The sequence below is a fragment of the Actinoplanes sp. NPDC051513 genome, assembly GCF_044454685.1.
Taxonomy (GTDB): domain Bacteria; phylum Actinomycetota; class Actinomycetes; order Mycobacteriales; family Micromonosporaceae; genus Actinoplanes.
The window spans coordinates 281,904-462,687 of the sequence record NZ_JBITDW010000001.1 but is presented as its reverse complement, the minus strand read 5'-3'; the positions used below and the strand labels follow the sequence as shown (position 1 = coordinate 462,687).

Sequence of the window (180,784 nt, the reverse complement as noted above, 5' to 3'; positions counted from 1 at the left end):
TGCTTGGGCCAGGGGGCGCGTCGCCGGCCCCCACGGTGTGGTGCTTGGGCCAGGGGGCGCGTCGCCGGCCCCCACGGTGTGGTGCTTGGGCCAGGGGGCGCGTCGCCGGCCCCCACGGTGTGGTGCTTGGGCCAGGGGCGCGCCGCCGCTTTCGTGGTGCGGTGCTTGCGACAGGGGCGCGCCGGCGGCCCCCCAACGGTGTGGTGTTTGCGCCAGGGACGTGCCGCCCGATCTCGTGGTGCGCGGTGCTTGCGGTCGGGGAGGGCCCAGCGGGTTTGGAGTCTGGGGTGGGGTGGGGGGACGGCATAATCGACCGATGGCTGACATCGTGGTCCGTCGGGTCGCTCTCGGGTACTTCGTCCGGCCCGCTGAAGAGACCGGCACGGGGCAGTGCCGGGTTGAGCCGACGCTCGGGTATCTGATCGATCATCCGCACGGTGGGCGCGTGCTGGTCGACACCGGCATGGGGCGGCATCCCGAGGTTGACGCGCACTATCGGCCGCGGCGGATTCCGCTGGTCGTGGCCCTCGGGGGTGTCGGGGTCAAGCTTGACGACATCGACTACGTGGTGAACTGCCATCTCCACTTCGACCACTGCGGCGGCAATCCGGAACTGGCCGGCCGGCCCGTGTTCACTCAGCGCGCCGAGCTGGAGCTGGCCCGCACCACCGACCACACTCTTCCCGAGCTGATCGACCACCCGGGTGCTCGCTACGAAGAGCTGGACGGCGAGGCCGAGATTCTTCCCGGGGTGGTGATCCTGCCGACGCCCGGCCACACCGCGGGTCACCAGTCGGTGGTGGTGACCCGCGGCGACGGGACGATCGTCGTGGCCGGGCAGAGCCACGACAACGCGTCGCTGTTCACCGGCGACGTGCTCGCCCAGCACTCGGGCGTCGGCCACTACCCGGTCTGGCTGCACCGGATTCTGGCCTTCGACCCGAAGCAGATCGTCTTTGCCCACGACAACGCCGTCTGGACGCCCTGAGAAGCCTCAGGGCAGCTCGGTCGCTACCCCGGGCACGAGCCAGGTCAGCGCGTCCGGCGGGAACGCCGCGGCGATCTCGGCGCGCCCCTCGTGGAAGTGTGACCAGCCCTCGTAGTGCACCGGCACGATCCGCCGCGGCTTCACGTGCGAGCAGAGCCGCACCGCGTCCCGGCCGGTCATGGTGAACCGGGCCGGGCCGGTGAGGCCGAACTGCACCTTGCCCAGGTGCAGGATCGCGGTGTCCACGGTCAACCGGTCGGCCACCTCGAGGACCCCGGGGAAGACCACGGTGTCCCCGGAGATCCAGACGACCTCCGCGGCGCCGAGCGCGAATCCCGTTGTGGGCCCCACGATCGGCACCGCCCAGGCCGGCCCGTGCCGGGACGGCGTGGCGGTGACCTGGAGATCGCCGATCTTCGTGGTCTCCCAGGGCGCCAGGCCGATCGCGTTGCCGCCGAGCGTCGCGCCCCCACCGGCGTGGTGATCACCGTCGGCACGGACGACAGCAGCGCCCGGCCGGAGTCGTCCAGGTTGTCGGCGTGCTGGTCGTGGGTGAGCAGCACGCCGTCGAGCTCGCCCAGCGACGAGGCGGGCAGCGCCGGCCCGGTGGTCTTCCGCGACGACGTGCCCCAGCCGAACGAGTACCGCCGGCCGGGGGCGTCGAACGTCGGATCCACCAGCAGCCGCACCCCGCCGATCTCCAGCAGCGTCGTCGGACCGCCGATATGGGTGATGTTCATTTCGCGTGGGTCAGCGCCCAGTCGAGCACCTCGTCGGCGATCTGCTCCCAGCCCTTCTGGGCGGGCAGCAGGTGGGCGTAGCCCTCGTACTCACGCCGCTCGGTGATCGTGTTGGACTTGTAGTGCTTGCAGTTCGACTCCTGGATCGCCGGCGGCATGATGTGGTCCTCCGAGCCGGAGACGAACAGCAGAGGCGCCCGGTTGTCGTTGTGGTAGTCGACCCACGTGTCCTGGTGGCCGGGCTGGAAGTTGGCGAGCACGCCGCCCCACAGGATCCCGCCGCTGGCCGGGATCGCGTACCGCTCGTAGAGCGCCCGCGCCTCGTCGTCGTCGAACGTGTTGGTGAAGGCGTACTTCCACTCCTCGAAGGTGAGCGGGATCGCCTTGTGGCGGTTGGCCGGGCTCTTGAGGACCGGGAAGGTCGACTTCAGCTGGGACAGCGGGACGACCCGGACGCCCTCGGTGGGCGCCGAGTTCAGGGCCACGCCGGCCACGCCGAAGCCGTGGTCGAGCAGGATCTGGGTGAACGCTCCGCCGGCCGAGTGCCCGATGATGATCGGCGGCTCGGGCAGGGCGCGGATCGCCTCCTCGAAGTGGGCGATGATCTGCGGGACGGTGACGTTCAGGACCGGGGTCGGGTCGGCGTTGAGCGACTCCACCTCGACCTCGAAGCCCGGGTAGGCCGGCGCGATCACCTGGTGGCCCTTGGCCTCGAAGTGCGTTTTCCAGTTCTCCCAGCTGCGCGGGGTCACCCAGAATCCGTGGACAAGAACGATCGGCTTCATGCGTCGTGCTCCTTCAGGAAGTTCAGCAAATCGAGGCTGAGCTGTTCTTTGTGGGTGTCGGTGATGCCGTGCGGCGCGCCGGGATACACCGCGAGACGAGCGTTCTTGATCCGGGCGGCCGAGGCCTGTCCGCCGACCGCGAACGGCACGACCTGGTCGTCGTCGCCGTGGATCACCAGCGCCGGCACGTCGATCGCGTCGAGGTCGGCGCGGAAGTCGGTGCCGGAGAAGGCCGCGATGCTTTCGTACGCGTTGCGGTGCCCCGCCTGGAGTCCCTGCCGCCAGAACGCGTCCCGGATGCCCTGCGACACGTCCGCGCCGGGCCGGTTGTTGCCGAAGAACGGACCGTCGGCCAGGTCCTGGTACTGCTGAGAACGGTCGGCGAGCGAGCCGGCCCGGATCCCGTCGAAGATGTCGATCGGCAGCCCGCCCGGGTTGTCCGGGGTGAGCAGCATGAACGGTGGCACCGCCGAGACCAGCACCACCTGCGCCACCCGCGAGGTGCCGTGCCGGCCGACGTAGCGGGCCACCTCGCCACCGCCGGTGGAGAAGCCGACCAGCGTGATGTCGCGCAGGTCGAGCGCGTCGATCACGGCGGCCAGGTCATCGGCGTACGTGTCCATCTCGTTGCCATGCCACGTCTGCGTCGACCGGCCGTGCCCCCGCCGGTCGTGCGCGATCGCGCGGTAGCCGTTCTCGGCCAGGAACAGCTGCTGCGCCTCCCAGCTGTCCGAGTTGAGCGGCCAGCCGTGCGAGAGCACCACCGGCCGTCCCGAACCCCAGTCCTTGTAATAGATCTCCGCCTTGTCGGCGGTCGTCACATAACCCATCTCGTGATCGTGGTGGGAGCGTGTCCACCTGCGAATCCCGTGCGGCGCGTAGTCAGTCGTGCAAACTCTCGCGTAGCTGCCGCCGCGATCGCACGCCGAGCTTCCGGTACACCTTGCGCAGGTGGTAATCGACCGTGCTGGCGCTGAGGAACAGGTTGGCCGCGATCTCGGCGTTCGTTCCGCCGTCGCGCGCCAGGCGCGCGACGGCGGCCTCCTGGGGGGTCAGGGCCGTTTCGTCATCGTTCCGTACGGGTGTGGGCACGGTCCCGCCGAGCGCGCGCATCTCCTTGCGGGTCCGTTCGGCGAACGCCTCGGCCCGCACCTGTTCGAACATCTCCAGCGCGGCGCCCAACTGCTCGCGGGCGTCCCGGCGACGGCGCTGCCGGCGCAGCCACTCGCCGTAGAGCAGCCGCGCCCGGGCCAGGTCGCCGTGCCCGAGCGTCCCGGAGAGAAGCTCGATCGCGGCCCGGTAGTGCGGCTCGGCCTCGTCGAGCGGCGCCAGCAGCGCCCGCGAGCGCTCGATCAGGCCCAGCGCCCGGGGCGTGCCGCAGGCGCCCGCGGACCGGGCGAGGTCGGCGAAGGCCAGCTTGGCGGTACGCCGGTCGCCGGCGCGCAAGGCGGCCTCGACCAGGTCGGGCAGCGCCCAGGCGTACCGGTGCGGCCGGCCGAGCTTCATCAGGCCGAGCAGCGTGTCCCGGGCGGAGGCGTACTGGCCTTCGGCGTTGTCGCGGATCGCCAGGGCGAAGCGGGTCACCGAATGCAGCGCGCCGAGGTTGAGCGTCTCGAACACGCCGAGCGCCGCGCCCACCGACTCCTTGACGTTCCGCTCGTCCCGCCACGTGACCAGTTCGGGGTGGCGCCAGACCAGCTCCTGGTCGGCGGTCATGCCGAGCGCCCGGCGCAGCCGCTGGCCGGCCGCGTCGTGCCGGTCCGCCTCGTCCAGCCGCCCGAGAAACGACTCGGTCATCGCCCCGAGGTAGTGGACCTGGTCGAGCGCGTAGAGCGCGCCGGTGCGGCGGGCGGCCGTCTCGGCGCGGTCGAGGATGGCCTTCTTGAGGTCGTCCTCCCAGATCAGGTTGCCGAAGTTGATGCCCACCGTGAGCCGGGACAGCAGAACCTCGTCGGGAGTGGACGGGTCGACGAACGCGGTGACCGCCCGGCGCATCGCCGGCACCCCGGTTTCGTAGCCGCCGAGCGTGAAGGCCGTGTACCCGGCGAGGATCAGTTCGTCGACGCCGGCCGGGTCGGCGCCGGCCAGCCTTCCCGCGGCGGCGGCGATCTCGTGCTCGGGCACGGTGGACACGAACTCGGCGCCGATCACCTGCTCGACCGCCTGCACGAGCGCGCGACCGGCCCGCTCCCGGTCGTCGCCGAACGCTTCGGCCGCGGCCAGCGCCCGGGCCACGCCGAGCCGCTGCCCGGTCGGCACGCCCGCGTTGACCTCGGCGGTCGCCCGGGTGAGCAGCGCCGAGCCGCGCGCCGGCCCCGGCAGGGCCGACTCGTCGACGAGGTCGAGCAGCGTCAGCGACCGCGCGAACGCGCCGGCCGCGAGGGCTGCCTCGGCTGCCTGAACGTGTCGCAGAGCCCGCGTCGGGGGGTCGGGCGTGAGCTCGGCGGCCCTGCTCAGGAAGGTGGCCCGAGCCGTGTGCCCGCCGCGAGCCGCGGCCCGGCCCGCCCGGCGCTCGAGTTCGGCGGCGACGGTCTCGTCCGGCCCGTCCGCGGCCGCGGCGAGGTGCCACGCGCGGCGATCCGCGTCGGCGCTGTCGGTGATCGTCGCGGCGATTGCCCGGTGTGCGTCCCGGCGCCGGACGGGCGTCTCTCCGCCGTAGACGGCCGAACGCACCAGCGGATGCCGGAACGCCATGGGCGGGGAGCCGGTGATCAGCCGGTCGGTCTCGGCCGGCGCCGCATCCGCCGGGGCTGCGCCCAGCAGCCGGCCGGCCGCGATCAGTTGGGCGGAGCTGCCGCCCGCGTTCGCGGCGGCGAGCAGCAGCCAGGTGCGGGTGGCCGGGGGATAGGCCCGGGTACGGGCCGAGTAGTGCGCCTCCAGGCGGCTGCCGATCGGCGTCGGCTCGGGCAGCGGAACGCTGCCGCTGAGCTGCTCGGTGGTGAGCTCACGGCCCAGGTCGGTGAGGGCCAGCGGGTTACCGCCGGTGGTGCGGGCGATGTGCTCGGCGAGCGCGGGGTCGACGGGGGTGTCCACGACATCGGTCAGCAGCGCCACCGCGGCTTCCGGCGACAGGCCGGCGATCTCGCGCGTTTCGACGCCGGCGAGCAGGCCCAGGTCGTCGCCGTCGGCGCGCAGCCCGAACAGCAGCACGACACCCTCGGCATGCAGGCGGCGGCCCACGAAGGCGAGCGCCCGCAACGACTCCCGGTCGAGCCATTGGGCGTCGTCCACGATGCAGAGCTGTGCCGCCTCCGGCGCTTGGTTTTCCGAGGCCAGCAGGGTGAGCGTGGCGAGGCTCACCAGGAACAGGTCGGGCGGCGGGCCGTCGGCAAGGCCGCAGGCCACCTCCAGGGCCGCGCGCTGGCTGGCGGGCAGGCGTTCACGGCCGGGGAGAAGCGGGATCAGCAGCCGGTGCAGCGCGGCATAGGGAAATCCGGCCTCGGGCTCGACGCCGCTGATCCACAGAGTCTCGGGCGCCCGGCTCTCGGCGTACCGCAGAAGTGCGGTCTTGCCGACGCCGGCCTCGCCGCGCAGCACCAAGCTCGCGCTGCGCCCACCTCGCGCTCCGGTCAGAACCGCGTCGAGCGTGGCGCACTCCGCCTCCCGCCCGAAGAGCCGCATGCGCGAACCCTACCCAGCGTGCGCCGGGCTTTACAGGCTCTACAGGCCGGAGAGTCGTTGACCCGCGCGCACAACGGCCATCGCGTGGCGCTCGCCGGGGCGGCGGCCGAGCCGCTCGATCGGTCCGCTTATCGAGATGGCCGCGATCACCCGGCCGGTGCGGTCGCGGATCGGCGCCGAGACACTCGCCACACCGGGCTCGCGCTCGGCGACGCTCTGGGCCCAGCCGCGGCGGCGCACCTCGGCCAGCGTGCGGCCGGTGAACTTGCAGCGGGGCAGCAGCGGCATCACGGCCTCGGGCGGCTCCCAGGCGAGCAGGATCTGCGCGGCCGAGCCGGCCGTCATCGGCAGCACCGAGCCGACCGGGACGGTGTCGCGCAGGCCGCTCGCGCGCTCGGCCGCGGCGACGCATATACGCTCATCGGCACGGCGCAAGTAGAGCTGCCCACTTTCCCCGGTCGCGTCCCGCAATACGGAAAGCAGGGGCTCGGCCGCGGTCAGCAGAACGTCCGGTGCGGCGTTCGCGAGCTCGCCCAGTCGGGGCCCCGGACGCCAGCGTCCCTGGGTGTCCCGGACCAGCATCCGGTGGATCTCCAAGGCCTGGGCCAGGCGATGTGCTGTCGCTCGCGGCAGCTTCGTACGGTCGACCAATTCGGCCAGGCTGGCGCCGTCGACACAGGCCGCGAGGATGACGACCGCCTTGTCGAGAACGCCGACACCGCTCATACTGTGTCCCACAAGCCGAAACATACCTCCCAGAATTTAGGATGTCCAGATGGTGGGAGTCACTCCGAAGCCGCGGACCTTGGCGGAGAAGGTCTGGGACGACCATGTCGTGCGCGCCGCCGACGGCGAGCCCGATCTTCTCTACATCGACCTGCACCTGTTGCACGAGGTGACCAGCCCGCAGGCCTTCGACGGCCTGCGCCTGGCCGGCCGCCCGGTGCGCCGGGTCGACCTGACGCTCGCGACTGAGGATCACAACACCCCGACCGGGTACGCCGATCCGGCCTTCAACACCCGCCGCGGCGAGCTCCTCACGATCGCCGACACGGTGTCGCGCACGCAGATCGAGACGCTCCGCAAGAACTGCGCCGAGTTCGGTGTGCAGATCCGCCCGCTCGGCGACGTGCAGCAGGGCATCGTGCACGTGATCGGCCCGCAGCTCGGCCTCACCCAGCCCGGTCTGACCATCGTCTGCGGCGACTCGCACACCGCGACCCACGGCGCGTTCGGCGCGCTGGCCTTCGGCATCGGCACCAGTGAGGTCGAGCATGTGCTTGCCACCCAGACGCTGCCGCAGAGCAAGCCCAAGACGATGGCCGTCACGGTGGTCGGCGAGCTGCGGCCCGGCGTGAGCGCGAAAGATCTGATCCTCGCGCTCATCACGCAGACCGGCACCGGCGGCGGCAACGGCCACATCGTGGAGTACCGCGGCGAAGCCATCCGCAAGCTCTCCATGGAGGGCCGGATGACCATCTGCAACATGAGCATCGAGTGGGGCGCCAAGGCCGGCATGATCGCGCCGGACCAGACCACGTTCGCCTACCTCGAGGGCCGCGAGCACGCGCCCAAGGGCGAGCAGTGGGACGCCGCGGTCGCGTACTGGAAGACGCTCGTGACCGACGAGGGCGCCGAGTACGACACCGAGATCGTCCTGGACGCCTCGGCCGTCAGCCCGTTCATCACCTGGGGCACCAACCCGGGCCAGGGCGCGCCGCTGGACAGCGCGGTGCCCGACCCCGAGGAGTTCATCGAGGAGACCGACCGCAACGCCGCCCGCCGCGCCCTGGCGTACATGGACCTCACCCCGGGCACGCCGTTCCGCGACGTCCCGGTCGACGTGGTCTTCGTGGGCTCCTGCACCAACGGCCGGCTGGAAGACCTGCGCGCCGCCGCCGACGTGCTGCGCGGCCACAAGGTGCACGACGACGTCCGCATGATGATCGTCCCCGGGTCGTACCAGGTGCGCGAGGCCGCCGAGGCCGAGGGCCTCGACAAGGTCTTCACCGAGGCGGGCGCCGAGTGGCGCTTCGCGGGCTGTTCCATGTGTCTGGGCATGAACCCCGACACGCTCAGCCCCGGCCAGCGGGCCGCCTCCACGTCCAACCGCAACTTCGAGGGCCGGCAGGGCAAGGGCGGGCGCACCCACCTGGTCTCGCCGCAGGTCGCCGCCGCCACCGCCGTGGTCGGCCGACTCGCTGCCCCGGCCGACCTGTAACGGGAGAGACCAGATGGACAAGTTCGTCACCCACAGCGGCAAGGTCATGCCCCTGCGCCGCTCCGATGTGGACACCGACCAGATCATCCCGGCCGTGTATCTGAAGCGGGTCACCCGCACCGGTTTCGAGGACGGTCTGTTCAGCGCCTGGCGCGACGATCCGTCGTTCGTGCTCAACAACCCGGCCCACGCCGGGGCCACGATCCTGGTCGCCGGCCCCAACTTCGGCACCGGATCGTCCCGGCAGCACGCGGTCTGGGCGCTGCGCGACTGGGGCTTCAAGGTGGTCATCGCGGCCCGGTTCGGCGACATCTTCCGTGGCAATGCGCTCAAGGAGGGTCTGCTGCCCGTCCAACTCGACCAGAAGGCGGTCGAGGCGATCTGGGACATGGCCGAGAGCGAGCCGGAAAAGCAGATCATCGTGGACCTCGAGGGCCGTCAGGTGCGCGTGGACGACGCCTCCTGGCAGTTCCCGATCGACGATTTCAGCCGGTGGCGGCTCATGGAAGGCCTCGACGACATCGGACTGACGTTGCGCCATGAGAGCGACATCACCACGTACGAGAACAATCGTCTCGCCTTCAAGCCGGTCGTCGCCTGAGGCTCGAAAACGCCTGTCAGAACACGGATTTTCGCCCCCGCCGGATCACTGGCGGGGGCGAATTCGTTGCAACACAAGGGATTTTTTTGCCCTAATGTTTGTGTCTGCTGGTCAGAGGGCATACGGTGCGCGCAGAATGGCTCGCATTGGGCCAATCTCACGTTCGGGAGGAAAACCGTGAACAAGGCCGAGCTCATCGAGGCGCTCGCCGCCCGATTGGGAGACCGGAAGACAGCGACGGCGGCGCTGGATGCGGTCATCAGCGAGGTGCAGAACGCTGTCACCAAGGGCGACAAGGTGGCCATCACCGGCTTCGGCTCCTTCGAGAAGCGGGTGCGCAATGCGCGTACCGCGCGCAATCCGAGGACCGGCGAGACGGTGAAAGTGAAGAAAACGTCGGTGCCCGCATTCCGGCCCGGCACGGCCTTCAAGGACATGGTCGCGGCCGGAAAGGTCGCCAAGGCGGCCCCCGCCAAGAAGGCGGCGACCACCACCGCGGCTGCGAAGACGACGGCGGCCACCAAGACGGCGGCGGCCAAGAAGACGACCGCCACCAAGGCTGCTCCGGCCAAGACGGCCACCGCGGCCAAGACGGCCACGGCCGCCAAGAAGACGACCGCCACCAAGGCGGCGCCGGCCAAGAAGACGACCGCCACCGCCACCAAGACGGCCGCGGCGAAGAAGACGACCGCCACCAAGGCCGCCCCGGCCAAGACGACGGCGGCCACCAAGACGGCGGCGGCCAAGAAGACGACCGCCACCAAGGCCACGACCGCCACCAAGGCCGCGCCCGCCAAGACGGCGGCGGCCACCAAGACGGCCGCGGCGAAGAAGACCACGGCCACCAAGGCGGCGCCGGCGAAGAAGGCGGCGACCGCCACCAAGACGGCGGCGGCCAAGAAGACCACCGCCCGCAAGACCACGACGGCCGCCGCGGCGGCCACCCCGGCCCGTGCCCGGGCCAACACCTCGGCGGCTCGTAAGACCCGCTGAGAACCCGCTATCGCCGCGTAGGCGACGCGTTGGGCGGTCCACCCTTAGGTGGACGCCCAACGCGTCTCCGGGCGCGGATGAGGCGGCTGTGCCTACCGTCCGGGCATGCAGCGAGAAGCGACACCGCGGGGGCTGGTCGTCCGGTCGCTGGTCGCCGCCGGGCTCTTCGCGGTCGCGGTGGTGCCCGGGTGGACGCTCGGCGACCTGGTCGAGTCGTGGACCGGCAACGGGTTGCTCGACTGGCTGATTACGTGCGCGTGGTCGGGCCTGGCGGTGCGCCTGCTGGCGCCGTGGGGCTCCTACCGCCCGCGGGACGGCTGGCTCGGCGCGATCCCGCTCTACGGCTGGTATCTCACGTGCGTGCTGTGCTGGCGGGTGGCGTTGCTGCCCTACCGGGACTGGGAGCCGCGCGACGAGGAGCTGTGGCGGGCGCGATGGCTGACCGGCGACCGGCTCGGCCTGTGGCGGGCCGACCCCGTGCCCGGCCGGTCGAGAACTAGAGCCGCGATGCGTCCAGCAGTTGATCCCCGGACCAGGTGAGCAGCCAGCCGTCGCCCTTGGGCGTCCGGTAGGGCGCCGGATCGGACTCGTCGCGCAGGGTGGCCAGCATCGTCGGCATGACCTTGCCCTGGCTGCAGATCACCGGCACGCCGCCGCCGCGCAGGTCGAGCAGCCGCTGTGCGCCCAGTTTCGCCTTGGCCGGCGCCTCGTCGGCGACCATCGGCTCGGCGAACGCGCCGTCCTGCACGATCGGAGCGCCGCCGAGCAGCGCCGCCAGCGGCTCGAGTGTCTGCTTGCACCGCAGCGGCGTCGCCGAGATGAGCCGATCGGGACGCAGCAGCGCCAGCGCCGCGCTGATCCGGTCGGCCTGCGCGCGGCCCCGCTCGTCGATCGGGCGCAGCGCGTCGTTGCCCTTCCACTCCTTGCGCTCGCCGGCGTGCGCATGCCGCACCAGCGCCACCACCGACGTGATCGGCGGCAGCGCGGCGGCCACGGCGAGCACGCCCCGCTCGTCGTCGTAGCTGAGCCGGGCCGTCGCCTCGTCGGGCGAGAGCCACGCGATCTCGTCGACCTCGGACGTGTCCTGCACCGGGCCCTCGTCGGCCAGGCGCATCAGCCAGTAGTCGACCGTCTTGAGGGTGCCGTCGGGCAGGTCGTAGGCGAGCGTGGGCAGCCGGAGCCGCGGGACGCCGACGCAGCCGGTCTCTTCGGCCACCTCGCGGACCGCGCCGGCCAGCGGGTGCTCGTCGCCGTTCAGCTTGCCCTTGGGCAGCGCCCAGTCGTCGTAGCGGGGGCGGTGCACCAGACAGAACTCGATGCCGGTGAGGGCGGGCCGGTAGAGCACCCCGCCCGCGGCGCGTACCGTCTCCGGCATCAGACCGCCTTGCCGATGACCCGGCGCAGCAGCGCCTCCTGCAGGTGGACGTGCCGGTCCGACGGGCCGTACTGGCGCCGGTGCCAGGTGCCGTCGCCGTGCAGGTCCCAGCCCTCGCTCTCGTCGCTCATCGCCATCTCGAGCACGCTGCGCAGGTCGCGCTGGGCCGACGGCAGCGTCACCCGCACCAGCGCCTCGACCCGGCGGTCGAGGTTGCGGTGCATGAGGTCGGCCGAGCCGATCCAGTACTCGGCGTCGTCGCCGGGGCCGAACCGGAACACGCGGGAGTGCTCGAGGAAGCGGCCGACGATCGAGCGGACCCGGATGTTGTCGGAGAGGCCCGGCACACCGGGGCGCAGCGCGCACATGCCGCGGATGATCAGATCGGCCTGCACGCCGTCCTGCGAGGCGCGGTAGAGCGCGTCGATCGTCTCCTCGTCGACGAGTGAGTTCACCTTGAACTGCACGAGCGCCTCGCCACCCTCGCGGGCGATCGCGGCCTGCTGCTCGATCCGCTCGATCAGCCCGGAGCGGACGCCGTGCGGCGCCACCAGCAGCCGGCGGTACGAGCGTTGCCGGCTGTACCCGGTCAGCACGTTGAACAGGTCGGTGACGTCGGCGCCCACCTCGGGATCGGCGGTGAGCATGCCGAAGTCCTCGTACAGCCGGGCGGTCTTGGGGTGGTAGTTGCCGGTGCCGATGTGGCAGTAGCGGCGGATCTGGTTGCCTTCCTGGCGCACCACCAGCGCGGTCTTGCAGTGCGTCTTGAGACCGACCAGGCCGTACACCACGTGGCAGCCGGCCCGTTCCAGCGTGCGCGCCCAGGCGATGTTGGCCACCTCGTCGAAGCGCGCCTTCACTTCGACCAGCACCACGACCTGCTTGCCGGCCGCGGCCGCGTCGACCAGCGCGTCGACGATCGGCGAGTCGCCCGAGGTCCGGTACAGCGTCTGCTTGATGGCCAGCACGTTGGGGTCGGCGGCGGCCTGCTCGATGAAGCGCTGCACGCTCGTGGAGAACGAGTGGTACGGGTGGTGGACCAGGATGTCGCTCTCCCGCAGCCGGTTGAACACGCTGCGGGGGACCTCGCCGTCGGCCAGGTGCGGGTGGGTGGCCGGGACGAACGGCCGGTCCTTGAGGTCGTCGCGGTCGGTCTCGCCGAACACCTGCCACAGCGCGGACAGGTCGAGCAGGCCCGGCACCCGCAGCACGTCCGAGCTGGCGATCTCGAGCTCGCGGACCAGCGTGTCGAGCACGTGGTCGCTGATCGAGGCGGCGACCTCGAGGCGTACCGGCGGACCGAAGCGGCGCTGGGCCAGTTCGCGCTCGAGGGCCTGGAGCAGGTCTTCGTCGCGGTCCTCGTCGACCTCGAGCTCGGCGTTGCGGGTCACCCGGAACAGGTGCCATTCCTGGATCTGCATGCCCGAGAAGAGCTGGTCGAGGTGGACCGCGATGAGCTCCTCGACCGGCAGGAAGCGTACGGCGCGGTTGTCGTTCTGCACCGTGACGAAGCGCGGCACGTTGTTCGGCACCTTTATGCGGGCGAACAGCTCGGAGTTGCCGTCGTCGGGGTCGCGCAGCACCACGGCGAGGTTGAGCGACCGGCTCGAGATGTACGGGAACGGGTGCGCCGGGTCGACCGCGAGCGGGGTCAGCACCGGGAAGACCTGCTCCCGGAAGTACGTGCGCATGCGCTCGCGCTCGGCCGGGCCCAGCTCGCCCCAGCTGACCAGCTCGATGCTCTCGGCCGACAACTTGGGACGGACCTCGTCGGCGAAGCAGGCCGCGTGCCGGGTGACCAGGTCGGCGGTGCGTTCGCTGATCATCTCGAGCTGGTTGCGCAGCGAGGAGCGGTCGCCGCCGCGCATCGGCAGGCCGGCGCTGAGCCGACGCTTCAGGCCGGCGACGCGCACCATGTAGAACTCGTCGAGGTTGCCGGCGAAGATGGCCAGGAACTTGGCGCGTTCGAGCAGCGGCGTGTTCGGGTCCTCGGCGAGCGCGAGCACCCGTGCGTTGAAGTCGAGCCAGGAGAGCTCGCGGTTGAGGAACCGGTCCTCGGGCAGTTCGGGGGCGCTGTCCGACTCGAAGACCTCGTCCGGCGCCGGCGCCTCGTCGGTCTCGGCAATGTCCGTCATGAGGTGCTCCGTCGATCGCTCCGGCAGTTGCTGGTCGGTACTGCTTTCCCCGCTCCGGGGCAGGAAGCGGCCGTTCGGGCCACGCCGGCGGGCTTCGGGGATCCGGGGCGAGGTCTGCATCGCTCCATCATTGCGGTTTCCGGTGAAACGTGAAACGAACAGGACCTAGATCAACTCAACCGATTCCGGGAATGGCCACTCGGCTGACCAGGCCCTTGGCCTCGGTCTCCACCACGACCCGCTGCCCGAGGCGCAGCAGCCGCAGTCCCGAGCGCTGGAACGCGTCAGCATCGAAGGCCAGCTCAGTGCCGTCGTCGAGGAGGAGGGTCCCGGATCGGGTCTCCGGGTCGAAGGTCGCGATCGTGCCCTGCATGCCCTGCACGCTACCGGGTTCAGGCGGCGGGGACGCAGCTCACCGTGAGTCCCAGATCACGCAGCAGCGCGCAGGTGTGCCGACCAGCGCCGAGTGCCAGCACGAGGGCCAGGTCGGCGGGCGTGTCGACATCCTGCCGCAGGCCCGGCCAGTCGCCGGTGAGCGGGATCGCTCCGGAGGCCGCGTGCGCGACCGCCGAGCCGATGCCGAAGCGCGGGTCCAGCGGCACGCCGGGCGGCGCGGCGAGCAGGACGGTGCCGGTGCCGGCCGCGTCGGCCACGAAGCTGCGCCCGGTCGCCGCGCTCAGGGCCGCGTCCAGCTGTCCGGGGCGCAACGCCGGCAGGTCGCCGGTGAGCACCGCCCGGAAGCGATCGGCGCCGGCCACCTCGTCGGCGCCGTAGCGAATGGCGGCGTTCAGGTCGGCGCCCGGATCGGGCACCACCCGAGCGCCCAGCTCGCGCACCGCGGCCGCGGCCTCCGTGTCGTCGGTCACCACCACGAGCTCGGCCACCGTCGATCCGGCCAGCACGGCCGTCACCGTGTCGCGCACCATGGCGAGCGCCAGGTCGGCATGCCGGGCCGCGGGCACGGCGCCACGCAGCCGGCTCTTGGCCGCGCTCAGCCGCTTGACGGGAATCACCGCCGTCCAGTCCGCAAACATCTCGCCAAGTCTGCCAGCGGCCCCGCGACGCACCCCTGCCTGGTCCCTGCGGCCACGAGCAGGCATGATTCCTGGCGAGGCATGGTGCCGCGGTGGGGACACTCCGCGGGTAGGGCAGGAGGGGCCGTGGCGCAGCGCGGGCTGGGATTCTGGCAGCGTTTCGCGGTTGTGTTGGTGCTTCCGGTGCTCAAGGTCTGGACCAAGCGGACCTGGACCGGGATGGAGAACATGCCCCGGACCGGTGGCGTGATCATCGCGCCCAACCACGCGTCGCACTTCGATCCGCTGGTGGTGGCGCACTACATCTACGGGACCGGTCGCTGGCCGCGCTTCCTCGGCAAGGCGAGCCTGTGGAAGGTGCCGGTCCTGGGCCCATTCCTCCGCAAGGTCAAGCAGATCCCGGTGGAACGCGGCAGTGTGGAGGCGGTGAAGTCGCTCGACGCGCTGGTGGAGGCCCTGAACGACGGCGGTGTCGTGGTGATCTACCCGGAGGGCACGACCACCCGCCAGCCCGACCTGTGGCCGATGCGCGGCAAGACCGGCGCGGCCCGGCTCGCCCTGCTCACCGGCGCGCCGGTGATCCCGATGGCGAACTGGGGCGCACACACCATCTACGACCCGCGCACGAGCAAGCTGCACATCCGGGCGCGTACGCCGGTGACCGTCATCACCGGCAAGCCCGTCGACCTCTCCCGCTGGGAGGGCGCCACCCCGACCCGCGCGGTGCTCGAGGAGATGACCGACGCGATCATGCTGGACGTCCAGCGGCTGGTCGCCGAGGTGCGCGGCGAGACCGCGCCGGCCGGGCTCTACGACCGCCCGGCCGCCAAGCGCGCGAGCGCCGGCGAGGAGGCCTGATGACCAGGGCCGCGGTCATCGGCTCGGGCGCCTGGGGAACCGCGTTCGCCAAGGTGCTCGCCGAGGCCGGCGCCCGCGTGACGATCTGGGGCCGCCGCGCCTCGGTGGTCGAGGAGATCCGCGACCGGCACACCAACGCGGGCTCGCTGCCCGGCCTGCGGCTGCCCGAGGAGGTGACGGCGAACGCCGACCTTGCCGCCGCGACCGAGGGCGCCGACCTGATCGCGATCGCCGTGCCCTCGCAGACGCTGCGCGGCAACCTGGCCGAGTGGGCCGACCACTTCGACCGCGACGCTACGGTCATCTCGCTGATGAAGGGCATCGAGCTCGGCACGACCAGGCGGATGAGCGAGGTCATCGTCGAGACCGCGCGGGTCGCGCCGGAGCGGGTGGTGGTCGTCTCCGGGCCCAACCTGGCCCCCGAGATCGCCGCCGGGCAGCCCACCGCCACCGTGGTCGCCTGCCTCGACGAGGACCGCGCCAAGCGGGTGCAGCACGCGCTCGCGCTGCCGTACTTCCGGCCCTACACCAGCCCCGACGTCGTGGGCTGCGAGCTCGGCGGTGCGGTCAAGAACGTGATCGCGCTGGCGTACGGCATGGCCGCGGCGATGGGCCTGGGCGACAACACCCGGGCCTCGCTGATCACGCGCGGACTGGCCGAGACCGCCCGGCTGGGCGTGGCCCTGGGCGCCGACCCGCTGACCTTCGCCGGCCTCGCCGGGCTGGGCGACCTGGTCGCGTCCTGCTCGTCGCCGCTGGCCCGCAACCGTACCTTCGGCGAGCACCTGGGCCGGGGCGAGAGCCTCGAGCAGGCCCAGGCGGCCACCCGGCAGACCGCCGAGGGCGTCAAGAGCTGCCTCTCGATCCGCGACCTGGCCCGGGCGCACAACATCGAGATGCCGATCGTCGAACAGGTCGAGCGCGTGTGCCACGAGGGCGTGGACCCGCAGATCGCCGTCAAACTGCTGATGGGCCGGGAGATGAAGCCGGAATGATCCCTTCCAACCGCCCCGCCACCGCCCTTGAACGGACTGAAGGCGGTCATTCGGATGGCACTCGGGTCGTGCACGCCGGGCTGCCCGAGCCGGTGGTCGGCGAGCCGTTCCTGCCCGGGCCGGTCTTCGCCGCGCCCTACCACCTCGACCCTGTGACGGGGCCGGGAGAGAACGGCTACGGCCGTACCGAGCACCCGACCCGGCGTGCGCTCGAGGACGCGATCGGCCAGCTCGAGGGCGCGCCCACGCTGGTCTTCGCGAGCGGCCAGGCGGCGATCACGGCGCTGCTGCTGTCGGTGCTGCGCCCCGGTGACACCGTGGCGCTGCCGGCCGACGGGTACTTCACCGTTCGCGCCTTCGCCGAGGGGACCCTTCGGGACCTGGGCGTTTCCTCGCTCACCGTGCCGACCGCCGGGCCATACCCCGATTTTTCCGGCGTACGGCTGGTGCTGCTGGAAACCCCGGCCAACCCGGGCCTGGACGTGTGCGACATCCGCGAGCTCGCCGCGGCCGCGCACGCCGCCGGCGCCCTGGTCGCCGTCGACAACACCACCCCGACGCCGCTCGGGCAGAACCCCCTCGCCCTGGGCGCCGACATCGTGGTCGCCTCCGGCACCAAGGCGCTGACCGGCCACTCCGATGTGCTGCTCGGCTACGTCTCGACCGCCGACGACGCGCTGTTCGACAAGGTGGAGACCTGGCGCAAGCAGACCGGCGGGGTGCCCGGCGCGTTCGACTGCTGGCTGGCGCACCGGTCGATCGCCACCCTCGACCTGCGGCTGGCCCGCCAGACCCAGAACGCCGAAGCGATCGCGAAGGCGCTGCTCGCCCGGCCGGATGTGACCGGCGTGCGCTGGCCGGGCCTCGAGTCCGACCCGGCCTACGAGGTGGCCGCCAAGCAGATGCGCCGGATCCCCGGCGTCGTCTCGTTCGATCTGGGCTCGGCCGACCGCGTGGCCCGCTTCCTCATCGCGGCGTCGCTGGTCTTCGCGGCCACCTCGTTCGGTGGCGTGCACACCACGGCCGACCGGCGGGCGCAGTGGGGCGACGACACCGCCCCCGGCTTCCTGCGGCTGTCCTGCGGCATCGAGGACACGGCCGACCTCCTGGCCGATCTGACGGCCTCCTTGGACGAAGCTTGATCGCATGAGTTGGGGCAGTTTCTCCGGTGACGAGGTCGCGGCGCTGACGACGGGCGAGAGCTTCTTCGTGGCGCCGGGGGAGCGGGACTGCCCCGGTTGCGGCGAGCGCCGGCTCCGGGCGTACGTGAATGCGCCGGAGCACGCCCGGCGCCCGACGCTGGTCAGCTACGTCTGGTGCCCGGCCTGCCGAAAGTTCGTCGGCACCCGGGCCAAGCACCCGGAGGGGCTGGTCTTCTCCGATCCCCTCGCCGCGCTGTCCGCCGCCGAGCGGCGTGAGCTGGAGCGCAGCCTGGTGGGCTTCCTCGCGCACCTCGATCGTCTGTGGGACGACGGCGTGCTGCCGCAGACCTTCGCGGCCTGACGGCTCCCCGACAGCATCTTGCCCGGCCGCTTGGTGGGCTCTATGGTTCGTTACATGAGTAATGAACCGCAGAACTAGGGAGGCTCGGTGTTCGACGACCGGAGCCCGATCTACCTGCAGATCGCCGACGGGATCAAGAACGACGTCCTGAGCGGCGCCCTCAAGGAGGACGAACAGGTCATGTCCACCAACCAGTACGCGGCCTTCTACCGGATCAATCCCGCCACCGCGGCCAAGGGCTTCGCCCAGTTGGTCGAGGAAGGTGTGCTCTACAAGAAGCGGGGAATCGGCATGTTCGTCAGCCCGGACGCACGCGAGAAGCTCCGGCGGGAGCGACGCGAGCGGTTCTTCACCGAGATCGTCGACCCGATGCTGGCCGAGGCCAAGCGGGTCGGCATCGAGATCGACGAGATCGTCCGGCACCTCGGGGGCGCGCGATGATCGAGCTGCGCGACGTCACCGTCCGGTACGGCTCGACCGTCGCCGTCGACAACATCGATCTCGACCTGCCCACCGGCAAGATCTACGGCCTGCTCGGGCGCAACGGCTCCGGCAAGACCAGCTTGCTCAGCGCGCTCGCGTCGTTCCGGCGCCCGTCGGCGGGCAGGGTCCGGGTCGACGGCGCCGACGCCTTCGAGAACCCCGCGGTCATGCGGCAGACCTGCTTCATCCGCGACACCCTCGACACCAACGAGTCCGACAAGGTGCGCGCGCTGATCGGCTTCGCCGGCTGGATGCGGCCCACCTGGGACGCCGATTACGCGGCCAAGCTGCTCGACCTCTTCGAGATCGACCCGAGGAAGCGGGCCTCATCGCTCTCCCGCGGGCAGAAGTCGGCGGTCGGGGTCGTGCTCGGCCTGGCCTCCCGCGCGCCGCTGACCATCCTGGACGAGACGTATCTCGGCATGGACGCGGTGGCCCGGGCCGCCTTCTACCGCGAGCTGCTCGACGACTACCTCGCCCACCCGCGCACGATCATCCTCTCCACGCACCTCATCGAGGAGGTCGCCGACCTCTTCGAGCGGGTGATCATCATCGACCGCGGCCGCCTGCTGTTGCACGAGGAGACCGACGAACTGCGCGGGCGCGGCGTCACCGTGACCGGCCCGTCCATGGCGGTCGGCGAGTTCGTGGTCGGGCACACCGTGTTCGGCGAGCAGAGCCTCGGCGGGGTCAGCGCCGTCACCCTCGACTGGCAGCCCACGCCGGAGGATGTCGCCCGCGGCGAGAGCGCCGGGCTCACCTTCGGCCCGGTCGGCATCCAGGACCTCTTCATCCACCTCACGTCATCCGCGCAGCGGCTGGAGGCCACTCGATGAGCGTCACCGGCGCCCTGTTCCGCATCTACCGGCCGATCATCATCCCGTTCGCCGTCCTCCTGGTGGCGGTCGAGGCGGCCATCGTGAGCGTGGTGGCCACCGTGAAGGATCTCGACTTCAGCATGTGGCTGGTGCTGGGCGGGTCGGCCGCGAAGTACTGGCTGCTGGTGATCGGCATCATCCTGGTGGCCATGCAGCTGCGGCAGTTCGTGGTCAACGGCGTCACCCGGCACGAGTTCCTCGCCGGGCTGGCGGTGTTCGGGCTGGTCCTGGTGGTGGGCTGGGCCGTCGCCGTGGTGCTCGGACACGAGGTGGAGAGCGTGCTGCTCGACGCCTTCGGGGCGCGGGCGGCGAACTACCCGACGCTGACCGCCGGTGGGGCGGTGCGGGAGTTCGGGGCGGTGCTGCCGGTGTCGGCGGCCTATCTGGTGTCGGGAGCGGCGATCGCGGCCGGGTTCTACCGGTTCCGGGTGTGGATCGGGTTGCTGGCGATGCTGGGCGGGGCAGTGCCCGCCGTGGTCGCCGACGGGCTGCTCGGGGTCAACGAGTTCGGCGGGCTGACCGACAAGGTGCCCTATCCGGCGGCGCTGGCGTTGTCGCTAGCGGCGACCGGGCTGGTGGCGTGGGGCTTCCACCGGGCGATCAGCGACGTGGCGATCCGCCGGGCGGCGGCCTAATGCCCGCCCGCTCGCTGCAGGGAGAAGTCGTGCAGCCAGTCTCGCGTCACGGGCATCTCCTCGCCGCCCGTGACGCGGCGCAGGGCCTCGCTCGGGCCGATGCCGAGCAGCACCAGCGTCAGGCAGGCCAGCAGGGTCGATCGGCCGATTCCGCCGAAACACTGCGTCGCGACGAACTGGCCGGCGCGCACGCGGGCGGCGAGCCGGCCGGCGAGAAGCACCACCTGGGCCGCCTCCTCGCGCTGCACGCCGCCCTCGCCGAGAGGGAACGCGACGAGCTCCACGCCCAGCCCGGCGGCCGCCGCGATCGTGCTCTCGAAGCCCATCCGCTGCTGCTCGGGGGCGGTCAGCGCGGAGACCAGGACGGTGACTCCGCCGTCGGCCAGCGCGCTCAGCTGATCAGCCTCCCAGCCGTCGCCGCGCGGGTGCGCGATGGTCGCGAGCCGGCCTGACCCCATGCCGAAGATCACGTGGAGTGATGCAGTCATGAACCCGCAGTTTCCTTGTCCCGTGGCGGCGGTCGGGTGAACCCGTGAGTGGCTAACGCAGAGTAGGGTTCCCCCCGGCATGACCGCTAGCGAGAGGCGCGAAGAAGAGTGACGACTCCCCGGAAGACCCGCGTCGCGATCGTGTTCGGTGGACGTAGCACCGAACACGCCATCTCGTGCGTGAGCGCCGGGAGCATTCTGCGCGCCCTCGACCCGGGCCAGTACGAGGTGGTCCCGGTCGGCATCACCCGGGAAGGCGCCTGGGTGCTGGCCGGCGACGACCCGGCCACCCTCGCGATCAACGACCGGAAGCTTCCCGAGATCACCACTGCCAGCGGCAACGCGGTCGTGCTCGCCGCCGACCCGACCGCCACCGACCTCATCGTGCGCGACCCGGCCGAGGGCGTCTCGTCGCTGGCGGGCGTCGACGTGGTCTTCCCAGTGCTGCACGGCGCCTACGGCGAGGACGGCACGATCCAGGGCATGCTCGAGATGGCCGGCATCCCGTACGTGGGCGCCAACGTCTTCGCCTCGGCGGCGGCCATGGACAAGGAGTTCACCAAGAAGCTCGCGACCGTCGAGGGCATCCCGGTGGGGCCGTACGCGGTGCTGCGGGCCGGAGCCTCGCTGTCCGAGGAGGACAAGGAGCGGCTGGGCCTGCCGGTCTTCGTGAAGCCGTCGCGGGCCGGCTCGTCGCACGGCATCACCAAGGTGACCGACTGGGCCGAGCTCGACGCGGCGATCGCCGCCGCCCGGCAGATCGACCCCAAGGTGCTTGTCGAGGGCGCGATCGTGGGCCGCGAGATCGAGTGCGGCGTGCTTGAGGGCGAGGCCGGGGGAGCGCCCGAGGCGTCGCTGCTCGCCGAGATCCACGTCGATTCACATGACTGGTACGACTTCGAGGCGAAGTACCTGGACGGCGGGCGCTACGACATCCCGGCCGACCTGCCGCCGTCGGTGACCGCGCAGGTCCAGGAGTACGCGCGGCGGACCTTCACCGCGCTCGACTGCGCCGGGCTGGCCCGGGTCGACTTCTTCGTGACCGCCGACCACCAGATCTACCTCAACGAGATCAACACGATGCCGGGGATGACGCCGACATCGATGTTCCCGCTGATGTGGGCCGCCACCGGGCTGGAATACCCGAAGGTGGTCGACCGGCTGATCCGGACCGCGCTACGGCGCGGAACGGGCCTTCACTGACTGCAGCCCGTCGGCACGCCTTTTGCGCGCGACTTGACGGTCTTGACCACGGGGTCGGAGAACTCGTTCGCCCACTGGGCGGTCTGCTCGTAGCTGCCCGGCACCGTCACCTGCACGGCGACCTCACGGTCCATCGTGGTGAACACGTCGGTGGCCGGGAGGTCCTGGCCCCACCAGCAGACGCCGTTCATCGCGTACATGGTCGCGTCGAGCGGCACGCAGCCGGGGTGACCGCCGTCGACCCGCTCGCACATCGTCGGCTGGGTGACGCCGCAGGCCACGGTGATCGGCGGCTCGCCCCACGCGGCGTTCTGCTCGGGGCCGGCGCTGACCTTGCGCGCGGGCAGGTCGCGCAGCGTCGTCGGCAGCTGCGAGGTGACGGCCAGACAGACCTGGGCGGTGCGGGCGTCGAGCCGGGGCGCCGCCATCCGCACCGGGGTGGAGGGCGCCGCGGCCGGTGTGGTCGCCGTCGGTGCGGGCGCCGCGTCGCCGTCCGGCGACGGCAGGTTCGCGAACACCAGGAGCCCGGCCAGGATCGCGATCGGCACGGCGATCGCGGCGGCCCAGAGGGCGGCGCTGCGTGTCGTCCGGTCCGGCTTTCGCGTCTGAGGCGGTGTCTCCACGTCGACCATGGTTCAGAGGTTTACCACGGAGCAGGTGAGGGTCCGCATGATGCCCGAGACGTTCTGGACTTTGCTCACAATGAGCCCGCCGAGGTCGTCGACCGTGTGCGCCTCGGCCAGCACGACCACGTCGTACGGGCCGGTGACCGCGTCGACCCGGATCACGCCGGGGATCTTTCCGATCGATACGGCCACGTCATGAGCCTTTCCGACCTCTGTTTGGATCAGGATGTATGCCTGGACCACGATCCGCTCCCATCCGTTGCCAGCCGTAACCAGAACGTGAAACTACCGTAAGAATCCACTCGGCTGCGGGACGCCACCTTGGGAGCCGCTGTGCGGAAAGGGGCGCTGCGCTGGTGAGTATTGCCGAGATCGGCGAGTTCGGGCTCATCTCCCGGGTCGTCGCGAGGCTCGGGACCGGGTCTCCGGCGCTGCTCGGACCGGGCGACGACGGCGCGGTGGTGGCCGCGCCCGACGGCCGGGTCGTGGCCTCCACGGACGTGCTGGTCGAGGGGCGGCACTTCCGCCGCGACTGGTCGAGCCCCGCCGACGTCGGGCATCGTGCGGCCGCGGCCAACCTCGCGGACATCGCGGCGATGGGCGCGACGCCGACGGCGCTGCTGGTGGCGTTGTGCGCGCCGCCCGATCTCGCCGTGGCCTGGGCCGAGGAGCTCGCGGGCGGGTTGTCCGAGGAAGCGGCGCTGGTCGGCGCGAGCGTGGTGGGCGGCGACATGTCGTCGAGCCCGACGCTCACCATCGCGGTCACGGCGCTGGGCGACCTCGGCGGCCGGCCGCCGGTCGTGCGGTCGGGGGCTCAGCCGGGCGACATCCTCGCGCTGTCCGGGCGTACGGGTCACGCGGCGGCCGGCTACACGATTCTGTCCCGGGGATTCCGTACGCCGAAGATGCTGGTCGAGGCGTACCGGCGGCCCGCCGTGCCGTACGCCGCGGGACCGTCGGCCGCATCACACGGCGCCACCTCGATGATCGATGTCTCCGACGGGCTGTTGCAGGATCTCGGTCACATCGCGGCGGCCAGCGTCGTGGGGATCGACGTGCGCACCGACGCGTTCGAGGTGCCCGCCCCGATGCGGGACGCCGCGTCGGCGCTCGGCGTCGACCCGTACCAGTGGCTGCTCGCCGGTGGTGAGGACCACGCGCTCGCCGCGACCTTCCCGCCCGGCGCCGCCCTGCCCGAAGGGTGGCGCGAGATCGGGACGGTGCACGACGGGACCGGGATCACCGTCGACCGGAAGGCCTGGAGCGGGCCCGCGGGCTGGGATCATTTCCGCTGACGACGTACCGTCGTCGCCGTGCTTGGAGTTCCAGAGATCAAAATCAGGATGGCGGAGTTCGGCGACCCGGTGGTGAAGGCGCTGCTGGTCGAGGTGCTCGACGAGCTGTCCGAGCGGTACGGCGGCAGCGGCGACGACACGCCCATCGGGGACGACGATTTCACGCCGCCGGACGGGGCGTTCTTCGTGGCCGACGACGGCGAGCGACTGGTGGGGTGTGCGGGCTGGCGCCGGCACGGTGACGACGCCGAGCTCAAGCGGATGTTCACCGCCAAGGCCGCCCGGGGAAGAGGGCTGGCCCGGCGGATGCTGGCGACCGTCGAGGAGTCGGCGCGGGAGGCCGGGTTCCACCGGTTGATCCTGGAGACCGGCGACCGGCAGCCCGAGGCGATCGCCCTGTACCAGTCGGCCGGATACGTCCGCATCGAGGACTTCGGGTACTACAAGGAGCACGCGGACGTGCTGTCCTTCGCGAAGGCTCTCTGAGGACACAAGTAGCCGCCGGGCCTCGCGGCCCGGCGGCTGAAGTGTGTGATGGAGCTCAGGTCAGGCGCGGACGACCTTGCCGGCCTTGATGCACGAGGTGCAGACCTTGAGCTTCTTGGTCGTGCCGCCACCGGCCGGGGTGCGCACCGACTGGATGTTCGGGTTCCAGCGGCGGTTGGTCCGCCGGTGCGAGTGGGACACGTTGTGGCCGAAGCCCGGTCCCTTGCCACAGACGTCGCACACGCTAGCCACGGGTAACTCCTGGGTGTGAAGCGAAAACTTGGAAGCAGCCCAGCGGTCATCGCCGAGGCAACCCGGAAAGGTTACCCGATGGCCGGGTGGAACAGCCAATCGCCCCGGTCAGCGCGCGGTCTCCCGACAATGTCAGGGTGCGTTAGTACGATTTTCGCGTGCTGGAGACCCTGGATGCCGCTGCTGTGCGCCGCTGGTGCGGTGGTGGGCTGGCCGCGCTCCGCGCCCACCAGCACGAGATCGACGAGCTGAACGTCTATCCCGTCCCCGACGGCGACACCGGCACCAACCTCGTGCTCACGCTCACCTCCGCCCAGCAGGCCCTCGACGAGGCGGCCACCCTGAACGGCGAGGTGCTCGACGCGCCGGCCCACGGCAGCGCCCTGCGCCGCATGGCCCGCGGCGCCCTGCTCGGCGCCCGCGGCAACTCCGGCGTGATCGTCTCGCAGATCCTGCGCGGCATGGCCGACAGCCTCGCGACCACGGTCGCGGTGCGCGGGGGCGAGCTGGCGCGGGCGCTGCGCTCGGCCTCCGAGGCGGCGTACGCGGCGGTTGCCCGCCCGGTCGAGGGCACGGTGCTGTCGGTCGTGGCGGCGGCCGCCGAGGGCGCCGGGCGCATCAAGTCCGACGACCTGGTCGCGGTGGCCCGGGCCGCGGCGCGGGCGGCGTCCGAGGCTCTGGCCCGCACCCCTGAGCAGCTTCCGGTCCTCGCCCGGGCCGGCGTCGTCGACGCCGGTGGGCGAGGGCTGGTCCTCCTGCTCGACGCGCTGGTCGACGCCCTGACCACGTCCGGTGAGGTGCCCCTCCCCGCGGCGGGCCAGGTTGCCGCTCCACACCCCGGGCATTCCGAACATCTCGGCTACGAGGTCCAATATCTCCTCGACGCCGCCGATGTCGGCGGCCTCCGGCAGGCGTTGGAGCGGCTCGGTGACTCGCTGGTCGTGGTCGGGTCGGGCGACGGGGTCTGGAATGTGCACGTCCACGTGAGCGCCGAGGCGATCGGGCCGGCCGTGGAGGCGGGGGTCGCCGCCGGCCGTCCGCGCCGCATCAGCGTCACGCCGCTCGAGCCGGGGCGGCCGCACGTGGTCGAGGCGACTCCCGCGCCGTCGCAGCTGCGGGCGGCGGTCGTTGTCGCGGCCGGCGACGGGCTCACCGCGCTTTTCGAGGCCGAAGGGGCCACGGTCGTCGGGCGCAACCCGTCGATCCGCGAGATGCTCGACGCGATCACCGCCTCCGCCGCCGGCAGCGTGGTCCTGCTGCCCAACGACGCGAACACGCACACCGTCGCCACCGGCGCCGCCCGCGAGGCCGAGGCCGCGGGCGTACGGGTCAGCGTGGTGCCGACCCGCTCGCCCGTGCAGGCGCTCGCCGCCCTCGCGGTCCGCGACCAGGCCCGGCCGTTCGCCGACGACGTCATCGCGATGGCCGAGGCCGCCGGCGCCTGCCGCTACGGCGAGGTCTGCACCGCTCAGCGCGACTCCCTCACCGTGGCCGGCCCGTGCCGCGCCGGCGACCTGCTCGGCCTCGTCGACGGCGAGGTCCACGTCATCGGCGCCGACCTCGAAGACGTGAGCCGCCGCCTGCTCGACCGCATGCTCGGCGGCGGCGGCGAGCTCGCCACGCTCGTGCTCGGCGCCGACGCCCCGGCCGTGCTGGAAGGCACGCTCCGCGATCACGTCACGCATGCCTGGCCGTTCGTCGAGCTCGCCTGCTACGCGGGCGGCCAGCCCCGTTACCACCTGCTGGTTGGAGTGGAATGACGACCACCGACACCCCGCTGCGCACGGTGCTCGGCGACCGCACCGCCAAGGCCCTCGCCACCCATCTCGACCTGCACACCGCCGGCGACCTGATCTATCACTTCCCCCGGCGGTACGACGAGCGCGGCGAGCACACCGACATGCGCGAGCTGCTGATCGGCGAGCAGGTCACGCTGCTGGCCCAGGTCCAGTCGGTGAACGTGAAGCCGATGCGGGCCCGCAAGGGCAACATGCTCGAGGTCACCATCGGCGACGGCTCGGGGGCCACGCTCACCTGCACGTTCTTCAACCAGGCCTGGCGGGAGCGCGAGCTGCGCCGCGGCGTGTGGGGCCTGTTCGCCGGCAAGATCACCGACTTCCGCGGCAAGCGACAGCTCAACGCACCGGCGTACCAATTGCTGCGCGCCGACGCGACCGAGGACGAGGCCGCCGAGGAGATCGAGGAGTTCGCCGGCGCCCTGATCCCGGTCTACCCGGCCGCACAGGCCGTGCCGACGTGGGTGATCGCCAAGTGCGTCCGCACGCTCCTCGACACCTTCGAGCCGCCGGCCGACCCGCTGCCGGCGACCGTGCGGGCCCATCGCAACCTGGCCGGCATCGGCACGGCCCTGCGCGAGATCCACCGCCCCACCTCCAAGGAGGCGCTGTTCTCGGCGAAGTACCGGCTGAAGTGGGACGAGGCGTTCGCCGTCCAGCTCACGCTCGTGCAGCGGCGGGCGCGCGCCGCCGCGGCCCCGGGCACGGCCCGGCCCCGGGCCGACGGCGGCATTCTCGAGAAGTTCGACGCGAGCCTTCCGTACGAGTTGACCGAAGGCCAGCGCCACGTCGGCGCCGAGATCGCGGCCGACCTGGCCCAGCCGCACCCGATGCACCGGCTGCTCCAGGGCGAGGTCGGCTCGGGCAAGACGCTGGTGTCGGTGCGCGCGATGCTCCAGGTCGTCGACGCGGGCGGCCAGGCCGCCCTGCTCGCGCCCACCGAGGTGCTCGCCGTCCAGCATTACCGCGGCATCAGCGCCCAGCTGGGCGCGCTCGGCCGCGCCGGCGAGCTCGACGGCGACCCGGGCGGCACCCAGCTCACCCTGGTCACCGGCTCGCTCGGCGCGGCGGCCCGGCGGGCGGCGCTGGGCAAGGTCGCCGACGGCACGGCCGGCATCGTCATCGGCACGCACGCCCTGCTCTACGAGGGCGTCGACTTCAAAGACCTCGGGCTGGTGGTCGTCGACGAGCAGCACCGGTTCGGCGTCGAGCAGCGGGACGCGTTGCGCGCCAAGGCCGCCCGCCCACCGCACGTGCTGGTGATGACGGCGACGCCGATCCCGCGCACGGTCGCGATGACGGTCTACGGCGATCTCGAAACGTCCACTCTGTCGCAGCTGCCGCGGGGCCGGTCGCCGATCGCGTCACACGTGGTGCCGCCCGAGAAGCCGGCCTTCCTCGACCGGGCGTGGAAGAGGTTGCGCGAGGAGGTCCGAGCGGGCCACCAGGCGTACGTCGTCTGCCCGCGCATCGGAACCGGGACGGGCGACGAGGACGAGGAGCCCCCGAGCGACAACGATCTTGCGCGGCGCCCACCACTGGCAGTCACCGAGGTCGCCCCGATCCTGGCCGAGGGTCCGCTGCACGGCCTGCGGATCGGGGTGCTGCACGGCAAGCTGCCCTCCGACGAGAAAGACGCGGTGATGCGCTCGTACGCGGCGGGCGATCTCGACGTCCTGGTCGCCACCACGGTGATCGAGGTCGGCGTCGACGTCCCGAACGCGACCGTCATGGTCATCATGGACGCCGACCGGTTCGGCGTCTCTCAGCTCCACCAGCTGCGCGGCCGGGTGGGCCGGGGCTCGGCCGCCGGCATCTGCCTCCTGGTCACCGATGCGGTCGAGGGCACGGCGGCCCGCGAGCGCCTCGACGCGGTGGCGTCGACCACCGACGGTTTCCGGCTCTCCGAGATCGACCTCGAGCAGCGCCGCGAGGGCGACGTGCTGGGCGCCTCGCAGTCCGGCCGCCACTCCCATCTGCGGCTGCTCTCCCTGCTGCACGACGCCAAGCTGATCACCGATGCGCGCCACGAGGCCACCGGCCTGATCGGCGACGACCCCGACCTGTCCCGCCACCCCGCGCTGGCCGCCTCGGTGGCCGCCCTGGTCGACGAGGAACGCGCCGAGTACTTGGAGAAGGGATGATCCTGCACATCTGCCCACGCGACGTCTGGGCGGCCGCGCTCGCCTCGGGCGTCTACGAGGGTGACACGCTGGCGACCCAGGGCTACATTCACTGCTCGACCGAGAAGCAGGTGCACATGCCGGCGACGGCCCTCTTCCGCGGCCGCACCGACATGCTCCTGCTGGAGATCGCCGAAGATCGCCTGCCGACCCCGCTGACGTGGGAGGAGGGCGACCCTCCGCACCCCGACGGCCTGCTCTTCCCGCATCTTTACGCGGCCCTGCCGACCGCGGCGGTCGTCGCCGCCCGCGAGTACGAGCCGAACGAGGACGGCTCGTTCTCGCCGCCGACGTAAAGAGGGCGCGCCGACCGGGTGGTCGACGCGCCCTCCTTGATCAGGCCGGCCGTCAGGCGGTGAACTTCACCTTGCGACGGCGGGACACGAGGAAGAGCACGCCACCGGCGATCAGCAGCAGGGCCGCGATGCCGGCGATGGTGCCGCCCGCGGCGCCGGTGATCGGCAGGGTCGGGCCACCCTCGCCGCCGCCGCCACCGTTGGCGGTCGGGGTGGTGCAGGTCAGCTTCTTCAGCGCCGCCTTGATCTCCTTGTCGATACCAGCGATCTTGATCGTCGCGTAGGTCGCCGATCCGGCGGTGAAGGTCGCCTTCTCCGAGGAGCCGGCCGCTACGGTCAGCTTCTTGGTCTCATCGCCGTAGCTGACGGTGGCGACCGCCGGGATGACACCCTCCGGGTTGCTCACGGTGACCGTGACGTCCGCGCAGGTGTTCACGAGGCCGGCCGTCGGGAGCGCGCAGTCCTTGGGGGCGGTCCAGGTGTAGGTCTGGTCCTCCATGCCCTCGGCGCTGACGGTGACGGTGCCGGCCCCGGCCGGGACGGTCACGGTCTCACCCTTGCCGGCGCCGACGGCGACGGTCTTGACCTGGTCGCCGTACTTGACCGTGAAGGTCTGCTCGTACTTGCCGTTGTTCGACAGGTTGATCGCCTGGGTGCCGTCGCAGGACGGGACCGAGGTGCTGGCCGGGGTGACACACGACTTGTCGCCGCCGTTGTACCAGGCCTGCGGACCCTTCGACAGCTTGCCGGGCAGGCCACTCGCGCCGAGCTTCGCGTCGCCGTAGCGCGGCCCGTTCGCCGTGATGGACGGAATGATGTCCTTCTCGGTGCCGAAGAACGTGTCGACCTGCGTGTAGCACGGCGGGATGTCGACGTGCAGCGTGAGCGTGCGCTCGGTGTTCGAGATCGAGCCGCTGTCCTTGTCGAACAGATACTGCGGCACGTCGAAATGCGGCTTGGGCGCGTAGTACGAAACCGAGGTGACCGGCACCTCGACGCCCTCGCAGAGCTTCACGTCGTTGTCGAGGTTGATGACCGTGGTGGCGCCGTCCTTGTCCACCGCGAAGGTGTGGTTGAACGTCGCGTCCTTGGCCTCGACGCACTCGGGCGCGGGCGGGGCGCAGTCGGTCTTCAGGGTGACCGTCGCCGAGTTGTCGCCGTCGACGTGGCCGTCGGCCCAGTGGGCCTCGAACGACAGGGTGACCTTCTCGGCCTGGTCCACGATCTGGGTGTACTTGACCTGGGACGGGTTCTCCGGGGTACCGGCCAGCAGCACCGTGCCGTCCTGGAGCTTCGCCTGCACGTCGCCGACCTTGGCCGGGGCCTCACCGGCCGGCAGCTTGAGGTTCTGGACAGTGGCGCCGGTGGTGTCGTTGTAGTCGTTGGTGATCGTCCAGGTGATCTGGTTCTTGCCGTTCACGCACTCGGTGTCGCCGGTGACGGCGGCGGTGTGCGCGCTGGCGGGGCCGGCGATCGCGGCGGCGCCCACCAGGCCGAGCACGGCGGCCGCGAGGACGTTCGCGGCGCGGAGGAGCGGTTTCTTCAAGAGCGGATCTCCATCCATCTGCGGGGAGGGGGGAACAAGAGGAAAGAGGAGAAGGGGTACGCCGGCATGGCCGGCGCACCCCCTCGGTGTTGCTGTTGTTCGGTGTGCCTGGCTATCAGGCGGTGAAGCGAACCTTGCGACGGCGGGCCATGAAGAACAGGCCGGCGCCGACGGCGAGCAGGACAGCCGCGCCACCCGCGATGCCACCGGCGGCCGCACCGGTCACCGGCAGGCTGCCGCCGCCACCCTCGCCACCGCAGTCAGCGGGGGTCTCGTAGGGGATCGTGGCGGTCTCGGGCTCGCTGGTGACGCCCTTGAACACGGCGACGATGGAGAGCTTGACGGTGAAGCCTTCCTCGGCGTCGAAGGTGACCGACTTCTTCTCGCCGGCCTTGATGTCGAGGTCCTTCGCCGCGCCGCTGCTCGGCGTGAAGTGCAGCTTGTACTCGATCTCGCCCTTGGTGTTGTCCAGGCCGATCGTCATCGAGTCACAGTCCACCGCGAAGATCTCGTCCGGCAGCACCGGCTCGGTCGACTCCGACGGGGTCGGCAGCGGCACGTCCGGCGTGCTCGGCTCGGTCGTCGGCGTCGCGGTGGTGGGCACCGTGGTCGGCTCGGTCGTCGGAGCCGTGGTGGGCGCCGTCGTCGGGGCCGTGGTCGGCGTCGTGGTGGGAGCCGTGGTCGGCGTCGTCGTGCACTCGGTCTCCGGCTTGTTCGCCGTGGCGTCGCTGGAGTCGGTCACGACCGTGGTCCGGCCATGCTTGCCCTTGCGCTCCCAGGTGAGCTCGACGGTCAGCTTGACGGTGTCGGTCGACGCCTTCTCGTCCAGGGTGCCGGTGAGCCAGTTTCCGTAGTTGGCCTTGGCGGTCGTGCCGACGACGATCTCGCCGACGCCGCCCTGGGCCTCGACGCCGTCGACCTTCACGGAGCTGACCGTCGCGTCCGGGTTGAAGTCGTTGGCGACCTTGAACGAGGCGGTCCAGCCGCCGTCCGTGCCGCACTTGCTGTCGGCCTTGACCTTGGTGTCGCAGGCGAGCGCGGGGGTCGCCAGCGAGGCGACCAGGCCGAGGCCGAGGATCGCTCCGCCGAGGACGGTGGCGCCACGACGACGCTTGGTGGTGAACAGGTTCACGCCTACTCCTGTGTTGGGGTTCAGGTGCGGCGAGGAAGCGGCGGGCCGACGCCGGAACGGGGGCGAGGGGCCGTCGACGACGCCTCCCCACGTCGTCGACACGCAGCCGTAACCACGTGCAACGGGGCTCGACCCTAGCGACTTAGATGGATCTGGGGAATCCCTCAGGGACGGCTAAGGCTGTTGATATAGATCCGTGATCTTCCATCTACCGAGCGGCGCTGGAAGATCGCCGAGCGTGCCCGGTCGAAGGGGAATTGTTCACTCCCTGATTGCGGTCAGTGAGTGTTTGGGTAGCTTCGACTCGTGCTACTCGATGACCCGGGTGAGGCCGCATGACCAGGATCATTGCCGGCGCCCACGGCGGACGACGGCTGTCCGCACCGGCCGGCGCGCTGACCCGGCCCACTTCGGACCGTGTTCGTGAGGCGGTCTTCAGTGCCTTGGGCTCCATGACCGACCTGTCTGGAGCGCGGTTCGCCGACCTGTATGCCGGTTCTGGGGCGGTTGGTCTGGAGGCTCTCTCACGCGGCGCGAATCACGCGCTTCTGGTCGAATCGGACGCTCGCGCGGCGCGCACGATCCGCGACAACATCGTGGCGCTCCGCGTCGGCTCGGCGGCGCGGCTGATCACCGGCAAGGTCACGCAGGTCCTCGCCGGCGCGCCGGACGGCGGTCCGTACGACGTGGTCTTCGCCGATCCGCCGTACGCGGTGGGCGACGACGAGATCGCCGAGATCCAGGAGGCGATGCTGGCGGAAGGCTGGCTCGCGCCGGACGCCGTGGTCGCGATCGAACGATCGAGCCGGGGTGATCCGTTGAGCTGGGTGGACGGCATCACTGCGGACCGCAGCCGACGTTACGGCGAGACTACTCTTTGGTACGGTCGCCGATCATGAGACGAGCGGTGTGTCCCGGTTCCTTCGACCCGGTCACCAACGGCCACCTCGACATCGTCGGGCGGGCCAGCCGGCTGTTCGACGAAGTGATCATCGGCGTGCTGATCAACCAGTCGAAGTCCGGCCTGTTCACCATCGAGGAGCGTCTCGAGATGCTCCGCGAGGCGACCGCCGGCTACGACAACGTCCGGGTCGCCTCGTTCCACGGCCTGCTGGTGGACTTCTGCCGGTCACAGGGCGCGGCCGTCGTCATCAAGGGTTTACGCGCGGTCAGTGACTTCGACTACGAGTTGCAGATGGCGCAGATGAACATCGGGTTGTCCGGCGTGGAGACGCTGTTCATGCCGACGAATCCGCTCTACTCCTTCCTGTCGTCCAGTCTTGTCAAAGACGTGGTCAAGTGGGGTGGCGACGCATCGGCGTACGTCCCGGACTTCGTCGGCGAGCGGTTGATCACACGTCTCAAGCAGAACTGAACCTCTCGGCGCGCCATAAACCGGGACGGCATGGACGCAGTAACGTGATCGCACCACGCTGCGTGGGTAGGGAATGACGGGAGTTTGCACCGATGGATGCGCTCGACAGCATCGACGAGATCATCGAACGCGTCCAGGACGCGCGCTCCGTCCCGATGTCGCGGCAGAACTTCATGTACGAGCGGGCCGAGATGATCGACATGCTCGACGCGTTGCGCTCCTCGTTGCCGTCCGAGATCCGCAAGGCCGCCGCCGTCCTCGACGAGCGCGACCGGATCATCGAGGCCGGCCGCCGCGAGGCCGACCGGATCATCAGCGAGGGTGAGACGGAACACGCCCGGCTCGTCTCGGTGAACGAGATCACCGTCTCGGCCGAGCACGAGGGCGCCCGGATCATCGCCGAAGCCCGCACCGAGGCCCAGCGGCTGCGGGAAGAGGTCGACGACTACGTCGACACCGCGCTGGCCAACTTCGAGCAGTTCCTGACGCGCGCGCTAGCCTCGATAGAGCGTGGCCGCGACAAGATGCACGCCCTTCGGGAGATCGGCACCTTCCAGGGCGAGGACTCCGAGCGCCCGCTGCCGTTCTAACCACCCCGGATTCGACGCTACGGGCCCTGCTCAGGTAACCTTTTCCGTCGGCCTACCCAAGGCTGAGAGTTCATGATGCCCAAGTCACCGCAGAGTCACCTGGATCCCAGGCAGCCGCTGGTCGTCGACACGACGAAGCTTCCCCGGCAGCCTGGTGCGACGCGTGCCCTGAAACGGGTGATCCCGGCGCCGGCAGACCTCGGCCTGGAGCTGATCTCGGTCCCCCAAGGGTCGGACGTCGAGCTCGATCTCGTGCTCACGTCGGTCTCCGAGGGGGTCTACATCTCGGGCCAGGTCCGTGGCTCGCTCTCCGGCGAGTGCGGGCGCTGCCTCAACGAGATCAAGCAGTCCTTCGACGTCCATCTGGCGGAGCTTTTCGCGTACGCGGACAGCACCACCGAGGAGACGACAGACGAGGACGAGGTCGGCCGCATGCGGGGCGACCTGATCGACCTGGAGCCGGCGGTTCGGGACGCGGTGGTGCTCACACTGCCGGTCACCCCGCTCTGCCGGCCGGACTGCCCCGGCCTGTGCCCCGAGTGCGGGGTGCATTTCGATGACCTTCCGGCCGATCACAGCCACGAGGAAGTCGATCCCCGCTGGGCCGCTTTGCGCAACCTAACTGAGCCTTCCAGGGCGGCGTCGCCGCAAATCCCGGAAAAGTTGAACGAGGAGTAACCGTGGCCGTCCCCAAGCGCAAGATGTCGCGCAGCAACACCCGGTCCCGCCGGGCGAACTGGAAGGCGACCGCGGTCGCGACCCAGGCGTGCCCGCAGTGCAAGTCGCCGAAGCTGGCCCACACGGCTTGCTCGGTCTGCGGCACTTACAACGGCCGCCAGGTCCTCGAGGTCTGAGCCTCGCGGAGTGACGCGCCCCATTGTCGGGCGGGTCGCACCTGGGCAACGGCGAGCCACCGGTACGCCGGCTCCCTCAGCGGAGCCGGTGACCGCGCGGATCGCCGTCGACCTCCTCGGCGGGGACCACGCTCCCGCCGTCGTGGTTGACGGCGCTCTGCGCGCCTTCCAGGACGATCCGTCCCTCCACCTGCTTCTCGTCGGCCCGTACGATGCTGCCGACGCGATTCTTGCTGCCGTCGATCCGGCCCAGCGCGACCGCGTGGGCATGTTGCCGATGCCGGCCGTCGAGCTTCACCCCGACGACGTGGCCCGGGCCGCCCTGCGCTCGGTCGCCGACGGCCTGGCCGACGCCGTCGTCTCGGCCGGCAACACCGCCGCGCTGGTCGTCGCGGCCGCCCGCAGCGTCGGTCGCTGGCCCGGGGTCCGCCGCCCGCCGCTCGCCGCCGTGCTGCCCACCGTGGCCGGCCGGCTCGTGCTGCTCGACGTCGGCTCGGCCGTCGATCCCGACCAGGACACCCTCGTCATGCACGCCCGCCTGGGCGCCGCCTACGCAGCCGTCGTGAACGCGGTGGCCAATCCCAGGGTGGGCCTGCTCACCATCGGCACCGAGCGGGGCAAGGGCGACCGGCTGCGCCGCGCCCTCCCGCTGCGGCTGGCCGAGGCCGACCTGCCGGCCGGCGCCCGCTACGCCGGGCTGATCGAGGGCAACGACGTGGTGTCCGGTGCGCCGGCCGATGTCGTCGTGACCGACGGTTTCACCGGAAACGTCCTGCTCAAGGGCCTGGAGACCGCGTACGCCACGCTCGGCCCGCCCGGCGGCGACCCCGCCTCCGTACCTCCCCGCGTCGCCATGCTTCTCGGCGTCGCCGGCACCATCGTTGTCTGTCACGGCGCCGCGTCCGGCGGCGACCTGGCCGACGGCATCGCATTCGCCGCCCGGATGCACCGCCGCGCCGCCGTCGCGGCGATGGCCGACCTGATCCCGCACAACGAGGTGACCCATGAGTGACAAGCGTCGCCGGCCGTCGACCCTCCCGCTCGAGGAGGCGTTCGGCGTCCCCTTCGAGCCGCCCCTGCTCGAGCGCGCCCTCACTCACCGCTCTTACGCGTACGAGAACGGCGGCCTGCCCACCAACGAGCGCCTGGAGTTCCTGGGCGACTCGGTGCTCGGCGTGGTGATCACGTCGGCGCTTTACCACAACCACCCCGACCTGCCCGAGGGCCAGCTGGCCAAGCTGCGGGCCAGCGTGGTCAACATGCACGCGCTCGCCGATGTGGCCCGCGGCCTGGGCCCCAACGGCCTCGGCCCGCACCTGCTGCTCGGCAAGGGCGAGGAGACCACCGGCGGCCGCGACAAGGCGAGCATCCTCGCCGACACGCTCGAGGCGCTGCTCGGCGCGATCTACCTCGAGCACGGCCTGGACGTGGCCGGCGAGGTGATCCACCGGCTGTTCGACCCGCTGATGGCCGAGTCGGCCGGACGCGGCGCGGCCCTCGACTGGAAGACCAGCCTCCAGGAGCTCACCGCGGCGCTCGGGCTGGGGGTGCCCGACTACGTGATCGAGGACTCCGGCCCGGACCACGCCAAGACCTTCACGGCCTGGGTGGTGGTGGCCGGCGAGCGGTACGGCGGCTCCGAGGGGCGCAGCAAGAAGCAGGCCGAGCAGCGGGCCGCCGCGGCCGCCTGGCGCACGCTGAACGAGCGTGGCCAGGAAGCGACCGGGGACGAGAAGCCCGAACAGCAGTGAGCGTCGCCGTGGACGAGAGACCCGAGAACCCCCGGGTCGAGCCGCGACCGGGCCTGTGGGACCTGGCCGGCGCCTGGCGCGGGGTGCTCACCGCCGTCGCGATCTTCGCGCTGACCCGGATCGGCCAGCTGATCATGCTGGTCTGGCTGGGCAACGCCGCGCACGACGGCGAGAGCCTGCGCGGCCGGCTGCTGGTGTGGGACGGGGGCTGGTTCCTGCGGGTCGCCGTCAACGGGTATCCGCACGGCTACACGTACGACGCGAGCGGCCACCTCGAGGGCAACGAGCTCGCGTTCTTCCCGCTCTACCCGATGCTGATCCGCGGTGTCTCGGCGCTCGGCCTCAGCCCGGAGACGGCCGCCATCGGGGTCAGCTGGATCGCCTCGATCGGCGCCGCGATCGCCCTGCACCTGCTCGGCACCACCTTGTACCACCGGCGGGCCGGCTGGGCGCTGGTCGCGATCTGTTGCAGCGCGCCCGTCTCGGTGGTGCTGTCGATGGCGTACTCGGAAGCGCTCTTCCTCGCCCTGGTGGCCGGCATGTTCGTGGCGGCGCACCGCAAGGTCTGGTGGGCCGCCGGGCTGCTCGGCCTCGGCGCCGCGCTCACCCGCCCGACCGGCGCCGCCGCCGCGCTCGCCTTGGCCGTCGCCGCGATCATGGCGGTCCGCGAGTCCCGTCGTCAGGCGTGGCAGCCGCTCGGCGCCGCCGCCCTGGCCCTGGCCGGCGTGCCGCTCTTCCTGCTCTGGGTGGCGACCCGGGTCGGCGATCCGAGCGCCTGGTTCCGCATCCAGACGGCGGGCTGGGGCACGTCGTTCGACTTCGGCCGGAGCACGTGGACGTTCCTGCGCGAGACGCTCAGCTCGGGCGACGGCTGGATCCCGGTGAGCGTGGCGCTGATCCTGCTGGTGGCGCTGGCCGCGGCCGGGGTGGCGCTGGCCGGGAAGCCCTGGCTGCCGCTCGCGGTTTACGGGATCGTGGCCATGGTGCTGGTGTACGGCCAGGCCGGCTTCTACCACTCGAAGCCGCGCCTGCTGCTGCCCGTACTGTTGACGCTGCTTCCGGCGGCCGTCGCGGCGGCCCGTGCCCGTCCCCGGGTGGCGGTGCTGTCGATCGTCGCGTGGGCGGCGTTCGGTCTCTGGTACGGCGCCTACCTGGTCGCCGTCTGGCCGTACACGCTGTAGTCGATCAGGGAGACCAAGTGCCCGAACTGCCCGAGGTCGAGACCGTCCGTCAGGGCCTGGCCAAATGGGTGGCCGGCCGGACCATCGCGACCGTCGAGGTGCATCACCCGCGCTCGATCCGCCGGCATCTGCCCGGCGACGGGCATTTCATCGCCATGCTGCAAGGGCGAACCATCCTGGACGTGTCCCGGCGCGGCAAATACCTCTGGCTGCCGCTGGACTCGGGCGACGCGATCATCGGCCATCTCGGGATGAGCGGCCAGTTGCTCATGCAGCCGGCCGGCGCCGAGGACGAGAAGCACCTGCGGATCAGGTTCACGTTCACCGACGGCGGGACGCAGCTGCGCTTCGTCGACCAGCGGACGTTCGGCGGGCTGTCGGTCTCCGAGGGTGGCGCCGAGCTGCCGGACGAGATCTCGCACATCGCCCGCGACCCGATGGACCCGCTGTTCGACGACGAGGCGTTCGTGGCACGGCTGCGCGGCAAGCACACCGAGGTCAAGCGGGCGCTGCTCGACCAGACGCTGATCAGCGGGGTGGGCAACATCTACGCCGACGAGGCGCTGTGGCGAGCCCAGCTGCACGGGGCCCGCCCGACCGACCAGCTGACCCGGCCGGCCGCGCGGCGGCTGCTCGCCCACGTGCGGGACGTGCTCGGCGAGGCCATCGTGGCCGGCGGCACGAGCTTCGACGAGCTCTATGTGAACGTGAACGGCGAGAGCGGCTACTTCGACCGGTCGCTCAACGCGTACGGCCGGGAGGGCGAGCCCTGCCACCGCTGCGGCACCCCGATCCGGCGCGAGCAGTTCATGAACCGCTCCTCGTTCAGTTGTCCCCGGTGCCAGCCCCGGCCGCGTACGCGCTGACGTACGGGCTGGCGTCGGTGGCCAGCCCGAAACCGGCACCCCGTCGGCCCATCAACCGGCGGGCGGCGGTGAGCAGCGCCGGCGGCACCCCATGCACGATGTGCCCGTCGCCCGGCCGTACCCCCTCGCCGTCCCAGCTCTGGTACGCCGACCACGGCCCCTCGAACGTGCAGATCCGCACGCCCAGATCGCGGTAGAGCGGGTGGGTCGGCACTCCCGGGTTGAGCACGACCCGGTGCAGGCCGCGCCGGGCGGCGAGCCGGACGGTCAGCGCGACCGGCCCGACCCCGCCCGACCCGGCCGGCGCCCGGTCGAGGAACAGCCCCTCGACGCCGTCCGCCCGCCAGGCGTCCACGTCGGCGAGCACGTCGGCCAGTGAGCGGCTGCCCCAGTCGAGGTCGATGCGGCCCAGCGACTGGTGCAGGGTGCGGCGCTCCCCGGGCAGGTCCCGGATGATCCAGGTCTCGGCGTCCAGGGCCAGGTCGGCCGACGGGTGCGCGTACGGGGGAAAGAGGGTCTTCACGATGCTCTCCGGTGGTCGCGGGCGGTCAGGGCGACGGCGAGCAGGCCGGCCACGTGGGTGACGGCGAGCGCGCCGACGGCGTCCGGCAGGGGGCCGGCGGCCGGTAACGGAAGGATCTTCAGGGCAACGGTGGCGAGCGGTGGCGCGACCGCCATGCCGGCGGCGAGGCCGGTGCGTCCGCGGGCGGCGAGCAGGTAGGTGATGGCGAAGACGCCGCCGAGCAGCATTCCCCCGGCCGGCGCGAGCAACTCCGCCCGGGCGTCGATGTGGTAGGCGGCCACGGCCAGCGCGCATCCGATGGCCAGCGGTGGCAGAAGCCCCGCGAGGGTGACCGCGGTGACCCCGCGCCGGCTCTCCGGGTCGTGCCCGGCCTCGGTGTTCCACCCGATCAGCGCCTCCAGGATCGGCACCGCGAGCAGCAGCGGCAGCCAGAACGGCGCGGTGGACCCGGACGGCCCGGCCCGCCAGATCAGCCCGACGCTGATCGCCTGGGCGGCGCCGATGACCAGGTAGCCGGCCGCGCGCCGCAGCTCGGGCCGGGTGAGCCGGCAGGGCCGGCGGGTCCCCGGCAGCATGGCCGCGCGGAACCCGCGGATCAGCGCCACCACGATCGCCGCCGGCAGCAGCGTGCCGACCGGCAGCCACGGGACCGGCGGGCCGGCCAGGGTGGCGACGGCGAGCAGCCAGCAGGGCAGACACCAGAGCACGACCGCGACCTCGGCCCGGGTGACCAGCGCCGCGGTGACGGTCGCGAGCGTGGCCAGCCCGCCGAGCCCGACGACCAGGGCCAGTCCGCGGTGGGGCCCGAGCAGCGCGCTGGGCGCGATCCACACCAGGGCGCACCAGAGCCCGGCCACCGCGCCGAAGCCCGCGGCGACGAGCCGGCACGCCGCGGAGGCGCCCGCACGCTGGGCGACCGTGACACCCGCGCAGGTCAGGGCCTGGGCGGCGGTCCAGCCGAGCAGCAGCGTCACCAGCGGGACGGGCCAGGCGACCTGCCCGAGCGATCCACCTGCGGCGATGGCGACGCTGAGCGGTCCGAGGTAGAGCGCGCAGCGGACAAGCGCGGCGACGAGGTAGGCACGACGGGCCGGCGCCCGCCTCGCGCCCCGGCGGGCGCTCGAAATCGGAGCGGGCGGTGCGATCTCCGGGAGGGCAAGCGGCGGCTCGGCGGCGTGTCGAGGCCGATTGACGTGTACGGCCGGAGCATGCCGCCCGGGGCCGGCGGTCCGTTGACGCGTACGGGTACGGACCGGCCGCCGTGGAGTGATCGTCACAGCTCGTCACCACCCTTCCGGGACAGAGGCCAGGCCGGGGACGCGCCGGCCAGCGCGCCCTGCGGTTCGCCGGGCTCGCCGTGTTCGCCGGGTTCCTCGGGCTCCTCGGGCTCCTCGGCCCGGCAGAGCCGGCCCGGGCGCGGCGGGAAGACGTCGAGGGCGATCGGCGCGGGATCGGCGATGTGGCCCGGGGGCGGCATGGCGGCGAGGGCGTCGTCGTCACCGCCGGGCATCGGGCCGCCGGGCGCGGCGTCGGTGGCAGCACCATCGGCGGGACTCAGCCAGCGCACGGTGGCCGGCCGCTCGGAACGAGGCGCCGGCACGGCGAGGGCGAGCTCGAAGGACGGCGCCGGTGGCGCCGCCGCCAGGTCGGTGTAGAGCGCGCCGTACACCCGCACCACCCGGTCGGTGGTGAAGTGCAGCAGCGCCCGCCGCCGGGCCGCGTCGCCCAGCTGGCGGCGGCGGCCCGGCGCGCGCAGCAGTCCGGCGATCGCGATGGCCAGCTCGGCCGGGTAGTCCGGCTGCACCAGCACGCCCGCGTCGCCCAGTGTCTCGGCGGCCGGCCCGACGTCGACCCCGACCACCGCGCGGCCCGACATCATCGCCTCGATCAGCCGGTACGGCGGGTCGGCCGGTCCCGGGACGTGCGCCACGACGTGCCCGGCCGTGTACCGGTCGCGCGGGTCGGCCGGCAGCGGGTGCAGCCGCACGGCCCGGCCCAGCCCGGTGCGCTCGATCTGCTCGGCGCAGAAGTCCTCGTGCGCCGGCGTGACCCCGACCAGGTGCAGCACGGTCCCCGGCTGGGCCGCGGCGACCTGCTCGAACGCGGCCAGCAGCGGGGCGAGCCCGCTGTCCGGCCCGCCGCTGCCGGCCCAGACCACGGCCGGGTCGGTGTTCAGCTCGGCGGCGCCCGGATACTCCGACGGATCCACCCCGGCCGGGACCTGCACGAGCCGGGTCGCCGCCGCGCCGTGCCGCAGCGCGTGGCCGTGGTGGTACGCGCTCAGCGGCGCGATCAGGCCCGCCTCGGCATACCCGGTGCGGGCGACCGCGGCCCGGAACCGGCGCAGCACGGCGCGCACCGACGGCGACAGCCGTTCCTCAGACGGCCGGTGCCGGGCGACCGGTGCCCGGGCCTCGGTGAGCAGCAGCGGCACCCCCGCGCGCCACCGGCCGGCGAGCGCGGCCAGCAGCGGCGTCGTCCCGCCGACGCAGTGGATGAGATCGGTCTCCGGCAGCGGCACGACCAGCGCGCCCAGCGCGTGTTTGAGCAGCGTGGCGGCCGTCCGCGCATCGCGGTGGCCGAGCCGGGGGAGCGGCGGGTCGTCCGGCGAGTCGGCCCGGGCGCGCCAGGCGTCCATCAGCAGGTCGGCGAGCGGCACCCCGCCCAGCGGGTCCGGCCGTTCGGTGGCGAGCTCGGCGAGGCCGCGCAGCCCGGCGGCGAACCGGCCCTCCTCGAGCAGGCCGCGGCAGAGCAGGTGGGCCGCGCCCCGGCCGGTCTCGTTGTTGTCGCCGCGGCGGCGCTCGCGGGCGGGCTCGCGGCCGATCTGCACGGCCGAGGCCGAGCCGACGTTGAGCGGCAGCGGGTACGCGGGTGCGGACGGCGGTTCGCGGTCCGTGACGGTCAGCAGGTCGAAGCGGATGCGACGCAGGCCCTCGACGAGGGTCCGGCACCACCCGCTCAGCGCGTCCCGCCGGTACGGGTACCCGCCGCCGGTGAGCAGGCAGACGCGCTCGTGCGACGGGGTCGATTTCACGAAGGAGGCAACGAGACAGCCTGGGAAAGTTACGAGAGCCTGTCGGGTAGGCGACAGATTTACGCGACTTTTATCCGATTTGCCGCCACATTTGTCCGCAAAAGCCGGAAAATCACTCGATGAGTGGCGCCGGGTGCCCCGCCACCGGCACCCGGCGCCGGCCGGCGACCGCGGCCGCGCGCCTCGTCCGGGCCTGTCCCGTTGCCGGCGCGCCCCGCGAGGAGAGAGGCTGAATGCCGGACGGGCCGGAAGTGCGATGATCGAGATGCCGACCCATCATCGCCGGCGCGCCGCCGCGATGCCGATCCGCGCCGGCCCGCACCGGGACCGCCCGCGGCGGAACTGACCGTACGCATCGGCACATCGGGCGGCAAACTGGCTAAGCCAAACGTAAGGCCAGGTAAAGAGTGTCAAGGTGGCAAGATTCACTGAGCCTGGCACCTGGACGGCGGGCGCACCGCTTGACGGAGCGTGGGTATCGGCGGACTATGGAGTGGTCGCCAGTCGCGCCCACTCATGCCTGGTTTCGGTTTTTACTCCGGCTAGGTTTGAGCCATCTGCACCTTAGAGCACGTTCCGAGGGTGCACGATTCTGTGCCCACGCGTGCCCGTGTGCATGGAGGTGTGGTGCACGCTGGGCGCGCGGTGAAAGAGCGCGCGGTCTCAACATCACCCAAGAAGAAGCAGTGCTTCTCAAGGAGTCACCATGGCGAAGGCCCTCTTCGGCCACGTAGGTGCGGCGCCCGATCGGCGCCTGCTCGACGAGGTCACCCGACTGCGTTCCAGGGTGCAATCTCTGGAGTTCGAGGTCACCCGCCTCCGGGCGGAGAATGATCGTCTCGCGGCTGCCGCCGCGGAAGCGGACGACATCCTGCGGCTGACCGAGCCGGCGCTGACCTGAGTTCCCGCGGCCGCCGCCCACTCGGTGGCCCGTCCCCCTCAGCACCCAAGACGCAATCCCAACAGCGCGCCTCCACGCCGTGGCGGCGCGCATCTTTTTGTCCGATTTGCAGGGCGGCGCCCGGTGCCGAGCGCGGCGTGCCGGGCCGCGGGCCCGGGCTGCGGGTAGCCTGCACCCCAGCACCCTGTTGCCGACCCTCGGAGATCCGTGCACCTCAAGAGCCTGACGGTCAAGGGCTTCAAGTCCTTCGCCTCCGCCACGACGCTGCGCCTGGAGCCGGGCATCACCTGTGTGGTGGGCCCCAACGGCTCGGGCAAGTCCAACGTCGTCGACGCCATCGCCTGGGTCCTCGGCGAGCAGGGCGCCAAGGCGCTGCGCGGCGGCAAGATGGAGGACGTCATCTTCGCCGGCACCGCCGGCCGCGCGCCGCTGGGCCGCGCCGAGGTGACGCTCACGATCGACAACAACGACGGCGCCCTCCCGATCGAGTACACCGAGGTCTCGATCACCCGCCGCATGTTCCGCGACGGCGCCAGCGAGTACGAGATCAACGGCAACGCCTGCCGCCTGCTCGACATCCAGGAACTGCTGAGCGACTCGGGCATCGGCCGCGAGATGCACATCATCGTCGGCCAGGGCCGGCTCGACGCGATGCTGCACGCCAAGCCCGAGGACCGCCGCGCCTTCATCGAAGAGGCCGCGGGCGTGCTCAAGCACCGCAAGCGCAAAGAAAAGGCGATCCGCAAGCTGGACGCCATGCAGGTCAACCTCAACCGGCTGACCGACCTCACCGCCGAGCTCCGCCGCCAGCTCAAGCCGCTCGGCAAGCAGGCCGAGGTGGCCCGCCGCGCCGCCGGCATCCAGGCCGACCTGCGCGACGCCCGGCTCCGCCTGCTCGCCGACGACCTGCACACGCTGCGCACCACCTTGGACAAAGAGATCGCCGACGAGTCGGCGATGCGGGACCGCCGCGAGCAGGTCGAGGAGGAGAACCGCGAGATCCAGCGCCTGCTCGCCGACCTCGAGGCCGCGCACGCCGAGGACGCGCCGCTGCTGCAGGCCGCGCAGGACACCTGGTACAAGCTTTCCGCGTTGCAGGAGCGCTTCCGCTCGACCGAGCAGCTCGCCAGCGAGCGGCTGCGCCACCTCGCCGCCACCCCTGACGACGAGCGTCCCGGCCGCGACCCCGACCAGTTGGTCGCCGAGGCCGAGCGCGTGCGCGAGCAGGAAGAGGAGCTGCGCGAGGCCCTCACCGACGACCAGATGCGCCTCGCCGAGGCGGTCGAGCGGCGGCAGGAGCTGGAAAGGCAGCTGGCCGCGGCCGAGGGCGCGTTGCGGGCGGCCGCCAAGGCGATCGCCGACCGGCGGGAAGGGCTGGCCAAGCTCACCGGAAACGTGAACGCGGCTCGCGCCCGTACGGAAGGAGCCGGCGAGGAGATCGAGCGCCTCGCCTCGGCCCACACCGACGCCCTGATGCGCGCCGAGGCCGCTCAGGCCGAGGTGGACGCGGTCGCCGCGGAGTCCACCGAGGCCGACCGCGACAACGTCGAGCTCGACGAGCGGCACGCCGAGGCCGTGGACGCGCTCGACCGGGCCAACGCCGTGGCGCGCGAGCTGAGCGACGCCGAGCGTGCCGCCGAGAAGGACGCGGCCAGCTGGAAGGCGCGCGAGGAGGCGCTCGCGCTCGGCCTGCAGCGCAAGGACGGCGCCGGCGCGCTGCTCGCGAAGGCCGGCGAGGTGCCCGGCATGCTCGGCAGCCTCGCGTCGATGCTCACCGTCCGCAACGGGTACGAAACGGCGGTCGCGGCCGCGCTGGGCACGCTCGCCGACGCGGTGGCGCTCTCCGGCGTGGACGAGGCGATCGAGGCGATGCGCACGCTGAAGATCGCCGACGCCGGCCGCGCCGCGCTCGTCGTGGCCTCGCCCGCGGCCCCCGGCATGCGCGGCCCGCTCGAGTCGCTGCGCCCGCAGCTGCCCGACGGCGCCGTCTGGGCGCCCGAGGTGATCGACTGCCCCGAGCACATCCGCCCGGCGCTCAACCGCGTGCTGCGAGACGTGGTGCTGGTGCCCGATCTCGGCGCCGCCGCCCGGCTCGTCGCGCAGAACGCCGAGCTGCGCGCGGTCACCCCCGACGGCGACGTGCTCGGCGCGTTCGCGGCCGCGGGCGGCTCCGGCAAGGCCACCAGCTACATCGAGGTGCAGGCCGCGGTCGACGAGGCGAAGGCCACCCGGGCCACCGCCGAGGCGACGATCCGCGAGGTCAAAGCGCAGCTGGTCGACGCCCGCGCCGAGGTCGCCGAGCGCAAGGAGACCGTGAACGTCGCGGCCGCCGCCAAGCGCGCGGCCGAGGGCGAGCGCAACGCCGCCGCCCGCCGGCTCGCCGAGCTCGGCGCGGCCGCCCGCTCGGCCAAGGCCGAGAGCGAGCGCCTCGGCGCGGCGCGGCAGAAGGCCGAGTCGGCCCGCGAGACCGACCTGATGCGCCTCGCCGAGCTCGAGGAGCGGCTCTCCCTCGCCGAGTCCACCCCGATCGACGAGGAACCGTCCACCGAGGAACGCGACCAGCTCGCCGCGCTCGTCCCGCAGTCCCGGCAGAACGAGATGGAAGTACGCCTCGCCGTGCGTACGGCGGAGGAGAGAGTCTCGTCCATCGCGGGCCGGGCCGATTCCCTGATGCGCCAGGCCAACGCCGAGCGGCAGGCCCGCGAGCGGGCGGCCGCCCGCCGGGCCGCGCGGGCCCGCGGCGCCGAGATCGCCAAGGCGGTCGCGCTCGGCGCGGCCACCGCCATGGTCCGGGTCGAGGTGTCGCTCGCCGAGGCCGTCGAGGCCCGCGACGAGCTGGCGCAGGCGCGCACCGCCCGCGAGGCCGAGCTGCAGGAGGTACGCGCGAGCGCCAAGCGCCTGGTGTCCGAGCTGGAGCGGCTCACCAACGAGGTGCACCGCGACGAGATGGCCCGCGCCGAGCAGCGCATGCGCATCGAGCAGCTCGAGGCCAAGGCCGCCGAGGACTTCTCGCTCGACGTCGACACGCTGATCAGCGAGTACGGGCCCGACCAACTGGTGCCGACGAGCGCCGCCGAGACCGCGCAGGCCGAGAAGGACGGCAAACCCGTACCCGAGCCGGCGCCTTTTCACCGGCCCACCCAGGAGAAGCGGGCCAACAAGGCCGAGCGCGACCTCCAGTTGCTCGGAAAGGTCAACCCGCTGGCGCTGGAGGAGTTCGCGGCCCTCGAAGAGCGGTTCAAGTTCCTCTCCGACCAGCTCGAAGACCTCAAGGCCACGCGGAAAGACCTGCTCACCGTGGTCAAGGACGTCGACGACCGCATCCTCGAGGTGTTCACGTCGGCGTTCGAAGACACGGCCCGCGAGTTCCAGGTCGTGTTCCAGGTGCTGTTCCCGGGCGGTGAGGGCCGGCTCGTGCTCACCGACCCGGAAGACATGCTGTCCACCGGCGTCGAGGTCGAGGCCCGCCCGCCGGGCAAGAAGATCAAGCGGCTGTCGCTGCTCTCCGGCGGCGAGCGCTCGCTGACCGCGGTGGCCATGCTCTGCGCGATCTTCCGGGCCCGCCCCTCGCCCTTCTACATCATGGACGAGGTCGAGGCGGCCCTCGACGACGTCAACTTGGGCCGGTTGATTACGCTCTTCGCGCAGCTGCGGGAGCACAGCCAGCTGTTGATCATCACGCACCAGAAGCGCACCATGGAGGTCGCCGATGCCCTCTACGGCGTCACCATGCGCGCCGGTGTCACCCAGGTGATCAGCCAGCGGCTGTCGAAGGAATCGGAGGACTGACCGGCATGTCGCGCGAGCGCGCCCAGGCCCTGCTCATCGACCTGGACGGCGTGCTACGCCGCTGGGACCCGGCCCCGATGATCGCCGTCGAGGTCGAGTACGGCCTCAAGCCGGCCGCCCTGCTGGAGACGGCGATGTCGTGGGACATCTACCGCCCCGCCGTGGCCGGCGAGATCACCGACGCCGAGTGGATGAGCCTGGTCGCTTCCCGCCTGCCCATCGAGCCGGAGAAGGCGGCCGAGGCCGTCGCGCGCTGGCAGTCGTACCGCGGCGAGGCCGACCCCGACGCGCTGGCGCTCGTCCGCGAGGCCCGGGCCGGCGGCCGCAAGGTCGGGCTGGCCACCAACGCCACCGACCGGCTGCGCCCCGACCTGGACGCCCTCGGCCTGACCGGCGAGGTCGACGTGGTGATCAGCTCGTGGGAGCTGAAAATCCACAAGCCGGCGCCGGAGTTCTTCACCGAGGCCTGCCGCCTGATCGAGACGAAACCCGAGCGCGTCCTCTTCGTGGACGACGACGACCGCGTCGTCCGCGGCGCCCGCGCGGCGGGCCTGTCCGCCTACCGCTGGACGGGCGCGCATCACGTCGCGTACCTCCGGAAGGCCCTCGACCTCCCGGGGTAGCCGAGGTATCGGCATCCAGGGGCGTCCCAGCCGTGACGCCGTGGGCCCGGGATGGTGGGTCGGCCACTCAACGGCGCGGGCTCTGATCGCTCGGGTCAGTCGCCGGTGGCGCCGTCTATGCGCTCTCGGATCAGGTCGGCGTGGCCGTTGTGGCGGGCGTATTCCTCGATCATGTGGATGTAGACCCAGCGGAGGCTCAACGTGTTGCCTCGGCTCGTGGTGAACTCGTGCTCGAGCGGGAGGTCGGCCACCGCCTTGTCGGCGAGCGGCAGCTCGGCCACGAAGGCCGCCAGGTTGGTCTCGGCGTCGGCGTCGGCCACGTCGTCGAAGTCGCCGTCGATGTTGTCCTTCGAGTTGTAGAGGTCGTCCGGAAGGGTCTCGCCGGCCGCGCGGACGCGGAACCAGATGCGCTCGACCTCGGTCATGTGGCGGACCAGGCCGAGAAGCGTGAGGTTGGAAGGCTCGGTGCTGGCCGTCTTGAGCTGCGCGGCGGTCAAGCCCTCGCACTTGGTCAGCAGGGTCTGGCGGTGCCAGTCGAGCCAGCCCTGCAGCATCGGCCGCTCGGGGCCGGTGAAGGGCTCGTCGTCGCGTACGGGTGAAGGTGCTGTCCAGGTAGTCATCGGTGGTCATCCTGCCCGGGATAGCTCACCTCGGCCACCGAGAAAAGGTGGCCGTCCTTGCTGGTGCCCTCCACGGTCGCCGTGGCGGTGGGGCCGGTGAGCAGCAGGGTGCTCACGGCGTTGCCGAAGTAGGGGCCGGCCAGGCGCTTCCAGCGCCACGCGGGGCGGGCCACCCCGGCCGACCGGGCCACGGCCCCGACTCCGCGAGCGGCCACGCGGGACCAGGCGAAGCGCATCAGCGGGCGCATGAAGGCCGGCACCTGGTTGTGCACCGGCGAGCAGGTCAGCTGCATGACCGGCGTCGCCGTGCCGAGCGAGGCCTGCGCGACGTACGAGTGATGGACGTCGCCGGAGAGCACGCTGATCGTGGCGGGCGGACGATAGGCGCCACCGGCGCCGACCCGGTTGCCGGGCGCGTCCGGGTCACCCGAGGCGAGGTGCCGGAACAGCTCGCCCAGCGCGCCGAAGGAGCGGCCGAACGCGGCCCAGTGCTCGAGGTCGAACGCGCGCCGGATCTTCTCGGCCCGGGCCGCAACTCGGGGCGACGGCGAGTCGGCGCGCCGCTCGTTCCACGCCTCGAGGTGGTGGATGGCGGGCGGCAACAGCCACGGCAGCGACGAGCCCACCACCAGGTGGTCGTAGTCGCCGTGCGCCTGGTCGACGAACCATTGCCATTCCTGGGCGGGCAGCATCTCGCGGGCGCCGGGGGCAAGGACCCGGTTGCAGCGGTTGTCGAGCATCACGAGGCGGGTGCGGCCGAGATCGAGGGCGAAGCTCCACCGGTAACGGTCCACGTCGGCGGTGTCGACCGTGCGGCCGAAGTCGTGCAGCATGACCGTGGCGTCCTCGGCGGCGGTCACCTTGGGGTAGAGCGGGTCGGACTCGAGCTCGTCGGGCGACAGGTTGCCCAGGTGCTGGTAGACCCAGTAGGAGGCCAGGCCGCCCGTGATCCGCTCGACCCACCAGGGCTGGGCGGCCATGTCCTCGCGCCAGGAATGCGACGTGTTCCAGTCGTCGATCAGCTCGTGGTCGTCGAAGATCATCACGCTGGGCACGGTGGAGAGCAGCCAGCGGATCTCGGGGTCGCGCCACGACTCCAGGTACAGCTTCGTGTACTCGTCGAAGGTCACCACCTGGTCGACCGGGCCCTGGTGGCCGGCGGCGCGGCGGCGGCGCAGGAAGCGCTTGACCTTCGTGGAGGTGTTGTCGGCGTACACCTGGTCGCCGAGCAGGACGATCAGGTCGGGGCCGGTCGAGCCGGCCATCATCCGGCGGGCGTAGGCGTCGAGGGCGTCGGGCGGCAGGTGACGGGCCGTCGAGTGGGGCGTCGCTTCGCGACACGACCCGAAGATCAATCGGACCGGGCCGTCGTCCTCTCCCTCGCCGCGCGTGCGGATCACCGATGGCGGGTACGGCGTGCCGGCCGCGGGCCACACCTGACGGTCGTCGAGGAAGACGCGGTAGGCGGCGGCGGTGTCCGGTGTCAGCCGCTCGACGATCACGAGCGCGTAATGATGCCCGTACGCGGAAAAGGTGGTCGCCGAGCCGGCGCCACCCCCCTCGACCTCGACCCGCACGGTCGCCGGCGCCGTGGTCTCCACCCAGATCGTGGCTCGCGTGCCGACGATGCGCCGCAGGAGCGGGCCGATGAGCAGATGTGGTGCCATCAGTGGGCGGGCCTTCCGATTCGGGGGCCCTCATCCTCCGCCAGATGTGCCGGATCTCGCCACTGGACGGCCCACGCCACGCGCGGACGGCTCGTCTGTCAGGATTTGAGCCATGGAATACGTGGTCGCCGCAGTCATCCTGCTCGTCGTCCTGGTGGCCGGCGTCGTCGGCCTGGTGGTGCCGCGCCTGCGCCGCCGGGAGCTGCCGCCGGCGGGTGGCGCCCCCACGACCACGATCGAGCGGCCCCCGGCCGAAGAAGGGGCGCCGGAGCTGATCGTCCCGGCGGAGGTGGACGAGGAGCTGCCGCCGCTGGTGGCCGGGCCGCCCGCCCCGGTGGTGGTCGAGGAGCCGGTCAAGGAGATCGAGAAGCCGGAGCCGACCGCCGGCCGGCTCGTGCGGCTGCGCGCGCGGCTGGCCCGCTCGCAGAGCGTGCTCGGCCGCGGCCTGCTCAGCGTGCTCTCCCGCGATCACCTCGACGAGGACGCCTGGGAGGAGATCGAGGACAGCCTGATCTCGGCCGACGTCGGCGTCGAGGCCACCCAGGTGATCGTCGAGCGGCTGCGCGAGCGGGTGCGGGTGCTCGGCACGCGCACGGTGGCCGAGGTGCGTCAGCAGCTGACCGAGGAGCTGACCGAGGCGCTCGAGCCCGGCCTCGACCGCAGCCTCCGGACGGCGCCGCACGACGGCCGGCCGGCCGTGCTGCTGGTGGTCGGCGTCAACGGCGCCGGCAAGACCACGACCTGCGGAAAGATCGGCCGGGTGCTGATCGCCGACGGGCGGACCGTGCTGTTCGGCGCGGCCGACACGTTCCGCGCCGCGGCGGCCGACCAGCTCCAGACCTGGGGCGAGCGGGTGGGCGCCGAGACGGTGCGCGGCCCCGAGGGCGGCGACCCGGCGAGCGTGGCGTTCGACGCGGTCAAGCGGGGCATCGACACCGGCGTGGACACGGTGCTGATCGACACGGCCGGCCGGCTGCAGAACAAGGTCGGCCTCATGGACGAGCTCGGCAAGGTCAAGCGGGTGGTCGAGAAGCACGGCCCGGTCGACGAGACCCTGCTGATCCTCGACGCCACGACCGGACAGAACGGACTCGAGCAGGCGCGCGTGTTCACCGAAGTGGTGGACGTTACCGGTGTGGTGCTCACCAAGCTCGACGGCACCGCGAAGGGCGGCATCGTCATCGCCGTGCAGCGCAAGCTGGGGATTCCCGTCAAGCTGGTGGGTCTCGGCGAGGGTCCGGACGACCTGGCGCCGTTCGAGCCCGCCGCGTTCGTCGAGGCGTTGCTTGGCTCCGACGGCTAGTCTCGGAGTTCAACATGCTGGAAGCTGGGAGGCCGTGGGTGGCGCAGGAGCCGGTGCGGGAGATTCCGCTGCACGGCGGCAACGTCAGCACGGTCTCGCGGGTCGGCGACACCGTCCGGCGCAACACCGGCCCGTGGACGCCGGCCGTGCACGCGCTGCTCAACCACCTCGAGCGGGTGGGCTTCACCGGCTCGCCGCACGCGCTGGGCGTCGACGAGAAGGGCCGCGAGGTGCTGTCGTACCTCGACGGCGAGTGCGGCGAGTACCCGCTGGCCCCGCACTGGGTGACCGAGGAAGCGCTGGTCACCGTCGCGACCATGCTGCGCATGTTCCACGACGCGCAGTACGGCTTCGTTCCGCCCCCGGGCGCGGTGTGGCGCTCGTTCGGGCCGCCCCCGCCCGACACCGAGGTGATCTGCCACCACGACGCCGCCCCGCACAACGTGGTCTGGCGGCCGGACGGCACGCTCGCCCTGATCGACTTCGACCTGGCCTCGCCGGGGGCGCGCATCTACGACGTGGCGTACGCGGCGTGGACCTGGGTGCCGCTGTTCAGCGACCGCGACTCGTACACCCTGGGCTGGAAGCGGCCGAACCGGCCGCGCCGCCTGCGGCTGTTCGCGGACGCGTACGGATTGATCCCGCGCGACCGGCACCGGCTGGTCCGCACGATCCGCAAGCGGATCGTCGACCACGTCGAGGGAATCCGGCGGATGGCGGCGGCCGGCGACCCGGCCTTCGTCCGTATCGTGCACAAGGGGCATCTCCGGCGACCGATGCGTGATCTGCGGCTGCTCGATTACGAGCGCCACACCCTTGAATACGCGCTTCGTTGATCGGGCGTTGACAATCTTTCACGCCGCTTGCGGTTTCACTCTCGTGTCTATTGCCCCAGTTCAGGGTGTTTCGGCGAGCGGGCTGTGAGAGTTTCTTCACACGTACGAAACAAGCCGTCACGCGCCGGAAATCGCGCGTAGACCGTGCGCGAAACAGCGGACCGGAAGTCTTCTGCCCGAACCGGCCGACTGGCGACGCTGCCCCGTGGGTCGTGTGGGAGGACACCTAAAATTCCGAGAGGAGGCAGCGTGGAGATCAACACCGGCAATACCGCCTGGTTGCTCCTGTCGTCTGCGCTCGTTTTGCTCATGACCCCGGGTCTGGCGCTGTTCTACGGTGGCCTCAACCGGTCCAAGGGCGTTCTGAACATGATGATGATGAGCTTCTCGTGTATCGGGCTCGTCTCCATCCTGTGGACCGTCTACGGCTTCACCCTCGCGTTCGGTACGAACAGCAGCAGCGGCCTCAACAACATCATCGGCAGCTTCTCGCAGTACTTCGGCACCGGCACCGGCACGATCTCCGAGGAGTGGCTGTTCCTCGGTGGCAAGACCGGCATCCCGACGTACGTGGTGATGGTCTTCCAGATGATGTTCGCGATCATCACGGTCGCACTGATCAGCGGTTCGGTGTCGGACCGGATGAAGTTCGGCGGCTGGGTCGTCTTCGCGATCGCCTGGTTCACCCTCGTCTACATCCCGGTCGCTCACTGGGTCTGGGGCGGCGGTTTCATCGGTGGCAAGATCCACGCTCTTGACTTCGCCGGCGGCACGGCGGTGCACATCAACGCTGGTTCGGCAGCCCTGGCTCTGGCACTCGTGCTGGGCAAACGGGTGGGCTGGCCGCGGGAGAACATGCGCCCGCACAACGTCCCGTTCGTGGCCCTCGGCGCCGGCCTGCTGTGGTTCGGCTGGTTCGGCTTCAACGCCGGCTCCGAGCTCACCGTCGACGGCACGACCGTCTTCGCGTTCATCAACACCCAGGTCGCCACGGCCGCGGCGCTCGTCGGCTGGGTCGTCGTCGAGTGGCTCCGCGACGGCAAGCCGACGCTGGTCGGCGCGTCCTCCGGCGCGGTCGCCGGTCTGGTCGCGATCACCCCGGCCTGTGGCTTCATCGCCCCGGTCCCGGCCATCATCCTGGGCCTGGTCGCCGGCGCGGTCTGCGCGCTGGCTGTCGGCCTGAAGTACCGGCTCGGCTACGACGACTCGCTCGACGTGGTCGGCGTCCACTTCGTCGGTGGATGGATCGGCTCCCTCGCCATCGGCTTCTTCGCCACCAACCAGGTCAACGCCGCCATCGACGGCGACCCCGGCCTGGGCGCCAGCGAGGGCCTCTTCTACGGCGGCGGCGCCACGCAGCTGGGCCGGCAGTTCCTGGGCAGCCTCTCGGTCGCGGTCTACTCGTTCGTGATCGCGGCGGTCATCGCTCTGATCATCAAGGCCTTCAAGGGCCTGCGGGTCAGCGAGGACGCCGAGGTCGGCGGCATCGACATCGCCGACCACGGCGAGTCCGGCTACGAACTCACTCCCGCCGGGGGTTCCGGTGGCGGCGGCGCCTTCGCGATGGCCGGCATCTCGCCCGCCGGCGGAGCCGATAGCAAGACCGATGAAAAGGTCGCCGGTTAAATACCCCCATGACTGCTCCGAGAGAGGGACTGAGCATGAAGCTGGTGACCGCGGTCATCAAGCCGTACCAGCTCGACGCGGTGAAGGAAGCCCTGCACGCTCTTGGCGTGACCGGGCTGACCGTGAGCGAGGTGCAGGGGTACGGACGGCAGAAGGGTCACACCGAGGTGTACCGGGGCGCCGAGTACACGGTGGAGTTCCTGCCCAAGATCAAGGTCGAGGTGGTCACCGACGAGATCGACGTCGAGAAGATCGTTGACGCCGTCGTCACCTCGGCGCGGACCGGCAAGATCGGTGACGGGAAGGTCTGGGTGACCGCCGTGGAGGAGGTCGTCCGGGTCCGTACCGGCGAGCGCGGTCTCGACGCGCTCTGATTTAAATGATCAACACTCCAAGCGAGCCGCCGGCGCCACCTGTCGTGCCGTCCGGCGGCTCGCTGGACAAGCTGAAAGACCACATCGGCGCCGCCGCCCGGGCTGACCGGGCCGCGGCGCTCGATGCGTGGCTGACCACGATCTTCCCGGGCCACCTGCCCGGCGTCAGCCTGGTGGCGGTGGGCGGGCTCGGCCGGCGCGACTGCGCCCCCTACAGCGACCTCGACCTGGTGCTGCTGCACAACGGCACCGCCGGGATCGACCGGATCGCCTCCGGCCTCTGGTACCCGATCTGGGACGCCCGGCTCGGCCTCGACCACTCCGTGCGCACGCTGCCGGAGGCGCTGTCGGTCGCGCACGACGACGTCAAGGTCGCCCTCGGCCTGCTCGACGCCCGGCACGTGGCCGGCGACGCCGCCCTCTCCGGGGAGCTGATCGCGGCCGCGAGCGACCAGTGGCGGCGCACCGCCGTACGCCTGATGCCGCAGCTCAAGGAACTCACCACCGCCCGCTGGGCCAGCCATGGCGAGCTCGCCTTCCTGCTCGAGGGCGACCTCAAGGAGGCGGCCGGCGGGCTGCGCGACGTCACCATCCTGCGCGGCATCGGCCGGGCCGGCGTCGCCGACACCATGCGCCCCGCGGTGCGCGCCGCCAACCTGCGGCTGCTGGACACCCGCGACGCCCTGCACCTCGCCGTCGGCCGCCGGGTCGACCGGCTGGTCGCCCAGGAGCGCGCCGCGGTCGCCGAGCTGCTCGAGATCGACGACGGGGACGCGCTGCTGCGCCGGGTGGCCGGCGACGCGCGCACGGTCGCGCACGCGGTCGACGACGCCTGGCGGGCTGTCGACCGGGTGACGGCCGGCCGCCGCCGGGGCGGCCCCGGGTCGCCGACCCGCCGCCCGGTCGCCCGGGACGTGGTCGAGCAGGACGGCGAGCTCGTGCTCGCGCGCACCGCCATCGGCCCGGTTCCCGACCCCAGCCTCTCGCTGCGCGTGGCGGCCGCGGCCGCCACCGTACGGCTGCCGATCGCCCGCGCCACCAGCGAGTGGCTCGCCGCGTTCAGCCCGCCGCTGCCCAACCCGTGGCCGCCGGCCGCCCGCGCCGCCCTGGTCTCGCTGCTCGGCTCCGGCCCCGGCCTGCTGCCGGCCTGGGAGACCTGCGACCGGTACGGCCTGATCGACGCCTGGCTGCCCGAGTGGGCCCGGATGCGCAGCCTCCCGCAGCACCACCCGATCCATCGCTTCACCCTCGACCGGCACCTGGTGCAGGCCGCCTACGAGGCGACCGCCTACACCCGTGAGGTGGAACGCCCCGACCTGCTGCTGATCGGCTCGTTCCTGCACGACGTGGGCAAGGGGCTGCCGGGCGACCACAGCGTCGTGGGCGCCCCGATCGCCGGCGAGATCGCCGCCCGGATCGGACTGCCCCCGGCCGACGTCGCCACCATCGAGAAGCTGGTGCTGTTGCACCTGCTGCTGCCCGACGTGGCCACCCGGCGCGACCTGAGCGACCCGGTGACCATCTCGACCGTGGCCGCGCAGGTCGGCGACACCGCGACGCTCGACCTGTTGCACGCGCTGGCCCGCGCCGACTCGCACGCCACCGGCCCGGCCGCCTGGTCGGACTGGAAGGGCCGGCTGATGGCCGAGCTGGTCAGCCGGGTGCACACCGCGCTGGACACCGGCGAGCTGCCCGAGCCGCCGACGCCCGACCCCGAGCTGCTCGAGGGCGACCTGCCGGCCGTGCACCTGGACGACGACCGGGTCGCGGTGGCCGCCGCCGACCGGCGCGGGCTGCTCGGCGCGGTGGCCGCCTGCCTGGCCATGCACCGGCTCGACGTGGTCGGCGCGAACGCGTCCACGGTCGACGGCCGGGCGATCGTCGAGTTCTTCACGCAGCCGCGCTACGGCTCGCCGTACGACCCGGTGGCGCTCGCCGCCGACCTGCGCCGGGTTGCGGCCGGGGACGTGTCGGTCACTCAGCGGGTGCGGGCCCGGGCGATGAGCGCCCGCGGCGGCACGGCATCGCCGCGGGTGGTCTGGCAGCGCGACGCGGCGACCGACGCGGCCGTGCTGGAGCTGCGCGCGGCCGACTCGCCGGGCCTGCTCTACCGGGTGGCGACGGCGCTCGACGAGGCCGGCGCCGAGATGCGCGCGGCCCGGATCTCCACTCTCGGCGGTGACGTGGTGGATGCCTTCTATCTGGTCGGGTCGTGGGCCGAGCAGGCGGAACGGGACCGGGTCGGCGCCGCGGTGCTCGCCGCCGTGTAACCAAAGAGCGCCCACCGCGTTGGTCGGGGCATGCAGCCTCACCCATCCGGCCTGCTCGATGATCACATCAGGGCGATCGGCTCGCGGCTGCGGCTGGCGCTGACCGCCACCGTCACCCGCAACCGCTCGCTCACTGCCCGGCAGTTGCAGGCACGGGCCGCTCTCGGCGACGCCGGGACGCTCGACGAGCTGCTCGCGGCGGCGCGGGCCGGCGACCGCCGGTGGCTGCGCCGGATCCGCCGGCGGGTGAATCTGCCGCTGCTGGCCGCGGTGGCGCAGACGCTCGCCCAGCAGGAGCTGCTGCCCGCCGACCGGGCCGACGCGCTCGCCGTCTACGAGCTGATCCGCCGGGCGGCCGGTGGCCGGGCGTTGAACCCGGCCAACCAGGCCCTGCACGTGCAGCTCGCGCTCGCCGACGAGGGGCCGGCGCGCGCCCGCGAGCTGCTGTGCGGGTACCGCAAGATCAAGGATCCGGCGCTCGCCTGCCTCCGCACCGACTTGATCAACCCGTTCGTGGCAGAGGCGGACCCGGGGCCCTGGCTGCAGGCGTTCCAGTCGATGCTGCCGTCGCCGGGGCCGACCGTGGGCGACGGCGAGGGCGTGCCGTTCGACCGGCTGGCCGTACCGGCGGTGGAGCGCGTCGAGGCCGCGCATCGGGTGTCGGTGGTGGTGACCTCGTTCCGCCCGGACCGGGGGCTGATCACGGCGGTGCGGTCGATCCTGGCGCAGAGCTGGGCGAACGTGGAGATCGTCATCGTCGACGACGCGTCGCCGCCGGAGTACGACGAGGTGCTGCGGGCCGCGACCGCGCTGGGCGACCGGATCCGCCTGGTCAAGCTCGCGGCCAACGCCGGCACGTACGCGGCCCGCAACGCCGGGCTGGACGCGGCCGGCGGCGAGTTCGCGGCGTTCCAGGACTCCGATGACTGGTCGCACCCGCGCCGGCTCGAGCTGCAGGTGCGGCCGATGCTCGAGGACCGGCGGGTGGTCGCCACCACCTCGGACGGGCTGGCCGTCACCGACCAGCTCATGCTCAGCCGTCCGGGGGTGCGCAGCGGCCGGTTCAACCCGTCGTCGCTGGTGTTCCGCCGCAACGCGGTGCTCGGCAAGGTCGGCTGGTTCGACCGGGTGCGCAAGGCCGCCGACAGCGAGTACATCGGCCGGATCCAGGCCGCGTTCGGGGCGCGGCGGGTGCGGCACCTCGATTCGCCACCGCTCGCGCTGATCCGGCTGAGCGCGAACTCGCTGTCCCGGTCGGAGATCAAGCCGAACTGGATGCACCCGGCGCGGGTGGCGTACAGCTCGGCGTACCTGCGGTGGCACCAGCGGATCGCGGAGGGGACGGCGTCGCCCGTGCGGCCCGCGGACGGGTCGGCGCGGCCGTTCCCGGCGCCGGGACACCTGCTGGGCGAGGTCTCGCCGAAGACGTACGACGTCGTGGTGGTCTCCGACTGGCGGTTCCTGGAAAGCGCGCAGCGTACCGCGATCGACGAGCTCAAGGCGCTGGTCGCGGCCGGGCTGCGGGTGGCGGTGCTGCAACTGGAGTCGTATCGCGGGGTGTATCTCAAGCGGCAGCCGCTCTGCGCGCCGGTGCAGGACATGGTCAACGACGGGGTGGTGGATCGGGCCGGGCTGCAGGACGCGGTCGAGGCCGGGCTGGTGCTGGTGCGGCAGGCCGCGGTGCTGCAGTTCGCGGCCGGCCTGCCGTGCGAGGTCACGGCGGGCCGGTTGGTGGTGGTCGCCGACCGGGCGCCCCGCCGTGGCGACGGGACCGATTGGCGGTACGAGCAGGAGACCTGCACCGAGGTGGCGCGAGGCCTGTTCGGGACGGAGCCGCTCTGGGTGCCGCAGGATGCGGGGGTGCGGGCTTTCGTCCGTACGCGTGAAGACCGTGACTTTCCCACCGCGCTCGCACCGGGCGGTTGGGTCGCGGAGCGAGCCGGCGCCGCCGCCGGACCCGCGCTGGCCGGCACCGACCTCTGCGACGCCGCCAACTGGCCGCCCGACCTCGGCGAGTCCCTGTCGGTCTGCCGCCGCCTGCCCGACGCCGACGTGCGGGTACGCCTGCCCGACCGCCCCCGCGGCTCGATCGAGGCGCCGCTGCGCCGCACCTGGCTCGGGTACGAGGCGGGTGACCTCGGCTCCCGCGCCTTCCTCCACCAGCTCGACTTCTATCTGCACTTCCCGCCGCCGGAGAGCGCCGAGTGGTACTCGCGGCCGGCGCTGGAGGCGGCCGCGATGGGTTGCGTCGTGGTGATGCCCGAGCGTTACGCCGCGCTCTACGGGGACGCCGCCGTGTACTGCGGCCGATCCGAGGTCGCGCCGCTGATCGCGCGGTACCGGGCCGACCCCGCGCTCTTCGCCGAGCAGAGCCGCCGGGCCCGTGCGGTGGTCGCCCGGGCGCATGATCCGGCGCTCCTGGTCGAGCGGATCATGGAGATGCTTCCCGTAACGGCGGCCGTTACGGGCCCGTTGACCTGATCGTGAAAACCAGACTCAAGAAGCTGGTCAGGGCCGTTCTCGGGCTCTCCCGCCGGCAGGTCGCCGGCCTGGCGCTCGCTGCGGCGATCGGCGCCGGTGTGGCGGTGGCCTCGGCCGCCGGGCGTGCCGCCCTCGCCACCAGCCTGCTCGCGTTGCTGCTGGTTGCCGTGCCGGCCGGGGTGATCCACCTGACCCGGCGGATCGCCGGCGTCGGCCGGGCCAACCGCGAGGCCGTGCACGACCTGCGGCTGCTCGTCGATCAGCTCCAGCGCCGGGTGATCGCCGCGGTGGAGAAGGAGCGGCTCGCGGCCGGCGACCGCCATCAGGAGCTCACCGAGTCGCTGTCGCGGGCCGAGCGGCTCACCGGGCGCGGCGCCGAGCTGCTGCTGCGCGAGCAGAGCCGGGAGATCGAGGCGCTGTTCCAGCTCTTCCAGCGGGTCACGCCGCGCGCGCCGATGCCGGCCGGGGGCGCGCTCAACCCGAGCGACCTGCTGGGCCTGCACACCGTCGCGTCGAGCCGCCGTCCGGGCCTGACCGTGGCGCTGGGCAGCGGGCCGGCGACCCTGTGGCTGGGGTATGCGCTGGCCGCGACCGGCGGGCGGCTGGTCACCGTGGATCATGATCGGGCCCGGGTGGACGTCGTCGAGGCGGCGCTGAAGGAGCACGGCCTCACGGCCGTCGAGGTCCGGCACGTGCCGCTGGCCGAGCTCACCGTCGAAGGCCGGACCGTCGACTGGTACGACGTCGACGCGCTCGACGGCCTGCAGGACATCGACCTGCTCGTGGTGGACGGCACGGCCGCCCCCGGCCCGGACGCGGTCGCCCCGGCGCTGCACGTGCTGGGCCGCCGCCTGGCCGACGAGGGCACGGTGGTGGTCGACGAGGCGCCCACCCTCCGGGTGGCGCCCCGGCAGGGCGGCTTCGGTCTCACCGAGGAGCGCAGGCTGGCCGGCCGGTGGACCACGCTCGCCGGGCGGAAGACCACGGCGGCACCATAAGAGCGACCCCGCCGCGGGGGACGGCGGGGTCGCGAGGCCACGGGAGCAGGGGGATCCCCCGTGACCGCACGGCCGGCGGGGGACCGGCCGTGCTGTCGTACGCCCGCAAAGATCGGTCGCGGCGCGGCCCGGTTTACCCGCGCGCCGGGTGCCCTTGGGTTGCCAGCCGGGCCGCGCGGTCGGCGTACAGCTCGTGGCCGTGGTGACGGCGGACGAACTCCGGGCCGCGGGCCGCCTGTGCCCGCAGCGAGATCCGGTCCTCGTGCAGCAGTCGTACGGTCTCCGGCACTTCCTTCGCCTCGCAGTAGACGGCGGCGTCGCCGAAGGTGGCCGCGTAGCGGTAGGGGAGCAGCACTACGCAGCCCGCCGCCAGCGCGGCCAGCAGATCGGGGTCCGGGTCGGCGGGCGCCTCCGGGCGCGGCAGGTGCAGGTAGAAGTCGACCTGGTAGAGGAACGACCGGAGGCTCACCTCGGCGGGGCCGTAGACGAGCCAGGAGCGCGGGGCGCCGGCCCGGCCGAACGAGCGGGCCGCGGTGCCGTCGGCGTCGAGCAGGCGTACGTCCACCCGCGCGCCGTCCGGGATCTCGTCGCGCAGCCGCTGCCACTCGGCTCGCCCGCCCCGGCAGCGGCGGCCCACCACCGGCCGGTCGGCACGCGGTCCGCGCCGGTCCAGCCGCCACTGCGCCGGATCGAGCGTGCCGGGCAGGTCGAGCGTGGTGAGCTGGTCGGCGGGCCCGCCGCCGGCCAGCGGGTCCTCGGCGAGGGCGGCGGTGAGCAGGCGGCGGCCGTCCGGCCCGGCCGGCGCCCAGAGCGGCCGGCGGCCGAACAGGCGGCGGCTCGACGCCGCGGCCGACCGGGAGACGGTGGCCGACTCGATCACCACGCGCTGGACGCGAATGCCGCTGGGCAGGTCGGGCGCGTGCTGCAGCACCCGGGCCGAGCGGGCCACCACCAGCCGGGCGCGCACGTCGTCGGTGAGCTCGACCTGGGCCAGGTCGCCCGAGTTGATCAGCTCCTGCACGGCCGGGTCGAGGTTGCGCGGGCCCTCGCGCAGGTGGGCCAGCACGTCGAGGTGCAGCAGGGCGGCGCGCAGGTTCCGCTCCCGCAGCGCCCGCAACTGCCCGATGCCGGCCGCCCCGGCGCCCCCGGCCGTGGTCCAGTCGCCGGCCAGCACCACGTCGTAGGCGCGGGGCCCGCTCTCGCCGCGGATCCGGCGCGGGGCCGCGAACGCCCGCGGCGTCCTCGGGTCGGCCGTGCCGTCCTTGACCCGCGTGTGCCAGGCCTGGAACGCGGAGAGGTATGAGCGGCGGGCGGGGTGCATCCAGCCGGGGCGGTAGTCGGCGCTGGAGAGCGAGTCGTCACCGAGCCGGATCAGGGCCAGCGGCGCGCCGCCGAGGTGCTTGGTGGCGGGACGGCCGAAGACGGCCCGGGCGCGCTCGACGTACTCGGCGTCGGCGCCCTTGCGGACCGGGTCGAGGTAGCCGACCCGGTTCAGCGCGGCGGCCTTGCGGATCATCAACGACGAGAGGTTGTACGACCGGGTCTGCTCGACGCCGACCCGGGTGAGCACCAGGTCGGGGGTGACCCGCATCCCGGTCGAGGTGGTCGAGAAGATCGCGTCGTCGGCGAGCAGGGGCGCGACCTGGCGCTCCAGCCGCAACGGGTGCGACCAGTCGTCGGAGTCCTGGAAGGTGACGAAGTCCCCGGTCGCGGCGTCCAGGCCGGCGTTGCGGGCCACGTAGGTGCCGCCGTTGGCGACCATCCGGATCAGCCGCACCCGGGGGTCGAGCGCGGCCGCGGTCCGCAGCACCGGGTCGAACTCGGCCGGCGAGCCATCGTCGATCATCAGGATCTCGTGGTTGGTCCAGGTCTGGGCGACCAGCGAGCGCACCGCGGTGAGCAACGCATGACCGGGCCGCCAGGTGGTGACGATCGTGGTGATCCGGGCGGCGTGGCCGATGCGCTGGGCGGCCCCGGTGACCAGCCGATCGAACGCGGGGCCGGTACCCTCGGCGACGCGGACGGCAGGGTGCGGCAGCAGGGCCGCGAATCTCGTGGCCCAGTCCTCGGGGGCCAGATCCAGCGTGACCGCCGTGCGGATCGGCTCGGCGATCCCGTGGTATTCGTCCAGGAGGGTGGCCGCCAGGGCGCGATCGCCGGCCGCGTACGCGAGCTGGCAGTGCAGTCCCTGATGCTCGGGGGCGATTGTCCCGGCCCGCCGTAGCCGGGCCAGGATCGCCAGCGCCTCGGCCTGGTCGTCGGGGAGCAGGTCCTGCAGGGCCAGCACCCGGGCCAGCTCACCGGCCACCCATGGATCGGCCGGCTCGCCCGCCGCGCGGGCCAGCGGCGCGCGGGCGGCGACCGATCGGGCCTGCAGGGCGGCCACGGCGAGCGGATGCGGTTCCGGCATCGGGTTCCTCCTAGCGTCTCGGTGTTCTTAACGACCGAGAGACTCGGGTGAATTGTCCGTATCGCCCCCTTGGTTCCCGTCGTTTGTCCCCGCGTGCCCCAGTACGACGTCGCGATCCTGTCCGATTTGCGGTACCCGGGCGGCAATTCGGCGAGCATCGTGGCCGAGGTGCGCGCCCAGGCCGCGGCCGGGTTGTCCACCGTGCTCTGCCACCTGCCGTCCCCGCACCTCAAACACGCCCGGCCGTTCCAGGAACGGATCGTCGCCTGCCTGCGCGAAGGGCTCGCCGACCTCGCGCACGACGACGGCGCCGAGATCTCGGCCCGGGTGCTGCTGATCCGCCAGCCCCGGATCTTCACCGAGGAGCCGGCCGCCGTGCCCCGGATCCGCGCCGGGCACACCATCGTCGTGCTCAACCAGCCGCCCGGCGACGAGCGGCACGCGCAGTGCTACTACGTCTTCGACGAGGTGCGCGAGCGGGTCGAGCGGCTCTTCGGCGCCGCGGCCGTGTGGGCGCCGATCAGCACCCAGGTGCGCGACAACGTGCTCCAGGTCGCGCCCTCGGCGGCCCTGCCGGACACCGACTGGCACGAGATCATCGACGTCGCCGACTGGCAGGTCGAGCACCGCCGCGAGCCGGACGGCGTGCCGGTGATCGGGCGACATGGCCGGCCGGACCCGGTGAAGTGGCCGCGCGACCCGGCTGAGCTGCTGCAGGCCTACCCGGACTCGCCGGACTTCAAGGTGCGCATCCTCGGCGGCGGCGAGATCGGCGTGCACCGGCTCGGGCGGACGCCGCGCTCGTGGGACGTCGTCGAGTTCGGCGCCGAGTCGCCCCGGGACTTCCTGGCCGGGCTCGACTTCTTCGTCTACTTCCACGACCCGGTCTGGAAGGAGGCCTTCGGGCGGACCATTCTCGAGGCGATGGCCAGCGGGGTGCCGGTCATCGTGGGCCCGCACTTCCGGGCCATCTTCGGCGAGGCGGCGATCTACTGCGAGCCGGCCGGGGTGCGCGAGGTGGTGCGGCGGCTGCATCACGATCGGGACGCGTACGACGCCCAGGTCGAGCGCGCCCGCCGGTTCGTCACCGGTTCCTTCGGCAGCGCCTCGCACATCGCCCGGCTCGCCTCGCTCGGCGTGATGCCCCGCGACCTGCGCAAGCCGTCGCGACCCTTCCGCGTCGCCCGTCCGGCGAAGCGGGTTCTGCTGGTGGGCGACGACGTGGCGCGCTTCAAGGCCATCGCCCGCCGCCTGCCGCAGGGCCTCGAGGCGGTCGTGGTCGGCACCGCGAGCATCGCCGAGGCGCACGAGGCCGGCCTGCTCACCGAGTACCTGCCCGGCGCCGCCGACCTCGGCGTGCCGGCCGCCCACTGGCCCGCCTTCGTCAAGGACCGGCTGTGTCACCTGGTCGAGCTGTACGGCCCGCGCGCCGTGCTGGTCGGCGGCCTGCCGCACGACGGGATCCTCGGCGCGATCGAGCAGACCCCCGCGACCCGCTGGCTGTGGCTGCGCCCGGCCATGTGGCGGCGCGGCACCGGCGGCGGGTGGGCCGCGCGCGGCCTGTCGTTCGCCGGCATCCTCGAGCCCGGCGAGTTCGCGGCGGCCGGCGACGAGGGCTGGACCACCACCTCCCGGCACGGCGTCTCCACCGTGGACCCGATCACCGACCTGCCGGCCCGGATCGCCCGGCGCGCCGGCGACCACACGCTGCTGTGCCGCGGCGTCGAGGCGGCCCTGCCCGGCTTCCGGCCGGTCTCGGTCTCGGTGCCGGACGAGCTCGGCGAGGTCACCGCGGCCGTCTCCCGGGCCGACTACACCAGCTTCCACGAGCTGCTCGGCGCGCGGGTGCCGACCGTGTTCGTGCCCGACCCGGCCGCCTGCGACGACGAGCTGGCCCGCGCCCGGTTCGCGGCCGCGGCCGGGGTGGCGCTCTACGCCACCGACGACGAAGCGGCCGGCGCCGAGCTGGAGCGGCTCGCCGACCCGGCCGTGCGCGAGTCGCTGAGCCGGCGCTGCGCCGAGCTGTCGCCGGGCAACGGCGCCGGGGACGCCGCCGCGTGGCTGGCCGGGTTCTGCCGCGGGCGGCACGAGGAGGTGGACCGTGCCGGAAGCCGATGACCTCGCGCTGGCCCGCTGGGAGGTGGCCACCCTCACCGGGCGGCTGCGCTCCGTCGAGGCCGAGCGGGATGCCGCGCTCGAGGAGCGGGACCGGCACCAACGCCTGATGACGGCGTTGCGGGCCAGCCGCGCGTACCGGATCGGCCGCGCGCTCACCGACCCGATGGCGATCCTCCGGCGGATCCGCCACGGGCGCCCGGCTCCGCCGCGACGCCGCCTGCCGACCGGCCCGGTGCCGGCCCGGGTCTACGTCGCGGTCGGGCTGGACCGGGAGGCGTCGCACGCCCTCGTGCGCGCGTTGCGCCAGCGGATCGTCGTCGACGGCGACCACCTGCCGGTCGTGGTGACCGACCAGCCGGCGCTACGCGGCCTGCAGGTGGCGGGCGTGGTGCTCGAGTATCTGCCCGACCCGGAGACCTGGCGCCGGCACGACCCCGGCGCCGGCTGGGAGGCGCTGCTCGCGGGCCGGGTCGCCCAGCTCTGCCGTGACCATCGGGCCTCCGGCGCGGTAGTGATCGATCCGCGCGATCCGCCGACCCTGGCACGGCTGCTGAGTAACTGACCCGGGGCGGCCTCGTTGGCCGCCGTATGACGACGGTCATCCCCAAACCCCGCATCGCGATGCGCTTCGTCGTCGAGGGCCCGCCGATCGGCGCGTTGTGGCGTCGCGCCCTGCTGCGGGCCGCGCTCGTGCCGCTCGTCGTGCTGGCCCCGATCGTCGCGCTCGCGCCGACCGCCGACCACAAGTACAACGTGTACTGGCACGGCGGGCTGTTCCGCGACGATCCCGCGCAGATCGTGCCGCACACGCTCGAGTCTTTGCCGGGCTACCTGCGCAACGGCAACTTCCGGCCGCTCGGGCGGATGCTGGAGAAGCTGGCCGACCTGGCCGCGTACACACTGGGCGACGTGCTCGGCCTGCCCGCGAACGTGGGCCTGCGCGCGGTGTCGATCGCGGCGGCGATGCTGCTCGGGGTGGCCGTGCTGGTACTGGCCGAGAGTGTGGTGGCGCGCGGCCGGCTGTTCCGCACGCCACCGTCCACAGTGGCCGCGATCGTGCCGTTCGCGGTCGGCGCGATCCTGGTGGCGGCCGGGCGGTCCAGCCCGGTGGTCCTCTTCGGCGGGCTCTACTTCACGACGGCCGCGCTGGTGCTGCTGGTGGCCGCGGCGGTGGCGCGGCTGACGAGACTTCGTGCGTGGCAGATCGTGCCGCTGCTGGCGGGCGGGGCGGCGCTGGCCGCGTTCAACGAGCTCACCTATCTGGCGCTGCCGCTGGCCACGGTCGCGGTGGCGGCGCGCGGCCGATGGGTGCTCGACATGACCTGGCGGGCGATTCTGGCCGGCGCGGCGAGCCGGGCGCTGGGCCTGCTGTGGGTCGGTTTCCTGCCGGTCTTCGTCGCGGTCCGGGTGGTCATCCAGCGCTACTGCGGCGAAGGCCCGTGCTACCACGGCTCCGACGTCGCGTTCGGCTCCGCGGTGACAGAAGCATTTCCCGTACGCCTCATAGCATGGCTCCCGCCGCTGGAGTGGCAGAGCGCCGTACGCGGCGGCGGCGCCCTCTCCGCGCTGGTGCTGAGCCTCGCCCTCGCCGCCCTGGCCCTGCTCGCCTGGGTCGCGATCCGCGATCTGCGCCGCCTCGAGACCGTCGGCCGCCCGTCCGCCACCGCCCTGGTCCTCGTTGCCGTGGCCCTGGTCGCGCTCGGCGCCGGCCTGGCCTCGCTCAGCGCCGATGTGCAGCAGTTGGTGGCCGCGCACCGCTGGGGCCAGGGCTGGCGGGACACCGCCGTCGTCGCGCCCGGCGGCGCGCTGCTGCTGGTCGCCGCCGCCCACCTGGCCCGCCCGCGCCGGCTGCTGCTCGGCGCCCTGATCGCCGTGCTGGTGGCCGCGGCCGCGGTCTCCGCCACCACCAACAAGCGTTTCCGGGACACCGTGATGGAGTCGCCGGTCGCGCGCCTCGACGATCGCCTGGCCCAGGAGGTCGCCGACTTCGACAAGACCCCGTCCGGCGCGGCCCGCCGCTGCGCGCTGCGCGCCGAGTTCCTCGCGCTCAACCCCGGCGGCGCCACCCTGGCCCGGCGCTTCGACACGGCGTTCGACGCCGCCGCCCAGCAGCGTGCCGGACAGCCGTTCTGTGCGTAACCCGCCGGGGGCGCGGGCGTTGACGAGGTGTGATGCTGAGCCGTTTGCGGAAACTCAACCGCCGTCAGGCGGCCCTGTTGGGCGCCGCGGCCGTCCTCTGCGCCGCCGACGCCGCGAGCGCCCTCACCGGCCACCTCGGCCTCGCGCTCACCGTCCTCGGCGTCTTCGGTTGCGGGGTGGTCGGCGGCCTGCTGCTGCTCGCCCGCCGGCTGACCGGGCTGCTCGCGGCCGAGCGGGCCGCGCAGCGCGAGGTGCGGCAGGTGCTCGACCACACCCAGCGCCGGCTGCTCGGCGCGGTCGAGGAGATGCTGCTCACCGCCGGCGACCGGCACCGGGAGCTCATCGACACGCTCGCCGCCCAGCAGAAGGCCGCGGCCACCGGCACCGACCGCCTGCTGCGCGCGCAGACCGGCGAGGTCGAGGCGCTGGTGCAGCTGTTCCAGGGCTTCGCGCCGCGGGCGCCGATGCCGCCGTCCGGCGGGTTCGCGCTCAACCCGATCGACCTGCTCGACCTGCTGCAGCTGATCCGCACCCGCCGGCCCAAGCTGGTGCTCGAGCTGGGCAGCGGCACGTCGACGATCTGGATCGCGTACGCGCTGGAGAAGGCGGGCGGGCGGCTGGTGTCCCTCGACCACGATCCCGGCTACGCCGAGAAGACCCGGGCCGCGCTGGCCGCGCACGGGCTCACCGAGGTGGCCGAGGTGCGCGACGCCCCGCTGCGTCCGGTGCTGCTCGACGGCCGCAGCTTCCCCTGGTACGACACCGACGCGCTGGCCGACCTGCGCGAGGTGGATCTGCTGCTGATCGACGGTCCGCCGGAGAAGACCGGGCCGGACGCCCGCTACCCGGCCATGCGGGTCCTCGAGGACAAGCTGGCCGACGCGGCGACCGTGGTCTTCGACGACGCGCACCGGCAGGAAGAGCAGATCGCGCTGCGCAAGTGGGTGGAAAGCATCGAGGGCCTCACCCAAGAAGGTGAAGCCCCCGGAAGACATGCCGTTCTCTCGTACCGGCGCATGGTGCGCCAGCTGGCCACTCAGTAGCCGAACTCCTGGGTGTAGTACAGGTTGCCGGACTTCGAGTAGACCGCGCCGACGCCGACCGTCTTCGCCTTGCAGTTGAGGATGTTGGCCCGGTGCCCCGGCGAGGCCATCCACGCCTTCACGACGTCGACGCCGGTGCGGAAGCCGTACGCGATGTTCTCGCCGGCCGGCTGCGGGTACTTCGCCGCCTTCACGCGGGTGACGAAGGTCGAGCCGGCGGCGCCGGTGTGACTGAACGCGCCGGTGCGGGCCATGTAGGTGCTCTGCACCCGGGCCGCGGTGGTCAGCCGGGCGTCGACGTGCACCGACTTGCAGCCATTCAGCAGGCGCTGCTTGTTGGTCAGGTAGGCGATGTCGCCCTGGAGCTTGGCCTCGCTCACCACCGCGGCGTTCGCCGGTGCGGCGGCCATGACCGTGCCGAGCAGGGTGGCGGGGATCATCGCGATCAGGGCCAGACGCTTGGAGATCTGGGTACGCATCGAGTCGGCTGCCTTTCGGTGGTCGGCTCGCGGCTGCTACCGCCGCGTTCACCGACCAAGTTCGGCCCCGCCGGAGCCGGGATGACCCGTTGGCGGTTGCCTTGCCGGGGCCTCTGGGTTGCCGGACGGTTGGCTGCCGCACGACGGTTGCCGTCACGGTGCACGCCGGTTTCTCGTTGGGAGTCCGGGAGCTCAGCGCGCCAACCGAGGGAGATCCACAACGTGCCCGCGACCGTCTACGACGTTGCGATCCTGTCGGACTTCCGGTACCCGGGCGGCACCTCGGCCAGCATCGCCGCGGAGGTGCACGCGCAGGCCGAGGCGGCCCTCTCCACCGTGCTCGTGCACGTGCCGTCGCCGCACCAGCCCAAGACCCTGCCGTTCAGCCCGCGCATCAGCGACCTGCTGCGCGACGGGGTGGCCACGCTCGCCCGGGACGACTCGCCGGTGGAGTGCAAGCTGCTGCTCGTACGCCAGCCCCGGATCTTCACCGAGGACCTGTCGGTGGTGCCGCGGATACGCGCCGAGCGGACCGTCATGGTCATCAACCAGCCGCCGGGTGACGCCGGCAACCCCTACCGCTACTACGACTTCGCGGCCGTCCGCGACCGGGTGCACCGCTACTTCGGCCCCCGGGTGGAATGGGCGCCGATCAGCTCCCAGGTGCGCGACCAGGTGCGGCAGGTCGAGCCGGACGCCCGGCTCGCCGACGCCGACTGGCACGAGATCATCGACGTGGCGCACTGGTGGCGCGACCGGGACGGTTTCGTCGGCGACGTGCCGGTGATCGGCCGGCACGGGCGCGGCGACCCGGTGAAGTGGCCGCTCGACCCCGACGAGATTCTCCAGGCCTATCCCGCCGACTCCTCGTCCCGCGTCCGCGTGCTGGGTGGCGGCGACATCGCGGTGCGGCGGATCGGGCACCGGCCGGAAAACTGGGACGTGGTCCCGTTCGGCGCCGAGTCGCCCGAGGAGTTCCTGCGCACCATCGACTTCTTCGTCTACTTCCACGACCCCGACCTGGTCGAGGCATTCGGCCGCACCATCCTCGAGGCGATGGCCAGCGGCGTCCCGGTGATCATCGGTGAGCATTTCCGCCCCACGTTCGCCGACGCGGCTCTCTACAGCACCCCGGCCGGCGTGGCCGGCCTGGTCCGCGACCTGTACGCCGACCCGGCCCGCTACCGCGCGGTGGCGAGCCGTGCCCGCGAGTTCGCCGAGCGCCGCTACGGACACCAGTCCCACCTGACCCGCCTGGCCGGCTTCGGTATCCGTCCGCAGATCTCCCCTTGTCCTGAAGGCGCGCCGCCGCCCGGGCCCGCGCCCACCCGGCGTGTGCTCATGGTCAGCGACAACGGCGCCGGCATGGGCCACCTGTCCCGGCTGATGGCCATCGCCCGCCGGCTGCCGGCCGACCACTCCGCGGTGATCGCCACCCAGTCGTACGCGGCCTCGGTCGCCCACGGCGAGGGATTCCTCACCGAGTACATCCCGTCCCGCAAGGTGCTGCAGGCCGCGCACCCGCGCTGGACCGCGCTGCTGCGCGACCGCCTGGCCCACCTCATCGACCTGCACGAGCCGGCCGTGGTCGCGGTCGACTGCCTCCCGCACGCCGGGATCGTCGAGGCGGTCCGCGACCACCCGCAGCTGATCTGGGTCTGGGTGCGCCGGGCCATGTGGCAGCGCGGCGTCGGCGCCGACTGGATCACCGAGGGCAAGGTCTTCGACCACATCCTCGAGCCCGGCGAGTTCGCCTCGGTCGTCGACGAGGGCCCGACCGTCGCCGACCGGCCCAACGCCGTCCAGTTCGACCCGGTCACGTTCCTCGACGAGAGCGAGCTGTTCAGCCGTTCCGAGGCGCGGGCTTCGTTGGAGCTGGACGATCGGCCCGCGGCGCTGTTGCAGCTCGGGGCCGGGAACATCAACGACATCTCCTCGCCGGTCGCCCGGATCTGCCGCCACCTCGCCGAGCGCGGCTTCCAGCTGGTGCTGGCCGAGTCGACGATCGCGACCACGCCGATGCCCCGGGTGGCCGGCGCCAAGGTGGTCAAGCTCTACCCGGTGAGCCGCTATCTGCGTGCCTTCGACCTCACCGTCAGCGCGGCCGGGTACAACTCGTTCCACGAGCAGATCGGCTTCGCCATCCCCACGGTCTTCCTGCCCAACGCTTCGACCAGGCTCGACGACCAGATCGGCCGGGCCCGTTTCGCGGCGGCCACCGGCGTGGGGCTGACCGTCGAGGATCCGGCCACGGGCGAGCTCGAGGAGGTGCTCGACCAGGCCGCGCGGCCCGAGGTGCGGGCCGGGTTGGCGCACCGCTGCCGGGAGCTGGCATTCGAGAACGGCGGCGGCGCGGCCGCCGCGTGGCTGAGCGGGCTGCGCGCCCGCCGACACGGAGGCTGACGTGAGCGACCTCAAGGTTCCGTCCCGCCGGGTGGCGCTGGACGCGCCCGAGCGTGCCCGCTGGGAGCTGGCCGCGATGGCCGGCCGGATGCGCTCGCTCGAGGCACGGCTCGCCGAGGAGCAGGAGAGCGCCGAGACCGCCCGCAAGGAGCGCGACCGCGAGCGCAAGCGCCTCGAGCGGCTGCGGGAGAGCGAGTCCTACCGGCTCGGCCTGGGGCTGGTGTCGCTGGTCAAGGACCCGGTGCACACGGTGCCGCGGCTGACCAGGGCGGTGATGCGGCGGATGCGCCGCCGCCGGCCGGCGGGCCGGCCCACAGAGGTACGGCGCGCGCCTGCGGCCGCGCAGCGCCCGCCCGCCCACCTGTACGTGGCGATCGGGCTGGACATCGCGGCGGTCCGCGAGTTCGTGCTGACGCTGCGGCAGCGGCTGCTGGTCAACCCGGACCACCGGCCGGTCGTGGTCACCGACTGCCCGTCGTTCGCGCTCCTGCGCGACTTCGGCGTGATGATCGAGTACCTGCCGGACCGGGCCACGTGGGAGCGGCACCGGCCGGACAAGCCGTGGGACGACGTGCTCACTCAGCGGCTGTCCCGCCTCTACCGCGACCACGAGACCGCCCGCACCGTCATCGTGGACCGCGCCCAGCCGCCCACCCTGGCCGACCTGCTGCGCTAGCAGCCTTTGCTCTGCTCACCAATGCGCCCGGGAGGTTATTTTCCGGTCAGGGCAAAGTCAGCGGAGCCGGGCGCCCAGCAGGGGCGCGAGGGCGCGGGCGTACGTCGTGGTCATGTGGTTGGAATCGCGGTAGACGAGCAGGTTGCCGACCACGGCGGGGCACGCGTCGGTGCAGAACCAGGCGGTCGGGTCGATCACGTCGCCGTACGTGAGAAAGACCGCACGTTGCTCGGGGCCTCGGATCGCGGATCGCAGGCTGCGGGTGCAGTTGCCGGCGTGGCCGGCGTTGGCCGGCTCGGCCAGGCACTCGGGCACCGACCCGCCCATGTACGGGGTGTCGGCGATGGCCGCCACCCGGGCGCCGCTGGCGCGAAGCTGGTCGAAAGTGGTGTCCCAGGCGGCCTTCCACTGCGTGGGCAGGTCGGCGGCCGGGCGCGCCGGGCGGTAGTTGAAGCTGGAGCCGATCACCACGAGGCTCGGGCGCAGCCGGGTGATCCGGGCGATCGCCGAGCGGTGGAAGGCGGTGCATTCGGTGTACTCGCGCTTGAGGGTGTCGTGCCACAGTGGGACGTCGGCGGCCGAGCAGGAGCTCTTGGTCAGCTCGACGAGCCGCCAGTGGCGCTCGGTGGCTAGCCGTTCCAGCGTGGGGAACCACTGCGCCGCATGGGAATCGCCGAAAAGCACGACCGTCTCCCGGCCGGCGGGATCGCCGTAGACGCAGCCCGCGGGCGCGGTGGTGACCGGGACGTCGGCGTGGCAGCCGTCGGTCCAGACTCGTGGCCGGTCGCGGGCTGCCTTCGTCAGCGCGGGGGTCAGGTTGGCCGGCAGCGGGCCCAGCCGGCGGCTCGCCTCGATCGCCGCGCCCAGGTCCTGCTCGGCGCGCTTCGACGTGGCGAGCGTCTTGCTGAGGTCGGCGCGGCGGGCGCCGGCCGGTACGGCGTGCGGCAGCAGCGCGAGCGCCACCGCGACGGCGGCGACCGTGCCGCACAGGGCCGCCCCGAAACTCAGGCCCCTTGCCCGCAGCACGGGCCGGTGCCGCAGCGGGTTCTCCACCACGTGATAGGTCACCCACGCCAGTCCGAGGGCGAGCAGCGCCTTCGCCACGCCGCTGCCGATCGGGACGATCAGCAGAACCGGCCAGTGCCAGAGGTACCAGCTGTAGGAGAGCCGGCCGATGGCCTGCAGAGGACGGACTTCGAGGAGGCTGTTTCCGCCGGCCGCGATGACCGCGACCGCGCCGGCGACCGGGAATGCGGCGCGCCATCCGGGGTAAGCGGTGGCGTCGTCGTAGCCGATTGCCGCCGCGAGGATCGACATGAGCCCGGCCCAGCCGACGATCTTGGGCGTGCTCTTCCACCTGGCCGCGCCCAGCGCGAGCAGCGCTCCGGCGCCGAGCTCCCACGCGCGGGTGTGTGGTCCGAAGTAGGCCCACGGCGCCGACCGGGCGGTCTCGGTGACGCTCAGCGCGAACGAGACGACCACCAGCACGCCGAGGACGGCCGCGAGCGGGCGGCGACGGCGCCACAGGTGCGCGGCGGCCAGGATCAGCAGCGGCCAGAACAGGTAGAACTGCTCCTCGACGGCGAGCGACCAGAAGTGCTGGAACGGCGAGGGGGGCCGGTCGGCGCTGAGGTAGTCGGTGCCGATCGCGGCGAAGCGCAGGTTCGCGACCGACGCGGTGGCCGACAGCGCATCCCGGCAGTACTCGCCGAGCCGCACCACGGGCAGCACGAACCGGGCCGCCACCAGGGTGGCGACCAGCACCACGGCGGCGGCGGGCAGCAGGCGTACGGCACGGCGGCGGTAGAACCCCGTCACCGAGATGCGCCCGGTCCGCTCGGCCTCGCGCAGCAGCAGCGACGTGATGAGGAACCCGGAGATGACGAAGAAGACGTCCACGCCCACGTAGCCGCCGCCCAGCCCGGGCACGCCGGCGTGCGCCGCCACCACGAGCAGCACGGCCACCGCGCGCAGCCCCTCGATGTCCGGCCGGAAGAAGGGCCGGGCCTCGACCGGCATCGGCTCGGAGCGGGGCGGGGCGGGGGTGGGAACAGCCAGGTCCGCTACATTGCGCACCCTCCACCCAACGTGCGGCTCGCAACTTTCGACTCGGCGCGGTCGTTGCTTTTTCGTGACCGCCGAGATCATCGAGGTGCCGCGGCAGGCCGGCCCGACAGCGCCCCCGCCGGGTGCGCCGGCCCCGCGCCGGCCGTGGCGGGGACTGCTGTGGCGCTGCGTGCTCGCGCCGCTCGTCGTGCTCGCGCCGCTGGTCACGCTGACGTTCTCGGCCGACCATCGGTTCAACGTCTACAACAGCGGCGGACTCTGGGCCGCCCATCCGTGGCGGCTGGTGGCCGAGGCGGTCACCTCGGTGCCGCAGTACCTCGACCGCGGCAACTTCCGTCCACTCGGCCGGGTGCTGGAGTGGTCGCTGGACGTCGCGGCGTTCGGGCTCACCGGCCTGTTCGGTCTACCGGCCACCATCGCGCTGCGGGTCGTCTCGTTCGCGGCGGCGATCTTGCTGACGGTCGCGGCCGTGGTGCTCGTCGAGGCGGTCACCGCGCGGCGGCAGCGGCTGTTCGCCGGGCCGCCCTCGGTGGTCGCGGCGCTGCTGCCGTTCGCGATCGCGGCCGGGCTGGTCGCGGCCGGCCGGCTCAGCACGACCGTGGTGTTCGGCGGTCTCTACCTGACCACCAGCGCGCTGGTGCTCGGGGTCACGGCGTGGGCCTGCCGGGCGCGCCGCGCGGGCGTGCTCGTGGTGCTCGTCGGGGCGGCGCTGGCGGCCTTCAACGAGCTCGCGTACATCGCCGTCCCGCTCGCGACGGTGGCCGTGCTGCTGCGCGGCCGGCTCGTGCTCGGTCTCGACCGGCGCGCGCAGCTGCGCAGCGCCTCGGCACGGTTCGCCGGGCTGCTGTGGGTGGGCTTCCTTCCGGTCTTCGTGCCGGTCCGGCTGATCATCCGGCAACGCTGCGCGGGCGGCGGCTGCTATGTGGGTTCCGACATCGCGTACGGCGGAGCGGCCGCGACCCTGCCCGACCGGCTCGTCTCGTGGCTGCCGCCGCTGATGTGGCCACGGGCCACCGGGGGCGAGTTCCCGCACCTGGCCGCCATGCTGCCCGCGCTTGCGTTCGTCGCGCTGGCGCTGCTGGCCTGGCGGGCCCTCCGCGACGTCGCACGGCGCGGAGAATCCGGGCCTGTTCCGGGCCGGCGCGCGCTGCCCACCCTCGACGGCCGGCAGGCGCTCGCGCTGGCCGGCGTCGCCGCGGCCCTGCTCGTCCTGGCCGGGACGCTCGCCTCGCTCAACGCCGACGTCCAGACCCTGGCCGCGGCCGGCCGGTGGGGGCAGGGTTGGCGGGACAGCGGGCTGACCACGGTCGCCGGCGGCATCCTCGTGCTCGCTTTCTGGCGACGCTTCGTGGTCGTGGCGCTCGCGCTGCTCGTGGTCGCCGGCACGGTCTCGGCGGCCGCCAACAAGGACTTCCGGGACGCCTCCGCCGGTGGCCGGTACCCGTACCTCTATGACCGGATCGCGCAGGAGGTGGCCGGCTTCGACCGGACGCCGGAGGCCGACGCACGACGCTGCGCCCTGCGTGACGCCTTCATCCAGACCTCGGCCGGCAACCACCACGGCGTGGCGGACCGGCGGGAAGTGGAGCGCTTCGACATGAGTCTCGACCGGGCGACCCGGCAGTTGGCCGGGCGCCGCTTCTGCAGCGTAGCCAAAGAAGCGAGCACAGTACGATGAGCCCGCTGCTGTCGGTGGTGGCGCCCATCTACAACGAGGGGCCGGGCGTCGACCGCTTCGTCCGGCGGCTCGGCCAGGTGCTCGGCGACGCTCATCTGAACTACGAGCTGGTGCTCGTCGACGACGGCTCGGCCGACGACTCCTGGGACCGCATCGTCCAGCACGCGCTCGCCGACGACCGGGTACGCGGCGTCCAGCTCTCCCGCAACTTCGGCAAGGAACCGGCGGTGCTCGCCGGGCTCGAGCATGCGGCCGGGGACGCGGTCGTGGTCATCGACTCCGACCTGCAGCACCCGCCCTTGGCGATCCCGGCGATGGTGCAGCGCTGGCGCGACGGCGCGCACGTGGTCGAGGCGGTCAAGCGCAACCGCACCGGGCAGGGCCTGATCGGCCGGCTCGGCGGCAAGCTGTTCAACCGGGCGTTCACCCGGCTGACCCAGGTCGACCTGGTCAACGCCACCGACTTCCGGCTGCTCTCGCGCCCGGCGCTGGACGCCCTGCTGCGGATGCCCGAGCACTCCTCGTTCTTCCGCGGCACGTCGAGCTGGATCGGCTTCCGGCGCGTCACGATCGAGGTGGACATCGACCACCGGGAGGGCGGGGCGTCCCGCTGGACGGTCCGGTCGCTGTTCCGGCTCGCGGTCAACGGGCTCACCTCGTTCACGTCGGCGCCGCTGCACCTGGTGACGCTGGGCGGGCTGGCGTTCGCGGCGTTCGCGGTGCTGCTCGGGGCGCAGACGCTCATCAAGTGGCTGCGCGGCGGGTCGGTGGCCGGGTTCCCGACCGTCATTCTGCTGCTGCTCGTGATGGGCACGTTCGTGCTGCTCGGGCTGGGCGTGATCGGTGAGTACCTGGCGCGGATCCACGAGGAGGTCCGGGGCCGGCCGCGCTATCTGGTGCAGGAGAAGTCGGCGCGGGCCGTCGCCGAGGTGCCCGAGCAAGCCGAGGTGCCCGAGCAAGCCGAGGTGCCCGAGCAAGCCGAGGTGCCCGAGCAACTGGTGGCGGAGCGGAAGTGACCGCGCTCCTTCCCGACGAATCGGATATTTCGCTTCGATCTGGCAAGCCCTGGCGGCGGGTCTTCCTGCACTGCCTCGTCATGCCGGTCGTGGTGACCGCGCCACTGCTGTATCTCGCCGGGAATGCCGACCATCGGTACAACGTGTACTGGCACGGTTCGCTCGTGCAGGACCGTCCCTGGCGGATGGTCACCGAGAACCTGCGGACCGTGCCGATGTACTTGGACTTCGGCAACTACCGACCGGTCGGTCGGATGGTCGAGTGGGCGCTGGACACCGCCGCGTACCTCATGGTCGAGATCACCCACCTCCCGGCGCAGGTCGGTCTCCGCCTGATCTCGGCGCTCGCCGCCGCCGTGCTCACCGCCGCGGCGGTGGTCTTCGCGGAGGCCGTCACCGCCCGCGGCCGCATGTTCGCCGGGCCACCCGCTCGCACGATCGCGCTGCTGCCGTTCGCGATCGGCTGCTGCCTGACCGCGGCCGGCCAGGTGAGCAGCACGGTGCTGTTCGGCGGTCTCTACTTCCTCTCCGCCGCGCTGGTGCTCGGGGTCGCCGCCGTGGTCTGCCGCGGCCCCCGGCCCGGCCTGCTCGTGGTGGCCGCCGGGGCCGGGCTCGCGGTCTTCAACGAGATGGCCGCGCTCGGCCCGCCGCTGGCGACCGCTGCCGTCCTGGCACGCCACGCCTGTACCGGCGCCTGGTCCCGCGGACGGCCCGTTCGGAGCCGGGCGGTGGCGTTGCGGCCGGTGCTCCTGCTGTGGCTCGGCTTCCTGCCGGTGTTCGTGCCGGTCCGGGTTCTGCTGTACCTGTCGTGCCGGGACGGCAGCTGCTACGGCAACTCCGACGTGCTGCTCGGGCCGGGCGTCGGGGCCGCGTTCACCAACCGGGTCACGTCGTGGCTGCCCCCGCTGCAGTGGGGCGACGCGCTGCGCGACGGTGGCGCGGTCGGCCAGGTCGTCCTCGGCGTGGCGGCGCTGGTGCTGGCGTTGCTCGCCGCGCGCCTGTTCGCCGGCCTGCCGGGGCTGCCCGGGCTCGACCGCCGGCAGGCAAGCGCGCTGGCCGCGGCGGGCGGCGCGGTGCTGCTGCTCGGCGGAATGCTCGGCTCGCTGAACGCGCAGACCCAGGCGTTCGCGGCCGCCGGCCGGTGGGGCGCCGGCTGGCGGGACGGCGGCTTGCTCGCGGCCGGCGGCGGGCTGCTGCTGGCCGGGCTGCTCGCGTTCGCGGCGCGGGCCGTGGCGGCGCGGGTGGCGCTCGGCGCGTTCGTGCTGCTGGCGGCCGGGACGGTGGCGGTCAACCAGGCGTTTGCCCAGGCCGCGAACCGGATGCCGTACGCGGTCGTCACCGGCGCGGTCGCCGCCGAGGTCGCTCAGTTCGACACGACGGCGGCCGGCAACGCCCGGCGGTGCGAGCTGATCGAGCGGTTCGGGGAGTTGTTCCGCGCCACGCGCTACTCGCGCTTCGCGGCCGGCGAGCTGCCGGGCACGCACAGCGTGGCGGAGCGGATGTCGGTCACCGCGTCGATGGCGACCGAGCAGATGTACGGGCGGCCGTTCTGCCGATGATCGCCCAACTTCTCCGGTACGCCGTCAGCGGCGGCGCCAGCGCCCTCACCCACTTCGGGGTCGGCCTGGCGCTGGCCGGGGGCCTGCACGTCCGGCCGGTCGCGGCGTCGACGGCCGGATTCGTCGCGAGCATCGTCGTCTCGTACGTGTTGCAGCATGCCTGGGTCTTTCGCTCGCACGCCGGCCATGCGGTAGCCGGCGGCAAATTTCTCACGGTGACCGCCGCGGCATTCGCCCTCAACACCGTGGTGCTCTGGGTCGGCACCGAGGTGCTCGCCGCGCCCTTTCCGCTGGTGCAGGCGGTCGCCCTGGTCGCGATCCCGGTGCTCAACTACACCCTCAACTCGCGCTGGACCTTCCGCGTCTCCTGACCTGATCAACCTTGACTTGATCTGCACTGCGGCGTCATGACGTGGCGATGGCGCGAAGCTCCCGGACGCGTGGGTGGGCCGCCACCGTACGCGGATGTCCACGTTGGACTTGGGCGGCCGAGGCCGATTCACGCTCTTCACCGGCGTCGGTGGCGACAACCATGTCTGCTTCCGCAGCGAGGGCGTCCCCGACCCCGGGGCCGTGCTGCGGGACGCCCTGCGCCGTGTGCTGAGCCGTTAAAGGCGGTGCGCCTCGCGGGCCGTCGTCACGCCACGGGTGTCGAAGAAGCGCTTGGCGACCCGGGCCAGGTGGTCGGCGTCGTACTCGCGGTGGTGCTGCACCAGGATCACCAGGTCGGCCGAGGCGGCGGCGCCCTCCAGGTCGTCGGTGCGGGTCACCTCGACGTCGCCGACGGTCCAGGACGGCACGTGCGGGTCGTGGTAGAGCACCGTCGCTCCCAGCTGGGCCAGGTGGCGGGCCAGCGGCGTGGCCGGCGACTCGCGCTGATCGGCGATGTTCGCCTTGTACGTGACGCCGAGCAGTAACACCGTCGCTCCGTGCACGGCCTGGCCGTCCGCGTTGAGCAGGTTCTGCGCGCGACGGGCCACGTACCCCGGCATGGTCGCGTTGATCTCCTGGGCCAGCTCGACGAAGCGGAACGGGTAGCCGAGCTTGCTGCGCACGTTGTGCGAAAGGTAGTTCGGGTCGATCGGGATGCAGTGCCCGCCCACGCCCGGCCCGGGGTAGAAGGCCTGGAACCCGAACGGCTTGGTCGAGGCCGCGTGGATCACGTCCCAGAGGTCGATGTCGAGCTCGTGGCAGAACCGGGCCATCTCGTTGACCAGTGCGATGTTGACGTGCCGGTACGTGTTCTCCAGCAGCTTCGCGGTCTCGGCCTCGCGGGTGCCCCGGGTGCGCACGACGGTGTCCACGAAACGGCCGTAGAACGTGGCGACCCGGTCGGCGCAGTCCTTGGTGTAGCCGCCGACGACCTTGGGCGTGTTGCGCGGGCCGAAGCGCTCGTTGCCGGGGTCGATCCGCTCGGGGGAGAAGGCGAGGTGGAAGTCGATGCCGGCGGTGAGGCCGGAGAGCTTCTCGAGCAGCGGGCGTACGACCTCGTCGGTGGTGCCGGGGTAGGTCGTGGACTCGAGGACGACCAGCATGCCGAGGCGCAGGTTGCGGCCGATCGCCTCGGTGGCGCCGACGACCGCGCTCAGGTCAGGGCCGTCGCCCTCGGCGAGCGGGGTGGGCACGCAGATGACCGCGGTGCCGGCGTCGGCGATGAGCGACTCGTCGGTGGTGGCCCGGAAGCCGCCGGCCAGCATCTCGGCGACGTCGGCGTCGGAGAGGTCGTCGACGTGGGAGCGGCCGGCCGCGAGGGAGTCGACCACGCGGGTGTTGACGTCGAAGCCGAGCACTCGCATGCCGACGCGGGTGGCCTGCTGCGCGAGCGGCAGGCCGACATAGCCCAGCCCGAGCACTACAACATCAAAAGTCATGAAAAATCCTCTCGTTTGTTGCCAGCCGGCGGCTGGCGAGAGCGGTCGGCGAGGCCGTCAGGCGTGCGTGGTGTCGGAGGCCGACGGCTGGGACGGGAGCGGAATGTCGGGATGCACCTGCGCCGACGACCGGGAGCCCTGCCGGGCCACGACGGGCGCCCGGGGCGCTTCGAGGGCCGCCGTCCCCGGCCGCGGCGTCGCCAGCTCGTACGGAGACGGGAACGGCAGATACGCCGGCAGGAACTCGGCCAGCAACGCGGCCTGCTCGGCGGCGGCGGACGGCGACGAGTCGGTGTCGTTGAGGCAGAACGCGTCCATGTGCCGGTCGTGCAGCACCCGCGCCAGGCGCATCGGCGTCGCCGGATCGGCCAGGTCCGTGTACATGTATCTGATCTCGCCCGGCGCGGCCCGCCCGGTCAGGTACGAGTAGTACTGCTGCAGCGAGGACAGCAGCGAGACGTCCTCGGGGTGCCGGAACTGATGGCCCGCCGTGGCCGTCACGTGCTCGGCGAACCGCAGCTCGATCTCGGCGAGCACGCTGCGCCGCGACGGGTGCGGCGTGTGCTTCATCTTGCGGGTCAGCACCCGCCCGAACGCCTGCTGGATCAGCTTCCGGTTGTTCTTGCCGGCCGAGCTGGCCGGCGGGTCGGTGTCCTGCCGCGGCGCCGAGTCGACCAGCGCCGCCGACGGGAAGAACCGGGTCAGCCCGCCCGGCGTGAAGAACATCTCCGGTGGCACCGGGCGGGCCAGGAAGACGTCGTCGTTGAGGTACAGGAAATGCTCGGCCAGCCCCGGGATCCGGTGCAGCCGCGACTCGATGGCCTGCGAGTTGAAGGTGGGCAGCCGCCCGGTGTCGCCGAAGATCTCCCGGTGGCTGACCACGGTGAGGTCCGGACGGGTGGTGTCCAGCCAGGCCGGCACCTGGTCGTCGGTGACCAGGAAGATGTGCCGCACCCAGGGCGCGAACGAGTGCAGCGCGCGCAGCGAGTAGCGCAGCTCGTCGCGCGAGGCGAACCGGGAGTCGTTGGCGGCCTGCCCGCTGACCTCGGCCACCCAGCCGTTCTCGCCCAGCGCCGCCGCCTTGCGTTCGCGCCAGGCCGGGTCGCCGCCGTCCACCCAGGTGTAGACGACGTCGATCGGGAACGCGACCCGGTCCGGGCTGACCATCGTGAAGATCTCGCGGGTGCGGTAGGAGGCCGGGTCGGCGGGCGAGCTGAACGACCCGAAGACCGGCTCGGGGGCGTCCACGAACGGCTCGCCGGCCGGCACCACGTCGGCGACCGGGTTGCTGCGGGGCCCGGCGAGGTTGCCGTCCACGGTCCGCCAGAACTCGATCTCGCACCCGTACTCCGGGCCGTAGACCAGGGTCCGGCCCGGATCGGTGACCGGCCGGCTCAGCCGCAGCACCGAGGCCTGCCGGCGACCGCGACGGCCATGACGGCCTTTCGGCCGGACCACTTCGAGCAGCCCGGCGTCACTCGCGCTCAGCGTTTCGAGCAGGGCGAGCACCCGGTTGCGATCCTCTTCCCGTACGGCCACAGCCGAGCCCGTGATCGATTCGACCGGCACGCGGAACCACTCGATGCCCGCCGTCGCGAGGGCGGTCACGACCCGGTCGAGGTTCTCCCGCCGTACGCCCGCCGGTGTTGCCCTCTCGGTCACGCGGACCGTGACGCGCCCCAGCCCGGCCCGGGCCCGACGCTCGGCCGCGGCCGCCAGCGGGACCACCCGCCGGGCCGTCGCCAACCGGCGCTCGGCCGGGACGTAGCGCAGCAGCTTGTGCTGGACGCCGGCCAGCACGCGCCGCCGCACCGGCCAGGGGGTGTGTCGCAGGATCCGTCGTAGAGGCACGCCGTCGTCCTTCCGCCGGGGTCCGTCGAGGTCTGTGACCCTCAACGGCGCTCCGGAACTCCAGGTTGCGGTGTTCGTGTGACGCCTGATATCGCCGGTATACGTCTTTTTGCTGCTGTGACGTGGGGAAACAGGCGATACCGACCCCTACGGGTGCGCTCAGGGTTACCGCCTATGGGCAGACTTGCCGCGCTGAGGCATGGTGGAGGTCCAGGTATCTTGGGGGAGGACCCGATGGGCAAGGCTGTGGCGTTTCTGGTGGCACTTCTCGCCGGCGTGATCGTGGTGGGCTGGGTGGTTTCCTCGTTGCTCGGGCCGGCGCTGTTCTACCTGATCGTGGGCGCGCTCGTGGTCGGCGGCGGCCTCTACGTGTACGGCCGGGTCAAGAAGTCGATCGCTCCCGGCACCCGCACCCAGCGGCGCATCGAGGCTGCGCAGAAGACGTACCGCATGCGCAACCAGTGAGCGTTCGCACGGGCGGCTAGGCTTGGCAGCATCCTTCGACTCTGACCAACGGGCCCAGCCGACCTTAGGAACAGTGCACCGTGTTTGACACTTTGAGTGACCGCCTGTCCGGGATCTTCACCAAGCTCCGCGGCAAGGGCCGGCTCACCGATGCCGACATCGACGCCACCGCACGCGAGATCCGCCTCGCGCTGCTCGAGGCGGACGTCGCGCTGCCCGTGGTCAAGTCCTTCGTCTTCAACGTGAAAGAGCGGGCCCGCGGCGCCGAGGTCTCCCAGGCGCTCAACCCCGCCCAGCAGATCATCAAGATCGTCCACGACGAGCTCATCAACGTCCTCGGCGGCGAGGGGCGGCGGCTGCAGTTCGCCAAGACCCCGCCGACGGTGATCATGCTGGCCGGTCTGCAGGGCTCCGGTAAGACGACGCTGGCCGGCAAGCTGTCCCGCTGGCTCAAGGGCCAGGGCCACCAGCCGCTGCTCGTCGCCGCCGACCTCCAGCGTCCCAACGCGGTCAACCAGCTCCAGGTGCTCGCCGGCCGGGCCGGCGTCGACATCTACGCGCCGGAACCCGGCAACGGCGTCGGCGACCCGGTCCAGGTGGCGAAAGACTCGATCGAGTACGCGGAGCGCCACGCCAAGGACATCGTCATCGTCGACACCGCCGGCCGCCTCGGCATCGACGCCGAGATGATGCAGCAGGCCCGCGACATCCGCGACGCGGTCAGCCCCGACGAGGTCATCTTCGTCATCGACGCCATGGTCGGCCAGGACGCGGTGCAGACCGCCGAGGCGTTCCGCGACGGCGTCGGCATCACCGGTGTGGTCCTCTCCAAGCTCGACGGTGACGCCCGCGGTGGCGCCGCGCTGTCGGTCCGGCACGTGACCGGTGAGCCCATCCTCTTCGCGTCGACCGGTGAGAAGCTCGAAGACTTCGACCTCTTCCACCCCGACCGCATGGCCAGCCGCATCCTCGGCATGGGCGACATGCTCACGCTCATCGAGCAGGCCGAGCAGGCCTTCGACGACGAGCAGAAGGAGAAGATGACCTCCAAGCTGCTCGGTGGCGAGCAGTTCACCCTGGAGGACTTCCTCGAGCAGCTGATCGCCGTGCGCCGGATGGGCCCGATCGCCAACATCCTCGGCATGATGCCCGGGATGGGCCAGATGAAGTCCCAGCTCGACGAGCTCGACGACTCCCACTTCGACCGGGTCACCGCGATCATCCGCTCGATGACCCCGCTCGAGCGCACGAACCCCAAAGTCATCAACGGCTCCCGCCGCGCCCGCATAGCGAACGGCTCCGGCGTGACGGTCATGGACGTCAACCAGCTGCTCAACCGCTTCGCCGACGCGCAGAAGATGATGAAGCAGATGGGCGGCATGATGGGCCTGCCCGGCGCGCGCCGAAAGGCCACCAAGAGCCCGAAGAACAAGCGCAAGGGCACCAAGGGCGGCTCGTCCCGCCCCCGCGCCGGCGGTGGCGGTCTGCCCGCGGGCTTCCCGGGCGGCATGCCCCAGCTTCCCCCGGGCATGGACCCGAACGCGCTGGGCGCCGGGCCGGGCGGTTTCAAGCTTCCCAACCTCGACTTCAACAAGCTGATGAAGCCCAAGAAAGACGACGACGACAAGCACTGAGGCAAGCGTGATTTGATCAGTGATGTGGCCCGGCCCCGCTGATGATCGCGTGATCGGGTAGGACTGTCCTATGGCGTTGCATGTGCGTGGGGCGGCGGTTCTACCCGACGGTGAGGTTCGGGATCTGTGGCTGGTGGGGGATCGGGTCACGTTCGAGCCCGTCGCCGACGCCGAGACGATCAGTGACGGCGGATTTGTGGTGCCAGGGCTGGTCGATGCGCACTGCCACCTCGGGATCGCCTACGGGGCCAAGCCCATCGAAAGCCTCGACCAGGCCCGTGAGCTCGCCGCCATCGACAGGGACGCGGGGGTGCTGGCGCTGCGGGATGCGGGGTCGCCGTATCCGTATCCGGAGCTGGACGACGAGCCGGGGATTCCGCGCCTGGCCCGGGCCGGGCGGCATGTGGCGCCGCCGCGGCGGTATCTGCGGGACATCGGGATCGAGGTCGCGGCCGAGGATGTCGCGGCGACCGTGACCGCCCAGGCCAAGGCCGGCACTGGGTGGGTCAAGCTGGTGGGGGACTGGATCGACCGCGGGGTGGGGGACCTCGCGCCCTCGTGGGACGCGGCGACCATGACGGCCGCGGTGGAGGCCGCTCACGCGGCGGGGGCGCGGGCGGCGGTGCACACGTTCTCCGAGGAGGGCGTCGAGATCATGGTGCGGGCGGGGGTCGACTCCGTCGAGCACGGGACCGGGCTCTCGCTCGATCTGATCGACGAGATGGCGCGCCGGGGGACCGCGCTCGTGCCCACGATGATCAATATTCGGACGTTCGGGGAGATCGCCGACCAGGCGCGGGGCAAGTTCGCGGGGTACGCCGACCACATGGTCGCGCTGCGGGATCGGTTCCCCGGGGTCGTGCGTGCCGCGTACGAGGCGGGCGTGCCGATCTACATCGGGACCGACGCGGGCGGCGGGATCCGGCACGGGCTTCAGGCCGAAGAAATGCTGATCATGCAGGAGGTGGGCATCCCGGCGGCGGACATCGTCGCGAGCGCCTCGTGGAAGGCCCGCGAGTGGCTGGGATTCCCGGGGCTGGTCGAGGGTGGCCTCGCCGACCTGGTGGTCTACGAGGCCGACCCTCGTGTCGATCTGCGGGTGGTGCGGGCGCCGCAGCGGATCGTGCTGCGCGGGCAAGTGGTCCGCTGACGGTTTGCCGGGTGCGGTCAGCCGCTCAGGGACCAGAAACGCAGGGCCGTCGCGGTCTGGCAGACCAGGCGATCAGGGGTGTGGGCACACGCGCCGACCCGCAACGGCACGTCGCCCAGGCGGGTCACGCCGCGGTCGGCTGTGGCCACCGTCATGACCGTCCCCGGGGCGTACATGGGCAGCACCAGCAGCTTGTCGTCGGTCAGCCACTCGACCTGGGCGTCCGGAATGTTGAATGCCGACCGGCCCGCCGTGTCGTAGAGGACCGTCGTGCCGTCGCCGCTCACCAGGATGTTGCCGCCCAGCGAGGAGACCCCGGACCCGTTCTCGGGGCCGTCCACGCGCCACAGCGTGCGGCGCGTCGCCAGGTCGACCGCGGCGAGCGTGGTGCGGCCGCCGGCCTCCTGGTCGAGCAGGCAGAGCCGGTCGGCGCCGCACAGGTCGAAGCCGCCCAAGGCGTGGCCGGCGTCCTCGCTGAAGACGACCGCCGACGTCCCGGCCGACGTGCTGAGGTCGGTGATGCGCAGGCGGTAGCCGGAGGAGGCGTCACCCTCCTCGCTGAACAGTCGCCCGTCGATCGCGGTGATCGTGCCCTCCGCGCGCGGCGTTCCGGCCGGGACCGTGCGCAGCAGGTCCCCCGTGCCGATGTCGCGTACCTGAGCGTTGCCCGACCGGGTCACCTGCACGAGCCAGTCGCCGGTGAAGCTGTACGGCGTCACGTCGCCCGCCGCGCGTACGCCCATGGTCCGCACCAGCGGATCACTCCCACCCGGCCGCGACCACCGCTTCGCTCCGGTCGCCCAGTCGTACGCGTCGGTCCGCCCGGTCGCCGCGGACCACCGCACCAGCATCCGGCGGTGGGGGACCAGCACGTCGTCGTCGGCGACCGTCACCCGCCACAGCGTGGCGCCGTCGGACGGGCGCAGCACGGTCACCAACTGCTGGGCCGGGCCGCCCTCGTCGGTGTTCGCGGTGAGCAGGACCGCGGGCGACACGGCGGCGAGGTTCACCAGCGTGGCCCCGTGATCCACCCCCTTCTGGGTCCAGACGACCGCCCCGGTGCGCGGGTCGGTGGCGTTCACCTCGATCGTGCCATCGTCGTCCTGCCAGGCCGTGTACGCCCGCCCGCCGGCGATCACCGTGCGGGCGTCGCGTAGCGCGCCGCGGACCGGGATCGGCGGCGCGGCCTCGGGCAGCGCGTGGGGCGACGGCCCCGGCGTGACGGGGTGATCGACACGTTGGGCGCGGGCCAGCGCGCCGGCCACCCCGGCCACGACCAGGATCACCGCGACGGCCGCGGACAGCATCGCCGCCTGGTGGTTGCTGCGCTGCCGGCCCCGCTGCCGGGCACGTTCCGCCGTGCCCAGCGGGATCCCGTCGGCGTGCCGGGACAGCCCGGTGAATATTTCCTCGAGGTCAACGGGCATCGGATCGTCCTTCCCGGGTCAAGGCGGGCTCGAGCGGGCCGAGCGCGGCGGCCAGGCCGTCCCGGCCGCGGGACAGCCAGGACTTGACCGTGCCGGTCGAGACCCCGGTCTCCGCGGCGATCTCCGCGACCGAGCGGTCGAGCAGGTAGTGCAGGGCCAGCGCCCGGCGATGGATCAGGGGCAGGGTGCGCATCGCGCCGACCAGCAGCACGGTGTTCTCCGACGGCGCCGGGGAGTACGTCGGTGCCGGGTCGGGGGCGGGCCGGGCGCGGCGCACGCCCAGCCGGCGCCAGCGGTCCGCGGCGAGGCGGTTGACCACCAGCCGGAGCCAGGCCTCCTGGTTCTCGTAGCCGGACAACCGCCGCCAGCGCTGCCAGGCTCGGGCATACGCCTCCTGCACCAGGTCCTGCGTCTCGGCCGGATCGCCGGTCAGGCCGTACGCGTACCGGGCCAGGCGTCGCGCGGTGTCCCGGTAGAACGCGTCGAACTCGTCGGTCGCTGCCATCCCCACCGCCCTTCGCCAATGGACACGGGATGCCCACCCGGTCGGTTGCGCGCGGTACGCGACTAGGATGTCGCCTCATGGCTCGTGTGCTCACACCCCGTGCGGAAGACTTCCCCCGCTGGTACCAGGACCTGATCGCCAAGGCTCAGCTGGCCGACAACGGCCCGGTGCGCGGCACGATGGTGATCCGGCCGGTGGGCTACGCGATCTGGGAGCGCATGCAGGCCGACATGGACGCGCGCATCAAGGAAGCCGGCGTGCAGAACGCCTACTTCCCGCTGTTCATCCCGGAGAGCTACCTGCGCCGCGAGGCTGACCACGTCGAGGGGTTCTCGCCCGAGCTGGCCGTGGTCACCCACGCGGGTGGCAAGGAGCTGGCCGAGCCGCTGGTGGTGCGCCCGACCAGCGAGACGGTGATCGGCGAGTTCATGGCGAAGTGGGTCGACTCGTACCGTGACCTGCCGCTGCTGCTCAACCAGTGGGCCAACGTCGTGCGGTGGGAACTGCGGCCGCGCACGTTCCTGCGCACCACCGAGTTCCTCTGGCAGGAGGGGCACACCGCGCACGCCACCGAGGCCGACGCCCGCGAGCACGCCCGCGACGTCCACAAGAACGTCTACCAGGCGTTCATGGAGGAGATCCTGGCCGTGCCGGTCGTGCCGGGCCGCAAGACCAAGGGCGAGCGCTTCGCCGGCGCCACCAACACCATGACCGTCGAGGCCATGATGGGCGACACCAAGGCACTGCAGATGGGTACGTCGCACGAGCTCGGGCAGAACTTCGCGAAGGCGTTCGACATCACGTACTCGTCGGCGGCCGGCTCGGTCGAGCACGCCTGGACGACGTCGTGGGGCACCTCCACCCGCATGATGGGCGGGCTGATCATGGTGCACGGCGACGACAACGGCCTGCGGCTTCCGCCGCGCCTGGCGCCGATCCAGGTGCAGGTGATGGTGGTCAAGGCGGGCGAGGGCGTCACCGAAGCGGCGGCCAAGCTCCGCGACGAGCTGAAGGCAGCGGGCGTACGGGTGAAGCTCGACGACCGCGCCGACGTGCCGTTCGGTCGCCGGGCGGTCGACGCCGAGCTGCAGGGCATCCCGATCCGCGTCGAGGTCGGCCCCCGCGACCTGGCGTCCGGCAACGTCACGGTCGCCCGCCGGGTGGACGGCACGAAGTCCCCGATCCCGATCGGCGACATCGTCGGCGCCGTCACCACCGCGCTCAAGGCCGACCAGGCGCGGCTCTTCGACGACGCGCTCGCCTTCCGCGACGAGAACACGGTCGACGTCAAGACCCTCGGCGACGCGATCGAGGCGGCGCAGACCGGCTGGGCCCGGGTGCCCTGGTCGGCCGTGGGCGACGCCGGCGAGAAGGAAGCGAACGGCAAGGCCGTCACGGTCCGCTGCCTCACCCGCGAGGACGGCACCATGCCCGACTCGGACGAAGAGCCGAACCTGATCGCGTACCTGGCGCGCTCTTACTGAGACTCGGTCGTACTGACGTGACGTTCGTTCCCGGCCGCACGGTCCTGTACCGCAACATCGACGGCCCTCGGATCGCCTGCGTGCGGCCCTGCCGGGTGATCTCCGACGACGAGCGCGGGCTGCTGCTGTGGCTGGCCCGCGGCACCGCCGTGATCGTCGAGCAGGCCACCGACGGCCGGGGCATCCGAGACATGCCGTTCGCCGAGTGGGTCCGCCACGAGCACGAGAACGTGGCGGACACCTGGCGGGGCCCGGGGCTGCTCAAGTTCATCCCGCCGGCGGGCGACCACTCGGTCTGGTTCTTCCGCGACGACGATGGCACCTTCCAGAACTGGTACGTCAACCTCGAGTACGGCGCGCTGCGCTGGGACGACGGCACGGTGGCCGGCATCGACGTCATCGACCAGGACCTCGACATCGTGGTCGACCCCGACCGTTCCTGGCACTGGAAGGACGAGGACGAGTTCATCGAGCGCCTCAGCGTCCCCGACCACTACTGGGTCCGCGACGAGGCCACCGTCCGCGCCGAGGGCCGCCGCATTGTCAAGATCATCGAAGCCGGCGACTTCCCGTTCGACGGCACATGGGTGGACTTCCAGCCGGACAAGACTTGGCCGGTACTCACGACCGTCCCCGCGGGCTGGGATCGACCGCCGGTGCCGCGGGCGGATTTTGGGGTTTTGGGTCTTTCCACTCACGCAGAATGAAGCGCCAGGGCCAGCGCAGCTGGGCCCCGGCGCGGCCTCGGCGGGAGCGACGGTCGGCACCATGCACCCAGATACGACATCTGCTTCTTGATTTTGATCTTGGAATCGACGAAAACAGGGCCGATTGGTCGCCGCATCAGACTGTCTGGCAGAATGGATTTGCTTGGCACGCGTGAGGCGCCCTCTAACTCTGAGCGCGTTGCCATCCCCGAGGCGCCGGTCCCGCAACCCCACGTGGGTCCCAGCCTCAAAACTCACGCAGCCTTCAGGAGCTAAACACCGTGGCCGTTAAGATCCGGCTTCTGCGGATGGGCAAGATCCGCAACCCGCAGTACCGCATCGTCGTCGCCGACTCGCGCACCAAGCGCGACGGTCGTGCCATCGAGTACGTCGGCATCTACCAGCCGAAGGAAAACCCCTCGCTGATCCAGGTGAAGTCCGAGCGCGTGCAGTACTGGCTCTCGGTCGGCGCGCAGCCGAGCGAGGCCGTGCAGCGCATCCTCGAGAAGACCGGCGACTGGCAGCAGTTCAAGGGCCTGCCGGCGCCGCCGCCGCTGCTGGTGGCCGAGCCGAAGAAGAGCCGCACCGAGGTGTACGAGGCCGAGGCCAAGCAGGCCGCCGGCGTCGCTGACACCAAGCCGGCCACCCCGAAGAAGTCGGCCAAGGCCGGGAAGCCGGCTGCTGCTCCGGAGGCCGCCGAGGCCAAGCCGGCGCAGACGAAGGCCGCCGAACCCGCCGAGCCGAACCGCGAAGCTGTTGCCGAGACCGCAGAGGACCCCGCCGGTGCCGGCGCCGACGCGAGCTGACGGGGCGCTCCGGCCGGCGCTGGAGCACCTCGTCAAGGGCATTGTCGAGAACCCGGACGACGTCCGGGTCCGTCTGGTCGACTCGCGTCGCGGCAAGCGGCTCGAGGTTCGTGTGCACCCGGAGGACCTCGGAACGGTCATCGGGCGCGGCGGCCGGACGGCGAAGGCCTTGCGTCAGGTCATCGGATCGATCGGTGGGCGCGGCATCCGCGTCGACATCGTCGACGCTTACTGATGCTGCTGGTCGTCGGACAGATCGGTAAGCCGCACGGTATCCGGGGCGAGGTCTCGGTCTCCGTGCGCACCGATGAGCCCGAGGAGCGTTTTTTCGCCGGCGCGGTCTTCGCCACGGAGGTCCCTCGGGACCGCCGGGTGAGTGCCGGGCCGGCGGCTTCCGCTCCCGGCGTGGCCTATCAGGTGCCCTCCTCCCTCGTTGCCGAGTCGGTGCGCTGGCATCAGGGGCGCGGGATCGTGCAGTTCGAGGGCGTGTACGACCGGAATGTCGCCGAGGCGCTTCGCGGTGTGCTGCTTCAGGTGGACAGCTCCGTGCTGAAGCCCCCGTCGGACCCGGACGAATTCCATGATCACCAGCTGGTCGGGCTGCGGGTCGTGTCGGTCGCTGGGGAAGATCTGGGGGCTGTTGCCCGGATCGACCATGCGCCGGCCTCGGATTTGATTGTCATTGACAAATCGGGCGGGGGGACGGCGTTGATTCCGTTCGTCAGCCAGCTTGTGCCGACGGTTGATGTGGCCGGGGGGCGGATCGTCGTGGACCTGCCCGAGGGCCTGCTGGATCTCTGAGCCGGTCATGCGCGTCGACGTAATCACGATATTTCCGGACTTCTTCGCGCCGCTGTCGCTGTCGTTGATCGGCAAGGCGCAGGGGATCGGGGTGCTCGACCTCGGCATCCACGACCTGCGGACCTGGACCTCCGACGTGCATCGCACGGTCGACGACACGCCGTACGGCGGTGGGCCGGGCATGGTGATGCGGCCCGAGCCGTGGGGGCAGGCGCTCGACGCGGTCGGCGACGGCACCCTGATCGTCCCGTCCCCGGTTGGCAAGCCCTTCACCCAGGCTGACGCGTACGAGCTCGCCGCGCTCGACCACCTGATCTTCGCCTGCGGGCGGTACGAGGGGATCGACCAGCGCGTCATCGACGACGCTGCCTCGCGGATGCCGGTGCGGGAGATCTCGCTCGGGGATTATGTCCTTTTCGGCGGCGAGGTCGCGGTAATCGTGATCATGGAAGCCGTGACCCGGCTGCTGCCCGGTGTGCTGGGGAATGCCTCGTCCCTTGACGAGGAATCGCACGCGGCCGGGCTGCTGGAAGCGCCGGTGTACACCAAGCCGGCCTCGTGGCGGGGCTTGGATGTCCCGGACATTCTGCGCTCCGGTGACCATGGGCGGATCGCTCGCTGGCGGCGGGATCAGTCGTTGCTGCGGACCGCCGACCGGCGGCCGGACATGATGGCCTCCTACCCGCCCGAGTCTTTGGATAAAACGGACAGGGCCACCCTCGACAAGGGCGGATTTCGGATCACGCCTCCTGCTGTGGCAGAGTAGGGGGGTTGCCGTTTCGCTCCGCGCCGCGGAGAGGAGACGAGGATCCCCCACCTGCACTTCGCCGGGGGATCAGAAGTACCCGCCCGCGCATCGAACTCCCGATGCGCATTGAGCACGAGGATGCAGCGATGAACACGCTGGACGCTCTCGACGCCCAGTCGCAGCGCACCGACCTTCCCGACTTCCGGGCCGGCGACACCCTCAAGGTGCACGCCCGGGTCGTCGAGGGAAACCGTTCCCGCGTCCAGGTCTTCCAGGGCGTTGTGATCGCCCGCCAGGGAGCCGGCCTCCGGGAGACCTTCAAGGTCCGGAAGATCAGCTTCGGCGTCGGTGTCGAGCGGACCTACCCGATCAACAGCCCGGCGATCGACCGGATCGAGGTTGTGACCCGCGGTGACGTGCGGCGCGCCAAGCTCTACTACCTGCGTGAGCTCCGTGGCAAGAAGGCCAAGATCAAGGAGCTTCGCGAGAAGCAGACCGTCTGATCCTCATCGATCCGGCCCCAGCGCACTAGGCTTGCGCCTGTGCCGGTTGGGATCAGTGTGAACCCTTCCAGCGCTACCGCCCGTACTACTCGGGCGGTAGTGCTGTATCCGGGGCGGTTCGGCTATCCGGGGCGGTTCGGCCGGTCGGCGGCGGGAGAAACGAAGCGTGGAACCGATGCAGGGCTATCGGCCGTCCGAGCGGCGGCGGCGCTCGATGCTACGGCGCAAGGAGATGCCGCTCTGGCAGGAACTGCCTCTGCTGCTCGTGGTGGCGTTCTGCCTGGCCGTGCTGATCCGCACGTTCCTGGTGCAGGCGTTCTACATCCCCAGCGGCTCGATGGAGAAGACGCTGCTGGTGAAAGACCGCGTTCTGGTCAACAAGGTCGTCTACGACCTGCGTGACCCGGTCCGCGGCGAGATCGTCGTCTTCCGCGGCACCGACAACTGGGCGCCCGAGGTCACCGAGCCGGTCAGCAACAGCTTCGCCGCCAAGCTCGGCCGCACGGTCGGCGACCTCGTGGGGGTCAGCCGTCCGGGGGAACGCGACTTCATCAAACGAGTGATCGGCCTGCCGGGCGACAAGGTCGCCTGCTGCGACGACAAGGGCCGCATCACGGTCAACGGGGTCGGGATCGACGAGTCGTACATCGCGGACGGCTACAACTCCGACCTCAACCAGCCGCCCAACCCGACGCAGTGCACCAGCCGGCGGTTCGCCGAGATCACCATCCCCGAGGGTGAGATGTTCGTCATGGGCGACCATCGCGCGGTCTCCCAGGACGCCCGCTGCCAGGGCCCGGTCCCGATCAAGAACATCATCGGCAGGGCATTCGTCATCGTCTGGCCCAGCAGCCGGTTCACCAGCCTCTCCGTGCCCGACGTCTGGAAGACGTACGCCGCCGACCATCCCACGGCCGCGGCCGAAGGCCAGCTGCCGGTACGCCGGGGAAACCCGGCGACGGATGCCTTGGTTCTGCCGTTTCTGTTATCTGCGGGCGTATCCGCGCGTTCCGGACTGCTGTTCGTGACGCGGCGTCGTAGGCTCCGTTCGTGATTGACGAGCAGACCGCAAAGCGCAAGGGATCCTTCTGGCGCGAGCTTCCCATTCTGCTGGGGGTGGCGATCCTCGTCGCCGTTCTCGTGCGCGCCTTCGTCCTGCAGACCTTCTACATCCCGTCGCCGTCGATGGAGCACACGCTCAACGTGCTCGACCGGGTGCTCGTCAACAAGCTCGTCTACGACTTCCGCGACCCCCGCCGCGGCGAGATCATCGTCTTCAAGGCGCCCGAGATCTGGCAGTCCGGCGCCGAGGGCGAAGACTTCATCAAGCGGATCATCGGTACGCCCGGCGACCACGTGATGTGCTGCGACGACCAGGAACGCCTGGTCATCAACGGGCACTCGCTCGATGAGCCGTACATCTACCGCGACGCCGACGGCAACCAAGACCCGGCCGCCGACCGCAAGTTCGACATCACCGTGCCCAACGACCGCCTCTGGGTGATGGGCGACCACCGCTCGGCCTCCGGCGACTCGCTCGAGCACTACGAGGAGAGCAACGGCGACATCCAGGAGGCGACGGTCCCCGAGAAATCGGTGGTCGGGCGCGCCTTCACGGTGTTCTGGCCGGTCAACCGCGCGAAGTGGCTCTCAGTTCCGGACAGCTACGACGACATTCCGGACGCGGCGGCGGCAAAGTAGCACCCGCTCGATAGATCCACCGCGGGCGCAATAGGCTTGGCCGGTGACCGTGATAGACCGCCGCGCCGCTCGCGTGCTGTTGATCGACGGGGCCGGCCGCACCCTGCTGCTGCATGGCGGCGATCCGGCCCGTCCCGGGGAGCGGTGGTGGCTCACCCCCGGCGGCGGTCTCGACGACGGTGAGACGCTGGCCGAGGGCGCCGCGCGCGAGCTGGCGGAAGAGACCGGGCTGCGGGTCGATCCCGCCGAGCTGGGCGATCCGGTGTGGCACGAGGTGACCGACTTCAGCTATCGCGAGCGCGACTACCGCCAGGAACAAGACTTCTTCCTCCTCCGCGTCGCCGAGTGGCGGGTCGACACCGCCGGCATGGACGACGACGAGCAGCAGACCATCACCGAGCACCGCTGGTGGTCGGCCGCCGAGATCGAGGCGAGCGACGAGAACATCTACCCCCTCGATCTGGCGGTGCTTCTCTCCTCGTGTCTGGCCGGTGAGCGCTGATGCTCGTTCCTCCGCGCACCGTGGTCCGCCGGGAGGGCGGCCTCTACGCCCTCGAGCGCGCGTTGCAGCGCCGTGGGTTCCGCGATGTCGCGGGCGCCGACGAGGCCGGTCGTGGGGCCTGTGCGGGGCCTCTGGTGGCCGCCGCGGCGATCCTGCCCGAGGGCAAGCGCGGCGAGGTCCCCGGGCTCGCCGACTCCAAGCTGCTGACGCCGGCCGCCCGCGAGCGGGTCTACGCCGAGGTGGTCGACCGGGCGCTGGCCTGGTCCGTGATGATCATCCCGGCCACCGAGGTCGACGCACGCGGCCTGCACGTGTGCAATCTCGCGGCGATGCGGCGCGCGCTCGCGTCGTTGTCGACACCACCCGAGTACGTGTTGACCGATGGGTTCCCGGTCGACGGCCTGGGCGTGCCCGGCCTCGCCGTGTGGAAGGGCGACCAGGTGGCGGCGTGCGTGGCCGCCGCGAGCGTGCTGGCCAAGGTCACCCGAGACCGCATCATGGTCGAGCTGGACGACCAGTTCCCGCACTACGGTTTCGCGGTGCATAAGGGATACGTCACCGACGAGCACAGCGCGGCCCTTCTTCGCCATGGGCCCTGTGCCGAGCACCGGTTCTCGTACGTGAACGTTGCGGCGGCCTCGGGACGGGGCAACCGGCCACCGCGGGCCCGGCGCCCGGCGGTGGTGGAGGCGGCGTCCCTTTTTGACGCGGCGCTGTTTGATGCATCAACGGCCGAGCCGCCGGTGCTTCCGGGCGCTGGTGAGGGTACCGTCGGCGTGGCGTCGGGCGACCAGCCTCAGCCGTCGCCGTCGGTGGGGGAAGATGAGGCCATGGAGGGCGAGAAGCGATGAGCGCAGAGGATCTCGAGAAGTACGAGACCGAGATGGAGCTGCAGCTCTACCGGGAGTACCGCGACATCGTCCGCCAGTTCTCCTACGTGGTGGAGACAGAGCGCCGGTTCTACCTGGCCAACCAGGTCGACCTGCACGTGCGCAACTCCGACGGCGAGGTGTATTTCGAGGTCGAGATGCACGACGCCTGGGTGTGGGACATGTATCGGCCGGCTCGGTTTGTCAAAAATGTCCGCGTGATGACCTTCAAGGACGTCAACGTGGAAGAGCTGGAGAAGCCCGACATCTCCCTGCCGGACGACGCGGCCTTCGGTAGCTGACGGGGGTTATCCACAGGGCGCGGTTGTCCACAGGGCCGTTCGCGGCGAGGGCCGCATTGCGGGAGGGTGGCGCCCATGCCAACCCTTCCCCTCCTCGTCGTTTCGGTCCTGTTAGCCGTTCCTGCGCCGTCGGCTCGCGCGGCGCCATTGGGCGCGCCGTATCCGGCCGGCGCGCCGCATCTGGCCCTGGCGGCGCCTCTTGTCGCGAGATTTGGGTGGCCGGTGTCGCCGCCTCGCGTGGTGCGTCGTTTCGACCCGCCGCCGCGGCCCTGGTTGGCCGGGCACCGCGGGGTTGACCTTGCGGCTGCGCCGTCCGCCGAAGTGGTCGCCGCCGGAGCGGGCACCGTGGTCTTCGCCGGCGAGGTCGCGGGCCGCGGGGTCGTCAGCGTCGCTCATCCCGGCGGTCTGCGCACCACATACGAGCCGGTGACCGCGACCGTCGCGGTGGGCGACCGGCTCGCGCTGGGCGATCCCATCGGCCGTCTTGCCGCCGGGCATCCGGGCTGTGCCGCGCCGGCGTGCCTGCATTGGGGGCTGCGCCGGGACGATCTCTACCTCGACCCGCTGGCGCTTCTCGGGCTCGGACGTGTCCGCCTGCTGCCGCTCGACGGGCGGCCGGTCGACGGGGCTGTCGCTCGACGGGGCGACGCTGAACGGCCTGTCGCCTGACGGGCCGTCGCTCAGCGGGCCGTCGTTAGGCCGGCGAGCAGCGGGGGGAGGCGTTCGGCCAGGCGGTCGTACTCCTCGGGGCGGTTGTAGACCTGGGCGCTCAGCCGGAGCAGGCCGCGGCCGCCCCACGCGTTCACGGCGGTCTCGGTTGCCAGCTTGTCCGAGAGCAGCAGGCGCAGGGCGATCGCCTCCGGGGGCGTCGTGGCCAGGCCGGCCGGCAATGGCACCACGCGCATGGCGACCTCGGGCGTGGCCGGCTGCGGCAGGTCGGCGGGGTCCAGGCCGAGCGCCGCGCCCACCACCCGCTGGCCGTACGCGACCAGTGCCGCATTGTGCGCCCGCACCGCCTCCCAGCCGAGCGTGCGCAGCGTGAACAGCCCGGCCGGGGCGGCCAGCCACGGCGTGTAGTCGACCGTCCCCTGGTACTCCACCGAGAGCGGGAAACCTTCGTCCTGCTCCCAGGACACGACCAGGGGCTCGATCCGCCGGCGCCACTGCGGCGCCACGGCGAGCAGGGCCGTGCCACGCGGGGCGAACGCCCACTTGTGCAGGTTGCCCACCCAGAAGTCGGCCCCGATCGCGGACACATCGACCGGGAACATGCCCGGGACGTGCGCCGCGTCGACCAGCACCGGGATCTCGTGCTCCCGCGCGGCCGCGGCAATCTCCCGTACGGGAAAGGTCGCCGACGTGGAGGAAGCGATCTGATCGATGATCAACAACTTGGTTCTGCCCGGCCGCAAGGCCGCCCGGACCCGGGAGATGACCTCGGCGTCGGACGCCGCCAGCGGCAGCGCTACGGTCCGCGCGGTCGCGCCCGCCCGGCGGCATTGACGGCGCGTGGCCATCGTGACCGAGCCATAACCATGATCGGTGAGCAGCACCTCGTCGGCCGACCCGAGCCGCAGCGACTGGAGCACCAGCGAGACGGCCGTGGTCGTGTTGGGCACCAAGGCGCTGCGGCTCGGGTCGGCGCCCAGGAACGACGCGATGTGCCGTCGGGTGTGGATCACCCGGTCGAGCATGCCCTGGGTATGGAACTTGTGCGGGTTCGCCTCGATCTCGTCGCGCAGCCGCTGCTGGGCGCGCTGCACCCCGATCGGGACGGCGCCGAAGGACCCGTGGTTGAGATAGGACACGGCCGGGTCCAGCGAGAACAGGAGGCGGGCACCCGGGAGGGGTGCGGGCGGGTCTCCGGCGCTCACGCCTCGATCGTACGGTGTCACGCGCGGGGGTGGGCCTGTTTGAACGCCGCCCGAAGGCGCTCGGTCGACACGTGCGTGTAGATCTGGGTGCTCGACAGCGACGCGTGCCCGAGCAAATCTTGCACGGCGCGCAGATCGGCGCCCCCGTCGAGCAGGTGGGTGGCGGCCGAGTGCCGCAGGCCGTGCGGGCTGGTGTGCGGCAGACCCGCGGCCCGGGCGGCGGCGTCGACGATCCGTCGCACCACGGTCTGCTGCAGGCGGCCCCCCTTGACGCCCAGGAAGAGCGCGTCGCCGCTTGCCCGGGTGGCCAGCGCCGGGCGGCCGTGACGCAGCCAGTCGTCGAGGGCGCGCTGGGCGGGGAGACCATAGGGGACCGCTCGCTCCTTGGCCCCCTTGCCGAAGACCCGGACCAGGCGGCGGCTCTCGTCGAGGTCGACGCGATCCAGGCCGCAGAGCTCGCTGACCCGGATGCCGGTGGCGTAGAGCAGCTCGAGGACGGCCCGGTCCCGGAGCTCTTCGTTGTCTTCTTTGTCGTTGCCTTCTTTGTCTTCGACAGGCCTGCTCTCGACGAGGGCGGCGGCCTGGTCGGCGCGGAGCACGGTGGGCAGGTCGCGGTGAGCCTTGGGGCTGGCCAGCTGTGCGCCGGGGTCGCTCGGGGCAATTTCGGCGCGATGCGCCCAGGCGGTGAAGTTCCGGGCCGCGGCGGCGCGGCGTGCTTGAGAGGTACGGGCGGCGCCGTCCCTCATTCGCGAAGCGAGCCATCCGCGCAGCACGGCGATGTCGAGATCCTGAGGCGTTGTGCACCTTGCCTGGGCGGCGTGGTGCAGCAGGGAGACGACATCGCCGACGTAGGCCCGGACAGTGTGCTCGGACCGGTTGTCGACCCGCGCGAGGTGCCGGCCGAAGTCGTCCACCGCCTCGCGCATGGCGATCGGCAGTTCCTCGTGCATCCGGCGCGTATCCATCGCCTTGACCGTCATCGCTCCGCGGGCTTTCGTCAAGCATCCACGCTCTAGACTGCGGCTCACCATGGGACACATTCGAAGACTGTTCGGGCCGGCCTTGGCGGCGGGGCTGGCTTTGGCTGCGTGTTGTGCCTGCACTGCCGGCCCTTCAGGATCTTCTGGCTCGTCCGGTTCCTCTGGTTCCTCTGGTTCCTCTGGCTCGTCCGGGGGCGGCACTTCGGCATCGGCCCATGCCGGCTTCGGCGACCCCGTGTCCCCGTCGCGTGCGGTGGACATTTCGGACGTCGACGAGGCGATCTTCCAGACGCCGTCCAACAACATCGTCTGTTCGCTGACCGCGTCCGCCGTCCGCTGCGACATCGTCCGCAAGACCTGGACTCCGCCGCCCGAGCCCGCCGACTGCGAGCTGGACTGGGGCAACGGCATGTACATCGAGGCGGGCAAGGCCGGGATGACGTGCACCGGCGACACCTTGATCGGCTCGGCCAAGGAGACCCTGGGCTACGGCAAGGGGCTTCGTTCGGGCGCGGTGGCATGCGAGAGCGTGAGCACGGGCCTGACGTGCCGGGACGAGAAGACGGGGCGGGGATTCACGTTGGCGGTGGCCCGCTACAGCATCTTCTGACGCCGCCGATTTCTGTCGTACCCCCACCCTAGGGTCGAACCATGACCCCCACCCTCGCCGAGTGTCGAGCTTCCGGCCGATTCACACTTCCTGGGCCGATCCACGTTTCCGGGCCGTTCCACGTTTCCGGGCCGTTCCACGCTTCCAGGCCGATCCACGCTTCCGGGCCGATTGAGGTTTCCAGGCCGATCCCCGCGATCGCCGCGCGCGGTGATCCCGTGGGCGCATGTGGACGCCGAGGCCGCGTGGCCTCGCCGGCCCGGTCGCCGGTCGCTGCTCTTTGTGCAGTCGGCGCTCTCCACACGCCGATCACAAGCGATTCGGCCGGCGGCTACGGGCGGCTGAGCTGCACCCGATCGGCTGGCGGCTACGGGCGGCTGAGCTGCACCCGATCGGCTGGCGGCTACGGGCGGGTGAGCTGCACCCGATCGGCTGGCGGCTACGGGCGGGTGAGCTGCACCCGATCGGCCGGGTGGACCGTCTCGGTGCCGTCCGCGGCGGTCACAACCAGAACGGGCACTCCCTCGCCCAGGCGGTACTTCCGTCGTTCGGCGTCGGTGGGCATGCGGGCGCCGGCGCGTTCGCCGCGGGCCAGCGGCACGAGCTCGGTCGGTTCGGGCACTCGGACGAATGTCCCTCGTGGCCGGTCGACCGTGACCAGGCCCTCGGTGCGCAGCTGGCCGATGGCCTGGCGCACGGTGGTGCGGCTGATGCCGTATTCCTGCGCGAGGCGCAGCTCGCTGGGCAGTGGCTCGCCGGGACCCAGCTCCCCCGATTCGATCTGGTTGCGGAGCAGGTCGGCCAGTTGGCGGAACACCGCGCGGTCCGCTGAAGGATCGATCATGCCAGTAACTTTACGTGGCCACGATGCTCCATTGTGTTGTACGTATGACCCCATGTAGATATGATACATCTGCCGCACTGAGAAGGCCGAGACTTGATCGGGCGGCAGGGCGGGCGGCGGTTGTCGATCGCTCGTAGGGTCGCGAAAGCGCCTGGTGCGCGGTCCGATCGTCGCCCGTTCCACCGCAGTCGGGAGACCTGCGGTGACCACCTCGAGGCGCTCCAACCCGGGCGGCGCAACGAGAGTTGGAGCCAGCCCAATCCGACAACTCACCGTGTCGAAGGACCAGGCGTCGTAACTCGCTGCTGATGGTCCTGCCGTAACTCATCGCACACGCCTGAGGCGGTTAGTGACCGACGGTCGGCCACAGATCGTCGCCGAAGCTCTGGTCCGGATGTTCCTGGACGAGAGACGGCTGGCCTGCCGGGTTAAGCGCGCCTGAGAGTCCAGTGTCTAGGCGGGGGTGCGGGTCAAGCCCAGCTCGCGCATGGAGAGTGCAACGCCACCAGCCGAATTGGACAACAGCGAGTCCGTCGCGCGGCCCGCGTCGCCGTGCCAGGCGACGAAGTCTGAGTGAAATAGCGGGCCCGGCGGTCAAGGTCAAGGACACAGTCCGGTGTGGGCTTGCCGCGGTGGCGCGGTGCTGCGATAGGGCGTGCCGCGCTGAGGCTTGGCGCGCTGAGGCTTGGCGCGGTGCCGGCGTGGCGCTGAGCTGGCTGGTTGGGGCCGGGCCTTGGTGCTGTGTCGCGCTGAGCTGGCGTGGCGCTGAGCTGGCTGGTTGGGGCCGTGCCTTGGTGCTGTGTCGCGCTGAGCTGGTGTGGCGCTGCGGTGGCCGGTTCGCGGTGCCTGGTGTCGCGGTGCCACGTTGGTGTGGCGTTGTGGCCGGGCCGGGCGGGGTGTGACCTGGGGCGAGGGTCGATGGGCGGTGTCAGTAGTCGGTGTTTGCCCAGGAGAGGAATCGCTCGTAGAAGTCGGGGGAGGAGTCGACGTCGGGGCCCAGGTCGCCCATGGCGTCGTACATTTTGGTGGACAGGTAGATGGTCAGGACCGAGGGGAAGCTGCGGAACTCGTCCAGCAGGGTGTTTCTGGCGTTGGCGCAGGGCCACGGCTGTTTGCAGATACGGCAGTCCCAGGCGGGGCGGTCGTGCAGGTGTTCGGTCCGGGTGGTCGTCGTGGTCATCGGTGTCCCCAATCGCCCGCCGGCTTCGGGCTGAGCTGGAGGTTCGTTGTTGCGCGTGCGCTGGCGGGGTATGGGTGGCCGCGCGGGATTGCGCTTCACCGGCGGCTCAGGTTGATGTGGTGACAGGCCATGGCCGGTCGGCCGCCGAATGCCGGAGGGCGACCGCGCCGACCCCCGTCCGGACCAGTGCGCGACCCCAGGGCACTGGCTCGGCCGGCGCGCTCACCGGCTTCAGTGTTGATGGCAACGCCCTTGCGCCCGCCGGCGTCCTTGGCCGGGGAGCACATTGCGACGCTGCTGGTTCGATGTCTTCGGCCAGCATCGGTGGTGCGCGCTTCGGCTGGGGCGACGGCTTGCGCCGTGGCGTGGGCTGAGGGTGCGGGTGGGTGTGGAGGGGTGGGGCGGGGAGGATTTATGGGGGCGGCCCCGGTTCGGGATCCGGGGCACGGGCTCTCGCCGGGGCCGCCCTTGGCGCCGGGATCGCTGGGATGAGCAGCGGGGGCGCCGGGATGTGGTTTGGGGTGGGGAGTGGGTTGAGGAGGCCAGATCCGCCGGGAACGCCGGGCGGCCCAGGCCGGCAGAGTTGGTGGCGGGGACGGCCGTCGCGGGGACGGGATCGGGCGCAGGGCGGTGAAGCCGCCCGGGATGAGGAACGGGACCGTTGCGAGGTAGTCGACCAGCGCCGGTGGGATGGGGCGTCTGTCCTCCCTGGAGGTGGGCGACAGGAAGGTTGTGGCAGTGCTGGGCGGGAAAGGCCGGGGCTTCGCGGGAACCACCCGATCGACGCAGGGGCAGGTCAGGCCGCAGGAACAGCGCCGCCAGAGGGCGCGCCAATCGCGCCTGTGCGTGGGGGTCACGGGGACCGGCTGGGGTGTCTGGCGACGCCTAGTCATGGAGGCAGTATAGATGTCATGAGACTAGCTGTCTCCTATCAAGTTGGCGATTGACTAATAGTCTCACGCCTACGGTCGATCACGTGGCAGTGAAACCGATCCGGCTCATGGGCGCGCACGAGATCCGAATCCGATTGGGTGGGGTCAGCCGGCAGCGTGCGTACCAGATCACCAGTCGGGCCGACTTCCCCAAGCCGGTCGCCGATCTGGCGCAGGGCAAGGTGTGGCTCGCCGACGACGTCGAGGCGTGGATGAAGGTCCACCGGCACAACCTGGACGACTCCGAGGACTGATCGACGGTGGCGCTCGTGAGCCGTGGGGGCTCACGGCGCCGCCCCGGACCCGCGGGACAGGGCTATCTCGCCGTCGCGGCGCACCACCAGACCGGCCAGTTCCAGCAGGGACAGCCGGCGTAGCACCGTGCGCACCGTCAGGCCGGCCCGGGCCGCCAGCTCCTCCGTCGGGATTGTGCCGCGCGCCGGCAGCGCCTCGAGCACCAGCACGGACTCCTCGTCGAGCGAGTCGCGCCGGTGCTCGGGACCCCGCGCCGGCGGGGTGAGGTACTCGCCGATCCGGCCGACCGCCTCCAGCACATGCGGCACGCTCGTGACCAGTATCGCGTCGGGGTGCTCGCGGAGCAGTTCGTGGCAGCCCACCGACATGGCCGAGGTGACCGGGCCGGGCACCACCATGGCGGCCCGGCCCAGCGCCAGCACCCGGCTCATCGTCTGCGCCGCTCCACTCCGCGCGGCCGCCTCGACCACGACCGTGCCGGCCGTCGCGGCGGCGATCACCCGGTTACGCACCAGGAACCGGTGCCGCAGCGGCTCCGAGCCGGGCGGCCACTCGCTGATCAGCAGGCCGACGTCGGCGATCTGTTCGAACATGGCGGTGTTGCCGGCCGGATAGGGCCGGTCGACCCCGCAGGCCAGCACCGCGACCGTGCGCCCGCCCGCGCCGAGCGCGGCCCGGTGGGCGGCGGAGTCGATGCCGAACGCGCCACCGGAGACCACCGCCCAGCCGTTCTCGGCCAGACCGTGCGCCAGGTCGCCGGTCACGTGGATGCCATACCCGGTCGCCGCGCGGGCGCCCACCACCGCGACCGACCGGTCGAGCGTCTCGCCCAACGGCAGCGCGCCGCGCGTCCAGAGGCACAGCGGTGGCCGCACATCGATGTTGATGCGGCCGGGCACACCCAGCTCCAGGGTGGCGAGCGACTCGACTCGGGCCGGCCACTCGTCGTCGGAGGGCACGACGATCCGCGCGCCCAGCCGCTCGGCACGGTGCAGCGTCGTCTCGGCAAACCGCCGCGGGTCGATCCTGTCCCGCTTGGCCAGGACGGCGGTCTGCAGCGCCGCGTCGGGGGAATCGCCACGCAACAGCAGTTCGAGCGTCGCGGGCGCGCCATAGGACTGCACCAGCGACCAGACCAGCCGGTGTCCCGGCTCGACGAGCCAGGTCAGCGCCACCCGCGCTGCCCGGTCCTCGTCACTGCCCGGAGCGTCCGAGGCAGCGCCGGCAGACGGGGGTGGGCTATCCGGCGTACTCATGGGACTCTCCCATCCGCAGCTGGATCGCCTCGTCGATCTCCGCCTTGCCAGGGCGGTCGCGGCCGTCGAGGTCGGCCAACGTCCAGGCCAGCCGCAGAACCCGGTCGAATCCCCGCGCCGACAACATCCCCCGGTCCAGGGAAGCGCGCAGGTCAGCCGTGTCGGCCGATGGCAGCGCCCACGGTTGGCCGCGCAGTTGCGACCCGGGCACCTCGGCGTTCAGCCGCCACCCGTTGCCCTTCCACCGCCCTGCGGCGGCCTGTCGGGCCCGCCGGACCCGCTCGGCCACGACGGCCGACGGCTCGATCGGAGCGTCCGAGGGCACGAGGTGGGCGGCGCGTACCGGGTGCAGCGTGATCCGGATGTCGATGCGGTCGAGCAGTGGCCCGGACAGCTTGGCGCGATATCGCCGGCGAATCGTCGGCGTGCAGATGCAGTGCTGATCGCCGGCGGGCGACGCGCATGGACAGGGGTTGGCCGCGACGACCAGCTGGACCCGAGCCGGAAATTCCATGGTCCCCTGAGCCCGGCCGAGGATCACCCGCCCGGTCTCGATCGGCTGGCGGAGCGCCTGAAGCGTCGGCCCGGACACCTCGGCCACCTCGTCGAGAAAGAGGACGCCGCAATGCGCGAGCGAGAGTGCTCCCGGCCGGGCCAGTCCGCTGCCGCCACCGATCAGGGCCGCCATGCTGGCGCTGTGGTGCGGGGCCTGGAACGGCGGCCGGCGGATGAGCTGGCCGCCCGGCGCCAGCACGCCGGCGATCGACTGCAACGCGCTCACCTCGAGCGCCTCGGCGTCGTCGAGCTCGGGGAGGATCGACGGGAGACGCTCGGCCAGCATCGTCTTCCCGGCGCCGGGTGGGCCGAACATCGCCAGATGGTGCCCGCCCGCCGCGGCCACCTCGAGGCCCCAGCGGCCCAATTGCTGACCTGCGACGTCGGACATGTCGGGGCCGCGGGCAGCGGACGCCGCGCCGGTGGCGGCCGGTGGGTCGAGCAGGCGGTCGTCGCCGCGGACGAAGTTGACCAGGCGGCGCAGGCTGTCGACGGCGTGGACGGACACCCCGGGCACCACCGTCGCCTCGCGGGCGTTGTCGAGCGGCACGACTACCCGGGTCACCCCGGCCTGGACCGCGGCGGCCACCATCGGCAGCACTCCGCGTACTGGCCGGACCGTGCCGTCGAGCCCGAGCTCGCCCAGGACGGCAACACCCTGGAGCGGCCCGATCGGCAGGTCGCCTGCCCCGGTGAGGAGCGCTGTGGCAATCGCAAGATCGAAGCTGCTGCCATGTTTCGGTAGCGCCGCCGGCAGCAGGTTGACCGTGATCCGGCGTTTGGGCCACGTCTGGCCCGAGTTGACAACCGCAGCCCGTACTCGGTCGCGGGCCTCGTTGAGCGCCGTGTCGGGCAAGCCGGTCATCAGCATGGCGGGCAGGCCGAGAGAGAGGTCGGCCTCGACCTCGACGACGTGGCCCGCGACGCCGACGAGGCCGACGCAGAGGACGCGTGCGTAGCTCATCAGAAGGCCGACGGGATGTGCTCGACCTGGGCGGCACCGCGCGGCTGAAGCATCACCTCGACCACGTCGAACCGCAGAGTCCGCGCGTGCAGCCCGGTCTCGTCGAGCCATCGGTTGGCCAAATGTCGCAGCTTGCGCACCTTCTCGGGGGTGACCGCCTCGGCGGGCGTTCCGTAGAGCTCGCCGCGCCTGGTCTTCACCTCGCAGAAGACGAGCTCGTTCCCGTCGCGCAGGACGAGGTCGATCTCGCCCTCGGGGCAGCGCCAGTTGCGGTGGAGGATCACGAGGCCCCTGTCCTGCAGGAGCCGGGCCGCGACGCGTTCGCCGTACGCGCCGACCGCCTGTCGTTCCGTCGTCATGGCCGACAACCGTGCTCCGCGGGGCGGGGCCGTGCGCGAGAAATTCGCCCCGCCTGTGGACAGAGCGCAACTGTGGATAACCGCACCGTAGTCGTTCGGGTGTGTTATGGGCCCAGCGGTGGCATCGGCGACCGTGGTCACTTACGGTGCGACATCGTGGAAGGACACCGCTACGCCGACGACGAGCCGAGCTGGTACTCCGGCCAGGGCCAGTACGCCCACGCGACCGATCCGGAGACCTCGGGGATCCACGAGCGCCCGAGCGGCGCGTTCCGCCTGCCGGAGCAGCGCCCGTCCGCCGTGCCCGCGGCCAACCCGTACGCCCTGACCGACCCGCTCGCGACGACGGGCAGCCACGCCCGTCCCGGCGAGGTGGATGCCACCGGGTACGACTCGGGGCGCATCCCGGTGCGCGGTCCGGAATATCCGACAATTCGTCCAACCGAGGCGCCGCCGCAGCCGATCGCGCAACCGACGAGCCTGGTCCCGCCGGTCGGGGCGCCCCGACCCCCGGAGGGCGTCTACCAGTCCCGCCGCCCGGTTTCGTCGTTCGTGGTGGCGATCGTCATGGTCGTGCTGATGATCCCGGTCGTCCGGCTGCTGATCGACCAGACCTTCAGCGGCGACCCGAGCGCCCGGGGCATCGTCCCCGCCGTCCTGCTCACGCTCGGTTTCGCGCTGACGGGCATCGGCCTGTTCACGATCGCCCGGGGCGGCACGATCACCCGCGAGACCTGGCTACGCCCGCCCGTGGCGTACCTGCCCGCGGGTTTGATCTTGTTGTTGGCGGCCGGCCTCGCCGTGGCCTAAAGGGCGTGGAACGGCCGTAAACCCCACAAAAAACAAGGGCCAGAACCTGGCGTATGCTTGTGACTCGGCGACCGCCACGTGCGGTCGACCTCGCGTGCCCTCTGTCAGGTCCCCTTAAAACGAGACCGGCAGCGACGGCCCTCCCTGGTCTCGATCTTCATCGGGTCCGACTGTGGCCGGCGACCGGGCGCCAGGACGCCCACCGCCGGTGGGCGTGACAACCAGGGAAAAACAGGGAGCAACCCACCATGGCCGTCGTGACCATGCGTCAGCTGCTGGAGAGCGGTGTCCACTTCGGGCACCAGACCCGGCGCTGGAACCCGAAGATGAAGCGCTTCATCTTCACCGAGCGTAATGGCATCTACATCATCGACCTTCGCCAGACGCTCGACTACATCGAGAAGGCCTACGCGTACGTGCGGGACACCGTCGCCGAGGGTGGCCACATCCTCTTCGTCGGCACCAAGAAGCAGGCGCAGGAGGCCATCGCCGAGCAGGCGACCCGGGTCGGCCAGCCGTACGTGAACCACCGCTGGCTGGGCGGCATGCTCACCAACTTCCAGACCGTGTACAAGCGGCTGCAGCGGATGAAGGAGCTCGAGGGCCTGGGTGACCTCAGCGGCACGGCCGCCGGGTACACCAAGAAGGAGACCCTTCAGCTCTCCCGCGAGAAGATCAAGCTCACCAAGACCCTCGGCGGTCTGCGGGACATGACCAAGGTGCCCTCGGCGATCTGGGTCGTCGACACCAAGAAGGAGCACATCGCCGTCGACGAGGCCCGCAAGCTGGGCATCCCGGTGATCGCCGTGCTCGACACCAACTGTGACCCGGACGAGGTCGACTTCCCGATCCCGGGCAACGACGACGCGATCCGTTCCGCCGAGCTGCTGACCAGGGTCATCGCCACCGCCGTCGCCGACGGTCTGATCGCCCGTTCCGGCCGTGGCCGGGGCAACGACGACGCGAAGCCCGAGGCGGGCGCCGTCGCCGCCGGCGAGCCGCTGCCCGAGTGGGAGCGCGACCTCTACGAGGGCGCCGAGAAGAAGGCCGCCGCCGAGGCCGCGCCCGCGCCGGCCGCCGAGGCTGCTGCTCCGGCCGCTGAGGCTGCTCCGGCCGCTGAGGCTGCTCCGGCCGCTGAGGCTGCTCCGGCCGCTGAGCCCGCGCCGGCCGCTGAGCCCGCGCCGGCCGCTGAGCCCGCGCCGGCCGCTGAGCCCGCGCCGGCCGCCGCCGTCCCCGCCGAGTAAGCCGTCCCCGCCGAGTAAATCGAGAGAGAGTCATGGCTAACTACACCGCCGCGGACGTCAAGAAGCTCCGCGACCTGACCGGTGCCGGCATGATGGACTGCAAGAAGGCGCTCGAGGAGGCCGACGGCGACTTCGACAAGGCCGTCGAGTTCCTGCGCATCAAGGGCGCCAAGGACGTCGGCAAGCGGGCCGGGCGCACCGCCGCCAACGGCATCGTGAGCCACTACGGCAGCGCGCTGCTCGAGCTCAACTGCGAGACCGACTTCGTCGCCAAGACCCCCGACTTCGTCGCCCTGGGCCAGCAGCTGGTCGAGCTCGGCGCGAAGAACGACGCGGCCGACGCGGCCGCGCTCTCGGTGGCGACGCTGCCCGACGGCAAGTCGGTGGCCGACACCATCCAGGAGTACTCCGCCAAGATCGGCGAGAAGATCGTCCTGAACCGTTTCGTCGTCCTCGACGGCGACAACGTCGCCGTGTACCTGCACCGCAAGGCGCAGGACCTGCCGCCGCAGGTGGGCGTCCTGGTGCAGTACGAGGGCAAGACCGACGAGGCCGGCGACGCCGACGCCCGCGGCATCGGCATGCAGATCGCCGCCATGCGCCCGCGCTTCCTCACCCGTGACGAGGTGCCGGCCGAGGTCGTCGAGTCGGAGCGTCGCATCGCCGAGGAGACCGCCAAGGAGGAGGGCAAGCCCGAGAAGGCGCTGCCCAAGATCGTTGAGGGCCGGGTGAACTCCTTCTTCAAGGACTACGTCCTGCTCGAGCAGTCCTCCGTCGTCGACAACAAGAAGACCGTGAAGCAGATCGCGGACGGGGCGGGCCTGAACATCACCCGGTTCGTCCGGTTCGAGGTCGGCCAAGAGTAAGACGAGCACGGCATGGGAGGTCGGGAACGCGATTCTGCGCCCGGCCTCCCCGTCGCATAAGGTCTCTGCGAAGCTATGAAGGGAAGGCGGGTCGCGTGACGATGGTGACCGAGCAGGCAGTTCCGGTTGACGATCCGACTGCGCCGTCCTCGCGGCCCCGTCGGGTCGTGCTCAAGCTCTCCGGCGAGGTGTTCGGCGGCGGCGCGGTCGGTGTCGACCCCGACGTCGTTCAGGGCATCGCCCGGCAGATCGCCACCGTCATCCGCCGCGGCATCCAGGTCGCCATCGTGGTCGGCGGCGGCAACTTCTTCCGCGGCGCCGAGCTGCAGCGGCGCGGCATGGACCGCAACCGCGCCGACTACATGGGCATGCTCGGCACGGTGATGAACGGTCTCGCCCTGCAGGACTTCCTCGAGAAGGAAGGCATCGAGACGCGGGTGCAGACCGCGATCACGATGGCCCAGGTCGCCGAGCCCTACATCCCGCTGCGCGCGATCCGCCACCTCGAGAAGGGGCGCGCGGTCATCTTCGGCGCCGGCGCCGGCATGCCGTACTTCTCCACCGACACTGTCACCGCCCAGCGCGCGTTGGAGATCCACGCCGACATCGTGTTGATGAGCAAGAACGGCGTCGACGGTGTCTACTCCGCCGACCCGCGCGTCGACCCGAACGCGCAGAAGCTCGAAACCGCCACCTTCCAGGAGATTCTCCAGCGCGGGCTGCGCGTCGCCGACCAGGCGGCCTTCAGCCTCTGCGAGGAGAACAAGCTTCCGATGCTGGTCTTCGGCGCCGAGGGCGACGACACCATCGTGCGTGCCGTCAGCGGCGAGAAGATCGGCACTCTGATCACCGCCTGAAGCTTTTACAACCACCGAGCAAAGCAAGGAGGCGAGAAGAGCCGGTGATCGACGAAACCCTCTTCGAGGCCGAAGAGAAGATGGAGAGCGCGGTCGAGCACGCCAAGGAGGAGTTCGCCGCGATCCGTACCGGGCGGGCCACTCCGGCGATGTTCTCCAAGATCCTGGTGGACTACTACGGCGCGCCCACGCCGGTGACGCAGATGGCCTCGGTCGGCGTCCCCGAGCCGCGCATGGTGATCGTCAAGCCGTACGACGCGAGCCAGCTCGGCCCGATCGAGCGTGCGATCCGCGACTCCGACCTCGGCGTCAACCCCAACAACGAGGGCACCCAGCTGCGGATCCACCTGCCGCAGATGACCGAGGAGCGCCGCCGCGAGATGATCAAGGTCGCGCGCACCAAGGCGGAGGAGGGCCGGGTGGCCATCCGCAACGTCCGCCGCAAGGCCAAGGAGCAGATCGACAGGCTCGTCAAGGACGGCGAGACCGGCGAGGACGACGGCCGCCGCGGCGAGAAGGAGCTCGACGACGTGACCCACCGTTACGTCGCGGTCGTCGACGAGCTCGTCAAGCACAAGGAAGCCGAGTTGCTCGAGGTCTGATGTCCTACCTCGAACCGCGTGCCGGGCAGACCTCCGGCGACGACACGAGCGTGCCGGCGCCGCGTCCGCAGCACCTGGGGGACATCATGCCCGAGCCGGAACGAGAGCCCGAGCCCGCCAAGCGTGGGCCCGGGCGGCGTCGTGCCGGAAAAAACGGAAAAAGGGACGGTGGCCGCGCCGGCCGCAACCTCCCGGCCGCCATCGCCGTGGGCGTCAGCCTGGTGCTGCTCGTCCTGGCCTCCCTGCTGATCTGGCCGCCCGCCTTCCCCGGCCTGATCGCCGTGGCCGCCGGCGCCGGCGTCTGGGAGATGACCCGGGCGCTCAAGGCGAGCGGCGCCCAGCCCCCGCTCATCCCGCTGCTCGGCGGCGCGCTGCTGATGGTCGGCCTGGCCTGGCACGACGGCCCCGACTCGCTGCTGGTCGGGCTGGCGGTGACGGTCGTCGCCTCGCTGCTCTGGCGGCTGGCCGACGGGCCGAAAGCCGTGCGCCGCGACTTCACGTCGACCCTGATGATCGCGGTCTACGTGCCGTTCCTGCTCAGCTTCGCGGTGCTGCTCCAACTGCCCGACGCCGACACCGACGGCCGCTGGCGCATCCTCTGCACGCTGTTCGCCGTGGTGCTTTCCGACACAGGCGGGTACGCGGCCGGCGTCTTCCTCGGCAAGCACAAGATGGCCCCGTCGATCAGCCCCGGCAAGACCTGGGAGGGCTTCGCCGGCTCGATCTGCGCCTCGGCCATCGGCAGCGCCCTGTTGCTCTACTTCCTGCTCGACATCCCGTCCTACTGGGGCCTGCTGTTCGGCGCGGTGCTCTCGGTGGTGGCGGTCGTCGGCGACCTGGCCGAGTCGATGCTCAAGCGCGACCTGGGCCTCAAGGACATGAGCCACCTGCTGCCCGGCCACGGCGGCATCATGGACCGGCTCGACTCGATCCTGTTCGCCGTGCCCACCGCGTACCTCCTCTTCGCTGTGATCGCCCACCAGCTATGAGGGACCAACTCGCGCGGCGTGGGAGACTGGATACGCCATGACGATTCTTCCGGTCATCCCGACCAGCCCCGACCAGCCCGACGCGGTCACCACCCGGCGTCGCCCGTCGATGCCCCCGCGCCACCTCGCCGACCTCGATCTCGCGGCCCGCAAGGCGGCCGTCACCACCCTCGGCGAGCCCGCGTTCCGCGCCAAGCAGCTCTCCACGCACTACTTCGGCCGCCTGGTCCGCGACATCGATGCGATGACCGACCTGCCGGCCGCCTCGCGGGAACGGCTCACCGGTGACCTGCTGCCCACGCTGCTGACCCCGGTGCGCGAGCTGGCCTGCGACGACGGCGCCACCCGCAAGACGCTGTGGCGGCTGCACGACGGCGCGCTGGTCGAGAGCGTGCTGATGGGCTATCCCGACCGGGTGACCGCCTGTATCTCCAGCCAGGCCGGCTGCGGTATGGCCTGCCCTTTCTGCGCTACCGGTCAGCAGGGCCTCACCCGCAACCTGTCCATCGCCGAGATCGTCGATCAAGTGGTGTACTTGGCCGGCGTTGCGGCGAGCGGGGCGGTCACCGGCTCACCGCCGCGGCTGTCCCGCGTCGTTTTCATGGGGATGGGCGAGCCGATGGCCAACTATCCCCGGGTGATCGAGGCCGTACGGCGGCTGACGGCGCCCGCTCCGGAGGGTCTGGGACTTTCGCAACGGCACATAACCGTCTCGACCGTGGGTCTCGTGCCCGCAATGCGACGGTTGATCGCGGAAGAGCTGTCTGTGACCCTTGCGCTGTCCCTGCATGCCCCCGATGATGATCTGCGCGATGAGCTAGTGCCCGTCAACCAGCGTTGGAAGGTGGCCGAGGTGCTCGATGCCGCGTTCGACTACGCGGCGCGGACAGGTCGTCGGGTCTCGATCGAGTATGCCCTGATCAGGGACGTGAACGATCAGCCTTGGCGTGCCGACCTTCTCGGCAGGCTCTTGCACGGCAAGCTGGCGCATGTGAATCTCATCCCGCTCAACCCCACACCGGGCAGCAAGTGGGATGCGAGTCCGAAACCGGTCGAGCGCGAGTTCGTGCGCCGCCTGCGTGAGGCGGGCGTGGCGACGACGGTCCGCGACACCCGGGGCCGGGAGATCGATGGAGCGTGCGGCCAGCTGGCCGCGGGCGAGCTCACGGAGGCGAGCGCAGGGGGCGCCGCCGACGCGGAGGTGGCACAGTGACTGGGCGTAGGTCCCAGCGAGCGGAGTGGGAGACGTTGTGACGAGTCAGGGGCAGCGTTTCCGGCGGCGTGCGCTGCGGCGCGGCTACAAGGTCGACGAGGTCGACGGCTTCCTCGACCGCGTCGAGGCCACCCTGGCCGGTGAGCAGATGGGCCCGCCAGTCGGCGCCCAGGAGGTGCACGACGTCGTCTTCCGCGTGCGTTTCGGCGGGTACGACGAGTGGCAGGTCGACCTCCACCTCGACCGGGTGGAGCGGCAACTGGCCGAGCTGGAGGACCGTGGCGGCCGCCCCGCCGACCCGATGCGCGACTCGATGCGCGGTGGCTTGAGCACGGGTGACATCCGCGGCAACACCGGTGACATCCGCGGCAACACCGGTGACATTCGCGGCAACACGGGCGACATTCGCGGCAACACGGGCGACATTCGCGGCGGCATGGCGGGCCGCGGCGCCGGCATGACCGGCGGTGGCGCGGTGGCCGGCATGGGCGCCGGTGGCATGGGCAACGGCGGGATGGGCAACGGCGGCATGTCCGGCCGGATGGCCCCGCCGACCGAGCGCCTGCCCGCCCCGATCCGCGACGACCGGATGCAGCCGCAGCGTCAGCAGATGCCCCCGAGCGACCCGTACGGGCGCTACGAGGAGCCCGCGCCGTCGCCGTACGGCGGTCAGCAGCCGCAGCTCCCGCAGCGGCAGGGCCCACCGCCCGGCTACGACCCGAGCGGTTACGACACGGGCGGCTTCGACGGCTTCGAGGCGGGCCGGCACGGCAAGACCGACATGACCGCCGAGATCCGCATGCCGCGCGACTCCGACCCCCGCGGCGGTTACGGCGACCCCGACCCGCGCAGCGGCTACGGTGGCGCGCCGCCGATGTCCGGCGCCCCGATGAGCGCCCCGCCGATGGGCGGCGGCTACGGCGGCGGCCCGCAGCTGCCCCCGCCGATGGGCGAGCCGGGCGGCGAGCTCTACCGGGTCGACCAGCTGCGCCGCACGTTCCAGGTGCGCCGCTTCGGCAGCGGGTACGACCCGATGCAGGTCGACCGCCTCTTCGAGGGCATCCTGCAGGCGATGACCGGCCGCGGCCCGATGCCCGTGCCCGAGAACGAGCTGGACATGCTTCAGTTCGGCCTGGTGCCGGGCGGCTACTTCGAGGCCGAGGTGGACGCCGCGCTGCGGGAAGTGAAGGACCTCCTGCTCCGGCGCCGGTGACAAGGCGCTGACAAGGCGCTGACAAGGCGCTGACAAGGCGCTGACAAGGCGATGGGAAGCGACAAGAAAGGCCCGCTCGAAGGAGCGGGCCTTTTCGCTTTCGGAAGCGCTACTGATCGTTGGGCTTGAGCCCGTTGCGCCGCAGCACGACGTCGGCGATCACGATGCCGATCAGGCCGACCGCGAAGACCACCAGCCAGATGTTCTCGGTGTTGCCCTCGTGGTTGCCCCAGAAGAACATGAGCATGATGACGGCCGTACCGAGCGCGCCGATCCGGGCCACCTTACGATTGCCCGGCTTGAGCTGGTCGGGAGCGTAGACCGGGTCTTGTTCCGCAGACACGGCGAAAGTCCTTCCTCGCAGGCGATCCCAATACGGTCAAGTCTCGCACGCCGCCTCCGCACGCAAGGCACCAACCCGGACCGGGTACCTTCGGAGCCGTCGGAGAACGACGGAGGAGGAGAAGAAGTGCGGATCACGGGCACCGGCCACGCCAGCATGCGGATCGACACGTCCGCCGGCAGCATTCTGTGCGACCCGTGGGTCAATCCCGCCTATTTCGCCTCATGGTTTCCATTTCCCGATAATTCGCTGCTCGACTGGGAGGCGCTCGGCGACGTCGACTACCTCTACGTCTCCCACCTGCACCGCGACCACTTCGACGCCGCCCACCTCACTCGCTTCATCAGCAAGAAGGCGACGGTGCTCCTCCCGGAGTACCCGACCAGCCAGCTCGAGGACGAGCTGCGCGACCTCGGCTTCACCAAGTTCCTGAAGACCGTGTCGAACGAGGTGCATGAGCTCGACGGCGGCCTCAAGGTGATGATCCAGGCCCTGATCAGCCCGACCGACGGCCCGATCGGCGACTCGTCGCTCTGGGTGGAACACGACGGCGTCCGCCTGCTCAACCAGAACGACGCCCGCCCGACCGACCTGCAGATCTTCAACGAGCTGGGCCACGTGCACGCGCACATGCTGCAGTTCTCCGGAGCGATCTGGTACCCGATGGTCTACGAGCTGCCCGAGGGCGCCAAGACCGCGTTCGGCAAGCAGAAGCGCGACCGCCAGTTCGACCGCACGTGGCGCTACATCGACGACCTCCAGGCCGACCACGTCTTCCCGATCGCCGGCCCGCCCTGCTTCCTCGACGACGAGCTCTGGCAGTTCAACGACATCTTCGGCGACGAGGGGAACATCTTCCCCGACCAATCGGTGTTCATGGCGGAATATGCCAAGGTCGGCGGCAACAACGGAATCGTGCTGCTTCCGGGCTCCGTGACCGAGTTGTCCGCCACGGACGCGACGACCACCCACCCGACCGACGTCGACGAGTTCTTCGCCAACAAGCGGGAACACCTCGAAGAGATGCGTGCGCGGAAGGCCCCGGTCATCGCGGCCGAGAAGGCATCGTGGCGGCATCCCGAGATCGACGTCCTGGGCGAGCTCAAGAAGCGCATCGAGCCCCTGCTCGACGAGTCGATCTACATGGCCCAGGGCGTCGGCGGCCCGGTCCGCTTCGACTTCACCGACACCGACGGCCCGACCGGCAACATCATCGAGTCCATCGTCGTCGACTTCCCCGGCAAGCAGGTCCGCCCCTACGCCGACGAGAAGGTCCGCTACCGCTTCAAGACCGGCCGCGCCCTCGTCGAGCACCTGATCCACATCGACGAGGGCGACTGGGTCAACTCGCTGTTCCTGTCCTGCCGCTTCTCGTCGGCCCGCATCGGGCAGTACAACGAGTTCGTCTACGCGTTCTTCAAGTGCCTCAGCGAGGAGCGCCTGCAATACGCCGAGGGCTGGTACGACGAGCACGAGAAGGCGGTCGAGGCCGAGGACACCCAGCTCGGCGACTGGACGCTGCAGCGCCGCTGCCCGCACCTAAAGGCCGACCTGAGCCGCTTCGGCATCGTCGATGGCAACACCCTGACCTGCCAACTCCACGGCTGGAAGTTCGACCTCCCCAGCGGGCGTTGTCTGACGAGCGTCGGTCACAAGATCCGCGCCGAGAAGACCGCCGAAAAGGCAGATTCCTAAGATCAAATTCATGTCGTGCCTGGGTGGGTGGTACAGATCGTCGCTCCCGCCGAGGCCGCACCGGGGCCCAGCTTCGCCGGCCCTGGCGCTTCATTCTGCGTGAGTGGTCCAAAACCAAACGGCCGTCGCCCTGAGGCGACGGCCGTTGACGTTACGGGGCTTACTTGCCGAGGTCGGCGAGGATGCGCTTCGCGACGTTGTGGCCGGCGGCGCCGATCACGCTGCCGGCCGGGTGGGTACCGGCCGAGCCCGCGTACAGGCCGTCGACGCCCGTGAAATACGGCATGCGGTCGTCGAAGGCCACCGTGTTGTCGACGTGGTGGATGTGGCCGCCGGTGATGCCGAAGTGCTGCTCGATGCCGGGCGGGGTCAGCGGCATCACGTCGGCCACCAGCTCCGACGTGCCCGGCGCGTACCGGTCGCAGATCGCCAGCAGCTTGTCGACATAGCCCGGGAGCTCCGCCTCCCAGGTCGTGCCCTCCAGCTCGTACGGCACCGACTGCACGAACAGCGCCGACGAGTGGTGGCCGGCCTCGTCTTGCAGCGACGGGTCGACGGTCGTGTGCACGTACCACTCGATGGTCGGCTCGTCGGGGAGCCGGCCCGCCTGGACCTCCGCCCACATGGCCCGCAGGGCCGCCATCGGCGATTCCCGGTCGTCCGTGCCGGCCAGCCCGGTCGAGCCCGGCAACAGGTGGATCGTCGACCCGAACGGCGACGCGGCGCCCGCCGGCAGGCAGGAGAACTGCGGGAGCCCGCGCAGCGCCAGGTTGACCTTCATCGTGGTGCCCGGCCGTTTCACGGCCTCCATGCGGGTGGTCAGCGAGGACGGCAACCCGCCCGCGGGGACCAGGCTCATCAGCTGGTACGGGTCGCAGGAGCCGAGCACGACCTTCGCCCGAACCGAGCGGCCGTCGGCCAGCACGACCCCGCTCGCCGCGCCGCCGTCGAGCGTGACGGAGGCGACCCGGGCGTCGGTGAACAGCCGGGCCCCGGCGGCCTGGGCCGCGGCGGCGAACGTGCGCGAGACCGTGCCCATGCCGCCCTCGGCGATCATCCAGGTGCCGTCGGCGCCCGGCAGCCGGCACATGTTGTGCACGAGGAAGTTGTGCCCCGTGCCGGGATCGTCGGGGCCCGCGTTCAGGCCGGAGAGCCCGTCGGTCACCGCGTACATGCTCATGAGCAGCTCGCTCTTGAAGCCGAACCGGGCCAGGTAGTCGGCGACCGAGCCGCGTACGAGATCGATGAACGTGCTTTGCAGCTGCGGCCGGATGTGCCGCTCGGCGATCTCCTCGACGCCGGTCGGCTCCTCGAGCCAGGCCGGCGCGAGGTCGGACCGCAGCGCCGCGATCTCGACCGCCAGCTGCTCGTCGGCGGCCAGGTCGCGCGGCGAGAAGAAGCGCTCCATCTGCGCCCGGGTCGCGTCACGGTCGCGGCCGAACAGCAAGTAGGGCGACCCGGCCGGCCCGGGGGTGGGCAGGAAGTAGTGGGGGTCGCGACGCAGCACGGGAATGTCGACATCGAGGGTGCGCAGCAGCTCGGGCGGCATGAGACCGAGCAGGTACGAGCCCGTGGACTGGCCGAGGCCGGGCACCTTGGCGAACGGTCGCTCGGTGCGGGTCGCCCCGCCCAGCACGCTCGCGGACTCGAGCACGACGACGTCGAGCCCGGCCCGGGCAAGCAGAATCGCGGAGACGAGGCCGTTGTGACCAGCACCGATGATCACAACGTCGGCATGAGCGGGGATGGGGGTCATGACGAGCGAGCGTAGCGCGCCGAATTGAGTGTTCGCTTCGGCGTTTCGTACGCGAAAAGTAGCTCAGAGTTGCTCAACCGATGCCGCACCGCCTGTCTACCCCTGGAACCGGTCCGGGAAGATGGGCGGCATGCGTGACCTCGTACTGCTCGGCTCGACCGGCTCCATCGGCACCCAGGCCATCGACATCGTCCGGCGCAACCCCGACCGGTTCCGCGTGGTGGCTCTCGGCGCGGGCGGCGGCAACGTCGAGCTGCTCGCCGAGCAGGCCCTCGAACTGGGCGTCGACGTCGTCGGCGTGGCGCGCGCGACGGCCGTACAAGATCTGCAATTGGCCGTTTATGCCGAGGCCCAGAAGCGCGGGTATGCGACCGGGGGCTTCCGGATCCCGCGGATCGTGGCCGGACCCGACGCGATGACCGAGCTGGCCCGCGTGCCCTGCGACGTGGTGCTCAACGGCGTCGTCGGCAGCCTCGGGCTCGCGCCCACCCTCGCGGCGCTGGAATCCGGCCGCATCCTCGCGCTGGCCAACAAGGAGTCGCTGGTCGCCGGCGGCCCGCTCGTGCGCCGGCTGGCCAAGCCGGGCCAGATCATCCCGGTCGACTCCGAGCACTCGGCGCTCGCCCAATGCCTGCGCGGCGGCACGGCGGCCGAGGTGACCAAGCTCATCCTGACCGCGAGCGGCGGCGCCTTCCGTGGCCGGCGGCGCGAGGAGCTGACCGCCGTCACCCCGGAGGACGCGCTCAAGCACCCGACGTGGGACATGGGCCCGGTCGTCACGATCAACACGGCCACGATGGTCAACAAAGGGCTCGAGGTGATCGAGGCGCACGAGTTGTTCGGGGTGGCCTACGACGACATCGAGGTGATGGTGCACCCGCAATCGGTGATCCACTCGATGGTCGAGTTCGCCGACGGCTCGACGTTGGCGCAGGCCAGCCCGCCCGACATGCGCCTGCCGATCGCCCTGGCCCTGGCCTGGCCGGACCGGGTGCCGGGGGCGGCGAGCGCGGTGAACTGGCGGGAGGCGCACAACTGGGAGCTGCGCCCGCTCGACGACGAGGCGTTCCCGGCCGTACGCCTCGCGAAGGACGCCGGTCGCGCCGGCCACTGCCGCCCGGCCATCTACAACGCCGCGAACGAGGAGTGTGTGGCCGCGTTCGTCGCCGGTCGGCTACCTTTTCTGGGCATCGTCGACACCCTGGAACAGGTCCTCGCATCGGCTCCCGAATTTGCCGAGCCGGGTACCGTCGAGGACGTGCTTGCCGCCGAGGCATGGGCCCGTGCCCAGGCACAGCGGATGATCGCAACTGTGGCTGAAGGAGCCTGATGCTGTACTGGCTGGGAGTGGCCGGTTTCGCGCTGACCATCCTGATCTCGGTTAGCCTGCACGAGGCCGGCCACATGATCACCGCCAAGCGCTTCGGAATGAAGGTGACGAGGTACTTCGTCGGCTTCGGTCCGACGATCTTCTCGTTCCGGCGAGGCGAGACGGAGTACGGCCTCAAGGCCATCCCGCTCGGCGGCTTTTGCAAGATTGTCGGAATGACGCCGCAGGACGACGACGTCGAGCCGGAAGACCAGCCCCGCGCCATGTGGCGGTTCCCGGTCTGGAAGCGGACGATCGTCATGTCCGCGGGCTCGATCACCCACTTCCTGCTCGCCCTCGCGGCAGCCTGGGTGGTGGCGTTCACGCTCGGCCTGCCCAACACGCACTTCCCGACGACGAACGCCGACGAGGCCAAGCAGAAGGCGTACGTCACGGTCTCCGACTGCACGTGGATCACGATCCCGACCACCCAGCAGGACTGCGTCCCCGGCCAGAACGGCGGGATCACCGGACCGGCCTATGCGGCCGGCATCCGGGACGGCGACCTGATCACCAATGTCGGCGGCACGCCGATCGCCACCTACGGCGACCTGACCGGCGCGATCCGCTCCCTGCCGGCCGGCAAGGTCGACTTCGAGTTCGTCCGCGACGGCGTCACCAAGACCGTCCAGGTCGACCTGGTGACCGCCAACCGCGCGCCGCTCACCGACGAGGACGGCAGCGGGCCGACCAGCGAGGTCTCGGTGGGCGCGCTCGGCTGGGACAACGTCGGCGTCCCCGGCACGATCAAATACAACGCGGCCTCGGCCGTCCCGGCCACGTTCAACTACGGCTGGTTCATCGTCGAGAACACGTTCAAGTCACTCGGCAAGATCCCCTCGAAGGTGCCGGCCCTCTGGCATTCGCTGACCGGCAGCGAGCGCGACCCCGACACCCCGATCAGTGTGGTCGGCGCGAGCCGGCTCGGCGGCGAGGCGATCGAGCACGGCGTGCCCGAGCTGTTCCTCAACATCTTCATCACGCTGAACATCTTCATCGGCATCTTCAATCTGCTGCCGCTGCTCCCGCTCGACGGCGGTCACATCGCGATCGCCTGGTTCGAACGGGCGCGCTCCTGGCTCTACGGCCGGCTGCGCAAGCCCGACCCGGGCCGCGTCGACTACTACAAGCTGATGCCGATCACGTACGCGGTCATCCTCATCGGCGGCGCGTTCACCCTGTTGACCGTGACCGCGGACATCGTCAACCCGATCCAGATCTTCAATAGGTGATGCCACAGTGACCGCTGTCAGTCTCGGTATGCCGGCCGTTCCCCCGCCGCCGTTGGCGCCCCGGCGGAAGAGCCGTCAGATCATGGTGGGCAACGTGCCGGTCGGCGGTGGCGCCCCGGTGAGCGTCCAGTCGATGACGACCACGCTCACCTCCGACATCAACGCCACCTTGCAGCAGATCGCCGAGCTCACCGCCTCGGGCTGCCAGATCGTGCGGGTCGCCGTGCCGTCGCAGGACGACGTCGAGGCGCTGCCCGCGATCGCCAAGAAGTCGCAGATCCCGGTGATCGCCGACATCCACTTCCAGCCGAAGTACGTCTTCGCGGCGATCGACGCCGGCTGCGCGGCGGTCCGGGTCAACCCGGGCAACATCCGCCAGTTCGACGACAAGGTCAAGGAGATCGCGAAGGCGGCCTCCGACGCCCGCATCCCGATCCGGATCGGCGTCAACGCTGGCAGTCTCGACAAGCGCCTGCTGGAGAAGTACGGCAAGGCCACCGCCGAGGCCCTGGTCGAGTCGGCTCTCTGGGAATGCTCGCTATTCGAGGAGCACGGCTTCCGCGACATCAAGATCTCGGTGAAGCACAACGACCCGGTCGTCATGATCAGGGCGTACCGGCAGCTTGCCGAGCAATGCGATTACCCGCTGCACCTGGGCGTCACCGAGGCCGGCCCGGCATTCCAGGGCACGATCAAGAGCTCGGTGGCGTTCGGCGCGCTGCTGGCCGAGGGCATCGGCGACACCATCCGGGTGTCGCTTTCCGCCCCGCCGGTCGAGGAGATCAAGGTCGGCAACGCGATCCTCGAGTCGCTGGGCCTGCGCGAGCGCGGCCTCGAGATCGTGTCCTGCCCGTCCTGCGGCCGTGCCCAGGTCGACGTGTACACGCTCGCCGAGCAGGTTACCGCGGCCCTGGAGGGCTTCCCGGTGCCCCTGCGGGTGGCGGTCATGGGTTGCGTCGTGAACGGCCCCGGTGAGGCTCGTGAGGCCGATCTGGGCGTGGCCTCCGGCAACGGCAAGGGCCAGATCTTCGTGAAGGGCAAAGTGATCAAGACGGTGCCCGAGTCGGTGATCGTCGAGACCCTGGTGGAAGAGGCGCTCCGCCTCGCCGACGAGATGGGCGCCGACCTCCCCGACGAGTTGCGTGAGCTCATGCCTGGCCCGCAGGTAACGGTGCACTGAAATAAAGGTAAATGGGGGGCCGAAAGGCCCCCCATTTTTCGTGTGGTCATCAAAAGCGTGTTAGCTTTGCGCGCCCTTGGAATTCGGTTAATCCGCCCAGACGGGTGATGATCGGGTGGTCACGCCGCCTGCGCTGTTCTATCCTGCGGCCTTCGCCGTTCGCCGCTCCGCTTGTTCGAAGAGACGCCCCTCGCCGAAAGCGAATCGTTGAAATGCCGAATGACGACCTTGAAGTAACTGTTCTGCTGCCCTGTCTCAATGAGGCAGAGACGCTCGAGGTGTGCGTCCGCAAAGCACTGACCTCGCTGGCCGAGCTGGGCGTCGAGGGCGAGGTGCTGGTGAGCGACAACGGCTCCACCGACGGCTCGCAGGACATCGCCCGCGCCGCCGGCGCCCGCGTCGTCCACGCCCCGATCCGCGGCTACGGAGGCGCCCTTCTCAACGGCATCGAGCACGCCCGGGGCAAGTACATCATCATGGCCGACGCCGACGACTCGTACGATCTGTCCCATCTGGGCCCGTTCATCGAGGGCCTGCGCGCCGGCCACGACCTCGTCATGGGCAACCGGTTCCGCGGCGGCATCGCCCCCGGCGCTATGCCGCCCCTGCACCGCTACCTGGGCAACCCGGTGCTGTCCTGGCTGGGCCGGGCGCTGATCGGCCTCAACGGCATCAAGGACTTCCACTGTGGCATCCGCGGCTTCAACCGCGACCGCATCCGCGAGCTCGACCTGTGCATGCCCGGCATGGAGTTCGCCTCCGAGCTGGTCGTCCGCGCGAAGCTGAGCGGCTACGACATAATCGAGGTGCCCACCACGCTGCGGCCCGACGGCCGCAGCCGCCCGCCACACCTGCGCACCTGGCACGACGGCTGGCGCCACCTGCGCTTCCTGCTGGTCTTCGCCCCGCGCCGCACGCTCATCTGGCCGGGCCTGATCGTGTTCGTGCTCGGCGTGCTCGGCACCGGCCTGCTGTCCTTCGGCCCCCGCACGATCGGCAGCGTCCAGTTCGACATCAACGCCCTGGCGTACACCTGCGTGGCGATCCTGGTCGGTGCCCAGCTCGTCCTGTTCGGAGGCTTCGCCGAGCTCTACGGCCGCTTCGAGGGCCTGGTGCGCGACCACGCGCTGAGCCGCTGGGTCCGCTGGCTGAGCTTCGAGCGCTGCGTCGCGATCGGCCTGGCCCTGATCGTCGCCGGCCTGGCCGGCACGATCCTGGCCTTGACCCACTGGGGCGAGACCGGCTTCGGCAACCTCGACCCGCGCGGCACGATCCGCCTGGTGCTTCCCTCCGCCACCGCGATCGCCCTGGGCGTGATCAGCGTCTTCGCCGGCCTGTTCGCCAGCCTCCTGACCCTGCGCGGCGTCCGCACCGCCACCACCCTCACCGAACGCATCCCCCGCCAGCGCGCCGGCGACCGCACCCTCACCAGCGCCTGAAGAATCTGATTCGATTCGCCCGGCGTCAGTCGGACACCTCAATCACGACGTCGGCCGGCCGCCGGGGCTCGAACAGCATCTCCGGTGCGGGCCACGCGGCCGGGGGAGGGCCGCCGACGCACATGTACTCCAAGCGGTCGAGCACTCCGTCCCGTCCGAAGAGCAACACCGCGTCGCCGTCCGTGCCGGACACCTTGGCGTCGGCGATGAGCTCGAGGCCGTCGTCCGGTCCACTTCGGAAGTCGACTGTGGGGCAGCCGCACACGCAGCCACTCACCACGCGCAGATCGGCGATCTGCGTCCAGAACAGGATCCCGTCCAGGTTGTCCAGGAGGACGGACACGATCGCAATCTCGTCTTGGCTGAGTCGCCGGCCCGTTTCCGCGTTCATGACATCAGGTTGACAGATCGAATCGAGCCCCTCTGAGCTGGACTTTCTCATCCGGCCGGGCCAGGCTGGCACGCATGCGATCACGGATGCCTGGCATGTGGTGGGGCACGGCCATCGAGGCGCCCGACCCTGCGGCCTTGGCCCGCTTCTACGCCGACCTCCTGGAGTGGCCGATCGTCCACGAGGAACCGGGCACGTCCATCCTGGGCACTCCGGGCGGCGCGTTCATGGTCTTCCAGCAGGCCACCGACTACACGCCGCCCACCTGGCCGCCCGAGCCGGGCGCCCAGCGCCCGATGATGCACCTGGACTTCCAGGTGGCCGATCTGGACGACGCCGTCGGCGAGGCCCTGAGTCTGGGCGCCAAGCTTTCGCCGACCCAGCACCGAGAGAACGTCCGCGTCCTCTTCGACCCGGCCGGCCACCCGTTCTGCCTGTGCCGCGACGACTAGGCACCGCCGTCCTGCTCGAGGCGCTCGCGGCCTGTCACCGTTGGGCGGGCGTGCGTGCTGCGTGGTCGCGGTGAGTGTGGCCCGTCGCGGTTGGTCGGTGGCTGGGCTGGGCGTGCCATGGCGGGGGCGGTGCCTGGTCGCGGTGAGTGCGGCCCGTCGCGGTTGGTCGGTGGTTGGGCTGGGCCCGCCGCCCCGGGCCCGCCGCCCCGGGCCCGCCTGGCCCACTCTGCCGCGCCAGACCTCAGCCCGCGCTGGAGCTTGTTGAATTGCGGTTCGACGCGAACAGGAAGTCATTGGCCTTGCGCGACGGGCCGCACCCACCGCGGCCACCCCCGAGCCCGCGATCACGCCGAGCCCGCGCCCACGCCACGCGCCGCACGAGTCGGGGTGCCGGTAAGGACTCCGTCACCAGGTGCCAGGTAGCTGTCAGTAATCCGGGCTTGACCCGAGTGCTGGTTCGCGGGAGGCTTTCGCCTCGTTATGGTGGCGCGCGGGGGCGGGGGCCCGCCGAGGCCTGGGAGCCGGGTTGGCCCGTCCGTTGGAGTTCGACGAGTTGGTGGAGCACTTCACGCTCGTTGACGAGGATTTGAAGCTGCTGCGGAACAAGTCGGGGCCGACGAGGCTCGGATTCGCCTTGTTGATGAAGTTCCTGATCTGGAGGGGTCGCTTCCCACAGGGGCGGGCGGAGTTCCCGGACAACGCGGTGGATCACGTTGCTCGGCAGGTGGGAGTCTCGGCGGCGGAGGTGGGTCTGTACGACTGGGACGGGCGGCAGATCAAGCGGCATCGGGTGGTGTTGCGCCGGGTGTTGGGTTTTCGGGAATGTTCGGTCGCGGACGCGGAGAAGTTGACGTTCTGGCTGGCGGGCAGCGTCGCGCACGCCGAGCGGCGGGTCGAGCAGGTCCGGCTGGAGTTGTTGGCGCACTGCCACGCCGAGCGGATCGAACCGCCGGAACGCACACGGGTGGACCGGATCGTGGCCTCGGCCCTGCGGCAGGCTGAGGAGGCGTTGTTCGCCCGGGTCGCTGGCAGGCTGGGCGCACCGGTGGTGACGCGGCTGCTGGATCTGGTGGCACCGGCCGCCAGCCGTGACAGCACCGGTCGTGACGATCCGGCCGGGGTGTTGGCGCTGATCCGGTCGGTGCCGGGCAACGTCAGCCTGGAATCGATGCTGACCGAGATCGACAAGCTGCTCGCGGTGCGGGCGGTGGCGATACCGGCGGACGTGTTCGCCGGGGTGGCACCGAAGGTGGTAGCCGGGTGGCGGGCCCAGGCGGCGGTGGAGTCGCCGTCGCATCTGTGGGCGCACCCGAACCGGGACAAGACGGTGACACTGTTGGCGGCGCTGTTGCAGGCCCGGCAGCGGGAGATCACCGACGCCCTGGTGGAGTTGCTGATCTCCACGGTGCACCGGATCGGGGCGCGGGCCGAGAAGCGGGTCACCGCGGAGTTGGTCAACGCGTTCAAACGGGTGACCGGCAAGGAGAACATCCTGTTCGCCGTGGCCGATGCCGCGTTGGCCGCACCGGACGACCCGGTGCGTCAGGTGGTGTTCCCCGCCGTGCGGGGTGGGGAGGCGACCGTGCGGGACCTGGTCCACGAGTACAAGACGAAAGGCCCGGTGTACCGGCGGATCGTACGAACCACGTTGAAGGCGTCCTACACCAACCACTACCGGCGCGGCCTGATCCGGCTGGTGCAGGTACTCGCTTTCCGCAGCGGCAACAGCGTCCACCGGCCGGTCCTTGATGCTTTGGAGCTGGCTGGCCGGTACAGCACGGCGGGAAATCTGAAGTACTACCCGCTCGCCGAACGGCCCCCGGCGCATCGCGGCACCGGCGGGGACTGGGCCGACCTAGTCTCCACGGTCGACAACCAGGGCCGGCGACGCACGGTGCGGATGGCCTACGAGGTGGCCACCTTCCAGGCGTTGTGCGACCAACTGCGGTGCAAGGAGATCTGGGTCGACGGGGCGGAGAAGTGGCGCAACCCTGACGAGGACCTGCCCCACGACTTCGACGAACGACGGTCGGAGCACTACTCCCGGCTACGAAAACCGCTCGATCCGAGCGAGTTCATTGCCACCCTCCAGACCGAGATGCGCGCCGAACTGGGCGCCCTGGACGACGAACTGCCCCGGCTGGGGTGGGTCGACGTCGCCGAACGCAAGGCCGGCGCCATCCGGCTCAGCCCGCTGGACGCCGAGCCCGAACCGCGCAACCTGCGCCAGATCAAGGCCGAGGTACACCGCCGGTGGGGCACCGTCCCGCTGATCGACATGCTGAAAGAGGCGGTGCTGCGCACCAGCTGCCTCAACGTCGTCACCTCCGTCGCCGGGCGGTCCGCCATCGGTGCCGAGGACCTGGCCGAGCGGCTTTTGCTCGCCATCTACGGCTACGGCACCAACACCGGCATCCGGGCGGTCGCCGCCGGCGAACACGGCCACAGCGAAGACGACATCCGCTACGTACGCCGCCGCTACCTGAGCCCCGACGCGGCCCGGGCCATCGCCGTGCAGATCGCCAACGCCACCTTCACCGCCCGCGCCCACACGATCTGGGGTGAGGGCTCCACCGCGGTGGCGTCGGACTCCACCCACTTCCGGGCCTTCGACCAGAACATATTCACCGAATGGCATTCCCGATACGGAGGCCGCGGAGTGCTCATCTACTGGCACGTCGAACGCGGCTCGGTGGTGGTGCACTCCCAACTGCTGTCCTGCTCGGCGTCGGAGGTCCATGCGATGGTCGAGGGGGCGATCCGGCACGGCACCTCGATGAGCGTGGCCGGCAACTACGTCGATTCCCATGGCCAGTCCGAAATCGGGTTCGGGATCACCCGACTGCTCGGCTTCGACCTGCTGCCCCGGATCAAGCAGATCAACAAGGTGCGGCTGTACCGGCCGGCGAGCGGCGAGCCGGACGTCTACCCCCGCCTGCAACCGGCGTTGACCCGCCCGATCCGGTGGGACCTGATCGCCCAGCAGTACGACCAGATGGTCAAGTACGCCACCGCGATCCGGGTCGGCACCGCCTCCACCGAGGCGATCCTGCGCCGGTTCACCCGCACCGCGTCGCACCCGACCTATGCGGCGATGCTGGAGGTCGGCCGCGCGCAGAAGACCATCTTCACCGCCCGTTACCTACGGCTCCGCGAGCTGCAGCGGGAGATCAACAGCGGGTTGAACGTGGTCGAGTCCTGGAACCGCGCCAACACAGTCGTGTGCTACGGCAAGGGCGGGGAACTGGCCACCAACCGCCGCGAGGAACAGGAAATGACCATGCTGTGCCTGCGGATCCTGCAGGCCGCCCTGGTGTACGTCAACACCCTGATGCTGCAGGACGTCCTCGCCGACGACGACTGGGCGGCGTTGCTGACGGGAGCGGACCGGCGCGGGCTGACCCCGTTGTTCTGGCAGCACGTGCTGCCCTACGGCGAGATCCGTCTCGACATGAGTCGCCGCCTCGGCCTGGCCGTCGCACCGGCAGGTGGCGATGCGTAGCCTGTTCGCTCAGTGGTGGCGTTGGCCGTGGATGGTGCTGGCCGGTATCGGGATTGCCGCGTTGGCGTGGCGGTGGCTGGCCCCGGCGGTGGCTGCCTACATCGGTGCTGACCTGTCCACCCGTGACCAGTACAGCAGCGTGTACGCCCTCCCGGTCGGGGTGGCGTCGCTGTTGGTGTCGATCCTCGGCCCGATCCTCCAGGCCAGGCAGGACCGCCGCGCCGCGCAGGAGGCATCGGCCGGGCCGGTCACCCCACCCGCACCCGGCATGGCGTCGTTGGCCGTACCCGATGTTGGTTCGGCCGAGCAGGTCCGCGGCCGGAACACCCTGATCACCGAACTGGTCGGGCTGTACCGGTGGCGGGCCCGGCGTGAACCGCGGGTACGGGTGCTGCACGGCATGGGCGGAGTCGGCAAGACCACCGTCGCCGTGCAGGTCGCCCACCGCGTGCAGAATCGCGGGGTGACGGTGTGGTGGATCTCCGCCGCTGAGGCCACCGATCTGCAGACCGGGATGCGGCAACTGGCCCGCCGCCTCGGCGCCACCGCTCAAGAACTCGACCGCGACTGGGCTGACAACGCCCCCGATGTGCTGTGGCGCCGCCTCGCCGCCTACCCGCGGCGGTGGCTTCTCGTCATCGACAACGCCGACGATCCACGCCTGCTGGCACCCGCCCACGAAACCGTCGCCGCCGCACGCGGCTGGATCCGCCCGATCACCGCCGCCCGCGGGGCGCTGCTGGTCACCAGCCGCGACGGCGACCCCGACGGATGGGGTACCTGGTGCCACCTGCACCCGGTCGAGACATTGTCGACCACCGACGGCGCCCGCGTTCTCCTCGGCCTCGCCGGGCACCGGGCCGGCACCGAGGAACAGGCCGCGGCTCTCGCCGCCCGCCTCGGCGGGCTCCCGCTCGCCCTCACCCTGGCCGGCCGGTACCTCGCCGACGCCAACCGGCTACCCCTGCCCGGCGCCGTCACCACATTTGCCGCCTACCAGGCGGCCCTGACCGCCGATGGTCTCACCACCGTGTTCTCCGACCCCGACCAACCCTCGACCAGCGTCGAGGCCCGTCGCATCATCGCCCGGACCTGGGAATTGTCACTGACCCTGCTCGAACACCGCGGCCTGGCAACGGCGCGGACCCTGCTGCGGCTGCTGTCCGTGCTCGCCGACGCCCCGATCCCCTACCAGCTCATACTCGACCCAGCCGTCCTGGCGGTGTCCCCGCTGTTCACCGGCATCGACGCCGCACACCTACGCGGCCTGCTCCACGCGCTGGGCGCCCTCAGCCTGCTCGACCTCACCACCAACACCGCCGAACCGGACCCGCCCACCGGCCACGCCGTGGCCACGCTTCGCCTGCACCCACTGATCCGCGACGCCAGCCTGCATCACCTGCACACCGTCGGGCAGGCCCAGTACTTCGCCCTTGCCGCGCAGCTGCTTGACATCGCCACCACCTACATCGGCCCCCACAACGACCCCGCCATATGGCCCACCTGGCAGCTCCTCGCCCCCCATCCCCTGCATTTGCTGACATCGGTGACCGCCTCCACTAACCCAGACCCGGAAGCGGTCAAACACGCGGTCCGGGCCGCGCTACGCGTCACCGAGTACCTTGCCGCCAACGGCCTGTACACCGCCGCCATGGACGAATCCAACATCATCTGCGAGACCTGCCGAGAGATCCTTGGCGCCGAGCATCCAATCGCCTTGGATGTGCGGGTCACTCTCGCCCGTTGGACCGGATTCGCTGGGAATGCAGTGGCCGCCCGAGATCAGCTCGCCGCACTGCTCCCACTACACGAGCGAATCCTCGGCCCCGAGCACCCCGACACCCTGACTACGCGGCACCACCTCGCCCGCTGGACTGGACGGGCCGGGGATGAAATAGGCGCCCGAGACCAGTTCGCCGCGCTGCTTTCACTACGTGAACGGATCCTCGGCGCCGAGGATCCGTTCACCCTGGCTACGCGGGTAACCCTCGCCTACTGGACCGGACGGACTGGGAATGCGGTGGCCGCCCGCGACCAGTACACGGCGGTGCTCCTACTACGCGAGCGAATCCTCGGCGCCGAGCATCTCGACACCCTGTCTGTCCGAGCCAGCTTGGCGTACTGGACTGGAAACGCCGGGGATGCAGTAGCCGCCCGCGACCAGTACACGGCGGTGCTCCTACTACGCAAGCGGATCCTCGGCGCCGAGCACCCCCAGACTCTGACCGCGCGGGTCAACCTCGCCTACTGGACTGGACATGCCGGGGATGCGGTGGCTGCCCGCGACCAACTCGCCGCGGTGCTCCCGCTACGCGAGCGCGTCTCCGGCCCCCAGCACCCCCAGACAATAGATGTCCGGGCCGGCCTGGCCCGCTGGACTGGACATGCCGGAGATGCGGTGGTTGCCCGCGACCAACTCGCCGCGGTGCTCCCGCTACGCGAGCGCGTCTCCGGCCCCGAGCACCCCGACACGTTGGATGTCCGGGCCGGCCTTGCCCATTGGACTGGACATGCCGGGGATGCGGTGGCTGCCCGCGACCAACTCGCCGCGGTGCTCCCGCTACGCGAGCGCGTCTCCGGCCCCCTGCACCCACGGACAATAGATGTCCGGGCCGGCCTTGCTTTCTGGAGTAGCCGCGTTCAGCCATGACCTCCTGCCCCATCGCAAACGGTCGTCTGCGATAGACCCCACCCAAAGCGATCATGAACATCGGCAACCGCAGGTCACCGCCCCGCCCAGGTCTCACATTCGCCCATCACATTTCCAACACCACACAACGTGGCAGTTATGATGGGTTGCGATAGTGTTCCGGGCCATGGGTCACAAGATCGGATACGCCCGGGTCTCCACCGCCGACCAGGACCCGCAACTCCAATTGGACGCACTGGCCGCCGAGGGCTGCCTCAAGATCTACACCGACACCGCGACCGGCACCAAAGCCGACCGCCCACAGTGGAACGCCTGCCTCGTCGACCTACGCCCCGGCGACACCCTGATCATCTGGAAGATCGACCGGCTCGGCCGCAACCTGCGCGACCTGATCGACATCGTCACCGCCCTCGAAGCCCGCGATGTCGCGGTCAAATCGCTGACCAACGGCATCGTGGACACCACCACCGCCCAGGGCAAGCTCGTCTTCGGCATGTTCGCCCTCATGGCCGAGTACGAAGCCGCCCTGATCAAGGAACGGACCATGGCCGGGCTGGCCGCTGCCCGGGCCCGCGGCCGCAACGGCGGCCGCAAGCCGAAGATGACCCCAGACCTGATCGCCAAGGCACAACGGATGTACGACTCCCGCCAGTTCACCATGGCCGAAATCGCCGCCTCCTGCGGCGTCACCCCCATGACGATCTACCGCAACATCCAGACCACCGCGCCGGTGCAGCTACCTGGCACTTCCTGACAGCTTCCTTACCCGCTCCCCGAGTCGGATCAGAAGAGGATCGTTGCGAAGGAGCCGGCCGACACGAACCCACACCGAGCGTAAACACGCCGTGCCGGCAGGTTGTAATCGTTGACGTACAGGCTCACGGTCGGTGACACCCGCCGCAGCGCGTCGCGGACCACCGCGGCCATGGCCGGCGCCGCCAGGCCCCGGCCGCGGAACTCGGGGTCGATCCACACGCCCTGCACCTGCGTGGTGCGGCGGGTGACGATCGCCAGTTCGGCCTTGAAGATGACCCGGTCGCCCAGGAAGCGGGCGTACGCGCGCTTTCCCTTCACCAGCTCGGCGATGCGGCGCTTGTAGCCCCGGCCGCCGTCGTCGAGCAGGGGTGAGACGCCGACCTCCTCGGTGTACATCGACACGGCCGCGGGGAAGAGTTGGTCGACCTCGCCGGGGCGCACCAGCCGCACGTCGGGGTCGGGGACGATCAGCGGATCACGTTCCGCGACCAGCAGCGGCTGGTTGGGCCGGACGTCGCGAGCGCGGCCCCAATACCCTCCGAGACGGTCCCAGAGGTCGAGGACCTGGTCGGAACGGCCGATGATCGACGAGCAGATGCGGGCGTCGGTGCCGAGCAGGTCGGCGAAGGCCGCGGTGGCGGCGGGTGTCGAGCAGACCGGCACCAGGTGGGCGCCGGACCAGATGATCGACTCGACGCGCCGGCCCGGGCCGTAGCCGAAGACGCGGCCGTCGGAGCGCCACCAGTTCAGGCCGTGGGCGGCCACTCGCTCGGCGATCTGGGCGCCCGCATAGGGATCGCGGTCGAGAATCTTCTCGACCGCGGCGCGCTCGGACTCCCCGAGCTGGCGAATGGGCACCGTCAGCACAGGTATCACATTGCCAGATCCGGCGGTCCCGACACGCGTCGCAACCCCCTCTCTTCAAGAAACCCTTGCGTCCGATGCATTGCCGATATATCGTCAAACTATCGACGACAGAACGGAGATAGTCATGAGGCACCACACCGAAGGTTTCCACGGCCACCGCATGCGTGGCGGGTTCGGTCCCGGTTTCCCGTTCGGCCCCGGCGGTTTCGGCCCCGGTGGCTTCGGCCCCGGCGGTCCATTCGGCCCCGGTGGTCCCGGACCGAGGGGGCGCCGCGGAGGCCGCGGCAGCCGGCTCAACGTCCGCCCCGCGGTGCTCGCGCTGCTGCTCGAGCGGCCCATGCACGGCTACGAGATGATTCAGGAGCTCGACTCCCGCACGAACGGCATCTGGCGTCCGAGCCCCGGCTCGGTCTACCCGACCCTCCAGCTCCTGGAGGACGAGGGCCTCATCGAGGCGGAGGCCGAGGGCGGTCGCAAGAGCTACCACCTGACCGACGCGGGCCGTCCCGAGGCCGAGGCCGCGGCGCAGAACCCGCCGTGGGCGAGCATCGGCGACGACACCATGTCCCAGGTGCAAGACTTCCGCGACGCGGCGGTCGGCATCATGAGCGCGCTCAAGCAGGTCGGCTTCAGCGGCACGCCCGAGCAGCGTCAGAAGGCGCTCGAGGTGCTCAACGAGACAAAGCGCAAGCTCTACGCGATCCTCGCCGACGAGGGCTCGATCTGAGCGGAAGATCTTTCTCCAGCGGGGGGCTCAGGCTGAGCGGGAAGGCGCACTCTTCGGGGTGCGCCTTCCCTTTTTGCGCGTACGAGGCGAGGGCCGCACCCCACCGCAGTCGGGGCAGTTCCCGCCGTTGCGGGCCGGCCAGGCGCGGCACAAGGCCATACCCGGCCGCCGGGCCGGCGGCTGGTTAGCAGCCCAGCGCGGTGAGAGTCTCGAGGAGGGCCGTTGGTCCGCCCGCCTCTATGGTCGGCGTCGGAAGCAGGGCCATCACCGGGACCGTCACGCCGGCGGCCGCGTATCGCTCGACCTTGGCCCGGCATTGGTCCGGGGTGCCGTGGACGATCAGGTCGTCCACCACGTCGTCGGGGATCGTGGCGAGGGCCGCCTTGCGCTCGCCGGCCGCCCACGCCCGCCACATCGGGGTCAGCACCTCGTCGCGGCCGAGCCAGCGGTGGAATGCGGCGTAGGCCGGAACCGTCAGATAGGCCGCGATCAGGCGGCGGCCCACGTTGCGGGCGAAGGCCGCGTCGTCCGTGGGGCAGACGAAGATGCGGGCGGCGACCTCGAAATCGGGCGACGAGGACTTCGCCTCGGCCAGGGCCGTGGTCACATCGGCGGCCGAGAGCCAGTTCAGGATCACCCCGTCGGCCTCGGCGGCGGCCAGGCGCAGCATGCCGGGGCGTAGCGCGGCCAGCAGGATCGGCGGCGGCGTCGCGGGCGGGCGCTCGAGGCGGAAGCGGCGCAGCGCGAACGTGCCGTAGTCGTGGTCGACCATCTCGCCGGCCAGCGCGGCCTTGAGGAAGCGCAGCATGTCACGGCTGCGCGCGTACGGCTCGGAGAAGTCGACCGCGTTCCAGTCGCCGACCACGACCGGGGACGACGAGCCGATGCCCAGCTGGAAACGGCCCGGCGCGGCCTCGGCCAGCGCGGCAGCGCTCATCGCGAGCAGGCCCGGTCCGCGGGTGAAGACGGGTGTGATGGCGGTGCCCAGCCGCATCGACGGCGACCAGGCCGCGGCCATCGCGAGCGGCGTGAACGCGTCGGTCCCGGCCACCTCTGAGGACCACACGTCGGTGAAGCCGGCCCCGGCCAGCGCCTCGTAGACGGCCCGGTGCCCGGCCAGCGGAACCCCGCCGAGGGGAACGGTCATGCCCCATCGCATCGACATGCGCTTGATCCTGCCTGGCGCGAAGAGTGAGGTCCACCACGGTGTGGCATATACCTACTCGCGGGTATCTTTTTGAACTGACTGGTCAGTGCAAAAAGGGAGTCGATGATGCCGGTGCTCACCGCCAGCGGCGCAGGGGTTCGTCAGCGCCGCCGCTGGCTCTTCCAGGACCTCGACGTTTCGGTCGAGCCGGGCGAGGTCGTCGCGGTCGTGGGCCCGCCGGGCAGCGGCCGTACGACGCTGCTGCTGTCGCTGGCCCACCGCTTCCGGCTCTCGGCCGGCAAGGTCGCCATCGACGGCGACGCCGCGCTCGGTCACGTGCCCGGCGTGACCGATCCCGAGCCCGTGTTCACGGTCGCCGAGCACGTCCGCGAGCGCCGTTCCCTGCTGGGTCGCCGTCACGCCGAGCCCGGCGACCTGCTGGGTCTCGACCCGCACAAGAGGGGCCGCGACCTCAGCCCGTACGAAAAGCAGCTCTTGGGGCTGGTCTTGGCCCGCATGGCGAATCCGCAGGTGATCGCGCTCGACGGCCTGGACGACGGCCTCGATGCCGACGAGCAGGCCTGGCTGCTGAAGGAGCTGAACGAGATCGCCGCCGGCGGCACGGCCGTCGTCTTCACGGCCCGTGACATCGACCCCGCCCAGGTGACGACGGTGATCCACCTCGGCATGAACATGGAGGAGAAGCGATGAAGGCGTTGTCGCTGGCGGGGATGGAGCTCAAGCGGTTCATGCGTAGCCGCCTGACCGCCGCCGCCCTGGCCGTCCTGGCCGTGGTGCCGCTGCTCTACGGCGCGCTCTACCTCTACGCGTTCTGGGACCCTTACGGCCGGCTCAACCACATCCCGGCGGCGCTCGTCGTCGAGGACCGGACCGCGACCGCGAGCGACGGCACCAAGGTGCACGCGGGCCAGGACCTGGCCGACGAGCTTGAGCGGCGGGAGATCTTCGACTGGCACGTCACCGACGAGAAGGGCGCCGAAGCCGGGCTGACGAGCGGCAAGTACCAGATCATGCTGCGGATCCCGGCGGACTTCTCGGCGAACCTGGTCACCGGCCCCGATGACGGCGCCACGGCGGAGACCGCGCAGCTGCGTGCGGTCAGCGACGACGCGACCAACTACCTGAGCGGCGTCTTCGCGCGGACCGCCTTCGACGAGGTGCGCGCCGCGGCGGCATCCGGCGCCTCGGCCGGCTACTACGACAAGATGCTGATCGGCTTCACCGACCTCAAGGAGCAGACCCAGCAGGCCGCCGACGGCGCGAAGACCCTGCAGGGCGGGCTCGGCGACGCCGGCGACGGCGCCGGGAAGATCTCCGGCGGCATCGACCGGACGCACGGCGCGGCGGGACAGATCGCCACCGGGCTCGACCAGGCCGACAGCGGCATGGGCGACCTCGTCGACGGCCTGGCCCGGCTCGACACCGGCGCCCAGCAGCTCGCGACCGGCACCGCGCAGGCGGCGAACGGCGGCCGGCAGCTGGCCACCGCGGTCGACGCCGCCGCCGACAAGGTCGAGCCGGTGCTGCGGGACAACGCGCGGAACATCGCGGACGCCGCCACCCTGGTCGCGCGCGGCGCCGACACGCTGGCCGCGAACATCGGCGCCATCGACACCGCCGCCGACCAGGCGGTGCACGACGCCAAGCAACTCCAGGACTACATCGGCACCCTGCCCGGCGACACCCAGGGGCTCGCCGAGGCCAAGACCCTCGCCGCTCGCCTGGTGACGGATGCCGAGAAGGTGCAGCACACCGTCCAGGCCGCCGACCTCGACCAGTTGCGCGCCCAGCTCACCTCCGTCGCCGCCACCGCGCGGCAGGTCGCCGCGGCCGCCCCGCACCTGGCCGACGACGTCGAGGCGGCCCGCACCCAGGTCGACCAGCTCGCCGACGGTTTGAGCCGGCTGGCCACCGGCGCCGGACAGCTCCGGGCCGGCGCCGCCGATGCCCATGAGGGCGCGCAGACCCTCCAGAACGGCATCTACCGCCTGGCGACGGGACAGCGGCAGCTCTACGGCGGCCTCGGCGAGCTCTCCACGGCCGGGCACAAGCTGGCCGACGGCCTCGACCAGCTGCAGGGCGGCGCCGGCCGGCTCGCGACCGGCCTGTCCGACGGCGCGCAGCAGATCCCGGGCTACGGCGACGACACCGCGCAGCGGGCCGACGTCCTCGCCGACCCGGTGAGCCTCGACCGCGTGGTGCGCCACCCGGCCGGCACCTACGGCGTGGGCTTCGCGCCGTACTTCCTGGCCCTGGCGCTCTGGGTCGGCGCGATGATCACGTACATGGTGCTGCGGCCGCTCAACCGCCGGCACCTGATGTCGGGAGCGCCGGCGCCGCGGGTGGCGCTGGCCGGGCTGCTGCCGGCGGTCGCGCTCGGGCTCACCCAGGCGACGCTGCTGTTCGCGGTGGTGCGCTTCGGCCTCGGGCTGTCCCCGGTGCATCCGCTGCTCACCTGGGGATTGCTGCTGCTCACGGCGGCGGCCTTCGCGGCGATCATGCAATTGATCGGGGCCGCTCTCGGCGCGCCCGGCCGCATCGTCGCGCTCGCGCTGCTCATGCTCCAGCTGACCTCCTCCGGCGGCACGTACCCCGTGCAGACCACGCCGGGGTTCTTCCAGGCGATTCACCCGCTGCTGCCGATGACGTACGTGGTGGAGGCCGTGCGTCACGCCGTCGACGGTGGTGCGGCCGGACCCGTGCTGGGCGGGGTGCTCGCGCTGGTGGCGTACGGGATGGGGTCGTTGATTCTGACTGTGGTCGTTGCCCGTCGATCGGGGCGCCTGACGTCGTCGAAGCTCCACCCGGAGCTGGCCATCTGACCCGTGTGATGGACTGAGGCCGTGACGGAGGACGCGACGGTGACCGACGGGCGCAGCCGGCGGCGGGCCGACACCCGGCAGCGGCTGTACGAGGCGGCCGTCGAGCTCATCGCCGAGCAGGGCTTCTCGGCGACCACGGTGGACGACATCGCGCTGCGGGCCAAGGTCGCCAAGGGGACCGTCTACTACAACTTCAAGTCGAAGAACGACCTCTTCGAGGAGCTTCTCCGGCACGGGATCGGCCTGCTCACCACCGCTTTCCGCGAGGCGGTCAAGGGTCTGCCGCCGCGCGAGGCCGTGGGCGCGCTGGTCCGTACGCAGCTCGAGTACATCCGCCGGTACCGCGCCTTCGCCCAGCTGCTGCTCTCGGAGATGTGGCGCACCAACCGCGAGTGGCACCAGACCCTGATCCTGCTGCGCGAGCAGGCGATCGGCGTGATCGCGGAAACGGTGCAGGCGGGCGTCGACTCCGGCGACCTGCCGGACGACCTCGACGTGCGGGTGGCCTCGGCGGCGCTCTTCGGCGTCGGCCTGGTGGTGGCGGTGGACTGGCTGGTCTTCCAGCCCGAGCGCCCGATCGAGGACGTCGAGGAGTCGCTGCTCGCGATCGTGCGCCGGGTGGGCTGAGCCGCGGGCCGCGGGCCTTGGGTGTGGTCCCCGGGCTGCGGGTGGGTCTCAGGCGGCGGGCGCCGTCGTCGTCGTGGGGCGGTCGGCGTCGTCCTCCGGGGTGAGGACGCCGCCCAGGTCGATGATGCGGCGGTGGGCCGCGGCCAGGCGGTCCTCGAGCGTGACGATGCGGCAGGCAGCGGTGATCAGGATGCCGTCGTCGAGGAGCTGGCGGACCCGCTGGGCGAGCTGAAGCTGGTGGCGCGAGTAGCGGCGGTGGCCGCCCCCGGAGCGTTCGGGCTCGATCAGGCCCGCGGCGCCCAGACTGCGCAGGAAGGCCGGCGTCACGCCGATCATGTCGGCGGCCCGGCCCATCGTGTACGCCGGGTAGTCGGCGTTGTCGAAGGTCGCGCTCATCTGTCCTTTCCCGGGGGTTCGGGGGAATGAAATCTGTGGGGGACAGTCCAGGGCCCCGGCGGGTAACCGGGGCCCTGGCTTTTCAATTCTGATGCCGACCGTCGTCGGCGCATGAGGTCGTCCGTCTGCGTGCCGCTAGCGGACGGCCTGAGTGATGGGCATCGGCTGCGATCACCTCTTGTCGGGTCGGGGACGTTGTGATTACGCGTTGCTGCGGTATCTCGTCCTCCTTAGCCAACTCAGGGTCTGTGCCAGTTGCATGTCGGCTGTGCGTGGCCGACTCCAGAAATGCTATGCCCGGGACGCGCTGATTTCTAGTGTCGCCGCTGTAGATTTTTCGGACAAATTGTCGGACCTTCAGATTCTGGTGACGGTGGTGACGGTGGTGGCGGCGGTGCGGGGCGGGCGCCGGATACGGCCGGAGCCGCATGTGAGAGAGGTGACCGCGCCCCGCACCGCCGCGGGACAGGGGCGCGTGGACAGCCCCTGCTTCGCAAGGCCTGCCGAGGGCTTGCGTTGTCTGTTCTGTCTATGAGTGTGCGGGTACCCGTGGATCACCGGCAACGCAATTAACGCTGATCATTGACGTGCGTAACAACCGAGCGAGATCATCACGGCACGCGGTGACCCCGGTCACACCATCCAACCGCCCCGCCCGCCACCCTAAAGCGGACTCAAGGCCATCCCTCTCGGTCAAGGGAGTCGCACATGAGCGTCAACCCAGCACCCAGCACCGACGAAGAACGCCTCGCCCAACTCGGCTACCAGCAGGAGCTGCACCGCCGACTCTCCGGCTTCTCGAACTTCGCGGTCTCCTTCTCGATCATTTCCATCCTCGCCGGCGCCATCACGTCGTACGGCATCGCCATGACCGCCGGTGGCCCGATCGCCATCACGCTCGGCTGGCTGTTCGTGGGCATCATGGTCACCTTCGTGGCCCTGGCCATGGCCGAGGTCTGCTCGGCGTACCCCACGGCCGGCGCCCTCTACTGGTGGGCCGCGGCGCTGGCCAAACGCAACAAGGCCGCATGGGCCTGGTTCGTGGGATGGTTCAACTTCCTCGGCGAGGTCGCGGTCACGGCGGCCATCGACTTCGGCGCGGCGATCACCACGGCGGCGTTCCTGAGCCTGACCTTCGACATGGAGGTCACCAAGGCCAGCACCTTCCTGATCTTCTTGGTGATCATCGTGGTGCACGGGCTGCTCAACACCTTCGGCGTCAACCTCGTGCGCCTGCTGTCCGACGTCAGCGCCTGGTGGCACCTGGTCGGCGTGGCGGTGATCGTGGTGCTGCTGACGGTGCTGCCCGACCAGCACAAGCCGATCTCCGACGTGTTCTTCGAAGTGCACAATGCCACCGGCTTCACGTTCGCCGGGGCAAGCGTCTACGCCGTCCTCATCGGACTGTTGATGGCGCAGTACACGTACACGGGCTACGACGCCTCGGCGCACGTGGCCGAGGAGACGCACGACGCCGCCAAGGCCGCGCCGCGCGGCATCGTGATGTCCGTGGTCGTCTCGGTGATCGCCGGCTTCGTGCTGCTCTTCGCGATCACCTGGTCGATCCAGGACTACGAGGCGGAGCGGACCACCGCGCTCGGCCTGCCGCCCGCACAGATCTTCATCGACGCGGCCGGCCACAACGCCGGCACGTTCCTGGTCTTCATCTGCATGGTGGCGCAATGGTTCTGCGGAATGGCCTCGGTGACCGCGAACTCGCGGATGTCGTACGCCTTCTCCCGCGACGGCGCGCTCCCCGGCTCCCGCATCTGGAAGCAGGTCAATCCGCGGACGGGCACGCCGACCAACTCGATCTGGCTGTGCGTGACGCTCTCGACGATCATCGTGCTGCCGTCGCTGTGGAACACCACGGCGTACCTCGCGGCGACCTCGATCGCGGTCATCGGCCTCTACATCGCGTACGTGGCTCCGGTGTTCCTCCGCCGGCGCAACCCGGACTTCCAGCCCGGCCCGTGGAACCTCGGCAAGTGGAGCGCGCCGGTGGGCTGGATCGCGATCGTCTGGGTCGTGATCATCTGCATCCTGTTCGTGCTGCCGACGGCCAGCCCGATCACGGCCACGACCTTCAACTACACGATCGTCGCCGTGGCGGTCGTGGTGGGCGCGGCCACGATCTGGTGGTTCGCGAGCGCCCGGCACTGGTTCACCGGACCGCGGCAGAACCTGATCGAAAAGGCCGCGCACGGCGAGCAGACCATGCCCACCGAGTGATCTCATCCATCTAAGGCCTGTATCGAAGCGGGGGACGGGCGACTCGGCTCGTCCCCCACAACCCTGCGATAGGACTGTGCCATGGATCTCGAGGAGCTCGACGTCTCCGTCGACAACGGCAGCATCGACACGGTGCTGCTGGCGCTGACCGACATGCAGGGTCGCTTGCAGGGCAAACGCCTGCACGGCCGCTACTTCATGGACGACGTCGCCAGCGGCGGCAGCGAGGGCTGCAACTACCTGCTCGCCGTCGACGTCGACATGAACACGGTGGACGGCTACGAGATGTCCTCCTGGTCGAGCGGCTACGGCGACTTCGTGATGAAGCCCGACTTCGCCACGCTGCGCCGGGTGCCGTGGCAGCCGGGCACCGCCATGGTGCTGGCCGATCTCTTCACGGTCGGCGGCGACCCGGTCTACGCCTCGCCCCGGCAGATCCTCCAGCGCCAGCTCGACCGTCTCGCCGAGCACGGCCTGACCGCCTTCGCGGGCACCGAGCTCGAGTTCGTGCTCTACAAGGACAGCTACGAGCAGGCGTACGAGAAGAACTACCGCGATCTCGTCCCGGCAAATCAGTACAACGTGGACTACTCGATGCTGGGCACCGCGCGGGTCGAGCCGCTGCTGCGCCGCATCCGCAACGAGATGTACGGCGCCGGCCTGCAACCCGAGAGCGCCAAGGGCGAGTGCAACTTCGGCCAGCACGAGGTCGCGTTCCGCTACGCCGACGCGCTGACCTGCGCCGACAACCACGTCATCTACAAGAACGGCGCCAAGGAGATCGCCGCCCAGGAGGGCATGGCGCTCACCTTCATGGCCAAGCCGAACGCCCGCGAGGGCAACTCCTGCCACATCCACTTCTCGTTGCGCGGGCGCGACGGCAAGTCGGCGATGCTCGGCGACGGTCCCGGGCACCTCAGCGTGACCGGGCAGCGGGTGCTGGCCGGGCTGCTCGCCACGATGCGCGACTTCTGCCTGCTGTTCGCGCCCAACATCAACTCGTACAAGCGGTATCAGCCCGGCTCGTTCGCGCCGACCGCGCTGCGCTGGGGCGTCGACAACCGCACCTGCGCGCTGCGGATGGCCGGGCACGGACAGGGCATGCGGGTCGAGAACCGGGTGCCGGGCGGCGACGTGAACCCCTATCTGGCGATCGCCGCGCTGGTGGCGGGGGCCCTGCACGGGCTCGAGAACGAGCTTTCGCTGGAGCCGGAGCTGGTCGGCAACGCCTACGAGGACGAGACGGCGGGCCGGGTGCCGGCGACGCTGCGCGAGGCCCACCAGCTCTGGGTCGGCAGCGAGGTCGCACGGTCGGCGTTCGGCGCCGACGTGGTCGGCCACTACGCGAACATGGCCCAGGTCGAGTTGACAGCGTTCGACGCGGCGGTGACCGACTGGGAGTTGCGTCGCGGGTTCGAGCGAATGTGAAGGGTGTCTGTGTAAGGATCGCGCCAGGGAGGTATGCGTGACGACTGACGTGATCAACCCGTCCACCGGGACGGTATTGACCAGCGTCCCTTCGCTGGGGCGGGAAGAGACCGACGCCGCCATCGAGCGGGCTCAACGGGCCTTTCCGGGCTGGCGGGCGGTCGCGCCCGGCGAACGGGCCCGGCTGCTGCGCCGCTTCGCCGCGGTGGTCGAGGAGCACATCGACGAGCTCGCCGATCTCGAGGTGCGCAACGCCGGGCACACGATCGGCAACGCGCGCTGGGAGGCCGGCAACGTCCGGGACGTGCTCAACTACTACGCGGGCGCTCCGGAACGGCTGATCGGCAAGCAGATCCCGGTGCCCGGCGGTCTCGACGTGACGTTCCACGAGCCGCTCGGCGTGGTCGGCATCATCGTGCCGTGGAACTTCCCGATGCCGATCGCCGGCTGGGGATTCGCCCCGGCGCTCGCGGCCGGCAACACGGTCGTCCTCAAGCCGGCCGAGCTCACCCCGCTCACCGCGATCCGGCTGGGCGAGCTCGCGCTCGAGGCCGGCCTCCCCGAGAACGTCTTCCAGATCGTCCCCGGCAAGGGCTCGGTCGTCGGCCAGAGGTTCGTGACGCACCCGGCCGTACGCAAGATCTGTTTCACCGGCTCCACCGACGTCGGCAAGTCGATCATGGCGGGCTGCGCCGACCAGGTGAAGCGGGTGACGCTCGAGCTCGGTGGCAAGAGCGCCAACATCGTCTTCGCCGACGCCGACCTCGAGAAGGCCGCCGCCGCCGCGCCCGCCTCGGTCTTCGACAACGCCGGTCAGGACTGCTGCGCCCGCTCCCGCCTGCTGATCCAGGAGTCGGTCTACGACAAGTTCCTGGCTTTGCTGGAGCCGGCGGTCCGGGCATTTCGGGTGCAAGATCCGTCGGACACCGCCGCCGAGATGGGCCCGCTGATCTCCGCGGCCCATCGCGGCACCGTGGCATCTTATGTAGCGGGTGCCGATATCGCATTTGCCGGAAATGCGCCCAAGGGTGACGGCTGGTGGTTCCCGCCGACCGTGCTCCTTGCCCGCGGCCCCGACGATCGGCACTGGCGCGAGGAGGTCTTCGGTCCGGTGCTGTCGGTGCTGCCATTCAAGGACGAGCAGGACGCTGTCCGCCTCGCCAACGACACCGAGTACGGCCTGTCCGGCTCGCTCTGGACTCGCGACCTGGGCCGCGCGCTGCGGGTCTCGCGGGCGGTGGAGACCGGCGCGCTCAGCGTCAACAGCCACTCGTCGGTGCGGTACTGGACCCCGTTCGGCGGCATGAAGCAGTCCGGCCTCGGCCGCGAGCTCGGCCCCGACGCGTTGCACGGCTTCACCGACGTCAAGAACGTGTTCCTAGCCTCGGGAGACTAAGTGGATCGTTTGCAGGACCGGGTCGCCGTGATCACCGGCGCCGGCAGTGGGATCGGGCTCGCCACCGCACGCCGGTTCGCGGCCGAGGGCGCCTTCGTCGTGGCCGTGGACATCGGCGAGGACGCCGGCAAAGCCTGCGCCGAGGAGGTCGGCGGCGAGTTCGTGGCGTGCGACGTCAGCGACGAGGACCAGGTCAGGGCGCTCTTCGACGGGGTCGTTTCGCGCCATGGCCGGATCGACATCGCGTTCAACAACGCCGGCATCTCGCCGCCCGACGACGACTCGATCCTGGTCACCGGCATCGACGCCTGGGAGCGGGTTCTCAAGGTCAACACGACGTCGGTCTTCTTCTGCTGCAAGTACGCGATCCCGCACATGCAGCGGCAGGGCAAAGGCTCGATCATCAACACCGCCTCGTTCGTCGCCATCCTCGGCGCCGCGACCTCGCAGATCGCCTACACCGCGAGCAAGGGCGGGGTGCTGGCGATGACCCGGGAACTGGGCGTGCAGTTCGCCCGCGAGGGCATCCGGATCAACGCGCTCTGCCCGGGGCCGGTGGCGACGCCGCTGCTCATGGACTTGTTCGCGACGGATCCGGAGCGCGCCGCCCGCCGGCTCGTGCACGTGCCGATGGGCCGGTTCGCCGAGCCCGAGGAGATCGCCGCGGCGGTGGCTTTCCTCGCCAGCGACGACGCGTCGTTCATGACCGCGTCCCAGTTCGTGGTCGACGGGGGCATCACCGGAGCCTATGTAACTCCATTGTGATGTTTGAGCACCGCCGCCGGCGGGCACGAGCCCTTTACGCCCAGGTCAACGGGCGCAGGGGTCGAATCCCCGCCGGCACAGGCCCTGCTCCCTGTGGCGGCGGGACAGACGGGCCCGGGCGCGGCGCCGCCTCCTCGCGGAGGCGGCGCCGCGCACCAAGAACCAGCCGTATGCCGGATACCGGTCTGCGCCGCAGCGCCCGAGATCGGCCGTCCGGGCGACACGAGGCGAAACATGATCTGGTTACGGTGGAGCGATGCGTCCGATCATCGGCATCACGAGTTACGTGCTGCCCGCAAGCTGGGGTGTTTGGCACGACCTGCCGACGGCGCTGATCCCGCACGACTACGTGGCGGCGGTGCGCGAGGCCGGCGGGCGGGCCGTGATCCTGCCGCCCGACGACCGGGACGCGGACGTGCTGACGGTCCTCGACGGTCTTCTGCTGGCCGGCGGCGCGGATCTGGCGCCGGGCCGGTACGGCGCGGAGCCCGAACCCCTCACCGAGGCGCAGCCCGACCGGGACGAGGCGGAGTTTCTGCTGACCAGCCGCGCGCTCGAGCTCGACCTGCCTATCCTCGGCGTGTGCCGGGGCATGCAGCTGCTGACGGTCGCCGCCGGCGGACGCCTGCACCAGCACCTGCCCGACGTGCTCGGCCACGAGACCCACCGGCCGGCGCCGGGCGTGTACGGGCAGCAGGACGCCGCGTTCGAGCCGGGCAGCCGGATCGCCAAGCTGATGGGCGACGACGTGGCCATCCACTGCTACCACCACCAGGGCATCGCCGACCCCGGCACGCTGACCGTCACCGGTCGCGCCGCGGACGGGCTGCCCGAGGCGGTCGAAGACCCTGCGCGCCGCTTCGTGCTCGGCGTGCAGTGGCATCCCGAGGTGGTGCGCGACCGGCGGCTGTTCGGCGCGCTCGTGGAGGCCGCCCGCTGACGCCTTGCCCCGCCCAACCCCGCACTAAGGTCCGACGGCGATGCTGCCGAAGGTCCCGAAGAGCCGCGACACGAGGAGGAACCAACCGCATGCGCAGGCCCCTGATCGGCATGACCGCCTACGCCCAGCACGTGCAGTACGGCAGCAGCGACGTCATGGCGGGCATGCTCCCGATGACGTACGTGCGGGCCGTGCACGCCACCGGCGGCCGAGCCGTGCTGATCACCCCCGACGACCCCGACACCGACGTGATCGAGTCGCTGGACGGGATCGTGTTCTCGGGTGGCGGCGACATCGACCCGGCGTACTGGGGGGCCGAGAAGCATCCGGAGACGCACATCGACCCGGCCCGCGACGAGGCCGAGCTCCTGCTCATGCGGGCCGCCCTCGACGCCGGCCTGCCGATCCTGGGCGTCTGCCGGGGCATGCAGGTGATGGCCGTGGCCGCGGGCGGCACCCTCCACCAGCACCTTCCCGACCTGATCGGGCATGAAGGTCACCGTGCCGCGTCCGGCACGGACCCGCTGGCCGCGGACGCCTCCGCCTACGGGAAGCACGACGTCGTGGTGCGGGCCGGCTCGCGGGCGCACGACCTGCTGGGCAGCCGTCTCACGGTCAACTCGTTCCACCACCAGGCGGTCGACAACCCGGGAGCTTTCGAGGCGGTCGGCTGGTGCCCCGACGACCGCGTCATCGAGATCATCGAACACCCGGAGCGCGCGTTCGCCCTCGGCGTGCAGTGGCACCCCGAACGGACCCCCGACCTGCGGGTCTTCGCGGCACTCGCCGAGGCGGCCGCGGACCGGGCCGGCCTTCAGCCGGCGGCGATAGCCGCCTGACCGCGGCGGCAGCCGCGTGACCCACCACCGGCCGGGTGTCCGCGAACGGCCTCGAGCGCTACGGCCGTGACCGCCGCGGCGGTCACGGGCGGTGATGTGGTTTGCGGGCGGCGCCCTCCACGTACGCGTAACGGGTTTGATTTTCGGCATCTCATGTGGCCGGTGTTACGGTGCTGAGGCGTAACGGTCGAGTCGCTGCCGGTCATTGATCTCGGAGGTTCGCCATGGGCGCGGAGCACAACGGCGCCCCTCCACAGACCGCGATCCCTCCGCATTTGGTCAGGGCTTTCGAGCGGGGCGGCGAGATGGGGCGCCGGATGCTCGAGCTGGACTGGAGCGACTGTCCCCTGGGCCCGCCCGGAACCTGGCCCGACGAGTTGGACAATGCGGTCCGCACCATGCTCGCCTCCCGCGCGCAGATCATCGTCTTCCACGGCGACGACTACTGCGGGCTCTACAACGACGCCTACATCCCGGTCGCCGGCGGCAAGCACCCGGCCTTCCTCGGCCGGCCCGCCCGGCTGATGTGGGCCGAGGCCTGGAGCCAGCTGGCGGATCTCTTCGGCGGCGTGATGGAGAGCGGCACCTCCTACTTCGGCTCGGATCTTCTCTTCACGCTGGAGCGGCACGGCTTCCTCGAGGAGACGTACTTCAACGTCTCCTACGACCCGATCCGGCGGCGTGACGACAAGGTCACCGGGCTCTTCTGCATCGTCAGCGAGACCACATGGCGGGTGATCGGCGAGCGGCGGGTGAGCACACTGAGCGCCCTCGGGTCGCGGCTGGCCGACTCGCCCGACGAGGCGACCCTGGTCGCCGACGCGACCGCGGTGCTCGGCGAGAACGAGGCCGACATGCCGTTCGCGGCGCTGATGCTCGACCCGGGCGAGATGCCGCCGCGGGTGCGCGACGCGGCGATGAGCGGGCGTGGCGGCACGATCGCGCTGCGCGAGGTCGTCGAGCCCACGCCGCACGCCGCCGCCGACGAGGCGCTGGTGTTGCCGGTGGTGATCGGGGCGAGCCCGGTGGGCGCGCTGGTCGTGGGGGTGAGCCGGCTGCTCGCGCTCGATCGGTCCTATCGCGACTTCCTCGAGCTCGCGGTCGCGCAGATCTCCCGGGCGGTGAGCAACGTGCGGGCCTACGAGCTGGAGCGGTCCCGGGTCGCGCAGCTCGCGGCGCTCGACCGGGCCAAGACGAACTTCTTCTCGAACGTCAGCCACGAGTTCCGCACGCCGTTGACGCTGATCCTCGGCCCGTTGGAAGACCTGCTCGCCGACCCGGCGCTGCCATCGGCCGAGCGCGAGCGGCTGCTGCCGATGCACCGCAACGGCCTGCGGCTGCTCAAGCTGGTCAACACGATCCTCGACTTCTCGCGGCTCGAGTCGGGGCGGATGCGCGCCGACTACCGTCCGACCGATCTCGCCGATTACACCGCGCGACTGGCCAGCACGTTCCGCTCGGCCGCCGAGCGCGCGCGGCTGGAACTGGTGGTCGACGCTTCGCCGCTGCCCCGCCCGGTGCACGTCGACCGCGAGATGTGGGAGAAGATCGTCCTCAATCTCCTCTCCAACGCGGTCAAGTTCACCCCGTCGGGCCGCATCAAGCTGCGCGTCGCCGCCGACCGCGACGATGCCGTGCTGACCGTGCGTGACACCGGCGTCGGCGTGCCGGCCCAGGAGCGGCCGTTGCTGTTCGACCGGTTCCACCGGGTGACGGGTGTGTGGTCGCGCACCCACGAGGGCACCGGCATCGGCCTGGCGCTGGTGCGCGAGCTCGCCGAGCTGCACGGCGGGTCGGTGACCGTCGAGAGCGAGCTGAGTCGCGGCAGCGTCTTCACCGTGCGCATCCCGTTCGGCACGGCGCACCTGCCGGCCGACCGGGTCCGGGACGACGCGGCGCTGGTCGTTTCCGACGTCGCACCCTGGCTGTTCCTCGAGGAGGCGTACTCGTGGCTGCGGGACGAGCCCGCGCCCCTCGACGGGCCGGCCGGCGGGGGCGGTCGCATCCTGCTCGTCGACGACAACGCCGACCTGCGCGATCACGTGGGGCGGCTGCTGCGACCGCACTGGCAGGTGACCACCGCGGACGACGGCCAGGCCGCGCTCGAGCTGGCCCGGACGCAGCCGTTCGACCTGGTGCTGACCGACGTGATGATGCCGCGGCTGGACGGCTTCGGGCTGATCGCGGCGCTGCGTGCCGACGAGCGCACCCGGGACGTTCCGATCGTGGTGCTCTCGGCCCGGGCCGGCGAGGAGTCGTCCGGCGAGGGCCTGGCCGCGGGGGCCGACGACTACCTGGTCAAGCCGTTCTCGGCGCGCGACCTCACCGCGCGGGTGCGTGCCAACCTCGACCTCGGCCAGGCCCGCCGTCAGGTGATCGGCCGGCTGCGCGGGCTGGTGGACGCGGCCGCCGCGGTGAGCACGGTGCGCACCACGGCCGAGGTGCTCGACGTGGCGGCCCGGCATGTGCAGACGATGACCGGGGCTGGCCGGGTCGTGGTCACCGTGCCCGGCGCCCGGGCCGAAGTGGATGGTGGCGGCGCCTCCCCGACGACGCCCGATGTGCTGATGGCGCTGCCGGACACCTCCGGCGCCGCGGTCGGCGAGCTGCGGGTCTGGTCGGGCCGCTCGGGCGCGCCCGAGCCGGCCGTGCTCACCCAGCTCGCCCGCCTGATCGGGCTGCGCCTCGCGAACGCTCGCCTCTACGACGCCGAGCACCGCATCGCCAGCACGCTGCAGCACAGCCTGCTGCCGCAGTCGCTGCCGCGGGTGCCGGGCGCGATCGTGGCCAGCCGTTACCTGGCGGGCAGCAGCGAGGCCGAGGTCGGTGGCGACTGGTACGACGTGATCGCCGCCCCCGGCGATCGGCTGTTCCTGGTGATCGGCGACGTGGTTGGCAAGGGCGTGCAGGCCGCCGCCATGATGGGACAGCTGCGCAACGCGCTGCGGGCGTACATTCTCGAGGGTTTCGACTGCGGCGACGCGCTCACCCGGCTGAACCGCCTGGTCGACAACCTGGGCCGGCGCCAGTTCGCGACCGTGGTGTGCGTGCGCTTCGACCCGGCGGCCGGACAGCTGCGCTTCTCGTCGGCCGGGCACCCGCCGCCGGTGCTGGTACGGCCGGGCGGGCCGGGGGAGTTCCTGTACGACAGCGCGCTCGGGCCGCCGATCGGCGCGCTCCCGGTCGCGGAGTACCCGACGCTGGAGGCCGGCCTCGAGGCGGGCGCCCGGTTGCTGCTCTACACCGACGGGCTGGTGGAAGACCGCTCGGCCGGCATCGACACCGGCCTGGCCGAGCTGCTCGACGACGCCGCGAAGCCGGCCGACCACGTCGAGGACATGCTCGACGTGCTGCTCGCGAAGGCGGCCGGTCGCACCCGGCGCGACGACATCGCGCTGATCGCGGTGCAGGCCACCGAGCCGCGCGAGTTCGTGCTGCGGCTGCCGTCCGAGCCGGCCCGGCTGAGCGTGCTGCGCCGCCGGCTCGAGGACTTCCTCACCGGCAACGGCGTGCCCGAGGCCGACGTCTTCGACCTGACCGTGGCGGTCTCCGAGGCGGCGGCCAACGCGATCGAACACCCGGTGGACCCGGCGGAGCCGCTGATCACCGTGAAGGCGTCGATCGAGCCGGACGCCGTCGTGGTGACGGTGCGGGACACCGGGACGTGGCGGCCGGCCGCGGCGGGCGGCTACCGGGGCAGGGGGCTCTCGCTGATCGGGGCGCTGGCCGAGCTCGCGGTCATGCGGGGGCCGGACGGGACCACCGTGACGATCAGGCGGCCGCTCAAGCCTCGGTGACGAGCCAGGGCTGGGCGGAGAGGCCCGATATCTCGAGGACGCGGCGCACCTGCGACGAGGGCACGACCCGCAGGCGCTCGCCGTAGAGCTCGGCGAGCTGGAGCAGGGCGTGAATCGCGGCGGAGTCGAAGAACGTCACCGCGCGCAGATCGAGCGTCGCAAAGGCGGCGTCGTCCTTGGTCGCGACGCGGAACATGGCGTCGGCCGTCGACATGTCGACCTCGCCGGTCACGGTCACGACGGATCGGTCTCCGGCCACGGCGGCGGTGGCCGAGAAGTTGGGGTCCAGCCCCTCTTGATCCACGAACATACGATTTCACAGGGGCCCGGGGGCAGCAAGAACCGGGCGAACAGCTCAGCCGACCCGTTATCGTGCGGCGCCCGCCACAGGTTCGAGGCGGGTATCCGGCGATAGGCTGGGCGTATGACCGTTCGCGCCCCCTTGGCGCCGGGAAAACAGTCGCCCTGGCGGGCGGTCCCGGCGCAGATCGTCCGCCCCGAATACGTCGGCAAGAAGCGCCCGAAAGAGTGGCGCGGCTCCCACGTGCAGACCCCCGAGACCATCGAGAAGATGCGGATCGCCGGGCGGATAGCGGCGCAGGCCACCCAGCTCGCCGGCGAGCACTGCAAGCCGGGCGTCACCACCGACGAGATCGACAAGGTGGTGCACGAGTTCCTGTGCGACCACGGGGCGTACCCGTCGACGCTGGGCTACAAGGGCTTCCCGAAGTCGTGCTGCACGTCGCTCAACGAGGTGATCTGCCACGGCATCCCCGACTCGACGGTGCTCGAGGACGGCGACATCATCAACGTCGACGTGACGGCGTACCTGAACGGGGTCCACGGCGACACCGACGCGACGTTCCTGGTGGGTGACGTCAGCGAGGAGGCCCGCCTGCTCGTCGAGCGCACCCACGAGGCGATGATGCGCGGCATCCGCGCGGTCGCTCCCGGCCGGCCGATCAACGCGATCGGGCGGGTCATCGAGGCGTACGCGCGGCGCTTCGGCTACGGCGTGGTCCGCGACTTCACCGGGCACGGCATCGGCGAGACGTTCCACTCGGGCCTGTACATCCCGCATTACGACAACCCGCGGCTCGACACGATCATGGAGCCGGGGATGACCTTCACGATCGAGCCGATGATCACCCTGGGCACCCACGAGTACGACATCTGGGCGGACGGCTGGACGGTGGTCACCAAGGACCGCAAGTGGACAGCCCAGTTCGAGCACACCCTGGTGGTGACCGAGGACGGGTACGAGATCCTCACCCTCCCGTGACGACGGCGGTCGAGCACCATCACGCCGACGTCTCCGGCGGCTGGCTGCGGGCCGCGACGTTCGGCGCGATGGACGGCCTGGTCACCAACATCGCGCTGATCGCCGGCGTGGGCGGCGGCGGGGTCAGTCGCAACACGCTGGTGCTCACCGGCGTGGCCGGCCTGGTCGCCGGCGCGATCTCGATGGGACTCGGCGAGTACACGAGCGTCCGCACCCAGAACGAGCAGGTCTCGGCCGAGCTGGCGAAGGAGCGGCACGAGCTCGAGGTCAACCCCGTGGGCGAGGCCGAGGAACTGGTCGCGGCGTGGACCGCGCGGGGCCTGCCCGAGCAGCTGGCCCGGGAGGTCGCGGCGGTGCTGCACGCCGACCCCGAGCAGGCGCTGCGCGTGCACGCGCAGGAAGAGCTGGGCGTGGTGCCCGACGAGCTGCCGAGCCCGTGGGTGGCGGCCGGCTCGTCGTTCGTCTGCTTCTCGATCGGCGCGCTGTTTCCGCTGGTCACCTACCTGCTCGGCTTCGACAGCCTGTGGCTGGCGCTGGGGGTGGGCGGGCTCGGCCTCTTCGCCGCCGGCGCGGTGGTGGCGAGATTCACCGGCAAGCGGTGGTGGCTGAGCGGGCTGCGGCAGCTCGCGCTGGGCGCTCTGGCCGCCGCTGTCACGTACGGGATCGGCACGCTACTCGAATAGTCCGGCCAGGTTCCCGTCGACCGGCTTGCCGCGGGCGGCCAGCTCTTCGGCCTGTTTCTTGAGGACCGCGCTCAGCTCCTGCATGTCGGCGCCGGCCATGCCGGTGCGACGGACGGCGTCGGCCGCGTTGCGGAAGTAGGTGCGGGTCAGCAGGCCGGCGACCAGCGCCGCGTGCAGGCGGGACTCGGCGATCATGACGAGGGCGGCGTCGGTCTCGTACCACTCGGCGAGCCGGACCGCCCGGGTGTGCGCGGCGCTCGCCAGGGCCCAGTCGTGCCGGGCCAGCGCGGTGAATTCCGGCGGGCGTGCCTCGGCCAGCCGGGCCAGATGGGTGTCGCGCAGCTTGCCGAACCACCCGTTCGGATCGAGCATCGGCCGGGTGGTCAGGTAGCGGTCGGCCTCGAGCGGCCAGCGCGATGTCAGCTCCCGCGCCCGCCGCATGCCCTCGTCGCCGGTGACCACCTCGAGGTCGACGAGCGTGCCGTCCACCCGGCGCAACGCCGGCTTCGGCCCGGCCGTCGGCCGGTACTTCACCACCAGCAGGTTGACGTCACTGCCCTCGTGGTCGTCGCCGTGCGCGAGCGAGCCGTGCACGCCGATGGCCTGGACCTCGGCCGGCCACCGTCGCTCGATCACGTCTCGCAGGCGGACCGCCAGCTTCCCCCGCGGCGAGGTGACATCGATCTCCTCGTGCACCCCGTCATTCTCAGCTCTACGGAGCGTGTCCACCAGAGCACGCAAGAAGTCCTATTCCGCACGTCCGGGAAAGGGCAGGGTCGCCGGCGACACCCCCGCCAGCCGTCGCCAGCGGGTCGCGCGCACGGCCGCGTCGGTCATCGCCGCCAGCGCGGCCGTCCGATCGGCGCCGGTCGTCACCGTCAGCACCGGCCGCCAGGCCTGGGCGACCCCGTCCTCGACCTGGACGGCCAGCTTGAGCGCGGTGGCCCGGTCGGTCACCGGGAACGGCATCTCGTACCCGGCCGGCGAGGTCTGCGGCTGCTCCAGCTTGCCGACCAGGTAATCGCGGCGCAGGCGATGAGCCTGCTCGGCGGCCCGCGCCTCGGTCACCGCGCCGGCTTTCACCCCGATGATTCCGTACGCGTAGATGGCGGCTTCCTCCGCCGCGAGCGCCGTCGCCATCTGCTGGTTCATCGCAGCGCCTCGGCGTGCGTGGCGCGGCAGGCGGCGATCGACCCGACCAGCGCGGCCCGGTCGGCGGGGGCCGCCTTGCAGGCCGCGACCGCGTTGCGCTGGGCCGCCTGCTCGGCCGCCCGGAGGCCCGCGACGCCGTTGTCAGTGGTGGTCGTGCCGGCGTCGGTGGTGGTCGTTCCGGCCGAGGCGGCGGCGCTCGCGATCGGAGTGATCAACTTGGTCAGCTCGGCGGCGTGCGCGCGGTGGTCGGCGGCGAGCGGGGTGAGCCGGGCGCTCGCGCCGGGGTCGGCCGCTATCGCCCGGTCGTACGCGGCGGCCAGCGCCAGCGCCTGGTCGAGCAGTGGCTGCAGTGGGTCGGGCGGGGGCGGCGGCGACGGCTCGGCATCGCACCCGGCCAGGGCGGTCACGCTCACGGCGCCGATGAGGAACCGTCGCCGCGTATGTCCCGTGTCGCTCGTCCGCACGGCGCTCAGTCAACACCATGGCGACGCCGGTGTGCCGGATGGCTGCGAATGGGCGTCGATTCGGAGCGCCGGGGAACGTCCCCGGCGTCCCGCGCGTTACGCTCTGCGTCAGCCGCGGGGCTTCTCGCCCGGCGGCATATGGTGCTTTCCGTTGATGACGAGCGAAAGGTCGAGGCCGATGACGCAGCGTGGTCGCGCCGGTGCCCGGCCTGGTAACCGCTCCGCCGCCCGCCGGTCCCACGACGAGGCGCCCGCGGCCCCCCGCGTCGACCTGGTCGCGGCCCGGGCACGGGTGCGTGCGGTGATCGAGCCGGTGATCGAGAAGGCCGGTTACGACCTCGAAGACGTGAACGTGTCGCGCGCCGGGCGCCGGCACGTGGTGCGGGTCCTGGTCGACACCGACGGGGGAATCAAACTGGACGACGTCGCCGTGATCTCCCGCGAGATCTCGGCGGCCCTCGACGAGACCGAGGAACGCGGCGGCGAGGTCCTGGCAGGGGAGTACCAGCTGGAGGTCGGATCCCCCGGGATCGATCGCCCGCTCACCCTGCCGCGGCACTGGCGGCGCAACCGGGGCCGGCTGGTCGCGGTGAACGGCCTGACCGGCCGGGTCATCGACGTGGACGACGCCTCCGTGGTGCTCGACGTCGACGGCGTGACCAGGTCGCTGACCTTCGCCGAGCTCGGGCCCGGCAAGGTGCAGATCGAGTTCAAGCGCATTGACGAGGCCGACTTCGGCGACGAGGACGACGAAGACGCTCAAGACGACATAGACGATGGGGAGGGCGAGGAGTGAACATCGACCTCGCGGCGCTGCGCGCATTGGAGCGCGAGCGGGAGATCCCGTTCGAGACGATCCTCGCGGCCATCGAGACCGCGCTGCTGACCGCCTACCGGCACACCGAGGGCGCGCAAGGCCACGCCCGGGTGGAGATCGACCGCAAGACCGGCGTTGCGTCGGTGCTCGCCCAGGAGCTCGACGCGGACGGCACGGTCGTCCGCGAATGGGACGACACCCCGCACGACTTCGGCCGCATCGCCGCCATGACCGCCAAGCAGGTGATCCTCCAGCGTCTGCGGGAGGCCACCGACGAGCAGCATTTCGGCGAGTACGCCGGGCGCGACGGCGACCTGATCACCGGGATCGTGCAGGCCGACGCGGCGCGGGCCGAGAAGGGCATCGTGATCGTCGACCTCGGCAAGATCGAGGCGGTGCTCCCGCAGTCCGAGCAGGTCCCGGGCGAGAGCTATGAGCACGGCTCCCGCATCCGGGCCATCGTCGTGCACGTGGCCAAGGGCTTCCGCGGACCGCAGGTGACCCTGTCCCGCTCGCACCCGGCCCTGGTCAAGAAGCTGTTCGCGCTCGAGGTACCGGAGATCGCCGACGGCACCGTCGAGATCGCCGCGATCGCACGTGAGGCAGGTCACCGCACCAAGATCGCGGTGCATTCGACCGTCCAGGGCGTGAACGCGAAGGGCGCCTGTATCGGTCCGATGGGCCAGCGGGTCCGGGCCGTGATGAGCGAGCTGCACGGCGAGAAGATCGACATCATCGACTGGTCGGACGATCCGGCGCAGTTCGTCGGTAACGCGCTCTCGCCGGCGAAGGCCCTGCGTGTCGAGGTGGTGGACGCCGCCACCCGGACGGCCCGGGTGACCGTGCCCGACTTCCAGCTGTCCCTGGCCATCGGGCGGGAGGGTCAGAACGCCCGGCTCGCCGCCCGGCTGACCGGGTGGCGCATCGACATCCGCCCGGACAACGAGCCCGCACCCGCTTCGGATCGTGATGCGGCCGGGGCGGGAAGCTGACCGGATACGCGGCGCGAGCGAGCTAGGAGTAAGCTTTTCCATGGTCGGCCCGACACGTACCTGTGTTGGTTGCCGCAAGCGCGCGCCGGCCTCCGAGTTGATCCGGTTCGTTTCGACCGGCAGTGGAGATCATCTCCGCTTGCAGGTCGATGTGGGCCGCCGATTGCCGGGCCGGGGAGCACATTTGCATCCCGATCCGGCTTGCTTCGCGCAGGCGGAGCGGCGTCGTGCCTTCGGGCGCGCGCTGCGACTCACCGGTGTTGCTGACACCGGTCCGCTCGCCGAGCACATCCGTTCGGTCTCCATGCCGGGCGGAACGACCGATGATCCGGCGCAGGCGCCGGATCACGACCCAGCAAGGTAGGACGACCCAGATGAGCACACGATGAAGTCCCTGAAATGAACAGGCTTCTAGTGCACGAGTGAGGTCGTTGCGGGTGCGCTCGCACGACCTCGAAGTGAGGAGTGCAGTGCCAGGCAAGGCCCGCGTACACGAGCTCGCAAAGGAGCTCGGGGTCGACAGCAAGACAGTTCTCGCCAAGCTCAAAGAGATGGGCGAGTTCGTCAAATCCGCATCCAGCACGGTCGAGGCCCCGGTGGCCCGGCGGTTGCGTGGCGCCCTCGAGGCTGGTTCCGCCCCCGTGGCGGCGCCCTCCTCGTCCGCGCCGAGCGCCTCCGCGCCCGCCGCAGTCCGTCCGGCTCCGCCCAGCGTGCGGCCCCAGCCGCCGCGCCGGCCCGCAGCTCCGGCCGAGGGCGCGCCCCGCGCGCCCACGTCCCCGGCGCCGGCGCCCGGCTCGTTCGCGCGTCCCAAGCCGCCCGCGCCCAGCCGTCCGGGCCCCACGCCCGGCCCGGTCGCCAAGCCGGCCAGCGCTCACGACATCGAGGTCGCGGCGGCCGAGGCTCGTGCCTCGGCGCTCAAGGCCGAGCAGGAGGCCGCGGTCAAGGCCGCACAGGCCGCCCGCACCCGCGATGCCGAGCGTCGCGCTCAGCAGCCGCCGTCCGAGGGTCGCCCGAGCGGCCCGCGTCCGGGTCCCGGCGCGGTTCCGCCTCGTCCGGGTTCCCCGGCCGCAGGCCCCCGTACCGGTGGTCCGGGTGCGCCCGGAGCTGGTCCCCGTCCGGGACCGGCCGGTGGCGCCCCGCGGCCGCCGTCGCGCGGTCCCGGCAACAACCCGTTCGGCGTCTCCGGCGGCGCGGCCCAGCGGCCGTCGCCCGCCGGGATGCCTCGTCCCAATCAGCCCGGCATGCCGCCGCGGCCGAGCCCGGCGTCGATGCCGCCGCGGCCCAGCCCCGCGTCCATGCCCGCGCAGCGCCCCGGCCGTCCTGGCCCGGGTGGCGGCGGTGGCGGCGCCGGTCGTCCCGGTGGTCCCGGTGGCGGCCGTGGCGGTCCCGGTGGTGGCGGTGGCGGCTTCCGTCCCGGCGGTGGCGGTGGCGGTGGCGCCGGTGGCGGCTTCCGTCCCGGTGGCGGCGCCGGCGGTGGTGGCGGCGGTGGCGGTGGCTACCGCGGCGGCCCCGGTGGTGGTGGCGGCGGTGGCGGTGGCTACCGCGGCGGCCCCGGCGGTGGCGCCGGTGGCGGCGGTCCGGTCGGCGCCGGTGCTCCGGGTCGTCCCGGTGGCGGCGGTCGCGGTCGTGGCGGCGGCGCCGCGGGCGCCTTCGGGCGTCCGGGTGGCCGGCCCACTCGTGGCCGCAAGTCGAAGAAGCAGCGGCGTCAAGAGTTCGACAACCTGTCGGCTCCGGCCATGAGCTCGGGCGCGCCCCGCGGCAACGGCCAGGAGATCAGGCTGTCGCGCGGCGCGTCGCTCTCCGACTTCGCCGAGAAGATCAACGCGAATCCCGGCTCGCTGGTCCAGGAGATGTTCAACCTGGGCGAGATGGTGACGGCGACGCAGTCCTGCAGCGACGACACGCTGCAGCTGCTCGGCGAGCACCTGGGCTTCGACGTGCAGATCGTCAGCCCGGAAGACGAGGACCGCGAGCTGCTCGCGCAGTTCAACATCGACCTCGACGCCGACGTGGCCGAGGACCGGCTGGTCTCCCGTCCGCCGGTCGTGACCGTCATGGGTCACGTCGACCACGGTAAGACGAAGCTGCTCGACGCGATCCGCAAGACCAACGTGGTCGCCGGCGAGGCGGGTGGCATCACCCAGCACATCGGCGCCTACCAGGTGCACTACGACCACAACGGCCAGGAACGGGCGATCACCTTCCTGGACACCCCGGGTCACGAGGCGTTCACCGCCATGCGTGCCCGTGGCGCCCAGGTGACCGACATCGTGATCCTGGTCGTGGCCGCCGACGACGGCGTGATGCCGCAGACGGTCGAGGCGTTGAACCACGCCAAGGCCGCCGAGGTGCCAATCGTGGTCGCGGTCAACAAGGTCGACAAGCCGGACGCCAACCCGGACAAGGTGCGCCAGCAGCTCACCGACTACGGTCTGCTCGCCGAGGAGTACGGCGGCGACACGATGTTCGTGAACGTGGCCGCCAAGCCCGGGATCGGCATCGACGAGCTGCTCGAGGCCGTGCTGCTGACCGCCGACGCGTCGCTGGAGCTGACCGCTCCGATCGACGGGGCGGCCCAGGGCGCTGTCGTCGAGTCGCACCTCGACAAGGGCCGTGGTGCGGTCGCGACCGTGCTGGTCCAGAAGGGCACCCTGCGTGCCGGCGACTCGATCGTGGCGGGCGGCGCGCACGGCCGCGTCCGCGCCATGCTCGACGAGAACGGCAACCAGGTGGCCGAGGCGCTGCCTGCCCGGCCGGTCCTGGTGCTGGGTCTGACCTCGGTGCCGGGCGCGGGCGACACGTTCCTCGCCGGCGAGGACGACCGCACCGTCCGGCAGATCGCCGAGCAGCGGCAGGCTCGCCGTCGTGCGGCCAGCTTCGCGAACTCGCGGACCAAGGCGACTCTCGAGACGCTCATGGAGCAGCTCAAGGAGGGCGAGAAGACCTCGCTCACCCTGGTCATCAAGGGCGACTCGTCCGGTTCGGTCGAGGCCCTCGAGGACGCGCTGTTCAAGATCGAGATTCCGGACGAGATCCAGCTCAAGGTCATCCACCGCGGCGTCGGTGCGATCACCGAGAGCGACGTGAACCTGGCCTCGGCGTCCTCGGACGCCACCGCCACGATCATCGGGTTCAACGTCCGGGCCTCGAACAAGGTCAAGGAGATGGCCGACCGCGCGAACGTGGAGATCCGCTACTACAGCGTGATCTACCAGGCCATCGAGGAGATCGAGGCCGCGCTCAAGGGTCTGCTCAAGCCGGAGTACGAGGAGGTCGAGCAGGGCACCGCGGAGATCCGCGAGGTCTTCCGCTCGTCCAAGATCGGTCTCATCGCCGGCTGTCTGGTCCGTACCGGTCTCCTGCGCCGCAACGCCAAGGCCCGCATCCTGCGGGAGGGCGTCGTGGTGGCGGAGAACGTCACGATCAGCTCGCTGCGCCGGTTCAAGGACGACGCGACCGAGGTCCGCGAGGGCTTCGAGTGTGGTCTGACCTTCAGCGGGTTCGGCTCGCCGCAGGTCGGCGACGTGATCGAGACCTTCGAGATGCGCGAGAAGCCGCGCGCCTGATGTTCCTGTGATGCGACCCCCGGCGCTTCGGCGCCGGGGGTCGTCTCTGTAGAAAGGCACCATGTCCCGGTACGCCCTGCTCCTTGCGCCCTCCGCCAATCGTGTCTACGCCGATCAGGCCGCTCGTCTCGCTCGTGCTGAGCTGGCCGCCTTCGGGCCGGCCCTGTCCGCGGACATTTCGGACATTGATGTCACCGTGCTTGGCGGTGTGGAGTATCTGACCTTCACCGCCGAGCTCTCCACGCGGGACATTTCGTATATTTCCAACCTGTCGTCGGGGTATGCGCTCTTCGCGCTGGAAGGTGAGCTGCTGCGGCCGATCACGCTGACGCCGCTCGCTCGCTACGACAGCGACCTGATCACGATTCCGAAGTACGCCGGCAAGACCAACGAGCAGTTCACCAAGCTCGTCCTCAACCTCACGCTGCTCGCCTCCGCCTCGGCAGGCCGGATGCTCGACGGCCACCTCACCGTGCTCGACCCGCTCTGCGGCCGGGGCACCACGCTCAACCAGGCGCTGATGTACGGCTACGACGCGGTGGGTGTCGAGATCGACGGCAAGGACGTCGAGGCGTACAAGTTGTTCCTGCAGACGTGGCTCAAGCGCAAGCGGCTCAAGCACACCGCCGACCTCGTGCCGGTGCGACGGCAGGGCCGCCGGGCCGCGCGTCGCCTCGAGGTGGTCATGGCCGCCAGCAAGGACGACCACAAGGCCGGGGCGGTGCAGAAGGTCACCGTGCTGCAGGCCGACACCACCCAGCTCGACGGGCTGCTGCGGGGCGGCGTCGCGGACGTGCTGGTGGCCGACCTGCCGTACGGCGTGGCCCACGGCAGCTACGACGACCAGGGCGGCATCACCCGCAGTCCACTCGACCTGCTCGAGCGCGCGGTGCCGCACTGGCTGCCGCTGGTGCGCCCGGGCGGCGCCCTCGGGCTGTCCTGGAACACCAAGGTCGCCCGGCGGGAGCTCGCCGAAGACATCCTGGCCGCCAACGGCCTGGAGATCGTCCGCTACGAGCCGCTCGGGCATCGCGTGGATCAGGGCATCGAACGGGACGTCCTGGTGGCCAGGAAAGTCGGCTGAAACTGTCGTACCGCGGCGGTACCGTGCTGGCTGATGTTTATCGAGACCGCAGTGTTCGACCTGCTCCTGCCCGGCGACTCGCAGTCGCTCAAGCACAAGCGCTCCTACGTCCGCCCGATCATCGCGATGCTGAAGAAATATGAGGTCAGCGCCGCCGAGGTCGGTTTCCACGACCTGCACGGCCGGGCCCAGATCGGCGTGGCGGTGGTCGCGCCCGACGCGGCCCAGGCCCGCGCCGTGATCGACACGTGCGAGAACCAGGTGGCCGGCCGCCCCGAGATCGAGCTCCTGTCGGTCCGGCGGCGGCTCTATGGGGACGACGACTAGGGACGTTCGTCGGTAACGGCACGTGGGTAGGCTTCAGCAGTTGGGCGGGAGAGTTCAGGCCCGCGGGATTCACAGTCGGAGGTGGGCGATATGTCGGACCCGGCCAAGACGCGTCGGCAGGCCGAGCGCGTCAAGGAGTTGGTGGCCTCGCTGGTACGTGAGATCAAGGACCCCCGGCTCGGCATGGTGACGATCACGGACGCTCGGATCACCGGCGACCTGCGGGAGGCCACCGTCTACTACACGGTCCTGGGCGACCCGACCGAGCAGGCGGCCACGGCGGCCGCGCTCGAGAGCGCCAAGGGAATGCTGCGCAGCCGGGTGGGTCATGCCCTCGGCCTGCGGCACTCGCCGAGCCTTGCCTTCGTGCTCGACAACGTGCTCGACCACGCCAAGGAGATCGACGACCTGCTCGCCGAGGCACGGTTGCGCGACGAGGAGGTCCAGCGCCTCGCCGCCGGCAAGCAGTACGCGGGCGACCCCGACCCGTACAAGAGCGAGGACGAGGAAGACGACGCCGGCGACACCGAGTCGTACGGGAGCGGTGGCGAGCGGGTGGGCGCGCGCGAGGACCTCGGGTGACGCCTCCCTCGGGCGAGCCCGGGGGAGTGACCGACGCGGAGTGGGCCGCGGCCGTCGAGGCGGTCCGCGGGCTCACTCCGGGCCCGGAGGGCGACGAGATCCAGCTCATCTGCCACGTGAACCCCGACGGGGACGCGCTCGGCAGCATGCTCGGGTTCGCCCTCGGCCTGCGGCGGCTCGGCTTCACGCGGTTGCGGGCGACGTTTCCGGGCGAGTTCGAGGTGCCCACGCCGTACCAAAGCCTGCCCGGTCTTGATCTTCTGGTGCCGCAGCATGCGGCCTGCACCAGCCCCGACGTGGTCCTGACCTTCGACGTCGCCGCCGAGTCGAGGCTCGGCGAACTCGCCGCCCTGCTCGCGGCGCCGCGCGTGATCATGCTCGACCACCACGCGTCGAACACCCGGTTCGGCCGGATCAACCTGGTCGACCCGCGGGCCGCGGCCACCTCGGTGGTGGTCGACGGCCTGCTGACCCGGCTCGGCGTGCCGCTGGACGCCGAGATCGCCGAGTGCCTCTACGTGGCGCTCGCGACCGACACCGGCTCGTTCAAGTTCGACATGACCACGCCGGCCGTGCACGAGCTCGCCGCGCGCCTCATCGCGACCGGCATCAGCCCCGGCGACATCTCGCGGCGGATCTTCGACACGCGCCCGTTCGGGGCGATGAAGCTCGCCGGCGAGGTGCTGGGCCGGGCCGCCCTCGACCCCACGGCCGCGGGTGGTCGCGGCATGGTCTGGACGTACGCGACGCTGGCCGACCTCGCCCGGTACGGCCAGAAGCCCTACGTGCTCGACACGCTGATCGACCCGGTGCGCGGCGTGGCCGAGGCGGATGTGGCGGTGGTCGTGAAGCAGTCGGGTGCGGATGAGTGGGCGGTGTCGCTGCGCAGCAAGGGCGCGGTCGACGTGAGCGAGGTCGCGGTGGCCCTCGGTGGTGGGGGTCATCGGCTGGCGGCGGGCTTCACCGGTCACGGGACGCCGGGCGAGGTGGTCGCGACGGTTCGCGGCCTGCTCGACGAGCACTTGCTCTAGGCGGTGGCGACCACCCAGCCGTACGGCGGGAGCGTTGCGTTGCCGGCGGCGTCGATGGTGGCGTCGCCGGCCTCGTGTTGCCAGGCCCGGGCGGGAACCGCCGCGGGTCTCTGTTCGGCGCCGAAGTTGAGGGCCACCGCGACCGCGGCGTCGGGGCCGCTCAGCGTGTAGGAGAGAACGCCGTCGCCGAGGCTGTGCACCTCGGTGGTGGCGCGCACCAGCCAGGCGTGCCGGCGGCGGATGCCGATCAGCAGCTGATGCAGGCGCTGCGTCTCGTCGTCCCCCCGATCGTCCCAGGCCGGGCGGATCGCGTCGTCCCCGCCTTCCCGCTCCTCCTTGACGCCGCGCCAGGCGCGCTCGTCGCCGTAGTAGACCGACGGGATGCCGCCGACGGTGAACAGCACGGCCAGCGCGTGCGGGAGGTGGCGCGGCTCGGTGAGGCGGCTGGCGATGCGGGTCACGTCGTGGTTGCCGACGAAGGTCTGCGGGGCGAATGTCGCGAGCAGGTCGTTGTGCCGGGTGAGGGCCCAGGCCAGCTCGTGCGGGTTGACGTCGTTGAGCGAGCTCCAGATCGCCTTCCACAGCTCGTACTGGGTGACCGAGTCGAGGCCGCCCTCGGTCACGTAGGACGTGTAGTCGCCGTGGATGACCTCACCGGAGAACCACGCCTCGGGGTGCTTCTCGCGGGCCCGGTCGGTGACCTTGCGCCAGAACGGCAGCGGCACCGCGTAGGCCGCGTCGAGCCGCCAGCCGTCGACGCCGCGGTCCAGCCAGTGGTTCAGGACGTCGGTGACGTAGTCGGCGACCGCGGGACTCGCGTGGTTGAGCGCCACCAGCTGCCGGTGGCCCTCGAAGGTGCGGAAGTCGTCGCCCTCGCGCACGAACCAGTCGGCGTAGGTGTCGCCGCCGTTCGCCACCTCCACGAACTGCCGGAAATTTCGGCCTACGTGGTTGAAAACCCCATCAAGCAGCACGCGTACGCCCTTGGCGGCGGCCCGGTCGATGAGATCTTTCAGGTCGTCCTCGGTGCCGAGGCGGGGGTCGACCCGGAAGTGGTCGACAGTGTCGTAGCCGTGGGTCTCGGCGGCGAAGACCGGGCCGAGCGCCAGGCCGTTGCAGCCCAGCTCCAGCAGGTGATCGAGCCGGTCGGCGAGCGCCGGTAGCCGGTGTTGCGGTTCCGATATGCCGGACTTCTCGGCGCCCAGAAAGCCCAGGGGATAGACCTGCCACCAGATGGAGTACTCGGGCCAGCGCACTCATGCCTCCCGTTATCGCAGTTGATGAACCGTTGCAGGTGACTCGCGGGTAGCTGTCGGGTGTCCGTCGTTTGTCTCGCAGGGTGGGAACGACGTCTCGATACCGCGACCTGAACGATAGTTTGGTCCTTAACGGTGATTTGGTTTTGCGCGGCCGTGACCACCGCCCGCCGCGAAGCCTCGAGCCACCCGGGTTTACCGACTCGGGCCGCGTCACCTTCGCCATGCGTCCGGCGACCCCGGACCGGCCCTGTGACGCCCCGCTCGACCGATCCGCTGGGCGCGTGTCCGTTGCCGCGCCCTCACGCACCGTGGAGGAACCACGATCATGGCTGCCAAGCCGAAGCCTCAGCCCACCGACGAAGCCCGCGAGCAGGCGCGCCGCGCCCTGCAGACCTCGCTGGACACCCGGCAGTAGGGCGTAAGCACCTAACCGCATTGCGATCCTTACGACTGGGCGGGCATCATGACTACTCATGAGCCCGCCTGCCCGGCCGTCGCCTTCTACGGCCGCCTCCGCGACGCCCGCTTCCACCGCGGCCGACATCTCGGCCGCCGCCACCACTGGCGACGTTGCGGCCGCCTCCGTGACGGCTGACGTTGCGGCCGCCTCCGTGACGGCTGACGTTGCGGCTGTTGGCAACGCCGGCGCTTCAGCGGCGCCGGTCACCGCGCGAGGCATCGCCCGGCTCGCCTTACCGGCGCTCGTGGTGCTCGCCGCCGAGCCGCTGTATGTGCTCGTCGACACCGCCGTGGTCGGTCATCTCGGCCGGGTTCCCCTCGCCGCCGTCGCCGTCAGCGGCACGGTCATGTCGGTGGCCGTCTGGTTGGGCACGCTCATGGCCTACGGGACCACCGGCCGGGCGGCCCGCCGCTTCGGCGCCGGGGACCGTGCCGCCGCCGTTGTCGAAGGCGTCCAGACGTCGTGGCTCGCGCTCGCCGCCGGGGTGCTCCTGGCGCTTCTCGCCCAAGTCGGCGCCGGACCGCTCGCCTCGGCCCTCGCGGGTGATCCCGTCACGGCGGACGCCGCGGCCGGATGGCTGCGGATCGCGGCGCTCGGCGTGCCCGGCCTCCTCCTCGCGGCGGCCGGGAACGGCTGGATGCGCGGCGTGCAGGATACCCGGCGCCCGTTGTTCTTCGTGCTGGGCGCGAACGTGCTCTCCGCGATTCTCTGCCCGCTGCTCGTCTATCCCGCCGGGTGGGGGCTCACCGGCTCGGCGGTCGCGAACGTCGTCGCCCAGACCGTCTCCGGCGGCTGCTTCCTGGCCGCGCTGATCAGGGAGACCCGCGCCCTGCGCCCGCGGCCGCGGATCATCCTCGAGCAGGTGAAGCTCGGCCGCGATCTGCTGATCCGCGGGGCCGCCTTTCAGGCCTGCTTCCTCTCGGCCACGGCGGTGGCGGCGCGTTTCGGGGTCGCGGCGGTCGGCGCCCACCAGATCGCGTTGCAGCTGTGGTTCTTCAGCGCGCTCGCCCTCGACGCGGTGGCGATCGCGGCGCAGTCGCTGGTCGGCGCCGCACTGGGCGGCGGCGACGGGCAGGCAGCCCGGGACGTTGCCCGTCGGGTGACCATCGCCGGCGGCATCGCGGGCGTTGCCTTCGCGGTGCTCGCGGCGGCCGGATCCCGGGTGGTGCCCGGCTGGTTCACGCCCGACCCGTCGGTGCACGAGCAGGCCGCGGTGGTGTGGCCGTGGTTCGTCGGGCTGATGCCGTTCGCCGGGGTGGTCTATGCGCTCGACGGCGTGCTGATCGGCGCCGGCGACGTGCGATACCTGCGCAATCTGACGTTGGCGTCGGCGCTGCTGGGCTTCCTGCCGGCGATCTGGCTGGCCTACGGCCTGGATCTCGGCCTGGGCGGCGTGTGGGCCGGCCTGGGGCTCTTCATCCTGATCCGCTTCGTGACGACGGTGTGGCGCTGGCGCTCGGGCCGCTGGGCGGTGCTGGGCGCGACCCGCACCGCCTGACTCTCCGCCTGGGCGCGACCCGCACCGCTCGACTCTCCGCCTGGGCGTGACCCGCACCGCTTGACTCTCCCCCTTGGGGGAGGCACCAGGCTTTGTCCATGGGCGGCGACCCGTCGAGGGAGTGGTGAGAGTGGAAACCCTAAGGTGGGCGGGTGAGCGCGGATGGTCTGATCGTGGTGGACAAGCCGGCGGGGATGACCTCGCACGACGTGGTGGCGCGGATCCGCCGGTTGGCGAAGACCCGCCGGGTGGGCCACGGCGGCACGCTCGACCCGATGGCCACCGGGGTGCTGATCATCGGGGTCAACCGGGCGACCCGGCTCCTGACGTACGTGATCGGGTCATCGAAGAGCTACACGGCCACGATCCGCCTCGGGCAGTCGACGGTCACCGACGACGCCGAGGGTGAGGTCACGGCGGTCGCGTCCGTAGCCGGCGTCTCGGACGAGGCGATTCACGCGGGCCTGGCCGCTCAGCGCGGCGAGATCGACCAGGTGCCGAGCGCCGTGAGCGCGATCAAGGTGGATGGAAAGCGGGCCTACAAGCGCGTGCGCGAGGGCGAGACCGTCGATCTGCCGCCGCGGCGGGTGACGATCTCGCGCTTGGACGTGCTGGCCATCCGGCGCGCCATCGCAGCGCCGCCCAGCGCCCGAACCGGCCGCGACGCCGATGCGGAGGCCCCGTGGGCCGGGCCGGTTGACGTCATTGACGTGGACATTGACGTGAACTGCTCGTCGGGGACCTATATCCGGGCGATCGCACGCGACCTCGGGGCGGCGCTCGGGGTGGGTGGTCATCTCACCGCGCTGCGGCGCACGGCGGTGGGGCGGATGACGCTCGCCGAGGCGGTCACGCTCGAGATGCTTGAGCAACGGGCGCCGGACGTGGTCGGGCTGTCCATGGCGGAGGCGGCGCGGCAGACGTTCCCGCAGCGCACGGCCACCGTCGAGGAGGCGCGCGTGCTCAGCCACGGCGGGCCGCTCGCGCCGGTCGGCATCGGTGGGCCGTACGCGGTCTTCGGTCCTACCGGCGACCTGCTGGCCATCGTCTCGGAGCGTGAGGGGCGCGCCCGAGCCGAGATCGTCCTCGCCCCGGCCTGAGCCTCGGCCCGAGCCCCGGCCTGAGCCCTGCCTGAGCCGGCCCCTGAGCCCCGGCCCGGCTGGGCCGGCGGGGGCTAGTTGGTCAGGTGGCGGGCGACCGTGGCTACCAGGTCGGCGGCGGCGTAGGGCTTGTCCAGGAAGTCGTCGCAGCCTGCCTCGATGGCGGCGGCTCTGTCCTGGGGGAGGACGCTCGCGGTGACGGCTATGACCGTGGGCTTGGGAGTGTCCGACTCGGAGAGCTCGCGGGCCAGGGTCAGGCCGTTGCCGTCGGGGAGGTTCATGTCCAGGAGGATCAGGTCTATGTGGTCGGCCGTGAGGCGGGCTCGGGCGGCGGCCAGGCTGGTGGCGTCCACCACCTCGGCGTCGCGGACCACGGGGTCGGCGGAGCGGGACAGGACGGCCTTGACCAGGGTGCGGTTCAGTTCCTCGTCCTCGACCAGCAGGATGGTGCTCATTGTCGACTCCTTCAGCCGGTCGTGGGTGCGGGGTGCTGGGGGCGGGCCGCGGGGTGGGGCGCGGCCGGGAGGTCGTCGTGCGGCGCCAGCGGCAGCCGTACCGTGAAGGCGCTTCCCCGGCCCAGGGCGGAGACCAGGGTGATCTCGCCGCCGTGGGCTTCCACCAGGCGTCTTGTCAAGGCCAGGCCCAGGCCCGTTCCGGCTCGCCGGCGGTCGGGGTCGCCGGCCTGCTGGAACTCCTCGAAGACTCGCTCCTGGTCTTCGGGCGCTATCCCCACGCCGGTGTCGGCCACCGTGACGTACGCGTCATCGCCGGCCTGATGGGCCGCGACCGTGACGTGGCCGCCGGGCTCGGTGAACTTGATGGCGTTGGAGAGCAGGTTCTCGACGATCTGGCGGAAGCGGACCCGGTCGGCGAGGGCGGTGATCGGCGGCAGGTCGGTGCGCACCTCGATGTGCTGGGTCTTGAAGAGGGGAGCTAGGCCGGTCAGCAACTCGGTCACGGCGGTGTCCAGGCGTAACGGGGCGGGGCGCAGCTCCAGGTGGCCGGCCTCGACCTTGGCCAGGTCGAGGATGTCGTTGATCAGGCCGAGCAGGTGGCGGCCGCTGGTGTGGATGTGGTCCACCCACTCGGCGGGCACGCGGCGGCGGTCGCCCTCGGGTTCCTCCACGCGCATCAGGTCGCTGAACCCGATGATCGCGTTGAGGGGGGTGCGCAACTCGTGGCTCATGTTCGCGAGGAAGGCGCTCTTGGCCTGGTTGGCGCGGGTCAGCGCGTCCACCGAGGCACTCAAGGTCTCGGCGACGGCCTGGCGCTCGGCGAGGATGCCTGCCTGGCCGCCCAGCGCCGCGAGCAGGCGCAGGTCGTCGTCGCTGAACAGGGTGCGGTGGCGGTTGAAGAGCAGCACCGCGCCTTCGACATCGGGCGGCACGGGCATGCTCAGCACGGTGACGAAGTCGTTGCCCAGGTCGTCGCCGTAGTGAGCCACCAGAGCGGACGCGCCCTCGCGCAGGCGTGCCTGGCGGCCGGCGGGGATCAGGGTGGTGAGCTCCTCGGCGTCCAGCTCGGGGTGGCTCGGCATGTGCGGGCCGGCGAACGCGGCCTGTGCGAGCTGGCCGTCGGGGCGGGGCATGAAGACCGCGACGGCCTCGGCGCCGGTCTGCTCCCGCATCTGCTCGGCGTAGAGCTGCCACACCTCGGCCGACGACTGGGCGGGTGCGCGGAGCAGGCGCTCGGTGACCTGGTGGGCGGCGCTGGCCGAGAAGACCCGGCGCAGCCAGCGCGGCGGGAGGAAGGCGACCAGGTAGCCGAGGCCGCTGGCCAGGGCCAGCACCCTGCTGATCGTGAGCAGGGTGGGATGACCGCGCCACAGGCCGTTGAGGCCGATGAAGACGATCATTATGGCGAAGGCGAGAGTGGCCGCGGCGGCGGTCATCAGGCGGGCGCGGTTCGCGCCGGCGCGGGTGCGGGCCTTGCCGTAGAGCAGGGCGGCGGGGACGGCCTCGCTGAGGCTGAAGCCGACCACGATCGCGACCAGGGCGCGGGTGTCGAGCGGGCGCGGCTCCCTGATGATCGGGACGGCCAGGGCCACGTACGCGCACAGCACCAGCCGGTCGAGCCAGCGCGGCACACGCCGGAGCTGGGCGGCCATCCGCAACGTGAGGTAGGGCTGGGCGAGCAGCGCCGTGGTGGAGACGAGGCTCACCCACATCGGCAGGCCGCCGCCGACCCGCCGGGCGATGTCGGCGCAGAAGACCACCGTGCAGGGCAGGAAGACGAGTGTGACGGTGCCCTGGAGGGTGTCCCGCCGGCGCAGGTAGCCGCCGAGCGCGCGCAGGAACAGCACCGCGAAGGTGAACTCCGCCGCGAGCAGGACGAGAGGGCTCCACTTGATGGGCATATCGGCCTCAATCGTAGCGTTTCGGGCGTGAGGCCAGACCAAGGTCGCGCGGGTGAGCCGATACGCTGTGCGCGAGAACCGAGGAGGGCGGCAGGCATGCAGCGGTGGCGGGGCTACGAGTCGGTGCCCGGCGGGTGGGGCCGGTCGGTGGTCACGATCGGCGTCTTCGACGGCGTGCACCGCGGCCATCAGGCGATCATCGGGCACGCCGTGAAGCGGGCCCGCGACCTCGGCCTCCAGTCGGTGGTGATGACCTTCGACCCGCACCCGGCCGAGGTGGTCCGTCCGGGCTCACACCCGGCGGTGCTCACCGAGGCGGTGCGCAAGGCCGAGCTGATCGAGCAACTGGGCGTCGACGCGCTCTGCGTGGTGCCGTTCACGCCCGACTTCTCCCGCCTGCCGGCCGAGGCCTTCGTGCACGACGTGCTGGTCGAGGCGTTGCACTCGGCGGTCGTGGTGGTCGGCGACAACTTCCGCTTCGGGCACAAGGCGGCCGGCGACGTCGCGCTGCTGGAACGGCTCGGACGCTCGTTCGGCTTCACCGTCGAGGACGCGCCGCTGGTCTCGGCCGACGGGGTGGTGTTCTCCTCGACGTACATCCGCAGCTGTGTCGATGCCGGTGACGTGCGCGCCGCGGCCGCGGCACTCGGCCGGCCGCACCGCCTGGGTGGCGTCGTGGTGCGCGGCGACCAGCGCGGGCGCGAGATCGGCTTCCCCACGGCCAATCTGATGGCGCACCGCTACGCGGCGGTGCCGGCCGACGGCGTCTACGCGGCCTGGATGATCCGCGGTGGCGAGCACGCGGGGCGGCTCCCGGCCAGCGTGTCGATCGGCACCAATCCCACCTTCTCGGGCCGTGAGCGCCGGGTCGAGGCCTACGTGCTCGACTTCGCGGGCGATCTCTACGGCGAGCGGGTGAGCCTCGACTTCGTCGCCCATCTGCGGGAACAGCGCGTGTACGAGGGCATCGAGCCGCTGGTCGCGCAGATCCGGGAGGACGTGGAGGAGACCCGCGCGTTGCTCCAGTGACCCCCTGGTAGGGTTGGTGAGACGTTGGCTACCCAACGACCGGCTCCCACCTGCCTGCCCGACGCCGCGGGTGTGGGAATGCCGTTGATTCGGCAACACAGAATTTCGGAGAACATGGCGCTCGATCAAGAGACCAAAAACAAGATCATCGACGAGTACAAGGCGCAGGACGGCGACACCGGATCCCCCGAGGTCCAGGTCGCGATGCTGACCAAGCGGATCGCCGACCTCACCGAGCACCTCAAGGTGCACAAGCACGACCACCACAGCCGTCGTGGTCTGCTGCTGCTGGTCGGCCGCCGCCGGCGCCTGCTCAACTACGTGCAGAAGAAGGACATCGCCCGCTACCGGACGCTCATCGAGCGGCTCGGCCTGCGCCGATGACCTGACGGGGGAGTGGCCGCCTGGCCGCTCCCCCGCGGTTTTCAGAACCGCAGGTAAACCCACGGACCCGCGCGGTTGCAGGCCAACAGACACCGGTCCTCGGTAGTGGTTCCCAGGCAGACCTCCTGGGCACTTCGATCGAAGACCGGCAGCCTGAACACCGCGTAGCAGACCGCCGGGTCCTCGACGAAGGAGTTCCGCAACACCATGACAGAGCAGAACGCTCTTGGTACCGAGTCGCGTACCGCCATCATCGACAACGGTGCCTTCGGCACCCGCGAGGTGACCTTCTCCACCGGCCGCCTGGCCAAGCAGGCCGCCGGCTCGGTCATCGTCCGGCTGGGCGACACCGTCGTCCTCTCGGCGACGACCGCCAGCAAGGCGCCCAAGGAGCACTTCGACTTCTTCCCGCTCACGGTGGACGTCGAGGAGCGCATGTACGCCGCGGGCCGCATCCCCGGCTCGTTCTTCCGCCGCGAGGGCCGCCCGAGCGAGGACGCGATCCTCACCTGCCGCCTGATCGACCGGCCGCTGCGCCCGTCGTTCACCAAGGGCCTGCGCAACGAGGTCCAGGTCGTCGAGACGATCCTGGCGCTCGACCCGGCCCACCCGTACGACGTGGTCGCCATGAACGGCGCCTCGATGTCGACGAAGCTCTCCGGCCTGCCGTTCAGCGGCCCGGTCGGTTCGACGCGCGTCGCGCACGTCGAGGGCCAGTGGGTCGCGTTCCCGACCCTGGAGGAGCTCGAGCGGGCCACCTTCGACATGGTCGTGGCCGGTCGGGTCCTGCCGGACGGCGACGTCGCGATCATGATGGTGGAGGCCGAGGCCACCCCGCACGCGATCAAGCTGATCTCGGCCGGCGCCACGGCGCCCACCGAGGAGGTCGTGGCCAGCGGCCTGGAGGCCGCCAAGCCGGCCATCCGCGAGCTGTGCCGCGCGCAGAGCGAGCTGGCCGAGATCGCCGCCAAGCCGGTCGCCGACTACCCGGTCTTCCTCGACTACCAGGACGACGTCTTCGGCGCCGTCGCGGAGGCCGTCCGCGAGGAGACCGCCGAGGCGCTGAAGATCGCCGCCAAGCAGGAGCGCGAGGAAGCCCTCGACCTGATCAAGGCGAAGGCGCACGACCTGTTCGACGAGCGGTTCGAGGGTCGCGAGAAGGAGATCAGCGCCGCCTTCCGGTCGCTGACCAAGTCCGAGGTGCGCGCCCGCGTGCTGCGCGAGCAGATCCGCATCGACGGCCGCGGCCCGCGCGACATCCGGCCGCTGACCGCTCAGGTCGGCGTCCTGCCGCGGGTGCACGGCTCGGCCCTGTTCGAGCGTGGCGAGACCCAGATCCTGGGCGTCAGCACGCTGAACATGCTGCGGCTGGAGCAGACGCTGGACACCCTCGCCCCCGAGAAGTCCAAGCGCTACATGCACAACTACAACTTCCCGCCGTACTCGACCGGTGAGACCGGCCGGGTCGGCTCGCCGAAGCGCCGCGAGATCGGCCACGGCGCGCTGGCCGAGCGGGCCCTGGTGCCCGTGCTGCCGTCGCGCGAGGAGTTCCCGTACGCGATCCGCCAGGTCTCCGAGGCCCTCAGCTCGAACGGCTCCACCTCGATGGGCTCGGTCTGCGCCTCGACGCTGTCCCTGCTGTCGGCGGGTGTGCCGCTGAAGGCGCCGGTCGCCGGCATCGCGATGGGCCTCATCTCCGACGAGGTCGACGGCAAGACGCAGTACGTCGCGCTCACCGACATCCTCGGCGCCGAGGACGCGTTCGGCGACATGGACTTCAAGGTCGCCGGCACCAGCGAGTTCGTCACCGCGCTGCAGCTCGACACCAAGCTCGACGGGATCCCGTCCGACGTGCTGGCGTCCGCCCTGCAGCAGGCCCACGAGGCCCGCGCCACGATCCTCGGGGTCATGGAGCAGGCGATCAACGCCCCGGCCGAGATGTCCGAGTACGCCCCGCGCGTCACCTCGGTCAAGATCCCGGTCGACAAGATCGGCATGGTGATCGGCCCCAAGGGCCAGACGATCAACGCGATCCAGGACGAGACCGGCGCCGACATCTCGATCGAGGACGACGGCACGATCTACGTCGGCGCGACCAACGGCCCGTCGGCCGAGGCCGCGGTCGAGCGGATCAACGCGATCGCCAACCCGACGCTGCCGAAGATCGGCGACAAGTTCCTCGGCACCGTGGTGAAGACGGCCGCGTTCGGCGCGTTCGTCTCGCTGCTGCCCGGCCGCGACGGCCTGCTGCACATCTCCAAGGTGGGCGACGGCAAGCGGGTCGAGAAGGTCGAGGACTTCCTCAACGTCGGCGACAAGGTCGAGGTGTCCATCGCGGACATCGACGCCCGCGGCAAGATCTACCTGGACAAGGTCCGCCCCGAGGGCGAGGAGGCCCCGGCCGCGGCCGAGGGTCAGTCCTCGCGGCCCCCTCGTGAGGACCGTGGCCCGCGCGGCGACCGTGGCGAGGGCGGCGAGCCCCGGCGGCGCCGTCAGCGTTCCGGCGGCGAGCGCAGCGACCGTGCGCCCCGCAGCGAGTAATCACAGGTGACAACGAGTTCCTCCCGCGGGCCGGCCGTAAGGCCGGCCCGCGGCACTGAGCAGGGAAGAGCCAGCACCAAGACGCTGCAGGACGGTGTGCGGCGCACGACCCTGCCGAGTGGCCTGCGCATCATCACCGAGGCGATCCCGGGCTCGCGCAGCGCGTCGCTCGGCGTCTGGGTCGGGATCGGCTCGCGCGACGAGACGCCGGCCATGTCCGGCGCGTCGCACTTCCTCGAGCACCTGCTCTTCAAGGGCACGCACAAGCGCACGGCGCTGCAGATCTCGGCCGAGATCGAGGCGGTCGGCGGCGAGACCAACGCCTTCACCACGAAGGAATACACCTGCTACTACGCGCGGGTGCTCGACATCGACCTGCCGCTGGCGGTCGACGTGCTCTGCGACGCGGTGTCCGACTCGGTCCTCGAGCCGGCCGACGTGGAGATCGAGCGCGGCGTCATCCTCGAAGAGATCGCCATGCACGAGGACGAGCCGAGCGACGAGGTGCACGACGTCTTCACCGAGGCGATCTTCGGCGACCACCCGCTGGGCCGGCTCATCTCGGGGACCGAGGAATCGATCACCCCGATGACCCGCACCCAGATCAACGGCTTCTACCGGCGCCGCTACACGGCGCCGCACATCGTGATCGCGGCCGCGGGCAGCCTCGAGCACGCCACCGTCGTACGGCTGGTGCGCAAGGCCCTCGCCGGCACCGCGCTGGACTCGCCGGACGCCGGCCCGGCCGGCCCCCGCGCCGGAAGCAAGCGGGTCCGGCACCAGAAGCCGCACACCGTGGTGCGCAACCGGGACACCGAGCAGGCACACGTGGTGCTGGGCGGGGTCGGCATCGGCCGCCACGACGAGCGCCGGTTCGCCCTGGGCGTGCTCAACAACGTGCTCGGCGGCGGCATGTCGAGCCGCCTCTTCCAGGAGATCCGCGAGAAGCGGGGCCTGGCCTACTCGGTCTACTCGTACGCGAGCCAGTACGCCGACGCCGGCCTGTTCGGCGTCTACGCCGGCTGCGCGCCCGGCAAGGTCGAGGAGGTCCTCGACCTGACCCGCACCGAGCTCGCCCGGGTGGCGTCCAAGGGCCTCACGGCCGAGGAGATCGCCCGCGGCAAGGGGATGGTCAAGGGCTCGTACGTGCTGGGGCTCGAGGACTCGGGCTCGCGGATGAGCCGGCTCGCCAAGTCCGAGCTGCTCCACGGCGACCTGATGAGCGTGGACGAGTTGCTCGGGCGGGTCGACGCGGTCACCGCGGACGACATCGACGCGATCGCGGCCGAGCTGCTCGCGCAACCGATGTCGCTGGCCGTGGTCGGTCCGTTCGACGAGGCCGCGTTCTCCTAGAGAACCCTCCGGTTAACCTTGGACCCCGTGACAACGCTGGAGACACCGCCCGAGACACCCGTGGTTCCCGATGTGCGCAAGCGCCGCATCGCCGGGATGGTCGTCTGGGCGGTGGTCTTCATCCTGTTCGTGGCGTTCGTCGGGGTGCCCACCAGCGACCCGCTCGTCGCGTTCGGGTGGCTCTGGCTGGCCACCATCGCCTGGCGCAACTACCGGCCCTGGCGGGAGCACCTGCTGTTCCTGCGCGACTGGCTGCCGGTCGTGCTGCTGCTGGTCTTCTACAACGTCTCCCGGGGCTCGGCCGACAAGTTCTTCGCCCCGCACGTCCACTTCATGATCGACGCGGACGAGGGGATGTTCGGCTGGTTCACCGGCGGGCGCATCCCCACGATCTGGCTGCAGCAGCATCTGTACGAGCCCGGCCACGTCCAGTGGTGGGAAGTGGCGGTCACGCTCGTCTACGTGTCGCACTTCCTCACGGTGCCGACCGTGGCGGTGGTGCTGTGGGTGCGCAACCGGGGTCAGTCGTACCGGTTCATGCGTCGCTGGATCACGCTCAGCCTGGCCGGGCTGGTCACGTACTTCCTCTACCCGGCGGCGCCGCCGTGGTGGGCCTGGGAGAACGGCGCGCTCAGCGAGCCGGTGCAGCGCATCTCGTCCAACGGCTTCGAGGCGATCGGGCTGCACAGCGCCGGCAACACGCTCAACGCGCTGCAGGCCGATCAGTCGAATCCGGTCGCCGCCATGCCGTCACTGCATACGGCGTACGCGCTGATGGCTGTTGCCTTTTTCCTGCCGATGGTGAAAAGGCGATGGTGGCCGCTGTTGCTGGCGTATCCGCTGGCCATGACGTTCACGCTGGTCTACACGGGTGAGCATTATGTGGCGGACGTGCTGGTGGGCTGGGTCTACGTCGGGCTCACCTTCGTGCTGGTGGGTGTGGGGGAGCGCTGGTGGGCCGGGCGCCGTGCGTTAAATTCTCGGGGTGACTGACTCGATTCGCGTTGGTGTGCTCGGTGCCCGCGGCCGCATGGGCCTCGAGGTGTGCAAGGCGGTGGACGCCGCCGACGATCTCGAGCTGGTCGCGATGATCGACCAGGACGACGTGCTGTTCAGCGCGGCCGACGCCGGCGCGCAGGTGCTTGTCGACTTCACCCACCCCGGCGCGGTGATGGACAACGTGCGCTGGGCGATCGATCAGGGCATCAGCATCGTGGTCGGCACGACCGGCTTCACCGACGAGCGGATCGACCAGGTGCGCGGCTGGCTGTCGGGCAAGCCCGGGATCGGGGTGCTGATCGCGCCCAACTTCGGCATCGGGGCGCTGCTGATGATGCGCTTCTCGGCCATCGCGGCGAAGTACTTCGAGTCGGTCGAGATCATCGAGCAGCATCACCCGCGCAAGCTCGACGCCCCCAGCGGCACGTCGATGCACACGGCCAAGCTGATCGCCGAGGCCCGCGCCGCGGCCGGCAGCCCGCCGATGCCCGACGCCACCAAGGAAGAGCTCGACGGCGCCCGCGGCGCCACGGTCGAGGGCGTGCGGGTGCACTCGGTGCGCGCCTCCGGCCTGGTGGCCCACCAGGAGGTGCTGTTCGGCAGCGCCGGCGAGACGCTGACGATCCGGCACGACTCCCTCGACCGGGTGTCGTTCATGCCGGGCGTGCTGCTCGCGGTCCGCAACGTGCTGAGCCGCCCGGGCCTGACGATCGGCCTCGACTCACTGCTCGACTGACAAGCCCGGCGGGAGGCCGGTCAGGGTCGCGCCGTCGAACGACACGGCGTGACCGGCGATCTGGAGGCCGGTCACCGTGGGCGCGCCCGGTAGCGGGTTGAGGCGGACCACGCCGTTCGGGACGTCGGGCTCGAGGCCCAGCCACGCCTGCAGCATCAGGATCGCGGCGGCCGACGACCAGGCCTGCGGGTGGCAGGCGGCGGGGTAGGCGACCGGGCGGGACAGCTCGGTACGCGCGTCGCCGCCGTACAGCTCGGGCAGGCGGAAGTCGAAGGTCTCGGCCGCGGCGAGCAGGCCGTCGAACAGGGTGAGGGCCTCGGCGGCGAAGCCGCCCCGGGCCAGGCCGGCGGCGACGATCGCGGTGTCGTGGGCCCAGACCGAGCCGCAGTGGTACGACAGCGGGGCGAACCCGCGGTCGGCGGCGGACATCGTGCGCAGGCCGTAGGCGCCGGACATCGCCGGGTCGGCCAGCGCCGCGGCCACCCGGGCCTCCTCCGCGGCGGTCAGCAGGCCGGTGCCGAGCAGGTGGCCGGCGTTGCTGGTCAGCGAGTCGACCGGGCGCTTGTCGCCGTCGAGGGCGAGGGCGGGGTAGCGGCCCTCGTCGACCCAGAAGGCGGCCCGGAAGCGGTCGCCCATGGCGGCGGCCCAGGAGCGCCAGTGGTCGCCACCGGGGCGGCCGAAGGCGTCCAGCAGGGCGGCGCCGTCGAGGGCCGCGCGGTACGCGTACCCCTGCACCTCGGCCAGCGCGATCGGCGGCGCGGCCAGGCGGCCGTCGTGGAAGCGGATCGCGTCGCCCGAGTCCTTCCAGCCCTGGTTGGCAAGGCCGCGGCCGGTGTCGTCGAGGTACTCGAGGAAGCCGTCGCCATCGGGGTCGGCGTGGTCGCCGAGCCAGGCCAGCGCGGCCTCGAGGTGCGGCAGCAGACCTTCCACCACGCCGCCCCAGCGCCAGGCGTCGTGCATCAGGCTGATCCACAGCAGCGTGGCGTCGATCGTGCCGTAGTAGGTGGCCGGCAGCGTCTGCGAGACATCCGTGCGCCGTAGCTCGTGCATGATCTTGCCGGGGGCCTCGCCGGTCTCGGGGTCGATCTTCTCGCCCTGGCGGCGGGCCAGCGCCCCCAGCGTGCCGAGCGCCAGGTCGGTGCCGAGCGGCAGCATCATGCGGGCCGCCCACAGGCTGTCGCGGCCGAAGAGCGTGAGGTACCACGGCACGCCGGCGCCGAGGAACGTGTCGCCGTCGTCGATCGCGGTGGTCAGGCGCAGCGCGGCCAGGTCGTCGAGGGACTGGGCGACCAGCCGTTCGACCCGCCGGTCGCGGGCCCGGACGCCGGGCCGCGAGAACGCGCCGCGCCGTCCGGGCAGCATCACCGCGTCGGGGTCGTCGACCGTGGCCGACCAGCGCAGGACCGTGGACTGACCGGGCGCGAGCGTGACCTCCCAGGTGCGGTACGGGTCGACCCGCACCATGACGCGCCCGGGTGAGGACGCAACGGCGCGACCGGCCTTCACCGCCTCGATCGGGGCGAAGTCGCTCGCGGTCTCGACCGTGACCCTGGTGGTGACCGGCACGGTCGCCGACGAGACGATCTCGATCTCTTCCTCGATAACGCCGGGCTTGATGCGCCGGGTGCGGACGATGCGGACGGTCGGGTCGGCGATCTCGTCACCCAGCCAGCGGGCGACCGAGACGAAGCGGGTCGCGCCCGGGCCGGCCGGCGCCCACCCGATCGGGTCGGGTGAGCGGTCGTCGAGACGCAGCACGGCCGCCGACAGCACGCGGCGGTCGGCGTGGAAGACGCCCTGCACACCGGCCGGCCGGATCTGCCCGTCCGGGCCGGACAGCGCCGTGGTGGGCGCCGCGATCGTGGGGACCAGGTCGTGCAGCAGCGGCTGAAGAGACCTCACGCGTACTCCTTGACAGGTCGTCCGAAGCGGTGCAATGTCTGAAACATTCCGGCAACTTGAACGATCCAATCGTGCCGCACACGAATTAGATCGTTCAAGTCCTACGAAAAGGAAAATTAGGTGGAAAAGGTCACGATCGCTACGGTCGCCGAGAGAGCGGGGGTCTCCCGCCAGACCGTGTCGAACGTGATCAACGCGCCCGAGGTCGTCCGGCCCGAAACCCGCGATCGGGTGCGCGAGGCCATCACGTCCCTCGGTTATCGCGTCAACCAGGCCGCCCGCCAGATGCGCACCGGCCGCTCCAAGCTCCTCGCCGTGCGCATCGAGCCGGCCCGCGACGGCATCAACGGCTCGGTGCTCGACCGCTTCCTGCACGGCCTCACCGACGCCGCGGCGGTGGCCGGCTACCGGGTGATGCTCTACACGGCGGCCGGCGATGCCGCCGAGATCGCCACCTACGACGAGCTGCTCACCGCGTACGACCTGGACGGCTTCGTGCTGACCAGCACCCACCACGGCGACCCCCGCACCTCCTGGCTGGCCGAGCGCGGTGTGCCGTTCGTGACCTTCGGCCGGCCATGGGGCGCACCCGAAACCCACTCGTGGGTCGACGTCGACAACGCGGCCGGCACCGCGGCGGCCACTCGGCGGCTGATCGAGACCGGGCACACGCGGATCGGCTTTCTCGGCTGGCCGGCGGGGTCGGGTGTCGGCGACGCCCGGCGTCTGGGCTGGGCATCGACGATGGCTGGTCCGGATCTCGAGGGCCTCGCCGTGGCGGCGGACGACGGCGTCGACACCGGCGCGGCCGCCGCCGCGCTCCTTCCGAAAGACATCACTGCCGTCGTCTGCGCCAGCGATTCCCTCGCGCTCGGCGCGATGCGCGCTCTTCCCGGCCGCGCGGTCGTCGGCTTCGACGACACGGCGGTCGCCCAGGCCATCGGACTCACCAGCGTCAGCCAGCCGCTGGCCGAGGCCGCCGGCCGCTGCATGGACATGCTGGCCGAGCTCCTCGACGGCCGTGCACCCAACCATCCGACCCAGCTGTTGCTCCCGCCGTCCCTGGTGGTGCGCCGGACGGCCTGAATCCCCCCTTGGAGAAACGGATGACCAGGAGACTCCTCGCCGCGGTCGCCGGCGGACTACTTCTCGCCACCAGCGCCTGTGGCAGCGGCTTCGACGACGACACCAAGACCCAGCAGAGCAGCGGACCCGCCAGCATCCAGATCATGATCGCGTCCTCCGGCGACGCCGAGACCAAGGCCGTGCAGGACGCGGCGGCCGCGTGGGCCAAGTCCAGCGGCAACACCGCGACGGTCACCCCGGCCCAGGACATCGTGCAGCAGCTCGGGCAGGCGCTGGCCGGAAGCACCCCGCCGGACGTCTTCTACGTCGACGCGGCCCGCTTCGCCGACTACGCGAGCGTCGGCGCGCTCGAGCCGTACGCGCAGGACATGGGCGGTGATTTCCTGCCCGCGCTCAACCAGTCGTTCACCTGGGACGGGAAGCTGTACTGCGTGCCCAAGGACGTCTCGACCCTGGCCCTGGCGATCAACACCGACCTGTGGTCGAAGGCCGGTCTGACCGACGCCGACTACCCGACGACCTGGGACCAGCTGACCGCCGTCGCGCAGAAGCTCAAGGGGACCGGCGCCACGCCGCTGGCGATCGGCGACACCCGCGACCGGATCGGCGCCTTCCTGGTGCAGGCGGGCGGCTGGTGGGTCAGCAAGGACGGCAAGCAGCCCACCGCCGACACGCCGCAGAACGAGCAGGCCCTGACCTACGTGCAGTCGCTGCTCAAGAACGGCCTGGCCAAGTACCCGAAGGCGCTCGACGCGGGCTGGGCCGGCGAGGCGTTCGGCAAGGGCAAGGCCGCCATGACCATCGAGGGCAACTGGATCCGGGGCGCGCTCAAGACCGACTTCCCGAACGTCAAGTACACGGTGAAGGAGCTGCCGGCCGGTCCGGCCGGCAAGGGCACGCTGTCGTTCACCCAGTGCTGGGGCATCGCCGCCAAGAGCACGCACAAGCAGCAGGCGATGGACTTCGTGAAGGCGATGACGACGGCCGACCAGCAGAACGCGTTCACCAAGGCGTTCGGCGTGATGCCCTCGCGGCAGGACGCGCAGGCGAACTACCAGCAGCAGAACCCGGACGACGCGCCGTTCGTGGCCGGCTCGCAGTACGCACAGGGACCGGTGAACGCGCCCAAGATGGACAGCGTCCTCGCCGACCTCGACTCCCAGCTGCAAGGCCTGCAGAACGGCAATCCGAAGGCGATACTGCAGCGCTTCGACAAGAACGCCAAGACGGCCCTCGGCGGTTGAGCATGGCGAGCGGCATCCGCGGCAACGAGCGCGGCGCGGGGTGGCTCTTCGTCGCCCCCGCCGTGGCCGTCCTCGGCGTCTTCATGTTGCTGCCGATCTTCATGGCCCTCTGGGTGAGCCTCACCCGCTGGAACGGGCAGGGCAGCCCGTTCACCTCGAGCGTGCCGTTCGCGGGGATCGACAACTACACCAAGCTGTTCGCCGAGGACGGCCTGGCCCGCCAGGACTTCATGACCAGCGTGCGCAACAACGGCTACTACGTGCTCTTCGTGGTGCCGATCCAGACGGCTCTCGCCCTCGGCCTGGCACTCGTGGTCAACAACCGGTTCCTCAAGAGCAAGGGCTTCTTCCGTACGGCGTTCTACTTCCCCTCGGTGACCAGCTCGGTCGCGATCAGCGTGGTGTTCCTGTTCATGTTCGCGAACACCGGTGCGATCAACGCGGTGCTCGGCGCCTTCGGGATCAGCGGACCGCTGTGGTTCTCCGACCCGCGCGGGGTGTTCCACCTGGTGCTCGACTGGGTGGGGCTGACGAACGAGAACGCGCCGCCGTCCGCGCTCGTCGATCACGGCGTCCTCGGCCTGAGCTGGTGGGACTGGACCTCCGGCCCGAGCGTCGCGATGTGCGCGATCATCACGCTGGTGGTGTGGACGACGTCCGGCACGTTCATGCTGATGTTCCTGGCCGCCCTGCAGAACCTGCCGGTCCAGCTCGACGAGGCCGGGATGATCGACGGTGCTTCGCGCTGGCAGCGGTTCCGCTTCATCACGCTTCCGCAGCTGCGGCCCACGCTGTTCCTGGTGCTCACGCTCGGACTGATCGCCACCTGGCAGGTCTTCGACCAGATCTATGTGATGAGCCAGGGCAACCCGGCCAAGACCACGCTGACGCCCGCGTTCCTCTCGTACCGCACGGCGTTCCGCGACTTCGACTACGGCTCGGGGGCGGCGATCTCGTTCGTGCTCTTCGTCCTGATCGTCGTGCTCACCCTGTTCCAGCGGTGGGCCATGCGGGAGCGCCGATGACCACTCGTACCCTGGCCTCACGCTTCCTCGGCTACTCGATCCTGATCTTCTTCGCGATCGTGTTCCTGTACCCGTTCGTGATCCAGATCGCGAACTCGTTCAAAACCGAGGCGGACGCGTCGGCCAACCCGCTCTCGCCGGTGCCGCACCCGTTCACCACCGCCGCGTTCGACCGCATCTTCAGTGGCACCGCGTTCACCACCTGGATCGGCAACTCGGTGCTGGTCACCGTGGTCGTGACACTCGGGCGGGTGCTGTTCGCCTCGATGGCCGGGTACGCGCTGGCCCGGTTGCGCTTCCCCGGCCGGCCGCTGCTGTTCGCGGGGCTCATCTCGCTGATGGCGGTGCCGCCGGTGGTGCTGTTCATCCCCAAGTTCCTGGTCCTCAACCAGCTGGGGATCTACAACAGCTACACGGCGCTGATCGTGCCGCTGCTGGTCGACGCCACCGGGATCTTCATCATGAAGCAGTTCTTCGAGTCGGTGCCGGTCAGCGTCGAGGAGGCGGCCCGCATCGACGGCGCCGGGGTGTTCCGGACGTTCTGGTCGGTGGTGCTGCCGACCGCCAAGCCGGCGCTGATCACGCTCACGATCCTGTCGTTCCAGGGGTCGTGGAACGAGTTCACCCACTCACTCATCTCGGTGCAGGACCCGTCGCTGTTCACCCTGCCGCGAGGGCTGGCCGACCTGGTCAGCGGGTCGCTCGGATCGGGCACGCAGTACCCGCTCAAGCTGGGCGCGGCGCTGCTGGCCACCATCCCGGTCGCCATCATCTTCGTAACGTTCCAGCGCTACTTCGTGCGTGACGCCAACGAGGGCACCGAAAGGGGCTGACTTCAGGTTGTAGGTTGGCTCGCGATGAACGAGCTTTCTGCCCGCGGCCGGTGGATCAGGGTCGCCGCCACCCTGGTGTTCGGGGCGCTGCTGCTCGCGGGCACGGTTGCCGGAGCCGACGACGACTTCCCCTTCGGGCCTTTCCGGATGTACGCCACGGGACCCGACCCGAACGGGGACGCCAAGGACACCCGGGTCGAAGGGGTTGATACCTCCGGCCGCACGGTGCAACTCACCGAAGGCAACAGTGGGATCCGGCGGGCCGAGATCGAGGGCCAGGAGGGCGCGTACGTGTCGACGCCGTCCCGCCTCGCCGAGGTCGCGGCGGCGTATCAGGAACACTCGCCTGGCGCGGCGCCGCTGCGCGAGGTGCGGATCGTCGTGCGGTGGCACGGCATCGAGCATGCCCGGCCCACCGGCACCTACCGTGACCAGGTCATCGCCGCATGGACGCGGCCATGAGGTGGCTCTTCTCGCCGGTCCCGCTGGGCCGGATCGCCGCGTTCCGCACGCTCGTCTACCTGTTCGTCGCCGCCGACCTGGTGATCTTCACGCCGTGGGTGCGGGCGCACGCCAACACCCCGGGCGAGCTCTACCAGCCACTGTTCGTCGGCCGGCTGCTGCACCTGCCCACGCCGACGCCGCTGATCGTGCACTCGATCTTCTGGGCCCTGATCGTGCTGGCCCTGGCCGCGGCGACCGGCCGGGCGCCGCGGGCGCTGGGCTGGGCGGTCTTCGCGCTCTACTTCGAGTGGATGATCATCGCGATGAGCTACGGCAAGGTCGACCACGACCGGGTCGGGTTCCTCGTGGCGCTCGCGGTGCTGCCCACGATCGGGAAGGCGCGGCACGGCGACAAGACCCTGTCGGCGGCCGGCGGGTGGGCGCTGCGGGTCACCCAGATCGCGGTGGTCTGCACCTACTTCCTGGCGGCGTGGGCGAAGCTGCGGTTCGGCGGCCTCGACTGGCCGACCAGCGCGGTGCTCGCTCAGGCCATCATCCGGCGCGGCACCTGGGCGGCCGACCAGATCGCGGTGGTGCCGGGGCTGCTGATCGTGGCCCAGTTCGGGATCATCGCCTTCGAGCTGCTCAGCCCACTGATCTTCGTGGTGCCGCAGCGGTGGCGGTGGGCGGTGGTGGCGGCGTACTTCTACTCGTTCCACCTGATGACGTTCGCCATGATCACGATCTCGTTCGCCCCGCACCTGGTCGCGATGACCAGCTTCCTGGCGCTCGAGAAGGTGCGCCCCGTCGTGTGGGTCCGGCACCGCATGGGCCGGGTCGCCGAAACGGGGGAGCCGGAACTGGTGACTTAGCGGTACCCCCGTCCGCGATGAGAATCTTCTCGTGCCGAGGGGAGGCCCCGTCCACGCAAGGTGAGTGCTGATGCGCTCGGTTCTTGCGGACGGCGCGGCGACCTGCGCCAGGCCGTGCTCGACGCGGTGGTGGCCGCGGTGCGGCGACGGCCGGAGCGGGAGCGCTGGGACGCGGCCTGGGCGCTGCTCGCCCGGGCGCTGGAGACCGGTGCGCCCGACCTGGTCGTGGTGCCGGCGAGCACGCTGGCCGCGCTGCGCCAGGATGACTGGCCGGTCCCGTCGGCGATCGACCGCCTGGCCGGCGCGATCTCGGTGACCCGGCTTGCCCGCGCGGGTGCGGCGCATGGATGAGGCGAAGCTGTACGCCGCCCGGCTCGCGGCAACCCGCGCACGGCCCTATCTGGCGGCGGCGCTGTTCGCGCTGCGGCCGGTCGAGTCACAGCGGGCGCCGACGATGGCGGTGGATCGCCACTGGCGCTGTTACATCTCGCCGGCGTTCGTGGCGGTGACCCCGCTCGACGAGTTGGCCGGGGTCTGGGTGCACGAGGTCTCGCATCTGCTGCGCGACCATCACGGGTGCAGCGACCGGTATGCGCAACGACATGAGCTGCGCGGGCGGGGCGAGCGGCTGCGGATGAACATCGCCGCCGACCTGGAGATCAACGACGACGTGTACGGCGACGGCCTCGCCGAACCGTCCGGCGCGGCCCATCCCCGGCGGCTCAACCTGCCCGAGGGCGAGCTGATGGAGGAGTACCTGGGGCGGTTCCGGCTCGGGCCGTACACGCGGGACCTCGCCTGGTTGGACTGCGGGAGCGGGGCCGACGGGCTGGACCGGGAGTGGGACCTCGGGCCGGACGGCGCGCACGGGCTGACCGCCGAGGAGCGCGACGCCGTCCGGTTCCGGGTGGCGCAGGGGATCGCCGGGCATCCGGGGAACGGTGGTGATCGACACCTCCGGGTCGGTGAGCGATTCCGCGCTGGGCAGCGCGCTGCTCGAGGTGGCCGCCATCGGGCGGGCGGCCGGCGGGCGGCGCGATCACGTGAGCGTGCTGTCCTGCGACGCGGCGGCGGGGGCCGCCCAATCGCTGTGCCGGGCGGAGGGGATTCCGCTGATCGGGGGCGGCGGGACGGATCTGCGTGAGGGCTTCGACCGGGCGCTGTCGGCGCGGCCCCGGCCGGACGTGCTCGTGGTGCTGACCGATGGGCAGACGCCGTGGCCCGAGTCGCCACCGGGACGGCCGACGGTGATCGGGCTGTTTCCGCGGCCCGAGACCTACCGCGAACCGCCGCCGTCATGGGCCCGCGTCGTCAAGATCGGTTGAGCCCGTGCCGGGCCGGCGCCACCGGACACAGCCCGGCGCTCCCGCGAGGGACGGTGAGTTGCAGCCGGCTGGGGTGGCGAAACGGGTGCCTGTCGCTGCCCGTACCTATGAGGTATTTTCTCCGAAGAGCAAGTCGCGCTGAGCTTGAGGTAGCGAGCATGCCGCCGTGCCGCCCGGGAGCAGGTGGCGGTGGTCGGCGATCCAGCGGTAGGCCGGCCAGGCGGCGAGCCGGACGGGTGCGATCCCCAGGGCGCCGCCCGCG

General features: G+C 71.4%; 167 protein-coding genes and 2 pseudogenes (1 of these 169 running past the window's edge). 120 read left to right on the top strand and 49 right to left on the bottom strand.

The genetic code is table 11. From position 1 onward, the window contains the following. Positions 1–316: 316 nt before the first annotated feature. Positions 317–988, top strand: a complete 672-nt coding sequence (locus tag ACIA5D_RS02200; protein WP_396027979.1) for an N-acyl homoserine lactonase family protein — start codon at positions 317–319, stop codon at positions 986–988. Between the two features lie 6 nt (positions 989–994). Here ACIA5D_RS02200 and ACIA5D_RS02195 read toward each other — a convergent pair whose 3' ends face one another. The 5 genes from ACIA5D_RS02195 to ACIA5D_RS02175 form a co-directional block, all read right to left on the bottom strand. Beyond that, positions 995–1,426, bottom strand: coding sequence for an MBL fold metallo-hydrolase (locus tag ACIA5D_RS02195; protein ID WP_396028576.1), 432 nt, complete (start codon positions 1,424–1,426; stop codon positions 995–997). A gap of 298 nt (positions 1,427–1,724) precedes the next feature. Further along, positions 1,725–2,513, bottom strand: coding sequence for an alpha/beta hydrolase (locus ACIA5D_RS02190; RefSeq protein ID WP_396027978.1), 789 nt, complete (start codon positions 2,511–2,513; stop codon positions 1,725–1,727). Next, a complete protein-coding gene (locus ACIA5D_RS02185; protein WP_396028575.1) occupies positions 2,510–3,472 on the bottom strand; it encodes an alpha/beta fold hydrolase in 963 nt (320 codons plus the stop codon). Before ACIA5D_RS02185 ends, ACIA5D_RS02190 begins: the two co-directional genes overlap by 4 nt. Continuing rightward, the gene (locus tag ACIA5D_RS02180; RefSeq protein WP_396027977.1) at positions 3,396–6,134 is read right to left on the bottom strand and encodes an AAA family ATPase; all 2,739 of its coding nucleotides are present in this window, start codon (positions 6,132–6,134) and stop codon (positions 3,396–3,398) included. Before ACIA5D_RS02180 ends, ACIA5D_RS02185 begins: the two co-directional genes overlap by 77 nt. Before the next feature lie 39 nt (positions 6,135–6,173). Beyond that, a complete protein-coding gene (locus ACIA5D_RS02175) occupies positions 6,174–6,860 on the bottom strand; it encodes an IclR family transcriptional regulator (RefSeq protein WP_396027976.1) in 687 nt (228 codons plus the stop codon). A 49-nt stretch (positions 6,861–6,909) separates the two neighbouring features. Between ACIA5D_RS02175 and leuC the strand changes: the two genes are divergently transcribed. From leuC to ACIA5D_RS02155, 4 genes are all read left to right on the top strand, one after another. Then, positions 6,910–8,355 carry a 3-isopropylmalate dehydratase large subunit gene (gene leuC, locus ACIA5D_RS02170; RefSeq protein WP_396027975.1) on the top strand — a complete coding sequence of 482 codons (1,446 nt, stop codon included), beginning with the start codon at positions 6,910–6,912 and terminating at the stop codon, positions 8,353–8,355. A 13-nt stretch (positions 8,356–8,368) separates the two neighbouring features. After that, positions 8,369–8,956, top strand: coding sequence for a 3-isopropylmalate dehydratase small subunit (gene leuD / locus ACIA5D_RS02165; protein ID WP_396027974.1), 588 nt, complete (start codon positions 8,369–8,371; stop codon positions 8,954–8,956). A 177-nt stretch (positions 8,957–9,133) separates the two neighbouring features. Then, complete coding sequence (locus tag ACIA5D_RS02160; protein ID WP_396027973.1) at positions 9,134–9,949, top strand: HU family DNA-binding protein; 816 nt, start codon at positions 9,134–9,136, stop codon at positions 9,947–9,949. 105 nt (positions 9,950–10,054) lie between these two features. Further along, on the top strand, positions 10,055–10,489 hold the full coding sequence (locus ACIA5D_RS02155; RefSeq protein WP_396027972.1) for a hypothetical protein: 435 nt from the start codon (positions 10,055–10,057) through the stop codon (positions 10,487–10,489). Here the strand turns inward: ACIA5D_RS02155 and ACIA5D_RS02150 are convergent. Genes ACIA5D_RS02150 through cofC form a run of 4 tightly spaced genes read right to left on the bottom strand, consistent with a single transcriptional unit; the run spans position 10,446 to position 14,493 of the window. Beyond that, positions 10,446–11,324, bottom strand: coding sequence for an NUDIX domain-containing protein (locus tag ACIA5D_RS02150; protein ID WP_396027971.1), 879 nt, complete (start codon positions 11,322–11,324; stop codon positions 10,446–10,448). The two genes, ACIA5D_RS02155 and ACIA5D_RS02150, sit on opposite strands and share 44 nt — an antisense overlap. Continuing rightward, a complete protein-coding gene (locus ACIA5D_RS02145; RefSeq protein WP_396027970.1) occupies positions 11,324–13,579 on the bottom strand; it encodes an RNA degradosome polyphosphate kinase in 2,256 nt (751 codons plus the stop codon). Before ACIA5D_RS02145 ends, ACIA5D_RS02150 begins: the two co-directional genes overlap by 1 nt. A gap of 55 nt (positions 13,580–13,634) precedes the next feature. Beyond that, complete coding sequence (locus tag ACIA5D_RS02140; RefSeq protein ID WP_396027969.1) at positions 13,635–13,832, bottom strand: cold-shock protein; 198 nt, start codon at positions 13,830–13,832, stop codon at positions 13,635–13,637. Positions 13,833–13,851: 19 nt separating this feature from the next. Further along, positions 13,852–14,493, bottom strand: coding sequence for a 2-phospho-L-lactate guanylyltransferase (gene cofC, locus ACIA5D_RS02135; RefSeq protein ID WP_396027968.1), 642 nt, complete (start codon positions 14,491–14,493; stop codon positions 13,852–13,854). Positions 14,494–14,619: 126 nt separating this feature from the next. Between cofC and ACIA5D_RS02130 the strand changes: the two genes are divergently transcribed. From ACIA5D_RS02130 to ACIA5D_RS02100, 7 genes are all read left to right on the top strand, one after another. Further along, positions 14,620–15,351: a lysophospholipid acyltransferase family protein gene (locus tag ACIA5D_RS02130; protein WP_396027967.1), complete on the top strand. Its 732-nt coding sequence runs from the start codon at positions 14,620–14,622 to the stop codon at positions 15,349–15,351. Further along, positions 15,351–16,346, top strand: a complete 996-nt coding sequence (locus ACIA5D_RS02125) for an NAD(P)H-dependent glycerol-3-phosphate dehydrogenase (RefSeq protein ID WP_396027966.1) — start codon at positions 15,351–15,353, stop codon at positions 16,344–16,346. The genes ACIA5D_RS02130 and ACIA5D_RS02125 overlap by 1 nt, the downstream gene beginning before the upstream one ends. Beyond that, entirely contained in the window at positions 16,343–17,488 is a 1,146-nt protein-coding gene (locus tag ACIA5D_RS02120; protein WP_396027965.1) for a cystathionine gamma-lyase, read from the top strand. The genes ACIA5D_RS02125 and ACIA5D_RS02120 overlap by 4 nt, the downstream gene beginning before the upstream one ends. A gap of 4 nt (positions 17,489–17,492) precedes the next feature. Next, on the top strand, positions 17,493–17,849 hold the full coding sequence (locus tag ACIA5D_RS02115; protein ID WP_396027964.1) for a hypothetical protein: 357 nt from the start codon (positions 17,493–17,495) through the stop codon (positions 17,847–17,849). 87 nt (positions 17,850–17,936) lie between these two features. Then, a complete protein-coding gene (locus tag ACIA5D_RS02110; RefSeq protein ID WP_396027963.1) occupies positions 17,937–18,290 on the top strand; it encodes a GntR family transcriptional regulator in 354 nt (117 codons plus the stop codon). Next, positions 18,287–19,168 carry an ABC transporter ATP-binding protein gene (locus ACIA5D_RS02105; protein ID WP_396027962.1) on the top strand — a complete coding sequence of 294 codons (882 nt, stop codon included), beginning with the start codon at positions 18,287–18,289 and terminating at the stop codon, positions 19,166–19,168. The genes ACIA5D_RS02110 and ACIA5D_RS02105 overlap by 4 nt, the downstream gene beginning before the upstream one ends. Further along, positions 19,165–19,845: a hypothetical protein gene (locus ACIA5D_RS02100; RefSeq protein ID WP_396027961.1), complete on the top strand. Its 681-nt coding sequence runs from the start codon at positions 19,165–19,167 to the stop codon at positions 19,843–19,845. The genes ACIA5D_RS02105 and ACIA5D_RS02100 overlap by 4 nt, the downstream gene beginning before the upstream one ends. Here ACIA5D_RS02100 and ACIA5D_RS02095 read toward each other — a convergent pair. Continuing rightward, a complete protein-coding gene (locus ACIA5D_RS02095; RefSeq protein WP_396027960.1) occupies positions 19,842–20,333 on the bottom strand; it encodes a hypothetical protein in 492 nt (163 codons plus the stop codon). The genes ACIA5D_RS02100 and ACIA5D_RS02095 overlap by 4 nt on opposite strands. 108 nt (positions 20,334–20,441) lie before the next feature. Here ACIA5D_RS02095 and ACIA5D_RS02090 point away from each other — a divergent pair, with 108 nt between their 5' ends. Next, a complete protein-coding gene (locus ACIA5D_RS02090; RefSeq protein ID WP_396027959.1) occupies positions 20,442–21,536 on the top strand; it encodes a D-alanine--D-alanine ligase family protein in 1,095 nt (364 codons plus the stop codon). Here ACIA5D_RS02090 and ACIA5D_RS02085 read toward each other — a convergent pair. Both ACIA5D_RS02085 and ACIA5D_RS02080 read right to left on the bottom strand, forming a co-directional pair. Further along, entirely contained in the window at positions 21,530–22,168 is a 639-nt protein-coding gene (locus ACIA5D_RS02085) for a DUF3515 family protein (RefSeq protein WP_396027958.1), read from the bottom strand. The genes ACIA5D_RS02090 and ACIA5D_RS02085 overlap by 7 nt on opposite strands. A 3-nt stretch (positions 22,169–22,171) precedes the next feature. After that, positions 22,172–22,405 carry an Lrp/AsnC ligand binding domain-containing protein gene (locus tag ACIA5D_RS02080; protein ID WP_378967841.1) on the bottom strand — a complete coding sequence of 78 codons (234 nt, stop codon included), beginning with the start codon at positions 22,403–22,405 and terminating at the stop codon, positions 22,172–22,174. 113 nt (positions 22,406–22,518) lie between these two features. Here ACIA5D_RS02080 and ACIA5D_RS02075 point away from each other — a divergent pair, with 113 nt between their 5' ends. After that, entirely contained in the window at positions 22,519–23,457 is a 939-nt protein-coding gene (locus tag ACIA5D_RS02075) for a thiamine-phosphate kinase (protein ID WP_396027957.1), read from the top strand. 48 nt (positions 23,458–23,505) lie between these two features. After that, positions 23,506–23,943 carry a GNAT family N-acetyltransferase gene (locus ACIA5D_RS02070; protein WP_396028574.1) on the top strand — a complete coding sequence of 146 codons (438 nt, stop codon included), beginning with the start codon at positions 23,506–23,508 and terminating at the stop codon, positions 23,941–23,943. 60 nt (positions 23,944–24,003) lie between these two features. Here the strand turns inward: ACIA5D_RS02070 and rpmB are convergent, their stop codons facing one another. After that, entirely contained in the window at positions 24,004–24,195 is a 192-nt protein-coding gene (gene rpmB, locus ACIA5D_RS02065) for a 50S ribosomal protein L28 (protein ID WP_026207002.1), read from the bottom strand. A 158-nt stretch (positions 24,196–24,353) separates the two neighbouring features. Here rpmB and ACIA5D_RS02060 point away from each other — a divergent pair, with 158 nt between their 5' ends. From ACIA5D_RS02060 to ACIA5D_RS02050, 3 genes are read left to right on the top strand one after another with little or no spacing between them, the layout of a single operon-like run. Further along, on the top strand, positions 24,354–25,955 hold the full coding sequence (locus tag ACIA5D_RS02060) for a DAK2 domain-containing protein (RefSeq protein ID WP_396027956.1): 1,602 nt from the start codon (positions 24,354–24,356) through the stop codon (positions 25,953–25,955). Beyond that, positions 25,952–28,135 carry an ATP-dependent DNA helicase RecG gene (recG, locus tag ACIA5D_RS02055; RefSeq protein ID WP_396027955.1) on the top strand — a complete coding sequence of 728 codons (2,184 nt, stop codon included), beginning with the start codon at positions 25,952–25,954 and terminating at the stop codon, positions 28,133–28,135. The genes ACIA5D_RS02060 and recG overlap by 4 nt, the downstream gene beginning before the upstream one ends. Then, positions 28,132–28,470 (top strand): DUF952 domain-containing protein, encoded by a 339-nt coding sequence (locus ACIA5D_RS02050; RefSeq protein WP_396027954.1) that lies wholly within the window; start codon positions 28,132–28,134, stop codon positions 28,468–28,470. The genes recG and ACIA5D_RS02050 overlap by 4 nt, the downstream gene beginning before the upstream one ends. 52 nt (positions 28,471–28,522) lie before the next feature. Here ACIA5D_RS02050 and ACIA5D_RS02045 read toward each other — a convergent pair whose 3' ends face one another. Beyond that, positions 28,523–30,016, bottom strand: coding sequence for an LPXTG cell wall anchor domain-containing protein (locus tag ACIA5D_RS02045; RefSeq protein ID WP_396027953.1), 1,494 nt, complete (start codon positions 30,014–30,016; stop codon positions 28,523–28,525). Positions 30,017–30,131: 115 nt separating this feature from the next. After that, the gene (locus tag ACIA5D_RS02040) at positions 30,132–31,148 is read right to left on the bottom strand and encodes a hypothetical protein (protein ID WP_396027952.1); all 1,017 of its coding nucleotides are present in this window, start codon (positions 31,146–31,148) and stop codon (positions 30,132–30,134) included. Between the two features lie 335 nt (positions 31,149–31,483). On the opposite strand from ACIA5D_RS02040, the gene rsmD reads away from it, so the two are divergent. The 9 genes from rsmD (at position 31,484) to mutM (ending at position 37,765) form a co-directional block, all read left to right on the top strand. Further along, entirely contained in the window at positions 31,484–32,047 is a 564-nt protein-coding gene (gene rsmD / locus ACIA5D_RS02035; RefSeq protein ID WP_396027951.1) for a 16S rRNA (guanine(966)-N(2))-methyltransferase RsmD, read from the top strand. Next, positions 32,044–32,523 (top strand): pantetheine-phosphate adenylyltransferase, encoded by a 480-nt coding sequence (coaD, locus tag ACIA5D_RS02030; protein WP_396027950.1) that lies wholly within the window; start codon positions 32,044–32,046, stop codon positions 32,521–32,523. The genes rsmD and coaD overlap by 4 nt, the downstream gene beginning before the upstream one ends. Before the next feature lie 92 nt (positions 32,524–32,615). Continuing rightward, entirely contained in the window at positions 32,616–33,113 is a 498-nt protein-coding gene (locus ACIA5D_RS02025) for a hypothetical protein (RefSeq protein ID WP_396027949.1), read from the top strand. A 75-nt stretch (positions 33,114–33,188) separates the two neighbouring features. Next, positions 33,189–33,791, top strand: a complete 603-nt coding sequence (locus ACIA5D_RS02020; protein WP_396028573.1) for a YceD family protein — start codon at positions 33,189–33,191, stop codon at positions 33,789–33,791. A 2-nt stretch (positions 33,792–33,793) separates the two neighbouring features. Further along, positions 33,794–33,967, top strand: coding sequence for a 50S ribosomal protein L32 (gene rpmF, locus ACIA5D_RS02015; protein ID WP_396027948.1), 174 nt, complete (start codon positions 33,794–33,796; stop codon positions 33,965–33,967). Positions 33,968–33,989: 22 nt separating this feature from the next. Beyond that, positions 33,990–34,979 carry a phosphate acyltransferase PlsX gene (locus ACIA5D_RS02010; protein ID WP_396028572.1) on the top strand — a complete coding sequence of 330 codons (990 nt, stop codon included), beginning with the start codon at positions 33,990–33,992 and terminating at the stop codon, positions 34,977–34,979. Then, complete coding sequence (rnc, locus tag ACIA5D_RS02005; protein ID WP_396027947.1) at positions 34,972–35,718, top strand: ribonuclease III; 747 nt, start codon at positions 34,972–34,974, stop codon at positions 35,716–35,718. The genes ACIA5D_RS02010 and rnc overlap by 8 nt, the downstream gene beginning before the upstream one ends. A gap of 8 nt (positions 35,719–35,726) precedes the next feature. Next, positions 35,727–36,899, top strand: a complete 1,173-nt coding sequence (locus ACIA5D_RS02000) for a mannosyltransferase family protein (RefSeq protein WP_396027946.1) — start codon at positions 35,727–35,729, stop codon at positions 36,897–36,899. 17 nt (positions 36,900–36,916) lie between these two features. Next, the gene (mutM, locus tag ACIA5D_RS01995; RefSeq protein ID WP_396027945.1) at positions 36,917–37,765 is read left to right on the top strand and encodes a bifunctional DNA-formamidopyrimidine glycosylase/DNA-(apurinic or apyrimidinic site) lyase; all 849 of its coding nucleotides are present in this window, start codon (positions 36,917–36,919) and stop codon (positions 37,763–37,765) included. Here the strand turns inward: mutM and ACIA5D_RS01990 are convergent. From ACIA5D_RS01990 to ACIA5D_RS01980, 3 genes are read right to left on the bottom strand one after another with little or no spacing between them, the layout of a single operon-like run. Beyond that, a complete protein-coding gene (locus tag ACIA5D_RS01990) occupies positions 37,725–38,288 on the bottom strand; it encodes a spherulation-specific family 4 protein (protein WP_396027944.1) in 564 nt (187 codons plus the stop codon). The genes mutM and ACIA5D_RS01990 overlap by 41 nt on opposite strands. Then, entirely contained in the window at positions 38,285–39,565 is a 1,281-nt protein-coding gene (locus ACIA5D_RS01985) for a hypothetical protein (RefSeq protein WP_396027943.1), read from the bottom strand. The genes ACIA5D_RS01990 and ACIA5D_RS01985 overlap by 4 nt, the downstream gene beginning before the upstream one ends. Beyond that, the gene (locus tag ACIA5D_RS01980; protein WP_396027942.1) at positions 39,562–41,322 is read right to left on the bottom strand and encodes a DUF3492 domain-containing protein; all 1,761 of its coding nucleotides are present in this window, start codon (positions 41,320–41,322) and stop codon (positions 39,562–39,564) included. Before ACIA5D_RS01980 ends, ACIA5D_RS01985 begins: the two co-directional genes overlap by 4 nt. Positions 41,323–42,028: 706 nt before the next feature. Between ACIA5D_RS01980 and ACIA5D_RS01975 the strand changes: the two genes are divergently transcribed. The 3 genes from ACIA5D_RS01975 to ACIA5D_RS01965 all read left to right on the top strand — a co-directional run bounded on the left by ACIA5D_RS01975 (position 42,029) and on the right by ACIA5D_RS01965 (position 46,635). Then, on the top strand, positions 42,029–42,223 hold the full coding sequence (locus ACIA5D_RS01975) for a hypothetical protein (protein ID WP_263022695.1): 195 nt from the start codon (positions 42,029–42,031) through the stop codon (positions 42,221–42,223). A 207-nt stretch (positions 42,224–42,430) separates the two neighbouring features. Continuing rightward, entirely contained in the window at positions 42,431–46,012 is a 3,582-nt protein-coding gene (gene smc / locus ACIA5D_RS01970) for a chromosome segregation protein SMC (RefSeq protein ID WP_396027941.1), read from the top strand. Positions 46,013–46,017: 5 nt separating this feature from the next. After that, positions 46,018–46,635: an HAD family hydrolase gene (locus ACIA5D_RS01965; protein WP_396027940.1), complete on the top strand. Its 618-nt coding sequence runs from the start codon at positions 46,018–46,020 to the stop codon at positions 46,633–46,635. A gap of 95 nt (positions 46,636–46,730) precedes the next feature. Here the strand turns inward: ACIA5D_RS01965 and ACIA5D_RS01960 are convergent, their stop codons facing one another. Both ACIA5D_RS01960 and ACIA5D_RS01955 read right to left on the bottom strand, forming a co-directional pair. After that, positions 46,731–47,255 (bottom strand): DinB family protein, encoded by a 525-nt coding sequence (locus ACIA5D_RS01960; RefSeq protein ID WP_396027939.1) that lies wholly within the window; start codon positions 47,253–47,255, stop codon positions 46,731–46,733. Beyond that, positions 47,252–48,922, bottom strand: a complete 1,671-nt coding sequence (locus ACIA5D_RS01955; RefSeq protein WP_396027938.1) for an alkaline phosphatase D family protein — start codon at positions 48,920–48,922, stop codon at positions 47,252–47,254. The genes ACIA5D_RS01960 and ACIA5D_RS01955 overlap by 4 nt, the downstream gene beginning before the upstream one ends. A gap of 112 nt (positions 48,923–49,034) precedes the next feature. On the opposite strand from ACIA5D_RS01955, the gene ftsY reads away from it, so the two are divergent. The 7 genes from ftsY to ACIA5D_RS01920 all read left to right on the top strand — a co-directional run bounded on the left by ftsY (position 49,035) and on the right by ACIA5D_RS01920 (position 58,810). After that, the gene (gene ftsY / locus ACIA5D_RS01950) at positions 49,035–50,225 is read left to right on the top strand and encodes a signal recognition particle-docking protein FtsY (protein WP_396027937.1); all 1,191 of its coding nucleotides are present in this window, start codon (positions 49,035–49,037) and stop codon (positions 50,223–50,225) included. 14 nt (positions 50,226–50,239) lie between these two features. Next, positions 50,240–51,061, top strand: a complete 822-nt coding sequence (locus ACIA5D_RS01945; protein ID WP_396027936.1) for a phosphotransferase — start codon at positions 50,240–50,242, stop codon at positions 51,059–51,061. Between the two features lie 249 nt (positions 51,062–51,310). After that, positions 51,311–52,687: an ammonium transporter gene (locus ACIA5D_RS01940; protein ID WP_396027935.1), complete on the top strand. Its 1,377-nt coding sequence runs from the start codon at positions 51,311–51,313 to the stop codon at positions 52,685–52,687. A 35-nt stretch (positions 52,688–52,722) separates the two neighbouring features. Continuing rightward, positions 52,723–53,061, top strand: a complete 339-nt coding sequence (locus ACIA5D_RS01935) for a P-II family nitrogen regulator (RefSeq protein ID WP_203724369.1) — start codon at positions 52,723–52,725, stop codon at positions 53,059–53,061. A gap of 5 nt (positions 53,062–53,066) precedes the next feature. Beyond that, the gene (locus ACIA5D_RS01930) at positions 53,067–55,331 is read left to right on the top strand and encodes a [protein-PII] uridylyltransferase (protein WP_396027934.1); all 2,265 of its coding nucleotides are present in this window, start codon (positions 53,067–53,069) and stop codon (positions 55,329–55,331) included. A 30-nt stretch (positions 55,332–55,361) separates the two neighbouring features. Beyond that, complete coding sequence (locus tag ACIA5D_RS01925) at positions 55,362–57,812, top strand: glycosyltransferase family 2 protein (protein ID WP_396027933.1); 2,451 nt, start codon at positions 55,362–55,364, stop codon at positions 57,810–57,812. A gap of 2 nt (positions 57,813–57,814) precedes the next feature. After that, a complete protein-coding gene (locus ACIA5D_RS01920; RefSeq protein WP_396027932.1) occupies positions 57,815–58,810 on the top strand; it encodes a class I SAM-dependent methyltransferase in 996 nt (331 codons plus the stop codon). Positions 58,811–58,943: 133 nt separating this feature from the next. On the opposite strand, the gene ACIA5D_RS01915 is transcribed toward ACIA5D_RS01920, so the two are convergent. Further along, positions 58,944–61,220 (bottom strand): glycosyltransferase family 2 protein, encoded by a 2,277-nt coding sequence (locus ACIA5D_RS01915; RefSeq protein ID WP_396027931.1) that lies wholly within the window; start codon positions 61,218–61,220, stop codon positions 58,944–58,946. A 93-nt stretch (positions 61,221–61,313) separates the two neighbouring features. Here ACIA5D_RS01915 and ACIA5D_RS01910 point away from each other — a divergent pair, with 93 nt between their 5' ends. From ACIA5D_RS01910 to ACIA5D_RS01895, 4 genes are read left to right on the top strand one after another with little or no spacing between them, the layout of a single operon-like run. Beyond that, entirely contained in the window at positions 61,314–63,338 is a 2,025-nt protein-coding gene (locus ACIA5D_RS01910) for a glycosyltransferase (RefSeq protein ID WP_396027930.1), read from the top strand. Next, positions 63,322–63,900, top strand: a complete 579-nt coding sequence (locus ACIA5D_RS01905) for a hypothetical protein (RefSeq protein WP_396027929.1) — start codon at positions 63,322–63,324, stop codon at positions 63,898–63,900. The genes ACIA5D_RS01910 and ACIA5D_RS01905 overlap by 17 nt, the downstream gene beginning before the upstream one ends. Positions 63,901–63,926: 26 nt before the next feature. Then, on the top strand, positions 63,927–65,477 hold the full coding sequence (locus ACIA5D_RS01900; protein ID WP_396027928.1) for a hypothetical protein: 1,551 nt from the start codon (positions 63,927–63,929) through the stop codon (positions 65,475–65,477). Positions 65,478–65,509: 32 nt separating this feature from the next. Further along, positions 65,510–66,520 carry a class I SAM-dependent methyltransferase gene (locus ACIA5D_RS01895; RefSeq protein WP_396027927.1) on the top strand — a complete coding sequence of 337 codons (1,011 nt, stop codon included), beginning with the start codon at positions 65,510–65,512 and terminating at the stop codon, positions 66,518–66,520. On the opposite strand, the gene ACIA5D_RS01890 is transcribed toward ACIA5D_RS01895, so the two are convergent. Then, complete coding sequence (locus ACIA5D_RS01890) at positions 66,514–66,999, bottom strand: CAP domain-containing protein (protein WP_396027926.1); 486 nt, start codon at positions 66,997–66,999, stop codon at positions 66,514–66,516. The genes ACIA5D_RS01895 and ACIA5D_RS01890 overlap by 7 nt on opposite strands. A 222-nt stretch (positions 67,000–67,221) precedes the next feature. Here ACIA5D_RS01890 and ACIA5D_RS01885 point away from each other — a divergent pair, with 222 nt between their 5' ends. Together ACIA5D_RS01885 and ACIA5D_RS01880 are read left to right on the top strand one after the other, a co-directional pair. Beyond that, positions 67,222–69,402, top strand: coding sequence for a glycosyltransferase (locus ACIA5D_RS01885; protein WP_396027925.1), 2,181 nt, complete (start codon positions 67,222–67,224; stop codon positions 69,400–69,402). A 1-nt stretch (position 69,403) separates the two neighbouring features. Beyond that, positions 69,404–70,078, top strand: a complete 675-nt coding sequence (locus ACIA5D_RS01880) for a hypothetical protein (protein WP_396027924.1) — start codon at positions 69,404–69,406, stop codon at positions 70,076–70,078. Between the two features lie 57 nt (positions 70,079–70,135). Here the strand turns inward: ACIA5D_RS01880 and ACIA5D_RS01875 are convergent, their stop codons facing one another. Further along, entirely contained in the window at positions 70,136–72,154 is a 2,019-nt protein-coding gene (locus ACIA5D_RS01875; protein WP_396027923.1) for an acyltransferase family protein, read from the bottom strand. 55 nt (positions 72,155–72,209) lie between these two features. Between ACIA5D_RS01875 and ACIA5D_RS01870 the strand changes: the two genes are divergently transcribed. The 5 genes from ACIA5D_RS01870 to ACIA5D_RS01850 all read left to right on the top strand — a co-directional run bounded on the left by ACIA5D_RS01870 (position 72,210) and on the right by ACIA5D_RS01850 (position 77,010). Further along, on the top strand, positions 72,210–73,823 hold the full coding sequence (locus tag ACIA5D_RS01870; protein ID WP_396027922.1) for a hypothetical protein: 1,614 nt from the start codon (positions 72,210–72,212) through the stop codon (positions 73,821–73,823). Further along, entirely contained in the window at positions 73,820–74,839 is a 1,020-nt protein-coding gene (locus ACIA5D_RS01865) for a glycosyltransferase family 2 protein (RefSeq protein ID WP_396027921.1), read from the top strand. The genes ACIA5D_RS01870 and ACIA5D_RS01865 overlap by 4 nt, the downstream gene beginning before the upstream one ends. Continuing rightward, positions 74,836–76,398, top strand: a complete 1,563-nt coding sequence (locus ACIA5D_RS01860; RefSeq protein ID WP_396027920.1) for a hypothetical protein — start codon at positions 74,836–74,838, stop codon at positions 76,396–76,398. The genes ACIA5D_RS01865 and ACIA5D_RS01860 overlap by 4 nt, the downstream gene beginning before the upstream one ends. Continuing rightward, positions 76,395–76,769, top strand: a complete 375-nt coding sequence (locus ACIA5D_RS01855) for a GtrA family protein (protein ID WP_396027919.1) — start codon at positions 76,395–76,397, stop codon at positions 76,767–76,769. Before ACIA5D_RS01860 ends, ACIA5D_RS01855 begins: the two co-directional genes overlap by 4 nt. A 94-nt stretch (positions 76,770–76,863) precedes the next feature. Then, positions 76,864–77,010 (top strand): hypothetical protein, encoded by a 147-nt coding sequence (locus ACIA5D_RS01850; RefSeq protein WP_396027918.1) that lies wholly within the window; start codon positions 76,864–76,866, stop codon positions 77,008–77,010. Here ACIA5D_RS01850 and ACIA5D_RS01845 read toward each other — a convergent pair. Next, entirely contained in the window at positions 77,007–78,269 is a 1,263-nt protein-coding gene (locus tag ACIA5D_RS01845; RefSeq protein WP_396027917.1) for a nucleotide sugar dehydrogenase, read from the bottom strand. The two genes, ACIA5D_RS01850 and ACIA5D_RS01845, sit on opposite strands and share 4 nt — an antisense overlap. A gap of 57 nt (positions 78,270–78,326) precedes the next feature. Continuing rightward, a complete protein-coding gene (locus tag ACIA5D_RS01840) occupies positions 78,327–80,120 on the bottom strand; it encodes a stealth family protein (RefSeq protein ID WP_396027916.1) in 1,794 nt (597 codons plus the stop codon). Between the two features lie 234 nt (positions 80,121–80,354). Between ACIA5D_RS01840 and ACIA5D_RS01835 the strand changes: the two genes are divergently transcribed. The 3 genes from ACIA5D_RS01835 to ACIA5D_RS01825 all read left to right on the top strand — a co-directional run bounded on the left by ACIA5D_RS01835 (position 80,355) and on the right by ACIA5D_RS01825 (position 83,369). Continuing rightward, the gene (locus ACIA5D_RS01835; RefSeq protein WP_396027915.1) at positions 80,355–80,585 is read left to right on the top strand and encodes a hypothetical protein; all 231 of its coding nucleotides are present in this window, start codon (positions 80,355–80,357) and stop codon (positions 80,583–80,585) included. An 80-nt stretch (positions 80,586–80,665) separates the two neighbouring features. After that, positions 80,666–82,219: a signal recognition particle protein gene (ffh, locus tag ACIA5D_RS01830; protein ID WP_396027914.1), complete on the top strand. Its 1,554-nt coding sequence runs from the start codon at positions 80,666–80,668 to the stop codon at positions 82,217–82,219. A 70-nt stretch (positions 82,220–82,289) separates the two neighbouring features. Next, entirely contained in the window at positions 82,290–83,369 is a 1,080-nt protein-coding gene (locus ACIA5D_RS01825) for an amidohydrolase family protein (protein ID WP_396027913.1), read from the top strand. Positions 83,370–83,386: 17 nt separating this feature from the next. On the opposite strand, the gene ACIA5D_RS01820 is transcribed toward ACIA5D_RS01825, so the two are convergent. Then, positions 83,387–84,796: a PQQ-binding-like beta-propeller repeat protein gene (locus tag ACIA5D_RS01820; RefSeq protein WP_396027912.1), complete on the bottom strand. Its 1,410-nt coding sequence runs from the start codon at positions 84,794–84,796 to the stop codon at positions 83,387–83,389. Next, entirely contained in the window at positions 84,786–85,301 is a 516-nt protein-coding gene (locus ACIA5D_RS01815) for a SigE family RNA polymerase sigma factor (RefSeq protein ID WP_396027911.1), read from the bottom strand. The genes ACIA5D_RS01820 and ACIA5D_RS01815 overlap by 11 nt, the downstream gene beginning before the upstream one ends. A 77-nt stretch (positions 85,302–85,378) precedes the next feature. Here ACIA5D_RS01815 and proS point away from each other — a divergent pair, with 77 nt between their 5' ends. The 13 genes from proS to ACIA5D_RS01750 all read left to right on the top strand — a co-directional run bounded on the left by proS (position 85,379) and on the right by ACIA5D_RS01750 (position 94,393). Beyond that, positions 85,379–86,785: a proline--tRNA ligase gene (gene proS / locus ACIA5D_RS01810; protein WP_396027910.1), complete on the top strand. Its 1,407-nt coding sequence runs from the start codon at positions 85,379–85,381 to the stop codon at positions 86,783–86,785. 17 nt (positions 86,786–86,802) lie between these two features. Next, entirely contained in the window at positions 86,803–87,492 is a 690-nt protein-coding gene (locus ACIA5D_RS01805) for a DUF402 domain-containing protein (protein ID WP_396027909.1), read from the top strand. Between the two features lie 281 nt (positions 87,493–87,773). Beyond that, the gene (gene rpsP, locus ACIA5D_RS01800; RefSeq protein ID WP_396027908.1) at positions 87,774–88,298 is read left to right on the top strand and encodes a 30S ribosomal protein S16; all 525 of its coding nucleotides are present in this window, start codon (positions 87,774–87,776) and stop codon (positions 88,296–88,298) included. Beyond that, positions 88,276–88,533 carry an RNA-binding protein gene (locus tag ACIA5D_RS01795; RefSeq protein ID WP_127497256.1) on the top strand — a complete coding sequence of 86 codons (258 nt, stop codon included), beginning with the start codon at positions 88,276–88,278 and terminating at the stop codon, positions 88,531–88,533. The genes rpsP and ACIA5D_RS01795 overlap by 23 nt, the downstream gene beginning before the upstream one ends. Positions 88,534–88,535: 2 nt before the next feature. Then, positions 88,536–89,099, top strand: a complete 564-nt coding sequence (gene rimM / locus ACIA5D_RS01790) for a ribosome maturation factor RimM (protein ID WP_396028571.1) — start codon at positions 88,536–88,538, stop codon at positions 89,097–89,099. 7 nt (positions 89,100–89,106) lie between these two features. Then, complete coding sequence (gene trmD, locus ACIA5D_RS01785; RefSeq protein ID WP_396027907.1) at positions 89,107–89,865, top strand: tRNA (guanosine(37)-N1)-methyltransferase TrmD; 759 nt, start codon at positions 89,107–89,109, stop codon at positions 89,863–89,865. A gap of 128 nt (positions 89,866–89,993) precedes the next feature. Further along, entirely contained in the window at positions 89,994–90,350 is a 357-nt protein-coding gene (gene rplS, locus ACIA5D_RS01780; protein WP_396027906.1) for a 50S ribosomal protein L19, read from the top strand. 175 nt (positions 90,351–90,525) lie between these two features. Then, positions 90,526–91,404, top strand: a complete 879-nt coding sequence (gene lepB / locus ACIA5D_RS01775; protein ID WP_396028570.1) for a signal peptidase I — start codon at positions 90,526–90,528, stop codon at positions 91,402–91,404. After that, on the top strand, positions 91,401–92,051 hold the full coding sequence (gene lepB / locus ACIA5D_RS01770) for a signal peptidase I (RefSeq protein ID WP_396027905.1): 651 nt from the start codon (positions 91,401–91,403) through the stop codon (positions 92,049–92,051). The genes lepB (ACIA5D_RS01775) and lepB (ACIA5D_RS01770) overlap by 4 nt, the downstream gene beginning before the upstream one ends. Before the next feature lie 43 nt (positions 92,052–92,094). Then, positions 92,095–92,553, top strand: coding sequence for an NUDIX hydrolase (locus tag ACIA5D_RS01765; RefSeq protein WP_396027904.1), 459 nt, complete (start codon positions 92,095–92,097; stop codon positions 92,551–92,553). Continuing rightward, on the top strand, positions 92,553–93,404 hold the full coding sequence (locus tag ACIA5D_RS01760; protein WP_396027903.1) for a ribonuclease HII: 852 nt from the start codon (positions 92,553–92,555) through the stop codon (positions 93,402–93,404). The genes ACIA5D_RS01765 and ACIA5D_RS01760 overlap by 1 nt, the downstream gene beginning before the upstream one ends. Then, the gene (locus ACIA5D_RS01755; RefSeq protein ID WP_396027902.1) at positions 93,401–93,724 is read left to right on the top strand and encodes a DUF2469 domain-containing protein; all 324 of its coding nucleotides are present in this window, start codon (positions 93,401–93,403) and stop codon (positions 93,722–93,724) included. Before ACIA5D_RS01760 ends, ACIA5D_RS01755 begins: the two co-directional genes overlap by 4 nt. Before the next feature lie 222 nt (positions 93,725–93,946). Beyond that, positions 93,947–94,393, top strand: coding sequence for a murein hydrolase activator EnvC family protein (locus ACIA5D_RS01750; RefSeq protein WP_396027901.1), 447 nt, complete (start codon positions 93,947–93,949; stop codon positions 94,391–94,393). An 11-nt stretch (positions 94,394–94,404) separates the two neighbouring features. On the opposite strand, the gene ACIA5D_RS01745 is transcribed toward ACIA5D_RS01750, so the two are convergent. Beyond that, positions 94,405–95,598: an aminotransferase class V-fold PLP-dependent enzyme gene (locus tag ACIA5D_RS01745; protein WP_396027900.1), complete on the bottom strand. Its 1,194-nt coding sequence runs from the start codon at positions 95,596–95,598 to the stop codon at positions 94,405–94,407. Between the two features lie 17 nt (positions 95,599–95,615). Beyond that, the gene (locus tag ACIA5D_RS01740) at positions 95,616–96,563 is read right to left on the bottom strand and encodes a tyrosine recombinase XerC (protein ID WP_396027899.1); all 948 of its coding nucleotides are present in this window, start codon (positions 96,561–96,563) and stop codon (positions 95,616–95,618) included. Between the two features lie 268 nt (positions 96,564–96,831). Here ACIA5D_RS01740 and ACIA5D_RS01735 point away from each other — a divergent pair, with 268 nt between their 5' ends. Continuing rightward, the gene (locus ACIA5D_RS01735) at positions 96,832–97,188 is read left to right on the top strand and encodes a DUF6636 domain-containing protein (RefSeq protein ID WP_396027898.1); all 357 of its coding nucleotides are present in this window, start codon (positions 96,832–96,834) and stop codon (positions 97,186–97,188) included. Between the two features lie 439 nt (positions 97,189–97,627). Here the strand turns inward: ACIA5D_RS01735 and ACIA5D_RS01730 are convergent, their stop codons facing one another. Both ACIA5D_RS01730 and ACIA5D_RS01725 read right to left on the bottom strand, forming a co-directional pair. Next, complete coding sequence (locus tag ACIA5D_RS01730; RefSeq protein ID WP_396027897.1) at positions 97,628–98,032, bottom strand: winged helix-turn-helix domain-containing protein; 405 nt, start codon at positions 98,030–98,032, stop codon at positions 97,628–97,630. A 928-nt stretch (positions 98,033–98,960) separates the two neighbouring features. Then, positions 98,961–99,212, bottom strand: a complete 252-nt coding sequence (locus ACIA5D_RS01725) for a hypothetical protein (protein ID WP_396027896.1) — start codon at positions 99,210–99,212, stop codon at positions 98,961–98,963. Positions 99,213–100,212: 1,000 nt separating this feature from the next. Here ACIA5D_RS01725 and ACIA5D_RS01720 point away from each other — a divergent pair. Next, entirely contained in the window at positions 100,213–100,398 is a 186-nt protein-coding gene (locus ACIA5D_RS01720; protein WP_378968200.1) for a DNA-binding protein, read from the top strand. A 30-nt stretch (positions 100,399–100,428) separates the two neighbouring features. Here the strand turns inward: ACIA5D_RS01720 and dprA are convergent, their stop codons facing one another. The 3 genes from dprA to ACIA5D_RS01705 are packed head-to-tail and all read right to left on the bottom strand — an operon-like array spanning position 100,429 to position 103,533. After that, positions 100,429–101,655 carry a DNA-processing protein DprA gene (gene dprA, locus ACIA5D_RS01715; RefSeq protein ID WP_396027895.1) on the bottom strand — a complete coding sequence of 409 codons (1,227 nt, stop codon included), beginning with the start codon at positions 101,653–101,655 and terminating at the stop codon, positions 100,429–100,431. Next, entirely contained in the window at positions 101,639–103,174 is a 1,536-nt protein-coding gene (locus ACIA5D_RS01710; RefSeq protein ID WP_396027894.1) for a YifB family Mg chelatase-like AAA ATPase, read from the bottom strand. Before ACIA5D_RS01710 ends, dprA begins: the two co-directional genes overlap by 17 nt. Beyond that, on the bottom strand, positions 103,174–103,533 hold the full coding sequence (locus ACIA5D_RS01705; RefSeq protein WP_396027893.1) for a YraN family protein: 360 nt from the start codon (positions 103,531–103,533) through the stop codon (positions 103,174–103,176). Before ACIA5D_RS01705 ends, ACIA5D_RS01710 begins: the two co-directional genes overlap by 1 nt. 156 nt (positions 103,534–103,689) lie before the next feature. On the opposite strand from ACIA5D_RS01705, the gene ACIA5D_RS01700 reads away from it, so the two are divergent. From ACIA5D_RS01700 to ACIA5D_RS01665, 8 genes are all read left to right on the top strand, one after another. Next, on the top strand, positions 103,690–104,343 hold the full coding sequence (locus tag ACIA5D_RS01700; RefSeq protein WP_396027892.1) for a hypothetical protein: 654 nt from the start codon (positions 103,690–103,692) through the stop codon (positions 104,341–104,343). Between the two features lie 248 nt (positions 104,344–104,591). Beyond that, a complete protein-coding gene (gene rpsB / locus ACIA5D_RS01695) occupies positions 104,592–105,587 on the top strand; it encodes a 30S ribosomal protein S2 (protein ID WP_396027891.1) in 996 nt (331 codons plus the stop codon). 32 nt (positions 105,588–105,619) lie between these two features. Next, a complete protein-coding gene (gene tsf, locus ACIA5D_RS01690; RefSeq protein WP_396027890.1) occupies positions 105,620–106,453 on the top strand; it encodes a translation elongation factor Ts in 834 nt (277 codons plus the stop codon). A gap of 101 nt (positions 106,454–106,554) precedes the next feature. Beyond that, positions 106,555–107,310: a UMP kinase gene (gene pyrH, locus ACIA5D_RS01685; RefSeq protein WP_396028569.1), complete on the top strand. Its 756-nt coding sequence runs from the start codon at positions 106,555–106,557 to the stop codon at positions 107,308–107,310. 44 nt (positions 107,311–107,354) lie between these two features. Then, entirely contained in the window at positions 107,355–107,912 is a 558-nt protein-coding gene (frr, locus tag ACIA5D_RS01680) for a ribosome recycling factor (RefSeq protein WP_396027889.1), read from the top strand. Further along, the gene (locus ACIA5D_RS01675) at positions 107,912–108,901 is read left to right on the top strand and encodes a phosphatidate cytidylyltransferase (protein WP_396027888.1); all 990 of its coding nucleotides are present in this window, start codon (positions 107,912–107,914) and stop codon (positions 108,899–108,901) included. Before frr ends, ACIA5D_RS01675 begins: the two co-directional genes overlap by 1 nt. 37 nt (positions 108,902–108,938) lie before the next feature. Beyond that, a complete protein-coding gene (gene rlmN / locus ACIA5D_RS01670; protein ID WP_396027887.1) occupies positions 108,939–110,114 on the top strand; it encodes a 23S rRNA (adenine(2503)-C(2))-methyltransferase RlmN in 1,176 nt (391 codons plus the stop codon). A gap of 37 nt (positions 110,115–110,151) precedes the next feature. Further along, the gene (locus ACIA5D_RS01665) at positions 110,152–111,327 is read left to right on the top strand and encodes a DivIVA domain-containing protein (protein ID WP_396027886.1); all 1,176 of its coding nucleotides are present in this window, start codon (positions 110,152–110,154) and stop codon (positions 111,325–111,327) included. A 109-nt stretch (positions 111,328–111,436) separates the two neighbouring features. Here ACIA5D_RS01665 and ACIA5D_RS01660 read toward each other — a convergent pair whose 3' ends face one another. Next, positions 111,437–111,670, bottom strand: coding sequence for a DUF2631 domain-containing protein (locus ACIA5D_RS01660; RefSeq protein ID WP_396027885.1), 234 nt, complete (start codon positions 111,668–111,670; stop codon positions 111,437–111,439). Positions 111,671–111,796: 126 nt separating this feature from the next. On the opposite strand from ACIA5D_RS01660, the gene ACIA5D_RS01655 reads away from it, so the two are divergent. After that, entirely contained in the window at positions 111,797–113,365 is a 1,569-nt protein-coding gene (locus ACIA5D_RS01655) for a Rieske 2Fe-2S domain-containing protein (protein ID WP_396027884.1), read from the top strand. 160 nt (positions 113,366–113,525) lie between these two features. Here ACIA5D_RS01655 and ACIA5D_RS01650 read toward each other — a convergent pair whose 3' ends face one another. Beyond that, entirely contained in the window at positions 113,526–115,121 is a 1,596-nt protein-coding gene (locus ACIA5D_RS01650) for a phytoene desaturase family protein (RefSeq protein ID WP_396027883.1), read from the bottom strand. Positions 115,122–115,242: 121 nt separating this feature from the next. Between ACIA5D_RS01650 and dxr the strand changes: the two genes are divergently transcribed. The 4 genes from dxr to ACIA5D_RS01630 all read left to right on the top strand — a co-directional run bounded on the left by dxr (position 115,243) and on the right by ACIA5D_RS01630 (position 120,341). Then, positions 115,243–116,451 (top strand): 1-deoxy-D-xylulose-5-phosphate reductoisomerase, encoded by a 1,209-nt coding sequence (dxr, locus tag ACIA5D_RS01645; protein ID WP_396027882.1) that lies wholly within the window; start codon positions 115,243–115,245, stop codon positions 116,449–116,451. Further along, on the top strand, positions 116,451–117,722 hold the full coding sequence (locus tag ACIA5D_RS01640) for a M50 family metallopeptidase (RefSeq protein ID WP_396027881.1): 1,272 nt from the start codon (positions 116,451–116,453) through the stop codon (positions 117,720–117,722). The genes dxr and ACIA5D_RS01640 overlap by 1 nt, the downstream gene beginning before the upstream one ends. Before the next feature lie 7 nt (positions 117,723–117,729). Then, positions 117,730–118,902: a flavodoxin-dependent (E)-4-hydroxy-3-methylbut-2-enyl-diphosphate synthase gene (gene ispG / locus ACIA5D_RS01635; protein WP_396027880.1), complete on the top strand. Its 1,173-nt coding sequence runs from the start codon at positions 117,730–117,732 to the stop codon at positions 118,900–118,902. A 212-nt stretch (positions 118,903–119,114) separates the two neighbouring features. Next, positions 119,115–120,341 carry a glycosyltransferase family 2 protein gene (locus tag ACIA5D_RS01630; protein ID WP_396027879.1) on the top strand — a complete coding sequence of 409 codons (1,227 nt, stop codon included), beginning with the start codon at positions 119,115–119,117 and terminating at the stop codon, positions 120,339–120,341. 25 nt (positions 120,342–120,366) lie between these two features. On the opposite strand, the gene ACIA5D_RS01625 is transcribed toward ACIA5D_RS01630, so the two are convergent. After that, positions 120,367–120,684: a hypothetical protein gene (locus ACIA5D_RS01625; RefSeq protein WP_396027878.1), complete on the bottom strand. Its 318-nt coding sequence runs from the start codon at positions 120,682–120,684 to the stop codon at positions 120,367–120,369. Between the two features lie 122 nt (positions 120,685–120,806). Here ACIA5D_RS01625 and ACIA5D_RS01620 point away from each other — a divergent pair, with 122 nt between their 5' ends. From ACIA5D_RS01620 to ACIA5D_RS01605, 4 genes are all read left to right on the top strand, one after another. Then, on the top strand, positions 120,807–121,184 hold the full coding sequence (locus ACIA5D_RS01620) for a VOC family protein (RefSeq protein WP_396027877.1): 378 nt from the start codon (positions 120,807–120,809) through the stop codon (positions 121,182–121,184). Between the two features lie 526 nt (positions 121,185–121,710). Beyond that, positions 121,711–124,686 (top strand): Tn3 family transposase, encoded by a 2,976-nt coding sequence (locus ACIA5D_RS01615; RefSeq protein WP_396027876.1) that lies wholly within the window; start codon positions 121,711–121,713, stop codon positions 124,684–124,686. Beyond that, positions 124,679–127,336, top strand: a complete 2,658-nt coding sequence (locus tag ACIA5D_RS01610; RefSeq protein ID WP_396027875.1) for a tetratricopeptide repeat protein — start codon at positions 124,679–124,681, stop codon at positions 127,334–127,336. Before ACIA5D_RS01615 ends, ACIA5D_RS01610 begins: the two co-directional genes overlap by 8 nt. A gap of 166 nt (positions 127,337–127,502) precedes the next feature. Then, complete coding sequence (locus ACIA5D_RS01605) at positions 127,503–128,090, top strand: recombinase family protein (RefSeq protein ID WP_396027874.1); 588 nt, start codon at positions 127,503–127,505, stop codon at positions 128,088–128,090. Between the two features lie 29 nt (positions 128,091–128,119). Here ACIA5D_RS01605 and ACIA5D_RS01600 read toward each other — a convergent pair whose 3' ends face one another. After that, positions 128,120–128,959, bottom strand: a complete 840-nt coding sequence (locus ACIA5D_RS01600) for a GNAT family N-acetyltransferase (RefSeq protein ID WP_396027873.1) — start codon at positions 128,957–128,959, stop codon at positions 128,120–128,122. Between the two features lie 160 nt (positions 128,960–129,119). Between ACIA5D_RS01600 and ACIA5D_RS01595 the strand changes: the two genes are divergently transcribed. Beyond that, positions 129,120–129,686: a PadR family transcriptional regulator gene (locus ACIA5D_RS01595; protein WP_396028568.1), complete on the top strand. Its 567-nt coding sequence runs from the start codon at positions 129,120–129,122 to the stop codon at positions 129,684–129,686. A 184-nt stretch (positions 129,687–129,870) separates the two neighbouring features. Here the strand turns inward: ACIA5D_RS01595 and ACIA5D_RS01590 are convergent, their stop codons facing one another. Then, complete coding sequence (locus tag ACIA5D_RS01590) at positions 129,871–130,833, bottom strand: LLM class F420-dependent oxidoreductase (RefSeq protein WP_396028567.1); 963 nt, start codon at positions 130,831–130,833, stop codon at positions 129,871–129,873. Positions 130,834–130,959: 126 nt separating this feature from the next. On the opposite strand from ACIA5D_RS01590, the gene ACIA5D_RS01585 reads away from it, so the two are divergent. From ACIA5D_RS01585 to ACIA5D_RS01575, 3 genes are read left to right on the top strand one after another with little or no spacing between them, the layout of a single operon-like run. Beyond that, the gene (locus tag ACIA5D_RS01585; protein WP_396027872.1) at positions 130,960–131,544 is read left to right on the top strand and encodes an ATP-binding cassette domain-containing protein; all 585 of its coding nucleotides are present in this window, start codon (positions 130,960–130,962) and stop codon (positions 131,542–131,544) included. Continuing rightward, on the top strand, positions 131,541–133,676 hold the full coding sequence (locus ACIA5D_RS01580) for a YhgE/Pip family protein (RefSeq protein ID WP_396027871.1): 2,136 nt from the start codon (positions 131,541–131,543) through the stop codon (positions 133,674–133,676). The genes ACIA5D_RS01585 and ACIA5D_RS01580 overlap by 4 nt, the downstream gene beginning before the upstream one ends. Before the next feature lie 39 nt (positions 133,677–133,715). Beyond that, complete coding sequence (locus ACIA5D_RS01575; RefSeq protein ID WP_396028566.1) at positions 133,716–134,303, top strand: TetR/AcrR family transcriptional regulator; 588 nt, start codon at positions 133,716–133,718, stop codon at positions 134,301–134,303. Between the two features lie 48 nt (positions 134,304–134,351). Here the strand turns inward: ACIA5D_RS01575 and ACIA5D_RS01570 are convergent, their stop codons facing one another. Continuing rightward, positions 134,352–134,699 carry a MerR family transcriptional regulator gene (locus tag ACIA5D_RS01570; RefSeq protein ID WP_396027870.1) on the bottom strand — a complete coding sequence of 116 codons (348 nt, stop codon included), beginning with the start codon at positions 134,697–134,699 and terminating at the stop codon, positions 134,352–134,354. 708 nt (positions 134,700–135,407) lie between these two features. Here ACIA5D_RS01570 and ACIA5D_RS01565 point away from each other — a divergent pair. The 7 genes from ACIA5D_RS01565 to ACIA5D_RS01535 all read left to right on the top strand — a co-directional run bounded on the left by ACIA5D_RS01565 (position 135,408) and on the right by ACIA5D_RS01535 (position 146,096). Continuing rightward, a complete protein-coding gene (locus ACIA5D_RS01565; RefSeq protein ID WP_396027869.1) occupies positions 135,408–136,931 on the top strand; it encodes an amino acid permease in 1,524 nt (507 codons plus the stop codon). An 81-nt stretch (positions 136,932–137,012) separates the two neighbouring features. Then, positions 137,013–138,359 (top strand): glutamine synthetase family protein, encoded by a 1,347-nt coding sequence (locus ACIA5D_RS01560; protein WP_396027868.1) that lies wholly within the window; start codon positions 137,013–137,015, stop codon positions 138,357–138,359. A gap of 37 nt (positions 138,360–138,396) precedes the next feature. Further along, positions 138,397–139,755, top strand: a complete 1,359-nt coding sequence (locus tag ACIA5D_RS01555) for an aldehyde dehydrogenase family protein (protein ID WP_396027867.1) — start codon at positions 138,397–138,399, stop codon at positions 139,753–139,755. Beyond that, positions 139,756–140,520: a 3-oxoacyl-ACP reductase gene (locus ACIA5D_RS01550; protein ID WP_396027866.1), complete on the top strand. Its 765-nt coding sequence runs from the start codon at positions 139,756–139,758 to the stop codon at positions 140,518–140,520. Between the two features lie 256 nt (positions 140,521–140,776). After that, positions 140,777–141,460: a gamma-glutamyl-gamma-aminobutyrate hydrolase family protein gene (locus tag ACIA5D_RS01545; protein WP_396027865.1), complete on the top strand. Its 684-nt coding sequence runs from the start codon at positions 140,777–140,779 to the stop codon at positions 141,458–141,460. 89 nt (positions 141,461–141,549) lie between these two features. Then, positions 141,550–142,299, top strand: a complete 750-nt coding sequence (locus ACIA5D_RS01540) for a gamma-glutamyl-gamma-aminobutyrate hydrolase family protein (protein ID WP_396027864.1) — start codon at positions 141,550–141,552, stop codon at positions 142,297–142,299. A 317-nt stretch (positions 142,300–142,616) separates the two neighbouring features. Next, complete coding sequence (locus ACIA5D_RS01535; protein WP_396027863.1) at positions 142,617–146,096, top strand: SpoIIE family protein phosphatase; 3,480 nt, start codon at positions 142,617–142,619, stop codon at positions 146,094–146,096. Here the strand turns inward: ACIA5D_RS01535 and ACIA5D_RS01530 are convergent. Next, positions 146,083–146,406, bottom strand: a complete 324-nt coding sequence (locus tag ACIA5D_RS01530) for an STAS domain-containing protein (protein ID WP_396027862.1) — start codon at positions 146,404–146,406, stop codon at positions 146,083–146,085. The two genes, ACIA5D_RS01535 and ACIA5D_RS01530, sit on opposite strands and share 14 nt — an antisense overlap. Positions 146,407–146,520: 114 nt before the next feature. On the opposite strand from ACIA5D_RS01530, the gene map reads away from it, so the two are divergent. Continuing rightward, a complete protein-coding gene (gene map, locus ACIA5D_RS01525; RefSeq protein ID WP_396027861.1) occupies positions 146,521–147,378 on the top strand; it encodes a type I methionyl aminopeptidase in 858 nt (285 codons plus the stop codon). Beyond that, positions 147,375–148,061 (top strand): VIT1/CCC1 transporter family protein, encoded by a 687-nt coding sequence (locus tag ACIA5D_RS01520; RefSeq protein ID WP_396027860.1) that lies wholly within the window; start codon positions 147,375–147,377, stop codon positions 148,059–148,061. The genes map and ACIA5D_RS01520 overlap by 4 nt, the downstream gene beginning before the upstream one ends. Here ACIA5D_RS01520 and ACIA5D_RS01515 read toward each other — a convergent pair. Genes ACIA5D_RS01515 through ACIA5D_RS01505 form a run of 3 tightly spaced genes read right to left on the bottom strand, consistent with a single transcriptional unit; the run spans position 148,050 to position 149,620 of the window. Further along, a complete protein-coding gene (locus tag ACIA5D_RS01515) occupies positions 148,050–148,757 on the bottom strand; it encodes a nucleotidyltransferase domain-containing protein (protein ID WP_396027859.1) in 708 nt (235 codons plus the stop codon). The genes ACIA5D_RS01520 and ACIA5D_RS01515 overlap by 12 nt on opposite strands. Positions 148,758–148,808: 51 nt before the next feature. After that, positions 148,809–149,213 carry a ferritin-like domain-containing protein gene (locus tag ACIA5D_RS01510; RefSeq protein ID WP_396027858.1) on the bottom strand — a complete coding sequence of 135 codons (405 nt, stop codon included), beginning with the start codon at positions 149,211–149,213 and terminating at the stop codon, positions 148,809–148,811. After that, a complete protein-coding gene (locus ACIA5D_RS01505; RefSeq protein WP_396028565.1) occupies positions 149,210–149,620 on the bottom strand; it encodes a hypothetical protein in 411 nt (136 codons plus the stop codon). Before ACIA5D_RS01505 ends, ACIA5D_RS01510 begins: the two co-directional genes overlap by 4 nt. Before the next feature lie 235 nt (positions 149,621–149,855). Between ACIA5D_RS01505 and rimP the strand changes: the two genes are divergently transcribed. The 8 genes from rimP to ACIA5D_RS01465 all read left to right on the top strand — a co-directional run bounded on the left by rimP (position 149,856) and on the right by ACIA5D_RS01465 (position 158,076). Beyond that, positions 149,856–150,473, top strand: a complete 618-nt coding sequence (rimP, locus tag ACIA5D_RS01500; RefSeq protein ID WP_396027857.1) for a ribosome maturation factor RimP — start codon at positions 149,856–149,858, stop codon at positions 150,471–150,473. Further along, positions 150,470–151,486 carry a transcription termination factor NusA gene (gene nusA, locus ACIA5D_RS01495; protein ID WP_396027856.1) on the top strand — a complete coding sequence of 339 codons (1,017 nt, stop codon included), beginning with the start codon at positions 150,470–150,472 and terminating at the stop codon, positions 151,484–151,486. The genes rimP and nusA overlap by 4 nt, the downstream gene beginning before the upstream one ends. Further along, complete coding sequence (locus tag ACIA5D_RS01490; RefSeq protein ID WP_396028564.1) at positions 151,464–151,850, top strand: YlxR family protein; 387 nt, start codon at positions 151,464–151,466, stop codon at positions 151,848–151,850. Before nusA ends, ACIA5D_RS01490 begins: the two co-directional genes overlap by 23 nt. 106 nt (positions 151,851–151,956) lie before the next feature. Continuing rightward, positions 151,957–155,052 (top strand): translation initiation factor IF-2, encoded by a 3,096-nt coding sequence (infB, locus tag ACIA5D_RS01485; RefSeq protein ID WP_396027855.1) that lies wholly within the window; start codon positions 151,957–151,959, stop codon positions 155,050–155,052. Between the two features lie 61 nt (positions 155,053–155,113). Then, positions 155,114–156,136, top strand: a complete 1,023-nt coding sequence (locus tag ACIA5D_RS01480; RefSeq protein ID WP_396027854.1) for a TRM11 family SAM-dependent methyltransferase — start codon at positions 155,114–155,116, stop codon at positions 156,134–156,136. A gap of 33 nt (positions 156,137–156,169) precedes the next feature. Beyond that, positions 156,170–156,463, top strand: a complete 294-nt coding sequence (locus ACIA5D_RS01475) for a DUF503 domain-containing protein (RefSeq protein ID WP_396027853.1) — start codon at positions 156,170–156,172, stop codon at positions 156,461–156,463. A 90-nt stretch (positions 156,464–156,553) separates the two neighbouring features. Further along, the gene (gene rbfA / locus ACIA5D_RS01470; protein WP_396027852.1) at positions 156,554–157,045 is read left to right on the top strand and encodes a 30S ribosome-binding factor RbfA; all 492 of its coding nucleotides are present in this window, start codon (positions 156,554–156,556) and stop codon (positions 157,043–157,045) included. Continuing rightward, the gene (locus ACIA5D_RS01465) at positions 157,042–158,076 is read left to right on the top strand and encodes a bifunctional oligoribonuclease/PAP phosphatase NrnA (protein ID WP_396027851.1); all 1,035 of its coding nucleotides are present in this window, start codon (positions 157,042–157,044) and stop codon (positions 158,074–158,076) included. The genes rbfA and ACIA5D_RS01465 overlap by 4 nt, the downstream gene beginning before the upstream one ends. Here the strand turns inward: ACIA5D_RS01465 and ACIA5D_RS01460 are convergent. After that, positions 158,073–159,332, bottom strand: coding sequence for an alpha-amylase family glycosyl hydrolase (locus tag ACIA5D_RS01460; RefSeq protein ID WP_396027850.1), 1,260 nt, complete (start codon positions 159,330–159,332; stop codon positions 158,073–158,075). The genes ACIA5D_RS01465 and ACIA5D_RS01460 overlap by 4 nt on opposite strands. A gap of 476 nt (positions 159,333–159,808) precedes the next feature. On the opposite strand from ACIA5D_RS01460, the gene ACIA5D_RS01455 reads away from it, so the two are divergent. Both ACIA5D_RS01455 and truB read left to right on the top strand, forming a co-directional pair. After that, positions 159,809–161,293: an MATE family efflux transporter gene (locus ACIA5D_RS01455; protein ID WP_396027849.1), complete on the top strand. Its 1,485-nt coding sequence runs from the start codon at positions 159,809–159,811 to the stop codon at positions 161,291–161,293. Between the two features lie 194 nt (positions 161,294–161,487). After that, entirely contained in the window at positions 161,488–162,393 is a 906-nt protein-coding gene (truB, locus tag ACIA5D_RS01450) for a tRNA pseudouridine(55) synthase TruB (RefSeq protein ID WP_396028563.1), read from the top strand. A gap of 74 nt (positions 162,394–162,467) precedes the next feature. Here truB and ACIA5D_RS01445 read toward each other — a convergent pair whose 3' ends face one another. Then, the gene (locus ACIA5D_RS01445; RefSeq protein WP_396027848.1) at positions 162,468–162,848 is read right to left on the bottom strand and encodes a response regulator; all 381 of its coding nucleotides are present in this window, start codon (positions 162,846–162,848) and stop codon (positions 162,468–162,470) included. An 11-nt stretch (positions 162,849–162,859) separates the two neighbouring features. Beyond that, a complete protein-coding gene (locus tag ACIA5D_RS01440) occupies positions 162,860–164,749 on the bottom strand; it encodes a sensor histidine kinase (protein WP_396027847.1) in 1,890 nt (629 codons plus the stop codon). A gap of 96 nt (positions 164,750–164,845) precedes the next feature. Between ACIA5D_RS01440 and ACIA5D_RS01435 the strand changes: the two genes are divergently transcribed. The 6 genes from ACIA5D_RS01435 (at position 164,846) to dapB (ending at position 171,791) form a co-directional block, all read left to right on the top strand. Next, positions 164,846–165,778 (top strand): bifunctional riboflavin kinase/FAD synthetase, encoded by a 933-nt coding sequence (locus ACIA5D_RS01435; RefSeq protein ID WP_396027846.1) that lies wholly within the window; start codon positions 164,846–164,848, stop codon positions 165,776–165,778. A gap of 114 nt (positions 165,779–165,892) precedes the next feature. Continuing rightward, positions 165,893–166,162, top strand: a complete 270-nt coding sequence (rpsO, locus tag ACIA5D_RS01430) for a 30S ribosomal protein S15 (RefSeq protein ID WP_203724260.1) — start codon at positions 165,893–165,895, stop codon at positions 166,160–166,162. Positions 166,163–166,369: 207 nt separating this feature from the next. Next, positions 166,370–168,703, top strand: a complete 2,334-nt coding sequence (locus tag ACIA5D_RS01425; protein ID WP_396027845.1) for a polyribonucleotide nucleotidyltransferase — start codon at positions 166,370–166,372, stop codon at positions 168,701–168,703. Between the two features lie 6 nt (positions 168,704–168,709). Further along, positions 168,710–170,056 carry a M16 family metallopeptidase gene (locus ACIA5D_RS01420; protein ID WP_396027844.1) on the top strand — a complete coding sequence of 449 codons (1,347 nt, stop codon included), beginning with the start codon at positions 168,710–168,712 and terminating at the stop codon, positions 170,054–170,056. Positions 170,057–170,152: 96 nt separating this feature from the next. Next, positions 170,153–171,049, top strand: coding sequence for a phosphatase PAP2 family protein (locus ACIA5D_RS01415; protein ID WP_396028562.1), 897 nt, complete (start codon positions 170,153–170,155; stop codon positions 171,047–171,049). Then, complete coding sequence (gene dapB / locus ACIA5D_RS01410) at positions 171,042–171,791, top strand: 4-hydroxy-tetrahydrodipicolinate reductase (protein ID WP_396027843.1); 750 nt, start codon at positions 171,042–171,044, stop codon at positions 171,789–171,791. Before ACIA5D_RS01415 ends, dapB begins: the two co-directional genes overlap by 8 nt. On the opposite strand, the gene ACIA5D_RS01405 is transcribed toward dapB, so the two are convergent. After that, the gene (locus ACIA5D_RS01405; RefSeq protein ID WP_396027842.1) at positions 171,777–173,693 is read right to left on the bottom strand and encodes a glycogen debranching N-terminal domain-containing protein; all 1,917 of its coding nucleotides are present in this window, start codon (positions 173,691–173,693) and stop codon (positions 171,777–171,779) included. The two genes, dapB and ACIA5D_RS01405, sit on opposite strands and share 15 nt — an antisense overlap. Positions 173,694–173,813: 120 nt before the next feature. On the opposite strand from ACIA5D_RS01405, the gene ACIA5D_RS01400 reads away from it, so the two are divergent. The 8 genes and pseudogenes from ACIA5D_RS01400 to ACIA5D_RS01365 all read left to right on the top strand — a co-directional run bounded on the left by ACIA5D_RS01400 (position 173,814) and on the right by ACIA5D_RS01365 (position 180,522). After that, complete coding sequence (locus ACIA5D_RS01400) at positions 173,814–174,779, top strand: LacI family DNA-binding transcriptional regulator (RefSeq protein ID WP_396027841.1); 966 nt, start codon at positions 173,814–173,816, stop codon at positions 174,777–174,779. A gap of 20 nt (positions 174,780–174,799) precedes the next feature. After that, positions 174,800–176,023 carry an extracellular solute-binding protein gene (locus ACIA5D_RS01395; RefSeq protein WP_396027840.1) on the top strand — a complete coding sequence of 408 codons (1,224 nt, stop codon included), beginning with the start codon at positions 174,800–174,802 and terminating at the stop codon, positions 176,021–176,023. A 2-nt stretch (positions 176,024–176,025) separates the two neighbouring features. Beyond that, the gene (locus tag ACIA5D_RS01390) at positions 176,026–177,048 is read left to right on the top strand and encodes a carbohydrate ABC transporter permease (protein ID WP_396027839.1); all 1,023 of its coding nucleotides are present in this window, start codon (positions 176,026–176,028) and stop codon (positions 177,046–177,048) included. Then, the gene (locus ACIA5D_RS01385) at positions 177,045–177,881 is read left to right on the top strand and encodes a carbohydrate ABC transporter permease (protein ID WP_396027838.1); all 837 of its coding nucleotides are present in this window, start codon (positions 177,045–177,047) and stop codon (positions 177,879–177,881) included. Before ACIA5D_RS01390 ends, ACIA5D_RS01385 begins: the two co-directional genes overlap by 4 nt. 24 nt (positions 177,882–177,905) lie before the next feature. Continuing rightward, on the top strand, positions 177,906–178,343 hold the full coding sequence (locus ACIA5D_RS01380) for a hypothetical protein (RefSeq protein WP_396027837.1): 438 nt from the start codon (positions 177,906–177,908) through the stop codon (positions 178,341–178,343). After that, positions 178,340–179,197, top strand: a complete 858-nt coding sequence (locus ACIA5D_RS01375; RefSeq protein ID WP_396027836.1) for an MFS transporter permease — start codon at positions 178,340–178,342, stop codon at positions 179,195–179,197. The genes ACIA5D_RS01380 and ACIA5D_RS01375 overlap by 4 nt, the downstream gene beginning before the upstream one ends. 45 nt (positions 179,198–179,242) lie before the next feature. Further along, positions 179,243–179,548: pseudogene (locus tag ACIA5D_RS01370) on the top strand (AAA family ATPase); the annotation flags it as partial. After that, positions 179,541–180,522, top strand: a pseudogene (locus tag ACIA5D_RS01365) (VWA-like domain-containing protein). The pseudogenes ACIA5D_RS01370 and ACIA5D_RS01365, both read left to right, overlap by 8 nt. 105 nt (positions 180,523–180,627) lie before the next feature. Here ACIA5D_RS01365 and ACIA5D_RS01360 read toward each other — a convergent pair. Continuing rightward, a protein-coding gene (locus ACIA5D_RS01360; RefSeq protein WP_396028561.1) for a thiol-disulfide oxidoreductase DCC family protein crosses the window boundary here: on the bottom strand, positions 180,628–180,784 show its 3' portion. The gene runs 251 nt beyond the window's last position; the window shows 157 of its 408 coding nt (coding positions 252–408); its start codon lies off the right edge, out of view; it ends in the stop codon at positions 180,628–180,630.

Bases quoted from the DNA above. Each gene is read 5' to 3' on its own strand.
- ACIA5D_RS02200 (WP_396027979.1), top strand. From the start codon at position 317: ATGGCTGACATCGTGGTCCGTCGGGTCGCTCTCGGGTACTTCGTCCGG.
- ACIA5D_RS02190 (WP_396027978.1), bottom strand. From the start codon at position 2,513: ATGAAGCCGATCGTTCTTGTCCACGGATTCTGGGTGACCCCGCGCAGC.
- ACIA5D_RS02180 (WP_396027977.1), bottom strand. From the start codon at position 6,134: ATGCGGCTCTTCGGGCGGGAGGCGGAGTGCGCCACGCTCGACGCGGTT.
- ACIA5D_RS02175 (WP_396027976.1), bottom strand. From the start codon at position 6,860: ATGAGCGGTGTCGGCGTTCTCGACAAGGCGGTCGTCATCCTCGCGGCC.
- leuC (WP_396027975.1), top strand. From the start codon at position 6,910: ATGGTGGGAGTCACTCCGAAGCCGCGGACCTTGGCGGAGAAGGTCTGG.
- leuD (WP_396027974.1), top strand. From the start codon at position 8,369: ATGGACAAGTTCGTCACCCACAGCGGCAAGGTCATGCCCCTGCGCCGC.
- ACIA5D_RS02155 (WP_396027972.1), top strand. From the start codon at position 10,055: ATGCAGCGAGAAGCGACACCGCGGGGGCTGGTCGTCCGGTCGCTGGTC.
- ACIA5D_RS02150 (WP_396027971.1), bottom strand. From the start codon at position 11,324: ATGCCGGAGACGGTACGCGCCGCGGGCGGGGTGCTCTACCGGCCCGCC.
- ACIA5D_RS02145 (WP_396027970.1), bottom strand. From the start codon at position 13,579: ATGCAGACCTCGCCCCGGATCCCCGAAGCCCGCCGGCGTGGCCCGAAC.
- ACIA5D_RS02140 (WP_396027969.1), bottom strand. From the start codon at position 13,832: ATGCAGGGCACGATCGCGACCTTCGACCCGGAGACCCGATCCGGGACC.
- cofC (WP_396027968.1), bottom strand. From the start codon at position 14,493: ATGTTTGCGGACTGGACGGCGGTGATTCCCGTCAAGCGGCTGAGCGCG.
- ACIA5D_RS02125 (WP_396027966.1), top strand. From the start codon at position 15,351: ATGACCAGGGCCGCGGTCATCGGCTCGGGCGCCTGGGGAACCGCGTTC.
- ACIA5D_RS02120 (WP_396027965.1), top strand. From the start codon at position 16,343: ATGATCCCTTCCAACCGCCCCGCCACCGCCCTTGAACGGACTGAAGGC.
- ACIA5D_RS02115 (WP_396027964.1), top strand. From the start codon at position 17,493: ATGAGTTGGGGCAGTTTCTCCGGTGACGAGGTCGCGGCGCTGACGACG.
- ACIA5D_RS02105 (WP_396027962.1), top strand. From the start codon at position 18,287: ATGATCGAGCTGCGCGACGTCACCGTCCGGTACGGCTCGACCGTCGCC.
- ACIA5D_RS02100 (WP_396027961.1), top strand. From the start codon at position 19,165: ATGAGCGTCACCGGCGCCCTGTTCCGCATCTACCGGCCGATCATCATC.
- ACIA5D_RS02095 (WP_396027960.1), bottom strand. From the start codon at position 20,333: ATGACTGCATCACTCCACGTGATCTTCGGCATGGGGTCAGGCCGGCTC.
- ACIA5D_RS02085 (WP_396027958.1), bottom strand. From the start codon at position 22,168: ATGGTCGACGTGGAGACACCGCCTCAGACGCGAAAGCCGGACCGGACG.
- ACIA5D_RS02070 (WP_396028574.1), top strand. From the start codon at position 23,506: ATGGCGGAGTTCGGCGACCCGGTGGTGAAGGCGCTGCTGGTCGAGGTG.
- recG (WP_396027955.1), top strand. From the start codon at position 25,952: ATGACGACCACCGACACCCCGCTGCGCACGGTGCTCGGCGACCGCACC.
- ACIA5D_RS02050 (WP_396027954.1), top strand. From the start codon at position 28,132: ATGATCCTGCACATCTGCCCACGCGACGTCTGGGCGGCCGCGCTCGCC.
- rsmD (WP_396027951.1), top strand. From the start codon at position 31,484: ATGACCAGGATCATTGCCGGCGCCCACGGCGGACGACGGCTGTCCGCA.
- coaD (WP_396027950.1), top strand. From the start codon at position 32,044: ATGAGACGAGCGGTGTGTCCCGGTTCCTTCGACCCGGTCACCAACGGC.
- ACIA5D_RS02025 (WP_396027949.1), top strand. From the start codon at position 32,616: ATGGATGCGCTCGACAGCATCGACGAGATCATCGAACGCGTCCAGGAC.
- ACIA5D_RS02020 (WP_396028573.1), top strand. From the start codon at position 33,189: ATGCCCAAGTCACCGCAGAGTCACCTGGATCCCAGGCAGCCGCTGGTC.
- rnc (WP_396027947.1), top strand. From the start codon at position 34,972: ATGAGTGACAAGCGTCGCCGGCCGTCGACCCTCCCGCTCGAGGAGGCG.
- ACIA5D_RS01975 (WP_263022695.1), top strand. From the start codon at position 42,029: ATGGCGAAGGCCCTCTTCGGCCACGTAGGTGCGGCGCCCGATCGGCGC.
- ACIA5D_RS01965 (WP_396027940.1), top strand. From the start codon at position 46,018: ATGTCGCGCGAGCGCGCCCAGGCCCTGCTCATCGACCTGGACGGCGTG.
- ACIA5D_RS01960 (WP_396027939.1), bottom strand. From the start codon at position 47,255: ATGACTACCTGGACAGCACCTTCACCCGTACGCGACGACGAGCCCTTC.
- ACIA5D_RS01955 (WP_396027938.1), bottom strand. From the start codon at position 48,922: ATGGCACCACATCTGCTCATCGGCCCGCTCCTGCGGCGCATCGTCGGC.
- ftsY (WP_396027937.1), top strand. From the start codon at position 49,035: ATGGAATACGTGGTCGCCGCAGTCATCCTGCTCGTCGTCCTGGTGGCC.
- ACIA5D_RS01945 (WP_396027936.1), top strand. From the start codon at position 50,240: ATGCTGGAAGCTGGGAGGCCGTGGGTGGCGCAGGAGCCGGTGCGGGAG.
- ACIA5D_RS01935 (WP_203724369.1), top strand. From the start codon at position 52,723: ATGAAGCTGGTGACCGCGGTCATCAAGCCGTACCAGCTCGACGCGGTG.
- ACIA5D_RS01930 (WP_396027934.1), top strand. From the start codon at position 53,067: ATGATCAACACTCCAAGCGAGCCGCCGGCGCCACCTGTCGTGCCGTCC.
- ACIA5D_RS01925 (WP_396027933.1), top strand. From the start codon at position 55,362: ATGCAGCCTCACCCATCCGGCCTGCTCGATGATCACATCAGGGCGATC.
- ACIA5D_RS01915 (WP_396027931.1), bottom strand. From the start codon at position 61,220: ATGCCGGAACCGCATCCGCTCGCCGTGGCCGCCCTGCAGGCCCGATCG.
- ACIA5D_RS01900 (WP_396027928.1), top strand. From the start codon at position 63,927: ATGACGACGGTCATCCCCAAACCCCGCATCGCGATGCGCTTCGTCGTC.
- ACIA5D_RS01895 (WP_396027927.1), top strand. From the start codon at position 65,510: ATGCTGAGCCGTTTGCGGAAACTCAACCGCCGTCAGGCGGCCCTGTTG.
- ACIA5D_RS01890 (WP_396027926.1), bottom strand. From the start codon at position 66,999: ATGCGTACCCAGATCTCCAAGCGTCTGGCCCTGATCGCGATGATCCCC.
- ACIA5D_RS01865 (WP_396027921.1), top strand. From the start codon at position 73,820: ATGAGCCCGCTGCTGTCGGTGGTGGCGCCCATCTACAACGAGGGGCCG.
- ACIA5D_RS01855 (WP_396027919.1), top strand. From the start codon at position 76,395: ATGATCGCCCAACTTCTCCGGTACGCCGTCAGCGGCGGCGCCAGCGCC.
- ACIA5D_RS01850 (WP_396027918.1), top strand. From the start codon at position 76,864: ATGTCCACGTTGGACTTGGGCGGCCGAGGCCGATTCACGCTCTTCACC.
- ACIA5D_RS01845 (WP_396027917.1), bottom strand. From the start codon at position 78,269: ATGACTTTTGATGTTGTAGTGCTCGGGCTGGGCTATGTCGGCCTGCCG.
- ACIA5D_RS01835 (WP_396027915.1), top strand. From the start codon at position 80,355: ATGGGCAAGGCTGTGGCGTTTCTGGTGGCACTTCTCGCCGGCGTGATC.
- ACIA5D_RS01825 (WP_396027913.1), top strand. From the start codon at position 82,290: ATGGCGTTGCATGTGCGTGGGGCGGCGGTTCTACCCGACGGTGAGGTT.
- ACIA5D_RS01820 (WP_396027912.1), bottom strand. From the start codon at position 84,796: ATGCCCGTTGACCTCGAGGAAATATTCACCGGGCTGTCCCGGCACGCC.
- ACIA5D_RS01815 (WP_396027911.1), bottom strand. From the start codon at position 85,301: ATGGCAGCGACCGACGAGTTCGACGCGTTCTACCGGGACACCGCGCGA.
- proS (WP_396027910.1), top strand. From the start codon at position 85,379: ATGGCTCGTGTGCTCACACCCCGTGCGGAAGACTTCCCCCGCTGGTAC.
- trmD (WP_396027907.1), top strand. From the start codon at position 89,107: ATGCGCGTCGACGTAATCACGATATTTCCGGACTTCTTCGCGCCGCTG.
- rplS (WP_396027906.1), top strand. From the start codon at position 89,994: ATGAACACGCTGGACGCTCTCGACGCCCAGTCGCAGCGCACCGACCTT.
- lepB (WP_396028570.1), top strand. From the start codon at position 90,526: ATGCAGGGCTATCGGCCGTCCGAGCGGCGGCGGCGCTCGATGCTACGG.
- ACIA5D_RS01760 (WP_396027903.1), top strand. From the start codon at position 92,553: ATGCTCGTTCCTCCGCGCACCGTGGTCCGCCGGGAGGGCGGCCTCTAC.
- ACIA5D_RS01755 (WP_396027902.1), top strand. From the start codon at position 93,401: ATGAGCGCAGAGGATCTCGAGAAGTACGAGACCGAGATGGAGCTGCAG.
- ACIA5D_RS01740 (WP_396027899.1), bottom strand. From the start codon at position 96,563: ATGGATACGCGCCGGATGCACGAGGAACTGCCGATCGCCATGCGCGAG.
- ACIA5D_RS01730 (WP_396027897.1), bottom strand. From the start codon at position 98,032: ATGATCGATCCTTCAGCGGACCGCGCGGTGTTCCGCCAACTGGCCGAC.
- ACIA5D_RS01725 (WP_396027896.1), bottom strand. From the start codon at position 99,212: ATGACCACGACGACCACCCGGACCGAACACCTGCACGACCGCCCCGCC.
- ACIA5D_RS01720 (WP_378968200.1), top strand. From the start codon at position 100,213: ATGGGCGCGCACGAGATCCGAATCCGATTGGGTGGGGTCAGCCGGCAG.
- dprA (WP_396027895.1), bottom strand. From the start codon at position 101,655: ATGAGTACGCCGGATAGCCCACCCCCGTCTGCCGGCGCTGCCTCGGAC.
- ACIA5D_RS01710 (WP_396027894.1), bottom strand. From the start codon at position 103,174: ATGAGCTACGCACGCGTCCTCTGCGTCGGCCTCGTCGGCGTCGCGGGC.
- ACIA5D_RS01705 (WP_396027893.1), bottom strand. From the start codon at position 103,533: ATGACGACGGAACGACAGGCGGTCGGCGCGTACGGCGAACGCGTCGCG.
- rpsB (WP_396027891.1), top strand. From the start codon at position 104,592: ATGGCCGTCGTGACCATGCGTCAGCTGCTGGAGAGCGGTGTCCACTTC.
- tsf (WP_396027890.1), top strand. From the start codon at position 105,620: ATGGCTAACTACACCGCCGCGGACGTCAAGAAGCTCCGCGACCTGACC.
- pyrH (WP_396028569.1), top strand. From the start codon at position 106,555: ATGGTGACCGAGCAGGCAGTTCCGGTTGACGATCCGACTGCGCCGTCC.
- ACIA5D_RS01675 (WP_396027888.1), top strand. From the start codon at position 107,912: ATGTCCTACCTCGAACCGCGTGCCGGGCAGACCTCCGGCGACGACACG.
- rlmN (WP_396027887.1), top strand. From the start codon at position 108,939: ATGACGATTCTTCCGGTCATCCCGACCAGCCCCGACCAGCCCGACGCG.
- ACIA5D_RS01650 (WP_396027883.1), bottom strand. From the start codon at position 115,121: ATGACCCCCATCCCCGCTCATGCCGACGTTGTGATCATCGGTGCTGGT.
- dxr (WP_396027882.1), top strand. From the start codon at position 115,243: ATGGGCGGCATGCGTGACCTCGTACTGCTCGGCTCGACCGGCTCCATC.
- ACIA5D_RS01640 (WP_396027881.1), top strand. From the start codon at position 116,451: ATGCTGTACTGGCTGGGAGTGGCCGGTTTCGCGCTGACCATCCTGATC.
- ACIA5D_RS01630 (WP_396027879.1), top strand. From the start codon at position 119,115: ATGCCGAATGACGACCTTGAAGTAACTGTTCTGCTGCCCTGTCTCAAT.
- ACIA5D_RS01620 (WP_396027877.1), top strand. From the start codon at position 120,807: ATGCGATCACGGATGCCTGGCATGTGGTGGGGCACGGCCATCGAGGCG.
- ACIA5D_RS01610 (WP_396027875.1), top strand. From the start codon at position 124,679: ATGCGTAGCCTGTTCGCTCAGTGGTGGCGTTGGCCGTGGATGGTGCTG.
- ACIA5D_RS01605 (WP_396027874.1), top strand. From the start codon at position 127,503: ATGGGTCACAAGATCGGATACGCCCGGGTCTCCACCGCCGACCAGGAC.
- ACIA5D_RS01595 (WP_396028568.1), top strand. From the start codon at position 129,120: ATGCGTGGCGGGTTCGGTCCCGGTTTCCCGTTCGGCCCCGGCGGTTTC.
- ACIA5D_RS01590 (WP_396028567.1), bottom strand. From the start codon at position 130,833: ATGACCGTTCCCCTCGGCGGGGTTCCGCTGGCCGGGCACCGGGCCGTC.
- ACIA5D_RS01585 (WP_396027872.1), top strand. From the start codon at position 130,960: ATGCCGGTGCTCACCGCCAGCGGCGCAGGGGTTCGTCAGCGCCGCCGC.
- ACIA5D_RS01580 (WP_396027871.1), top strand. From the start codon at position 131,541: ATGAAGGCGTTGTCGCTGGCGGGGATGGAGCTCAAGCGGTTCATGCGT.
- ACIA5D_RS01570 (WP_396027870.1), bottom strand. From the start codon at position 134,699: ATGAGCGCGACCTTCGACAACGCCGACTACCCGGCGTACACGATGGGC.
- ACIA5D_RS01565 (WP_396027869.1), top strand. From the start codon at position 135,408: ATGAGCGTCAACCCAGCACCCAGCACCGACGAAGAACGCCTCGCCCAA.
- ACIA5D_RS01560 (WP_396027868.1), top strand. From the start codon at position 137,013: ATGGATCTCGAGGAGCTCGACGTCTCCGTCGACAACGGCAGCATCGAC.
- ACIA5D_RS01545 (WP_396027865.1), top strand. From the start codon at position 140,777: ATGCGTCCGATCATCGGCATCACGAGTTACGTGCTGCCCGCAAGCTGG.
- ACIA5D_RS01540 (WP_396027864.1), top strand. From the start codon at position 141,550: ATGCGCAGGCCCCTGATCGGCATGACCGCCTACGCCCAGCACGTGCAG.
- ACIA5D_RS01535 (WP_396027863.1), top strand. From the start codon at position 142,617: ATGCTCGAGCTGGACTGGAGCGACTGTCCCCTGGGCCCGCCCGGAACC.
- ACIA5D_RS01530 (WP_396027862.1), bottom strand. From the start codon at position 146,406: ATGTTCGTGGATCAAGAGGGGCTGGACCCCAACTTCTCGGCCACCGCC.
- map (WP_396027861.1), top strand. From the start codon at position 146,521: ATGACCGTTCGCGCCCCCTTGGCGCCGGGAAAACAGTCGCCCTGGCGG.
- ACIA5D_RS01510 (WP_396027858.1), bottom strand. From the start codon at position 149,213: ATGAACCAGCAGATGGCGACGGCGCTCGCGGCGGAGGAAGCCGCCATC.
- rimP (WP_396027857.1), top strand. From the start codon at position 149,856: ATGACGCAGCGTGGTCGCGCCGGTGCCCGGCCTGGTAACCGCTCCGCC.
- ACIA5D_RS01490 (WP_396028564.1), top strand. From the start codon at position 151,464: ATGCGGCCGGGGCGGGAAGCTGACCGGATACGCGGCGCGAGCGAGCTA.
- ACIA5D_RS01480 (WP_396027854.1), top strand. From the start codon at position 155,114: ATGTCCCGGTACGCCCTGCTCCTTGCGCCCTCCGCCAATCGTGTCTAC.
- ACIA5D_RS01475 (WP_396027853.1), top strand. From the start codon at position 156,170: ATGTTTATCGAGACCGCAGTGTTCGACCTGCTCCTGCCCGGCGACTCG.
- rbfA (WP_396027852.1), top strand. From the start codon at position 156,554: ATGTCGGACCCGGCCAAGACGCGTCGGCAGGCCGAGCGCGTCAAGGAG.
- ACIA5D_RS01455 (WP_396027849.1), top strand. From the start codon at position 159,809: ATGAGCCCGCCTGCCCGGCCGTCGCCTTCTACGGCCGCCTCCGCGACG.
- truB (WP_396028563.1), top strand. From the start codon at position 161,488: ATGACCTCGCACGACGTGGTGGCGCGGATCCGCCGGTTGGCGAAGACC.
- ACIA5D_RS01445 (WP_396027848.1), bottom strand. From the start codon at position 162,848: ATGAGCACCATCCTGCTGGTCGAGGACGAGGAACTGAACCGCACCCTG.
- ACIA5D_RS01440 (WP_396027847.1), bottom strand. From the start codon at position 164,749: ATGCCCATCAAGTGGAGCCCTCTCGTCCTGCTCGCGGCGGAGTTCACC.
- ACIA5D_RS01435 (WP_396027846.1), top strand. From the start codon at position 164,846: ATGCAGCGGTGGCGGGGCTACGAGTCGGTGCCCGGCGGGTGGGGCCGG.
- rpsO (WP_203724260.1), top strand. From the start codon at position 165,893: ATGGCGCTCGATCAAGAGACCAAAAACAAGATCATCGACGAGTACAAG.
- ACIA5D_RS01425 (WP_396027845.1), top strand. From the start codon at position 166,370: ATGACAGAGCAGAACGCTCTTGGTACCGAGTCGCGTACCGCCATCATC.
- ACIA5D_RS01415 (WP_396028562.1), top strand. From the start codon at position 170,153: ATGGTCGTCTGGGCGGTGGTCTTCATCCTGTTCGTGGCGTTCGTCGGG.
- ACIA5D_RS01395 (WP_396027840.1), top strand. From the start codon at position 174,800: ATGACCAGGAGACTCCTCGCCGCGGTCGCCGGCGGACTACTTCTCGCC.
- ACIA5D_RS01390 (WP_396027839.1), top strand. From the start codon at position 176,026: ATGGCGAGCGGCATCCGCGGCAACGAGCGCGGCGCGGGGTGGCTCTTC.
- ACIA5D_RS01385 (WP_396027838.1), top strand. From the start codon at position 177,045: ATGACCACTCGTACCCTGGCCTCACGCTTCCTCGGCTACTCGATCCTG.
- ACIA5D_RS01380 (WP_396027837.1), top strand. From the start codon at position 177,906: ATGAACGAGCTTTCTGCCCGCGGCCGGTGGATCAGGGTCGCCGCCACC.
- ACIA5D_RS01375 (WP_396027836.1), top strand. From the start codon at position 178,340: ATGAGGTGGCTCTTCTCGCCGGTCCCGCTGGGCCGGATCGCCGCGTTC.